The sequence below is a fragment of the Pseudomonas sp. W2I6 genome (genome assembly GCF_030815935.1).
GTDB lineage: Bacteria > Pseudomonadota > Gammaproteobacteria > Pseudomonadales > Pseudomonadaceae > Aquipseudomonas.
The window spans coordinates 6,575,157-6,805,842 of record NZ_JAUSXJ010000001.1 but is presented as its reverse complement, the minus strand read 5'-3'; the positions used below and the strand labels follow the sequence as shown (position 1 = coordinate 6,805,842).

The window sequence follows — 230,686 nt, the reverse complement described above, 5'->3', positions numbered from 1 at the left end:
TATCGGCTTTCATGGTGTATTCCTCAGGCTAGCGTGCCGCCAATCAACACTATTGTTGAATACCGCACGTAATTAGGCCGCGGATTCTACCAGACCTTTTTAAACGCGCAAGAAGCACAACGGCCCCTTTCATCAGAAAAGCACGACATACACAAGGTCCCGTGGGAGCCGGGCTTGCCCGCGATGCAGGCGATGCGGTGCCTCAGGTGCACCGTGTCGATACTATCGCGGGCAAGCCCGGCTCCCACATCCACCGCTGGTCTGCTAGGCTCCCGCCCTTCTTCGCCGCCCGTCATATGAGAACCCCCGCGTGCCCGACGCCATTTTGCGCCTCGCCCTGCCCTCGCCCCTGCGCCGCCTGTTCGATTATCGGGCCCCTGCCGGCGTATTGCGGTCGCAGTTGCAGCCCGGCATGCGCGTACGGGTACCGTTTGGCCGGCGGGAGATGATCGGCATCCTGGTGGAAGTCGCCGATCACAGCGAAGTGCCCGCCGAGAAGCTCAAGCCCGCCGTGGCCATCCTCGACAGCACGCCGCCGCTGCCGCCCGCGCTGTTCAAGCTGTGCCTGTGGACCTCGCAGTATTACCAGCACAGCCTCGGCGACACCTTGAGCTGGGCGCTGCCGGTGCTGTTGCGCCAGGGCGAACTGGCCGAGGCGCGCCAGGAGCGTTTCTGGTCGATGGTCCCGGGGGCGCGCATGGACGACCCGCGCATCGCCCGCGCCCCGCGCCAGCGTGAAGCCCTGGCAACCCTGGCCCAGCATCCCCACGGCGTCGCCCATCAGCTTTTAAGCAAGCTGATGCTGAGCAAGGACAGCCTGGACTTGCTGCTGGCCAAGGGCCTGGTGCAGGTGGAGATCCGCAAGCACGCCCCCGGCGAGCGCCACGAACACTGGCTGGCCCAGCCGGAACTGCCGCTCAACCCCGAACAACGTGCCGCCTATGAAGCGATTCGCGCCGGTTTCGACAGTTTCCACGCGTTCCTGCTGGCGGGCGTCACCGGCAGCGGCAAGACCGAAGTCTATTTGCAACTGATCCGCGAAACCCTAGAAGCCGGCAAACAGGCACTGGTGCTGATCCCCGAGATCAACCTCGGCCCGCAAACCCTGGCGCGTTTCGAGCAGCGTTTCAACGCGCGCATCGCCCTGGTGCACTCGGCGGTCAACGACCGCGAGCGCCTGGAATCCTGGCTCGCCGCCCGGGACGGCGAGGCCGACATTATTATCGGCACCCGTTCGGCGCTGTTCACCCCGATGAAAAATCCCGGGCTGATCATCATCGACGAAGAACACGACGGCTCCTATAAACAGCAGGAAGGCCTGCGCTACCACGCCCGCGACCTGGCGCTGGTGCGCGCCCGCCAGGAAAACATCCCGATTGTGCTGGGCTCGGCCACGCCTTCCCTGGAAAGCCTGCACAACGCCTACACCGGGCGCTACGGCCTGCTGCGTCTCAATGAACGTGCCGGCGGTGCCAAGCAGCCCCGCTTCCTGCGCCTGGATGTAAAAAGTCGCCCGCTGGACAGCGGCATTTCCGGGCCGATGCAGCAAGCCATCGGGCAAACCCTCGCGGCGGGCCAGCAAGTGCTGGTGTTCCTCAACCGCCGGGGTTTTGCGCCGACGCTGCTGTGCCACGACTGCGGCTGGATGTCCGAGTGCAATCGCTGCGATGCGCGAATGACCGTGCACCAGCGCTCCGGCGAGTTGCGCTGCCATCACTGCGGCCATGTGGAACGGGTGCCGCGGCACTGCCCGCAGTGCGGCAAAGTCGACTTGCGACCGGTGGGCGCGGGCACCGAGCGCGCCGAAGAACGACTGGGCATCCTGTTCCCGGATTACCCGGTGCTGCGGGTCGACCGCGACAGCACCTCGCGCAAGGACGCGATGAATCAGTTGTTCGCCACGATCCAGAAGGGCCAGCCGTGCATTCTGGTGGGCACGCAGATGCTTGCCAAAGGGCATCACTTCCCACGGGTGACCCTGGTGTCGATCCTGGATGCCGACGGCGGGCTGTTCTCCGGGGATTTTCGCGCCAGCGAGCGCATGGCGCAGTTGATCGTGCAGGTCGCAGGCCGGGCCGGGCGGGCCGAAGAGCCGGGCAAGGTGATCATCCAGACGCACCTGGCCGACCACCCGCTGCTGATTCAACTGACAGAACAAGGCTACTTTGCCTTCGCCGAACAGGCCTTGAGCGAGCGACGCTCGGCAGGTCTGCCACCGTTTGCGCATCTGGCGCTGCTGCGGGCCGAAGCGCACAAGCCGGGGCAGGCCGAAGGTTTCCTGGATGAAGCGTGCAGCGAGGCTGAACGTTTGCTGGGGGAACTGGGTCTGACCGGCATCGAGCTATTGGGCCCGGTGCCAGCACCGATGGAACGCCGCGCCGGGCGTTACCGCGCCCAGCTACTCTTGCAAGCCAGCGCCCGCGCGCCGCTGCATCGCTTATTAAGCTGCTGGTTACTTGCGCTGGAGCAAATGCCCAGTGGTCGCCAGGTGAGATGGTCGCTGGACGTAGACCCGGTAGATTTGTACTAACCCCTGTGGCGAGGGAGCTTGCTCCCGCTGGGCTGCGTAGCAGCCCCAAAAAAGCCGGGAGCGCTACGCACTCCAGCGGGAGCAAGCTCCCTCGCCAGAGCAAGCTCCCTCGCCACAGGTTAATCGTCCGTCAAGGTCCCGCGAAGGTTGGCAAGCCCGCCCTCGCCACGGATAATGCCCAGTTTTTCCACCTGCGCATCGCGCGCCACCGCTTGCGGTCGAAAGAGAACACCATGAAAGACACCATTCGCCAGCTGATCCAACAAGCCCTCACCCAACTCGTCAACGAAGGTGTGTTGCCTGAAGGCCTGACGCCGGCGATCCAGGTGGAAAATACCCGCGACAAGACCCACGGTGATTTCGCCAGCAACATCGCGATGATGCTGGCCAAGCCGGCCGGCCTGAAGCCGCGCGACCTGGCGGAAAAAATCATCGCCGCGCTGCCGGCCGACCCGCAGGTGACCAAGGCTGAAATCGCCGGCCCAGGCTTCATCAACTTCTTCCAGAACACCCAGGCCCTGGCTTCGCGCCTGGACGCGGCCCTGGTCGACGCGAAAATCGGCGTGCGCAAGGCCGGCCCGGCACAGCGCGTGGCCATCGACCTGTCGGCACCGAACCTGGCCAAGGAAATGCACGTGGGCCACCTGCGCTCCACCATCATCGGTGACGGCGTGGCGCGGGTCCTGGAGTTCCTCGGCGATGACGTGATCCGCCAGAACCACGTGGGCGACTGGGGTACCCAGTTCGGCATGTTGATGGCCTATCTGCAGGAAAACCCGATCACCAGCAACGAGCTGTCGGACCTGGAGAATTTCTACCGCGCCGCCAAGAAGCGTTTCGACGAATCCGAAGAATTCGCCGACCGCGCCCGTGGCCTGGTGGTCAAGCTGCAAGCCGGCGATGCCGAATGCCTGGAACTGTGGGGCCGCTTCCGCGAGATCTCGCTGTCCCACTGCCAGGAAATCTACGAGCTGCTCAACGTCAAATTGACCATGGCCGACGTGATGGGCGAAAGCGCCTACAACGACGACCTGATCAACGTGGTCAACGACCTCAAGGCCAAGGGCCTGCTGGTTGAAAGCAACGGCGCGCAGTGCGTGTTCCTCGAAGAATTCAAGACCGCCGACGGCGACCCGCTGCCGGTGATCATCGTCAAGGCCGATGGCGGCTACCTCTACGCCACCACCGACCTGGCCGCCGTGCGCTACCGCAGCGGCGTGCTGAAAGCCGACCGTGCCCTGTATTTCGTTGACCAGCGCCAGGCCCTGCACTTCCAGCAAGTGTTCGAAGTGGCGCGCCGCGCCGGTTTCGTGACCCACCCGATGCAGATGGAACACATGGGCTTCGGCACCATGAACGGCGCCGATGGCCGCCCGTTCAAGACCCGTGACGGCGGCACCGTGAAGCTGATCGACCTGCTGAACGAAGCCCAGGACCGCGCCTACAACCTGGTGAAGGAAAAGAACCCGGAGCTGGCCGAAGCCGACCTGCGCAACATCGCCCGCGTCGTGGGGATTGGCGCGGTGAAATACGCCGACCTGTCCAAGCACCGCACCAGCGACTACAGCTTCAATTTCGAATTGATGCTCAACTTCGAAGGCAACACTGCGCCGTACCTGCTGTATGCCTACACGCGGGTGGCCGGTGTGTTCCGCAAGCTGGGCAAGGACTTCAGCGAAGTCGAAGGCCAGATCAACCTTGAGGCGCCACACGAGCAGGAACTGGCCGCCAAACTGGCGCAATTCGGCGAAGTGCTGAACAGCGTCGGCGAAAAAGGCACACCGCACATCCTCTGCACCTATTTGTACGAAGTCGCCGGTTTGTTCTCCAGCTTCTACGAGAACTGCCCGATCCTGACCGCAGACGACGAAGCCCAAAAGCAGAGCCGCCTGCGCCTCGCCGCACTGGCAGGACGGACCCTCAAGCAAGGCCTGGAACTGTTGGGCCTGGAAACTCTGGAGCGTATGTAAGTTGGCTGCCAAGAAAAAACCTGCACCCAAGCGCGGCGCCAGCCGCTACCAGGCACCGGCGAAGAAGCCTATTCCGGGCTGGTTGTGGATGGCCATCGGCCTGACGGTCGGCGCGTTTGTGGTGTTCCTGATGAAGCTCGACCCGGGCAAGGGCGATGACGTCAAACGGGTCAAGCAAGAACAGCAGAAGGCCACGAAAATGGCCGAGGCGAACAAGACACCGCCTAGCCCGACTGCGCCGGTGAAGCCGAAGTACGACTTCTACACGCTGCTGCCGGAATCGGAAGTGATCGTGCCGCCGGACGCCGTGCCGGAGAAAACCCTGCCGACGCCGCAGCCGGTGCCGACTACGCCGGTTACCCCGGCGGAAGCAGCGAAGATCGACACGGCCCGGGCCCAGGCTGCGTTGGCCGGGATTACCCCGCCGCCACCGCCGCCGGTCGCCACCACCAAGGCCGCGCCCGTGACCAAGTTCTTCCTGCAGGCGGGCTCGTTCCCGAAACAGGCGGATGCGGACCGTGTGCGCGCGCAGATTATTTTGCTGGGGCAGGCGGTGACGGTGGAGTCCGGGACGGTTAAGGATGCGACCTGGTATCGCGTGCTGGTGGGGCCGTTCAGCAACCGTGAACAGCTGACCGTGGCGCAGAAGCAACTGGCCGGCGCCGGGTTTAGCAACCTGTTGTTACAACAACGCCAGAGCCGCTGATTCCGGAAACAGCATCGGGTTAATGTGGGAGCGGGCTTGCTCGCGAATGCGGTAGATCAGTCAATATTTTAGGTGACTGACACACCGCATTCGCGAGCAAGCCCGCTCCCACATTTGATTTTCATCGGCCTCAGGACCGAGCCCGACACATAAACACCACTCGTCCGCCCTCCCGTCCTACAGTTGAAATCCCCCCCGCCACCCCCATATGAGTTCCATCAGGGCATTTTCGCCCCGCAGCGTGGAGACTCTCCCCTTGACCACCATCGTTTCAGTTCGCCGCCACGGCAAAGTCGTCATGGGCGGCGACGGCCAGGTTTCACTTGGCAATACCGTGATGAAAGGCAACGCGAAAAAAGTCCGTCGCCTGTACCACGGCCAGGTCCTCGCCGGTTTTGCCGGCGCCACCGCTGACGCCTTTACCCTGTTCGAGCGCTTTGAAGGCCAACTTGAGAAGCACCAGGGCCATCTGGTCCGTGCCGCCGTCGAGCTCGCCAAAGAATGGCGCACCGACCGCTCCCTCAGCCGCCTGGAAGCCATGCTGGCCGTCGCCAACAAAGACGCCTCCCTGATCATCACCGGCAACGGCGACGTGGTTGAACCCGAAGAAGGCCTGATCGCCATGGGCTCCGGCGGCGGCTACGCACAAGCGGCGGCCAGCGCCCTGCTGAAGAAAACCGACCTGTCGGCCCGGGAAATCGTCGAGACTGCCCTGGGTATCGCTGGCGACATCTGTGTCTTCACCAACCACAACCTGACCATTGAGGAGCAGGACCTCGCCGAGTAAGCCGCAGGCTTATTCCCGCTTGAGGACCGCCAATTACTATGTCCATGACTCCCCGCGAAATCGTCCATGAACTCAATCGCCATATCATCGGCCAGGACGATGCCAAGCGCGCCGTTGCCATCGCCCTGCGTAACCGCTGGCGCCGGATGCAACTGCCCGAAGAATTGCGCGTTGAAGTAACCCCCAAGAACATCCTGATGATCGGCCCGACCGGTGTCGGTAAAACCGAGATCGCCCGGCGCCTGGCCAAGCTGGCCAATGCTCCGTTCATCAAGGTCGAAGCCACCAAGTTCACCGAAGTGGGCTATGTGGGCCGTGACGTCGAGTCGATCATTCGTGACCTGGCCGACGCTGCCCTGAAGCTGCTGCGCGAACAGGAAATGACCAAGGTCAGCCATCGCGCCGAAGACGCCGCTGAAGAACGCATCCTCGACGCCTTGCTGCCACCGGCACGCATGGGCTTCAACGAAGACGCCGCACCGAGCTCGGATTCCAACACCCGCCAGCTGTTCCGCAAGCGCCTGCGTGAAGGCCAGCTGGACGACAAGGAAATCGAGATCGAAGTCGCCGAAGTGTCCGGCGTCGACATCTCCGCACCGCCTGGCATGGAAGAAATGACCAGCCAGTTGCAGAACCTGTTCGCCAACATGGGCAAGGGCAAGAAGAAAAGCCGCAAGCTCAAGGTGAAGGAAGCGCTGAAACTGGTGCGTGACGAAGAGGCCGGGCGCCTGGTCAATGAGGAAGAACTCAAGGCCAAGGCCCTGGAAGCAGTTGAGCAGCACGGCATCGTGTTTATCGACGAGATCGACAAGGTGGCCAAGCGCGGTAATTCCGGCGGGGTCGATGTGTCCCGCGAAGGCGTGCAGCGCGACCTGCTGCCGCTGATCGAAGGCTGCACCGTCAACACCAAGCTGGGCATGGTCAAAACCGACCACATCCTGTTTATCGCTTCCGGTGCGTTCCACCTGAGCAAGCCAAGCGACCTGGTACCGGAGCTGCAAGGTCGCCTGCCGATTCGCGTTGAACTGAAAGCGCTGACGCCGGGCGATTTCGAACGCATCCTCAGCGAGCCGCACGCGTCGCTGACCGAGCAATACCGCGAGCTGCTGAAAACCGAAGGCCTGGGGATTGAGTTCCTGCCGGACGGTATCAAGCGTCTGGCGGAGATTGCCTGGCAGGTCAACGAGAAGACCGAGAACATCGGTGCCCGTCGCTTGCACACCCTGCTTGAGCGCCTGCTGGAGGAAGTGTCCTTCAGTGCCGGCGACATGGCGGGCGCGCAGAATGGCGTGGCAATCAAGATCGACGCCGACTACGTCAACAGCCACCTGGGCGAATTGGCGCAGAACGAAGATCTGTCTCGTTATATCCTGTAAGCCTTACGCAGGAACCGCTCTGCTTTAATGTGGGAGCGGGCTTGCTCGCGAATGCGGTGGGTCAGTTTATGCAACGGTGACTGACCCACCGCATTCGCGAGCAAGCCCGCTCCCACAGTTTAAAGCCGGTTCCTTCAGGATCATCTCTGAGCGGTTCCCCAAATGACCAAACTGCCTACCGCCATCAACCTGCACAAAGCCTCCAGGACCCTGGGCCTCACCTACGGTCCCGACGAGGTGTATCAACTGCCCGCCGAATTCCTTCGCGTGCACTCCCCCTCCGCCGAGGTCCAGGGCCACGGCAAACCGATCCTGCAATTCGGCAAGCTCAATGTCGGCTTGACCAAGATCGAACCCGCCGGCCAATACGCACTGAAATTGACCTTCGACGATGGCCATGACAGCGGATTGTTCACCTGGGACTACCTCTATCAACTTGCCGTGCGTCAGGACGCGCTGTGGGCTGACTATCTTGCCGAGCTGAAAGCCGCCGGAAAAACCCGCGACCCGAGCCAGTCGGTCGTGCGGCTGATGCTCTAGCCCAGGCCTCTTGCTCATTAGTGGGCATTTTCTAATTCCATCTGCTTGAATGCCCCTCTGTCGTGGCCAACGATTGGCCCGCTTGCGAAAAAAATTAAACTCGGGTAACCAATGGAACTGGCAAGTTCCCTGCATTTGACGATGCGGTATTAACGGTCACCCGAGCAGTAGTACCAGGCTGTGCTGTGTGGCAAGTAGTGGTACACAGCGGTACCCGGTACTCGTCTGTCGGACAATGGAGCGTCGTAGATGAGTAACAAGAACAACGATGACTTGAAACGCCAGGCCTCGGAAAACACCCTGGGGCTGAACCCGATCATCGCGTTACGGAAAAAGGATTTACTGGCATCCGCTCGGATGGTGCTGACCCAGGCCATCAAACAACCGTTGCACAGCGTCAAGCATGTCGCCCATTTCGGCGTCGAATTGAAGAACGTGGTGTTCGGCAAATCACAGCTGACACCCGAGGCCGACGACCGTCGTTTCAACGACCCGGCGTGGACCCAGAACCCGCTCTACAAACGTTACCTTCAAACCTACCTGGCGTGGCGCAAGGAGCTGCACGACTGGATCGGTGACAGCAACCTGTCGGAACACGACATCAGCCGCGGCCACTTCGTCATCAACCTGATGACCGAAGCCATGGCGCCCACCAACAGCGCAGCCAACCCGGCGGCGGTCAAACGCTTCTTTGAAACCGGCGGCAAGAGCCTGCTGGATGGCCTGTCCCACCTGGCCAAGGACATGGTGCACAACGGCGGCATGCCGAGCCAGGTCAACATGGGCGCCTTTGAAGTGGGCAAGAGCCTGGGCACCACCGAAGGCGCCGTGGTGTTTCGCAACGATGTGCTGGAGCTGATCCAGTACCGGCCGATCACCGAGCAGGTGCACGAACGCCCGCTGCTGGTGGTGCCGCCGCAGATCAACAAGTTCTATGTATTCGACCTGAGCCCGGACAAGAGCCTGGCGCGCTTCTGCCTGCGCAATAACCAGCAGACGTTTATCGTCAGTTGGCGCAACCCGACCAAGGCCCAGCGCGAGTGGGGCCTGTCGACCTACATCGAGGCGCTGAAAGAAGCGGTCGATGTGGTGAGCGCGATCACCGGCAGCAAAGACATCAACATGCTCGGCGCCTGCTCCGGCGGCATCACCTGCACCGCCCTGCTGGGCCACTACGCGGCGCTGGGCGAGAAGAAGGTCAACGCCCTGACCCTGCTGGTGAGCGTGCTGGACACCACCCTGGACACCCAGGTGGCGTTGTTCGTCGACGAACAGACCCTGGAAGCAGCCAAGCGCCATTCCTACCAGGCCGGTGTGCTGGAAGGCCGCGACATGGCCAAGGTGTTTGCCTGGATGCGCCCCAATGACCTGATCTGGAACTACTGGGTCAACAACTACCTGCTGGGCAACGAGCCACCGGTGTTCGACATCCTGTTCTGGAACAACGACACCACCCGCTTGCCGGCCGCGTTCCATGGCGACCTGATCGAACTGTTCAAGAACAATCCCTTGGTGCGCGCCAATGCCCTGGAAGTGTGCGGCACGCCGATCGACCTGAAGCAGGTCACTGCCGATATTTATTCTTTGGCCGGCACCAACGACCACATCACACCGTGGCAGTCCTGCTACAAGTCGGCACAGCTGTTTGGCGGCAAGGTGGAGTTTGTGCTGTCCAGCAGCGGGCATATCCAGAGCATTCTGAACCCGCCGGGCAATCCCAAATCGCGTTACCAGACCAGCGATACGATGCCGGGCAAGGCCCTGGACTGGCAGGAGAACGCCACCAAGCACACCGATTCGTGGTGGTTGCATTGGCAGGCGTGGCAGGCGGAGCGGTCGGGCAAGTTGAAGAAGGCGCCTGCGAACCTGGGCAACAAGACTTATGCAGCGGCGGAAGCGGCGCCGGGCACATACGTTCACGAAAGGTAGGCGGGAATGGGTTCAAATGTGGGAGCTGGCTTGCCTGCGATGGCATCAACTCGGTGTGCCTGATACACCGTAGCGTCTGCATCGCAGGCAAGCCAGCTCCCACATTGACCGTGTTCCCGCAGGGAAATAGCGCCATTTTGCAGGGTAAGCCCATGCCGCAACCGTTCATCTTCCGTACCATCGACCTGGATGGCCAAGCCATCCGCACGGCGGTACGCCCGGGCAAGCCTCACTTGACGCCGCTGCTGATTTTCAACGGCATCGGCGCCAACCTTGAGCTGGTGTTTCCGTTCGTCCAGGCCCTGGACCCGGACCTGGAAGTGATTGCCTTTGATGTGCCAGGCGTCGGCGGCTCGTCGACCCCCAGCCGGCCTTATCGCTTTCCCGGCCTGGCCAAACTCACCGCGCGCATGCTCGATTACCTGGACTATGGCCAGGTCAACGCGGTGGGCGTTTCCTGGGGCGGCGCGCTGGCGCAGCAGTTCGCCTATGACTATCCGGAACGCTGCAAGAAGCTGATTCTGGCCGCCACCGCCGCCGGTGCCTTCATGGTGCCGGGCAAGCCGAAGGTCTTGTGGCTGATGGCCAGCCCCCGGCGTTATATCCAACCGTCCCACGTGGTGCGCATTGCACCGATGATCTACGGCGGCTCCTTCCGTCGGGATTCGAAACTGGCCGCCGAACACGCGAGCAAAGTGCGTTCGGCGGGCAAGCTGGGTTACTACTGGCAACTGTTCGCCGGGCTTGGCTGGACCAGCATCCACTGGCTGCACAAGATCAAGCAGCCGACCCTGGTGCTGGCCGGCGACGACGACCCGCTGATCCCGCTGATCAACATGCGTATGCTGGCCTGGCGTATTCCCAACGCCCAACTGCACATCATCGACGACGGCCATCTGTTCCTGATTACCCGGGCCGAGGCCGTGGCGCCGATCATCATGAAGTTTCTCCAGGAGGAACGCCTGAGGGCGGTGATTCACCCGCAACCCGCACTTTAGCCGGCGGCGGTCAGGACGACCGCGCCGCGCAACTTGGCCAGAACCGACTATGGTTCTGAATTGGCGTGCTTGTTGATGGCTTGACGAAGGAGTGTTGGCGCATGCGAGAAAGACCCGAATCGAACCCGGTGCCCACACCCGCCGCGTTCATCAATATTGAAAGTGCGATCACCGGCCTGCGCGGCCGGGACTTGCTCTCGACCCTGCGCAGCGTCGCCGCACACGGCTTGCGCAACCCGGTGCACACCGCCCGCCACGCCCTGAAGTTGGGCGGGCAATTGGGCCGCGTGCTGCTCGGGGAAACGGTGCACGAGCCGAACCCGAAGGACAGCCGCTTCGCCGACCCGACCTGGCAGCTCAACCCGTTTTATCGGCGCAGCCTGCAAGCCTACCTGAGCTGGCAAAAACAGACCCGCCACTGGATCGACGACAGCAACCTCAGCGCCGACGACCGGGCGCGGGCGCACTTTGCCTTTGCCCTGCTCAACGATGCGGTGTCGCCATCCAACACCCTGCTCAACCCCCTGGCGATCAAGGAGCTGCTCAACTCCGGCGGCAACAGCGTGGTGCGTGGCGTCAGCAACCTGTTCGACGACCTGCTGCACAACAACGGCTTGCCGCGCCAGGTCACCAAGCAGGCCTTTGAAGTCGGCAAGACGGTGGCCACCACACCCGGTTCGGTGGTGTTTCGCAATGAACTGCTGGAGCTGATCCAGTACAAGCCCATGAGCGAAAAACAGTACGCCAAGCCGCTGCTGGTGGTGCCGCCGCAAATCAACAAGTACTACATTTTCGACCTGAGCCCGAACAACAGCTTCGTCCAGTTCGCCCTGAAAAATGGCCTGCAAGTGTTTATGGTCAGCTGGCGCAACCCGGATGTACGCCACCGGGAATGGGGCTTGTCCACCTACGTTGCGGCTTTGGAAGAAGCGCTGAACGTAACCCGCGCAATCACCGGCGCCCGTGAGGTCAACCTGATGGGCGCCTGCGCCGGTGGCCTGACCATCGCCGCGCTGCAAGGCCATCTGCAGGCCAAGCGCCAGCTGCGCCGAATCTCCAGCGCCAGCTACCTGGTGAGCCTGCTGGACAGCCAGATCGACAGCCCCGCCACCCTGTTCGCCGACGAACAGACGCTGGAAGCCGCCAAGCGCCGCTCTTACCAGCAAGGCGTACTCGACGGCCGGGACATGGCCAAGGTATTCGCCTGGATGCGTCCCAACGACCTGATCTGGAACTACTGGATCAACAACTACCTGCTGGGCAAGGAACCGCCGGCCTTCGACATCCTGTACTGGAACAACGACAACACCCGCCTGCCCGCCGCGCTGCATGGCGACTTGCTGGACTTCTTCAAGCACAACCCGCTGAGCCATCCCGGCGGCCTGGAGGTGTGCGGCACGCCCGTCGACTTGCAGAAGGTCACGGTGGACAGTTTCAGCGTGGGCGGCATCAACGACCACATCACGCCGTGGGATGCGGTGTACCGCTCCACCCAGCTGCTGGGCGGCGACAAGCGCTTCATTCTGTCCAACAGCGGGCATGTCCAGAGCATCCTCAACCCGCCAGGCAACCCCAAGGCCAACTACGTCGAGAACCTCAAGCTGAGCAGCGACCCGCGCGCCTGGTACTACGACGCCAATCATGTCGAGGGCAGCTGGTGGCCCAACTGGCTGGCGTGGATCCAGCAGCGCTCCGGTGTACAGCGCGAAACACTGACCGCCCTGGGCAACCAGAATTACCCACCGATGGAAGCGGCGCCGGGCACCTATGTGCGAGTCCGCTGAGCCCCACGACGACTTTAAGAAGACTGGATGAAGACCCGCGACCGTATCCTTGAATGTGCCTTGCAGTTGTTCAACCACAAGGGCGAGCCGAACGTGTCGACCATGGAGGTGGCCAATGAAATGGGGATCAGCCCCGGCAATCTCTATTACCACTTCCATGGCAAGGAACCGTTGGTGCTCGGGCTGTTCGAGCGCTTTCAAAACGAATTGGCGCCGTTGCTCGATCCGCCGGAAGACGCCCAACTGGCGGCCGAGGATTACTGGCTGTTCCTGCACCTGATCGTGGAGCGCATGGCGCACTATCGGTTTCTGTTCCAGGACCTGTCGAACCTGGCGGGCCGCTTGCCGAAACTGGCCAAGGGCATCCGCAACCTGCTGACGGCGCTCAAGCGCACGCTGGCCTCGTTGCTGGCCCGCCTCAAGACGGATGGGCAACTGGTCAGTGAAACCCAGGCGCTGGGGCAGTTGGTGGAACAGATCACCATGACCTTGCTGTTTTCCCTGGACTACCAGCGGATTCTCGACCGAGAAGGTGAGGTGCGGGTGGTGGTGTACCAGATCATGATGCTGGTGGCCCCGCATCTGCTGATGCCGGCGAGGCTGGCGACAGAGAGGTTGGCGCTGCGCTACCTGGACGACGCGGACTAAAATGTGGGAGCGGGTTTGCTCGCGAAAGCGGAGTGTCAGTCAGCACATGTGTGACTGATCCACCGCTTTCGCGAGCAAGCCCGCTCCCACATTGGATTTGTGTTGTTCTGTAGATTCCATAAAAAACGCCCGACCTTCGCAGGCCGGGCGTTTTTATGTGTCCCGTAAAAATCAGGACTGACTGGTAGGCGTCGGGCTTGCCGGCGTTGCAGTCGGGGTAGCAGCAGGCGTCGGTGGCGTGACCGAGTTGGTCGCCGGCGCTGCAGTTGCAGGCTTGGCCGCTACCGCTGGCTTCGGCGCTGCTGGCTTTTTGGCTACGGCCGGCTTCTTCGCCGCAGCCGGTTTTGCAGCTGGCTTGGCCGCTGCAGGTTTTGCAGCCGCAGGCTTGGCGGCGGGTTTGGCAGCAACCGGCTTGGCTGCAGGTTTCGCAGCGGCTGGCTTGGCAGCAGGTTTGGCGGCAGCGGTTTTCGCCGCTGGCTTGGCTGCTGCTTTTGCTGCCGGCTTGGCTGCAGGTTTTGCAGCTGCTTTAGCGGCCACTGGTTTAGCGGCAGGCTTGGCGGCCGGTTTAGCCGCTGCGGTTTTCGCCGCAGGCTTGGCAGCCGGTTTTGCAGCAGCTTTGGCCGGCGCCTTGGCGGCTGGCTTGGCTGCCGGTTTGGCGGCGGCCTTGACCAGCGGTTTAGCGGCGGTTTTAGCAGCAGGCTTGGCCGCTGCAGTTTTCGCCGCAGGCTTGGCAGCCGGTTTAGCCGCTGCAGTTTTAGCCGCAACTGGCGCAGCTTTAAGGCCGGTGAGTTTTTCGATTTGCCTGGTCAAGGTATCGACCTTGCTGTGCAGCGCTTTCACTTCAGTACGGCTAGGTACGCCCAGTCGCGAAATGGCACTGTTCAGGCGCTTGTCAAAAGCCCCTTCCAGTTCGCCCCACTTGTCGCTGATACGTGATTTGGCAGAACCGGCGGAAGCCTTTGCCGCATCGACTTGTTTACCCACTGTGCTCTTGGTCAACTTCTCGGCCTTCTCGCCGTCTTTAACCAAAGTCTCGAAGTATTTACCGCCGTCACTGCTCACCTTCGAGTACACGCCTAAACCGGCCAGCCAGATCTTGCGGGAGTATTTTTCAACTTCCCCGATCCACGAGCTGCCTTCTTTATCAGTAGTCTTTTTACCAGCCATCCCGTTGTCTCCTTAGTGTTTACGCGCGACACGTTCGAGCAATGCCGTCAGCTCATCGAGCTTAGCAGAGAGTGTCTCCACGTCATGTTTAGACGGAATGCCGATCCGATTCAAGGCACTTCCAACACGACTATCAAAAGCGCTTTCAACTTTATCCAGTTGCACTTCGACTCGACCTTTGACGCCGAAGACTTCGCTCTTGACTTGATCAATCTGACTGTTGGCTGCATCAAGTTGTTCAATCACAACTTTTTTGCCTTTAGTTTCAACATGTTGACCAGTCTTAACCAGCTCTTTGAAGTACTCGGCGCCCTCGCTTCCGACCTTGGCGTAAGCCCCCAAACCGGCCAGCCAGATCTTGCGGGCATAGGATTTAACGTCAGTCAGGGCGTTAGTTCCGGTAGCAATTTTTTTCTTCAAAATAACTTTGGCCATGGTGCACCTCACGCATAAAGGGGGGAGGAACTGCCCACAGAAGTTGGGGGCTTGGGCACAAAGTAGGCAGAAAAATTAGAATCGGCACCCTAAGAAGGTCGCAAATCAGGCCAGGGCTTTATCCAGTGCCTTCTCGATTTCGGACTTGATGGTGCCACTCATGGCCGACATCAACAGACCCAGCTCGACTTCAATCCGCAGGGAATCTTCCGCCACTTTCACGGTGCCTTTAACGCCCGAACGTTTGAGGTTCAGTGTGTCGCCGGCCCACGAAGACTCCAGGCCATATTGCTCCTTGAGTTTGCTCGCCAACTTGTCGGCTTTTTCTCGGGCAGCGTCTTTGCCCAGTGTGTGGGCACGTTCAACCTGTATACGGGCCATTTGAATGACTCCTCGTTATAGAGACTTGTCGACCCGCCATGCGGCAAAAGGTCTCGGTGACCACCTATCTTACCTTCAGCCTTGCCAAGACAAAGCATGCCTTGGGGATTAGAATGCCCCCATTCTCTTTTGGTGACAGCGATATGACTGATCAGCGCAAAGGCAGCGATGCCGAACCCACCACTCACTTCGGCTTCAAGAACGTCCCGGAAAGCCAGAAAGCGGAAAAAGTCGCCGAGGTGTTTCACTCGGTAGCCGCCAAGTACGACTTGATGAACGACGTGCTCTCCGGCGGCATGCACCGCCTGTGGAAGCGCTTCACCATTGAGTTGTCGGGTGTACGCACCGGCAACCGTGTGCTGGATATCGCAGGCGGCACGGGCGACCTGGCCGCCAAGTTCTCCAAGCTGGTGGGCCCCACCGGGCAGGTGGTACTGGCCGACATCAACGGCTCGATGCTCAAGGTCGGTCGTGATCGCCTGCTGGACAAAGGTGTGGCGGGCAATATCGAGTTCGTCCAGGCCGACGCTGAAAAGCTGCCGTTCCCGGACAACCACTTCGACTGCGTGACCATCGCCTTCGGCCTGCGTAACGTGACCCACAAGGAAGACGCACTGCGCTCGATGCTGCGCGTACTCAAGCCCGGCGGTCGCCTGCTGGTGCTGGAGTTCTCCAAGCCGACCAACGCACTGATGTCCAAGGTCTACGACACCTACTCGTTCGCCTTCATGCCGTTGATGGGCAAGCTGATCACCAATGACGCCGAAAGCTACCGCTACCTGGCCGAATCGATCCGCATGCACCCGAACCAGGAAACCCTGAAGTCGATGATGGTAGAGGCCGGTTTCGACCGCGTGACCTACCACAACATGACCTCGGGCATCGTCGCCCTGCACCGCGGCATCAAGCCCTGATGCTGTTCGCAGGCCTTCTCGCCAGCGTCGAACACGGCCTCAACCGTGTACTGCGCCTGGACAGCACCGCCCTGGCACGGCTGGCGCACCTGAACGGCAGGATCATCGCCGTCGACTGCACCAGCCCCGCCTTGCAGCTGTTTATCCTGCCCAGCGATGAAGGCCTGTTGCTGGCGTCCCACTGGGCCGCCGACGCCGACTGCACCCTGCGTGCTTCCGGCTCAAGCCTGCTGCGCCTGGCCCTGAGCCGGGACAAGACGGCGATCCTCCACGGCCCGGACGTGGAACTTGAAGGCGACAGCGCGGTGCTGATGGACCTGGCCGCCGTGCTGCAAGACCTGGAACTGGACTGGGAATACGAGCTGTCACGTTGGCTCGGCCCGGTGGCCACCCAACTGATCAGCGGTCATCTGCGCAGCCGTACGCGCTGGTACCAGCAGGGTTTCGCCAGCCTGAACCAGAACCTCGCCGAATACCTGAGCGAAGAATCGCGCACCCTGGTCGGACAACGGGAAGCGGAAGCGCGCTTTCGCGAACTCGACCAGGCCAAACTCGACCTGGAACGACTTGAGGCGCGCTTCGAGCGCCTGAGCCGCTCCCTTGATTCAAGCGATAACGCATGAAGCTGCTCGCCGTCCGCCGTTTGTTTCGTATCCAGCGCGTCGTAATCCGCTACCGCCTCGATGACCTGCTGTTCGCCCTGCCGCTGCCGTGGTTCCTGCTGGCGGTGCGCTATGTGCTGCCGTGGCGCTGGTTCCCGCGCAAGACCCTCGAGCTGAGCCGTGGCGCGCGCCTGCGCCTGGCGTTGCAGGACCTGGGGCCGATCTTCATCAAGTTCGGGCAGATCCTCTCCACCCGCCGCGACCTGTTGCCCGAAGATATCGCCGACGAGCTGATGCTGTTGCAGGACCGCGTGCCGCCGTTCGACTCGCAACTGGCAGTCACGCTGATTGAAGAACAGCTGGGCAAGAAGATCAGCGAAGTCTTCAGCCGCTTCGACATCGCGCCGCTGGCCTCGGCCTCGGTGGCCCAGGTGCATGCCGCGCAACTGAAAAGCGGCGAAGAAGTGGTGGTGAAGGTGATCCGCCCGGGCCTCAAGCCGATCATCGGCCAGGACCTGGCGTGGCTGTTCATCCTTGCCCGCGCCGCCGAGCGCTTTTCTGCCGATGCACGCCTGCTGCACCCGGTGGACGTGGTGCTGGACTACGAAAAAACCATCTACGACGAACTCGACCTGCTGCGCGAAGCGGCCAACGCCAGCCAGCTCAAGCGCAACTTCGAAGGCTCGCAGCTGCTGTACGTGCCGCAAGTCTATTGGGACTGGTGCCGCCCGAAAGTGCTGGTGATGGAGCGCATCTACGGCGTGCAGGTCACCGACCTCGCGACCCTGGCCGACCAACGCACCGACATGAAGATGCTTGCCGAGCGCGGCGTGGAGATTTTTTTCACCCAAGTGTTCCGCGACAGCTTCTTCCACGCCGACATGCACCCCGGCAACATTTTCGTCAGCACCGTGAACCCGTGGAGCCCGCAGTACATTGCGATCGACTGCGGCATCGTCGGCAGCCTGACCCCGGAAGACCAGGATTACCTGGCGCGCAACCTGTTCGCTTTCTTCAAGCGTGACTACCGCCGCGTGGCGCAGTTGCACATCGATTCGGGCTGGGTGCCGGCCGAAACCAAGCTCAACGAATTCGAAGCGGCGATCCGCACTGTGTGCGAGCCGATCTTTGAAAAACCGTTAAAGGATATTTCCTTCGGTCAGGTGCTGATGCGTCTGTTCCAGACGGCGCGGCGCTTCAATATGGAAGTGCAGCCGCAGTTGGTACTGTTGCAAAAGACCCTGCTGAACATCGAAGGCCTGGGCCGTCAGCTGTACCCGGACCTCGACCTGTGGAACACCGCCCAGCCGTTCCTCGAGCGCTGGATGCGGGACCGTATCAGCCCGAAAACCCTGCTGGGCAACCTGCAAAGCCAGGTCGAGCAACTGCCGCACCTGGCTAACATGACCCGTGACCTGCTGGAGCGCATGTCCCAGCCCCACGCCCAGGACCCGGCACCGCCGTGGCACAAGCGCAAGGACGACTGGTTCCTGCGCCTGCTGGGCGCCGCGCACCTGGTGGGCGGTACGATACTGGCCGCCGGCGGGCCGTTGAATGAACTGGGCCACTGGCCGGCCGGCATCATGGTCGCGGTGGGCGTGTATCTGATCGTGCGTCGATAGCCAATCCGGTTATACACTGTCGCAAATTGCCGGAGCCGAAAATGAAAGACTGGCTGGACGAGATCAAGTGGGACAGTGACGGCCTGGTGCCGGCCATTGCCCAGGACTACAAGACCGGGCGCGTGCTGATGATGGCCTGGATGAACCGCGAGGCCCTGAGCCTGACCGCCGCCGAGAACCGCGCCATCTACTGGTCACGTTCCCGTGGCAAACTGTGGCGCAAGGGCGAAGAGTCCGGGCACGTGCAAACCCTGCATGAGATGCGCATCGACTGCGATGCCGATGTGGTGATCCTCAAGGTCGAACAGATCGGCGATATCGCCTGTCACACCGGCCGTCACAGCTGCTTCTACCGCGTGTTCCAGAACGGCGAGTGGAAGACCGTCGAGCCCGTGCTCAAAGACCCGCACGCTATCTATTCGGCAGGACACTGAACATGAGCGATACCCTCAACCGTGTGGCCCAGGTGCTGGAAGACCGCAAAGGCGCGGACGCCGACAGCTCCTACGTCGCCAGCCTGTACCACAAGGGTCTGAACAAGATCCTGGAAAAACTCGGCGAAGAATCCGTCGAGACGATTATTGCGGCCAAGGACGCGCAAATCAGCGGCGACTGCAGCGACGTGATCTACGAAACTGCCGACTTGTGGTTCCACAGTCTGGTCATGCTCGCCCAACTGGGGCAGCATCCACAGGCAGTGCTTGATGAACTGGACCGTCGCTTCGGCTTGTCCGGGCATGCCGAAAAGGCCTCGCGCCCGTCCGTCTGACCAACTTTTACAGAGGAATTGCAGCATGGGCATTTTTGACTGGAAACACTGGATCGTCATTCTTGTGGTCGTTGTGCTGGTGTTCGGCACCAAGAAACTGAAAAACCTCGGCACCGACGTCGGTGAATCGATCAAGGGCTTTCGCAAGGCCATGAACGACGACGAAAAGCCTGCCGACCCGGCCGTCAATCCGGTGCCACCGGCGCAGCCTGTACATCCGCAGGCCACTCAGCCGATCACTGAACGTCGCACCTTCGACGTGCAGGCCGAGCACGTCAAAGAGCAGAACCAAAAAGACTCGTGAGTACTGAATAATGTTTGGTATCAGCTTCTCTGAACTGCTGCTCGTCGGCCTCGTGGCCCTGCTGGTACTGGGGCCGGAACGCCTGCCCGGTGCCGCGCGCACGGCCGGCCTGTGGATCGGGCGCCTGAAACGCAGTTTCAACGCCATCAAACAGGAAGTTGAACGGGAAATCGGCGCCGACGAGATTCGCCGGCAACTGCACAACGAACACATTCTGTCGTTGGAGCAGGAGGCACGGAAGATTCTCTCGCCGGTGCAGGAAACGCCCAAGCCGGTCGAGCCTGTGGCCGAGCATTCGATTGCTCCGCCCGCCGCACCCGCGCCTGCACCGGTCGCTGAACCCGTGCACGCCGTCGAGCCTGCGCCCACTGCGCCCGTGACCCCGACCGAACCCGCGCCGACACCTGCCGTGTCGCCCGCGCCCCACGACCCTACATTGCCGCCGCGAGCCCCATGAGCGCTGATAAACCGGAAACCGACCAGCACATGCCACTGGTCTCGCACCTCACCGAGTTGCGCACCCGCCTGCTGCGCTGTGTCGCGGCGATCTTCATCATCTTTGCCGGGCTGTTTGCCTTCACCCAGCAGATCTACACCTTCGTCTCCACGCCGCTGCGCGACTACTTGCCGGCTGGCGCGACGATGATCGCCACCGACGTGTCGTCACCGTTCCTCACGCCGTTGAAGCTGACGATGATGGTTTCGCTGTTCCTGGCGATCCCGGTGATCCTGCATCAGATCTGGGGCTTTATCGCGCCGGGCCTGTACAAGCATGAAAAACGCATCGCCGTGCCGCTGCTGGTGTCGAGCATCCTGCTGTTCTACACCGGGATGGCCTTCGCCTACTTCCTGGTGTTCCCGCTGATCTTCAAGTTCTTCGCCGCCGCCACCCCGGCCGGCGTAGAGATGATGACCGACATCACCAGCTACCTCGACTTCGTGATGACGCTGTTCTTCGCCTTTGGCGTGGCCTTTGAAATCCCGGTGGCCGTGGTGCTGCTGGTGTGGATCGGCGTGGTCGACGTCAAATACCTGAAGAAAATCCGCCCGTACGTGATCATCGGCTGCTTCGTGGTCGGCATGATCCTGACCCCGCCGGACATCTTCTCCCAGACCCTGCTGGCCGTACCGATGTGGATGCTGTTCGAGATTGGCATCCTGTTTGGCAGCCTGGTGAGCAAGCGTGGCGATCACCCGGATGACCAACCCGCCGACGACGACCAGCCGCCAGCGACCCAGCCGTGAACCTGCTGCTGCTTGAGGAGGCCGACTTTATCGCGGCCGACCGGGTGGTGCTGCGTGATCGGCGCCTGGTGCATATGCAGGAAGTCCACCGTGCCGCCGTAGGCGACAGCCTGCGGGTCGGACGCATCGGCGGTTTGATGGGCAACGCGCAGTTGCTGCGCCTGGAAGCCCGGGAAGCCGAGCTGGAAGTGACCTTCGACCAGCCGCCGCCGGCCAAACTGCCCCTGACCCTGCTGCTGGCCCTGCCCCGTCCGAAAATGCTCCGCCGGGTGCTGCAAACCGTGGCGTCCATGGGCGTGCCGCGAGTGGTGCTGGTGAACAGCTATCGCGTGGAAAAAAGCTTCTGGCAGACGCCGTTCCTGGAGCCGGAAGCGATTCGCGAGCAATTGATCCTCGGCCTGGAACAGGCCCGGGACACAGTGCTGCCCGAGATCGTGATCGAAAAGCGCTTCAAGCCATTCGTCGAAGACCGCCTGCCCGCCATGGCGCAAGGCACCCTCGGCCTGATTGGTCACCCTGGCGACTATCCGCCCTGCCCTCGTGGGCTGGATGAGCCGGTCACCCTGGCCATCGGGCCGGAAGGCGGCTGGATTCCCTACGAGGTGGACCTGCTGGCCAAGGCCGGGTTGCAGCCGGTGCAACTCGGCGCGCGCATCCTGAGAGTCGAAACCGCCGTCACCGCATTGCTCGCCCGCCTTTTCTAACACCGCCCTCTCCTGTAGGAGCGAGCTTGCTCGCGAAAAACTCAAGGACACCGCGCTCACTCAGAATGCCCGCGTTATCGTTGACGACCTTCGCGAGCAAGCTCGCTCCTACAGAAACATCCGAATCTGCCGATACGCTCCGAATAAGTCCAAGCCTTGTTCCAGGGGAGTTCGCAGCATGTATCGTTGGTTAGCCGAGAAACTGGGGAATGTCAGCGTCAACCGCAAGCTGAGCATAGGCTTCGGCCTGGTATTGGTCCTGACCCTATTGATCACCTTCACCGGCTGGACCGGCCTCAGCGGCGTGATCAGCCGTGGCGACAAGCTGGGCTACATCTCCAGCCTCAACGGGCTGACCAAGGACCTGCGCCTGGCGCGACTGGACTTCGAAATGCGCCGTGGCGAACAAGGCACCAGCGCGGTCAACGACCTGATCACCCAGCTGGACAGTGGCCTGAAAACCGCCGCAGACCTGATCGAGCAACCCGACGACAAGCTCATGGTAGAGCAGCAACAGGATGCCTTGGGGCAATACAAAAAAGCCTTCGGCGCCATGGTGCAGGCCGGCCTCAAGCGTGAAGGCGCCCGCAGCAAACTGGGCGATACCGCCGACAACGCCGTCGCAAAAATCAACGAAGTGGAAAAATCCCTGCTGCAAGGCGACAGCGTCACCCTGTTCAACAGCGTGGTCGACCTGAGCAAACTGATCCAGCAAGCGCGCTTCCAGGTGCGCGGCTACACCTACAGCGGCAAGGTCGAGGCCGAACAGCCGGCGCTGGATGCCATCGACAACGCCCTGAAGAAAATCACCGACCTCAACGATCAGTTGCCCGAGCAATACCGGGCCAACCTGCAAGAGGCCAGCGTTTCGCTGCAGGCCTACCGCGCCGCCGTGAGCCAGTACCGCGACTCCCAGGTGGCCAGTGCCGCCGCGATGAAAATCATGGGCGAGCAGGGCGATATCCTGCTCGACCGCAGTAACAAACTCACCACTTCGCAAACCGTGGTGCGTGATACCGATGCCGCCCACGCCAAGAACCTGCTGTTACTGGCCACCGCCCTCGCGCTGGCGTTTGGTGTACTCGCCGCCTGGGCCATTACCCGGCAGATCGTGATTCCATTGAGCCAGACCCTCAAAGTCGCCGAACGCGTGGCGTCCGGCGACCTGAGCCACAACCTGATCTCCCTGCGCCAGGATGAACTGGGGCAGCTGCAACGGTCGATGCAAAGCATGACCGTGGGCCTGCGGGAGCTGATTGGCGGTATCAGCGACGGCGTCACCCAGATCGCCAGTGCCGCCGAGCAGCTATCGGCCGTTACCGAGCAGACCAGCGCCGGGGTCAACAGCCAGAAGGTCGAGACCGACCAGGTCGCCACCGCCATGAACGAAATGGCCGCTACCGTGCAGGAAGTCGCACGTAACGCCGAGGAAGCTTCCGAGGCCGCCGTCGCCGCCGACCAGCAGGCCCGTGAAGGTGACAAGGTGGTCGGTGAGGCCATCGCCCAGATCGAGCGCCTGGCCAGCGAGGTGGGCAACTCCACCGAAGCCATGGGCCATCTCAAGCGTGAGAGCGACAAGATCGGCAGTGTGCTGGACGTCATCAAGTCGGTGGCCCAGCAAACCAACCTGCTGGCCCTTAACGCAGCGATTGAAGCGGCGCGCGCCGGTGAGGCCGGACGCGGTTTTGCGGTGGTTGCCGATGAAGTGCGCAGCCTGGCCCAGCGGACGCAGAAGTCCACCGAGGAGATCGAAGAGTTGATCGTCGGCCTGCAAAGCGGCACCCAGCAGGTGGCAACCATCATGGACAACAGTCGCGGCCTGACCGACAGCAGCGTCGAGCTGACCCGTCGGGCCGGCAATGCCCTGGAGAACATCACCCGTACCGTCTCGGCGATCCAGGCGATGAACCAGCAGATCGCCACCGCCGCCGAGCAGCAAAGCGCCGTGGCCGAAGAGATCAACCGCAGCGTGCTCAACGTGCGGGACGTTTCCGAACAAACCTCGGCGGCCAGCGAAGAAACCGCGGCTTCCAGTGCCGAGCTGGCGCGCCTGGGGGTTTACCTGCAAAGCCTGGTAGGTCGCTTCAAGGTCTGACCCGCTTGCGGCGGCCATCAGGGCCGTCGCTCCGACAATATGTGAAATTTCCTACGCGTTTTTCAGGTCGTGGATCACACACCTGGCGCCGAATAAAAGTAGCGTTTCAACTCCCCTGACCATTGTTGGCCGGACGCTTGAGACGCTCCTTTTGATTCGTTGGAGGTTCACCATGTTTCGTCCACTGACCCGCCTGCTCGGAAACATCAGCATCAGCCTCAAACTTGCCCTGGGCTTTGGCCTGGTGCTCAGCCTCAGCCTGATCATCGCCTCTACCGGTTGGCAAGCCTTGAGCGCATCCCTCGAGCGCTCCCAAAAACTCACGCTGCTCTCGCAATTGGCAGTCGTCGGCGAAGAGTTGCGCGCTGATCGCATCGTCTATCGCACCCTGAACGACCCGGCCAGCCTGTCCAAAATAGAGCTGCACATGGACAAGATCGACCAGTTCCTGGTGGATCTTTCCCCGCGATTTACCGACCCGGTCAACCAACAACAGCTGCAGGAAAGCCGACGCTTCGTCACCAGTTTCAAGACCGCCTTAAGCGGCCTGGAGGGGCTGATCAAGCAACGTGAAAACGCCCGTGAACAGCTCAAGCGCAGCTCAGTCCAGAGCAGTGACAGCCTCTCTGAACTGTCGAGCAACCTGCCCAATCAAGACGATGAAAAGGCTCTCGATGCCGTGGAACAATTGCGCCAGGCCCTGGAACAAGCCGAAGACCGCGCCCAGAGCCCCGCCTGGGCCGCTGCGTCATTGGACGCCTACGCCAAGGGCGTGGGTGATGCGCTACTGGCCCTGGATGGCGCCCAGGCGGCGGTAGGCGCGCTGCCGGTTGACGCCAGCGCCCTGAAAAAAGTTCTGCTCGATTTTCGGACTCACCTGACACGCCTCAAGGACGCCCAACTCAGCGCCGAAACCACCCAGAACCAGCTTGAACAGTGGCTGGATCAGTTGCTCACGGAAAGCGACCTGCTGAGCCAGGACCAGACCGCCAAGCGTGACAACGAAGCCAGCCTCGCCCGCACCCTGCTGCTCAACGTTACTGCAGCGGCGCTGTTGCTCGGCGTCGTGGCCGCCTGGTTGATCGCCGTCCAGATCGTCGCACCACTGCGCCAGGCCCTGTCCGTGGCCAACCGGATTGCCGAAGGTGACCTGAGCCACGACATCCAGGCCTCGCGCCAGGATGAACTGGGGCAGTTGCAGCGCAGCATCGGGCAAATGACCCTCAACCTGCGGGGCTTGATCAGCGGCATCGGCGACAGCGCCCAGCAGATCGCCAGCGCCGCCGAGCAACTCTCGGCGGTCACCGAGCAAACCCGCGACGGGGTCGACGGCCAGAAGCAGGAAACCGAACAGGTGGCCACCGCCATGAACGAGATGCTCGCCACCTCCCAGGAAGTTGCGCGCCATGCCGAGCAAGCGTCGCTGGCTGCTGCCGAGGCCGACCGGCAGGCGGGCCAGGGCGATCAGGTGGTGGCTGAGGCCATTACCCACATCGAGCACCTGGCTCAGGAAATGGCTCGTTCAAGCCAGGCCATGCAAGGCCTGCAACAGGAAAGCCGGAAGATCGGCAGCGTGCTGGAGGTGATCAAGTCGGTATCGGAACAGACCAACTTGCTGGCCCTCAACGCCGCGATCGAGGCGGCCCGCGCAGGCGAAGCCGGCAGGGGCTTTGCCGTAGTCGCCGATGAAGTGCGCAGCCTGGCGCAGCGTACCCAGCAGTCGGCCGAGGAAATCGAGGAGTTGATCAGCGGCCTGCACCGGGGCACGCAGCAGGTGGCCGACATCATGGACAACAGTCGCAGCCTCACCGACAACAGCGTGCAACTGACCCGTCGCGCAGGAGAGGCGCTGGCTGGCATCACCCGTACCGTGTCGGTGATCCAGGAGATGAACCCGCAGATTGCCGCTGCCGCAGAGGAACAGACGGCAGTGGCAGAGGAGATCAACCGCAGCGTGCTGAAGGTCAAGGACGTGTCGGAACAGACCTGGGCCGCGAGTCAGGACACTGCGGCGGCCAGTGTCGAACTGGCGCGCCTGGGGGCGGATTTGCAGGTGTGGGTGGGCAAGTTCAAGGTCTGAAAAAACCCACGACCAACGCTATCCTGTGGCGAGGGAGCTTGCTCCCGCTGGAGTGCGCAGCGCTCCCGTTCTTTTAGGGCCGCTACGCGGCCCAGCGGGAGCAAGCTCCCTCGCCACAAGAAGGATTCTCAACGCATTTATAGAACCTGGCGCAGGAAGGCTTGGGCGCGAGGGTCCTTCGGCGCATCGAAGAATTGCGCCGGGGCGGCGTCCTCCAACAGTTTGCCGTGATCGAAGAACAGCACGCGATCGGCCACTTCCCGGGCAAAGCCCATTTCATGGGTGACGCAGACCATGGTCATGCCTTCCAGGGCCAGGGTCTTCATCACGTCCAGCACTTCGCCGACCATTTCCGGGTCCAGGGCCGAGGTGGGCTCGTCAAACAGCATCACCTTGGGCTCCATCGCCAGCGCGCGGGCAATCGCGACGCGCTGCTGCTGGCCACCGGAAAGCCGCGACGGGAACTCGTAGGCTTTCTGGGCAATGCCGACTTTCTCCAGGAGCGCCAGGGCCTTGGCCTCGCGCTCTTTCTTGCCGCGCTTGCGCACGACTTTTTGCGCCAGGCAGAGGTTTTCCAGCACGGTCATGTGGGGGAACAGGTTGAAGTGCTGGAACACCATGCCGACTTCACGGCGGTAGGCGTTCACGTCGGTTTTCGGGTCTGCCAGTTGCAGGCCGTCGATGCTTACCGAGCCGGAATCGAATTCCTCCAGGCCGTTAAGGCAGCGCAGGAACGTCGACTTGCCGGAACCGGACGGGCCGATCACCACCAGCACTTCACCCCTGGCCACCTGCGTGGTCACGTTATCCACCGCGCGCACGACGTGGCCACGGGTGTCGAAGACTTTTACCAGATCGCGGACTTCAATCACTTTGCGCGAGCCTCCGCTCAAGCCGGCTGGCGATTTTCGACAGCGGCAGGTTGATCAGCAGGTACAGGCCTGCGACGCAGAACAGGATTTCGAACGGCGAGAACGAGGTGGTGATGACCTCGCGGCCGCTTTTGAGCAGCTCGGTAATCGCGATCACCGACACCAGGGACGTGTCCTTGACCAGGCTGATAAATTGCCCGGCCAGGGGCGGCAGCACGCGCTTGAAGGCTTGCGGCAACACCATGTGGCGCATCGACTGACCGGCACTGAGCCCCAGGGAGCGGGCGGCCTCACTCTGCCCACGGGCAATCGACTGCACGCCGGCACGGATGATTTCCGCCACATACGCGCCGGTAAACAGCGAAAGCGCGGCGATCCCGGCGAATTCCCGGGACAGGTTGAGCACCGTGCCGATAAAGAAATAGAAAATGAAGATCTGCACCAATAGTGGCGTACCGCGCACCAGTTCGACGTAGATCGTCGACAGATCGCGTAAAGTCGGGTTGTTCGACAGGCGACACAATCCGGTCGCCAGGCCGATCAACAGTCCCAGCACCCCGGACACCACCGATAGCCACAACGTAGTCCACAAGCCCCACAGCAACGGGCCCGCAGCCCAATGCCGGGTGACGCCGACCACATCGCCCTCGGCCACGTCATCGCCATTGGCCACTTGCAGGCTGTTCTCGGCCACGGTCAGGTGCTGTTCGTTGCCCTCGTCATTACGCAGGGTGACTTCAGCCACATCGCCCTTGCGCACCAGCTCGCTGACGGTGGAAATGTCCGACGCACGCTGGGATTCTTCGGCCTGGTAGACGAAGTACTGCGGCACGCGGTTCCAGCGCCATTCGTAGGACATCAGCGAGGTGGCGTAATACAACGCGCCGGCCAGGCCGACCAGCACCAGCACCGTCAGCAGGTGCCAGGGCCATTGGGCTTTTTTCTGTTTCATTACGGGTTCCGGGATATGTCGAGATCGTTCCCACGCTCTGCGTGGGAATGCCTCACTGGACGCTCAGCGTCCGCTTTGTGACGCAGAGCGTCACGGGCTGCATTCCCACGCGGAGCGTGGGAACGATCAATGCAGGTCAGCTTTTATTCCATGTCCTTGAGCCACTCAGAACTCTTGAACCACTTGTCATGGATGCGATCGTAGGTGCCGTCGTTGCGGATCTGGTGCAGGAAGTTGTTGATGAAGTTGATGCTGTCGTAGTCGCCCTTCTTCAGGCCGAACGCCAGGGGTTCAAAGGTGAACGGCTGATCAAGGAACACCAGTTTGCCGGCGCCGACCTTGTTCACGGCCACCACGTTGTACGGGGCGTCATAGACGAAGGCGTCAGCCTTGCCGTTGACCACGTCCAGAACAGCTTCCTGCTCGTTGTCATAGCCGTGGTACTTGGCTTTGGAGATCAGCTTCTTGGCCACCATTTCGCCGGTGGTACCGAGCTTGGAGGTCAGGCGGTATTTCTCGTCATTCAGGTCTTTGTAGGACTTGATGGTGCCCTCCAGCTCCTTGCGGATCAGCAGGGTCTGGCCGACCACGATGAACGGTTCGCTGAAGTTCAGACGCAGGTTGCGTTCCTGGGTCAGGGTCATGCCGCTGCCGATCATGTCGAACTTGTCGGTCAACAGGGCCGGGATGATGCCGTCGTAACCGGTGGAAATCGGCTCGAACTTCACGCCCATCGACTTGGCCATGGCCTTGAGGATGTCGACTTCAAAGCCGATGATTTCACCGCGTTTGTTGGTCATCTGGAACGGCATGTAGGTCGGGTCCATGCCGACTTTCAGCGTACCGCGCTTGACCGCATCATCGATGGCGCCGGCATGTGCCGCGTTGACCGCCACCAGTGCGGTGACGCCCAGCAGCAGCATCGAAAGATACTTTTTCATCATCAAGTCCCCTGAACTCATTTTCTTGTGAGGTCGGCGCGCAAAAGGGCTGCACCATTTCGGGGTGCGATCCTAACTCACTCACCGCCGGGTACAAAGGTTTCGCCGGGATTTGTTGCCAAGGTATGACAGAAAAGCCCCATAACCGTGCAGAGAAAGGCATGGCTAGACACCTCGATCCACGGCCCAGCCAATTGCTTGATGTGTAAGCAGTTATGACTACCAGTCCACTTCCGCCATCCAGCCCGAGTCCTTGAACCACTTGTCATGCAGCCGATCGTAGGTGCCGTCCTGGGCCACCTGGTTGAGGAAATGATTGATCCAGTTGAGGCTGTCGTAATCGCCCTTTTTCAAGCCGAACGCCAGGGGCTCGTAGGTGAAGGGTTGCTCCAGCGCCAACAGCGCACTGTTCTGGGGCTTGGTAATGGCGATCAGGTTATACGGCGCATCATGGATAAACGCATCGGCCTTGCCCTCCACCACCTGGCGCACGCCTTCTTCAGGTGTTGGAAAACTGCGCAGCCGTGCAGTGCCGAGAAACCTTTTCGCCGCCGCCTCGCCTGTGGTGCCTTCGGCGGCCACGATCCGGTAACCGGCCTCGTTCAAGTCCTCGATGCTCTGGACCTTGTCGGCCAACCGAGGGTTCAGCAGCACGGTCTGGCCGACGATGATGAACGAGTCGCTGAAATTGAGGGTCAGGTTGCGCTCCTGCGTGACAGTCATGCCGCTGCCGATCAGGTCGAACCGGCTGGCCAGCAGGCCGGGAATCAGGTCGATATACGGTACCGAAACCAGCTCCAGCTTGACCCCCAGCGCCTTGCTCATCTCCCGGAGCAGGTCAATTTCAAACCCGACGATCCGGCCTTTCTTGTCGGTCATCTCAAAGGGCACGTAGGCCGGATTGGTGCCGACTTTCAACACACCCCGCCGAACGGCCTCATCTATGGCTCCGGCATGCGCCAGGTAACCGTGGGAAAATGTGACGATGCCGAGCAGCAGCATCGACAAATACCTTTTGATCATGAAAAAAGCCCCTGTTCCATTAAACACTCCCACACCCGGCCACGCGCAAGTTCGCGTAAGCCGCAGGCTTCGAGTCAGATTTGGGGGGCGATGCTAACCCACTCGCAGGCACGGCAATATGCCTCGGAGAAGGGTCTTTTGTTTCGAAATAACAAGGAGTTAGCGCGATGCAGCAGAAGGGAAAAACAACGTAGGACGGTTATCGCAAACGCCCCCGAGGTGGCACCTCGGGGGCGTCGGAATCAGGCCGGTTGAGCCTGGGACGACAGCGGCTTCAATGGCAGCAATGGCGCATGCGGATCGGCCTTGACCGACTCGCGCCAGGCGCTCAGCCACTCGGCGTGGCCTTCGCTCCAGACCTGCTCGTGCAAGCGTGCCAGGGCGACCGGGTCGCTGAGCAAGGCCAGGCGTTCACCGTTGTTGAGGCCGGCCGGGCCGACTTTCAACGCGTGGCGAACCCGGTCAACACGCAGCCACTCAATCGGCTCCGCCTGCCCGTGACGGGAAGTTGCCAAGGCGCACGCCAGGGCGTTCTGCTGCGGATCGACCACCGCCCGCACAAAACCGTCATTGAGCGCATGCCAACGGTTTTCGTGGGTGTACTTGTCGGTCGACAACAGCGCCTGGGGCGGATTGTATTCCTCGGGGATCAGGAACAGGCTCTCGTCGCGAGACTTGAGGCCCAGTTTGACCCGGCTGGAAATCACCGACACCGGAATCGACAGCATCAGCGAACCGACGATCGGCACCAGCCACCACAGGAAGCTTGGGTTCAACCACACCACCAGCAGCGCCCAGAAGAAGCCGAGCAGGGTCTGCGGACCGTGGCGCTTGACTGCCTCGCTCCATGGCGTGGAGTCGTCGTCACGCTGTGGCGAGTTCCAGGTCGCCGCCCAGCCGAGGAACGCGGCCAGTACGAAACGGGTGTGGAAAATCATCCGCACCGGCGCCAGCAACATGGAGAACAGCATCTCCAGCAGCATCGACAGGGTCACCTTGAACTTGCCGCCGAACTCTTTCGCGCCCTTGGCCCAGATCAGGATGATGCTCAGCAATTTAGGCAGGAACAGCAGCACGATGGTGGTGGAGAACAGCGCCACCGCCTTGTCCGGATGCCATTGTGGCCACAACGGATACAACTGGCGCGGCGCCATGAAGTACTGCGGCTCCATCAGTGTGTTGACCGCCAGCAAGGCCGTGGACAGCACCAGGAAGAAGAACCACAACGGCGCCGACAGGTACGACATCACGCCGGTGAGGAACACCGCACGGTGCACCGGGTGCATGCCTTTTACCAAAAACAGGCGGAAGTTCATCAGGTTGCCGTGGCACCAGCGACGGTCACGCTTGAGTTCGTCCAGCAGGTTCGGCGGCAGCTCTTCGTAGCTGCCCGGCAAGTCGTAGGCAATCCACACGCCCCAGCCGGCACGGCGCATCAGCGCAGCTTCAACGAAGTCGTGGGAAAGAATCGCACCGGCAAACGCACCTTTACCCGGCAACGGCGCCATGGCGCAGTGCTCGATAAACGGCTTCATGCGGATGATCGCGTTGTGACCCCAGTAGTGGGATTCACCCAGCTGCCAGAAGTGCAGGCCGGCGGTGAACAGCGGGCCGTACACCCGGGTGGCGAACTGCTGCATGCGCGCATACAGGGTGTCCATGCCCGACGCACGCGGCGCGGTCTGGATAATCCCGGCATCCGGCGTGGCTTCCATCAGGCGCACCAGGCTGGTCAGGCATTCGCCGCTCATCACGCTGTCGGCGTCGAGCACCACCATGTACTTGTAGTCACCGCCCCAGCGACGGCAGAAGTCGTCGAGGTTGCCGCTCTTGCGTTTGACGCGACGGCGACGGCGGCGATAGAAGATCTTGCCGAAGCCACCGGCTTCGCGGCACACGTCGAGCCAGGCTTGCTGCTCGGCGATGCAGATGTCGGCCTCGTTACTGTCGCTGAGGACGAAGAAGTCGAAACGGTCCAGGTCACCGGTGGCAGCCACCGATTCGAACGTCGCGCGCAGGCCGGCAAATACCCGGGGCACGTCTTCGTTGCAGATCGGCATGACCAGGGCGGTGCGGGCGTCTTTCGGAATCGGCTCGTCACCGGCACTTTTACCGGAGATACGGTATTTATCGTGACCGGTCAGCAGTTCCAGGAAGCCCATCAGCGCGGTCCAGAAACCGGCCGAGACCCAGCAGAACAGAATCCCGAACAGCACAAGGATGCTGGTTTGCAGGGCGTAAGGCAGTACCTGGGTCGCGGTTTGCAGCAGGGTCTGGTTGCGGATCTCGTCAAAGTCGACGAAGGACCAGCCCTGGTACGGCATGATGCCTTTCATGTACCAGCCGGCAACGATCGTCTGGCCGAGCATCAGCACCAGCAGGATATAGCGACGGATCGAACCGACGGTGCGCCAGCGGGCGGCCGGCAGTACGCGCTCATCCTTCGGCGGGGCCGGTGGATTCGTGCGGCCGGTCAGGCGGCGCCAGCCACGCACCAGGATATTGGTGCGCCACGGCTCAGGCACGACCTTGGTCCGACGGATCGGCGGCGTGGCCTTGAGGCAAACCCGGCCGCTGGCGTCGAGCACCAGCATTTCGGCGTCTTGCAACTCTTCGGCAGTGTTGAGGGTCAGCCGGGCGCCTACCGATGCCTGGGCAGCGTCGGCAGGCGCGTCGAACGTGGACGATGACAGGCGCTTGTGCAATTCACTGAAGGACTCGCAGCCCGCCAGTTCGGCGCGCTGCTCATCGGTCATCGGTAGATGCGCCAGGTACTCGGCAAGAGTCTCTGGCTGGACTTGAGAATTACTCATCGGCAGGCAACTGATAGCTCCAGGTTTCGGTCAGGACTTGCTCTGTCTTGGCCTGATCCTGGGTAGGGAGTGGTGTGGCTGGGGCAGCCGCTTCCGGCTGCTTGGCGTCCTTGTCCTTGGCGTCTTTCTTGGCTGCTTTCTCGTGCTGCTTGGCCAGGACCTTGTCGGCTTTCAACACTTGGGTCGAAACCTTCTCCGGTTCCGGCTGCACGATGTCCTGAACCAGAGCAGCACGCATTTCAGTCGGCTTGCCTGCGTCCTTGATCTTCATGCGCAGGGTCAGGCGCCAGCCTTGGGTGTGCGGGTTGTAGCGCACGCTGTTTTCAACGATTTCGGCGTTGTCGCCCACGCTGACCTGGCTGCGAACCGGTGCGTCAGCTGGCAATTTCTTCAGGGACGGGCCCTCGAAGTCCACCAGGTAAGCCACGCTGCCGTCTGGCTGACGGATCAGGTTGGATTGCTTGACGTCGCCGGTGGAACGCAGGGTCTGCTTGACCCAGGCGCTTTCTGGCGAATGGAACTCGGCGTCTTGCAATGTCCAGTGCAGGCGGTAGGCAACGTCCAGCGGCTTGCCTGGCTCCGGCAGTGTTTCCGGGCTCCAGAACGCAACGATGTTGTCGTTGGTTTCATCGGCGGTCGGAATCTCTACCAGGTCGACGGAGCCCTTGCCCCAATCGCCTTCAGGCTCGATCCAGGCGCTTGGGCGCTTGTCGTAGTTGTCGTCGAGGTCTTCGTAGTGGCTGAAGTTGCGGCCGCGTTGCAGCAGGCCGAAACCACGCGGGTTTTCCACGGTGAAGTTGCTGACCGACAGGTGTTTGGGGTTGTTCAGTGGGCGCCAGATCCACTCGCCGTTGCCGGCATGGATCGACAGGCCGCTGGAATCGTGCAGCTCGCGACGGTAGTTGAGGACCTTGGACGGCTGGTTGGCGCCGAACAGGAACATGCTGGTCAGCGGGGCGATGCCCAGCTTGGTGACCTTGTCACGCAGGTACATCTGGGATTTGACGTCGACGATGGTGTCGGTACCCGGGCGCAGGATCAGGCGATAAGCGCCGGTGGCCCGCGGCGAATCCAGCAGGGCGTAGATCACCAGTTGTTTCTCACCCGGTTTTGGACGCTCGATCCAGAACTCGGTGAAACGCGGGAATTCTTCGCCGGACGGCAACGCAGTGTCGATCGCCATGCCGCGGGCAGACAGGCCGTAGACCTGGTCCTTGCCCACGACGCGGAAATAGCTGGCGCCGAGCATGGTCATGATTTCGTCTTGCTTGTCACCCTTGTTGATCGGGTACAGCACACGGAAACCGGCATAACCCAGCTGTTCGGTGGATTTGGGATCAAACTTGACGTCGCCGAAATCGAAGCGGGACGGGTCGTACTTGATTTCCTGAACGCTGTCGGCGGTGACTTCGTTGATTTTCACCGGTGTATCGAAATGCATACCCTGGTGGTAGAAGGACAGCTTGAACGGGGTGTTCTGATCGGCCCACTCGGCTTTTTCGTTGCGGAAACGAATTTTCTGGTAATCAGCGAATTTCATTTCGCGGAATTCGTTCGGCAAATTGCTGCGCGGAGCTTCGTATTTCTGCCCGGCCAGCTCTTTTGCCTTGGCCGACACATCATCCAGACTGAATGCCCACAGTTGACCCGCGCCGAACAGGCAAAACAGGGCAGAGCCCGTCACCAGTACGTTTCGTAACCGTTTGGCAGACAATTTTGGTGCATTACAGGGACTAACAATCACGAGCAACCCTCGCCGAAAACAGATCAAAAAACCAACGGCCAGCTATCTATATGCCAGGTTGGCGAGCATTGTTCCGACTCCCATGGGGCTAAATGATTCCCCAATGGCTATCGGACAAGTCTCTACCTAAGTCAAAAATGGACCAATTAACGCTGATCCCCGTAGCGCGCGATTATCTAGTAGCCCGCGTGACAACGCATCAGGGTCAGCGAAGTATTTGTAGCGAAAACCCGGTTTTTTGGGCATCACAAGTCGTTTTCAGTACATTCACGTCTGTAACAGGAAGGTGACCGGCCCATCATTGACCAAATGCACCTGCATATCAGCGCCAAAACGCCCTGCCGCTACCGTGCCATGCAATTGTTGCGCTTGTAACAGCAGATAGTCGAAAAGCGCCTCGCCCAACGCCGGCGGTGCCGCCGTGGAGAAGCTCGGCCTCAGCCCACTCTTGGTGTCTGCCGCCAGGGTGAACTGCGACACCAGCAGCAAACCGCCGCCAATGTCTTTCAAGGACAGGTTCATCTTGCCCTCGTCGTCGCTGAACACCCGATAGTTAAGCAGCTTATGCAGCAGCTTGTCGGCGCTGGCTTGCGTATCCGAAGGCTCGACAGCCACCAGCACCAGCAAACCCTGGTCTATCGCCCCGACCACCTGCCCTTCTACCTCGACCCGGGCGCCGCGCACCCGTTGCAAAAGGCCCTTCATGCTTCTTCAGGCGGCAAATCAAGCAGGCGCCGTGCCATTTCACTCGCCGCACGCACCAGCGCATCGGTAATTCCGGGTTCGGAAGCCGCATGGCCGGCCTCGCGGATGATCTGCAGCTCACTGTTGGGCCAGGCCTGATGCAGCTCCCAGGCATTGTCCAGCGGGCAGATCATATCGTAGCGGCCATGCACGATTACGCCAGGCAGGTGGGCGATCTTGTGCATGTCGCGGATCAGTTGGTCAGGTTCAAGGAACGAGTTATTGGTGAAGTAATGGCATTCGATACGGGCAATCGACAGGGCGCGCTGGGGTTCGGAGAAACGCTCGATCAATTGCGGGTTCGGGCACAGGCCCAACATGCGCCCTTCCCACGTGGACCAGGCCTTGGCGGCGTGCATCTGGGCGATCTGGTCGTTGCCGGTCAGGCGCTTGTGGTAGGCGCTGAGCAGGTCGTGCCGCTCCTCCGCCGGGATGGGCGCCAGGTAGTCCTGCCAGTAATCGGGGAACAGCCGGCTGGCGCCAGCCTGGTAGAACCACTGAATGTCCTGGGGGCGGGCCAGGAAAATGCCCCGCACGATCAGGCCGTGCACACGCTCCGGGTGGGTTTGCGCGTAGGCCAGGGCCAGGGTCGAGCCCCAGGAACCGCCGAACAGCACCCATTTTTCGATGCCCAGGTGTTCGCGAATCCGCTCAAGGTCGGCCACCAGGTCCCAGGTGGTGTTGTTTTCCAGGCTGGCCCGTGGGGTGGAGCGCCCGCAGCCACGCTGATCAAAAGTAACAATTCGGTACAGATTGGGATCGAAATAGCAGCGGCTATTGGCATCACACCCGGCGCCGGGGCCGCCATGGATGAACACAACGGGCAAGCCTTCCGGGGAACCGCTTTCGTCGACGTACAGGACGTGGGTTTCATCGACGGCCAGATCGTGCCGGGCGTAGGGTTTGATCTGCGGGTACAAAGTCTGCATTGCGCGCTCCGTAAGGGGTCGAGTTCATCCCTGGGGGGACGTCTATTATTTTGCCGTCTGGCATCATAAACCCGAATTGTGCAATGAGCATGTCCTCGTGGACCTAGACCTGTGTCAGCAGAACACCACGCAGGTAGTCCAGCAGATAAACGTACAGCCGGTCGACCTCCAACACCTGGCCCCGGGCCCGCAGGCAGCCGTGAACCAGGCCTTTGCCGGGATACAGCGTGGCCGCCACCCCGGCGCCTTGCAGGCGTTCGGCGTAGAGCATGCCGTCGTCCCGCAACGGGTCGAACTGGGCGACAGCGATCAAAGCCTGCGGCAACCCGCTGAAATCCACGGCCAGCAATGGCATGGCGTAGGGCGACGGCTTGCCCGGCCCACGCAGGTAAAGGGCGAGATAGCACTCGGTGTCGGCGGTACTGAGCAGCGGCGCGTCGACGCAATCGCGGCGGGACGGCAGGTCGGCGGGGCCGCCCAGGCCGGGGTAGATCAGGACTTGCGCCAGGGGCTGCGGCTGATGGTCATCCCGCAGGCCCAGGCACAGGGCCGCCGCCAGGTTACCGCCGGCGCTGTCACCAGCCACCACCAGACGCTGAAGGTTGATCGGCTGGGGCGCTTCGCCCACCTGGATCGCCTGCCAGACCGCACGGCAATCCTCAAAGGCGGCCGGAAACGGGTGTTCGGGTGCCAGGCGGTAATCGATGGCGATGACCAGCACTTGCAGTGAGTCGGCCAGCTCAGCACACATGAAGTCATGGGAATCCAGCCCGCCGACCACCCAGCCGCCACCGTGCATATAAAAGATGCATGGCCAGCCGCTATCAGGGGTTGGCGTCGCCGGTTGATAAATGCGTACGCCCACGCCACCCAGGGAAACGTCTGACACCTGTAACCCTTCGGGCCGCGCCGGGGTGAACGCCTGGCACATGCGGTCATAGCCTCGGCGCAATCCGGCCAGCGATGTGTCGTCGCTGGTGAAGGATTCGGTTTTTTCGACGAAGGCGCACATCTGCGCGGAAATCGGGTAATGGGACATCGAAGGATCGTCCTGAAGATAAGGATTTAACAGCCGCCACGAATCCAATGTGGGAGCGGGCTTGCTCGCGAATGCGGTGTATCAGTCAATACTTGTGTGGCTGACCCACCGCATTCGCGAGCAAGCCCGCTCCCACATTTTGATCTTCATTTGCTCAGGGCTTGAGGCTGGCCTGCACCGCCGCCACGCCGTCTTTTCCATCCAGGGTCGTTACACCCGCCAGCCAGCGCTGCAAATCCTCGGGGTTGTCGCGCAACCATTGTTTGGCCACCTCCTGCGGCGTCTTGCGGTCCATGATCGGCACCATCAACTGGCTTTCCTGGGCCGCGGTGTAGGTCAGGTTTTCCAGCAGGCGGGTCACGTTGGGGCAACGTTCGGCGTAATCCGGCGCCGTCACCGTGGAGACCGTGGCCATGCCTTCGTTGGCGCCAAACACATCTTCACTGCCGGTCAGGTACGCCATTTTCATGTTGATGTTCATCGGGTGCGGGGTCCAGCCGACAAACACCACGAACTCCTTGCGATTCACTGCCCGCTGCACCGCCGCCAGCATGCCTGCCTCGCCGGACGCCACGAGCTTGAAGCCGCCGAGGCCAAAGCGGTTGCTGTCGATCATTTTCTGGATATCGGTATTGGCACCGCTGCCCGGCTCGATGCCATAGATCTTGCCGCCCAGCTTGTCCTTGAAGCGGGCAATGTCGGCAAAGGTTTTCAAGCCGGCGTCGGCAACGTACTGCGGCACCGCCAGCGTCGCTTGAGCGTCGGACAGGCTCGGCTTGTCGAACACCTTGACCTGCTTGGCCGCGAGGAATGGCGCGATGTTGTTGTCCATCGCCGGTTTCCAGTAGCCGAGGAAGATATCCAGGCGCTTGTCGCGGATGCCGGCAAAGATGATTTGCTGCACGGCGCTGGTTTGCTTGCTGTCATAGCCCAGGCCATTGAGCAGCACATCGGCCATGCCGCTGGTGGCGATCACGTCGGTCCAGCTGACCACGCCCATGCGCACGACCTTGCACGAGGCCGGGTCGGCAGCCATCGCGTTGGCGCTCAAGAGTGCGGCGCCGGTGAGAATCAACAGACAACGGTTGAACAGTCTTTTCATCGATGCGGTCTCACTCGGCAGTTTTTATTGTGGGAGTGGCGTCTGACGCGCCGTGCCCAACACCTTACCCAGCGAGACCTTGATCAAAGCGAACTGTGGCGACAGGGATTTGCACACAGACGACTTGGGAGGTGTGTTGCTGTTGAGGGCCTCTTCGCGAGCAAGCCCGCTCCCACATTCGACCGTGTTCCTCCTGAAGAAACACGGTCGAATGTGGGAGCGGGCTTGCTCGCGAAGGCTATCTCAGCAGCGACGCCACTCAGGAGTAATGCCGCTTGCCCCACGCCAGAAACCCTTCCAGTAGTTCCTTCAACACCACCCGCGTCGGCTCGGCCAGGTCGGCGCGATAACGGAAGGGCTCAAACTCTTCCATGTAGGTGCACTGCCCCAACTCCAGCTGCACGGCGTGGATGTTCTCGGCCGGGTTGCCGTAGTGACGGGTGATGTGCCCGCCCTTGAAGCGCCCGTTGAGCACATGGCTGTACTGCGGGTGGCCGGCACAGATGGCTTCCAGTTCGCTGGCCAGCTGCGGATCGCAGGCCGCGCCGTTGAAGGTGCCGAGATTGAAGTCCGGCAGCTTGCCTTCGAACAGGTGCGGGATCACCGAGCGGATCGAGTGCGCATCAAACAGCAGCGCATAACCGAACTCGGCCTTGAGCCGGGCCAGTTCGTTTTGCAGAGTGCGGTGATACGGCGTCCACACCTGCTCCAGGTACGTGGCGCGCTCGGCCTTGGACGGTTCCAGGCCTTCGCGGAACAGCGGCACACCGTCAAACAGTGTCGCCGGGTACAGGCCGGTGGTTGCGCCAACGTACAGCGGCTTGTCGTCTGAAGGCCGGTTCAGGTCGATGACAAAGCGCGAATACTCCGCCGCCAGAGTGCTGGCGCCCAGCGCTTCGGCGAAGTCATACAGCGTGGGAATGTGCCAGTCGGTGTCCGGCAGGCTTTGCGCCTCGGGGATCAGCCCGGCTTGCACCGCCGGCGTCAGGCGCAGGCCCGCGTGGGGCATGCTGATCAGCAGCGGCACACGGCCTTGTTTGAAGTTCAGAACCTTATCCACAGCGGTACTCCTTAAACGGTGACTTCGACGCCGTGGCGCACGACGCGTTTATCCAGCTCGCCACCCAGCCAGTAGGCCAGGTCGGCGGGACGATCAATCTGCCAGGCGACAAAATCCGCGACCTTGCCCACTTCCAGCGAGCCATGGCTGTTGCCCAGGCCCAGGGCGGTGGCCGCGTGTTGCGTGGCGCCGGCCAGGGCTTCTTCCGGGGTCATGCGGAACAGGGTGCAGGCCATGTTCAGCATCAGGCGCACCGACAACGCCGGCGAGGTGCCCGGGTTGAGGTCGCTGGCGATCGCGATCTTCACGCCGTGCTTGCGCAGGGCATCCATCGGCGGCAACTGGGTTTCCCGCAGGAAGTAGAACGCGCCCGGCAGCAGCACCGCGACGGTGCCGGAAGCGGCCATGGCGATGGCGTCTTCCTCAGTCATGAATTCCAGGTGGTCCGCCGACAGCGCCTGGTACCGCGCCGCCAGGCTGGAGCCATGCAGGGACGACAACTGTTCGGCGTGCAGTTTTACCGGCAAGCCAAGTTTCCGGGCGGCGATGAACACGCGCTCCACCTGCTCCGGTGAGAACGCCAGGTACTCACAGAAGGCGTCGACCGCGTCCACCAGGCCTTCCGCTGCCAGCGCCGGGAGCATTTCGGTGCAGATGTGATCGATGTAGGCATCGGCCCGGTCCACGTACTCCGCCGGCAACGCATGCGCCGCCAGGCAGGTGCTGCGCACACTGACCGGCAACTCGGCGCCGAGGCGACGGATCACCCGCAAAATCTTGCGCTCGCTGGCCAGGTCCAGGCCGTAGCCGGACTTGATCTCGACGGTGGTTACACCGTCGCGCAGCAAACTGCGCAGGCGCTTGTGGCCGCTGGCAAACAGTTCATCTTCGCTCGCCGCACGCGTGGCGCGCACGGTGCTGGCAATACCGCCACCGGCCGCTGCGATCTCGGCGTAGCTCACGCCTTGCAGCCGCTGCTCGAACTCGCCGCTGCGATTGCCGCCGAACACCGTGTGGGTGTGGCAGTCGATCAGCCCGGGCGTGACCCACGCCCCTTGCAGGTCATGGGTGGTTGCGTAGTTCGCATCCGGCAGATCGGCGCGCGGGCCGATCCACTCGATGAGCGTGCCCGAGGTAACAATGGCGGCGTCCTCGATGATCGAGTAGTTGCCCTGGGCCATGGTTGCAACGTGGCAGTGTTGCCAAAGCGTTTTCATCAACGCCTCCATTAGGTTATCGATGAGACAAAGCCGGGTCGTAGTGAACCTTGGCCGTTTGCCCGGCGGCGGGCTTGACCCACAGCAGATAGGCGACGATCAGCAAGACGATCCACACGGCGCCGACCATAAGAGCGGCCTGGGTGTCCGGGAAGTAACCCAGCACGCCGAAGATGAACAGCATGAACACGATGGCGGCCGCTGGCGCGTAGGGCCAGAACGGCACCGGGAATTTCAGCTCGGCAATCTGTTCCCTGGTCATCGAGCGACGCATGGCCACCTGGGTGACCAGGATCATCAGCCATACCCACACCGTGGCGAAGGTCGCAATCGAGGCGATGACCAGGAACACGTTTTCCGGGATCAGGTAATTGAGCACCACACCGCCGAGCAACGCGGCGCCCATCACCACTACGGTCATCCACGGCACGCCCTGGCTCGACAGTTGGGCAAAACCCTTGGGCGCCTGCCCTTGCTGGGCCAGGCCATACATCATGCGACCGGCGCCGAAGATGTCGCTGTTGATGGCCGAGACGGCGGCCGAGATCACCACGATGTTAAGGATGGTCGCCGCCGAGCCTATCCCCAGGTTGCTGAAGATCTGCACGAACGGGCTGCCCTGGCTGCCGATCTGCGGCCACGGGTAGATCGCCATCAGCACAAACAATGTCAGCACGTAGAACAGCAGGATACGCAACGGCACGGCGTTGATTGCCTTGGGGATCACCCGCTGCGGGTCCTTGGCTTCGCCGGCGGTGATGCCGATGATTTCGATGCCGCCAAACGCAAACATCACCACCGCGAAGGACGCGATCAAGCCACCCACGCCGTTCGGCATGAAGCCGCCGTGGGCCCACAGGTTGCTGAGGCCGGTAGCGGGTGCTTCGCCCGCCGAGTGAATGCCGAACAGCATGATGCCGAAGCCGCCGAGGATCATTGCGACGATGGCACCGACCTTGAGCAGCGACAGCCAGAACTCCATTTCGCCAAAGACTTTGACGTTGCACAGGTTCAGGCCGCCGATCAGCAACACGATGCCCAGCACCCAGACCCAGCGCGCGACTTCGGGAAACCAGAAGCCCATGTAGATGCCGAAGGCGGTGACGTCGGCGAGGCAGACGATGATCATTTCAAAGGCGTAGGTCCAGCCGAGGATAAAGCCGGCCATCGGGCCCAGGTAGGTACTGGCGTACTGGCCGAAGGAGCCGGACACCGGGTTATGCACGGCCATTTCGCCGAGGGCGCGCATGACCATGAACACCGCGGCGCCACCGATCAGGTAGGCCAGGAGCACGGCCGGGCCGGCCATCTGGATGGCGGAGGCAGAGCCGTAGAACAGCCCGGTACCGATCGCGGAACCGAGGGCCATGAAGCGAATATGTCGGGCGGAGAGCCCGCGGTTTAAACCTTTTTCCGAGTGCATTTCTCGTCCTTAATTATTTTTATCCTGAGAAAATTCGAAGCGGTGTGGACAAGCTTTTTGTGGCGAGGGAGCTTGCTCCCGCTCGGGTGCGCAGCGCCCGCAAGTTTTTGGGGCCGCTACGCAGCCCAGCGGGAGCAAGCTCCCTCGCCACAAAGAGGGGTTCGGTGTCCTTAGAGGCTCGGCAACAACTTCGCCGGCACCAGCGCGTTCAGGCAACGCGTTGCCAGCAGCTCACTGGCGGCATTGATGTCCGGCGCAAAGAAGCGGTCCTTCTCATAAAACGCGACTTTGCTGCGCAGGATCCCGCGCGCCTTTTCCAGCGCCGGCGAGGTTTTCAAGCCATTGCGCAGGTCCAGGCCCTGGCAAGCCGCCAACCATTCCACCGCCAGCACACCGCGGGTGTTCTCGGCCATTTCCCACAGGCGCTTGCCCGCCGCCGGGGCCATCGACACGTGGTCTTCCTGGTTGGCTGACGTCGGCAGGCTGTCGACGCTATGGGGATGCGCCAGTGCCTTGTTCTCGCTGGCCAATGCCGCCGCCGTCACCTGGGCGATCATGAAGCCGGAGTTCACACCGCCATTGCCCACCAGGAATGGCGGCAGTTGCGACATGTGCTTGTCCATCATCAACGAGATGCGACGCTCGCTCAGGGAGCCGATTTCCGCGATGGCCAGCGCCATGTTGTCCGCCGCCATGGCCACCGGTTCGGCGTGGAAGTTGCCACCGGAAATCACGTCACCTTCAGCCGCGAACACCAGTGGGTTATCCGACACGGCGTTGGCTTCCACCACCAGCACTTCGGCCGCCTGGCGGAACTGGGTCAGGCAGGCGCCCATGACTTGCGGCTGGCAACGCAGGGAGTACGGGTCTTGGACCTTGTCGCAGTTCTCGTGGGATTGCGACACTTCGCTGCTTTCACCCAGCAGGGCGCGATACGCGGCCGCAGAGTCGATCTGGCCGCGTTGGCCCCGGGCAGCGTGAATGCGTGCGTCGAACGGCGAGCGCGAACCCAGCACGGCTTCCACCGTCAGGGCGCCACAGGCCAGGGCACCGGCGAACAGATCTTCGCCCTCGAACAGCCCACGCAATGCATAAGCGGTGGAAACCTGGGTGCCGTTGAGCAGCGCCAGGCCTTCCTTGGCCGCCAGGGTCAGCGGCGTCAGGCCGGCAACTTTCAGCGCTTCGGTAGCTTCCAGCCATTCGCCTTTGTAGCGGGCCTTGCCTTCGCCCAGCAGCACCAGCGACATGTGGGCCAATGGCGCCAGGTCACCGGAGGCGCCCACCGAACCTTTCAGCGGAATATGCGGGTAGACCTCGGCATTGATCAGGGCGATCAGCGCGTCGATGACCTGCCGGCGAATCCCGGAAAAACCCCGGCTCAGGCTGTTGACCTTGAGCACCATGACCAGCCGTACCAGCGCATCGCTGATGGGCTCACCGACGCCGGCGGCGTGGGACAGCACCAGGGAACGCTGGAGGTTTTCCAGGTCTTCGCTGGCAATGCGGGTCGAGGCCAGCAGGCCGAAACCGGTGTTGATGCCGTAGGCGGTGCGGTTCTCGGCGAGAATCTGCTCCACACAGGCGACACTGGCTTCGATCTGGGCCGAGGCGCTGTCATCCAGACTGAGGGTTACCGGCTGCTGGTAGATGGCCCGCAGTTGGGCAAGGCTCAGTTGGCCTGGAATCAGGTTTAGCGCAGTCACATTCATGCTCCTTTTGAGAGTGTTGTTAACTACCAGTCGCTCCGGATGCTTCCGTTAGCCGCCGCTGTGCTCTTTTAGAGGATCAGTCGGCTTGGCACGCTGGCTATTGTTGGGAAAAGGTCAGTGCAAATTCGGTAGCGTGCGTTGCAGTAAATCGGCGTCCTTGAGCAACGCGGCGGTGGCTGCGATGTCTGGCGCCAGCCAGCGGTCCTGGTCGTAGGCCGGGACGTGTTCGCGCAGCAAACGCCAGGCGGCATCGGTGCCGGCGCCGAAGCGTTGCTCCTGGAGGAACTCGAACGCCTGGGCCGCCAGCAAGTACTCGATGGCGAGGATCTGGGTGACGTTTTCCAGCACCGAATACAGCTTCAGCGCGGCGTTGGTGCCCATGCTCAGGTGGTCTTCCTGCAGGCCCGAGGTGACGAAGTTGTCGAGCACCGCCGGTTGCGCCAACTGGCGGTTTTGCCCGCACAGCGAGGCGGCGACGTACTGCACGATCATCATCCCGGAGTTGACCCCGGGGTTGCTTACCAGGAACGCCGGCAAACCACTGACGTGCGGGTTGATCAGACGGTCCAGGCGACGCTCGGCGATGGAGCCGATTTCGGCCATGGCGATGGCCAGCATGTCTGCCGCCAGGGCCACGGACTGCCCGTGGGGATTGGCCTGGGACACCACGCGGTAGCTGTCTGGCGTGCCGAGCACCAGCGGGTTATCGGTGGCACCGTTGAGTTCGGTTTCGATCTGCCGGGTGGCGTGTTCCAGTTGGTCGCGGGCGGCGCCGTGCACCTGGGGAATCGAACGGATGCTCAGGGCGTCCTGGGTACGAATGCCTTTGCTGCTGGCGATCACTTCGCTGCCGTCCAGCAACGCGCGCAGGTTGATGCCCACTTGCTGCATGCCCGGGTGCGGCTTGAGCGCGATGATTTCTTCGTCGAAGGCGTCGATCTGGCCACGCTGGCCTTCGAAGCTCATGGCACCGATCACATCGGCCCATTGCAGCAGGCGGTGCGCATCGGCCAGGGCCAGGCTGCTGAGGCCGGTCATGCACGGCGTGCCGTTGACCAGGCACAGCCCGTCCTTGGCACCGAGCACTACGGGCTGCAAACCTTCTTCAGCCAGCGCCTGGTGTGCGGGAACGATACGGCCCCGATAGCTGACGTCGCCGACGCCGAGCAAGGCGACGCCAATGTGCGCCATGTGGGTCAGGTAACCCACGGACCCCTGGGACGGCACTTGCGGCGTGATGCCATGGTTGAGCAGCCCCAGCAGCGAATGCACCACCTGCGGATGCAAGCCGGATTTGCCGTGGCTGTAGTTAATGATTGCCGCACAAATGATCGCGCGGGTTTGCTCCACACTCAGTGGCGCACCGACGCCGCAGGCATGGCTGAGCAGGGTATTGCGCGACAGCCGGCTCAGTTGTTCGTCCTTGAGCGACACGTTGCACAAGGCGCCCAGGCCGGTGTTGATGCCGTAGGCGCGCTCGCCGCTGGTGACGATGCGCTGGACGATGGCCTGTGCATTGTCGATGCGAGCCCAGGCCTGGCCCGAGAGTTCGAGGATCGCACCGTGGCGAGCCACGGCGACCACGTCCTGCCAACGCATCGGGGCGTCGGCGATGATGATTTTTTCAGCCTGGGACATCGTTGACCTCTTCATGAAATTCGCAATTGTTGTGCAGCTTCACTGGCCTCATCGCAAGCGAGCCAGCTTCCACAGGGGAAACGCATTCCAAATGTGGGAGCTGGCTTGCCTGCGATAGCGTCAGCCAACTCACCACAAATACCGGATCAAACCACCGCCACCCGCCGCTGGACAAACCGGTTCACGTACTCATCCGCCGGTGAATGCAAAATCTCGCGGGGCGTGCCGACCTGGATCAGCTTGCCGTCCTTGAGGATCGCAATGCGGTTGCCGATGCGCACCGCCTCATCGAGGTCGTGGGTAATGAACACGATCGTCTTGTGCAGGGTCTTTTGCAGCTCCAATAACTGGTCTTGCATCTCGGCACGGATCAGCGGGTCGAGCGCACTGAACGCCTCGTCCATCAGGATGATGTCGGTGTCGGCCGCCAGCGCCCGGGCCAGGCCTACACGCTGACGCATGCCGCCGGAAAGTTGATGCGGGTATTTGTTTTCATAGCCCTTGAGGCCCACGGTTTCGATCCAGTGCAGCGCACGCTCGGCGCACACTTGCCTGGTTTCGCCACGCACTTTCAGGCCGTACGCAACGTTGTCCAGCACACTCTTGTGAGGCAGCAGGCCAAAGCTCTGGAACACCATGCTGATCTTGTGCCGGCGGAATTGGCGCAAGGCTTCCATGTCCAGTTGCAGGATGTCTTCACCGTCCACCAGGATCGCACCGCTGGTAGGGTCGATCAGCCGGTTGAAGTGACGCACCAGGGTCGACTTGCCGGAACCCGACAGCCCCATGATCACGAAGATTTCACCGGTGTCGACGCTCAGGGACAGGTCGTTCACACCCACCACGCAACCAGTCTCGGCCAGCACCTCGTCCTTGCTCTTGCCCTGGCCAATCAACGCCAGTGCATCCTTGGAGCGGTTGCCGAAAATCTTGAATACGTTTTTGACTTCAATTTTGCTGACAGTAGTCATTTGCTCGCCTCATGCCGTGGACGACCATAGGCTTGCGTAATGCGGTCGATGACCACGGCAAGAATCACGATCGCCAGACCGGCTTCAAGGCCGCGTCCAACGTTGAGGGTCTGGATGCCCACCAGTACATCTTCACCCAGGCCACGGGCGCCGATCATCGAGGCGATCACCACCATCGACAGGGCCATCATGGTGGTCTGGTTGATCCCGGCCATGATGCTCGGCAGGGCCAGCGGCAGTTGCACGCCGAACAGTTGCTGCCAGCGGTTGGCACCGAAGGCGTTGATCGCTTCCATGACTTCACCGTCCACCTGGCGAATGCCCAGGTCGGTGAGACGAATCAGCGGCGGTGCGGCGTAGATCACCGTGGCGAAAATCGCCGGGACCTTGCCCAGGCCGAACAGCATCAACACCGGGATCAGGTACACGAAGCTGGGCATGGTCTGCATGATGTCCAGCAGCGGCATCAGCACCGAACGCAGGCGGTTGCTGCGGGCCGACAGAATCCCCAGGGGAATGCCGATCAGCACCGAGATCACTGTGGCCACCATCATCAGCGCCAGGGTTTGCATCAGCTTGTCCCACAGCCCGACCGCGCCCACCAGAAACAGCAGGCCGACGATCACGACGGTGGTGAACCACTTGCGAGTGGCATGCCAGGCAATACCGCCGACAATCAGCAACATCAACCACCAGGGCGCTGCGCGCAGCAAACCTTCCAGGTTAACGATGGCCCACAGCAACGTATCGGAGATGTGCCGGAACACATCGCCGTAGTTGGTCACCAGCGCATCGACCCAACTGTTGACCCAGTCGGCGATGGAAAACGTAAAACTCTCAGGAAACATAGTGTGCTCTCGATCCAGTGGATTGTGGCCGGGCGCCCGGTTGCCTGTGGCGGCAACCGGAAACGCTCAACCTACAAGGCCGCGTCGATTTTCTTGGCTGCGTTGTCGCTCACCATGCGTGCCTGAGTTCAGGATGTCCCTTGAGGAAAGTTTTCGCCAGTTTTGCTGTTTCAATTCGCTGTTTGTCATGCGTACCGGGTTCTGGTTAAGCAGGTTGAGCAGCGGCGCCCTGCACATCGGGCAGCACGAGGCGCTCAGGAATCGGGCTGTGCCATTTTTTCGCAGCCCAGTAGTACAACGCCGCCGGCACCACCAGCCCGATGATCCACGAGATATCGGTGTCGCCCAGGCTCGCGACCAGTGGGCCGGTGTAGAAATGCGTCGAGATGAACGGCATCTGAATCAGCACGCCGAACACGTAGATGCTGATGCCCATCAGGTTCCAGCGACCGTAGCGACCATTGGGGTTGGACAGGGCCGGGATGTCATAGCGCTCTTTGGTGATGCAGTAGAAGTCCACCAGGTTGATCGCACTCCAGGGCGTGAAAAACGCCAGCAGGAACAGGATGAACGCGGAGAAATCCTTGAGGAACGAGTCCTTGCCCAGCAACGCCAGCGCGGCGGCAATCGACACCATCACGAAGATGTACAACAGCCGCGTGCCACTGCCGATATGCCGGCTGCCACGGAAACCACTGATGATTGTCGCGATCGACATGAAGCTGCCGTAGGCGTTGAGGGTGGTGACGGTGACCTTGCCGAAGGCGATGCTGAAATACAGCAGCGCCGCGACGATCCCGGTGCCGCCCAGGCCGACGATAAACGACACTTCGTGGTGAGCGAATTGCGAGCCTGCCAGGGCTGCCGCAAACACACCGAACACCATCGAAGCCTGCGCGCCGATCACCGAACCGAGGCCCACGGCCCAGAAGGTTTTCGAGGCCTGCGTGCTGCGCGGCAAGTAGCGCGAGTAGTCCGCCACATACGGGCCGAACGCAATCTGCCAGGACGCCGAGAGGGAAATCGCCAGCAGGAAACTGCTGAGGGAAAAATGCTTGTTGCCCAGCAACGCACCGATGTCGTTACCGGCCAGCAGCCTGTAGAACAGGTACACGAAGGCAACCACCCCCAGCACGCTGGCGATGCGACCGATGCCGTGGATCACCCGGTAGCCGAAGATCGTAAACACCATGATCAGCCCCGCGAACAATACGATGCCGACCCAGTCTTCAACGTGAAGCAACTGCGCCACCGCCTGCCCCGCCAGCAATGAGCCGCTGGCGGAAAAACCGATGTACATCAGGCACACCAGCACCAGTGGAATCACCGCGCCATACACGCCGAACTGCACGCGGCTGGAGATCATCTGCGGCAAGCCCAGTTGCGGGCCTTGCGCCGCATGCAGGGCCATGACGCCACCGCCCAGCAGTTGACCGATCAACAGACCGATCAACGACCAGAACACATCACCGCCCAGCACCACGGCCAGGGCCCCGGTGACGATCGCAGTGATTTGCAGGTTGGCACCCAACCACAGGGTGAACTGACTCAATAGACGGCCGTGTCTTTCCGCTTCCGGGATGTAGTCGATCGAACGCCTTTCGATCAACGGGGTGGTGCTTGCACGAGCGTCTTTTACTGCCATTTATGTTCAACCTCTGATGGATTGTTTTTGGGTGAAACGCAGATCACATGTGGGAGCGGGCTTGCTCGCGAAAGCGATGGGTCAGCTAACGACTTCAGTGACTGATACACCGCATTCGCGAGCAAGCCCGCTCCCACATTAGTTATTTGATCATCGGGAGATTGAGGCCCTGCTCTTTGGCGCAGTCGATGGCGATCTGGTAGCCCGCATCCGCATGACGCATCACGCCGGTCGCCGGGTCGTTGTGCAGCACGCGCGCGATACGCTCGGCGGCTTCGTCGGTACCGTCACAGACAATCACCATGCCCGAGTGCTGGGAGAAGCCCATGCCGACGCCGCCGCCGTGGTGCAACGAAACCCAGGTCGCGCCGCTGGCGGTGTTGAGCAAGGCGTTGAGCAGTGGCCAGTCGGACACGGCGTCGGAACCGTCCTGCATCGATTCGGTTTCACGGTTGGGGCTGGCCACCGAGCCGGAGTCCAGGTGGTCGCGGCCGATCACGATGGGTGCCGACAGCTCGCCGCTGCGCACCATTTCGTTGAATGCCAGGCCGAGCTTCGCGCGCTGGCCGAGGCCAACCCAGCAGATACGTGCCGGCAGGCCCTGGAAGCTGATGCGCTCGCGGGCCATGTCCAGCCAGTTGTGCAGGTGCGCGTCGTCCGGGATCAGCTCTTTGACTTTGGCGTCGGTCTTGTAGATGTCTTGCGGGTCGCCCGACAGCGCAGCCCAACGGAACGGGCCGATGCCACGGCAGAACAGCGGACGGATGTAGGCCGGGACGAAACCCGGGAAGTCGAAGGCGTTTTCCACGCCCACTTCTTGCGCCATCTGACGGATGTTGTTGCCGTAGTCGAACGTCGGGATGCCTTGTTTCTGGAACTCGAGCATGGCCTTGACGTGCACGGCCATCGACTGCTTGGCGGCCTTGATCACTTCGGCCGGTTCGGTCTTGGCGCGGGCGCGGTATTCGTCCCAGGTCCAGCCGGCGGGCAGGTAGCCGTTGAGCGGGTCGTGGGCGCTGGTCTGGTCGGTGACCATGTCCGGGCGCACGCCACGCTTGACCAGTTCCGGAAGGATTTCAGCGGCGTTGCCCAGCAACGCGATGGAGATCGCCTGGCCGGCCTTGGTGTATTTGTCGATGCGCGCCAGGGCGTCGTCGAGGTCGGTGGCTTGTTCGTCGACGTAGCGGCTGCTCAGGCGGAAGTCGATGCTGACCTGCTGGCATTCGATGTTCAGCGAGCAGGCACCGGCCAGGGTCGCAGCCAGTGGCTGGGCGCCGCCCATGCCGCCGAGGCCGGCAGTCAGGACCCAACGGCCCTTGAGGTCATCGTTGTAGTGCTGGCGACCGGCTTCGACGAAGGTTTCGTAGGTGCCCTGCACGATGCCCTGGCTGCCGATGTAGATCCAGCTGCCGGCGGTCATCTGGCCGTACATGGCCAGGCCCTTGGCATCCAGTTCGTTGAAATGCTCCCAGCTCGCCCAGTGCGGTACCAGGTTGGAGTTGGCGATCAGCACGCGCGGGGCGTTGCTGTGAGTCTTGAACACGCCGACGGGTTTGCCGGATTGCACCAGCAGGGTTTCGTCGTCGTTGAGGTTGGTCAGGCTTTCGACGATCTTGTCGTAGCATTCCCAGTTACGTGCCGCACGGCCGATACCGCCGTACACCACCAGTTCTTTCGGATTTTCGGCAACCTGCGGGTCGAGGTTGTTCATCAACATGCGCAGCGGCGCTTCAGTCAGCCAGCTTTTGGCGGTCAGCGTGTTGCCGCGTGCGGCACGGATTTCAACGTCACGGTATTGGGTAGGCTTGGTCACAAAAAAATCCTCAACGATCAATGCGCGAACATTGATGGGTGCGAAGAGGATGTTCATGGACTCTTACGCACACATCTTTACTTGTACATACAAGCATATGCAATCAAGCGGCCAACTTTGCGCGCAAGGTTTGAAGATTTTTTCGGGACGAGGGTGGAAGCCTTGGAAAACAAGGCTTCGCAGCATGATGAATTTTCTTACGGGGGATTTTTACAGTGCGGGAGACTTGTCATCGAGGCAGGGCTTTGCGCCATGCTGGGGCGTTCGGTAACAAGTTGGTGCGGGAAGAGGGAAACAAAATGTGGGGGAAGAAACCCCCACCTGTTCAAGCGGCGGCAGTCAATTCGATAACGCAGCAACGGCCAGTCACACTGACATCCAGCAGGCCGGTGTTACCGTCCAGTTGCAGGCAGTCGTGACGGTTCAGCCGCTCACCGAGCACCTTCACTTCATCGGCCACGCTGAACACCAGCACGGTGTGCGCGGCACTGAAGAAACGCTGCGTGCCGTCCATCCATTGCAACCGCGCTTGATAGCGCTGCGGCGAATAGATGAGGTTGAAATCGCGGATCGGCCCGCCGATCAAGCGGCAGGACACCTGGCTGTCACCCTTGAACGGGAATGGCTGCAGCGGTAACAACCCGAGTTGTTCCTCGCCATCCACCGTCAGCACCATGCCCGAGCCTTGCAGCACGGTGATAATGCGCTGGTACCCGGCAAAGGTGGAGAACCCGCCCGACTCGGCGATATCGGCAATCGACAGGCGCCAGCCGAAACCGTCCAGGCCCTCCCCCGCGTCACGGGTGATTTCTTCAGTGCTGCCGCCACCGTTTTTCCACGGCATGCGAATGTAATCGCTAGCGCGCCAGACTTTCATCGAACTCATTTACTGAAACGTCCTTCCAGGCTATGACGGGAACCGGGGTGGATCAAACGTGCGGCCGTGACCGGCTGGCGGCCAGACCAGGTGCGGCGGCGAATCAGCAGGCACGGCTCGCTGGTTTCGATTTGCAGCAGCTTGCATTCGTCGGCGTCGGCCAGGATCGCCTCGACCACGTGCTCGCCTTCGGTCAGCGGCGCCACCTGGTTGAGGTAGGCATAGGGCGTTTGCTGGGTGAAATCCTGCTGCAGGTATTCCGGTGCTACCAGGGCGTTGACGAAACGGTCTTCGATTTGCACCGGAATGTCGTTTTCGTAGTGCACGATCAAGGAGTGGAACACCCGCCCGCCTTCGCGCATTTCCAGCGCGACGGCGCGCTCGGAGCCGGCGGCTTCTTCCCCGAGGGTAATGACCTTGCACGTATGGCGATGACCGCGGGAGGCGATCTCATCGGCAATGTTGTGCACTTCAAACAGCGCCGACTGGCTCTTGGGCTCGGCGACAAAGGTGCCCACACCTTGCATGCGTACCAGCAGGCCTTCGGCAGTCAACTCGCGCAGGGCGCGGTTGATGGTCATGCGGCTGAAGCCCAACTGGTTGACCAGTTCGCTTTCCGAAGGCACGCGATAATGCGGCGGCCAGTTGCCGTTGAGAATCTGCTGGCTGATCATCTGTTTGACGCGGGCATACAAGGGCGCCGGACTTTCGTCCATGTGGGCAGCCAGTGGAGACTTGGCGGGCGGAGTCGACACAGGAAATCCTTGTAGGTGAAAAAGAAGCATAGCTTGCCGGAGTTTACCGAGCAGGCAAACGTCTGTATATGTATATACAAATAAACACACGACTGGGGTGCCTGAATCATGTCCGCTTTCTTTGCCGAACGCGCGCTGCTGCCTAATGGATGGGCCAACGATGTACGTCTTGAAGTCAGCGCCGATGGCCTGCTGACCAAGGTTGAGCCCAACGCCAGTGCAGACGGTGCCGAACGGCTCAGGGGCCCCGTGCTGGCGGGCATGCCGAACCTGCATTCCCACGCTTTCCAGCGCGCGATGGCCGGGCTGGCGGAAGTGGCCGGCAACCCGAATGACAGTTTCTGGACCTGGCGCGACCTGATGTATCGGATGGTCGGCAAGATCCGCCCCGACCAGTTGCAGGTCATCGCGCGCCAGTTGTATATCGAAATGCTCAAGGCCGGCTACACCTCGGTGGCCGAATTTCACTACGTGCACCACGACGTCAGCGGCCAGCCCTATGCCGACCCTGCGGAGCTGTCGCGGCAAATCAGCCAGGCGGCCGCCAGCAGCGGTATCGGCCTGACGTTGTTGCCGGTGCTCTACAGCCACTCCGGTTTCGGCGGCCAGGCACCCAATGAAGGCCAGCGCCGCTTTATCAACAGCACCGAAAATTACCTGAGCCTGCAATCACGCCTGCAACCGATTCTGGCCGCGCAACCGGCACAACGGCTGGGCCTGTGTTTCCACTCGCTGCGCGCCGTCACACCGCAACAGATCAGCGAAGTGCTGGCCGCCAGCGACAAGGCGTGCCCGGTGCATATCCACATCGCCGAGCAGCAGAAGGAAGTCGACGACTGCCTGGCCTGGAGCGGCCAGCGCCCGCTGCAATGGTTGTATGACCATGTTGAAGTGGATCAGCGCTGGTGCCTGGTGCACGCCACCCACGCCAATCCGGAAGAAGTGACGTTGATGGCCAGGAGCCGGGCGATTGCCGGGTTGTGCCTGACCACTGAAGCCAACCTGGGCGACGGGATTTTCCCGGCGGTGGACTTCCTGGCCCAGGGCGGGCGCATGGGGATTGGTTCCGACAGCCATGTATCACTGAGCGTGGTGGAAGAATTGCGCTGGCTGGAATATGGGCAGCGGCTGCGGGACCAGCGGCGCAACCGGCTGTATCGCAGCGATCAGCCGATGGTTGGGCGTACGCTGTTCGATGCCGCGCTGGACGGCGGTGCCGAAGCGTTGGGGCAGCCGATTGGGCGTCTGGAAGTTGGCAAGCGTGCGGACTGGCTGGTGCTGGACGGCAACGATCCGTACCTGGCGACAGCGAACGAAGACGGGATCCTCAATCGCTGGTTGTTTGCCGGTGGTGATCGCCAGGTGCGCGACGTGCTGGTCAACGGGAAGTGGGTGGTGCGCGACGGGCATCACGCCGCCGAAGAAGACAGCAGCCGGGCGTTTACCCAGGTCTTGCGGGATTTGCTGGGCTGACAGACGACACATAACAAATGTGGGAGCGGGCTTGCTCGCGAAAGCAGTGAATCAGTCAATACATCTGGTGACTGTCACACCGCCTTCGCGAGCAAGCCCGCTCCCACATTGGATTGGCGCTGTTTCGTATTACTGCGAGGTCTTCGCCATCTGCTTGTCCGACGTACGCCAGATCAAACGCGTGGTGTCATACCCCTGCTGCCGCGCCCTGCTCAGCAGGTCTTCGCGGGTGTCGGCGCTGACCGTCGGCGTGCGCGACAGCAACCACATGTAGCGCCGGCTCGGGCTGCCGACAATGGCGGTCTTGTAGTCATCGCTGACGTACAGCACCCAGTAATCGCCCTTGGCCACGCCCGGCAACAGCGAGGTGAACCAGTTGTTGAATTCGACCCACAGTTTGTCGGTATTGCCGGCGACCTGCGGCGTTGCGGTGCCCTTGGCTTCCTGCCACTTCCACTCAGGGGTCAGGCAGCGGTTGAACACCGACATGTTGCCATCGGGCAACAGCGTGTAGCGGGCTTCGGACTGCGCACAATTGCGCTGGAAGTACATCGGCAAACGGGCCAACTCATACCAGGTGCCCTGGTAACGCTTGAGGTTGACGCTGCCAACAGTCTTGGGTTGCAGATCATCGCCAGAATGGCTGGCGCAGCCCGCCAAAAACAGGCTGGCGCAGAGGTATAGAACGAAACGCATCATGTTGTTTTTCTCCCGCAGGCTTTCGCCCCGGTTTACTTCAGGCCTTGCCCGGAAAAAATCAGTACTTTGTCACCGGCATATTGCACGCTGATAAAGCTGTTTTTATCGCCCCAGGTGCAACTGGACATACCCAGCGCGCCAGAACAATCAGTCGGCTTGCCCAACAACGACTCCACCTCGGCCTTTGGCATGCCGGCCGACAGTTTTGCGTAATTTTCTTGAGTGACCTTGCTGCAAGCGGCCAGAAGCACGCAAAACGACAACAGGGCGAGACGGCGTAACGACATGGAAAAACTCCTGGAGAGACGAAGCAGCTTGGGGGTCTGCCAGAAGCTTAGAAGGGAAAAGAGGTGTCTGGTTCCCGACGAGCGAAAACAAAAAAGCCCCGAAAACGCTGAAACGTTTCGGGGCTTTTGCTTACCGCAAGGACTTACGCCTTGTGGTAGCCGGTCACACGCTCAACTTCTTCCTTCGAACCCAGGAACACCGCCACGCGCTGGTGCAGGCCTTCAGGCTGGATGTCGAGGATGCGCTGGTGGCCGTCGGTGGACGCACCGCCCGCCTGCTCAACCAGGAACGACATCGGGTTGGCTTCGTACATCAGGCGCAGCTTGCCTGGCTTGGACGGCTCGCGGCTGTCGCGTGGGTACATGAACAGGCCACCACGGGTCAGGATGCGGTGCACGTCGGCAACCATCGCAGCCACCCAGCGCATGTTGAAGTTCTTCTTCAGCGGGCCTTCTTCGCCGGCCATCAACTCGCCCACGTAGCGGGTAACCGGCTCTTCCCAGTGACGCTGGTTGGACATGTTGATTGCAAATTCCTGGGTGGACGCAGGAATGGTGATGTCTTCATGGGTGAGCACGAAGCTGCCCATTTCGCGGTCCAGGGTGAAGCCCTTGACGCCGTCGCCCAGGGTCAGCACCAGCATGGTCTGTGGGCCGTAGATCGCGTAACCGGCAGCTACCTGCTCGGTGCCCGGCTGCAGGAAGGCCTTTTCGTTCAGGGCTTCGTTCTGGCTCAGGTATTCGTTCGGGCAACGCAGTACCGAGAAGATGGTGCCGACTGGCGCGTTGATGTCGATGTTCGACGAACCGTCCAGCGGGTCGAATACCAGCAGGTACGCGCCTTTCGGGTATTTGCCCGGGATCTGGTAGGCATTGTCCATTTCTTCGGACGCCATGCCGGCCAGGTGACCGCCCCACTCGTTGGCTTCGAGCAGAATTTCGTTGGAGATCACGTCAAGCTTCTTCTGCACTTCGCCTTGTACGTTTTCAGTGCCCATGCTGCCCAGGACACCACCCAGCGCGCCTTTGGACACGGCGTGGCTGATTTCCTTGCAAGCACGCGCCACCACTTCGATAAGGAAGCGCAGATCGGCAGGCGTGTTGTTGCTGCGGGTCTGCTCGATCAAATAGCGACTCAGGGTAACGCGGGACATGGAAGGCTCCGGAAATGGGGGGCTAAAAACCCGCGCAGTTTAACGCGAGTCGGGGCGTATTTCCTCCTATCAGAGGATTTAAACCCAATAGAGTTCATGGACTTTATTTAACGTGCCACCGGTGGCTTGCGCAGCAAACTGTAGGCCATGGCGCCCAGGGCCGCCACACCGAGCAGCAGCACGGCCCAAAGACCGAGCTTTTTCCAGTTCGGCCCGGCAACAACCGGGGCCGCGACCGCAGCCGATGTGACCACCGCCTCGCCCGCCACCTTGGCCTGCCCAAGCCCCGCGAGACGTTCGGCGCTGTAGTCCGGAATCAGGGTCGACAGCGGCAAGTTCGCGCCTTTCACCGACGGATTGCCGAGTACAAGGGTGAACGGTGGCTCGCCCCGCGCCAGGAACACCAACTGCGTGGCCCGCACCGCAAAGCTCAAGGTCGGCGCCTCCACGCCCAGGCCACCCCCACGCTCGTCCACGTCGAGCTTGAGCTGCGCAACAGCCTGGCCCGGCAACTGCAGTTCGTTCTGTAAAACGTCCTGGCCATTTTGCGTCAACCGGTAGAGCAAACCGCTGCTCATGGGTTGCCAGGCCTGATTAGTTTCCCGGCGGCCCGACAAGGTGACCGGCGCCAGGCTGTTGGGTTGGCTCAAGTCGATTCGCAAGCGTTCGACGTTCAGTGCGTTGGGCAACTGCCAGCTGTATTCCCCGGCCTTGAGCCGGCTGCCCGACAACGGCTGCGACCACACCAGCGGCAACGGCAGGCTGTGGGCGCTGACACTCTCCAACTGCGCCGACGTCAGCGCCGGTGCCGCCTGGCCTTTCCACAGCAGACGCAGATACCGCGCCGACTGCCCCGGCAAACTCACTTCATGCTGCTCGACGCGCTCATCGGCAAACGACAACCGTGCCACCTGCCCTTCGCCCCAGGCGCGCCAGTGCTGCAAGTCGTCGCTGGCTTCGATGCTGAAACGCTGGAAGCCGTCGCGCTCGCTCGTCCAGTCGAGGATCAGTTGCTGCAACGGGGCCTTGATCGCACTCGCATCGAGCAGCCAGCCGCGCAGCACTTCTTCGCCGGCCTCCAGTTGGCTCGGCGGCTGCACTTGCACCAGCGTGCCGGTGGACGTGGATTGCACACGCACGCTGGGCACGGCTTCGGAGGAGTCAGCCGCAGCGTACAACGGGAACCACTTCACGTTGGACAGGCTGCGGCTTTCGGTGCTTTGCGCCGACTGCCGCGCCAGTGCGTAAGCCTGGGGCTCGCCAGCGGCGTTGAACACCCGCACATCACCCAGGTCGGCCTGGCGGGCGCTCAATTGCACCGCCAGCGGCAGTTCCAGACGGTACCACGGGCCTTCGCCACTGACCGTCAGCGGCACACGCGTGGTGAAATCGGCGGGCGTCTCCTGGGCCCAGACCGATAACGTCGTGCACAACCCCAACAGCGCCACACTCAGCTTGCCCATCAAGAGGCCACTCCTTCAGTTTCAACCACCGGCTCGGGGCGCTTGGGGGGCAGCGGGGCGAAATAGCCCACCACCAGCAACAGCCCGCCCACACCGATAAACGATACGATCCGCGCCAGCCCGCCGCGGTTGCTCAATTCGACGAAGAACAATTTGGCCACCACGACGGCAATCAATGCCGCACCGATCAGCCACACCTCACGCCGGTGACGCAGATGGCCGCCGATCATCAGGCTCAGGGCAATCAGGGTCCACACGATCGACAGCCCGGCCTGCACCAGCATCGACTCCAGCAACGCATCCAGATGGAACGGCACGCCACCCCAGTGATGAGCCGTGCGCATCACCAGCGCAGTGAAGAAGGCGAACAACGAGACACCGGCGACCGCCTGGGCGACCAGTTCGGCGCGCGGGCCGCGTTGCGGTGCGGCACTGCGGGACCACAGGTACACACCCAGCAGCGCGAATAGCAATCCAATATCCAGCGGGTTAAGCAGCGGCACATACGGCAGCGGCTCGGCGGTGCCGTCGCTGAAGATATTCGCCAGCCAGAACCAGCCGAGCATCAACACCGCCAGCGGCAACGCGGCATACAACCGGTACTCGCGCGGGTACGCCGACACCGGCCACGGCCAACTGCGCGGCGCGGCGGCCAGCACCAGGTACAGGCTCGGCAGGATCGCCCAGCCCAGCCAGCGCCAGGCGTTGTATTCCTCGGACAGCAACAACAGGCCGTAGCGCAACTCCAGCGCCAGCACACCGATCAACAGCCAGCAGCCGAGCACATGCGCGGCGCCCAGGGCTTTTTCCGGGATGACCAACGCCAGGCGTCGCAGCGACACGAAGTGCACCGCAAACACCGCCGCCCAGGCCAGCCAGGCGAAGTTCGCCGCCGGGTGATAACGCGAGCCCCACGCGCCCAGCAACACCACGCCCACCGCCGGCATCAACAGCGTGCACAGCAAGCCCAGCGACGCCCATTGCAGCCTCAGGGCCAATACCGCCCAGATCGCCACACTCACCGCCGCTACCGCCAACAGCCAGGTGCCTTGCAGCATCGACGGTGCAAAACGCAGCACTTCACTGACCAATGCCAACGTCCACCAACCCGCGCCCCATACCAACAGCACGTCGGACAGCCGTTGCAAGCTCAACGCTTCGAACACCGGCGCGTGAGGTCGACGCTGCAAGCGCCAGGCCCCGACCAGCGCTGCCAGCCCAAGCACCATTGGCGTCCAGAAACCGCTATGGCCCAAAGGACGCAAACCCTCGCTGGCCAGCGGCCCGAGCAGGTCCGGCACCGCGATCAGGAACGAAGCGCCGCCGATCACCTGCAGCAACAACCCGAAGACAAAACTGACGCGCTGTTGCAGGTACAGGCTCAGCCAGATGATCAACAAACCACTGGCCGCCCACACGCCGCTGGCGGTCTCCCACGGCAGCACAAACAGCACCGCCAGGTTGATCAGCACCAACCCGGCGAGCAACACCACCGACAGGCCACGCAACAACCGCACATCGCTGCGCACCATGGTGTCCCGCGCGGCCAGCAGCATGCCGCCGATCAATGCCAGGCCAATCAGCGATGCGGTGAGCAAGCCGCTCCAGCCCGCACTGAACACCGCGCCTGAATCAGCCCCCGCTTGCAGGCGCAGCAGGAACAGCGCGCCACCCAGCAGTTGCACGGCAAACGCGGTGAAGAGGAACGTACGCGAGCCGATGCGCAGGCCCACCAGCAAGGTCGCAAGACCGGCAAGCGCCCAACTGATGGCCGTGCCTTGGGTCCACAGCAGCAACGGTGCGAGCAGGTACAAGAAGCCCAGGCCGACGCAGGCCAATACCGGCAAACCTCGACGCTCCCACTGCGCCGCGTGCTCCAACGGCGCCTTGCGCAACTGGTCAAAACTGAACAGCAAGGCCGCCCCCAGCAACAAAGCACCCAAGGGTGCACCGTCCAGCAGGCTGGTCTCGCCAATCCGCAATTCGCTGAGGAACGCCAGCGCCGAACCGACTTGCAACAGCAAGCCAAACGCCCGTGCCAAGGGCCGCTGCTGACGCAGGCCGAGCCAGAAAATCCCGGCGCCTTCCACGGCCCAGGCCGCCGCGGTCCAGCGTGCGTCGAGGCCCAACGGAATCGCCAGGCTGGCGAAGATCACACCCAGCGCCAGGCAGGTTTCCGCCAGCAGCAAGGCGCGCCCGCCACTCAGCAAACGAGCCAGGCCCATATAGATAATGCCCAGGGCCAGCGCGCTGAACGCAGCGGCAAACTCCAAGTGCTGCACCAGCGCAAACTGCAAACCGAAGCCCACCAGCGGCGGACCGAACAGCATGCTGCCGTCCACATAATCGCCCTTGGCCGCCGACCAGCGCAGCAACGCGCCACGGCTGTCATCGTCCGGCGCGTCGCGCATCTCCAGCAACTTGCGCCGGGCGAACAACAGGCCGATGCCCAGGTACATCAGGAAAAATAGAATCAGGAACGGCTCGGTGCTCCACAGCAGCTCCGGTGTATAGGAGCGCATGCCCCAGGCGAAGCCGATGCCGAAGGTGCCGACAAAACCGATCAAATTGAGCAGGCGCCAGGCCTTGAACCAGGCGATGGCGAGAATGCCTGCGTTGAGCAGGGCGAAATAGCTGAACAGCGCCACATGGTTGCCGGCGCCGGTGGACGTGAGGATCGGTGCCGCAAAACCGCCGAGTGCAGCGGCGCAGGCCAGGCCGAGGGCGTCCTGGGTAATCGCCAGGATCGCCGAGAAAACGGTGACCGCCACCAGCAAGCCGAGTGCCGCGCCGGGGTCGAGCAGCGGGTGCAGGCGCATCGCGGCGAACACCGTGAGGTACAACACCGCAATGCCGGTGCCCTGCAGCATCAAGCCATAATTACTGTTGCGCAGCCGCAGCCACCAACCCAGACCCAGCAGTGCCAATGCGCAACCGGCGACACCTGCGTAACGCAACTCGATTGGCACCACCATGCCTTCAGTGGCATAGCGCAGCAGGAAGGCCAGGCCGAGGAACAACAACACCACGCCGACCCGCAGCACGGTGTTGCCACCGAACAGCCAGTTGCGGGCACCGCTGATTGCGCGCTCGATAAAGTTGGGGCCGCGAGGCACCGCAGGCGCGGCAGGCTGTTCAGGGATTTTCGCGCTCGGTTCGGCCCGCCACACATCAGCCGGCAATGGCTGGCTGGGTTCGGCCACCACACTTGCGTAGGCAGGTTCCAGTTCGGCGGGTAATTCCCAGACGAGTTCAGGCGGCGCCGCTACCGGCAGCGGCTCTTCGACAAACACAGGTCCGGGGGTTTCAACGGCGGCAGGCCTTTCCAGCAAGGCCAGGCGTTGCTCGACCACTTTCAGGGCGTTGCGGGCAGACTCCAGCTGACGGCCTTGTTCCTCCGTACGCGAGGCGAGCATCGACAGGCGAATCGCCTGGCCAATGCCCAAACCGAGCAGCGCACCAATGCCCGCATCACTGAACGACTCGTCGAGTGTCCAGCCGAGCACCAGGCCAATCAGCATGAAAATCCATTGCATGGTCGATATCCCTAAGCAGCCCGAAGCGGGCAAAGGCGATGCTCAGTATATCGACACGGACCCCATGTGGGAGCGGGCTTGCTCGCGAAGGCGGTGGATCAGTCACAAATTTGTCGACTGACGCTGCGCTTTCGCGAGCAAGCCCGCTCCCACATTTTGTATTGCGGTGTCTAATCCAACGCTTTCCAGATTTCCGTCGCGTATTCGCGGATGGTCCGGTCCGACGAGAACCAGCCCATGCGCGCGGTATTGAGCACCGCCGAACGCCACCATTCCTTGGAGTCGTGCCAATGGGCCTCGACCCGCGCCTGGGCATCCCAGTAGGAATCGAAGTCGGCACAGACCAGGAAGCGGTCGTAGTCGATCAGCGAATCCACCAACCCGGCATAACGGCCCGGATCATCCGGTGAGAACACCCCGCCACGAATCGCTTGCAGCACATCATTCAAGCGATGGGACGCGGCGATCTCTGGCCCGGCGTTGAACTCGCCCGCGTGTTTGCGCGCTTCCACCTGCTGGGCGCTGAGGCCGAAGATGAACATGTGGTCGGCACCCACGCGCTCGTGCATCTCGACGTTGGCGCCGTCCATGGTGCCGATGGTCAGCGCGCCGTTGAGGCCGAATTTCATGTTGCTGGTGCCCGAGGCTTCAAAGCCGGCGGTGGAAATCTGCTCCGACAAGTCGGCCGCCGGAATGATGCTTTCCGCCAGGCTGACGTTGTAGTTGGGCAGGAATACCACCTTGAGCAACCCGCGCACGGTGGGGTCGTTGTTGACGGTACGGGCGATGTCGTTGGTCAGCTTGATGATCAGCTTGGCCTGGTGATAGCTGGCCGCGGCCTTGCCGGCGAAGATCTTCACCCGCGGCACCCAGTCGGTGCCCGGCTCGGCCCGGATCGCCTGGTACAGCGCGACGGTGTGCATCAGGTTCAGCAGCTGGCGCTTGTACTCGTGGATCCGCTTGACCTGCACATCGAACATCGCCGCCGGGTTGACCGAAATCCCCAGGCGCTCGTGAATGATGTCGGCCAGTGCCCGCTTACTGTGCAGGCGCTGTTCGGCGAAGGCCTTGCGAAAGGCTTGCTTCTCGGCAAACGGTTCCAGGTCTGCCAGGCGCTGTTCGGGGTTATCCAGCACGTCCGGGCCCAGTGCCTCCACCAGCATCGCCGTGAGCTTGGGGTTGGCCTGGTACAGCCAGCGGCGGAAGGTAATGCCGTTGGTTTTGTTGTTGATGCGGTCCGGGTAGAGCTTGTGCAGTTCGGAGAACACCGTGCTGCGCATCAGTTGCGTGTGCAGGCCGGATACGCCGTTGACACTGTGGGAGCCGAGGAACGCCAGGTTGCCCATGCGTACGCGGCGACCGTTGTCTTCTTCGATCAGCGAGACGGCACGCAGCACGTCGAAGTCATGGATGCCCTTGGCCCGCAGCGAGTCGATATGCTGGGCGTTGATCAGGTAGATGATCTGCATGTGCCGCGGCAGCATGCGCTCCATCAGGCCGACCGGCCAGGTTTCCAACGCCTCGGGGAGCAAGGTGTGGTTGGTGTACGAAAGGGTTTCGACGGTGACGTCCCAGGCGGCATCCCACGGGATGTCGTGCAGGTCCACCAACTGACGCATCAACTCGGCCACCGCGATCGACGGGTGAGTGTCGTTGAGTTGAATGGCCGCGTGCTCGCCCAGGCTCAATACCGAGCCGTGCATGTTCTTGTGGCGACGCAGCAGATCCTGCAACGAGGCGGAGACGAAGAAGTACTCCTGGCGCAGGCGCAGCTCCTGCCCTGCTTCGGTGCTATCGGCCGGGTAAAGCACTCGGGAGATGCTTTCGGCGCGGGCCACTTCGGCGACGGCGCCCAAGTGGTCACCGGCGTTGAAACGTTCCAGGTGCAGGTCTTCCACCGCACGGGCACGCCACAGGCGCAAGGTGTTGACGCTTGCGCCGCGCCAGCCGACGACCGGGGTGTCATAAGCCACCGCGCGTACGGTTTCATTCGGCGACCAGACCTGGATCGACTTGCCGGACGCATCCAGCACGGTTTCCACACCACCGCCAAAGCCGATCGGGTAGATCACTTCGGCGCGCTCGAACTCCCAGGGGTTGCCGAAATCCAGCCAGCGTTCGGTTTGCTCCTGCTGCCAGCCATCGACAATCGCCTGGCGAAACAGCCCGTGCTCATACCGAATGCCATAGCCATGGCCGGCAATACCCAGGGTCGACATGCTTTCCATGAAGCAGGCCGCCAGGCGGCCAAGGCCACCGTTGCCCAGGGCCGCGTCGGGCTCCAGCAGGCGAATGCGCTCCATGTCCACACCCAACTCGCTCATGGCCTCACGGGCCACGTCCAGCAAGCCAAGGTTGCTCAGGCTGTCGTAGAGCAGACGGCCGATCAGGAATTCCAGCGAGAGGTAATAGACCCGCTTCTGTCCCTTGCGGTAGATGTGCCGCGTGTGGTCCATCCAGTGGTCGACCATGTGGTCGCGGGCGCGGCCAGTGCGATGGCTTCAAACCAATCGTGGTCGAAGGCGTGATCGGGGTCCTTGCCCACCGCATAGGTAAGTTTGGTCAAGACGGCATCGCGAAATGCGGCTACCTCTGCTTCTCGTACAAGCGGTTCCTGAGACATCGATGCGACCTCGGGCGAGATAGAAGGAGTTGCTAGAGCCTAGACGGTCTGACAGACGGTAGACGCTCTGGTTCGGCAGTTTTTTAACTCATTCACCTTTGCGGGAATTTGATGCAGGGGCCGTGCCCGTTTGTGGCCCGGCACAGCCTTCGAGCTGAAAGCTGGAAGATATTGTTCAAAAAACCACCAGTTCCGGTATGATCCCGCGCCGGATAACACCCCTCTTGGAAACCTGATGAAGCCTCAACTGATCGCCGCCGCGGAACTCGACCGTCTCGAGACCTGGCAGAAATACTCAAGCCATATGTGTGGCGGCTGTGTGTCGAGCTGCTGCACCCTGCCGGTTGAGGTGAAGATCAAGGACCTGATCCGCATCGGCATCGTCGATGAGTTCGAGCGTGGCGACCCGCCGAAGAACATCGCCAAGCGCTTGCAGAAGGAAGGCATCGTCGAGCGCTTCAACGCCAAATCCGAGATCTTCACCCTGCAGCGCATGAGCAACAACGATTGCCTGTACCTGGATCGTAAGAGCCGCTTCTGCACTATTTATGACAAGCGCCCGGATACTTGCCGCAATCACCCGAAAATCGGGCCGCGCCCGGGGTATTGCGCGTACAAGCCGAAGGAAGTGGTGCGCGAGACCAGGTTCAAGACCCTCGACAAGTTCTGATCCAGATTCTTATTACCTGAACTACCGCTTTCGCGAGCAAGCCCGCTCCCACACTTGACCTTACTCATCCTGAGAAAACGCGGTCGAATGTGGGAGCGGGCTTGCTCGCGAAGGGGCCCGCACAGTCACTACAGATATTGCAGGCATAAAAAAACGCCCCCGGCCTTTCGACCGGGGGCGTTTTTCATTCAGCCTGAGTTAACTCAGTTCTTGGCTTTCTTGGCAGCGCGGGTACGCTCGCCTTCGTCCAGGATCTTCTTACGCAGGCGGATCGACTTAGGCGTAACTTCGCACAGCTCGTCGTCCTGGATGAATTCCAGAGCCTGTTCCAGGGTGAAGCGAACAGGTGGAACCAGAGCGATGGTTTCGTCTTTACCCGAAGCACGCATGTTGTCGAGCTTCTTGCCTTTGGTTGGGTTGACGCCCATGTCGTTGTCACGGCTGTTCAGGCCAACGATCTGACCGTTGTAGATCTCTTGACCGTGTTCAACGAACAGCTTGCCACGCGCCTGGAGGGTTTCCAGGGAGTAGGTCAGCGCCTTGCCGGTTTCTACCGATACCAGAACACCGTTCTGACGACCGGACATGTCGCCGGACTTCATGGTGTCGTAGCGATCGAAGATCGAGGTCAGGATGCCAGCACCGTTGGTCAGGGTCAGGAACTGGTTACGGAAACCGATCAGACCACGAGCAGGGATGTTGTATTCCAGACGCACACGGCCTTTGCCATCCGGCACCATGTTGGTCAGGTCGCCCTTACGCAGGCCCATCTCTTCCATGACCTTGCCCTGGGATTCTTCAGGGGTGTCGATGGTGACGTTTTCAAACGGTTCCTGCTTCACGCCGTCAACCTGACGGATGATCACTTCAGGACGACCAACGCCCATTTCGAAGCCTTCGCGACGCATGGTTTCGATCAGTACCGAGAGGTGCAGCTCACCACGGCCGGAAACCTTGAACTTGTCAGCCGAGTCGCCTTCTTCAACGCGCAGAGCAACGTTGTACAGCAGCTCTTTGTCCAGACGTTCCTTGATGTTACGGGAAGTCACGAACTTGCCTTCTTTACCGCAGAAAGGCGAGTCGTTTACCTGGAAGGTCATGGAAACGGTTGGCTCGTCAACGGTCAGAGGCTTCATCGCCTCGACGTTGTCCGGCTGGCACAGGGTGTCGGAGATGAACAGCGAGTCCATACCGCTCACACACACGATGTCACCGGCAAACGCTTCTTCAACGTCGATGCGGTGCAGGCCGTGGTGACCCATCAGCTTCAGGATACGACCGTTGCGCTTCTTGCCGTCGGCGCCGATGGCGACCACCGGAGTGTTCGGCTTGACGCTACCACGAGCGATACGGCCAACACCGATAACACCCAGGAAGCTGTTGTAGTCCAGTGCCGAGATTTGCATCTGGAACGGGCCTTCACGGTCAACTTTCGGAGCCGGTACGTTGTCGACGATCGACTGGTACAGCGGGGTCATGTCTTCAGCCATGTCGGTGTGTTCCAGACCGGCAATGCCGTTCAGGGCCGAGGCGTAGACGACTTTGAAGTCCAGCTGTTCTTCGGTGGCACCCAGGTTGTCGAACAGGTCGAAGATCTGGTCCAGAACCCAGTCCGGACGCGCGCCTGGACGGTCAACCTTGTTGATGCACACGATCGGACGCAGGCCGGCTTCGAAAGCCTTCTTGGTCACGAAACGGGTTTGCGGCATAGGGCCGTCTTGAGCGTCAACCAGCAGCAGAACGGAGTCAACCATCGACATTACGCGTTCAACTTCGCCGCCGAAGTCGGCGTGGCCCGGGGTATCCACGATGTTGATGTGGTAGCCGTTCCAGTTGATGGCGGTGTTTTTCGCCAGAATGGTAATACCGCGCTCTTTCTCCTGGTCGTTGGAGTCCATCACGCGCTCGTCGTTGAGCTCGTTGCGCTCCAGGGTGCCGGATTGACGCAAGAGTTTGTCTACCAGGGTGGTCTTACCATGGTCAACGTGAGCAATGATGGCGATGTTGCGTAGATTTTCGATCACTTGTGTATCTCGATCAGAGGATTCGGTGTGCTGACAGGTCGTGGCAGCGATTAACAGTAGAGTCAGGCCTTGCCGTTACAGCTTGACGGCAGAGTCGGGGGGCCGGTGACGCAGGCCACAGGCAAACAGCCCCGGGCTCTTAGCTCGGTCGATAAACGCGCACATTGGCATGCCCCTCACTGAGCAAATGGTGGGCATGCAGGCGACTCATCACGCCTTTGTCGCAATACAACAGGTACTGACGGCTGTCATCCAGTTCCTTGAAACGCGCATTCAATGCATAGAACGGCAGCGTTTGTACGTCGATGCCAGCAATTTCCAGCGGCTCGTCTTCAGCGGCATCCGGGTGACGGATGTCGATGATGATCTGACCGGCCAGAGCCTCGCTGACTTCTTCGATCTGCAAATCCTGGCCCAATTCGTCGATAACCCGATCGATCGGCACCAGCTTGGCGTTCTCAAGCGCACGCTCGAGCACCGCCATATCGAACTGTTGTTCTTCGTACTCCACGCGGTTGCGCTTGGCGTGGGTCTTGGGGTTCACCGAGATGACCCCGCAATATTCCGGCATGTGCTTGGCGAAATCCGCCGTGCCGATCTGGGTCGCCAGGTCGATGATGTCTTGCTTGTGACTGGCGATCAGCGGGCGCAGTACCAGCTTCTCGGTCACAGAGTCGATCAACGACAGGTTCGGCAGGGTCTGGCTGGACACCTGGGAAATCGCTTCACCGGTGACCAGTGCATCGATTTCCAGCCGATCCGCGATTCGGGACGCAGCGCGTAACATCATACGCTTCAATACTACGCCCATATGACTGTTATCGACTTTCCCGAGAATTTCTCCCAGGACTTCCTCGAACGGTACGCTGACAAACAGCACCCGTTGCGAGCTGCCGTACTTCTTCCAGATGTAATGCGCGACTTCCATCACGCCCAATTCGTGTGCACGCCCGCCCAGGTTGAAGAAGCAGAAGTGGCTCATCAGCCCGCGGCGCATGATCTGGTAGGCCGCGACAGTGGAATCGAAACCGCCGGACATCAATACCAGGGTCTGTTCCAGGGCACCCAGCGGGTAGCCGCCGATGCTGTCGTGCTGGCTGTGGATCACAAACAACCGTTGGTCGCGAATTTCCATCCGCACTTCAATTTGCGGCTCTTTCAGGGAAATTCCGGCAGCGCCGCACTCGCGACGCAGCTTGCTGCCCACGTATTTCTCGACATCCATGGAGCTGAACGGGTGCTTGCCGGCGCGTTTGCAACGCACTGAAAACACCTTGCCTGCCAGCACATCGCCGTAGTGCTGCTTGCACTTTTCGGTGATGTCGTCGAAGTCGCCCAGCGGGTACTCGTCGACCTGAAGGAAATGCGCGATGCCCGGCACGCAGCTCAGGCGCTCGGTCATGTCCTTCAGGGCCTTGGGGTCTGTGAGGCGGGTTTCCAGCTCGAGATTGTCCCACACACCATTCACCACCACAGCCGGGTCCAGATCGCGGAGCACGGCACGGATGTTCTTGGCCAATTGACGGATGAAACGCATCCGTACCGGTCGGCTCTTGATGGTGATCTCGGGGAAGACTTTAACGATTAATTTCATGAAAACAGCGCGCGCAGGCCCAGCCGAAAAAGGGGGGCGCGGATTATAGCGGAAATCGCTCAAGGTTTAACCAGTTAATATGCAACTGACCTTTCGCGCACCAAAACGGGTCATAAACCAAAATAAGCGCTACATTGCGGTGCGCAATTTCTTCCGTTTCAGCGGATTGCACCTTTATAGGGGCGTTTTTGTGGCAAAAAACCCATGTCGGGGCACTGGCATGCAATTTGCTCTCTTGTGAGGCAGGTTGCCTTGGTCGAGTATTCGCGCCGGCATCACCCACATTCTAAGGGCTACTCCACTACCCCAGCCCGAAGCCACCCGGAGGACACTATGTCGAAGTCGGTTCAACTCATCAAAGATCATGACGTCAAATGGATTGATCTGCGCTTCACGGACACCAAAGGCACTCAGCACCACGTGACCATGCCGGCTCGCGACGCGCTGGATGACGCCTTCTTCGAAGAAGGCAAAATGTTCGACGGCTCCTCCATTGCCGGCTGGAAAGGCATCGAAGCGTCCGACATGATCCTGATGCCGGACGACAGCACTGCCGTACTCGACCCGTTCACCGAAGACCCAACCTTGATCATCGTCTGCGACGTGATCGAGCCTTCGACCATGCAGGGCTACGACCGTGACCCACGTGCGATCGCCAAGCGTGCCGAGGAATACCTGAAGTCGACCGGTATTGGCGACACCGTATTCGTAGGTCCGGAACCAGAATTCTTCATCTTTGATTCGGTCAAGTTCAACTCCGACATCTCTGGTTCCATGTTCAAAATCTTCTCCGAACAAGGTTCGTGGATGTCCGACCAGGACGTGGAAGGCGGCAACAAAGGCCACCGTCCAGGTATCAAAGGCGGCTACTTCCCGGTTCCTCCGTTCGACCACGACCACGAAATCCGTACCTCCATGTGCAACGCCATGGAAGAGATGGGCCTGGTCATCGAAGTTCACCACCACGAAGTGGCGACTGCCGGCCAGAACGAAATCGGCGTGAAGTTCAACACCCTGGTTGCCAAGGCTGACGAAGTTCAGACCCTGAAGTACTGCGTACACAACGTGGCTGATGCCTACGGCCGTACCGCTACCTTCATGCCTAAGCCTCTGTACGGCGATAACGGTTCGGGTATGCACGTTCACCTGTCCATCGCCAAAGAAGGCAAGAACACCTTCGCTGGCGAAGGTTATGCCGGCCTGTCCGACACTGCCCTGTACTTCATCGGCGGTATCATCAAGCACGGTAAGGCCCTGAACGGCTTCACCAACCCATCGACCAACTCCTACAAGCGTCTGGTCCCAGGTTTCGAAGCTCCGGTAATGCTCGCCTACTCGGCTCGCAACCGTTCCGCTTCGATCCGTATTCCTTACGTGTCCAGCCCTCGCGCTCGCCGTATCGAAGCCCGTTTCCCGGATCCGGCAGCCAACCCGTACCTGGCCTTCGCTGCCCTGGTAATGGCCGGCCTGGACGGTATCCAGAACAAGATCCACCCTGGCGACGCCGCCGACAAAAACTTGTACGACCTGCCGCCTGAAGAGGCCAAAGAGATCCCACAAGTATGCGGCAGCCTGAAAGAAGCCCTGGAAGAGCTGGACAAGGGCCGTGCGTTCCTGACCAAAGGCGGCGTGTTCAGCGACGACTTTATCGATGCCTACATCGCCCTGAAAAGCGAAGAAGAAATCAAGGTCCGCACCTTCGTACACCCACTGGAATACGAGCTGTACTACAGCTGCTGATCCGGTAGCGCTGCGTAACGTGGCGTGATGAAAAAGGCCTCCTTCGGGAGGTCTTTTTTTTGCCCGCAAAACCCTGTGGGAGCGGGCTTGCCCGCGAAAAATTCAAAGGCTCCGCATTTCTTCAATATTTACGCGTTATCGTTAACGACCTTCGCGAGCAAGCTCGCCCCTACAGAAGAGGGATCTGCCTTGAAACTCAAAATTGGGTTCATCTTGCTGGCCATCAGCGCCAATGTATTCGCAGCACCACCCACCCTCGCCCCGCTGCTCGACAGCATTGCCGAACGCCTGGCGATTGCCGACCAGGTGGCCCTGAGCAAATGGGACAGCCACAAGCCCGTCGAGGACCGCCCACGGGAGCAGGACGTGATCGCCAGCGTCGTCGCCCAGGCGCCGAGCTACAAACTGGCACCGGCACAGGCCGAGCAGTTTTTCTCGGCCCAGATCGAGGCGAACAAACTGGTGCAGTACGCCCACCTTTCCGACTGGCAGCTGCAAGGCAAGGCGCCGAATGACCCACGCCCGGATCTGGTCGGCCAGATCCGCCCTAAACTGGACCTGCTGCAAAAACGCCTGCTGCAACAGCTGGCGGACTTCACCCCGGAGCGCACCAACCCGCAATGCCCGCAATGGCTGGCCCAGGCCAATCACGCACCGGCCAAAGACTCGCTGCACCAGCTGGCAATGATCCGCGCCACTGCCGAGCTGTGCCTCTATAAAATCTAAAATTGCGAACGCCATCAAAAATGTGGGAGCGGGCTTGCTCGCGAAGGCGGTGTGTCAGTTGATATATGCATGACTGACACGCCGCCTTCGCGAGCAAGCCCGCTCCCACAATTTAGATCCGACCCATTCAGCCAATCAGTCGCTGCCACCAGCTTCCTGAACAGACTTTTCAAAACCGCACTATATTGGTGCGATACGCTGCACCCTTCCCACTTACGCAACCCATTTTGGTTCGAAACTTCCCGTCCAAGCTGGCAGAACGCCACAGTTTCGCGCCTTAAGCCCCCATTTCAGGGCTTTAACGCTTCTTTTCGGAGCTTTGGTTTGGTTTTTGCATTTTCCTTGTATCAGCGTGTGCCTCAAGCCCGCGCCTTGCTCCAAAAGAGGTCCTAATGACCATCAGCGACGCACTGCACCGCCTGTTACTCGACAACCTGACCACCGCGACCATTCTGCTCAATGACGAACTGCGCCTTGAGTACATGAACCCGGCGGCGGAGATGCTGCTGGCCATCAGCGGGCAGCGCAGCCATGGGCAATTCATCAGTGAGCTGTTCACTGAGTCGGCCGAGGCCTTGAGCTCGTTGCGCCAGGCCGTGGAGCAGGCGCACCCGTTCACCAAGCGCGAAGCGATGCTCACCGCCCTCACCGGCCAGACCCTCACCGTCGACTACGCGGTTACACCGATCCTCAGCCACGGCGCCACCTTGCTGCTGCTGGAGGTGCATCCCCGCGATCGCCTGCTGCGCATCACCAAGGAAGAGGCGCAGCTGTCCAAGCAGGAAACCAGCAAGATGCTGGTGCGCGGCCTGGCCCATGAGATCAAGAACCCTCTGGGCGGGATTCGCGGTGCCGCACAGCTGCTGGCCCGCGAGCTGCCGGACGAGAACCTCAAGGATTACACCAACGTCATCATCGAGGAAGCCGACCGCCTGCGTAACCTGGTAGACCGCATGCTCGGCTCCAACAAGCTGCCGTCGCTGGCAATGACCAACGTGCACGAAGTGCTGGAGCGGGTTTGCCAGTTGGTGGAGGCCGAAAGCCAGGGCTGCATCACCTTGGTGCGCGACTACGACCCAAGCATTCCCGATGTATTGATCGACCGCGAGCAGATGATCCAGGCGGTGCTCAATATCGTGCGTAACGCCATGCAGGCCATCAGCAGCCAGAACGAACTGCGCCTGGGCCGCATCAGCCTGCGCACCCGTGCCCTGCGCCAGTTCACCATTGGCCACGTGCGCCATCGCCTGGTAACCAAAGTCGAGATCATCGACAACGGCCCCGGCATCCCTGCAGAACTGCAGGAAACCATCTTTTTCCCAATGGTCAGCGGCCGCCCGGACGGTACCGGGCTCGGCTTGGCCATTACCCAGAACATCATCAGCCAGCACCAGGGTTTGATCGAATGTGAGAGCCATCCCGGTCACACCACCTTCTCGATCTTTCTGCCACTGGAACAAGGAGCCCCATCGACATGAGCCGTAGTGAAACTGTCTGGATCGTCGATGACGACCGTTCTATCCGCTGGGTCCTGGAGAAAGCCTTGCAACAGGAAGGCATGACCACCCAGAGCTTCGACAGCGCCGACGGGGTGATGAGCCGCCTGGCTCGCCAGCAGCCCGATGTGATCATCTCCGACATCCGCATGCCCGGCGCCAGCGGCCTGGACTTGCTGGCGCGGATTCGCGAGCAGCACCCGCGCCTGCCGGTGATCATCATGACCGCGCACTCGGACCTGGACAGCGCTGTCGCGTCCTATCAGGGCGGCGCCTTTGAATACCTGCCAAAACCGTTCGACGTGGACGAAGCGGTGGCGCTGGTAAAACGCGCCAACCAGCACGCCCAGGAACAGCAGAACCAGGAAGCCCCGCCGGCCCTGACCCGTACCCCGGAAATCATCGGCGAAGCGCCAGCGATGCAGGAAGTGTTTCGCGCCATCGGGCGTTTGAGCCACTCCAACATCACCGTGCTGATCAACGGCGAGTCGGGTACCGGTAAAGAGCTGGTGGCCCACGCCCTGCACCGTCACAGCCCACGGGCGGCGTCGCCGTTCATTGCGCTGAACATGGCGGCGATCCCGAAAGACTTGATGGAGTCAGAACTGTTCGGCCATGAAAAAGGCGCGTTCACCGGTGCGGCCAACCTGCGCCGTGGCCGTTTTGAACAGGCCGACGGCGGCACGCTGTTCCTCGATGAAATCGGCGACATGCCGGCCGACACCCAGACGCGCTTGCTGCGGGTCCTGGCCGACGGCGAGTTTTATCGGGTAGGCGGGCACACGCCGGTCAAGGTCGACGTACGTATCATCGCGGCGACGCACCAGAACCTGGAAACCCTGGTGCACGCCGGGAAATTCCGTGAAGACTTGTTCCACCGCCTGAACGTGATCCGCATCCACATCCCACGGATGTCGGACCGTCGCGAGGACATCCCGACCCTGGCCCGTCACTTCCTCAGCCGCGCCGCCCAGGAGCTGGCCGTCGAGCCGAAGCTGCTGAAAAGCGAGACCGAGGAATACCTGAAGAACCTGCCATGGCCGGGCAACGTGCGTCAGTTGGAGAACACCTGCCGCTGGATCACGGTGATGGCTTCGGGGCGCGAAGTGCACATCAGCGACCTGCCGCCTGAGCTGCTGAGCCTGCCGCAGGATTCGGCACCGGTGACCAACTGGGAGCAGGCACTGCGCCAATGGGCCGACCAGGCCCTGGCACGTGGCCAGTCGAACCTGCTGGACAGCGCTGTGCCGGCTTTCGAGCGGATCATGATCGAAACCGCCCTCAAGCATACCGCTGGACGTCGTCGCGACGCCGCCGTGCTGCTGGGCTGGGGCCGCAATACGCTGACACGCAAGATCAAGGAGCTGGGGATGAAGGTTGACGGTGGGGATGATGATGAGGGCGATGAAGGCTGATTGATCCCTCAAGTACACCGAAGATCCAGTGTGGGAGCGGGCTCGCTCGCGAAGGCGATGGTTCAGTCAACATACGTATCGACTGACGCGCCGCCTTCGCGAGCAAGCCCGCTCCCACATTTGGATCTCCACAAGGTTTCAGCACTGTGCACCGCTTCAATGCACCACGAACCGGCATCGCGCACTTATCCAACGCCTGAAACACATGCCTTGTTAAGAAAATATTAAAACCCAAAAAAGCCAAAGCCCCGTATTCCGGGGCTTTGCGCTTTCTGAAGAAATTTTTTGGCGCCACTTCGCAATTCTGGCACGCGCCCTGCAATAACCCTGTCACTACCCAGTTTCGGGGACCTTGGTACAGGCAGGCCGAGAATCCCCTCTTTAACACCCGGGGTGCTTGATGCGGATCGCGTCGCGCCCCACACCCGTTTCGGGAACCTCGGTACAGGCAGGCCGGGGATTCCCTCTTTAACACCGAAGCCTTTGGCTTCACCCCGTTTTGGGAGCCCTGGTACAGGCAGGCCGGGAACTCCCTTCTTTACACCCGGGGCTTATGAGGCAACGCGCCCATAGCCCCAGCCCGTTTTGGGAACCTTGGTACAGGCAGGCCGGGGATTCCCTCTTTTATTGCTCCTGGAGATGGATCTCCACCCGCCAGCGTCCATCGGCCTTCTCTCCCGACCACTCCCCGCGCAACGGCCGAGCCGCCACCAGGTTCAGCAGCAAGCCGCCATCGGTCTTGCGTACGCGCCAGTTCACATCCTTGTCATTGACCTTCAATTGGCCGCCCTGGGCCTTGCCAAGCGCATCGAACAGCAGCGCCACGGTGCCGTCGATATGCTCGCCGTGCAGCTTGGGTTCGCTGTTGAACCACACCACCAGGCCATCGGCGGCGGGCTCTACCTGCTGCAGCTCAACCGGGTCTGGCGTGGTCAGCCGGCCGATCATCAGGCCTACCATCAAGCCGACAATCGCCAACGAGCCTAAAACCCGTGGCAATAGCTTCGGCCTGGGGTCTTCTTCAGGGGTAGAATGCAGCGCATCTTTGCCTTCGGAGCCGTGCATGTTTCACGTCATCCTTTTTCAACCAGAAATTCCGCCGAATACCGGCAACGTTATCAGGCTGTGCGCCAACAGTGGCTGCCACCTGCATTTGATCGAGCCCTTGGGTTTCGACATGGACGACAAGCGCCTGCGCCGCGCCGGGCTGGACTACCACGAGTACGCCACCCTGCAACGCCACGCCGACCTTGCCAGCTGCCTGGAAAGCCTGAACCACCCACGGTTGTTCGCGTTTACCACCAAGGGTTCGCGGCCGTTTCATGATGCCAGCTTTGCCGAAGGCGACGCCTTCCTGTTCGGCCCGGAAAGCCGCGGCCTGCCGGCAGACGTGCTGGACGCCCTGCCAGACGGCCACCGCCTGCGCCTGCCGATGCGCGAAGGCTGCCGCAGCCTGAACCTGTCCAACACCGTGGCCGTCGCGGTTTACGAAGGTTGGCGGCAACTGGGGTTCAAGTAACACTGCATAACGAATGTGGGAGCGGGCTTGCTCGCGAAAGCGGAGTGCCAGTCAACGAAGATATCGACTGAAGTACCGCATTCGCGAGCAAGCCCGCTCCCACATTGGATCGGCGTCGTTGCTCAGAACAGCTTACTGAACCGTTGGCGAGCCTTCCTGTTGCATGCGCTGCAGCTCTTGCGCATACAGGGCATCGAAGTTCACTGGAGCCAGCATCAGCGCCGGGAACGAGCCACGGGTGACCAGGCTGTCCAGGGTCTCACGGGCATACGGGAACAGGATGTTCGGGCAGAACGCGCCCAGGGTGTGGCTCATGGACGCTTCGTCCAGGCCCTGGATCAGGAAGATACCGGCCTGTTGCACTTCAGCAATGAAGGCCACTTCTTCGCCGTTCTTGACGGTGACCGACAGGGTCAGCACGACCTCGTGGAAGTCACCTTCCAGGGCCTTCTGACGGGTGTTCAGGTCCAGCGCAACGCTCGGGGTCCATTCCTGACGGAAGATGGCCGGGCTTTTCGGCGCTTCGAACGACAAGTCACGTACGTAAATACGCTGCAGGGAAAATTGTGGGCCTTGAGCTTCTTCTGCTGCCGCTTCGGTGTTCTGTTGGTCAGTCATCGCAGATCCTTCGTGATCTTGGGGTCTTTTAGGGGTTAGGAGTCAGACGTGAAGCAGCGCATCCAGTTTACCGGCGCGCTCGAGTGCGAACAGGTCATCGCAACCACCGACATGCTTGTCACCGATCCAGATCTGCGGCACGGACGTGCGTCCCGCTTTCTTGGTCATCTCGGCGCGCACCTGGGGCTTGCCATCAACCTTGATCTCTTCGAAGACAACGCCCTTTTTCACAAGCAGGGCCTTGGCCCGCATGCAATAAGGGCAATAATCGCTGGAATAAACGACAACCTGGCTCATATCACTTCACCAGCGGCAGGTTATCGCCACGCCAGCTGGAAATACCACCCGACAGTTTGGCGGCGTTGAAGCCGGTTTTCAGCATCTCGCGGGCGTGGGTGCCGGAGTGCTGGCCCTGGGCGTCGACCAGGATAATGGTCTTGGCCTTGTGCTTTTCCAGCTCGGCCAGGCGCGAAATCAGTTTGTCCTGGGGAATGTTCAGCGCGCCGACAATGTGACCGGCGGCGAAATCCTTGGCGGGACGAATGTCCACCACTACGGCCTCATCCTTGTTGACCAGGGCGGTCAGCTCGGACGTGCTGAGGCTGCGGCCACCGCGGCTCAATTCGTGAGCGATCAGCAGCGCCAGCAGTACGACGAACGCACCAGCGAGCAAATAGTGGGTAGTGGCAAATGCAATCAGGTGATCAACCATCAAGGAGGTTCCAGGGCGTTAAAATGGCGGTAAGTATACACAGCCGTCATGGTCGGCCAACCCCCGTAAAGCGGTGACGTGGTCGGAACTTCGCTTTAAACTGCCACTCCCTTTTCTATTCCCTTCATTCATTACCGCCGCGAGAGGATCTATGACTACTACGCCTAAACCTTTGGTCCTGATAATTCTCGATGGCTTCGGACACAGTGAAAGCCACCACGACAACGCCGTGTACTCGGCCAGCAAGCCAGTACTGGACCGTCTGAGCGCTACCGTTCCGAACGGCCTGATCTCGGGCTCGGGCATGGATGTTGGCCTGCCGGAAGGCCAAATGGGCAACTCGGAAGTCGGCCATATGAATCTCGGTGCCGGACGAGTGGTCTATCAAGACTTCACCCGCGTGACCAAAGCGATCCGCGACGGTGAGTTTTTCGAGAACCCAAACATCTGCGCGGCAGTGGACAAAGCGGTCAAGGCCGGCAAGGCCGTGCACTTCATGGGCCTGCTGTCGGACGGCGGCGTCCACAGCCACCAGGACCACCTGATCGCCATGGCCGAACTGGCCTTCAAGCGCGGCGCCGAGAAGATCTACCTGCACGCGTTCCTCGACGGCCGCGACACCCCGCCGAAAAGTGCCCAGTCCTCCATCGAACTGCTGGATGAAACCTTCAAGACCCTCGGCAAAGGCCGCATCGCCAGCCTGGTTGGCCGCTACTTCGCCATGGACCGCGACAACCGCTGGGACCGCGTGGCACAGGCCTACAACCTGATCGTCGACGGCCAGGCCGAATTCAACGCCGCCACCGCCCAGGAAGGCCTGGAAGCCGCCTACGCCCGTGGCGAGAGTGACGAGTTCGTCAAGGCCACCACCATCGGCGAACCGGTCAAGGTCGAAGATGGCGACGCCGTGGTGTTCATGAACTTCCGCGCCGACCGTGCCCGCGAGCTGAGCCACGTATTCGTCGATGCCGGCTTCAAGGACTTCGAGCGCGCCCGCCAGCCGAAAGTCGAATTCGTGATGCTGACCCAATACGCCGCCAACATCCCGGCCCCGTCGGCATTCGCCCCGGGCAGCCTGGAAAACGTACTGGGGGATTACCTGGCGAAAAACGGCAAGACCCAACTGCGCATTGCCGAAACCGAGAAATACGCCCACGTCACCTTCTTCTTCTCCGGCGGTCGTGAAGAACCGTTCCCGGGTGAAGAACGCATCCTGATCCCGTCGCCGAAAGTCGCCACCTACGACCTGCAGCCGGAGATGAGTGCCCCGGAAGTCACGGACAAGATCGTCGACGCCATCGAGCACCAGCGCTACGACGTGATCGTGGTCAACTACGCCAACGGTGACATGGTGGGCCACAGCGGCAACCTGGAAGCGGCGGTAAAAGCCGTGGAATGCCTGGACCTGTGCGTCGGCCGCATCGTCGACGCGCTGGAAAAGGTGGGCGGCGAAGCGCTGATCACCGCTGACCACGGCAACTGCGAGCAAATGTCCGACGAATCCACCGGCCAGGCCCACACCGCCCACACCACCGAGCCGGTGCCATTCATCTACGTCGGCAAACGTGACTTTAAAGTACGTGATGGCGGCGTGCTGGCCGACGTGGCACCGACCATGTTGATGCTGATGGGGCTGGAGAAGCCGAAAGAGATGACTGGCACTTCGATTCTGGTCTGACACAGTTCAGGGGTTGCTCAAAACAGGCAGCCCGTCAATAATGGACTTGAGCGCGAAACCAGTTGCCTCCAGCGGCGATAACTGGCGTAGGAACCCCGCAGATGGCTGGATATCCGCGTAGGGTGAGACCTCCACACCCCTGCTTGAGGGTGTGTATATGAATATCAAGCAAGCACTACTTAGGGCAGTTCGAAAGAGCTGCCCTTTTCTTTGGGCGTCACAAAAGCTCGTAACGCTTGTAGAGCAACTCACCATGACGATGCTTGTTCAAGGCCTTGGCGTCTGTCTGCATGAAGTTCCACAGCACATTGCCAGCCTGAATATTGACCACCACCAGCATCTGCCTCCTGGATTCATAAGCCCCAATGAATGCTAAACGGGCGGAGCAATCGCTATAAGCAACACGCCATATTTCCAGAGGCCCCGTCAATGTGTCCAAGGCGAACCTGACATAACGCTCTCTGGCGTCCTGCCGCTTTTCAACAATATGCTGCAGACAACTGCGCCTGATCGCTATTTGCCCCAAAGGCGAGTCAACTTCCACTTCCGAACAGCTCGAATGGGCAATGCCAAAATGCATTGCGACTATATCGATGGCCGCTGCGACATCGTTGCCGGCGGCCACTTCCTCAAGTGGACGCGCTCGCAAAGCCCGATCCAGACTACGAAGGTCGGGAAGCCCATAATCAAGCCACGTTTGCTGGCCTTTTGACTCGTGAATACAAGGCATTACTGACTATGCCGACCGTCGGATTAACAGGGCCGAAGAGTCTATTCCGAGCGCAAATGCACCGTCAGGGCGGAGCATTTCAAGGCATTTCGCGAAGCACACAAAACAACTGCAGAAGCACGACACGACGCTCTCTACCGCTCGTCGCCTTCAAAGGGCTATGGGACTTGCCCACAATTGCTTGCAGAATGCGGCCACTGGGCACCTAACTTGCCTGCCAAGCCGAATTGGGCGTTTTTTTTGCAGCGCTTGGCGGGCATACTAGGCCGTCCCTTTCCCTGGTGTCGCCCGCCTCTATGCTTCGCGCCTTGATTACCCTTGCTCTTGTCTGCCTGCTCCAACCGGCGTTTGCCGATGAGCGCGCACAAACCCAACAACAGTTGGACGCTACGCGTCAGGACATTACCGAGCTGAAGAAGCTGCTCGGCAAGCTCCAGGAAGAGAAGTCCGGCGTGCAGAAAGACCTGCGCGGCACGGAAACCGAGATGGGCAAGCTGGAGAAGCAGGTCCAGGAGCTGCAAAAAGAACTAAAGAAGAGCGAGTCGGAACTGGAGCGACTCGACGCTGAGAAAAAAAAACTCCAGAGCGCCCGCGTTGAACAGCAACGCCTGATCGCGATCCAGGCCCGCGCCGCTTACCAGAACGGCCGCCAGGAATACCTCAAGCTGCTGCTCAACCAGCAGAACCCGGAAAAATTCGCCCGCACCCTTACCTATTACGACTACCTGAGCAAGGCCCGCCTGGAGCAACTGAAAAGCTTCAACGAGACCCTGCGCCAGTTGGCCAACGTCGAGCAGGAAATCGCCAACCAGCAGTCGCAGTTGCTCGACCAGAAAACCGCCCTCGACAGCCAGCGCGACGAGCTGGACAAGGTCCGCAAGGAGCGCCAGCAGGCGCTGGCCAAGCTGAATGACGACGTGAAAGCCCGTGACGCCAAGCTCCAGGCCCGCGAGCAAGACCAGGCCGACCTCGGCAAAGTCCTGAAAACCATCGAGGAAACCCTGGCGCGCCAGGCCCGTGAGGCAGAGCAGGCGCGGCAAAAAGCGCTGCTGGCCCAGCAGGAAGCCGAAAAAAAGCGCGAGCGTGAAGCCGCCGAGGCAGTCGCCAGCGCCACTACCGACGCCCCGGCCCCGCGTAAACCGGCGCGTGCAGCGCCTGGCCCGCTGGTTTCCAGCGCCGGCGAATCCTTCGGCGGACCTTTTGCTTCAGCTCGGGGCAAACTTCCATGGCCAGTTGATGGTCGATTACTGGCACGCTTTGGTGAAACCCGTGGCGATGACACCCGCGCCAAGTGGGACGGTGTGATGATCAGTGCCGGTGCCGGCACCCAGGTCCACGCTATCCACGGCGGCCGCGTGGTATTCGCCGATTGGCTGCGTGGCGCAGGCTTGCTGGTGATTCTTGACCACGGTAATGGCTATTTGAGCCTTTACGGCCACAATCAAACTTTGCTTAAAGCGGCAGGTGATGTTGTAAAAGCCGGTGAATCCATCTCCACTGTCGGTAACAGTGGTGGCCAGGACACCCCGGCGCTGTACTTCGCTATTCGTCAGCAGGGCCGCCCGAGCGACCCGGCACAATGGTGCCGTACCCAAGGATAAGGGTCGCATCTACATTAGGAGTTCGTTCGACATGCTGCATTTGTCCCGCCTCACATCGCTGGCCCTGACGATCGCTCTGGTGATCGGCGCGCCTTTGGCATTCGCCGACCAGACCGCCCAGTCGGCCACGGCCGCGACCACCAAGGCCCCGCTGCCGCTGGACGAGTTGCGCACCTTTGCCGAGGTCATGGACCGGATCAAGGCCGCTTATGTCGAACCTGTGGACGACAAGACCCTGCTGGAAAATGCCATCAAGGGCATGCTCAGCAACCTTGACCCGCACTCCGCCTACCTGGGCCCGGAAGATTTCGCCGAGCTGCAGGAGAGCACCAGCGGTGAATTCGGTGGCCTGGGCATTGAAGTCGGCGCCGACGACGGCAACATCAAGGTCGTTTCGCCGATCGATGACACCCCTGCGTCCAAGGCCGGCATCCAGGCCGGTGACTTTATCGTCAAGATCAACGGCCAGCCGACCCGCGGCCAGACCATGACCGAAGCCGTCGACAAGATGCGCGGCAAGATCGGCCAGAAAATCACCCTGACCCTGGTGCGCGACGGCGGCACGCCGTTCGACGTGACCCTGACCCGCGCTACCATCACGGTCAAGAGCGTGAAGAGCCAGCTGCTGGAGTCGGGCTACGGCTACATCCGTATCACCCAGTTCCAGGTCAAGACCGGCGACGAAGTGGCCAAGGCCCTCGCCAAGCTGCGCAAAGACAACGGCAAGAAACTCAGCGGCATCGTGCTCGACCTGCGTAACAACCCGGGCGGCGTGTTGCAGGCCGCTGTGGAGGTGGTCGACCACTTCATCACCAAGGGCCTGATCGTCTACACCAAGGGCCGTATCGCCAACTCCGAGCTGCGCTTCTCGGCCACCGGCAACGACCTCAGCGAAGGCGTGCCGATGGTTGTGCTGATCAACGGCGGCAGCGCCTCGGCTTCGGAAATCGTCGCCGGCGCCCTGCAAGACCAGAAACGCGGCGTGCTGATGGGCACCACCAGCTTCGGCAAAGGCTCGGTGCAAACCGTGCTGCCGCTGAACAACGAGCGTGCCTTGAAGATCACCACGGCGCTGTACTACACGCCGAACGGTCGCTCGATCCAGGCCCAGGGCATCGTGCCGGACATCGAAGTGCGCAAGGCCAAGATCACCAACGAAGCCGACAGCGAGTTCTACAAGGAAGCGGACCTGCAAGGCCACCTGGGCAATGGCAACGGCGGCGCCGACCAGCCGACCGGCAGCGGCTCGAAAGCCAAGCCGATGCCGCAGGACGACGATTATCAGTTGGCCCAGGCGCTGAGCCTGCTCAAGGGCCTGAGCATTACGCGCAGCCGTTGATATGCGCCGTGGACTGATCATCGCTTTGCTGTGCTGTCTGGCGGGAGTCGCCCAAGGCAACCCCGCCAGTGCAGCCCCCGCTGAACACAAAGCCTACCTGACCCTGATCATCGACGACCTTGGGCAAAACCTGCCCCGGGATCGTCGTGTGCTCGCCCTGCCCGGCCCGGTGACCACGGCGATCATGCCCGACACACCCCACGCCGCCGAATTCGCCCGCGAAGCCCACAAGGCCGGCAAGATCGTCATCCTGCACATGCCCATGGACCCGGCCACCGGCCCGTTCGCCTGGCACCCCGACCTGCCTATCGAAGAGCTGGGCAAACGCCTGGACGCGGCCTTCAAGGCAGTGCCCTACACCGCCGGCATCAACAACCACATGGGCAGCCGCATGACCGCCCAGCCGGAGGCCATGGCCTGGTTGATGGGTGAGCTGCAACGACGCCACAAGTTCTTCGTCGACAGCCGCACCAGCGCTAAAACCGTCGCCGCCGCCGAGGCGCAAAAGATTGGCCTGGCCAGCGTCTCGCGGGATGTGTTCCTCGACGACGAACGCACCGAAGCGGCCATCACCACCCAGCTGCAGACCGCGATCAAGCTGGCCCACAAACAGGGTTCGGCGGTGATGATCGGCCACCCTTATCCACAGACCCTGGCGGTACTCGAACGTGAGCTGCCCAAGCTCAAGGCCCAGGGCGTCGAGTGGATCGACATCAAGTTGATGATCAGCCTGCGCAGCAACCAGGCCATGGCCGGCCACGGAAAAAACGGCACTTACCGCTAGTGCTATATAGCTACCGCGCCTGACCGAGCGGACTCTCCGATAGTGGATCTTCGTATCCACTGGAGAGTCTGTAGATGAACTCACTGCAATACAAAGACCTGCTGATCAACTTCACCACCGAGTTCGTTCCTGTATGGAACGACAAAGGCACTCGCGCCGAGAAACCCGTGACCTTCTGGCGCCCGAGCACATCCTCCGACGCGCTGGGCAACTTCGTCCCGCTGGGTGATGTGGCGGTGGCGGGTTACCACAACATCAATCAACTGAACATCGTCGCTGTTGTCAGCGAAGTTGACCGGGAGAATGGCACCGCCTTGCGGCCCCCCGTCGACTTCGAGAGAGTCTGGGAACACTCGGGACCAAGGGCACGCGCCAATTTCTCAATCTGGCGGCCCACCGCTCCAGAAGGTTATGTGGCGATGGGGCTGGTCTGTGGCCTCGGTAACGACAAACCACCACGCAATACCATCCGCTGTGTCAGAGAAGACCTGGTGACTCAGGCCTATGTCGACCAATTGATCTGGAGCGACCAAGGCAGCGGCGCCCACCGGGACTTCAGCGCCTGGAGTGTCTCCCCGTCGCAAGCAGCTCCTGGCCAAGCCTACCTGGCACCGGGCACCTTTACCGGCGCCGAGGGCTATGCCAAGCCAACCAGGCAAAGCCCGGTGCACGCCCTGCGGCTGGACCTTGCGCTTCATTCCGAAGATTTGCCGCCACTTTCACCCGAAATGGCACCAGGACGCACGATGCCGGAGCAGGTAACAGAGGGCATTCATGTGTGCGAACTGCCCTGGTTTACCGTGAACGACCCGACCCTGACGCCCCTGGAAAAACTGCAAACGTGCCCGGTATATCGGTTGAAAAGAATCGACCAGTACAGCTTGGTAGCCAGCGGTCAAAACACCACGCCAGCAAGCCAAACCTTCAGTTGGGTATTCGCAAAAGGAGAGATCAGTGATTTCTCCATGGGCCTGCGCTCCTTGACCGGCGTCGATATAAAGGCTGCCTGGGCACCCCGGCATCCGTTGAGTATCAGTGCCAACCTCAATCGCGACTTCACGCATACGGGCTTGACCGCACAAGGCTGGGAACGGGAGGGCGTGGCGGATGTGATGGCTTACATCCCGGCGAATAAATCCATCGCTGCCTACCTGGTCAAAAGCCGATACGAGCTATTGCGGGCTGACGGCAGCCAGCTCGGGCCAACCCTGACCTATGCCAGCGGAGATAACGTCTACTTCAGCGAGCTGCTGCAACCTGAAGCGGCGGTTACTGCTGTTGAGGAGCCAGAGGAAGTACCAGCAGCGGTGCCCGAGCCCACAGAAAACGACCTAGAGATAACGCCCCATGATTTCATCGACGACACCCTCCTGCCGTAACTGATCGAGGGCCGCCTGGAGTTTCGCCACTACGTCATCCGGCACGTTTTTGTTCAGCGCCAGGTACAGCTCCGCGCTGTTGAAACGCAACACAGTCTTGAGCCCGGTCACCCCGACCTGGCGTGCCAGATAACGGCCCGCCGGGTCCCCGGTGGCCCACAGGTCGATCTGACCATCCACCAGCTTTTTCGCGTTGTCCTGATCCCGCAACACGATTACCGGCTTGAGCCCCTGCTTCTCCAGGCTCTCGGCGATGGCGTCGCCCTTGTAGGCGCCGATCTTGTAGCGCCGCGCCTGCTCAAGGTCGCTCAGCTGGATCTTGCTGTCAGCCTTGGCCAGCAGCACCCAATCGTCCGGGCCGATGGGGCCGACCCATTTGAACAGCGCCTCACGGTCCGGCAAGCGCGCCATCACGAACACGCCGTAACCGGGTTTTTCCAGGGCGAGTTTGTAGATCCGGTCCCAAGGGAACCGCAGGGTCAGGTTGTAGGAAATACCGGCACGCTGGAACGTCTCGCGGACGATGTCCACGGCAATGCCTTCGATGTTCTCTTCCTTGGCGAAGTTCTTGCCGTTTTTCGCCATGTTGTACGGCGGGAAGTTTTCCGTCAGCAACACCAGGGAAGCGCCGTCGGACGGTTCATCAGCGTAAGCCGAACCCGTCAGCAGAACGGTGGTACTGGCGAGGGCGAGCAGCAGGTCTTTGAACATGAAAGTTACCGGAATCCATGGCAAGCCCAGAGAGTGCCGCGAGCCTGCCATGGTGTCCAGTGACGTTTAGCGTACGACGATACCGCGCGCCGCCATGTAGGCCTTGGCCTCAGGCACGGTGTATTCGCCAAAGTGGAAAATACTCGCCGCCAGCACTGCGCTGGCGTGGCCTTCGATCACGCCGTCGGCCAGGTGCTGCAGGTTGCCGACGCCGCCGGAAGCAATCACCGGGATGCCCAGCGCGTCGCTGATGGCGCGGGTCACGCCCAGGTCGAAGCCGTTTTTCATGCCGTCCTGGTCCATGCTGGTCAGCAGGATTTCACCGGCGCCCAGGGCTTCCATCTTCATCGCCCACTGCACGGCATCCAGCCCGGTCGGCTTGCGCCCGCCGTGGGTGAAGATCTCCCAGCGCGGGGTTTCGCCCGGGCCGGAGACTTTCTTGGCGTCGATGGCAACCACGATGCATTGCGAACCGAAGTGCTGTGCGGCTTCGCCGACAAATTCCGGGTTGAACACCGCCGCGGTGTTGATCGAAACCTTGTCCGCGCCGGCATTCAGCAGGTTGCGAATGTCCTGCACGGTGCGCACGCCACCGCCCACGGTCAGCGGGATAAACACCTGGCTGGCCATGCGCTCCACGGTATGCAGCGTGGTGTCGCGACCATCGACGCTGGCGGTGATGTCGAGAAAGGTAATCTCGTCGGCGCCCTGTTCGTCGTAGCGACGGGCGATCTCCACCGGGTCGCCGGCGTCACGGATGTTCTCGAACTTGACGCCCTTGACCACGCGACCGTTGTCGACGTCCAGGCAAGGGATGATGCGTTTGGCCAGCGCCATGGTCAGTCCTCAGCCGTTGTAGGCGTCGCAGTAAGCCTGGGCTTCAGCGACGTCCAGGGTGCCTTCATAGATCGCCCGGCCGGTGATGGCGCCGATGATCCCCGGCGCATTCGCGTCCAGCAGCGACTTGATGTCGCCCAGGTTGTGGATACCGCCGGAAGCGATCACCGGGATCCTGGTGGCGGCGGCCAGCGCAGCGGTGAACGGTACGTTGCAGCCCTGCATCATGCCGTCTTTGGCGATGTCGGTATAAACGATGGCGGAGACGCCGTCGGCTTCAAACTGCTTGGCGAGGTCGATCACCTGGACGGTACTGATCTCGGCCCAGCCGTCGGTGGCGACGAAACCGTCCTTGGCGTCCAGGCCCACGATCACTTTGCCGGGGAACGCACGGCAGGCTTCGGCGACGAAGGCCGGGTCTTTCACGGCCTTGGTGCCGATGATCACGTAGCTCACGCCCGCTTTCACGTAGTGCTCGATGGTTTCCAGGGAGCGGATACCGCCGCCGATCTGGATCGGCAGGTTCGGGTAGCGCTTGGCGATCGCCGTCACCACTTCGCCGTTGACCGGCTGGCCTTCGAACGCACCGTTCAAGTCCACCAGATGCAGACGACGGCAACCGCCTTCCACCCACTTGGCAGCCATGCTCACCGGGTCATCGGAGAACACCGTGGAATCTTCCATGCGGCCCTGGCGCAGACGTACGCAGGCGCCGTCCTTGAGATCGATAGCGGGAATAATCAGCATCTGGCAAACCTTATTCGATATTCAGCGTTGCTCGGGAAATCAGGGTTTCTCGAGCGTCCACAAGTCGCTTTCGATGCTTTCGAACCTTTCTTTAAGGTGCGTCTGCACATCGAAAATCGCCCTGTTGTAATAGTGCGGAGCAATTTCAGTGGTGAACAGTTCGAGGATTTCTGCGACCTCGAACGAGCCGAGCTTGAGCTCGAAGCGGTCTTCCATGAAACGCTTGATCTTGTCGGTGGCCTCACTCTCCTGCTGGGGAGTGAGGTTCAAGATCGGCGGCTTGACCTTCTTGGCCATTACCAGCGCCCGTCCCACGCGGCGAAGTTCTGCAGCAATTGCAGGCCATGGGTATGGCTCTTCTCCGGGTGGAATTGCACGGCAAAGCGCGAACCGTCGGCCAGGGCCGCGGCGAAGTCGACGCCATAGTGCCCGCCACCCACCACCTGGCGCGGGTTACCGGCGGCGATGTAATAGCTGTGTACGAAATAGAAACGCGCCAGGTCCGGCACTTCGTGCCACAGCGGGTGATCCACGGTCTGGCGCACTTCGTTCCAGCCCATGTGTGGCACCTTCAGGTGCTCGCCGTCTTCGTGCAGGTCCTTGCCGAAAAACTTCACCTGGCCCGGAAACAGACCGATGCAGTCGACGCCGTCGTTCTCTTCACTGCTGTCGAGCAAGGCTTGCATGCCCACGCAGATGCCGAGGAACGGCCGGTCCTGGCTGACTTCACGCACCAGGCTGTCGAAGCCCAGGCGACGAATCTCGGCCATGCAGTCGCGAATCGCGCCAACCCCCGGGAACACTACCCGGTCGGCTTCGCGAATCACGTCGGCATCGCTGGTGATCAGCACCTTGCCGGCACCTACGTGCTCGAGGGCCTTGGCCACCGAGTGCAGGTTACCCATGCCGTAGTCGATAACCGCGACCGTCTGCATTACAGGACGCCCTTGGTCGACGGCATTTGCCCGGCCATGCGGTCATCCAGCTCCACGGCCATGCGCAGGGCACGGCCGAAAGCCTTGAACACGGTCTCGATCTGGTGGTGGGTGTTGGTGCCACGCAGGTTGTCGATGTGCAGGCTGACCAGGGCGTGGTTGACGAAACCCTGGAAGAATTCCTGGAACAGGTCGACGTCGAAGCCGCCCACGGTGGCGCGGGTGTACGGCACGTGCATCTGCAGGCCCGGGCGGCCGGAGAAGTCGATGACCACACGCGACAGCGCTTCATCCAGCGGGACATAGGCGTGGCCGTAGCGACGGATGCCTTTCTTGTCGCCGATGGCTTTGGCAAATGCCTGGCCCAACGTGATACCGACGTCTTCCACCGTGTGGTGGTCGTCGATATGCAGGTCGCCCTTGCTGACGATATCCAGGTCGATCAGCCCGTGACGGGCGATCTGGTCCAGCATGTGCTCAAGAAAAGGTACACCGATATCAAATCGGGCCTTTCCGGTGCCATCCAGGTTGATCGAGGCTTTGATCTGGGTTTCCAGAGTGTCGCGCTCGACGGACGCCTTACGTTCGGCCATCACCAGCTCCGCAAAATCATTGGGCGAAAAAGGCAGCCATTATAGGGGCGCGGGCGCTAAACAGAAACATCGGAGGGGATAAGACTGATGGAGTGTCGGGGATAGACATGTCAGTACAAGTGTGGGGGCAGCTTTGCGTGGGAGCGGGCTTGCTCGCGAAAGCGGTGTGTCAGCCAACATGGGCTGACTGGTCCATCGCATTCGCGAGCAAGCCCGCTCCCACACAAGCCCGCTCCCACAAGGGTTACGCGGTGTTAGTGGAACAGTACTGCGGTTTTCTGCAGGGTGACCCACACGCCCCACGCCAACGGAATGCCCACCGCCAGCCAGGCGGCAACCGCCAATGGCACGCTGCCGGAGGAGGCTTTCCACTCCAGCACGGTGCTGGAATCGGCGCCCTTGTCATGGCCCAGCGCCTGCTCGGCAGCCAGTTCGGCGTCGGTCATGAAGTACTTGTCTGCCACCGGCCGGACCAGCAGGTTGCAGATGAAGCCCAGCACCAGCAGGCCGGCGAGGATGTACAAGGTGATGTCGTAGGCGGCAGCGCGTTCAACGCCGATGCTCAACTGATACTCACGCAGGTAGTTCACCAGCACCGGGCCCAGTACGCCCGCCGCTGCCCAAGCGGTCAGCAGGCGACCGTGGATCGCACCCACCATTTGCGTACCGAACAGGTCCGCCAGGTAAGCCGGGACCGTCGCAAAACCACCGCCGTACATCGACAGGATGATGCAGAACGCCGCCACGAACAGCGCGACGTTACCCAGGTGACCCAGGTTCGGGATCAGCGCGTACAGGGCAAAGCCCAATGCGAAGAACACGAAGTAGGTGTTTTTACGGCCCAGGTAGTCGGAGAACGATGCCCAGAAGAACCGGCCACCGATGTTGAACAGGCTCAACAGACCGGTAAAGCCGGCTGCGATGGCCGCGATGGAAGCCAGTTGGCCGGCATCCAGTTGGCCAAATGCCAGGCCGTTACCCAGCAACTTGCCGCCGAACACTTCCTGCAGCAGCGGCGAAGCCATGCCGAGGATGCCGATGCCGGCAGACACGTTCAGGCACAACACCAGCCACACCAGGCGGAATTGCGGGGTTTTCCAGGCCACGTTCACGTGCACGTGACGGTGGGTGATCATCGCGTTGCTGGCTTTTTTCGCCGGGGCAGTCCAGCCCTCAGGCTTCCAGCCGGTAGGCGGAACGCGGTAGGACAAGGCGCCGCCGATCATGAACACGAAGTAGATCACGGCCATGACCACGAAGCTCTGCCACACGCCAACGCTGGTCGGCGAGGCAAAGTGGCCCATCAAGGCGGCTGCCAGCGGGGCACCCACCATCGCGCCGCCGCCGAAGCCCATGATCGCCATGCCGGTGGCCATGCCGCGCTTGTCCGGGAACCACTTGATCAGGGTCGAGACCGGCGAGATATAGCCCAGGCCCAGGCCGATACCGCCAATGACCCCGGAGCCGATCCACATCAGCCAGATCTGGTGGGTATAGATCCCCAGCGCGGAGATCAGCAGGCCGCCACACCAGCACAAGGCCGAAACGACACCAGCCTTGCGTGGCCCGGCGTGTTCCAGCCAGCCGCCCCAGATCGCCGCGGAGCAGCCGAGGAAGATGAAGAACAGGGTGTAGATCCAGCCCAGCATGGAGATGGGCCAGTCGCATTGCGACGAGAAGACCTGGCTGATGAAGCTCATGTCCGGCGCGCAGGCGACCGGTGCGGTGATCCCCAGCGCCTTGGACAACGGCAGCCAGAACACCGAAAAACCGTAGGCCATGCCGATACACAGGTGGATCGCCAGGGCGGCCGGTGGTACCAGCCAACGGTTGAACCCGGGCTTGGCGATAATGCGTTCCTTGGACAGGAACGCAGGCTGTGCAGCAGTATTACCCGCCGCAGTGCTAGTGCTCATTGGTGTTTCCCCCAGTTATTAGTATGTGTCCGTCGGGCGCTCTCTCCCTCGGCCTTACACGCAAGGCGTGGCCGTTTTGTTGAGTAAAGCTCCTTTTAAACGCGACGTTTAGTCGCAGACGGCAGACGAACATGCGCAGATTAGCATCTGTGGATGACAGAAAAACCAAACTGATATCACCTTTCTGGAGTTATCTGATTTGTTTGACGCCATGTAACGATCCCTAAACAGCCATAGGGCTACGAGCGTTATACTCTTCGGCTAAATTTTAAAATCGACATACAAGGACTCGCCCATGAAAGCGTTCGGCAAAATCCTGGGTCTGGTACTTCTCGGGCTGTTGCTGATCATTGTGGCTCTAGGCTTTGCCCTGACCCATCTCTTCGATCCCAACGACTACAAAGACGAGATTCGCCAGATTGCCCGCGACAAGGCCCACATCGAGCTGACGCTCAATGGCGACATCGGCTGGAGCCTGTTCCCCTGGCTCGGTCTTGAATTGCACGAGGCCAGCGTTGCGACCCTGACCAATCCGAGCCAACCGTTTGCCGATCTGCAGATGCTCGGCCTGTCGGTGCGCGTGCTGCCGCTGCTGCGCCGTGAAGTGCAGATGAGCGATGTACGTGTCGAAGGCCTGAACCTGCGCCTGAACAAAGACGTGCATGGCCACGGCAACTGGGAAGACATCGGCAAGAATGTGCCGGACCCGGCTACCGCCGCCACCACGCCTGCCGTGGCTGAAGCGGCCACACCGCCCAAGCCTGAAAAGCCGCCGCAGCCGATCCGCCTGGACATCGACAGCCTGACCATCAACAACGCCCGCGTCGAATACAACGACGAGCAGACCGGCAAGCAGTTCAGCGCCGAAAGCATCCAGCTGAGCGCCGGCGCCGTGCACGAAGGTGCAAGCATCCCGGTCAAACTCACCGCGTTCTTCGGCACCAACCAGCCGCTGATGCGCGTCAAGACCGAGGTCAACGGCAACCTGCGCATTCAGCGCGCCCTCAAGCGCTACCAGTTCGAAGACATGAAGGTCACTGGTGAAGCCACCGGCGAGCCGCTGCAAGGCAAGACCGTGACCTTTTCGACCCAGGGCCAATTGCTGGTGGACCAGTCTGCGAATATCGCCGAATGGACCGGCATGAAGTTGTCGCTGAACCAACTGCGCGCCCTGGGCGAGCTGAAGGTCAACGACCTGGACAAGACTCCACAGCTCAGCGGCGCCCTGTCGATTGCCCAGTTTGACCTGGCCAAGTTCCTCGACAGCGTCGGCAACCCGCTGCCACCGATGGCCGCCGGCAGCCTGAGCAAGGTCGAACTGGTCAGCCGCCTCAAGGGCACGCCGACCAGCCTGGCGCTTGAAGACCTCAACCTGAAACTCGACGACAGCACCTTCACCGGTCGCGTGGCCGTGGATGATTTCGCCAGGCAATCCCTGCGGGTGCAGCTCAAGGCCGATACGTTCAACGCCGACAACTACCTGCCGGCCAAGTCCGAAGCCGCCAAGGGCGCCGCGGCCGCACGCCAGGCTGAAGTGCAGAACAGCGAAGCCGGCGCCATGGCGGCCGGTGGCACCACACCGCTGCCGGACGCCCCGACCAAAGCCGCGTGGAGTACCGACAAGCTGCTGCCCCTGACCCGCCTGCGCACCCTGGACGTAAACGCCGACCTGTCCTTTGGCCAACTGACCCTGAGCAAGCTGCCGATCCAGAATGCCGCCCTGAAAGCCTCCGGCCTCGATGGCCAGCTCAAGCTCGAAACCTTGAGCGGCGGCCTCTACAACGGCACCTTCCAGGCCAACGGCAACCTTGACGTGCGCCAGGACATCCCGCTGCTGGCGCTGCAAACCCGCATCAAGCAGGTACCGGTCGAACGCATCCTGCAAGCCCAGGGGCAGAACCCGCCGGTGAAGGGCCAGCTCACCCTCGACAGCAACCTCAACGGCCGCGGCAATAGCCAGAAAGCCCTGATCGACAGCCTCAACGGTACCGCCAGCTTCGCGATCAACAACGGCGTGCTGCTCAACGCCAACATCGAGCAACAGCTGTGCACCGGCATCGCCCTGCTCAACCGCAAGACCCTCAGCGGCGACCAGCGCGGCAAGGACACCCCGTTCCAGGAACTCAAGGGCAACCTGACCTTGCGCAATGGTGTGGCCAGCAACCCCGACCTGAAAGTGCGCATCCCGGGCCTGACCGTCAACGGCGACGGTGACGTCGACCTGCGCGTGCTGGGCATGGACTACCGCGTCGGCATTATCGTCGAAGGCGACCAGCGCGACGTGCCGGACCCGGCTTGCCAGGTGGGCTCCAACTTCCAGAACATCGAAGTCCCGCTGCGCTGCCGTGGCCCGCTGGAACTGGGCGCCAAGGCCTGCCGCCTGGACAAGGACGGCTTGAGCCAGGTCGCCATCAAGGCGGCGGGCAACAAGCTCGGCGAGAAGCTTGAACAGAAGCTCGACAAGGTCAATCCACAGCTGAAAGACGCGCTTAAAGGCCTGTTCAAACGATGAGAAACGAGCAGTTTTCAACGGCGGTGCTCGACTGGTACGACCGCCACGGTCGCCATGACCTGCCCTGGCAACAGGGCATCACGCCTTACCGGGTGTGGGTCTCGGAGATCATGTTGCAGCAGACCCAGGTCAGCACCGTGCTGAACTACTTCGACCGGTTCATGGCGTCCTTGCCAACGGTCGAAGCCCTGGCTGCCGCGCCGGAAGACGAAGTGCTGCACCTGTGGACCGGGCTGGGTTACTACACCCGGGCGCGCAACCTGCAAAAGACCGCGAAGATCGTCGTTGCCGAATATGGCGGCGAGTTTCCCCGTGACGTCGAAAAACTCACCGAACTGCCCGGCATTGGCCTGTCCACCGCGGGTGCGATTGCCAGCCTGAGCATGGGCCTGCGAGCGCCGATCCTCGATGGCAACGTCAAGCGCGTGCTGGCGCGCTTTACCGCGCAAGAGGGTTACCCGGGCGAGCCGAAGGTCGCCAAACAGCTGTGGGCCACCGCAGAGCGCTTTACGCCCCATGACCGCGTCAACGCCTACACCCAGGCCATGATGGACATGGGCGCCACCCTCTGCACCCGCAGCAAGCCCAGCTGCCTGCTGTGCCCGCTGGAAAAGGGCTGCGAAGCGCACCTGCTCGGCCTGGAAACCCGCTACCCGATCCCCAAGCCACGCAAGACCGTGCCCCAGAAGCGCACGCTGATGCCGATGCTGGCCAATGGCGAGGGCGCGATCCTGCTTTACCGTCGCCCCTCCACGGGCCTGTGGGGCGGTTTGTGGAGCCTGCCGGAGCTGGATGACCTGGCCGACCTGGAACACCTGGCCAACCAGCACTCGCTGGCGCTGGGCAAACACCAGGTGCTGCCGAGCCTGATCCACACCTTCAGCCACTTCCAACTGGCTATCGAACCCTGGCTGGTCCAGGTCCAGGAGTCTGCCCATCACGTGGCCGAGGCTGACTGGCTCTGGTATAACCTCGCCACCCCGCCGCGCCTGGGCCTTGCCGCCCCGGTGAAAAAACTGCTGAAGCGCGCGGCTGAAGTATTGAACGCAGGAGTTCCGTCATGACCCGCACCATCATCTGCCGCAAGTACCACGAAGAACTGCCCGCCCTGGAGCGCGCCCCGTTCCCTGGCGCCAAGGGCCAGGACATTTTCGACAACGTCTCCGCCAAGGCCTGGGCTGACTGGCAAAAGCACCAGACCCTGCTGATCAACGAAAAACGCCTGAACATGATGAACGCCGAAGACCGCAAATACCTGCAGGGCGAGATGGACAAGTACTTTTCCGGCGAGGATTACGCCAAGGCCGACGGCTACGTGCCACCTGCTGAATAATTGATCAAATGTGGGGGTTGGCCCGTAAGCGACGGTAATAATTAAATATTTTTTGAAAACTTGCTTGACGACCCCCTGAAAAACCCGTTTAATGCGCCCCGTTGCCCAGATAGCTCAGTCGGTAGAGCAGGGGATTGAAAATCCCCGTGTCGGCGGTTCGATTCCGTCTCTGGGCACCACTAATTAGTTTCAGGTGGTGCAAATGTCATCTGAAACACACAAAAAACCCGCCTGGTGCGGGTTTTTTGTTGCCTGCCGTTTTTGACTCCTTCAGCCCCCGCCCCGCATCAACGTCAACACCGCAACCCGCTCCTGCTCGGAGATGTGAAAACCACTCTCCTCCACGCGCGCAATCCAATCCTGCGCCGAGAGCGACTCGCCAAAACGCACCAGGCGTCCATAGCGCCTGAATACAGCCTCCAGCACGCTGATCATCGAGGGGTAGCTGCAGCCTCCGTCAAAACAGATGCTGAGGCCGCCAAGCCAGGAACGGCCGATCACGTGGGCACTACCGACGCTCTCGGCACCGGCATACTCAAAATCCATTTTTACTGCTTCCATGTCGCACCCAAACTCATCACCACGAAAGTACCCAAGCCTAGCAGGCGCCTGTTTTGCGGCAGGCTGCAAAGCGCTCCAATTAGACCAACCGGTCATCCAGGCGGCGACCATACAGTAAGACGATCCAAAGTGCCGGTTATCAACACCTCATTCCGACCCCATTGATCCATCCTTAATTCCCCAGTGATCGCCACTCTCGTCGGCGTCACCACCGACAAGGATGTCAAGGCGACTGAGTCACTTCACCAGGAACACCAGCAGCGGGTTGTCATTCAACCGCCCATTGAACACCGGCGCCATGTGTTCCAGCGGCGTGCCGCTGAGCAGTGCGGTTTGCTTGCGCTCCACAATCACCCAGGCGGGGCGCGGCAGCGTATCCACCAGCAAGGGTTGGTTGCGCCCGATGAACAGCGGCTGCTCGTCGTGATCCAGGTTCATGATGTAGCGAATCGCCCAGGTGTCCTTGGCCAGATCGACGAACACCAGGGTCCCGGGATTATCGGCACGCAGCTTTTCCACCGCGCTTACGAAGTTCCTGGTGTCGAATTGCAGATCCTTGGCCGGCTCCACAACCTTCACCAGCACCAGCCATTGGGTGGCCAGCGCAATCAGGCTGAGCACCACCAGGCGCTGGGCGAGATTGCCCTGCAAACGGCGCCAGGCAATCACGGCTGCGAGTTGCAGCACGATCAGCACACCCACCAGCGCCGGCACTGAAACGTCCGGCCAGTAGCCGTGCTTGTGCCACAGATGCCGACAGACAAACACCACGACAATGCCCAGCACCGGCAGGACCGCCACCAGCCACTCATAGCCACGCCGCACGCCCAGCAACCAGCCCTGGGCCTGGAGCAAGCCATAGGCGGCCACCGCGGCAAACATCGGGACCATGGGCACGATGTAGTAGGCGCGCTTGAAGTGCGGCACCGACAAGCCCAGCAAAATCATCAGGCCGCAGGCGGCCAAGCGCAGCATCAACTGCACATCGGCATCGTCGTGGCGGGCCGACCATTTGTGGCGCAGGGCAATCATCGTCGCCAGGGCCAGCGGCACCACCGGGAAATAGCGGTACAGGCTCAGCTTGAAGTAGAAGTAGAACGCCTCACCGGTTTCATCAAGGCGCCCGGTGAATTGCATCCGCAGCACATCATCGACGAAAGCATCGCCACCGCTGATCCGTGCCAGTTTCAACAGCGCCCACCAACAGCCGGCCAGCAGGATCAAACCGACCACTCCGTGGGCAATCACCTTTTTCAGCAGCGCAATCTGCTCTTGCCGCGTACGAGCGGTGCCCAGCGCCCAGTAGACACAGGCCACCCCGCACACCTCGATCAACCCCAGCGGCCCGCGAATGGCAAACGCCACCACGAACAACGGAAAGATCGCATATTGGCGCAGCCGCGAGCCCAGGCGCTCACCGCTATGCAGCAGGTAGAAACACCCCAGGCACAACAACGAGATCATCTGGTCCAGGCACACCGAGCGCGACTTCTCCAGCAACTGGGCAGTCAATGCGGTGAGCAGCACCGTCAGCAATGCCCACGCCCGACCGGACGGCACCAGCAAGCGGTAGATCAGCGCCATGACCCCGGCAGACGCCAGGGCGGTGGGCATCACGTTAGCCAGGTCGTTGGGCGCGCCGAATAAACGGGCAAAGAGATAGCTGAGGTAGGTCGCGGTGCCCGGATAGTCCGGGTAAGGCTCACCGTAGGTGGTAGGAAACAGGCTCGCACCGTGGCGAAACATCTCTTGCATGAACACGGCCCAGCGGCCGTCGAAGCCCTGTGGCTGCTGGTCCCAGATGCCCAGGGTGAACAGCAGCAAGGCGATAAGGAAAATACCCAGCGATTCCATTCGAAAGCGATTGTGTTGATCCATTATTCAGCCTGTCAGGTGGGGTAAACCGGCTCATGTTGCCGAACGCCACCCTGAATAAGCCCTGAACGGAATCAAACATTCATCCGCCTAACGACGAGCGGGCCAGACCAGCAGCGGCAGCAGGCGGATATAGAGTAGCTCCCCTACCAATTCCACCAGGGTTTGCGTGATCACCGCTGCAGCAGCGAGCCCGCGGATCTCTTCGGGCAACGCCAGCGCCAGCGGCAGCACCACCAGGGAATTACGCGTGGAGGCGCTGAAGGTGACCGCCCGCGCCGTGGGCGCCGATAGCTTGAACAGGCGCGAAGCCAGCGCCCCCATCAGCGGGGCCAGCAACAGGAAGCCGATATACACCGGGATCACCGGCGCCAGCAGGCCGATATCGCGGACCACGGCGGTGATCTGCGAACCGATCACCACCATCAGCACCAGCGCCATGGCCGGCACGGGCAGCCAGGCCCAGGCATCGTTCCAGGCACTGACGACCGGTGAGCGCCGGGACAGGGATGTGGTCAGCACCGCCAGAATCATGGGCGCAACGATCAGCAGCAGGAAGGCCTCGACAAACGGCCCCACTGCAACCACCACCTGCGACTGCGCCCCCAGCATCAACCCCAGGTAGACCGGCAACAGCAGCAGTTGCAGCAACAACAGAATCGGGGTCGCTGCCAGCATCAACCGCGAGTCACCCTTGCCGATATGGGTAAACACCACCACGTAGTCGATGCACGGCGTCAACAGCACCAGCAACGCACCCACCAGGATCGCCGGGTGTTCCACCAGGCCCCGAGTCAGCGCCCACACCAGCAGCGGAATCAGGATGAAGTTGGCCAGCAGCAACGCGGCCATGAAGTGTTTGTTGCCCAGCCCCTGGCGCAGGTCCAGAAACGGGATTTGCAGGAACATCGCGTACATCAGCACGGCGATGGCGGGCGTAACCAGGGCAGCCACACCTTGAGCCATGGAGGGCGCCAGCAGGCCGACAACGGCAGCCAGCACCACGCTGGCGAAGTAGATCGGGATCTGGTTTTGTTCGAGGGTGTCGCGGGTCATGGGCCGGCTCTGGTGGGCGAAAGGGTCTAAGCCTAGGCATCTGTGCCGCTCAGGTCGAGCCTCAGAAAAATCCCCGGGGTCTTCGTAGCAGAAATTTGTTAGTTTCGACTTCTCATAAAACTGCGCACGGGCCTTTGACACCCCATCGAAAGCGCAATGATCGAGCCTGTTCATGAACCTGCCAGCCCGACCTCAAGCCGAAGCATTCCGCGAGCCCACAGCCGATGGGCATTCCATCGGCGGCTTCACATGGCGCCATCCGCGCACAGACGTTGAACGCCCGGTCGTCATCATCAACGCCGCCACCTCCGTACGCTGCCGTCACTACTCACGGTTTGCCGATTACCTGTTTGCCAATGGCTTCGACGTCATCACCTACGACTACCGCGGCATCGGCGAATCCCGTAGCGGCTCGCTGAAAGGGTTCAAGGCCTCGTGGTCGGATTGGGGCGTGCTGGACTTCGAAGCGATCCTGCAGCGGGCCCAGCGGGAGTTTGCCGGCCAACCGATTGATGTGGTCGGGCACAGTTTTGGCGGATGTGCGGCGGGACTCGGGGCTTCCGGCGCAGTGATTCGACGCCTGGTGACGGTAGGCGCGCAGTTTGCCTACTGGCGCGACTACGAGGCGAGCGGGCGCTGGCGGATGTTTGCCAAATGGCATGTGGTGATGCCGCTGGTGACAGCGGTTTTTGGCTACTTCCCGGGCAAGCGCATAGGCTGGCTGGAGGATACCCCGGCGGGCGTGGTACGCGACTGGAGTACGCCGACGCCGAGTTATGAAAAACGTCCGAGTGGGCGAGCCTTGCCCGAGTTGCCGTTTTCGCGGGTAAAGGCACAGATATTGGCCATCAGCATTACCGACGACCCGTTTGGCACGGTGGCGGCAATCGAGCGCCTGCTGGGTTACTTCGACGGCAGCGAGCGCACGCACCTGCGGATCGCCCCTGAAGATATCGGCGAAAAAGAGGTCGGACACTTCGCATTCTTTCGCAGCCAGTATCAGGATCGGTTGTGGCCGATTGCATTGGCTTGGCTGCAACGGGGAGAGTTGGCCAACGGCACGCCGGGGCGCCAAGTGACGGATCGCACCTAGAAAGCCTTGGGATTTCTCCAGACCTGCGCTTCAATACCCCATCCCCAGATCCTGACACCAAGGACGTGAGCCCATGGCTTCGCCGAACAAGCAGCAAAAACGCGCCCACCGGGCAAAAGCCAAGGCCAAGCAGAATCGCACCCAACGCGCCGTCGCCACCAAGCCGGATGCCTTTGCCGGCGATGACAGCCGCATTGATCTTGAATCGGTGGATTTGACCGAGCTGTTCCTGGAGATGCGCACCGCTGGCGAAACCAGCCAGCAGGCGCTGTGTGCCGTGTTCCTGGCGCACCCGCTGCTGGCAGTGGTACTGGAGCAGGAAGGCGAAGAAGAAGCGACGGACTTTATCCTCGCGGCGCTGATCGAGTATCGCCAGTGGGCCACGGATACCGAGGATGAAGCGGCAGCGCTGGCGTGGATTGAGTCGCCGGAATTCCAGGCCGATTACGTCGCGGCGTCACAGGCGCTTGTTAGCTCCGAAGACTGATACAAAACGAAATGTGGGAGCGGGCTTGCTCGCGAAGGCAGTGTGTCAGTCAGCTCAAATGTCGACTGATCCACCGCATTCGCGAGCAAGCCCGCTCCCACATTTGATCAACGGTATTGCGACGAAAGCACTCCGTCAGTTAAGCACCGCAGCCCCAACCTTCCGGCCCTTGCGCCGACGCGACACCATCAGCCCCGCCGCAACTACCAGCAAGCTCAGGATCCCGGTGGCAATGATCTCCACCTGATGCGCTTCCTGGAACAACATGATCGTCAGCACGCCCACGATGAACACGATCACCGCATACGTCAGGCCCGGGAACAGCCACATCTTGAAGGCAATCTTCTCGCCCGCTTCCGTGCGTTTCTGGCGCATGCGCAGTTGCGACACGGCGATCACCAGGTACACCAGCAGCGCGATGGCGCCGGAGCTGGCCAGCAGGAATTCAAACACCGCCGCCGGCGCCACGTAGTTGGCGAATACCGCCAGGAACGCCGCGCCGGTAGACAGCAACACCGCCCAGTAAGGCGTGCCGCTCTTGTTGGTGATCTTGGACACCGCCGGTGCATCACCGCGACGGCCCAGGGAGAACATCATGCGCGAAGCGGTGTACAGCGCCGAGTTCAGGCAACTGGTCACGGCCACCAGCACCACCAGGTCAACGATCAGCTTGGCATTCGGGATGCCCATGCGTTCCAGCACGGTCTGGTAGGAACCGACCGCTGCCAGCGCAGGATCATTCCACGGCACCAGGGCCACGACGATGAAGATCGACACCAGGTAGAACAAGCCGATCCGCCAGATCACTGAGTTGGTGGCCTTGGAAATCTGCTGGCCCGGGTTCTTCGATTCAGCGGCCGCGATGGTCACGATCTCGGTGCCCATGAACGAGAACATGGTGGTCAGGATCGCCGCCAATACCGCGCCCATGCCGTTGGGCAGGAAGCCCTGGGTGTCGAACAGGTGCGAAACGCCGCTGACCTGACTGCCCGGCAGGAAGCCGAAGATCGCCAGGATGCCGAGGATCACAAACCCGATGATCGCCACCACTTTGATCAGCGCAAACCAGAACTCGAACTCGCCGTAGTTCTTCACACTGAACAGGTTGGTCGCGGTCAGCAGCAAGGTAATGATCAGGGTGAAGGCCCAGATCGCCACGCCGGGGAACCACGCGTGCAGGATGGTCGCGGCAGCGTTGGCTTCCAGCGGAATCACCAGCACCCAGAACCACCAGTACAACCAGCCGATGGTGAAACCGGCCCAGTGCCCGATCGCACGGTCGGCATAAGTAGAGAACGAACCCGTGTCCGGCGATGCCACGGCCATCTCGGCCAGCATGCGCATCACCAACACCACCAGCGTACCGGCGGCGGCATAAGCCAGCAGCACGGCCGGGCCTGCCGCAGCAATCGCGTGGCCGGAGCCCACAAACAACCCGGCACCGATAACGCCGGCAATCGACAGCATGGTGACGTGACGCGGTTTGAGCCCCTGTTCGAGGTCATTGGAGCTTTGCGTACTACTCATTGACACACCTTTGCGAGGAATTGCGAATACGGTCCACCCGGTCTGGCGTCTTTCTCGTGAAAAGAAACCAACGGGGCGTTCTTTATTTTTTACGCAAGATTTGCGCCAAAATGTTACAGAGCCGCGATTGACGCGGGCTGTAGGGAAACTCAATAGCTCTCGTAAGTCACTGACACTAATGGCATTCCGCTATAGCGTTACTGTGCGACTCACTTGAAAGACGAATCAGCGCACCAAAAACACACACAATTTGTGCGTGACGCCCCATTAAAGGGCTGATATGGACCGTTCGCCGGTTTAACCCTTCCAACACCCGGCCAAAGCTGGCACCATCGCGCCCTTTTTTACGCGAAACCTGTAGGAATACTGGTTCAAACGGCTGTTCGGTTGTCGATGGCGCGACACACTGCTGTGCCGATGCGACACCCTGCCGCAGACCGTCTGTTTACCGCCTGCAGGGCTGTTGGCTGTCATCCGGACGCTATGCTAGCTTGGCGCCTCGCCAGGAAGGCGGGCCAACAGCAGGAGCGCAATGAACACAATGAGGACCGCACATGGCTGAGGCCACGCCCGCGCTTGAAATCCGCAACTTGCATAAACGCTATGGTGAGCTGGAGGTGCTTAAAGGTATCTCGCTGACCGCCCGCGACGGCGATGTGATCTCGATCCTGGGTTCCTCCGGTTCCGGCAAGTCCACGTTCCTGCGCTGCATCAACCTGCTGGAAAACCCGCACCAGGGGCAAATCCTGGTAGCTGGTGAAGAGCTCAAGCTCAAGGCTGCGAAAAACGGCGAACTGGTGGCCGCCGACGGCAAACAGATCAACCGCCTGCGCAGCGAAATCGGTTTTGTGTTTCAAAACTTTAACCTGTGGCCGCACATGAGCGTCCTCGACAACATCATCGAGGCCCCGCGCCGCGTGCTCGGCCAGAGCAAGGCCGAAGCCACTGAAATCGCCGAAGCCTTGCTGGCCAAGGTTGGCATCAGTGACAAGCGTCATGCCTACCCCGCGCAACTGTCCGGCGGCCAGCAACAACGCGCCGCGATCGCACGCACCCTGGCCATGCAGCCCAAAGTCATCCTGTTCGACGAGCCCACATCGGCCCTTGACCCGGAAATGGTTCAGGAAGTACTTAATGTGATCCGCGCCCTGGCCGAAGAAGGCCGCACCATGCTGCTGGTCACCCATGAAATGGGCTTTGCCCGCCAGGTGTCCAGTGAAGTGGTGTTCCTGCACCAGGGCCTGGTCGAAGAGCAAGGATCGCCACAGCAGGTATTTGAAAACCCGCTTTCGGCGCGCTGCAAACAATTCATGTCCAGCAACCGCTAACGGAGCAACATGCATGCAGAACTATAAAAAATTCCTCTTGGCCGCCGCTGTTTCGATGGCGTTCAGCGCCACGGCGATGGCTGAAACCTTGAAAATGGGGATCGAAGCGGCCTACCCGCCGTTCAACAATAAAGATGCCAGCGGCAACGTCGTCGGCTTCGACAAGGACATCGGCGACGCCCTGTGCGCCAAGATGAAAGTCGAGAAGTGCGAAGTGTATGTCTCCGACTGGGACGGCATCATCCCGGCCCTGAATGCCAAGAAGTTCGACTTCCTGGTCTCCTCGCTGTCCATCACCGATGAACGCAAGCAGGCCGTCGACTTCACCGACCCGTACTACTCCAACAAGCTGCAGTTCATCGCGCCCAAAGCCAACAAAGACTTCAAGACCGACGCGGACTACCTGAAGGGCAAGATCATCGGTGCACAGCGCGCAACGCTGGCCGGTACCTACCTGGAAGACAAGCTGCCGGACACCACCGCCAAGCTCTACGACACCCAGGAAAACGCCTACCTCGACCTGACTTCCGGCCGCCTGGACGGGATGCTCGCCGACAAGTACGTGCAGTACGAGTGGCTGAAAAGCAAAGACGGCTCCGCCTACGAATTCAAGGGCGACCCGGTGGTCGAGAGCGACAAGATCGGTATCGCCGTACGCAAAGGCGACCCGCTGCGCGAGCGCTTGAACAAAGCCCTGGCTGAAATCAAGGCCGACGGCACCTACAAGAAGATCAACGACAAGTACTTCCCTTTCAGTATCGAGTGATCCTGAATGGCCTGCCCGGCGTGCTCGCTTGAGTGCGCCGGTCCTGAGCTTTGCCTTGCGAAACGACTAAACCATGAATTTCGACCTCTACGGATTCGGCCCGGCGCTCGCCGCCGGCGCGCTGATGACCGTCAAGCTGGCGCTCACCGCCCTGTGCCTCGGGCTGGTGCTCGGGCTGGCCGGCGCCCTGGCCAAGACTTCCCCGTACAAGCCGCTGCAATGGCTTGGCGGCAGCTACTCCACCCTGGTTCGCGGTATCCCGGAACTGCTGTGGGTCCTGCTGATCTACTTCGGCACGGTCAACCTGATGCGCTCCCTCGGGGAGTTTTTCGGCAACCCCGACCTTTCCCTCAGCGCTTTCGCCGCCGGGGTGATCGCCCTGGGCCTGTGCTTTGGCGCCTACGCCACGGAAGTCTTCCGCGGCGCGATCCTGGCCATTCCCAAGGGCCACCGTGAAGCCGGTGTCGCACTGGGCTTGTCGAAGGTCCGGATCTTCACCCGCTTGATCATGCCGCAGATGTGGCGCATCGCGCTGCCGGGCCTGGGCAACCTGTTCATGATTCTGATGAAGGACACCGCGCTGGTCTCGGTGATCGGCCTGGAAGAAATCATGCGCCACGCGCAGATCGGCGTGACCGTCACCAAGCAGCCCTTCACCTTCTTTATGGTCGCGGCCTTCATGTACCTGGGCCTCACTGTCCTGGCGATGACCGGCATGCACTTCCTGGAAAAACGTGCCGCGCGCGGCTTTGCGAGGAGCACGCAATGAGTGGCGACTACAGCTGGCTGTCGCATTTCGACCTGGGCCTGAACTGGGCCGTGATCATCAAATGGCTGCCGAAACTGGCCCAGGGCGCAACCCTGACCCTGGAGCTGGTGGCCATCGCCGTGATCGCCGGCCTGCTGCTGGCAATCCCGCTGGGCATCGCCCGCTCGTCACGCCTGTGGTACGTGCGCACCCTGCCCTACTGCTACATTTTCTTCTTCCGCGGCACGCCGCTGCTGGTGCAGCTGTTCCTGGTGTACTACGGCCTGGCACAGTTCGACGCCGTGCGTGAAAGCTTCATGTGGCCGTACCTGCGGGACCCGTTCTGGTGCGCCACCGCCACCATGACGCTGCACACCGCCGCCTATATCGCCGAGATCCTGCGTGGCGCGATCCAGGCCATCCCGCCGGGTGAAATCGAAGCCGCGCGGGCGCTGGGCATGTCCAGGCCCAAGGCGCTGTTCTACATCATCCTGCCGCGTGCCGCGCGCATCGGCCTGCCGGCCTACAGCAACGAAGTGATCCTGATGCTCAAGGCCAGCGCCCTGGCCAGTACCGTGACCCTGCTGGAACTGACCGGCATGGCCCGCACGATCATTGCCCGCACCTACCTGCCGGTGGAGATCTTCTTCGCAGCGGGCTTGTTCTACCTGCTGATGTCCTACGTCCTGGTGCGCTTCTTCAAGCTGCTGGAGCGCTGGTTGCGGGTCGATGCCTGCCAGGGCCGCTGACGCCTTGTTGACGGGTGAGCACCTGCTCGCCCGCTTCCAGGCGCTGGATGCGTTCCTCACCGAACATCAAGGGCTGTGGCGACCACGGCCCTTTACCCATCTGCAATTGCCGTGGGAAACCCAGCATCCCGAACTGGCCCATTGGCTGCGCCAGCGCTCGCTGGCCGAAGCGGAAACCAGCCATAACCAGCCTCACCACTTGCCGGCGCCTGCGCCTTTCCCTGAGCTGGCCATGCAGTCGCTGAATCTCAGCGCTGTGGATAACTTACCGTCCCGCCCGCTACCCGCCGCCCGTCATCGCCTGAACGTCGATATACCCGGCCGCAAATGGCAGCAGATCGAAGCCTTCGGCGCCGCGCTGCAATTTCGCCAACCCCCCGAACACTGGCTCGACTGGTGTGCCGGCAAGGGCCACCTTGGCCGCCGCCTGTTGCAACCCGGGCAGCAACTGACCTGCCTGGAATACGACCCGGCCCTCATCGCCTCAGGGCAAGCCCTCAGCGAACACCATCAATTGCCCGTCACCCATCGCCTGCAAGATGTGATGGCCGACGTACAGATCAGCCGCGACCAAACCCCGGTGGCACTGCACGCCTGCGGCGACCTGCATGTGCGCCTGCTCCGGCTGGCCAGCGCCGCCGGCTGCCAGCAGTTGGCCGTGGCGCCCTGCTGCTACAACCGCATCCGCGCCGAGCAGTACCAGCCGCTGTCGATTGCCGCCCAGGCGTCGTCACTGCATTTATCGGTGGAAGACCTCGGCCTGCCGCTGAGCGAAACCGTTACCGCAGGCGCGCGGGTGCGTCAGCAGCGCGATACGTCGATGGCCAGGCGCCTGGGTTTTGATGTTCTGCAGCGGCAACTGCGCGGGAGCGATGCTTACCTGCCCACTCCGTCCCTGCCCGCGAGTTGGCTGGCCAAGCCGTTCGCCGACTACTGCCGCGAACTGGCGGCCCTCAAGGGATTATCCACAGGGGAACAGGATTGGTCGGCACTGGAGGCCCAAGGCTGGCAGCGCTTGGCACAGGTGCGAAACCTGGAATTAGTGCGTGGTCTGTTTCGGCGCCCGCTGGAAATGTGGCTGGTGCTGGACCGGGCATTGTTTCTCGAAGAAAACGGTTACAGGGTTCAAGTCGGCAGCTTCTGCGAAACACCGCTCACCCCGCGCAACCTGATGCTGCTCGCCGAGCGCAATTAAAGGGCATTTTGTCGCAGTGTGCCCTGTGGATAACTCTGTTGATGGAATTCTGGCAGAGGCCCTGCCGGCAAGCTTCGCGGGGCAAAATGCTGACTGGTCATTTTTTGTTCACAAAATAAAACGCACGCAAAACAGGCAGTTGCAGCGTGATGAGAACCGCTCCGCAAAATTGCGGTTTGATGACAGGTCGAACCAACCGATTGTGCATAAGCATCTGAGGTTAGCGGCATAACCCGGGCTTTTCAGTGGGCAACCAGCAGGCGGCAAAGCGCGTTTATATCGTCACAGGCCATGCTTGCGGCTTGGTTATCCAGCGGATCGCTGCCAAAAGCCAGGGCCTCGCTGATCGCCGGATCCCGATGCACCACCTCCAACAGGCTGTCACCCAGGCGCTTCCTGAACACCTCGACCATGTCCAGGCTAAAGCCCGAGGTCTCGTCGAGTTGGTTGATCACGAAGTGGCAACGCAGCGCCGGCCGATCATCAAGGTGTGGCGCCAGCAACTGCTCCATCTGCTCCAGGGTGCCAAGGGAAGCCGCATCCGCCTGGGCGATGACCAGCACCACATCGGCCACGTTCAGTGCCTGATGCAGGTAGACATTATTGCCCGCCGGGGTGTCGATGATCACCGTGTCCTGCTCACTCAAGCCCAGGGCCGACAAATGTTGCGCCAACCAATGCGGCTCCTGTTTCAGCCAGCGCTGGAGGTCTTCCTGCTGACGGATATCGGTTTCGCCAAACGTGATCACCTGGCAACCGGCAAAGCCTGAATGAAGGATCTGGCTCCAGCGCTCGTTGTGCAGGCTGGTGCGCCCGATGCCGGGCAAGGTATGGCTCAGGCCGAAGTGGTGATAGAGCGCGTTTTGCGGGTCCAGGTCCAGCGCCACCACTGGTTGTCCCAGGCGCTGCAAACCGCTGCTCAGCGCGGTGGCCAGGGTGCTGCGGCCGACGCCGCCATTGACCGAAACCAGCGCTACCACCTTCGCCCGGATGTTCGCGGCTTCGCGGGACTGCTCGTTGGCACAAGGGGAATGTCGGGAGAACGATGCGCCACTGCCCATATTGAGGCTGGCACTGTCGTCGACCGGCATGTCTTCGAAGAACTGCAGCATCGAATCCATCCCTTGAACATCACTGGCAGTCGTCTTATCGAACAACGAAAAAAGATCATCGGTACGGCTCATCGCCAACACTCCCTCACGACGCATCTTAAAGACGTGAAAGGTCAGCTGTACTGATGCTTACCGCAGGTCTTTTTGTGGGCGCCTTTGTGTACGCATTCTGTGACAAAGGAATGAAAGTGTCATTATTTTGGTGTTTCTGAAGAAATCTTTAAGACGAGCGGTAAATGGTCAATTTACTGACTAATCTTTATCGGGTCGTAAGGTGTTTGCAAATCCCGCTCCGGGATCTCCCAGATCAGCAGCTTGGGCGGCGTCTGCTTGAACGCCGGGCTGTCGAAATAAGCCTTGGCGGCGCCTGAAAATTCGCCGCCGTCCTTGCTGAAGTTACCCACCGGAGCGTTCAGGGCTTTTTGCAGGAAACCCACGAAATTCGAATTGCGCGAAAACGAGGTACCGATCAGCGCCACGTTCGGCAGGCCGGCGTCACCAAACAAATCGTCAGGGTTACTCGACGCCGCCGGGCCGTTCTCATGCGCGGTGCTGGCCGCAACCTGCTCGCCCACCGGCTGTAACTTCGGCGGCAACCAGTCGAGACCGGCCAGGCGTACCAGGTCACCCGGACGCGGTGCGAGCGGTGCCTGGGTAATGTCGAAGGCTTGCTCCGGCGTGGCCTGGATACCGCGCTGCTGGATGCGCAGGGCCACGGCGCGGGCGCCGGCATTCGAGCCGATTTCGCTCCAGTGCGTGTCGGTACGCAGGTAGGCATCCGGGCCGAGGGGTTTCAGGGTGTCGGTCAAATCCAGCACTTCAACGCCCGCCGCTTGCAACAGCGTGCTCCATTGCTGAATCCGGCCATCCAGCACGGCCGGACGATACAAGCCGCAACGCTGGGCAGCGGCGATGCGGGTTTTATCCGGCACCACCATCACTTGCAGATCAATACCGCGCTGGCCTAGCTGCTTTTTCAGGTCGATCACCGCGTCGGCCTTGGTGCGCGCATTGCCTTCGGCGTGGCGGTTGAGCTTCAGCTCATCGCTGATAAACAGCCAGCCCGGGCAGCCCTGGCGCACCCGCGGCCCGGTGTCGCCGAACGCCAGCCAACTGGCGCCGCGCTCCAGGTTTGCCGCTTCGATGGCCATCGGTGCCTTGGACAGCTCCTTGGCAAACCGATGGGTCACTTCACCGTGCAGCAGCATGTCGCTGTCGACCTTGGGCGGCAGGAAACTCACCGGGCCCTTGACCATCAGCCAGACGCAAGACAACAGCCCCGCCGCCAGGAAAGGCACCAACACCCAGCCCGCCAGGGGGCTGGTGCGGACGGCCAATTCACTCGGTGGGGTCGGCGCGGTAGGGGCGGGCATCGTCAGGCTTCCTTAGAACTGAAAGTACAGAAACGGCACGGCATCGCGGCTGGCAATCAGCGCGAACGACAACACAAACCCGGCCACCGGCCACAGGGATGCGGCCACCACAAACCAGGGCTGCGTACCAAAACGCTGCTCGCAGCGGGTCTGCCAGATCGGCGCGATGATGCACACCAAACCGAGCAACGCGGCCATGCCATGAGCCGGGCGCATGGCCACGGCCAACGCATCACCCAAGGCCATGCCATGCATGCCGAATTGGCCGGCGTACATGGTCAGTGCCGAATGGAAGTCCGGTGCGCGGAACAGCGTCCAGGCCAGGCACACAAACAGCAGCGTCAAGATGTGCGACAGCACCGGCGGAATGCTCGGCAGGCTCGAGCGCGACCACGCCCGGTCAATGCACAACGCGATACCGTGGGCCGAACCCCACAACAGGTAGTTCCAACTGTCGCCGCCATGCCACAACCCGGCAATCGCCATGGTCAGGAACAGGTTGCGGTAGGTGCGCCATACGCCATCGCGGTTACCGCCGAGGGCGATGTACAGGTAGTCCCGCAGCCAGCTGGACAGCGACAAATGCCAGCGCCGCCAGAAGTCCTGGATGCTGCTGGCGAGGTACGGCCGGTTGAAGTTTTCCGGGAAGTGGAAGCCCAGCATCAAGCCCAGGCCGATGGCCATGGCACTGTAGCCGGCGAAGTCGAAAAACAGTTGCAACGAGTACGCCAGGCAGCCGATCCAGGCATCCACCAGGCTCGGGTTTTCCAGGTGGAAGGCGATGTCCACCAACGGCGACAAGGTGTCGGCCACCAGCACTTTCATGCCCATGCCGATCATGAAACGCCGGGCGCCAAGGCTGAAATTCGGCCAGTTGAAATAACGCTGGTTCAGCTCGCGCCGCACCCAGTCATAACGAATGATCGGGCCCGCAATCGAGTGGCCGAACATCGAGATATAGGTCGCGTAATTGATGAAGCTGCGCTCCACCGGCACCGTGTGCCGGTGCACATCCACCAGGTACGAAATCGCCTGCAGCACGATGAACGACAACCCGGCCGGCAACGCCACGCGCTGCCAATCCAGCGGCATCGCGCCGTACCAGGTGATCACCTCACTCACGGTGCCCGCGACGATGTTGGCGTACTTGTACCAACACAGCACTGCGGTGTTGAACACGATCAACGCGATCAACAGCCGCACCCGGCCCTTGCCGTCTTCACGGGAACGGTCCACCAGCAAACCGCCGACCCACGCCACCACGGTCAACACCATGTGCAGGAACAGGAACAGCGGGCTCAACCAGCCGTAGAACAGCCAGCTGCCGATCAACAGGATGACGTTGCGCCAGCCCGGACGGGCCAGCGCATAAATCAACAGGAAGGCCGGCAGGAACAGCGTGAGGAATTCCAGTGAGGCAAAGACCATGGTGGTGTCGGGCCCGATCAGTTAGCGAGCGTGTCGGAGGTAAACAGCAACCTCGAACCGGCGGCCGATGGCAGTGCGAACACGCTGTAGCGTTCGCCGGCCTTGAGGGTGAAGGTCAGCGGCTGGCCCACCGGCGCGTTGGCGCACTTGAGCTGCACCGACAGTTCCACCGGGTTGATCATGCGGCGCGAAATCGAGCCTTCGGCGACCTTCTTGAACAGCTCGGCTTTTTGCGCCACGGCTTCCAGGCTCGCGTCGGCGCAGGCGGCGTCGGCGTTGATAAAGGCCAGCGAGGCCTTCAGTGCGTTGAAGTCATCCGGCTGTTCGTGGATCACCAACTGGCGCGTGCCGCCCTTGGCGTCCGGCACGGCCACTACGGTGGCGAACTCGCCCGGCGCGACGGTCACGGCCAGCTCGGAATCCTTGCCGCCCTGGCTCAACACACCCTTGATCGGGGTCTTGCCGCCCGACACCGGCAGGTAGTCAGACACCAGTTTATCGCCACCCAACACCAGGCTGGCCTTGGAGCCCTGGGGCAGCAATTTCAGTTCACCGTCGGTGCCGTTGGCCAGGCGCAGGAACGCCGAATCCTTCTCCGGGCCGGTGGGGTAAAGCGGGATGTCGGCGCTGTAGGCGCTGACGCTGGCGAGCAAGGTCGCCAGGCCCAGGGTGATCCGTTTCATTATTGCGCTCCTTTGCCCACGGCGGCCGGTGGCAACTTCGCCAGGGAGTCGCCGATCGCCTTGGCCCACTTCTGGTAGCCGTCGATGGTGAAGTGCTGGCCGTCGGTGGTGATCCACTGGCCCGGCTTGGAGAAGGTCAGCGAGTCAACGTAGGTGCACGGCGCCACGTTGGTGGCGAGGAACTGCGACATCACCTTGGTGCGCGCATCATCCTTCTTGTACTGCGAACCGACCTTGCCCCACGCCGGCCCGACCCACACGCACTTGGTGCCGGTTTCGGTGATGGCCTTGGTCAGGGAAGTCACGCTTTTCCAGGCCCAGACTTTCGGGAACTGCGGCTCCGGGTACGAGGCCATGGTGTCGGCGATGATGATCACCACCAGGTCCGGCTTGTCCTTGGCGATCAGGTCTTTGATCGGGGTGGTGCTCATGGCGTTCTTGCCGAAAATCTCGGCCTTGCCAACCGGCAGGCGCTCGGCACCGCACTCGACTTTCTTCGGCACGATCCAGTCGGCTGCACCGGCGCCGCACGCGCCGATGGAGTGAACCTTGGCGCCCTGGGCGGTGAGGTTGTCCTGCAGCGGGTTGAGCAGTGAATCAGGAAAGCTCATGTGACTTTCGCCCAATACCAGCAGGGTCAGGCCGGCAATAGCAGAAGCGGAAACAGGCATGGATGACTCCTATCAATCAATTCGAATAAGGGGAACGGTACGGACTGACCGGCAAGGGCATAGGCCCGCTCAGGTCTTCAAACAAGTAGCGCAGGTAGGCGTTACCGACGTACTGGCGATAGTCCTGGGCGTTGTCGAGACCGACTTCGCCACCCAGGTAAAAGCGCGAGCTGAGGCGGTATTCGGCGGCGGCGTTGAAGCTGTAGCCGATGCCGGTCTTGCTGTCCTTGGCGTATTTCGGATCGCCCCGGTCACTCTGGAGCTGGTCATGCCCCGGGAAATAATCGACCGCATCTTGCTCGATATGCTGGATACCCACCGAACTTTTTATCTGGTAGCTGAACCGATCAAAACTCTGCGCCCAGCGCACCGGCACACCCAGGGAGAAGAAGCGCTGCGGGCTGAAGTAACCGCCCTGGCCGTAGGTGTAGTAACCCTGGTTTTCCTTGAAGCCCATGACCGAACCGCTGATGCCGAGGGTCAGGGTGTCGGTCGGGGTATTGCGCAGGTACCAGTAGATGCCGCTGCCCAGTTCCAGCCGGGTGTTGTCTTCGACGTTGTTGCCCAACAGCTCGTGCAACGAGGCGTAGCCATACACACCGAGCTTCTGGTTGTCGTAGCTCAGGTCGCCACGCCCGCCGTTGGCGGTCACGCCGCCCCATTTCTCGCCGGTACGCTTGTCTTCGGAACCGGCAAAGGAGGTCACACTGTCGGTGACCGGACGCCGCGAAACGTTGACCCCGTAACGGAAGTTGGAGCCCTGGGAGAACGGCCGCGAGACGCTGGCGCCACCGACGATGGTGTCGTACAGAAAGCCCAGCGGGCTTACACCGATGTCGGCCCTGAGGCCTTCATCCGGGTTCTCCACGGCAACGGCCAAACCAACGCCCGTGTCGCTCTGGGAGCCCGCCGGGTTGGCCGTGCCACCGCCAAAGCGTGTGGCAGAGTCGCTCTTCACGCTGCCGGAACTCACATGCACCGGCGTCACGCGCAGCGCAACGTTCAGATCCCCCACCGGCATCCGCGCTTCAAACGGCGCCTCGACGTCAGTGATTTTGCTCAAGCCGCTTTCGCCATTGTTGCTGCGAACGCTCAAGCCCTGCACCAGGTAACCGGTGCGATCCCGCAGGATCGTATCCAGCGCACGACGTGCCGGGCTGAGGTTGGCGGTGTCGAGTGCAGCAATGCTCGACGGTGGCTCGAACGGCTCGTTCCAGTTGTTCGACGCCGGACGCGCGGAGGCTGCCAGGGCATTGTCCGGCACGACATTGGTCGGTGCATCAATCGGCGGCGGCACGGCGCCGGCAACGGTCAGGTCGGTGACCTGGCGACGCTGGCCCGGCAAGCCGACGAAGGGGTTGTAAGGCACGCCCTGGGAGCCGGCCTGAGCCAATTGCGTCTGGCTCTTCTGGCTGTTCTCAATCGCCAACGCCTTGCGCAGCAGCGCAGCGGCTTCGTTGTTTTTGCCAAGCCCCTGATAGATGCGCGCAGCCGAGGTGAGGATCTCGGGGTTGCCCGGTTCCAGGGACAGCGCCTTTTCACTGGCGCTTTCCGCCAGGCCACGATCACGGCCTTGCAGCGCGATATCCGCCAGGCCCAGTTGCAGGCGAGCGTTGTTCGGGTTCTGCTGAATCAGCGGCGCATAAAGCTCCATGGCCTTTTTGCTATTGCCGCTGGCCGCGTACATCCGCGCCAGGGCACCTACCGCCATAGCGTCGTTGGGACGCTGGGCAAGCGCCGGCGACAGCATGTCGTAGGCCGCGACCAGGTCGTTTTTCTCACGCAGGGCATCAGCCTGTTTGACCCGGTACAGGTAGATCAAATCGTCGTAACGCTGGCGACCGGTTTCACTCAGCGGCTTGCCCTGCACTTCACGCAGGATGTCGCCCGCCTCGGTGTAGTGGTTGGCCTTGAGCAGCACATTGGCGTACAGCAGTTTCTGGTCGACGGTCGGGTTCGGATTGTTATCCAGAACCTTCTGCATGATATCCAGGCCCTGCTGCGTCGCGCCGACTTCCACATAAGCGGCCGCCAGCACCGCCAGGCGCTCAGGCTTCTGCCGGGTCATGGCTTCACTGCGGCCCAGCAGCGCGAGGGCTTCCGGGCGCTGGCCACGGCGGGCGGTCTCGATGGCGATGTCGGTCTGCTTGTGCAGCGCGATATCGATACCCAGCTCGTTCATGTCAGCGGTACGTTGCCCCGCAGGGATACGCGCCAGGGTCTCTTCAGCCTTTTTCCACTCACCCAGCTCCGCCGACAGCAGCGTGCTGGTGTACAGCGCGTCCGGCTGGTTCGGCTGCTTGGCCAGTAAGCCGTCGATCAAGGCACGGGCGTTGCGAATCTGGCCGTCGCGCAGGTAAATGCGCGCCAGGGCGAAGCGTGTCCACGGGTTTTCCGGGTCGGCATCAAGGGCTTGTTTGTAGGCGGCTTGCGCGGCTTTCAAATCGCCCCGCTGCTCGGCCAGCTTGCCCACCTGGGTAGCGCGCAACGCGGTGATTTTCACACTCGGCGCGAACTTCGCGCGCTCGGCGGGCGACACCGAGTCGATCAGCTTCAAGGCTTCTTCCGGCTGCCCGGATTGGGACAGCACGTTGATCAAGCCGCTCAGCGCGTCCGGGTCGCCAGGATGACGGGCGAGCACTTTGCGGTAGCCGGCTTCGGCGGTGTCGAACTGATTGTCCTGGGCCTGGAAACCCGCCAGTGCCACGGCAGCGCCGGGCTGGCCAGGGTTCAAGCGTTCGGCCTGGGCCACCAGGTCGCGGGCCTGGCTGCCGCGCCCGCCACGCTGGGCGTCACGGGCCTGGTTGAGCAGGTTCCAGTAGCGCACATCATTGAGCGCCGACTGCCATGCCGCGCCCCCCGGCAAACGGGTGGCTTGTACGAGGTAGCTTTCAGCCTCGCTGAAGCGCTGCTGCTGTTGACGCAGCACGCCCATGCCGCCGAGGGCATCGACGTCATTGGATTTTTCATTGAGGCGCGCCGCCAATAGCGGCTCGGCGGTTTTCAGGTCGCCGTCATCCAGCGCCTTGAACGCCTTGGTCATCTGCGGATCACGCTGCCAACCGGCGCCGGTCTTGCCTTGGGCAATGCCCTTGTTCATCAGCGCACGGATTTCGCTGTCGTCCGGATGCGCCGCCAGAAACTGCTGGAACAACGGCACCTGGTCGCTCTTCGGCGGGCCGAGCCAGATCAGCGCAAAGCGCCAGGTTTCATCGGCGTTGCCGCCCACGTCGTTGTTCGGTGCCAGCTTGGCCAGGGCGCGGATGCCGTCGGCGCGGGTGGCCGGGTTACGCGCCAGATGCTTGGCCAGGAACAGCGCCACAATCGGGTCGTTCGGCCGCTCGCGGGACAAACGCTGCAAGCCGGCGATGGCCTCGTTCGTGCCCTTGGGCGTGAAGCCCAGGGTGTTGTAATACTCGCGGGCAAGCAGGCCCTGGGGCTGGCGCCCCTGGAAGATCTGGCGATACAGCGCCACCGCTTGTTCGCGCTCTTCTTCAGGCTCGCCGAGTTCACGGGCCTGTTCCAGCAACTTGGCGTTGGCCGGGATGTTGACGGTGATGTCCTGCTCCAGCAGCAAGGCCTGGCGCGGTACCGGGCTCAGCGCCTGCAGGCGGGCCAGGTACTTTTGCGCTTCGGCCGGACGCTGTTGTTGCACCTGGATCAAGCCAATGCCGTACAGCGCATCCGGCTGTTCGGGGCTCAGGCGCAGCAGTTTCTGCCAGGTCTCGAGGGCGCGTTCCGGGTTCTTTTTCGACTGCCAGTAATAGCCCTGCTCGATCAGCAGGCTTTGCGGGTCAGTGGTTTCGGCAAAGCTGGCGCTGGAAGCCAGGGCCGCCAGAATCGCAATGGCTAGCGTGTGACGGCGCATGCAGACTCCCAGGATAATTTCACCGTGCCGTCTTGTTCGAAACGGTACTTTTGATCAGCGAAGCCCTGGCCGAACAGGCTGAGCATGTAGTCGTAGTAAATCGGCTGGGCGCTGTCCGGGGCCGAAGGCGCGAGCGCCTTGGCGAGGGCGTCGTCGACTTTCTGCTTTTGCAATTGCGCCAGGGCGGTTTCGCCCCGGGCCTGGAAGAAGGCCATGGTGGAGGCCGAGAAACCCGTCGGCGTGTAGCCGTTGTTTTTCTCGACTTCACCGGTCAGCACGTGGACTTTCTCCGGCGGCAAACCGCTGACCGACGCAGCAGTGGCACGGGAAATCCCGCCCAAGGCCTTGAGCATCGGCGCGGCCAGCGGGTCGCTCTTGGCGGTCATGCCGGCCCAGAGGTAAGTGCGGATCGCGTCGTAGCTGCCCAGGTCATCGGAAAACGGGTCGACGATAAACAGCCCGGTGTTCGCGCTGGTGGCGCGATAACCGACCCAGTTGGCCGCCAGGCCATGGGGATTGCTCGGCAGGTCGGCGAGCATCTTCGCGTTGCTCTCGGCCACTTCGTTCCAGCCGGCGTTCGGGCGCTCTTTTGCAAAACGGCGCAGTTGCGGCAGTACTTGATAGCTGGGGTTGAAGCGCCACAGGCCACCCGCGTGTGCATAGCCTACCGGCCCCGGCAACAGCATCTTGCCCAGGCCCGGTACGCGCACGATCAGGTTGCGTTCAACGTTGGCCAACACCAGTTGCGCGTCGCTGCGGTACTGCGGTGCGTTCCACACACGCGCGGCTTCGAGCAACGCATAGGCCATCCACAAATCGGCGTCGCTGGCGGAGTTGCTGTCGATCGCGCCCCACTTGCCATCGTCACGCTTGCCCCACAGCCAGGCCGGCAGGTTCTGGCCGATGTCGGCGCCCGCCATGTTGGACTTGGTCCAGGTCCAGAGCTTGTCGAAGGTCGCCCGGTCGTTGCCCACCAGGGCAAAGAACATCGCGTACGACTGCCCTTCCGAGCTGCTTTCCGTCGGCTTCATGGACGAGTTCAACACCCGGCCATCGTCCTGGATAAAGCGCTTGGCATAGTTCTGCCACAGCGGCCAATCGCAGGTCTGTGCCTGGGCGGCACCGGCAAGCAATGTGCTGCCAATCACCGCCAGGATCGCGCTACGCAAAGGGTTCATGCCAACCGCCGTTTTGCACGGGCACGCAGTGCCAGGTAGATCAGGCAGGTCAGCACCAGCAGCCCCAGGAAGGTAATCGCCAGCATCCAGCCCAGGTTCTGGGACAGCTGCCATTGCATGAATTTGAAGTAGTTCAGGTCGCCGACGTAGTACTGCTGGTCCGCGACCAACGAGCTGATCTGCGTGCCCTGCACCACCGCCAGGCTGCCCTGGATCGAGTCTTTGTAGTCGTCACCGCCAATCAGCGCCGAGGTCGCTTCAAGCAGGCCCTGAGGCTGGTTGCTGGCGATCAGCACCACGCTGCGCCCGGCCTTGAGCGGCGATTGGAAGCCGGCGAACCAGGTGCTGTTGCTCAGGCCGCTGAAGGTGATGCCGGCATTGGCCGTATGCTGGTTGGCCGCGGCGTCCGGGCTGATCCAGCTGCGCACATAACGTGGCAGGTCAGACAACAGGAAGTGGTGCTGCAGGCCGTCACTGGTGGCCGGCAGGTATTGCTGCCATTGCTGCAGCAGCGGCTGGTTGCCGCCGGTGGCGAGCACCAGCAGGTCTTTGTCGGCAACGCTTTGCACGTCTTTGGCCTGCACCACTTTGACGGCGGTGGCCGGGTAGCCGGTGGACTCGCCGAAGCGGCCCATCACAGTCAGGTAGGCGCTCAACTCATCGGTGCCGACGTTGTCCGGCATCACCACCGCCGACTCCGAAAGGTCAGCCAGGCGGGTGAACGGAAAGCCGGAATCGTTGAACACGCCGAGGTTCGGCATGGCGATAAAGTGCTGGTAGCTGCTCAGGTCCAGGCTCGAGTCCGGGTCAATCGCACCGCGCATGTTGTCGACGATGATGTCCCGGCATTCGCCTTCCTTGATGTAGTCGTACATGAAGCGCAGTTGCAGTTTGGACTTGGGCGAAGCCGAGCTGATCGGCAACAGGGTCGTCACTTCACGGGGCAGGGTTTCGTCTTTCTTCAGCTGGTCCAGCAGGCTCTGCCCGCCGCCCAGGTTGCTCACCGACGGCAACGCGACAGACTTCATGAACTGGTCGTTCAGGCCGATCAGCAAGGAGGAGTTGGTGGACACCTGCTGCGGCGTGTAGCGGTATTTGACGTTGAGCGGCACGCCCTCCTCACGCCAGTTGAACAGGTCGGGCGGCAGGCGCAGGTCGACGCTGATCGGGCCCGGGTTGTAGCCGGAGACGTTGAGTTTTTTCAGTTCTACCAGCTCGCCAAGGCGTACCGGACGGTTGCTGGGCAGCCAGTTCGGCGCGTCGTAAGGGCTGCGCGGGGCCAGGGTGTCGAGCCTGGTGATGACCACGCTGTTGCCGGTCAACACCGGGTTGCCCAGCACCACAGCGGTGGCGGCACGCTTGAGTTCGGCGCCATCACGGCCGGAGACGATCAGCAGCTTGCCATTCGGATCGTTGGGGTTGGTGATCAGGGTCAGGGTCGGCCCTTTAGGCTCAGGGACCGCCACACCGTGTACATCCACAGCCTGGGTACTTTGCACCAGCACGATGGCGTTGCCCTTGGCCGGAATCTCGCCAAGGGTGGTCGGGAACGTCGCACCCCGGTAGCTGGCCAAGCCGCCTACCCACGACGACAGCGCGCCGGCAGCTTCCAGCGCGGCGTTGTCCGGCGCGCTGGCAAACACGAACGGCAGGCTGACCTGGCGCGCATCACGCTTGTCGAAGAACGGCAGCGGCAGCACCGACAGGTCGTCTTTCAAGACGATCGGCTGCACCTGCACTTTCAGCTCACTGCTGTTGCTGATCTTGGCCCACAGGCTGCTGTGCAGCGGGTCTTCACAGGACATGGTGTAGTGGCCGATGAACTGCAGGCTCAAGCGGTTGAATTCGGTGATCAGGTGCGCCGGAATCTGCACCAGTTTTTCCTGCTGGATACCTGCGCCTTCCTTGGGCAGCGGCAGGCTGGCAGCGACTTCGTCGTTGACCAGCACGTTGATCTGCGACAGGTCCGCCAGCAGCGCCGGCGAGTAGCTGTACTTGAGCAACAGTTGCGCGCCCTTCACCACTTCATCGGCACGGATGTCGAAGTTGACGCTGTCGGACGCTTCCACGCCTTGCAGGTTCATGGTGTCGCGACGGCCCAGTTGCTTGAGGGTCAGGCTGTAGCCGTCGTCAGTGCTCTGCACCGCAACAGCGGGTGCAGCGGCCTGTGCCTGCGGGCCCAGGCCCAGCAGCGAAGCGATCATCAGCGCGAGCACGCCGCGCGACTGCGGGCGGGCAAATAGTGTGGAAGTCATGGCTTGTCCATCAGCGTATCGAGCGGTTGTGAGGGAGTGCGGCGCAGGGCCAGACGCAATTCATGCAGCGTGGCGCGACCCAGGGTAAACAGGCCGCCGATGCCGATGGCACCGACTTCACGCAGGGCTGACAACGGTGTATCGGGCTGGCCGGCACCCCAACTCGCGGCCCAGGTGTCGGCGCGGGAAAACGTCAGGCGTACCAGTTCGCTTTGTTGGCGCAGGGACAGTGCATCGAATTGCGCGCCAATCTGCGCGCCCTTGCTGAACACCACCCGCGCCTGGAACAGGCTGTCTTGACCGTTGCGCGACAGCACCAACTGCAACTGTTCGCCCCGGGCAATCTGGTGCCCGTCGGCGAGGATCAGGCCGAAGCCGTTCTGCGAGAAATCCTGGGTCGTGCCTTTGAGCACACGCCCGTCGGCGCAGATCACACTGACCGGCAATTTCGCGCTGACCCGCGGCTCGGAGCGCACTTGCCGCGCTTCGGAAGCCACTGCCACTGCCGCGCTGGTGATGATCAGGTTGTAGAGGGTCCAGGTCAGGTTGATCGCCACGGTGACCGCGGTGGACTCGTCGCCCCAGATCAATTGATACAGACCGAAGCACAGCCCGACCAGGTTCACCGCCAGCAGTACCAGGTACGGCCGGGCGAGTTTCCAGTCGAAGAATTGCTTGTCGATGATCCCGCCCTTGTCGGTGACGTTGAAGCCGCCCGCCTTGGGGTTGACCAGCGCCACCAATACCGGCGGCAGGATGTACCAGGCCAGTACGGTCTCGTAGACCTCGTTCCAGAACGAGTGGCGGAAGCGCCCCTGGATCCGCGAGTTGGTCAGGCTCGAATGCACGAGGTGGGGCAACACATAGGCGACAATCATCAGCGCCGAGGCGTGGAAAATCTGCGCGCCGAAAATCAGGTAGGCCAGTGGCGCGGTGAGGAACACCAACCGCGGCAAGCCATAGAAGAAGTGCAGCATGGCGTTGGCGTAGCAGATGCGCTGGCCCCACTTCAGGCCTTTGCCCAGCAGCGGATTGTCGGTGCGGAAAATCTGCGCCATGCCCCGCGCCCAACGGATGCGCTGGTTGATGTGGCGTGACAGGCTTTCGGTGGCCAGGCCCGCGGCTTGCGGGATCGCCAGGTAAGCGGTGTTGTAGCCCAGGCGGTTGAGCTTGAGCGCGGTGTGGGCGTCTTCGGTGACGGTCTCGACGGCCACGCCGCCGATTTCCAGCAAGGGCTTGCGGCGGATCACCGCACACGAGCCGCAGAAGAACGTCGCGTTCCACAGGTCGTTGCCGTCCTGCACCAGGCCGTAGAACAACTCGCCCTCATTGGGCACGGCGCGGAAGGTGTCGAGGTTCTTTTCAAACGGGTCGGGTGAAAAGAAGAAGTGCGGCGTTTGCAGCATCGCCAGCTTGGGGTCCTTGAGGAACCAGCCGAGGCTGACTTGCAGGAAGGAACGGGTCGGCACGTGGTCGGCGTCGAACAGCGCGATGTACTCGCCGTCGGTGACCTTCAACGCTTCATTGAGGTTGCCGGCCTTGGCGTGGAAATTGTTGTCGCGGCGGATGTAGTTCACGCCGATCTTGCGGCAGAAATCGCGGAAGTCGTCGCGACGGCCATCGTCGAGCACGTGGACGCGCAACTTGTCCTTGGGCCAGTCCATCGCCTGGGCGGCGAAGATGGTCAGTTTGACGATGCTCAACGCCTCGTTGTAGGTCGGGATGAACACGTCGACCGTGGGCCACTCCGACGGTTCGGTCTTGAGCCACACCGGCTCGCGGCGCAGCGGCCAGGCGGTTTGCACGTAGCCGAAGATCAGCACCACCAGCGCGTACAGCTCGGCGAGCACCAGGCCGTAGCCGAACAGCATGTCGAGCCAGGTTTCAAAACCCAGGGTGGAAGTCAGCCGCCAGTACATGTAGCGCAGCGACGCCACCAGCGACAACACCACCAGCGCGAGGATCGCCATGCGCCCGGGAATCTTGCGCAGCAGCAGCACCGCAAGGAAGCAAACGGCGGCAAACAGGCATTGGCTGTAGAGGTCCAGCGGGGCGCTGACAATGCTCACCAACAGCAAGGTGCCGACCACACAACTGATCACCACCAGCACTTTGCGCAGCGTATCGGGCCAGCGATTGAAGCGCGAAATCGCGGCGTCCAGCCGCTGCTCGGCGCGCCCCGGAGTGTGGGGCGTAGAGGACGTAGTGTCGGTCATGGAAGGTCCGAATCGATGCGTTCGAGCAGCGTGCGGCACAGGGCGTGAATGTCCTGGCAGCCGAGACTGTTGACGGTAGGGTCGAGGGGATCGCGGCCGCAGGCCTGGGCTTCACTGAACACCGGGTCACGGTGGACCGTGCCCAGCAGTGCATCGCCGAGGCGGGCCTTGAACACTTCGGCCATGTCCAGGCTGAAGCGGTGGGCGCCGTCGAGTTGGTTGATCACGTAGTAACGCTGTGGTGGTTTTTCGCACTCAAGGTACGGCGCCAGCACGCTGTCCATCTGGGCCAGGGTGCTGAATGAGGAAACATCCGCCTGCACCGCCACCAACACCACGTCTGCCAGGGCCATGGCCTGGTGCAGGTACACCGTGTTGCCGGCGGGCACGTCGATCACCACCGTGTCCTGGCCATTCAACTGCAAGCCGGCCAGGTGCCGGGGCAGCCATTGGGCGTCTTCGCCGAGCCAGCGATTGAGGTTTTTTTGCTGGTCGTTGTTGGTCTCACCGAAGGCCACCAGACGGCAACCGGCAAAGCCGCGCTCAGCCAGGCCTTCCCAGGACTCATTGCTCAAGCTCGTCGCGCCGATGCCGGGCAAATTCAGGCCCAGGCACAAGTGATGACGCAGGGCGTTTTGCGGGTCCAGGTCCAGCGCCACGGCCGGGTGGCCTTGACGCTGCAAGCCGCTGGCAATGGCCGCGGTCAGCGTGCTGCGACCGACACCGCCCTTGAGCGAGACCACCACGATCACCTTGGGTGACGATTGATCCGAGTACACCTCACCGGTCGGCCCTTCGACCACTTCGGGAGGTTGCAGGTGATCGGCTTCGCCCTGGGTCAGCTCTTCGAGCAAACGCAGCAATGGCGCCGATGGCGGCTCATCCAGCGCGACGGTGCAAGCGGTTTGGGCCGGGATGGGCACGGCGTCGAAACGCTCGACCACCACGTCATCCTCAAGATAATCATGGACGGCGTACATCTCCCGGTAGCCATTTGGATTGGCGCCCAGCTTATTGAATAGTTTTGAAATATCGTCTGCGCGACTCACCCACGGCCCTCCCCGGTTATTACGCTTTAAAGGCGTTAAAAAGGTCAGCCCGTTGGGCTGACCTTGGTTTTTCTAGTTATGTGTTGGCTGGCGGCATTCTGTGATATCAGATTGATGGTGTCAGTATTTTGATGCTTTTTGATGAATTCTTTCCGACGAGCGGCTTAGTGCCGTATTTTTGACTTATTTGGCGAATTTTTATCAATTTCTTTCAGATCAGAAGCTTGCGGAGGCTTCTAACAGTTTTTCTGGCCGCCTGGTCAGGAAAAATTGCTTAGCTGACGAATCAAATTACAACTTAGTCATTAACCGCCAACGTTCCGTAAACCGGGTTAAACGATTCCGCTATTTATATGACGTTTAATATTTCGAAACAGAATACGGTAAGACTCACCTTATTCAAGGGAAAAACGATGACCGTTATGTCGAAAACATCTAAGAGAAAGACCCTGAGGCACTAATACCTCTAATGGATAAGTTTCTGTATCAAGTTGTATGCAATCCCCTTCTCAACACATGCCGAGGCAAAACGCCGGGGTGCATGACACAGGCCGGATACTTCCCGGGCGCTCAATAGGCTCCAACGCAACACACACCCTATTGAACCTCAGAGGACACCACCATGAACCGCAACACCCTCATCGCCAGCAGCCTGTTTGCCTTGCTCAACGTTGCCGCCTTTTCGGCCCAGGCCAGCCCCAAGCTGGATGTACAGCAAGTACTGTCGACCGTGGACGATGGAGGCGCGGCGTGTGGCGTGGTGAATGCGCGGATGACCTACCTGGATTCCCATGGGCAGAAGCGGGTGTTTGAGTACAAGAAATTTGCCGATTCGTGTAACGAAGGCAGCTAAAAGCTGAACGACAAAACCTGTGGCGAGGGAGCTTGCTCCCGCTGGAGTGCGCAGCGCTCCCACTGTTTTGGGCCTGCTGCGCAGCCCAGCGGGAGCAAGCTCCCTCGCCACAAAATTTCATCTGAAGTTAAAAGGCATTAACCGCGAATACGGTGCTCGGTGAACTCATAATCCTCCTGGCAATCGTCGGTCGGGTCCGCCGCCACACCAGGTGCCGTTCTCGGTTTGAATCGGCTGGGTTTGCTGCGCATCGCGGAAAAACGTGATGGTGAAGCGGCCGTCGGGCTTGAGGTTGTTGTTCCAGGACAGGAACTGGCACTTGCCGCTTTCTGCACGCAGGCCTTTCCAGTGATCCAGCGCATGGGATTGGCGGGACTGAGGTGGCTGAAACGAGGCCGCGCAGAGAAAACCCGGTCGGTTGCAAAAATAGTCAGAATTCAGGGGTTTACAGATGCTTGCCAATCGCTATAATCGTCGCCCTAACACGCCGGTATAGCTCAGTTGGTAGAGCAACTGACTTGTAATCAGTAGGTCCCGGGTTCGACTCCTGGTGCCGGCACCATACAAAACGAAGCCCTCGCAGAAATGTGAGGGCTTTGTTGTTTCTAGGGTGTCCCACACCGGCCCTCGCTACCTTCCTGCCTATCTCCTCGCCTTTCTTGTCGCTGACACGCCCATCATGTTTACTGTCAATTGCGCGACAAGTGCCTGCCTGCGCGCCAAAACGGGTTTCAAGTGTATTGCCTTCAAACAGGTTCAAACGCTTATGACGAATGCCACGCCCTCCATCAAACTCAGCACGCTTCGGCAAATAGCACCCTATCTGGGCATGCGAGGGGTGTCGCCGCTGGAGTTCTTTCGACGTTTTGGTATTTCCCCTCATGTTTTTCATCAGGCTGATGGGTGGGTGCCGCGCGCAACCTGCTTTCATATCGCCAATGAAATGGCAGCTATCGCACAGGACCCTTTCGCCGGTGCGTCGGTGGGACACTTGATCGAAGTACGCTCACTTGGCGCCTGGGGCGACTTGATATTGGGCTCGACCAACCTCGCCCAGGCGTGTGCCGTGGCGTCGATTCATACGGAGTTACTGCATCAAGCAAGCGAAGTCAAAATCGTCACCGACGGCCGTACAACGAAACTCATCCACCAATTCACCGGACAGCACGGGGCTGACCCGAAGCAAGTGATTTTCGGCACCCTGGCGCTGCTTAGAAAAGTACCGCTCATGTCCGGTGAGCCTGGCGGCATTCGCGTGCATCTGAAAAACCCCAGGGAAAGAGGAGATGAGGCGCTTGAAGAATACCTGGGGCCGAATCTCGAAATGAACGCGACTTACAACATGATCGAGTTCGACCGTGAGTTGCTCGACACGCCCTTGCTGGCGGTTCGTGATGACGCCTGGAAAGTCACCCAAGCCTTGAAGTCGACCGTTGAAACCGCTGATGTGCTCGCCAAACAGATAGCGGACCAGGAACTGTCCAAACTTGCCACTATTTCAAAAAAGATTGGGCTGTCTCCCCGCACGTTGCAGCGGCGCCTTGAACATTGCGGCATCGACTTCGATGCGCTGCGGGACGAAACACGTCGCAGTGAAGCCTTTCAATTACTGGCCAGCGGTAAATACAGCGCGACCGAGATTGCGTATATGGTCGGCTACAGCGATCCCGCGCACTTTACCCCGCGCCTTCAAGCGTTGGACCGGAAGCCCCCCGTCGCACTATCGCTCCCTCTTGAAACAGGGTCGCTAACCTCCTCCCTTCCTTCCCGTACAACTATTCGGCCCATTTCAGCGGCCATCTTCGCGTGCGCGCTCACTTTGCTTTTGGCACCAAATGGCAAGTTTGCGTCGAGGTGTTCTTATACAGTCAAAAAAATAACGCCAACTTATAAGTCCATGAGGTTTAAATGTCTCACTCATCCACCGCGTGCGCCCTGGCCGTCGCACTGGCAACGTTTGGAAGTGCGTACGCCCAGTCATCCCCGGAGGCGGCAATACCGGTGGGTGTGGATAACTTTACCCGTGCCGAGTCCGACCTCTACTTGGGGAAAATGGTAGCCAGTGGCAGTTTGGGCCGGTTTGTCCATACCCGCGAAGCGGTGCCCATCGACGCCCAAAGTGTGGTGCGGATGAATCGGGACACGCTCTATTCGTCAGCGGTGTTCGACCTGGATGCCGGCCCCGTCACCATTACCTTGCCTGAGGCCGATGGCCGGTTCATGTCGATGGCGGTGATCAATGAGGATCACTACGTCCCCATGGTCACGTACGGCGCCGGCCGCCGGACGCTGACCAAAGAGGCCGTCGGCACACGCTATGTATTTGTGGCTGTGCGCACGTTCTTCAATCCCGCAGATGGCGAAGACCTCGAAAAGGTCCATGCACTGCAGGATGCAATCACCGTCAGCCAGGCCAGGGTCGGGGAGTTCGTAGTGCCCAAGTGGGACCCGACCAGCCAGGCAAAGGTGCGCGAGGCGCTGGAGGTGCTGGGTTCGACGATTCCTGACTACAACCAGTCCTTTGGTCCCAAGGGCACGGTCAACCCAATCCACCACTTGATCGGCACTGCAACAGGCTGGGGCGGGAACCCGGCCAAGGATGCTATTTACCTCGGCGGCGTGGTGTCGCATAACGATGGGAAAACGATTTACCGACTGAAAGTGGGGGATGTCCCTGTCAATAGTTTCTGGTCTGTCAGTGTTTATAACGCCGACGGTTACTTCCAGCAGAATCCCTATGACGCCTATTCGTTGAACAACCTCACCGCCAAGAAGAGTGAGGACGGTTCAATCGTGATCCAGTTCGGCGGTTGCGACGCAAAGATCATTAATTGCCTGCCCACTCCAACCGGCTGGAACTACACCATCAGGCTTTATCAGCCCAGCGAACAAATACTGAATGGCAACTGGAGCTTTCCAAAGCCACAGCCCGTCGCACTCTGATTTGCTGACTCCCGACTTTTATAACTTCGCAAAACTTGCCAATACGTTTGGTTTACGCCAAAGGAAACAAGCGATGACAACCCTCTATGGTTCGACTTTTCTCCAGTACCCGGTGACGCTGATGACAGGTGCAACGCTCGCCTTTGCGATGGTGCTACCTGTACAAGCCAACGATACAAGTGAGCCCTCCGTGACCGTCGGTGGCGGCCTCGCCGTGGGCCCGCTGTACGAAGGCTCTTCTCACTACGCCGCCTTCCCGTCACTGAAACTCAAAGCGGTTTTGCCTACCGAAAACTGGGGCAAATTTACCGCATCCTTCCCGGACGGGCTGCGCTGGGACCTACCGGGTTTGTCGCCTTTCGGGATCGCCCTGTTGCTGGGTTATGACCAGGGGCGCAAGGAAAGAATCCACACCCTGGGCGGGCGTGATGACTACCTCAAGGGGATGGGTAACCTGGACAGCACTGCGCTTGTCGGGGCGGAAGCGTATTGGATGCTGCCGGCCGGTCGCCTGTTCGTGCGTGGCCTGCAAGCCAGCCAGAGCCGCGATTACGGCGGCGAGAGCCTGGGGCGTACCGCGTTCCTGGAAGCCGGTTTCGCCACCGCCTACGCACTGTCTTCAACATTGACCCTCGACTCGACCCTATACGGCACCTGGAGCAATGAGAAAGACATGATGGCGCGCTTCGGCGTCACCGCCCAACAAGCGGCGCGCACCGGCTTCGACGAATACCACCCCGGCGGCGGCATGCGCGACGTGACCTTGAAGCTGGGCCTTACCTGGCAATGGCAACCACAGTTGGCGCTGGAAGGCGGCATCAAGACCTACGCCCTGGTCTCCGACGCCCGCAACAGCCCGCTGACGGGTGAAAACGTGGGCGCAGGCGCCTATCTGAATGCCCTTTACCGGTTTTGATCAGGGAACACTCGATGAAAACACTACATAAGCAGCTGGGATTGGCCGGCCTGCTCTGGTCGGGACTGGTACTTGCCGAAGATGCCGCCACCAAGGTCACCGACCCTCACTTCAAGCTGGCCCCAGGCTATCTGAACTCGGCAGACTTGCCACTGCGCCTGGCGTTGCTGGGCGCTCCGCCAAAGCCCGACTCTGCGGCACTTGCACGGGATGAAGAAGCACGGCGAGCAGCGCTGTCGCTACGCGGTACAGCTCGGGAGAAACTCGCCGCAGCGGATGCGGAGCTGTCATTCCCGGGCCCGGCCAACGCATTCGCCTGTGCGATGGGCACGCCGATCAGCGAGAAAAATACACCGCATCTCTACACCTTGATGCAACGCACCCTGACCGATGCCGGCGGTTCCACCTATGCCGGGAAAAATGCCTACAACCGCACCCGCCCCTTCGTGGCCCATAACGAAGGGACCTGTCGCAAAGACATGGAACCGTTGCTGCGTACCGATGGTTCCTGGCCGTCCGGCCACTCGGCGGCGGGCTGGGCCTGGGGCCTGGTACTGGCGGAAATCAACCCCGCACGGGCTACCGAACTGATGACCCGCGGGTTGTCCTTCGGCCAAAGCCGGGTCATCTGCGATGCGCACTGGCAGAGCGACGTGGATGCAGGCCGCATCATGGGGGCCGCCACGGTGGCGAGCCTGCATGGCAACCCGGCATTCCTGACGGATCTCGCGGCGGCGAAGGAAGAGGTCAAGGCCGCGCAAAAAGCCGGCCTGAAACCTACAGAAGACTGCGCAGCCGAGAGCGTGGCGCTCTCGCTGACCCAGCACTGATCGGGGAAACACCATCATGCACAGTGAGAAACTCCGCTCGGCTTTGCGGCGCAAGCACGCACACCTGGCGCTACTGGCTGGCGCCTTTGTTACCGCCGCGCCCGCCATGGCGGCAGACAACGATAGCTGGACGTTCAACGGCGGACCTTACGTATGGGGCGCCGGCATTCGCGGACACGTGGGTCACAGCAGCACCGGAACACAGTTTATAAAATCCGACTTCTCCGACATCGCCAAGACGGTCGACATGTCGGTGATGCTGATGGGGGAAGCGCGTCGCGGCCCCTACAGCGTACTCGCCGACCTGATGTACATCGACACCGACACCCGCAACCGCCTGCCTGGGGGCGCCAAACTTGAGGTAGAAAGCAAGACCGCCTCCGGGTTCCTGGGTGGCGGCTACACCGTACTGGGTGATGAAAAACGTCGGCTGGATGTCGCCGGTGGCGTGCGCGTCTGGTACAGCGGCACCACCCTCACCTTCCATGGTGGACCTCTTGGGGGCTCATCGGGCTCAGACAATGCGACCTGGGCAGACGCCATGGCGGGACTGCGTGGGCACTATGCCGTGAACGACCGGTTCTGGTTGTCATCCTGGGGAATGGCGGGCGCCGGGCAGTCTCGGGAGGGTTGGGACCTGGCCGCGCTGGCAGGTTGGGAGTTCTGGCCGGGATTTTCAGCAGTGGCTGGGTACCGGGCCATGGGGGTGAATTATCGTCATGACGGGTTTGTGTATGACATTGTCCAGAAGGGGCCACTGCTGGGTATCAGTGGGCGATTCTGAGGTGTTGGGCTAAGTCGCAATATTGTTTTGATTTCACCCGAAAGGATGTCGCGGAGAGCCGGAACATGGTTCAAGAATTCAATCACCACCGTGAATGGATAGCAGCGCTTGATAAGTACGAGAAACTTCTGACTGAAAACCCCGACCTCCGCTGGGAAGGGCTACCGGCCGATCAGCACACCCGCATGGCACTTGGGTTATACAAGCTCAAGTGTTTCGCCGAACGGATGCTTGAAGGCAGCACGGCAATCTGGACCAGACTGGACGCCATGGACGAACTTCGGCTACATCTGATCAGCGAGCACCACTGGACCCTGCAGGACGTGCGGCAGATACAGGACGAAGAGGATTTTGTGTTCCTTCTTCATGATGAGTTGCAACAGATGAAGCTGACCGAGCAAGAGGCTGGACCTGTCCGGCAGTGGACGGATCATCTTGGGTCAAGGGGTGAGTACCAGCAGCACTACAGGGATTTTGCTTCATAGAGGGAGTAGCAGGGAGCAGGGACTGTGAACTGCAACCCAAAGAGTCAATCGGCATACTTCTTCTAGCACACTCAAAAAAGAAAACGCGAATTAGAGCAACTAGATTAATTATTTATCTGCTCAAACTTAATTAATGACAAGCACTGACTTTAAAAATCATCTAACCCTTGAGCGCGCCCTTATTTTTGAGCACACCCAAGGATAAAAAATAGTATAGATCGGAGTTCAGCTTTTTTCACGTTCTCGAGGTGGTGGCGATGCGCGAGAGCTACCGTGAGACGCCTTCAAGGACTCTTGCTTCCAATCAGGCCATTGCTCGACAACCCTACGAGACTCGCTAAGGTGATTGAGAAATTCTTGCTTATTGCTGTTCATATTAGTTTTCCTCTATGTACCTTGATAGCAAAGCGGCGGCTATGGTCTCGCGTTCCATGTACGAACAAGGCAACATCTGGGTACGCAATTTGGCATCATTTTCTTTCCAATCAATGGTTTCGCCGTGATCGGTTTTGCGAGCGACTGGGTACCCGCTACCGAGATTGGTGGAGAATAGGTTAAAAAAGCTCCTAGGTCCAACACCAATAAATGGTTCAAATACTACGTTACAGCTATTTTTATCCAAGGATATCGAATCCGAATGAAACTCCAACGCCTTACTCTTGGGGTACGGTTCGACATATACAACTCTTTTAATACCAGCAGCAACTATGTGCTTAGCACAATTATGGCACGGAAAGGTTGTACAATATAGATCGCTTCCTGCTGTACTAACACCAGATCTAGCACTAGAGAGTAAAGCCTCCATTTCCGCATGGACCACCCTACCGTATTCAGTGATATCTTTAATCTTGCTACTTCTGATAAACGGCGCCAACTTCTCCCTATATTCCTCAGGTACGGACTCTATAATCCCTTCTATAATCAGTTTTTTCTGAATTGCATTTGAGTCTTCTCCCTTCATATAGTCCCGACCGTCGGCAATATCAGTTATTTCCTGCGTTTTATCATCCTTATCTGGCCAATAGAGTCCGCCGTGAGCCCTAGGTACATCATTCGCACCAGTGGAAATAATGCACCGATTCTTCGTGAGAACCGCCCCAACCTGCCGGGAGAGATCTGCGGACCGTAATGAAGCTGAGAACGCCATAAACATCGCGTACTCATCAAATGTTGGAGTTATATAAGGCTTACCAAAAAGCAAATCTAATATTCTCCATATTTGCTTTTTTAACGAATCCGAGTTCCCATTATAATCTATGAAAAAGTCAGAAAGGTGATATGTATCTCTTGTATGTTGACCATACTCTTCTCTTTCATCCGCATCACGCTCGATTAGCCTAGAAGCTTGTTCCTCCGACATTGACTTATCTTTTGTCAAAAACTCGTGCCGCCTTGTATGATCGGCATGCACACCAATTAGAAAAAACCCATCAGAATATATCTTTCTTAATTTTTGAACCTCGGCAGGACTTTTTAATGAATTCACTATAAAGGCACTTCGCCTAAGAGGCTCTTGAGTTTTTCTTATTTTATTTATTTGAGCTGCCGCACCTAATGCCAATATAGAATTATCTTGACTCTCCTTACGCAGCCTATTCCCCTCCTCCATATAAGAACTAATCCTATCAAACTCATGTATTGTGCCTGATGGGTTACCTATATTTGCAATTATGTCAGTGGAAATCTTAATGTTCCGCGCATCATACTTGAAAACCTTTAAGCGATCGGATATCAGCTTCGATACTTCTGGCAAATCCGTACCGATAGTGCCAACCAAGCCAATAATTAATTCAGAATCAGCATATGTATCGTCTATAAAGTAGGTACTTTCCGAAGTATCCTCTATAGAAAGTTGTGCAACTATATGCTCAGCACTATCAATTACATTTCGAGAGTACTCTGTACCTTGAAGCTCTGTATTTAGTAGCGGCTCAACCGAAAGTCTGAGTTTTTCTGCTGAATGAGGTTTCCCCTGAAATAAAATACCTCCAGTAGAGGGATACCAGTTTAATATCCCCTTACTTCTAGTCTTGAACTGATACTGATTTTTATTTATTTCCACCCATTCTCCTGCTGAGGATATCGGTGCCAATTTTTTCTTAAGTTCCTCAAAGCTCCCATCGAACCGCATAGCCACGCCCCACACATTAAATTCTTATTAAATAATAAAACCTATCACCCCACGTCATGACGATAGAGACTAGTCTCTAATGCGTCAGCTTGCCAAGCTGTTGAAACAATTTAATCACCCGCCTCTTCAGCGCGGTAATAAGCTGTCTTTCATCAGTTAAATGCAACTTCACCATCACGCTGCAAACGCGTGCCCTCGCTGCTCTTATATTATTTTTTGGGGATTCCATATTTTATGTTCAGGAATAATTTTTTATAACCAAACGTGTCTTCTCAATTGCATCACTCCCACTACCACGCTACCCTCCCCCCGTCGCTGCAAATTCAGCGACCGGGCCTGATAACCCGGCAAGATGCAGGCGCAACAGCGCCCCACAACCACGATGTGCAGGCGTTTTTTTACGCCCGCCATTTCGTGCAATGGCGGCTGTGCGTGGGAGACCTTCGGGTCTGCCGGGTTCCTGTATCTCCGGTTTATCAGCCTGCGCACAGCTGCCACCCATTCGCCTGATAACGAACGTGGTAGCTCTCACTTGATATGGGAGTTTTACCGATGAGCGCTCCAAATCCGTCTGGCCTCACTACCCTCGGCGTTACCCCTTTTTCATTTCATTCCGACCAGCCTCTGTTCCGCGTTAACAGCGGGGTTTCCCTGAGCGAAGCGCTGTCTCACGTTTCCGATTTGCTGCATGTGGCCAAGCTGTTGGCGGAGGATGCGGCGATGATTCGGGATACGGACCGATACGCCTGGGCTTCGCACTATTTGCAGGAGATGAGCAAGGCAGTGATTGATGATGTGGTGAAGGTGTTGGAGTCGCCGGGCAATAATCTGTAGGTGTGTCAGGTTGTGAGTGTGTTGGCTGGGCCATCGCCATCGCGGGCAAGCCCGGCTCCCACATTTGTTCTTTGTTGTTTGTTTTAGAGTGTCTGGCTAGAAGCCGCCACACAAAAAACGCCCCGAACCATCACGGTCCAGGGCGTTTTTTATTCAGCCGTAGCGCTTAGTGCCCAGCACTCTGCCCACCGTCCACATGCAGAATTTCCCCGGTCACAAACCCAGCCGATTCCAGGTACACAATCGCCTGCGCAATATCCCGCGCTTCACCCATATGCCCCACCGGATGCAGGCTGCCCAACGCCGCATGCGTCTCTTCCCCATGCATCGGCGTCTTGATAATCCCTGGGCTCACCGCGTTCACGCGAATCCCGCGCTTGGCGTATTCAATCGCCAGCGATTTGGTCGCCGAGTTCAGCCCGCCTTTGGTCAGCGAGGCCAGCACCGACGGCACGCCATCAATCGCGTGGTCCACCAGGCTGGTGGTGATGTTGACGATGTGCCCGGCGCCCTGTTTCAGCATCTCGGTAATCGCCAGTTGGGTGATGTAGAAGAACCCGTTCAGGTTCACCGCCAACACGTTTACGTAGTCTTCGTGGGTGTAGCTGGTGAACGGTTTGGCAACGAAGATCCCGGCGTTGTTGATCAGGCTGTCGATGCGGCCAAAACGCGCTACGCCTTCGCGGATGACGCGCTCGGCGGTGGCCGGGTCGGCGATGTCGCCGGCCACGGTGAGGATGTCCGGATCCGTCGACGGTTTTTGATCGACCGGGAGGTGGCAACCACGCGGTAATCCAGCTCGCGGTAAGCCTTCACTGCAGCAGCGCCCAGGCCTTGGGATGCGCCGGTGATCACAACGACTTTTTTCGAATTGCTCATGATGAAACCTCTATATGGAAAATGGGATGGTTCAAGCAGCCGCGGCGGACATTTCCCGCAGCATCTGTTCGTAGTAACTGACTGATTGCGACCCGGAGACCAGCTGGCGGCCATTGAGGACCATGGCCGGTACGGAGTTGATGCCGTGCTCGCGGTAGAACGCTTCCAGCGCGCGCACTTCATTGGCGTAGGCGGTAGAGCCCAGCACCCGTCGTGCGCCTTCAATATCCAGCCCGGCTTCGGCGGCCAGACCCGCCAGGGTTTCGTGATCGCTGACGTTCTGGCCATCGCTGAAATACCCGCGCAACAGCGCCTTTTTCAGCTCGAGCTGGCGCCCTTGCTGCAACGCCCAGAACAGCAACCGATGGGCGTCGAAGGTGTTGTAGAAGTGGCTGCGTTTTTCCAGGTCGAAGGTGAAGCCGATGGCCGCACCCCGCTCCATCAACATCCTTTTGCCGCTGGCAACTTCTTCAGCGCTGCGCCCGTATTTGCGCATCATGTGGGCAACGGCGTTTTCGCCTTCGGCCGGCATGTCGGGGTTGAGTTCGAAGGGTTTGAAGGTCAGTTCAACCTTCACTTCGCCCGCCAGGTTGTCGATGGCTTGCTCCAGGGCGGTGACGCCGAGGGCGCACCACGGGCACACCACGTCGGAGATGAAGTCGATGGTGACGGGCGTGCTCATGACGGATTTTCCGCGAGCTGTTTGCGGTACTGGGTGGTGGTGATGCCGGCGTAGCCCCAGTTATCGGTGTCGACTTCTTCGATGACGATGTGGGTCAGGTCGGGGCGTTTGTTGAGGACGCGTTCGAGGGTTTCGGTGATTTCGGCAATGACCTGGGCTTTCTGCTCCGAGGTAACGCCGTCGCGGGTGATACGTACGCTGACAAATGGCATGACAAGGCTCCAGTGACTTGCCCATCGACATGGTGGGCAGGCAGTGAGGCCAATTTAAGAGGTTGCCTGAGGTGGATAAAGGTGGGGCGGAGTACTTCATTAGTGATGCTATGTAATCAATCGAGACGTCCGGCGCTGCGTTTTTTTTACTGCTCCCTGGAATAACCGCCCTCCCCGCGCGTCTTGCCTACAGGCTAAAGGCAGGCTGCAAACGCCTTGAGTGCTGGCCGATAACCCCTCACTTACGGACGTGCCCCACATGCTTAAATCCACAGTCAAAACCCTGTTGCTGCCTACACTGATGGCCGCCGCGATGCTCACAGGCCAGGCCTATGCCGCCACCCCGGCGCTATCGGACACCACCGTGGTGCTGGTGCACGGCGCCTTTGCCGATGGCTCCAGCTGGAACAAGGTGATTCCGTTGTTGCAGGCCAAAGGCTTGAAGGTGGTGGCGGTGCAAAACCCGCTGACGTCCCTGGCCGATGATGTGGCCGCCGCCCAGCGGGTGATTGATGCCCAGAGTGGGCGGGTGGTTCTGGTGGGCCATTCGTGGGCCGGCAGTGTGATCACACAGGGCGGCACCAGCGACAAGGTCAAGGCACTGGTTTATGTGGCCGCGTTCGCGCCGTCCGAGGGCCAGAGTTCTGCCGAGTCCGAGAAAGGCTACCCAACCCCGCCGGGTATCGAGACCATCAATGCCGACGCTTCCGGCTACCTGTATTTGCCCGCCGCGTCCGTGGCGAAAAACTTCGCCCAGGACTTGCCTGCCGACCAGGCCAACCTGATTGCCGTGACCCAGGGGCCGATTCTGGGCAAGGCGTTCGACGATAAAATCACGGTCGCCGCCTGGAAAACCAAACCCAACTATTACATCGTCGCCGCCAAGGACCGCATGATCGACCCGGGCCTGGAGCAGGCCTACGCGAAGAAAATCAATGCCACCACCACCGTGGTGCAAACCAGCCATGTGCCGATGCTGTCGCAGCCGCAAAAGGTCGCAGATGTGATCATCGCAGCCGCCAGCAAGCGCTGATCGCAGGCATAAAAAAACCCCGAACCAGTCGGGGTTTTTTATCGCCTTGAATCAGGCGCGACGCCGAATCAATTAGAAAACGTTGATTGGGTAGTCGGCGAACAGGCGGATCTCGTTACCACCCACGTTGTAGTTGCTGGCGTTGTTGGAAACGCGCAACCACGACGCACGGGCACGCAGGCTCAGGTCTTTGGCCGGGCCGCTCTGTACTACGTATTTGAACTGGTTGAAGATTTCACGCTCGGTGCCACTGCCGCGGTTGGAACCGTCGTCAATGTTGGTGCCGCGCACGTAGGCGATGTTGTAGGTCAGGCCAGGCACGCCGAAGGCGCTGAAGTCCAGGCCGTAGCCTGCTTGCCAGGAGCGCTCGTCCTTGCCGTTGAAGTCAGACCAGTAGGAGTTGGCCAGCAGGATGGTGTTGCCACCGTCGCCGATGCCGCCTGCGTTGCGGTAGCCGCCGTACAGGTAACCGGTGTCACCGGTGCTGCGCTGGTGAGCCACGGTGAAGCTGTGCGGGCCAACGGCCCACGTGGCGCCCAGGCTCCAGATTTTGTTGTCGCGAGCGTCGGCGTCACCTTGGTTTTCCAGGGCGAAGCTACGGTCGAGCTTGGTCTTGTAGCCGTTGAAGTCGAAGGTCAACGATTGCTTCTCTGGCAGGGCCAGCACGTAGTTGACGTTGACGTATTGCTTCTTCAGCACGTCCTGCATGTTGGAAGCGTAGAGCGCTGCCGACAGGCTTTCGGTGAATTTGTAGCTACCGCCGATGTAGTCGATGCTTTTCAGCGCGCCACTGTCGGAACCCTCGGCGCTCTTGCGAGCTTCCTTGGTGAAGTGACCAGCGTCCAGCTGCAGGCCGGCGATTTCCTTGGAGACGATCGAGGTACCGGTATAGGTTTCGGACAACAGGCGGGAGTTGTCGTATTCCAGGACCGGCACGGCTGGCATCTGATCACCGTACTTGATCACGGTGTTGGAGATGCGTGCCTTGACGGCAGCGCCGCCCTTGGCCAGGTCGTTGGCCGCTTCGCCGCTGTCGCCTTGCTTGAAGAAGTCGATACCGCCAGCGCCGCTGCGACCTTTACCACCATCCAGGCGAATGGCGTATTGGCCGATCACGTCCACACCCACACCAACGGTGCCTTGGGTGAAACCGGATTCGAACTTGCCGATGAAGCCCTGGCCCCATTCGGCTTTGTCTTGCTTGCCGTTTTTGTAGTCGCGGCTGATGTAAGCGTTGCGTGCCGCGATGTTCAGGTGGCTGTCTTCAACAAAACCCTTCGATTGGGATTGGTCGTCAGCCATTGCTTGCGTAGCGCTCAAAATCCCCAGAGCGATCAGCCCCATCCGTTGCTTCAACATTTTCTTATATTCCTTATTACTGGTTGAGTACGCGCTGTGACACCAGGCTCCGTGTTGCTTTTCTGGTGTCGACTTTCCCAGATAAAAAAAGGCCCGCGGACGACGTGAAATGCCGCGGGCCTTTTTTTATTGGGGAAGTCATGGCGGTTAGCCACAGGCGTTGGGGCGAATCCTATCCGCGCCCTTTACTGTGTGTCAATTTCGTGAATCTTCTGTATTTAGGCTAAAAAAGTCTAAGAAACATTAAATAGCCATCATTGCGCAAGGCTCTATCAAGCGCTTCCTGGATCTGCACACCCCTGCAGGCCACACATTGGTGCACTCGATTGGGTGGGTTGAATCGAAATTGCGACTCTTTGTCTCAGCCACTCAACGAAGGCTTCTGGCTTGCCCAACCAGGGGCTGATATCGAGCAATTGCAGTTGCCCATTCTGCTCCAGGGCCAGCGTGGGGAAGCCCTGGCCACCGACTTTTGCCAGCCATTGGCGGCTGTCATTGATGTGCGCTTGAGTTGCTGCGCCAAGGATTTCACTGAAAGCGGCGGTGAAGGCTTGGGGATCCAAACCGATGAATTCGGCCAGGGTCAGCAGCACGTCCCTTATCGGCAATTCGGCGACCTTCGACGTAGTGCGCCGTTTGCAGACGCGCCAATAATTCCAGCCCGCGACCGGCAATTTTTTCTGCCGCCAGCACGGCGCTGGTCGGCGGGGCTGAATCGAACACCGCAGTATGGTCCCGCAACAAACCTTCGAAATACGCCTCGCCAAACGGTTGCCCGGTGTACTCGGCGATGCGCCGGTCGTGGGGCATTACGTAGTCACGCAACTGCGGCGATACGGATTGGCGATTCGCGCCGGTCATCATGCCGCCGCCGTGCAACTGGATCGGTAACACGCTCCGGGCGGCGCTCAGGAGCGGCTCGGCGCCGTAACACCAGCCGCACAGCGGGTCGTAAATGTAGTGAAGTGTGGCTGCCGACATGACGGGCTCCGATGGATATTGATGCCCGGCAGATTAGTCTTACGCACAATTGGGAAAAACCCCGGATCGGCTTTCAGACTGTTTCGAGAATCGGTCGAATACCCTTGAAAAACATACGCCGTAACATTTTTCAGAAAGGTCCGCCTAGGAATAGATAACCTGCGCAAATAGTAAGCATTACCATTAACGCGCTTTTATTCTGCCAACCTTTTTGGATACACACCCCGATGCCTGCCCTTCGCCTGACGCCCATGACCCTTGGGCTCTCTGTCCTGCTGTCTGCCGGATTTACCTGCGCTGCCACTGTCCTGCCGGAAACCTCCGTGAGCGCCGAAGCTGACGAGGACGACCCGCGCGTCAAGGAAACCAGCACCGCCACCCGCACCGCCACACCCGTGCGTTATGTGCCCCAGGCCATCGACTCGGTAAAAACCGACAACCTGCGTTCCTACGGCACCAATGACCTGGGCCAGGCCTTGAGCGGTATACCCAACGTCAGCAGCGGCGCCGACACACGGTTCGACAGCCTGCGCATCCGCGGCTTCGACGCCAGCAACGACTTCTACCTGGACGGTGTTCGCGACGACAGCCAATACGTGCGCGACCTGCACAACATCGAACGCATCGAAGTACTCAAGGGCCCGGCAGCCGTGTTGTACGGCCGCGGCGGCCAGGGCGGCATCGTCAACCGTGTGAGCAAGCTGCCCCAGGCCGGTCGCGCCTCCAGCATCGAGGCCCAGGGCGGCAGCAATGATTTGCGCAGCCTGTACGCCGACCTCAGCACCGACCCCACCGACACCATCAGCCTGCGCCTGAACATGGGCAACCAGGACAACAACAGTTTCCGCGACGGCGTCAGCGGCAATCGCCAACTGTTTGCGCCGTCCATGAGCTGGCAACTGAGCCCCGACCTGAACTGGCTGGTGCAGTACGAATACAGCCGCTACAACCGCACGCCGGACCGGGGCATTCCCGGGGTCAATGGGCGGCCGGCGGATGTCAGCCGCGGCACCACTTATGGTGACAAGCGCGATTACATCGACGACACGTCCCAATCCCTGCGTTCGCGGCTTGCCTATGAGCTGAACGACAGTTGGCAACTGCGCCATACGTTGGGCGTGTTCACCCTAGACAGCGACTTCGATAACACCTACGCCGTCAGCTACGACCCAAAAACCGGCAAGGTCGGGCGCCAGCGCTGGCAGCAGGACTTGACCACCCGCAACATCCTCAACAACGTCGAACTGGAAGGCGGCTTCACCACCTTCGGCCTGGAGCATCGCTTGCTCACCGGAGTGGAATTGGGCAACCAGCGCCGTGACCCGAAACTCTATCGAGCGCCGCTCGCCGCCGTGCCGAGCGTGGATGTGTACAACCCCAACCCGGACCTGCGCCACTACGGTCGCCTGCCGGCATTCAGCAGCAGTCACACCGAAGCGCAAAGCCAGGGCGTGTATGTGCAGGACCAACTGCGCCTGAACGATCAATGGCAACTGCTCGCCGGTTTGCGCTATGACCGTTTTGATGTGGAGTCCACCAACAAACTGACCAACGCCTCGGAACAGGTCGTGAGCCACAGCACCAGCCCGCGCGTGGGCCTGGTCTGGACGCCGCTGGAACACCATTCGTTCTATGCCTCGTGGAGCAAGACGTTCTCGCCGACCGGCGGCGGCCTGATCGGCATCACGCCCAATGCCACGGGCAACGCCAACGACCTGAGCCCTGAGCTGACCAAACAGAAGGAAATCGGGGTCAAGAGCGACTGGCTCGACGACCGCCTGAGCACTACCCTGGCGGTGTATGAACTGGAGCTCTACAACCGCCGCACCCGCGACCCGCTGGACCCGACCATCACCCTGCTCAGCGGCGAGCAGCGTTCCCGTGGCGTGGAGTTGACCGCTACCGGCAAGATCATCGGCAACTGGTACGTGCGCGGTGGCGTCGGCCTGCAGGACGCCACGGTGGTGAAAGACAACAATGGCTTTGAAGGCAAGCGCATCAGCGACGTGGCCAAGCGCAACGCGAGCCTGTTCGTCACCTGGAAACCGGAGATGGGCTGGTACGCGGAAACCGGGCTGACGCTGGTGGGTGAGCGCTATGCGGATAACGCCAACACGGTGGCGTTGCCGGGTTATGGGCGTTGGGACGCACTGGCCGGGTTCCGGCAGAAGGAATGGGATGTGCGGGCGGCGCTGAACAATATCAGCGACAAGACATACTACGCGTCAGCGACGAGTGCGGCGCAGATTCAGTTCGGCGACCCGCGCAGTCTGGTGGTGACCGGAACCTACAGTTTCTAACAGGCTTGCGTGGCGAGGGAGCTTGCTCCCGCTGGGGTGCGAAGCGCCCCCAAAATAGGCGACTGTGTTTTTTCAGATAGAACTCGATGATCTGTTTTGGGGCTGCTGCGCAGCCCAGCGGGAGCAAGCTCCCTCACCACAAGGTCCAGTGCAACATTGAAAACAACCGTCAGCCTTGCATCAATTCACACAACGCCTGCACCTCGTCCTCGCTGAACAGCCCCGCCGGGTACCGTTCGCTCATCACCCGGCGCGGGTCGGGCGTCCTGATCTGCCTCGAACCGTTTGCCTTCAACCAGAGCGCCAGCGCGTGGATCGCGTCACCGTTCACCCGCAAAGGGTGGAACGTGCGCGTGTACATCAGGTTGATATCGGCATTCATTTCAGCGCTCTCTCCGACGGCATGAGCGGCTAACTTACTCAAGGTTTATGACAGAACCGCTTAGTCATACACCGTGCTGTGTGTCGCAACAGCGATACAAGAGCTATGCCAATGTGCCCGGTTTGTCGGCACTTGCACACAAAAAAGCCCGCGAACCTGACGGGCCGCGGGCTTGCCGTGAGCGCGCAAAACATGGCGCACTCGATTGCCGTTAAACCCGGCACCAGGCTGTTACAAGTGCACTCAGTTTTTGTGCGGGGCCGGCTGTTGCTGGGTCAGGCAGTGGATGTTGCCGCCCCCTAGTAACAGTTCGCGGCCAGGCACCATCACCACTTCATGCTGCGGGAACAGGCTCTGCAGAATCTCCTTGGCGCGGCTGTCCAGCGGGTCGTCGAAGCTCGGCGCGATGATGCCACCGTTGACGATCAGGAAGTTGACGTAGGAACCGGCCAACCGCACGGTGGGATTGCGCTCCTGGGTGCCGTCTACCGGGTCCACGCCTGCGCATTCTTCCTCGGTGGCGTACAGCGGCCCCGGGATCGGCATTTTATGCACTGTGAACGAGCGGCCCTGGGCGTCGGTGCTGCTTTGCAGTACGTCCATGGCGGCATGGCAGCGCGCATAGTTCGGGTCTTGCGGGTCGTCGGTCCAGGCCAGCAACACTTCGCCCGGGCGTACGTAGCAGCAGAAGTTATCCACATGCCCGTCGGTTTCGTCGTTGAACAGGCCATCCGGCAACCAGATGATCTTATCCACCGCCAGGTTGGCGCTGAGCACCGCTTCGATTTCCTCACGCTGCAGGTGCGGGTTGCGATTGCGGTTAAGCAGGCATTCTTCGGTGGTGATCAGGGTGCCTTCGCCGTCGACGTGGATCGAACCGCCTTCCAGCACAAACCCTTCGGTGCGATAACGCGGGCTGCGCTCGATCTCGAGGATCTTGCCGCCCACCTGGGAGTCGCGGTTCCACGGCGAGTACAAGCCACCATCAAAACCGCCCCAGGCGTTGAAGTCCCAGTTCACACCGCGCACTTCACCGCTGTTGTTGATCACGAAGGTCGGCCCGGTATCGCGGACCCAGGCGTCGTCGCTGGACATTTCCACCAGGCGAATATTCGGCACGTCCAGGCGCGCCCGGGCGTTTTCGTACTGGCCGGCCGAGACCGCCACGGTCACCGGTTCAAAACGTGCGATGGCCTTGGCCACCGCCACATGGGCGGCCTGCGCCGGCTTGCCGCCCAGGCGCCAGTTGTCCGGGCGCTCGGGCCAGATCATCCAGGTCTGGGTCTGTGGCGCCCATTCGGCAGGCATGTAGAAGCCGTCGGCGCGGGGGGTGCTGTGCAAAGTGGTCATGGCGATTCAGGACTCCAGGGAACCGTCGAGGGTTTTAAGCGCACCATACAGGTTCGGACGGCGGTCGCGGAACGAACCCCAGGCGCTGCGAATGTGTTCAAGTTCATCGAGATCGAAGCGGTGCACCAGGATGCCTTCTTCGGTTTCGTTGAGTTCTTCTACTTTCTCGCCGAACTGATTGGCAATGAAGGACGAGCCGTAGAAAGTGATGTCGTAGCCGTCTTGCTCCTCGTTACCGATGCGGTTGCTGGCGATCACCGGCATCAGGTTGGCGCCGGCATGGCCTTGCTGTACCCGCTGCCAGTGGTCACGGGACGAAATTGTCTTGTCGTGGGGCTCGCTGCCGATGGCGGTCGGGTAGAACAGGATTTGCGCGCCTTGCAGCGCCATGCTGCGGGCGGCTTCCGGGAACCACTGGTCCCAGCAGATGCCCACGCCGATCTTCGCATAGCGGGTGTTCCACACCTTGAAGCCGGTGTCGCCGGGGTTGAAGTAATACTTTTCATGGTAGCCCGGGCCGTCCGGGATGTGGCTTTTCCGATAAATCCCGAGGTTGGAGCCGTCAGCGTCGATGATCGCAATGCTGTTGAAACGCGCGCGGCCGGCCAGTTCATAGAAACTGATGGGCAACACCACCTGCAGTTCCCGGGCGACCTTCTGGAAGTGCTTGATCGCGACGTTATCTTCAACCGTGGTCGCCAGTTGCAAGTAGTCCGGGTTCGGCTTCTGGCAGAAGTACGGGGCCTCGAACAGTTCCTGGATCAGGATGATCTGCGCGCCCTTGGCGGCGGCCTCACGCACCAGCCTTTCAGCGGTTTCGAGATTGGCATCAAGGTCCCAGGAACAAGCCATCTGGGTCGCGGCAACGGTAACGATACGGCTCATGAATCATCTCCTCGGCGGCGGGCAAGTGGACGCCTTTATAGCGGATAAAAATCGGCTTTTGAAGCTAATAAATATCCGCTCATCGAAAAATGATCAAATTTTACCGATAACAATCGAGTTTATTGTTACAAGCCTTCCTCCAGAACCTTCGCCAGCATGTCGACGAAGAAATCCACACTGTGCCGTGAGGTGACCATCGGCGGCTTGATCTTGAGGATGTTCAGGTAGTCGCCGGTGGGCTGCATGAAGATCCCCAGCTCCCGCAGCCGGTCACACAGCAGCGCAGTCTCTTCGGTGGCCGGTTCCAGGGTCTGTCGATCGCGGACCAATTCCAGCCCCAGGTAAAACCCGGAACCATGCACTGCGCCCACCAATGGATACTGCTCGACCAGCGCCTCCAACCGCGCCTTGAAGTGTCCGCCCACCTCCTGGGCGTTTTCCCACAGCTTTTCTTCCTCCATCACATCCAGCACCGCCATGCCGATCCGGCAACTCACCGGGCTGCCTCCCGATGAGGAGAAGAAGTAACCCTCGGCCTCCAGCGCCTCGGCGATTTCCCGGCGGGTGATCACCGCGCCCAACGGCTGGCCATTGCCCATGCCCTTGGCCATGGTGATGATGTCCGGCACCACGCCCTGCTCTTCAAAGCCCCAGAAGAAATGCCCCATGCGGCCGTAGCCCACCTGCACTTCGTCGGCGATGCACACGCCGCCCTGCTCACGAACCAGCGCGTACACCTGCTGCAAATAACCGGGCGGCAAGGAAATCCCGCCGGCATTGCCGTACACCGGCTCGCAAATGAAACCCGCCAGTTGGCGATTCTGCGCGGCGATTTTCGCCAGGTTGTGTTCCACGCTGCGTACGTAGTCGGGGGCGCTGTCCTGCCCGCGAAACTCGCCGCGATAGGTATTCGGCGCGGTCACCGGGTGCACCCAGTCCGGGCGGCTGCTCAAGGCCTGGGGGTTGTCGGCAATCGAAGTCGACACCGCATCCGCCGCCACCGACCAGCCGTGGTACGCCTCCAGCACGCTGAGCATGTCGCGCCCACCGCTGTAGGCCCAGGCCAGGCGAATCGCCAGGTCGTTGGCCTCGGTGCCGCTGTTGACCAGAAACACCCGGTCCATGGAGTCCGGCGCCAGCGCCAGCAAACGCTCGGAGAATTCGGCAATCGCCGCATAGTGGAAGCGCGAGTTGGTGTTGAGCAGCGACCATTGCCGCGCCGCCACCTCGGCCATGCGCGGGTGACCGTGGCCGAGGACGGCGACGTTGTTGAGCATGTCGAGGTAGGAACGGCCCTGCATGTCGATCAAATGGTTGCGCCAGCCGCGCTCGATGCGCGGCGGGTCGACGTAATAGTGCTTCTGCGAGCGGGCGAAGCTGGCGTCCCGGCGCGCCAGCAGGGCTTCGGGGTCCAGCTCCGGCTCGGCGTCGCAGGCCAGCCCCAGCAAGGTAGCCGGGGATGGGCACAACGTTTGCCATGCCGGCGCCCGGGAAGGCGTGCAGAACAGCGGCGGCTCAAGCTCGGCGCGGCACAGTTGTACTGTCAGCGGCGCGACCACGTCGCCGATTACCTGGCCTTTTACCACTGCGGCGCCGTGCTTCAACAAGGCGTTCACGCCCCACAACCGAACACTCAACTGGGCGCTATGCAGGCTCAGCAGGCCGTCGGCGCCATGGCGCAAGGTGCCGGCGAACGGTGCTTCCACCGTGGCGCCCAAGGGCATGTGCAGTTCTACGTGAAGCGCGAAGGTGTCCGGCTCCACGGCACTGTCTGGTTGGGTGCGGGACAGACGGTATTGACCATAACGACTGGCTGCCAGGCCATGGACCACGGCCGCTTGTTCCAGCAATCGGCGATCAATGCCCTCCTGCTCCCAGTTACCGGCCTCGAAATGCGGGCTGAGCACGCCCAGATCGATCAACGCGAATTCACGCCCAACGAGCCCCGGCAACAAAGGCGCGAAGCCTTCACCGACAATCGGCGGCAATTCGGCGCCGACACAGTTCAGGATCGCCGCCTCCATCAATTCAAAGGGCACCGAGGTGGCTACGTGGAAAATTTCCCACTCATGCTCGGCATTCTTCAACAGGTACGCGTTATCCGGGTCCAGGCGTTGCTGCTGTTCACTGCTCAGCACCAACACCGCGGCCCGCGCGACGATCAGCGGCCATAGCACCTGCAACTCTTCGCGCTGCAACGGCGTGATCCGGTGGCACGCCTGGATCGCCGGCAGGATCGCGAACGGATCACCCTCGGCATGATGCAGCAGCGCCGCGCAGGTCACCGACAGGTCGGCAATGCGCCAGGTGCGCACCAGGTCGCCAAAATCGATCACGCCTTCAATCTGCCAATGCCGCTGGGCATCACGCTGCCAGACCACGTTGTCATCGGTGATGTCCATGTGCACGGCTTGCCAGGGCAGGCGGTCGGCCAACGGCAGCAGACGCTGCCCGACCTGCTCCACCACGCGCTCGAGCCCGGCCCGGTGCGGGAGGTTTTCGAGAGTCGCCAGCAAATGAGTGATCAGCTCAAGGGCATGGCGTGGGTCCCATTGCAGGGTACGTTCCAGGCCCGGATGCTCGAAGTCGGCCAGCGCCTGGCTCATCCGCCCGCAGAGTTCGCCGAAGCCTGCGATCACCTCGCGCCCCAGATGGGGCAGATGGGTCAGCGGCTGGCCGTCGATGTAGTCCAGCAACCGCAGGTGCACGGTTTGCCCGGCGACGGTCTCGGTCAGCAGTTTTTCGCCAGCAAGCGACGAGATCACCTTGGGCACCCGTACATCCGAATGTTCCTGCAGATGCTTGAGGGCTGCGTGCTGGGCCTGCAACTCGACGGCGGCGTAGTCGCCCCGGCAGATTTTCAGCACAAAGCGGCCACGCTCGCTGTCGAGACGGTAGTTGAGGTCTTGCTGGCTGCCGAGGGACTGCAACGCCCCACCCAGGCCGTAATGCTGCTCAAGTAGCTGCGTCGCAGGCACAGGCCCGACTTGCGGGCATGGCAGGCTGGCGCGATGAATCAACGTGGCGAGCAACATGTGAAGACCCCTGGCTTTTTTATCAGGCGCTTATATCGCCATTGTTGACGGGGGTTACGCAACCCCCAGTCCCGCGCAGTGCCGTCAATCTGACTGTGGCCCCTTGCACCACCTGGCTCCACAACTCAAGCTATGCTCCATTCGCTTAATGTCTGTCTAAGGAAAAGGGCCTCCGACATGCGCATTCTCATCACCGGCGGCGCCGGATTCATCGGCTCCGCTCTGATCCGGCACCTGATTCAACACACCGGGCACGAAGTGCTCAACCTGGACAAATTGACCTACGCCGGCAATCTTGAGTCGCTGGCCAGCATCGCGAGCAACAGCCGCTACGAGTTCGTCCAGGCCGATATCATCGACCAGGCCACCGTCAGCGCCGTACTGGCGCGCTTTGAGCCCCACGCGATCATGCACCTGGCGGCCGAGTCTCATGTGGACCGTTCCATCGACGGCCCGTCGGATTTTATCCAGACCAATATCGTCGGCACCTACAGCCTGCTGGAGGCCGCACGCGGTTATTGGCAGAAGCTGGAAGAACCGGCCAAGAGTGCCTTCCGCTTCCACCACATCTCCACCGATGAAGTGTATGGCGACCTGCACGGCGTCGATGACCTGTTCACCGAAACCACGCCCTACGCCCCAAGCTCGCCGTATTCGGCCAGCAAGGCCGCATCCGATCACCTGGTACGCGCCTGGCAGCGCACTTACGGCCTGCCGGTGCTGTTGACCAATTGCTCGAACAACTACGGGCCGTTCCACTTTCCCGAGAAGCTGATTCCGCTGGTGATCCTCAACGCCCTCGCAGGGAAACCATTGCCGGTGTACGGCGACGGCCTGCAAGTGCGCGACTGGCTGTTCGTCGAAGACCACGCCCGCGCGCTGTTCAAAGTGGTGACTGAAGGTGTGGTAGGCGAAACCTACAACATCGGCGGCCATAACGAGCAGAAGAATATCGACGTGGTGCGCAGCATCTGCGGCCTGCTGGAAGAACTGGCACCACAACGCCCGGCGGGCGTGGAGAAATTCACTGACCTGATCACTTTCGTCAAGGATCGCCCGGGCCACGACCAGCGCTATGCGATCGACGCCAGCAAGATCGAACGCGAGCTGGGCTGGGTTCCGCAGGAAACCTTTGAAACCGGCCTGCGCAAAACCGTGCAGTGGTACCTCGATAACCTGGAATGGTGCCGCAGGGTCCAGGACGGCAGTTATCAAGGCGAACGACTGGGCAACACCGACTTTAAGGATCTGATCGCATGATGAAGGGAATCGTACTGGCCGGTGGCTCCGGCACGCGTTTGCACCCCATTACCCTGGGCGTTTCCAAGCAACTGTTGCCGGTGTATGACAAGCCGATGATCTACTACCCGATCTCGGTGCTGATGCTGGCCGGGATCAAGGAAATCCTGGTGATCTCCACCCCGGTAGACCTGCCGCAATACCGCAACCTGTTGGGCGATGGCAGCCAGTTTGGCGTGCGGTTCACTTATGCGGAGCAGCCGTCCCCGGACGGCCTGGCCCAGGCGTTTTTGATTGGCGAAGAGTTTATCGGCGATGACCCGGTATGCCTGATCCTGGGCGACAACATCTTCCACGGCCAGCACTTCGGCGAACAACTGCGCACGGCTGCCGAACGCCCATCTGGCGCCACGGTATTCGGTTACTGGGTCAAGGACCCGGAGCGTTTCGGCGTGATCGACTTCGACAGCCAGGGCCGCGCGCTGTCCATCGAGGAAAAACCAGCCAAGCCAAAGTCGAGCTACGCGGTGACCGGCTTGTATTTCTACGACAACGACGTGATCAGGATCGCCAAGGCAGTCAAGCCATCGCCACGGGGCGAGCTGGAGATCACCGACGTCAACAACGCCTACCTCAAGCGTGGCGACCTGCACGTGGAGCGCTTCGGCCGTGGTTTCGCCTGGCTCGACACCGGCACCCACGACAGCCTGCTGGAGGCCTCGACGTATGTGCAGACCATCGAGCACCGCCAGGGTTTGAAAGTGGCGTGCCTGGAAGAAATCGCCTACGAGAACGGCTGGATCGACCGTGACCACTTGCTGGAGCGGGCCAAGTACTTCGGCAAGACCGGCTACGGCCAATACCTGTATTCACTGGCCGGGGAGCAAAAATGAAGGTCACCGACACGGCGTTGCCGGGCGTATTGATCATCGAACCGAAAGTGTTCGGTGACGAGCGCGGCTTTTTCTACGAAAGCTTCAACGCCCGCGCCTTCGAAGAGGCCACCGGGCTCAAGCGTGATTTCGTGCAGGACAACCACTCGCGCTCGCAAAAAGGCGTGCTGCGCGGCCTGCATTACCAGCTCGAACATACCCAGGGCAAACTGGTGCGCGTCATCGCCGGCGAAGTGCTGGATGTGGCCGTCGACATCCGCCGCAGCTCGCCCAACTTCGGGCAGTGGGTGGGCGTGCGGCTTAGCGCCGATAACCATCGCCAGTTGTGGGTACCGGAAGGTTTCGCCCACGGCTTTGTGGTGCTGAGCGACTACGCCGAGTTCCTCTACAAGACCACCGATTACTACCAGCCGAGCGCCGAGCGTTGCATCCTCTGGAACGACCCGACGCTGGCCATCGACTGGGAACTGACGGAGACGCCGCAACTGTCCGCCAAGGACCAGGCCGGGAAAAGCCTGCAAGAGGCCGAGCTGTTCCCATGAAAATCCTTATCAGCGGCCAACATGGCCAAGTCTCCCGGGAGTTGCAACAACGTCTCCAGGGCCTGGGCGAGTTGATCGTGCTGGGCCGCGATCAACTGGACCTGGCGCATCCCGAGCAGATCCGCGACCAGGTACGCGCCCATCGCCCGGGCCTGATCATCAACGCAGCCGCCCATACGGCCGTCGATCAAGCCGAGAGCGAGCCGGACGTGGCCTTCGCCATCAACGCCACCGCGCCCGGGATTTTTGCCGAGGAAGCCAAGGCACTGGGCATTCCGCTGATTCACTATTCCACCGACTACGTGTTCGACGGCAGCAAGGCCGCGCCCTACAACGAGGACGACGCAACCAACCCGCTGGGCGTCTATGGCGCAAGCAAGCTGGCGGGCGAACAGGCGATCGCGGCCGTCGGCGGTGAACACCTGATCCTGCGCACCAGCTGGGTCTACTCGACCCACGGCAAGAACTTCCTGCTGACCATGCAACGCCTGCTGCAGGAAAAACCGCAGATGCGCATCGTCGCCGACCAGATCGGCGCGCCAACCTGGGCCGGGACCATCGCCAACAGCACCCGTGCGCTGATCGAGCGCTGGCAGGCGGGCCAGGCCGGGGACTGGGGTGTCTACCACCTGACGGCCCAGGGCGAGACCTCGTGGTTCGGCTTTGCCCAGGCCATCGGCGAGCAACTACGGGCCAACGGTCGTGCCTGCGCCGAGCTGGAAGCGATTCCCTCCAGCGCCTATCCAACGCCGGCCAGGCGCCCGCTGAACTCGCGCCTCGATTGCAGCCGCCTGCAACAGCAATGGCATGTCTCGCAACCGCAGTGGCATGACGCATTGCGCGAGTGTCTTGCCGAGCAGCACTAGGCATAATGCGCCTGTACCCACAGGCGCATGACTCCCATGACTCCACCCCTTCCGCGAAGACCCCGCTGGCGCAGCCTGGCATTGCTGGCGCTATGCCTGGCACCGCTGTTGTGGCCGCTGGAGCACTTGGCCGAGCGTTATTACCGCAACGAACTGGCCGGTCAGAACCGCCAGACGCTGGACCTGTACGTCGCCAACCTGCTGGGCACCCTGCATCGCTACGAAGTGTTGCCGCAAATCCTCGGTGACCTGCCGGCCCTGCGCACCGCCATCGACGCGCCTCACGTCAGCACCAACCTGGTCAACGCCAACCACCTGCTCAAGGACGTCGCCACGCAGGCCGGGGTGGAAGTGATGTACCTGATGGACACCACCGGCAAGACCCTCGCCGCGTCCAACTGGGACAAGCAGGACAGCTTCGTCGGGCGTAATTTTTCCTTTCGCCCCTACTTCAGCGAAGCCATGGCCGGGCGCCTCGGGCGCTTCTTCGGCCTGGGCACCACCTCGGCCAAACGCGGTTACTTCTTCGCCGCCGCTGTGCGAGATGGTGACAAGATCATCGGCGTGCTGGTGGTGAAGGTCGACCTGGACCACACCGAAAGCCTGTGGGGCAACACCCCCGAACAACTGCTGGTCACCGACCACAACGGCGTGGTGATCCTGACCTCGCGCCCGCAATGGCGCTTTCGCGCCACCCGGCCGCTGACGGATGAAGAACGCCGCGCCATCATCGCCATCCAGCCCTACCCGACCCGCGACCCGCAGCCGCTGAGCCTCAGCCCGACGGCGTGGGTGCGCCAATCCACCGACATCGCCGAAACCGGCTGGAAGGTCGAGATTCTCGCGCCGCGCACCTTGATCAGCCGCCCGGTGCGCACCGTGGTCGCGGTGGGTGGCGCCGCCTTGCTGGTGCTGATGCTGTTGCTCGGCCTGATGATGCAGCGCCGTCGTCACTACCTGGAACGCATCGCCTTCGAAGCCAAGGCCCGTCGCGAGCTGGAGATGCGCGTGATCGAGCGGACCAGCGACCTGGAAGGCCTCAACCGACGGCTGAAGCAGGAAGTGCTGGAACGCGAACATGCCCAGCAGGAACTGGTGCGGGCTCAGGATGACCTGGTGCAGGCAGGCAAGTTGTCGGCGCTGGGCACCATGTCGGCGAGTATCAGCCATGAACTCAACCAGCCGTTGGCGGCGATTCGCAGCTACGCGGAAAACGCCGGGATTTTGCTCGACCATGAGCGCACCGACGACGCCCGTGGCAACCTCAAACTGATCAGCGAACTGACCGGGCGCATGGCCTCGATCATCGCTCACTTGCGCGCCTTCGCCCGGCGCGACCGGCATGCGCCGGAAAGCGTGGCCCTGCAACCGGCCCTGGACGATGCCCTGGCGCTGCTGGCCAAGCGGCGGCGGGCAATGGAAGTGGAACTGATCCGCGACCTGCCCGAGGCCACCTTGTGGGTGGCGGCCGGCGAAACCCGCCTGCGCCAGGTGCTGGGCAACCTGTTGGCCAACGCTCTGGACGCCCTGACCGAAAAAGGCCCGCCGCGCAAACTCTGGCTGAGTGCCCAAACCACCGAACAGGGCGTCAACCTGTACATTCGCGACAACGGCCCGGGTTTCTGCATGGAAGCCCTGGGCCGCGCCAGCGAGCCCTTCTACACCACCAAGACCCGCACCCAGGGCCTGGGGTTGGGCCTGGCGATCTGCGACACCCTGATGCGCGCCTTTGGCGGTGAACTGTTGTTCGCCAACCACAAGGAAGGCGGCGCACTGTTAACCTTGAAACTGCGCGCCGGAGCACCGGGTGTCAGTCTGCAACCGTCCGAGGACCGCAGTGTATGAGTATCGATAACCAGATTCAGGTGGTGTTGATCGACGATGATCCACACCTGCGTCAGGCCCTCTGCCAGACCCTGGACCTGGCCGGGCTGAAAGTCCTGACCCTCGGCGAAGCCCAGGGCCTGACCGCGCGCCTGTCCCGGGATTGGCCGGGGGTTGTGGTGAGCGACATCCGCATGCCCGGCATGGACGGCCTGGAACTGTTGAAGGAACTCCACGCCCAGGACCCGGAGCTGCCGGTACTGCTGATCACCGGCCACGGCGACGTGCCACTGGCGGTGCAGGCGATGCGCACCGGCGCCTATGACTTCCTGGAAAAACCCTTCGCCAGCGACGCCCTGCTCGACAGCGTGCGCCGCGCCCTGGCCCTGCGCCGCCTGGTGCTGGACAACCGCAGCCTGCGCCTGGCCCTGAGCGACCGTCAGCAATTGAGTACACGCCTGGTGGGCCACTCCCCGCAAATGCTGCGCCTGCGCGAGCAGATTGGCGCGCTGGCGGCGACCAAGGCTGATGTGCTGATCCTCGGTGAAACCGGTGCCGGCAAGGAAGTGGTAGCGCGTGCGCTGCACGATCTGTCGAACCGCCGCAGCGGCCCGTTTGTGGCGATCAACGCCGGCGCCCTGGCCGAGTCGGTGGTGGAAAGCGAGTTGTTCGGGCATGAGCCAGGGGCCTTTACCGGCGCCCAGAAGCGGCGCATCGGCAAATTCGAATTCGCCAACGGCGGCACGCTGTTTCTCGACGAAATCGAAAGCATGAGCCTGGATGTGCAGGTCAAGCTGCTGCGGCTGTTGCAGGAGCGTGTGGTGGAGCGTCTGGGGGGCAACCAGCTGATCCCGCTGGATATCCGCATCATCGCCGCCACCAAGGAAGACCTGCGCCAGTCCGCCGACCAGGGGCGCTTCCGGGCGGACTTGTATTACCGCCTCAACGTTGCGCCGCTGCGCATTCCACCGCTGCGCGAACGGGGTGAGGATGCGCTGATGCTGTTCCAGCACTTTGCCGACGAAGCCAGCACGCGCCACGGGCTACCGATGAAAGAGCTGCAACCGGGCCAGCGCGCGCTGTTGTTGCGTCACAGCTGGCCGGGCAATGTGCGCGAGCTGCAAAACGCCGCCGAGCGTTTCGCCCTGGGCCTTGAACTGGCGCTGGACAGCACCCCGGACAGCCCTTCGCCGGGCATCCTCACCAGTACGCCCGGCGGCTTGAGCGAACAGGTCGAACAGTTTGAAAAAAGCCTGATCGCCGCCGAACTGGCGCGCACCCACAATTCCATGCGCAGCCTCGCCGAGGCATTGGGCGTACCGCGTAAAACCCTGCACGACAAACTGCGCAAGCACGGGCTGAACTTCGCCGACAGCGGCAACAGTCACGCTGACGACGAATGACCCTTTTCCCCCTGCCACGAGGCCACCATGAGTCGCGATAGCCGTTACCTGGAATCGATCCTTCACCACGACATTCCCCTGACCCGGGAAATGGGCCTCAAGGTTATCGACTGGCAGGACCGGCAGCTGCAACTGCGCTTGCCGCTGGACGCCAACATCAACCACAAGAGCACCATGTTTGGCGGCAGCCTGTATTGCGGCGCCGTGCTGGCAGGTTGGGGCTGGCTGCATTTGCAGTTGCGTGAGGAAGGGATTGAAGACGGGCACATCGTGATTCAGGAAGGGCAGATCAGTTATCCGCTGCCGGTGACCACCGATGCGACGGCGATTTGCCAGGCACCTGATGACAAGGTGTGGAAGCGATTCGTCGCCACCTACAAGCGTTATGGCCGGGCGCGCTTGGCGCTGGAGACATGGATCGTCAACGAGGGCAGTGAAGAGCGGGCCGTGGCCTTTACCGGGCAGTACGTCCTGCACACATAACAAATGTGGGAGCGGGCTTGCTCGCGAAAGCGGTGGATCAGCCAATACATCTGGTGACTGACACACTGCCTTCGCGAGCAAGCCCGCTCCCACATTTTTGATCGGCGCTGTGTTTAAGAACGGGCCAGAGTCAGCAACCGCTCACGCCATTCAGCCTTGGCCGGCAGTGCCAAAAAGAACGGATTCAACAGCGATTCCCGCGCCGGGTAACTGAACGGCTGCCCATTCAATTCCAGCACTTCACCGCCCGCTCCTTCCAGCACACCCTGTGCCGCAGCGGTGTCCCACTGCGAGGTGGGCGCCAGGCGCGGATAGCAATCGGCGCTGCCCTCAGCCAACAGGCAAAACTTCAAAGAACTGCCGATATTAGCCAGCTTCAGCTCGCCCAATCCGGCACTCAAGCCAGCGAGCAAGCGATCCTGTTCAGGGCTCGTATGGCGACGACTGGCAACCACGGTAAATGCTTCACCGCTCGCCGGTGTCTGGCGCACCTGGATTTGCTTGGGCGCAGCACCTACATCGGAACGCCAGGCACCCAGCCCGGCACCCCCGAAGTAGCACCGACCGCTGGTAGGCATCGACACCACACCGAACACCACGCGGCCTTTTTCGATCAGCGCGATGTTGACGGTGAACTCCTCGCTGCCGGAGATGAATTCCTTGGTGCCATCCAGCGGGTCCACCAGCCACCAGCGCTGCCAACCGGCGCGCACGCTCTGGTCAATGTCGGCGTCTTCCTCCGAGAGCACCGGAATGCTCGGGTCCAACGCAGTCAGCCCGGCGAGGATCAAGTGATGGGCAGCCAAGTCGGCGGCAGTGACCGGTGAATCATCGGTCTTGGTGGTGACGGCAACATCGGCGCGCCAATACGGCAGGATGACCTCGCCAGCCTGGCGGGCCAGTTCGATCGCGGGGGCAATAAACGGGTGACCCAGGAACAGTTCGCTCATGGCTGGAACGCTCCACGTTGAGTCAACAGGTCGCGTACCAGGTACAGCGCGGCCAACGCGCGGCCCTCGCTGAACTGCTCGTTCTGCGCCAACTGCGAGAGCTCCCGCAGGTTGACCCGGTCGACGCGCATCGGCTCGGGCTCGTCGCCTTCCAGGCGCTCTTCATACAGTTCGGTGGCCAGCACCACCTGAATTTTCTGGCTCATGTAGCCGGGGGACAGCGACAGCTCGGTGATGTGCTCCAACTGGCGGGCGCCGAAACCGGCTTCTTCCTTGAGCTCACGGTCGGCTGCCGCCAACACGTCTTCGCCCGGTTCGATCAGGCCCTTGGGCAGTGACAGTTCATACTCGTCGGTGCCGCCGCAATATTCTTCGATCAGCAACGCATGGTCCGAGTCGATCATCGCCACGATCATCACCGCGCCATATCCGGCACCCCTGCCCACCAGGCGCTCGTAGGTCCGCTCCACGCCATTGGAAAAGCGCAATTGCACTTCCTCCACGCGGAACAAACGGCTACTGGCGACTATTTCGCGGGCGAGGACGGTGGGTTTCTGGCGCATGAGCGGCTCCTTGGCGTGATCGGGTTACTATACCGTGGCTTTTCCGATTGTCTGTGTCGGATATCTTTTCTTACATGAGTGTTCTTTATGCCTCCATTGCCCTGGCACGCCATCGACACCGTCCTGCTGGACATGGACGGCACCTTGCTCGACCTGCACTTCGACAACCATTTCTGGATGGAGCACCTGCCCCAGCGCTATGCCGAGTTGCATGGTGTGAGCCGGGCCATGGCCGAGATGGAGCTGCAGCCGCTGTTCGAGCGTAACGCCGGACAGTTGCAATGGTATTGCCTGGATTTCTGGAGCGCCGAACTCAAGATCCCGGTGCGCGAGCTCAAGCTGGAAACCGCGCACCTGATTGCCTTGCGCCCGGATGCCGACACCTTCCTGGCGGCGATCAAACAGGCGGGCAAGCGGGTGATCCTGATCACCAATGCCCATCGGGATTCGCTGTCGTTGAAGCTGGAACGCATCGAGTTGGCGCCTTATTTCGAGCGACTGATCAGCTCCCATGACTATGGTTTTGCCAAGGAAAACCCGCAGTTCTGGGACGCCCTGCACGCCGACATCGCCTTCGACCCGGCCCGCAGCCTGTTTATCGACGATACCTTGCCGATCCTGCGCAGCGCCCGGGATTTTGGCGTGGGGCACTTGCTGGCGGTGAAGGAACCGGACAGCCGGAAGGGGCCCAAGGACACGGCGGAGTTTGCAGCGGTTGGGGATTACCGGGACTTGATCGTAGGTTTGTAACAACGCTGAAGGTCCAATGTGGGAGCGGGCTTGCTCGCGAATACGGTGTGTCAGCCAATGAATATATTGACTGATCCACCGCTTTCGCGAGCAAGCCCGCTCCCACATTGGGTCCGCGGATTACTCAGGAATACGCAGCGTCTGCCCTGGGTAGATTTTGTCCGGATGGGACAGCAGCGGCTTGTTGGCTTCGAAGATTTTGTTGTACTGGTTGGCGTTGCCATACACCGCCAGCGAAATAGCGCTCAGGGTGTCGCCCTTTTTCACCACGACAAAGCGGGCCGCCGCGACAGCAGGACCGGAAACGGTGATCTGGTCATCAACACTCGCAACGCCGGCGATGTTGCCCAGCGCCAGCAATATCTTCTCTTTCTCTTCCTGGCTGGCGACTTCACCTGTCACGGTCACCTTGTCACCGTCGACGGTGGTTTGCACATTGGGGTTACCCAATCCAACCTTGGCCACGTGCTCTTTTAACTGCTCGCTCGCGTTGGCATTACCCGGTGTCAACAGGTCAATCAACTTCTCGCCTGCTTCCTTAACAAAGCTTAAAAGACTCATGGTGCGCTCTCCTTGGGATTTAATTTCCAGATGCCAAAGACTAGACCAGTCCTACAGAATTGGGTTCCAGCCTGACCAAAGACCCAAACACGCTAGAATCCCACCGCATTGGAATAAGCCCGGAGCGAAGATGGACATCAAACAGCTGAAATTCCTCATCGCCCTCGACGAAACCCGTCACTTCGGCCAGGCGGCGGCGCGCTGCCATATCACCCAGCCGACCCTGTCGATGCGCCTGCGCAGCCTGGAGGAAGAGCTGCAGTTGCCGCTGGTCAATCGCGGGCAGCGCTTCGAAGGCTTTACCGCCCCCGGCGAACGCGTGCTGGCCTGGGCACGCACGGTGCTGGCGGCCTATGACGGCTTGCAGGCCGAGGCCGCTGCGTGTCGCGGCAACCTGGTAGGCACGTTGCGCCTGGGGGTGGTGCCGTTGTCGAGCTTCGATCCGCTGGCGTTGATGCAGAAGCTGCACAAGGAACACCCCAGCCTGCGCTTTGAGTTGTCCGCGTTAAGCTCCGAGCAAATCCTTGAACAACTTGCCAGCAACCGCCTGGACCTCGGTGTGTCGTACCTCGAGCGCCTGGACGCCGAGCGTTTCGACTCCCTGGCCCTGGGCGAAACCCGCATGGGCCTGCTGTACGACCAGCGGTTCTTCAGCTTCGGCGACAAGCCCCTGAGTTGGGAGGCGCTGATCGAACTGCCCTTGGGCATGCTCACCAGCGGCATGCACTTTCGCCAGTCCATCGACCATAACTTCCACAGCCGCGGCCTCAACCCGCAGCCGCTGTTGCAGACCGATGCCGTCCATCAATTGTTACAAGCGGTGCACGGCGGCCTGTGTTGCGCGGTGATGCCACTGGACGGCGGCCTCGACGCCCTCACCGAGCACCTGCGCCTGCAACCCATTGAAGACGCTCACACTTTGGCTCGCCTGGGGTTGATCATGCGCCGCAGTGCACCCCGTTCGGCCTTGGCGGAAGCGTGTTTTGCGCTGTACCAGAAATCGCTGATCGAGACTTGATCGACGGCATCTATCGGTAGATCAGTACTGACGATTAGACGCGACCCTTTGTCGCGCCTAGTCTTACAGCTGAATACTCCCGGTGGTAATGCCCAATGAACGCCCAGCGCCCAGTCTGCGCGGCGCCCGCCCTCGAGACGCCCGCGCCCGCCGCCAGCCAGAGCTACCAGTTTTGTAATCTCGAACACACCGAATCGGCCAGCACCGCGCTTGCCGAGGAAGTCGCGTTGGCGATTGCCTATAACGACATCAGCCAGGCGGTGATGCTGGTGACGCCGACCGACCTTGAAGACTTTATTGTCGGATTCAGCATCGGTAGCGGCATTATCGAAGACGTTAGCGACATTTATGACCTGAAAATCAGCGGTTCGGGCTCGACCCAATACGCTCAGGTGCAGATTTCCAGCCGCGCGTTCTGGAATATGAAGCAGCAGCGCCGGCAACTCGCCGGCACCAGTGGCTGTGGGCTGTGCGGCGTAGAAGCCGTGGAGCAGGCGCTGCCCAACCTCAAGGTGTTGCCCGGCGCGCCGTTGCCGCCTGCCGAATGGCTGGATGGCCTGCGCCAGCGCATCAGCGCGTTCCAACCGCTGGGCCAGTACAGCGGCGCGGTGCATGCGGCGGTGTTCATGAACAACCAGGGCGAATTGCTGCTGGGCCGTGAAGACATCGGCCGGCATAACGCCCTCGACAAGCTGATCGGTGCGCTGATCCGCCAAAAGATTCCGACCGACGGCGGCCTGGCGATTGTTACCAGTCGCTGCAGCCTCGAACTGATCCAGAAAGTCCTGCGTGCAGGCATCCAGACCCTGGTCAGCCTGTCGTCGCCCACCGGCCTGGCCCTGCAATGGGCTCGCCGGCACAACCTCAATCTCATCCACCTGCCGCAGAAAAGTGCGCCGCGGGTCTATAGCCCTGCGATGGAGAATCAAGCGTGAGTAATCATCATCAAGCCGACGACAAACCCACCCCGCGCTACAAGCCTTATAAAGGCCCGGCGGGTGGTTGGGGCGCACTGATCAGCGTGGCGCAGGCCTGGCTGACCAGCGACAACGCGCTGAAAAACATCCGCATGATGCTCAAGACCAACCAGAACGGCGGCTTCGACTGCCCGGGCTGCGCCTGGGGCGACTCGCCGGAAAGCGGCATGGTCAAGTTCTGCGAGAACGGCGCCAAGGCGGTCAACTGGGAAGCCACCAAGCGCCGGGTCGACGCGGCATTCTTCGCCAAGCACAGCGTCAGCGCGCTGCTGGAGCAGAGCGACTACTGGCTTGAGTATCAGGGCCGCCTGACCGAGCCGATGAGCTACGACGCCGAAACCGACCGTTACAAACCTATCAGCTGGGAATCGGCTTTCGACTTGATCGGCAAGCACCTCAATGCGCTGCCAAACCCGGACATGGCCGAGTTCTATACCTCGGGCCGGGCCAGCAACGAAGCGGCTTACCTGTATCAACTGTTTGTGCGCGCCTACGGCACCAACAACTTCCCGGACTGCTCGAACATGTGCCACGAAGCCAGCGGCGTCGCCCTGGCGCAAAGCGTGGGCGTGGGCAAAGGCACCGTGACCTTCGATGACTTCGAGCATGCGGATGCGATTTTCGTCTGGGGCCAGAACCCCGGCACCAACCACCCACGCATGCTGGAGCCACTGCGCGAAGCGGTAAAACGCGGCGCCCAGGTGGTGTGCATCAACCCGCTGAAAGAGCGTGGCCTGGAACGCTTCCAGCACCCGCAACACCCGCTGGAAATGCTCACCAACGGCGACAAGCCAACCAACACCGCCTACTTCCGCCCGGCGCTGGGAGGCGACATGGCCATCCTGCGGGGCATGGCCAAGTTCCTGCTGCTGTGGGAACGCCAGGCCCAGGCCGAAGGCAAGGAGGCCGTGTTCGACCACGACTTCCTCAACGAACACACCGCCAACGTGCTGGATTACCTGGGCAAGATCGACGACACCTCATGGGATGAAATCGTCGAGCAGTCCGGCCTGACCCTGGTGGAGATCGAGCAAGCGGCGCGCATGTACGCCAAAGGCAAGAACGTGATCATGTGCTGGGCGATGGGCATCACCCAGCATCGCCACTCGGTGCCGACCATCCAGGAAATCGCCAACCTGATGCTGCTGCGCGGCAACATCGGCCGCCCGGGCGCAGGCCTGTGCCCGGTGCGTGGCCACAGTAACGTGCAGGGCGACCGCACCATGGGCATCAACGAACGGCCACCGGTGGCGTTCCTCGATTCCCTGGAGCGTCGTTTCCAGTTCCAGGTACCGCGCGATAACGGCCACAACGTGGTGGAAGCGATTCACGCCATGCTCGAAGGCCGCTCCAAGGTCTTTATCGGCCTGGGCGGCAACTTCGCCCAAGCCACGCCGGACAGCCCACGCACCTTTGAAGCACTGCGCAATTGCGACCTGACCGTACAGATCAGCACCAAGCTCAACCGCAGCCACCTGATGCATGGCAAGGACGCGCTGATCCTGCCATGCCTGGGCCGCACCGACATCGACATCCAGGCCGAAGGCCCGCAAGCCGTGACCGTTGAAGACTCGTTCAGCATGGTCCACGCCTCCAACGGCCAGCTGCAGCCGCTGTCGAAACAGATGAAATCCGAGCCTGCGATTCTGGCGGGCATTGCCGCCGCCACCCTGGGCAGCAAGCCGGTGGACTGGAACTGGCTGGTGGCCGATTACGACCGTATTCGCGACCTGATCGCCGACACCATTCCGGGCTTCAAGGACTTCAACGAGCGCCTGAAAAACCCGGGCGGTTTCTACCTGGGCAACTCGGCTGGCGCTCGTCGCTGGAACACCCCGTCGGGCCGCGCCAACTTCCGCCCGAACATCCTGCCCAAGGACCTGGTGCACGAACGCACCCGCAACACCGGGCAATTGCCGGACCTGATCATGCAGTCGATGCGCTCCCACGATCAGTACAACACCACCATCTATGGCCTGGACGACCGCTATCGCGGGGTCAAGGGCCAGCGGGATGTGTTGTTCGTCAACGAAGCCGACATCATCCGCCTGGGCTTCAAGCCGGGGCAGAAGGCTGACATCGTGTCGATCTGGGACGACGGCCGTGAGCGTCGGGTGAAGGGCTTTACCTTGCTGGCATTTGATATTCCGGCGGGGCAGGCTGCGGCTTATTATCCGGAAGTGAATCCGCTGGTGCCGCTGGAAAGCACGGGGGATGGCAGCCATACGCCAACGTCGAAGTTTGTAGCGATCCGCCTGGAAGCAGCGAGTGCGACCGGCTTGATCATGGCGAAGTCGGCCTAAGCGACACCTCGCCACAGACAGCACCCGAGTTTCTTACGGGCACAAAAAAGGCCGCTTTTGCATAAAAGCGGCCGTTCCGAAGTAACTAAAGACTCGCAAAACTCACTTAAGTTCCTCATACAAAACAGTAACTTAGAGAATTGTATACAACCCATACCACTGGTCGGGTTTCGATTGTCACCGTCTCGATACAACCTCAGGATCGCGCCGTCATCCTCTTGAGGTTCCTCTATGAAGTTCTCCTCGATTCTCTTGTTGTCCCTTGGCCTGGTCAGTGGCGCAGCCATGGCCGGTGGCACCACCGAAGCCGGTGTGGGCGGCGCATTGGGCGGGGTTCTAGGTTCTGTCGTAGGTCAGCAGTTGGGCGGTAACACTGGTTCAGCCATCGGTGCGGCTCTTGGCGGCGCAGGCGGCAGTGCGGTGGGCGCAGACAAGCGCAGCCGCGGTGAAGCAGCCATTGGCGGCGCATTGGGCGCGGCCGGCGGCAACGTGGTGGGTCGCAGTGTCGGCGGCAGCACCGGCAGCCTGATCGGCGCAGCAGCCGGCGGTGGCGCCGGTGGTGCACTGGGCAACTACATGGGCAACAAGAGCGATGACGATGATCGTCGTTACCGTGGGCGCGATAACCGCCGTTATGACCGCGATGACCATCGCGGGCGCGGCCATGCTTATGGGCATCGCAAAAACAAGCATCACTATCGCCACCACCGGTAACACGCGAATCGAAAGAACAACGCGGGTTTAATGTGGGAGCGGGCTTGCTCGCGAAGGCGTTGTATCAGCCAATACATCCGGCGACTGATCCACCGCCTTCGCGAGCAAGCCCGCTCCCACATTTGACTTTCATTGCTTCGCAGATCGTATTCAGATCACCAATCGCTGTAACGCCTCGCGCAACATCCCCGGGATCGTCACCGGCTGGTTCGACGCCCGATCCACAAACACATGCACAAACCTCCCCGCAGCACAGGCATCTTCTTCTCCCGCCTTGAACACCGCCAACTCATACTGCACCGAACTGTTGCCCAACTTGCCCACCCGCAGGCCGATCTCGATGCGGTCCGGAAAGGCAATCGAGGCGAAGTAGTCGCACGCCGAACTCACCACAAACCCAACCACTTCGCCGTCATGAATATCCAACCCGCCCTGCTCGATCAGGTAGGTATTCACCGCGGTGTCGAAGAAGCTGTAGTAGGTGACGTTATTCACATGGCCATATACATCGTTGTCGTGCCAGCGCGTGATGATCGGCTGGAAGTGGCGGTAATCGGCGCGTTGTGGCATGGCGTTGGTCATCGGTAAAACCCGGGCAGGAGGAGGCTCTCTTGATACTGGGTTCAAGCACTACCCGCAAGCCTAGGTTGGGCTTTGCTCAATCGTTTGCTGGACGCACGCCATACGCTTGAGCGCTTGATCCGTCTCGGCCGATTGCTGCAGGCACTGGCGATAGGCGGTGATATAGGCCTCGACTGCAGCGCTGGCCTGCTGCGGCGTGACCCGCGCCAGATACTCCACGAACGAACGCCGGCCGATCTGGAAGTGTTGGTAATCCAGCGGAAAATCCCAATAACCACCCCAGGTCAAAAAGCCGTGTTCGGCGAACAGGTCAATCACCTCTTCTGCCCGGCCAGGGCGCGCCGGCTTGCCGGGGCGGGCATCCAGGCGGTTAACGGCATTTGCGGTACTTGCCCTGGGCTCAACAGTGGCCTGGCCGGTGAATTCACCTCGCGGGTTACGCCCGAACAAAACGAATGGGTTTTGCAGAGGGTTAAGGTCAATTGCGGCGCCATAGGCGTGCAGCGACCACCCCGAAGCGCCACTGACCTGGCGCCCATTAAAACCACTGGTATTGTTGCGGGCCATCGAGACCTTGTCGTTGCCTCGATAGGTTTCCAGCCTGACCGCCTGACGCACCGGGAACCGACGTTGCAGCAACTGCCTGAAGATCTCCTCCACATGGGGTGCGATGGCATCCAGCACCACGAGCTGCCCGTTGTTATGCAGCACTCCGCCAAAGTCCACATAGCTGAACGTCACCCGCGCCAGGCGTGCGCAGGGCAATGGATTGGCGGCGGTGATGGTGTTGCGAAGCTGCATCTGCCGACAGTCATTCACGCTCAACGGGATGACCGAGGCCAGCGTGCCTTGTGCGACCAGCAACCCGGCGAACAGCAAGACGCCGGGGACAACACCACGAGAAAAACCAAAAGCCATGGGCAATTCCTTTGCAGAAGAAGTGAAGCGTCAAACCTTCTCACCTGCGGGCACGGTCCGGCTGTCGGCGGCGTCTGCCACTGGAAGGGAAAGCGCGACCCTCCAGACCGGAAATCAGAGTGCCTCCAACCCTGCCTCCGCCCATTCACGAACCTCTGCATAGGGATACTCCTCCAGTACCGCGAAACCTGGAATCCCTCGTGCCTTCAGCTTGGTAAACAACGGCACGCTGAGACCGCATAAAAACCGTGTCAGCCGCTCCGCGCTTGGCAAGTCGCCGCTGTATTCATGGTGGCTGTGGATAAATTCACCGCACAGCGCGAGAAAGTTTTTATCCACAAGCGGCGGCAAGCTCGGCGGCGCCGGCAAGTGGGCGACGTTACCGTGGCACACCGAGCAGTGCCCGCACTGCCGGGGCGCGTTTTCATCGCCGAAATAGTGCGCCAGGCGGTAACCCAGGCACTCCTGTGTCGCGAACAGATCCAGCATGGCGTGAATTCGCGCCACCTCCGTCACCTCATGCTGCTTGAAGCCTGTGTATAACTCCGTGCTCAGCGCCTGTGGATCGAAGTCGGTATTCAGCAGGGCGTAAACCTCGGTCATCTGCCGGCTTTCCATCTCGATCAGGCCTTGTTCCTGAAAGTAATCCAGGGCCTTCACCACCCGACTGCGCTCGGCCTGGTGCTGTTGATACAGCGCGTCGAAGTCCACCGTCGCCCAGGTTTTCGCCCGTTTGCAGACCTGGATAATCGCTGCGACAAACTGCTGCCGCTCGCCGGTAAAACGCGCCAGCAATGCCTCTGGTTCAATCAAATACTTGAAGCGGTATTCGGCATAAAACGCGTAGCGCGGCGCGATCACAGCCTTGATTTCAAGCTGCACGAGCAAGGTCTTCAGCGGTAGTTCACGGATGTTGCTGTGGTCCGACAGTGAGCGGAGCATAAACTCCCACTGTCCATCGGCACGGACCGCCTGTATTTCCTCCAGGACTCGGCGAATACCTTCCTGTTCCGGCGTATCGCCGTACACAAAGTTTTCCAGGATATTCAGGCTGTCGCGGTTGGCCAGAACCAGACACTCAGACGGCTGCCCGTCACGCCCGGCGCGGCCGATTTCCTGGCTGTAGTTCTCGATGGATTTGGGCAGGTCGAAGTGCACCACGTTGCGGATATCGCTTTTGTCGATGCCCATGCCGAAGGCAATGGTGGCGACGATGCAGTTGGACTGCCCGCCCATGAATCGCTTCTGAATGGCTTCCCGCTTATCGTGAGCCAGGCCCGCGTGATAAGCCTCGGCCTGGATTCCATTGCGATTCAAATGCTCGGCAATCTGCTCCGCGGTTTTTTGCAGCGTGACGTAGACGATGCTTGGCTGATTGGCTCGCTCCTGCATCCACGTCACCAACCGGCGTCGCTTGTCCTGGCCACTGACGGGCTCAACCAGCAGGTTGAGGTTGGAGCGGTAGAACCCGGTGGTGATCACATCGTCAGGTGCAATGGCGAACTTGGCCTGCATGTCAGCGATCACCTTGGGCGTCGCCGTGGCGGTCAGCAGCAGCGCCTGGGGGATGCGGAACTGGCGTTGGTAATCCGGCAGCTTCAGGTAGTCCGGGCGAAAGTTATGGCCCCATTCGGAAATACAGTGAGCCTCATCCACCACCAGCAGCGAGATCGGCACGCTTTGCAGGAAGTTGCGAAAGCGCTCGTTCTTCAAGCGCTCCACGGAAACCATCAGGATCTTCAGCTCGCCCGAACGCGCCCGGGCCATGACGTCATTGGCATCATCGCGGCTCTGGGCCGAGTCGATGCTGCCCGCCGAGATACCGTGGCGCTGCAGGAAACCCAACTGGTCCTGCATCAGCGCCAGCAACGGCGACACCACCAGCGTCAGGTGCGGCAGCAACACAGCGGAAAGTTGATAACACAGGGACTTGCCGGAACCGGTGGGGAAAATTGCCGCCGCCGAACGGCCGGCCAGCACGGCACTGACCACCGCCTCCTGGCCCAAACGAAACTGTGGATAACCGAAGACCTGTTGGAGGGTGTTGTGCATAAGCTGTCACTCCATTGACCGCTGAACGAGCCCAAAACATAGACCAGCGCATTCAGCGAATCGAGAAAGGTCGCAAGGAAAAAAGAGTCTGGATGATACACAGCCTGGGAAGTGGAGTAGGCACCCGTAAGAATCGTTCCAACCTTACGCGGGACGCATCTCGAAACTCATTGCGCTACAATCAACCTTCGCACCGAGAGGACGCTGTCATGGCCGAACTGACGTTTGAGCAAAAGCAGGATCACTACGACAAGATCCGTCGTTCCAACTACCTGGCCAGCCTGCGCCTGGAAGGGTTCGACACCCAGCCCGCCGACGTCGACAAACCCCTGCCGACCCGCGAAGCCGTCCTCGCCAAGTACCGCAACACCCCACGCTGATGCTCGACAAATATGGCGTGGGCCAGGACCCGTACTGCTACCCCGGTAGCAGCGTCCTGCGTAACCGCCTCGATTTGTTCGACGAAGAACGCCTGCACCAGGCCGAGCGGGAACTGTCTGAAATCGCTGTCGGCAGCCTTCCGCTGTATCCCCCGCCCTACGACCTGGAACGCCTGCAACACATCCACCGCACCCTGTTCGCGGACATTTACGAATGGGCCGGGGAACTGCGTACGGTCAACATCCAGAAGGGCGACACGCTGTTCTGCACACCGGAGCGTATCCCGCCTGAGGCGAGCAAGATCATCCAGCACATGGCGCAGGCGAACTGGTTTGTCGGGGTGACGCAGGCGGAGTTGGTGACGCAAATTGCCGAGGCCTATGGCGACCTCAACGTGATCCACCCGTTTCGCGAAGGGAACGGCCGGGCGCAGCGGATTCTGTTCGAGCAGATCATCGTGAATGCCGGGTTTTCGGTGAACTGGTGGCTGGTGAAGAACGCAGCGTGGATACCGGCGAACATCGATGCGGTGGCGTGTGATTATCGGGGGTTGGAGGCGATTTTCGAGCGGTGTATCAGCACCCCGCGCTAACCCCGATCGTTCCCTACGCTCCGCGTGGGAATGCCGCCAGGGACGCTCCGCGTCCCGTCATCCGCGCACGACCCAAGCCATGAACACTGGTGACGCGGAGCGTCACGGGATGCATTCCCACGCGGAGCGTGGGAACGATCAGTATCCGTTAAAGCTGGTAACGATCTGTTTATTGCTCTCGCCCCACACTCCCGCCAAGGTTCGCCCCGTCGTTGCAAATTCAGCGACCGGGTTTGGTCACTCGAAAACAGCACACATAAGTGCCATCACTTGTCTGGCGGACGTCTATCGTCCTCTCAGCGCAATGTTATGGCGGCTGTGTGTGGGACGTCCTCGGACGTGCCGGATTGCTGTTTCCGGTTGGCCAACCTGCGCACAGTCCGCCACCCATCGTTTGGCCACGGTGACGACGGTTACTTAACAGCAAACCGAGTACCTTCCAATGCAAACACCTGAAGCGAAAAACCGCTACCTTCCACTTGGCACCAACTTCACCGATACCCACCCCCTGCTCATCGACACCGAAGCCGCCGCCGAAGATATCCAGTCCGCAGCCCACCAACGCATCCGCGCCGCAGCCGATCTCCTGGAAACCTTCTCCTGCCTGACCTTCGAACAGGCCGACCTCAAAGATATTTCGCATATCACCAACGCCCTGTATCTGCTCGTCCAGGACGGTTGCGATCTACTGGAAGTCGCCCAAACCGGCATGATGCGACTCACCACCACCGACGCCGTAAAGCGAACACCACCTGAGCAGCCACACAGCTAAAAATGTGGGAGCTGGCTTGCCTGCGATAGCGGAGTGTCAGACAACACCTTTACCACTGAAACACCGCCATCGCGGGCAAGCCCGGCTCCCACATTTGACCAGTTTCGTTTGAAGGATCGCGGTGCCATCGATAAAGTCGGTCGCCTCCACCCACTCTCGCGTAACCACCATGAACCTGGCCCCCAACTTCCCCGAAGACATCGCGATGCAGCAGCTCCTGCAACTGCTGCATGAAGAAATTGGCCTGCCCGAACATAAGACGCTGCGCCTTGAAACCGCCATCAACCTCGAACTGGGCTGCGACGGCACCGAAGCCAATCAATTGATGGAAGCTCTGGAGCAAGACTTCGCTGTCGACTTGAACGACTACGACGCTTATCGTTATTTCCAACCTCCTGTCTTCGATGTCTTCCTGAAGCACAGAGCCAAAGGCCGCGGCGACAAAATCCCGCTGACCATCGGCATGCTTTACCTGGCTATCAAGGCCCAACGCTGGGACACGCAAACCCTGGAAAACCTGTAGGAGCGAGCTTGCTCGCGAAAAACCTGAGAGCGCCGCGTTCCCCCTGAAAGCCCGCATTATCGTTAACGACCTTCGCGAGCAAGCTCGCACCTACAACCAAGGACCTTACATGGACGTACTAATGGGCCTGCTGGCCGCCCTGCTCTGGGGCGGCACGGACTTCCTCGTGGGCCTCAACGCCCGAGCTGTCGGCGTCAAACGCGCGGTGTACTTCGGCCAGGCGCTGGGCTTCCTGATCATGACCCTGCTGCTGGTCATATTCCCGGCCTTCCTCGTCAAATCCCTCGCGGCGCCTTTGAGTGTGTGGCTCCTGGGAGCCGCAGCAGCCCTGCTGACCGTCTCCGGCGCCCTTGCGCTGTCCAAGGCCTTCTCGCTGGGCAAAGCGGCGATTGTCGCGCCGCTGGTGACGTCCTACGGTGTCGTGACTACTTTGCTGTCATGGGCCAGCGGCGAACACATCAGCCTGATCCAACTCGGCTGCATCGCTCTCTGCGTAATTGGCGTGATCCTGTCCAGCATTCATAAGGACAATGGCGTCCCTCACAACAGTTCCAGCCGCTCAATCGCCTACGCGATGCTCGCAGCGTTGCTCTACGGCACAAGCTTTTGGGTGCAGGGCCGCTACACCCTGCCGACGCTTGGCCCGGTCACGATGCTTTGGCTTGGGTATTTGGTTGGCCTGTGCGTCCTGGTGTTGATGGTGCTTAAGATCAAAGACGGCCTGAAAATCCCACCGCTGAAAAACTGCGCAACGCTGACCAGCGCGAGCCTGATGAACCTGGGTGGGTTCTCGGCGTTCTCGTGGGGTGCAATGGCGGGGTCGGTTTCCGTGGTGACGGTGATCAGCACCCTGTCCGGTGGGATCGCCGCGATTCTGGGGTTTGTGTTTTTCAAGGAGCGGCTGTCAGCGGTGCAAGTGACCGGTGTGGTGCTGGTGTTAGTGGGAGCCGTGGTTCTGCACCTCGTCGACTGATCCTTCGCCCACAAAAAAGCCGCCCACTAGGGGCGGCTTTTTCACAACGGCCGAATCTTACAACTTCGGACCCGCAGCCTTGATCGCATCGCTCACTTCAAACTTCTTGAAGTTCTCGATGAACAGACCCGCCAGCGCTTTCGCCGCTTCATCGTAGGCAGCCTTGTCAGCCCAAGTGTTACGTGGGTTCAACAGGCCAGTCTCGACGCCCGGTACAGCCAATGGCACGTCCAGGTTGATGGTGTCCAGGTGCTCGGTCTCGGCACCAATCAACGCACCGCTCTGGATCGCTGCAATCACGCCACGGGTGGTCGGGATGTTGAAGCGCTTGCCAACGCCGTAGCCGCCGCCGGTCCAGCCGGTGTTGACCAGGTAGACCTTGGAGCCGAAGCCACGCACGCGCTTGATCAGCAGTTCTGCGTATTCACCAGCCGGGCGTGGGAAGAATGGCGCGCCGAAGCAGGTGGAGAAGGTCGACTTGATGCCGCCGCCCGAACCCATTTCGGTCGAGCCCACCAGAGCGGTGTAGCCGGACAGGAAGTGGTACGCCGCTTGTTCTTCGCTGAGGATCGACACGGGCGGCAGTACGCCGGTCAGGTCGCAGGTCAGGAAGATCACAGCGTTTGGCTCGCCACCGAGGTTTTTCTCGGAGCGCTTGGCCACGTGCTCCAGCGGGTAGGCGGCGCGGCTGTTCTGGGTCAGGCTGACGTTGGTGTAGTCGGCGTGCTTGGCATCGTCGATCACCACGTTTTCGAGCACGGTGCCGTGCTTGATGGCTTTCCAGATCACCGGCTCGTTCTTCTCGGACAGGTCGATGCACTTGGCATAGCAACCGCCTTCGATGTTGAACACCACACCTTCGCCCCAGCCGTGTTCGTCGTCGCCGATCAGGTAGCGGCTTTCGTCGGCGGACAGGGTGGTTTTACCGGTGCCCGACAGACCGAAGAACAGGGTCACGTCGCCGGCTTCGCCGATGTTGGCTGCGCAGTGCATCGGCAGCACGTCGGAGGCCGGCAGCAGGAAGTTCTGCACCGAGAACATGGCTTTTTTCATTTCACCGGCGTAACGCATGCCGGCGATCAGGACTTTTTTCTGGGCGAAGTTGAGGATCACGCAACCGTCGGAGTTGGTGCCGTCACGCTCTGGCACGCACTCGAAGTTGGCCACGTTGAGCACTTGCCACTCGTCACGACCGGCCGGGTTGTACTGGGCCGGGTTGATGAACAGGCAACGACCGAACAGGTTCTGCCAGGCAGTCTGGGTGGTCATTTTCACGGCCAGGTAGTGGTCTTCTGCAGCCCCTACGTGAACGTGGGAAACGAAATGCTCTTGCGCGTTGTTGAATGCCTCGACGCGAGCCCACAGGGCATCGAACTTGTCGGCCGGGAACTTGCGGTTGATCGGGCCCCAGGCAATGGCAGCCTGGGTGGAAGGCTCTTCAACGATGAAGCGGTCGACTGGCGAACGGCCGGTACGGTGACCGGTTTCTACGACCAGCGCACCGGTATCGGCAAGCACGCCTTCACCGCGCTGCAGGGCTTCTTTGACCAGATCGTCAACACTCAGATCGGTGTATACGGCGTTATTGGCTTGCGTCATGAGGTTCCCCGTCGGCCAGTGGCCGAGTGCTCCAAACGTTTTGTAGTAGAAAGTTGCGCACTACTACCGCGAAAAAAGTGGGCCGGATTATGCCAGAAAAGCCCAAAAAGAGTAGGGCCCTCCGGTCAGAACGGCGGAAATCCGGCGTTTGTCAGGTGATTTACCTGTGCTTAAACGTTTTAGTGGCGGGTGCCTGAAGGGGTGTCTACGCCCGCGCCGGCGAATAATTGAGCAATATCGGCAGCGTCGAACAGGTAGCGCTGGTTGCAGAACTGGCAGTCGATCTCGATGTTGCCACCGTGTTCCACCACCAGGTCCTGCGCATCTTCCAGGCCCAGGCTGACCAGGGCAGTTGCCGAGCGCTCGCGGGAGCAGCTGCAGTGGAAGCGCAGGGACTGCACGTCGAACAGGCGCACGGCCTCTTCGTGGTAGAGGCGGTGCAGGATGGTTTCGTTATCCAGGCCCAGCAACTCTTCGGCTTTCAGGGTGCCGGCCAGGGCGGTGATGTGGGCCCAGCTGTCGGCGCGGTCTTCTTCGTCCTTGATGCGGTCAGCCGGCAGTTGTTGCAGCAGCAGGCCACGGGCGCGCTTGCCGTCGGCGTTGAGCCAGAAGCGGGTGCCCACTTGCTGGGACATCACGAAATAATTGGTGAAGCAGTCGGACAGGGTTTCGCCGTCGAGGTCGACGATGCCCTGGTAACGCTGGCCTACCGTCGGATCGACGGTCAGGGCCAGCACGCCGTCTGGCATCAGGTCAGCCAGGGTCGCATCGGCGGCGATGCGGTCCGCGTCGTAGCGGGCCAGCCCACGGATTTCGCGCTCGCTGGAGCATTCGATCATCAGCAGCGGGATCGGGCCTTCGGAGCGGGCCTGCAGAATCAGCAAGCCATCGAACTTCAGGGTGCCCACCAGCAGCGAGGCAGCCGCCATCAGCTCGCCGAGCAATTGCGCGACCGGCTCCGGATAGGGGTGCTTGGCGAGGACTTCGGCATAGCTGCGCTCCAGGGCGACCAGTTCGCCGCGGGCGTCGCTGTCGTCGAAGATGAAGCGTTGGGTGAAGTCGGTATCCGGTAGATCAGTCATAGGTCTGGGTATCTGAATTGATGACAAAAAGATGACAAGGTTTATAGAATTACACGCTTTAGCACCGTTTTGGTGCGGCCTTCTGCGGGAAAACGAAGCGCTTTAAAGCTAAGAGGAAACAGTTTATGAACAATCCGGGTTTGTTCCAAGCCAGGTGGGACCTCGGTCGATTGGCCCTGTGTAATTTACTCGCTGTGGGGCTGCTGTGTTTTTGGCTCTGGCCGGCGGGCCAGGCGCTCTGCACGGTTTTCGACGAGTGGCTGTTTCATCTGCTCAATGACCCGCTGGCAAGCAGCTCCGCGTGGCTGCATGTGTGGGCGGTGGCCAGTTTGCGGCCGTTTGACGCGGTGGTCGGGGTGATTCTGCTGACGCTGTTGATCCGTGGCGACTGGGTGTTCAAGGCGATTGAAGTGCGCCAGGCGTTTTTCGGCTTCCTGGGCATTCTGCTGCTGTTGCTGTTTATCCGCATGCTGTTTTCCAAGCTGGCGGCGCAGATGGGCTGGCAACACCATAGCCCGTCGATGGTGATCAGCGGCGCGATTCAGATGAGCGACTATTTCCCGGGCCTGGAGAAGACATGGGAGTTGAAGGACCGCTCCAGCCAGAGCTTCCCGGGGGATCATGCATCGGTATTGCTGATCTGGGGCATGTTCATGACCGTGTTTGCCAAGCGGATCGGGCAGGTGCTGGTGATCTGGGGCTTGGCGCTGCTGTTCATGATGCCGCGGCTGGTAGCCGGTGCGCATTGGGGGCAGGACGATTATATCGGTGGGGTGTTGCTGGCGCTGTTGGCGTTGGGCTGGGGTTACTACACGCCCTTTGCAGCGAAGGTTTCGCGGGGGCTGGTGCGAGTGACGGGCCCGGTGTTTGAGTTGTTTCGGCGAGTACCGCTGGTTAATCGCTTGAGCGTGATTCGCAGCGTTTGAATTGGAATAGCAGGAGCCGACCTGGCTCCTGCGGTCTGCCGATTAATCATCATTGCCACTGCCGCGAAACTTGAACAGGTCGCGCCGCTGTTTCTTGCTTGGCTTGCCGTCGGTGGTCATGCCCAGGGACCCCGCCTTGCGCATGGCCGCCGCGTTTTCGCGCTTGGCGATGCTGGCTTCGGTCTCGGTATACAACGCCTGCGCCTCGGGAGCGCCCCTTCGCACAATTGAAAGCGCCTGGACCACGACGGTTCGTTCATCAAACCCGGCACGGATCTGAAACTCATCGCCGATGCGTGGCTCCTTGCCGGGCTTGCAACGCTCGCCGCGCCAATGCACCTTGCCACTCTCGATCGCCGCCTTGGCCAAGGCACGGGTCTTGAAGAAACGCGCCGCCCACAACCACTTGTCCAAACGGACTTTTTCTTCCTCTTCCTGCTTCTGAGCCACTTGAATTCCTCGCTCTGAAAAATGTCGCAACTTTACCGTTGAAACCCTTCAACGCATAAACCCTTGAGCTCACCTAAGATACGCCAGGTAGCATCCTGTTTTCGCGAGGTTAACGTGTGACCGACTTTCCCATTTCACTGACCTCGCCCAAACAAGCCTGTGCGGGCTGCCAGCAAAGTGAGCCGCTGGGCTTTGAGTTTGCCTTTGCGTATCAGCCTATCGTGGACCTGCGTGACCAGTCGGTCTTTGCCCATGAAGCCTTGGTGCGCGGCGTCAACGGTGAGGGCGCGTTGACGGTGCTGGATCAGGTCAACGACAGCAATCGCTACCGTTTCGACCAGCAATGCCGCACCCGCGCGATCGCCACCGCTTCGACACTCAACATGCAGACGCACCTTTCAATCAACTTCATGCCCAATGCGGTCTATCGACCAGAACTGTGCATCCGCAGCACCCTGGAGGCGGCCCGGGCGCATAATTTTCCGTTGGATCGGCTGATTTTCGAGACCCTGGAAAGCGAGCATGTAGATAACTATCGCCATTTGACGAATATTCTGCGTGAATACCGCGAATTCGGCTTCAAGACCGCCATCGACGATTTCGGGGCGGGCTATTCGGGGCTGAATCTGCTGGCCGATTTCCAACCTGACCTGATCAAACTCGACATGGCGCTGATCCGCGATGTCGACCGTGATCGTGTCCGTCAGGTGATCGTCCGGGGGATTGTCACAATCTGTGAGCAGTTGGGCGTTACTGTCATCGCCGAGGGCATCGAAAGCGCCGGCGAGCGGGACTTTCTCGCCGACTGTGGAATATTTCTGATGCAGGGCTACTGGTTCGCCAAGCCTGCATTCAAAGCCCTGGCCGAGGTATCACCCGCCGCTTGGGCGAATTAATTGCCGGTTATTCATATTGAAGACATTTGACCATTTGACCGTTGTGGGTCTGCGTGAGTGGGTGGCACTTCCCGACTTGGGAGTGGCAGGCCTGCGCGCCAAGATCGACACCGGCGCCAGTACCTCAAGCCTGCATGCCACCGAGATCGAGCCATTTGAGCGCGACGGTGCAAAGTGGGTGCGCTTCACCGCGCACCTGGGCAGCGTGGTGCAACTGCGTCACCGGCGCTGCGAAGCACCGCTGGTGGCGATGAAAACCATTAAAAGCTCCAACGGCCAGGCCCAGGTGCGGTATGTGATCAGCACCACCCTGGCCCTGGGCGATCGGGTATGGCGGGTGGAATTCACCCTCGCCTGCCGCAAGGCCATGCGTTACCGCCTGTTGCTGGGCTCCAAGGCCCTGATTGACGGCCAACTGGTGGTCAGTCCCGGCGTCAAATACGTTCAAGACAAGCCGGTGTTCCCGGTCTCTACTACCTCTGCCACAGGTGCTGCATGAAGATCGCTGTGCTGTCGCGTAACCCGCGTCTGTATTCCACCCGTCGCCTGGTCGAGGCCGGCACCGAACGTGGCCATGAGATGGTGGTGATCGATACGTTGCGCGCCTATATGAACATTGCCAGTCATAAGCCGCAGATCCACTACCGGGGCAAACCGCTGGAAGGCTTCGATGCGGTGATCCCGCGTATCGGTGCTTCCGTGACGTTCTATGGCTGCGCGGTACTGCGCCAGTTTGAAATGATGGGGGTGTCTCCCCTCAATGAATCGGTGGCTATCGCCCGTTCGCGGGACAAGCTGCGCTCGCTGCAGTTGCTGTCGCGCCGTGGCATTGGCTTGCCGGTCACCGGCTTTGCGCACTCCCCGGATGACATTCCCGACCTGATCGAGATGGTCAACGGCGCGCCGCTGGTGATCAAGGTGCTGGAAGGGACCCAGGGCATCGGCGTGGTGCTGTGTGAAACCGCGACTGCGGCCGAGTCGGTGATCGAGGCGTTCATGGGCCTCAAACAGAACATCATGGTGCAGGAGTACATCAAGGAAGCCGGCGGTGCGGATATCCGCTGCTTCGTGGTGGGCGACAAGGTGATTGCCGCGATGAAGCGCCAGGCCAAGCCGGGTGAGTTTCGGTCCAACCTGCACCGTGGCGGCAGTGCCAGCCTGATCAAGATCACCCCGGAAGAACGCATGACCGCACTGCGGGCAGCCAAGGTCATGGGGTTGAGCGTGGCGGGTGTGGATATATTGCGCTCCAACCACGGGCCGCTGGTGATGGAGGTGAACTCGTCACCGGGCCTGGAAGGAATTGAGACCACCACCGGCAAGGATGTGGCGGGGATCATCATTCAGCATCTGGAGAAGAGTGGTGGGCCGAATATGACGCGCACCAAAGGCAAGGGCTGAATACACCCGACCTATAAAGCACCGCAAAACCAGTGTGGGAGCGGGCTTGCTCGCGAAGGCGGTGGATCAGTCGACATTTCTATGGACTGACCCACCGCCTTCGCGAGCAAGCCCGCTCCCACATTTAGACCGCATCCCTGGGCAACATCAGCCCCAACGGCAAGCGCACTCGCGCTTCCAGGCCGCCATCCGGCCGGTTGCGCAATTCGACATTGCCGCCATGCATCGAAGCAATCCGCCGCACGATCGCCAGCCCCAGGCCCGTGCCTTTGCCACCCCGGGCACGGTCGCCGCGGGTGAACGGGTTGAAGATACCTTCCAGTTCCGCCGGATCGATACCGGCCCCACGGTCCATGACACTCAGCACCACGTAAGGCGCGCTGGTATCCCCGGAAACGTAGGCTGCTACTTCCACATCGGAACCAGCGTGATGCAGCGCGTTACCAATCAGGTTATTCAGCAGGCGCTTCATCGAAACCCGACGCAACGCGAACGGCTGGATCGGCTCCAGGCGCATGCGCACCTGCTCGCCATTCTGGTTGTAAGGCGCAACCACCTCGCGAACCAGGTCCGTCAGGTCGACCTCTTCCACCACCTCGTCCCTGCCATCGCGGATAAACGCCAGGAACTGGTCGAGAATCGCGTCCATGTCCTCGATGTCTCGAACCATGTCGTCGGTAAGGTCGGTGTGGTTACCCATCAGTTCCAGGGAAAGCCGCAGACGCGTCAGCGGCGTGCGCAGGTCATGGGACACCCCCGCCAGCATCAGCTCGCGCTCGCGCCCCGCCTGTTCGACATCCTCGGCCATCTGGTTGAACGCGCTGTACACCTCGGTCATTTCACTCGGCGTATCGCTGATGGGCAGGCGCACACTGCGGCCCTGGCCCAGCTGGCGTGCGGCAAACACCAGGCGCTTGAGCGGCTGGTTGAGCTGGCGCACGAAAATCCAGGCAGACGCGGTGGAAAGCAAGCCAATCGCCAGGAACCAGCCCAGCACGTTCCAGATCTTCTGCCCCCGCAGTGGATGCGGATACAGCGGCACTTTCAGCCAGTCCTCCCCCAGGCTCGGCGCTCGCACCCACAGCGCCGGCGACACATGCATGCGCAGCCGCACCTCGGTGTCTTCACCCAGTTCGGCCTGCATCTGGCGCTGGTAGATTTCGCTGTAGGGCCAATGTTGCTCGCCCTCGGGCACGCCCGCGCCCGCGACCCGGACCAGGGTAGCGGCCTTGGCGATCTTCTCGCGGTTCTCGGGGTCTGCGGCCCAATAGGCACGCAAGGTCAGCGCGACACCGTGGCTGTACTGCCGGTCCACCAGCACGTCTTCGTTCATCAACAGATAAACCAGTGTCAGGGCCTTGGAAAACAGTACGACGATGAGCACCAGCCAAAGGGTGCGTGAGAAGAAACTCTGCGGGAACCACAACGGGGTTTTCATAAAAGACAGCTGGACACCTTGCAGGAGCGAGCCAAGCTCGCAGAATTGCAAACGCCGGGCAACCGGCTGACTCTTATCGAGTCATCACCGGCACGCCCGCCTCTGCAAATCATCGGTCACTTGGTTGCAGTGCCATCCGGCACAAACACGTAACCCACACCCCACACCGTCTGGATATAACGCGGCTTGGATGGATCGGGCTCGATCATCCGGCGCAGACGGGAGATCTGTACGTCGATGGAGCGCTCGAGGGCGTCCCACTCACGGCCACGGGCCAGGTTCATCAGCTTGTCGCGGGTCAGCGGCTGGCGAGCGTTCATCACCAGTGCCTTGAGCACGGCGAATTCGCCGGTGGTCAGCATGTGCACTTCATCGCCACGCTTGAGCTCACGGGTGGCCAGCGACAACTCGTAGTCGCCGAAGGTCACGCTTTCGTCTTCGCTGCCTGGAGCGCCCGGTACCGGGGCGGCCTGGCGACGCAGTACGGCCTTGACCCGTGCCATCAGCTCGTCCGGGTTGAACGGCTTGGCCAGGTAATCGTCGGCGCCCAGTTCCAGGCCCTTGATGCGGCTCAGCTCATCGCCCTTGGCGGTCAGCATGATGATCGGGATCTGATTGTTGGCACCGCGCAGGCGTTTGCAGGCGGTCAGGCCGTCTTCGCCGGGCAGCATCAGGTCCAGCACCACCAGGTTGAAGACTTCACGTCCCAACAGGCGGTCCATCTGTTCGGTGTTTGGCACCGCGCGGGCACGGTAGCCCTTGGAGTTGAAGAAACGCTCCAGCAGGCTGCTCAGCCCCGGATCGTCATCAACGATGAGAATTTTTTCGCCTTCAGCAGTTTGTGCAGTGCTGCTCATTAGATGCTCCTCTTATCTCGGCGCGCATTATGGCGTAGCTGCCGTTATACGCACCGTGTGCATTGTTAGCAGATTTTTCCTCTACCGCCAGCGAACCCGCGCCCTACAACCTTGGCGGCAATCCCCCCAAGGGCAGAACGCTGGTTATAATGCGGCGCCTTTGTGCAGGGCAACGTCAGTTCGTTACCGTTTACTGCCAGGGGATTTTTTTCACCCGCTTGTAGTGATTTTTTCGATTTCGAGGGTCAATAGGCTGCCTCTTGACCCAGGCAGCGGCGCCAGACGGGCCGCTCAACCAGCCTCGCGAGCCTTGTTTTCCGGGCCTGCGAGCCTGCTTTCAGAATTTCAGGTGGTTTTATGGACAGCATCAACAGCCGCATCGCCGAGGAACTCGGCGTACGCCCACAACAGGTCGAAGCGGCCGTCGCTCTACTGGATGAAGGCTCCACAGTGCCCTTCATCGCCCGTTACCGTAAAGAAGTCACCGGCAGCCTCGATGATATCCAGTTGCGGCATCTGGAAGAGCGCCTGCGCTACCTGCGAGAACTCGACGAACGGCGTATCAGCATCCTCGCCAGCATTGAGGAGCAAGGCAAGCTGACCCCGCAGCTGGAACGCGACATCAAGCTCGCCGACACCAAGACCCGCCTCGAAGACTTGTACCTGCCGTACAAGCAGAAGCGCCGCACCAAGGGCCAGATCGCCCTGGAAGCGGGCCTCGGCGAGCTGGCCGACGGTCTGTTCAATGACCCGTCCCTGGCCCCGGAAACCGAAGCGGCACGCTTTGTCGATGCCGAAAAAGGCGTGGCCGACGTCAAGGCCGCCCTCGAAGGCGCCAAGTACATCCTCATGGAGCGCTTCGCCGAAGACGCCAACCTGCTGGAAAAACTGCGCAACTACCTGAAACAGGAAGCCACCCTCAGTGCCCGCGTGATCGCCGGCAAGGAAGAGGAAGGCGCCAAGTTCCGCGATTACTTCGAACACGACGAGCCGCTGAAAAGCATGCCGTCCCACCGTGCACTGGCGATTTTCCGCGGCCGCAACGAAGGCATCCTGAGCTCCGCGCTGAAAGTCGGCGACGAGCTGCCAGGCACCATGCACCCGTGCGAAGGCATGATCGGTCAACAGTTCGGCATCCAGAATCAGAATCGTCCTGCGGACAAGTGGCTCAGTGAAGTCGTGCGCTGGACCTGGAAGGTCAAGCTCTACACCCACCTGGAAACCGACCTGCTGGGCGAGTTGCGCGACGGCGCCGAAACCGAAGCCATCAGCGTATTCGCCCACAACCTGCACGACCTGCTGCTGGCCGCACCCGCCGGCCCACGCGCAACCCTGGGCCTCGACCCGGGCCTGCGCACCGGCTGCAAGGTTGCCGTGGTCGACGCCACCGGCAAGCTGCTGGATCACGCCACGGTTTACCCCCACGTGCCGCACAACAAGTGGGACCAGACCATCGCCATCCTGGCCGCCCTGTGCGCCAAGCACTCGGTGGACCTGATCGCCATCGGCAACGGCACCGCCAGCCGTGAAACCGACAAGCTGGCCGCCGAGCTGATCAAAAAATACCCAGGCATGCAGATGACCAAGGTGATGGTCTCCGAGGCCGGCGCTTCGGTGTACTCCGCGTCTGAACTGGCTTCCAAGGAATTCCCGGACCTCGACGTGTCGATCCGTGGCGCCGTGTCCATTGCTCGCCGCCTGCAGGACCCACTGGCCGAGCTGGTGAAGATCGACCCGAAATCCATCGGCGTCGGCCAGTACCAGCACGACGTGTCGCAGCTGAAACTGGCTCGCGGCCTGGACGCCGTGGTTGAAGACTGCGTGAACGCCGTGGGCGTGGACGTAAACACCGCTTCGGTTGCGCTGCTGGCCCGCATCTCCGGCCTCAACGCCACCCTGGCGCAGAACATCGTGACCCACCGCGACGAAAACGGTGCGTTCAAGACCCGTGCAGCGCTGAAAAAAGTCGCACGCCTTGGCGAAAAAACATTCGAGCAAGCCGCCGGCTTCCTGCGCGTCATGAACGGTGACAACCCGCTGGATTCCTCGGCTGTCCACCCGGAAGCCTACCCGCTGGTACAACGCATCGCCGCTGAAACCGACCGCGACATCCGCTCGCTGATCGGCGACGCCGCGTTCCTCAAGCGCCTCGACCCGAAGAAGTACACCGACGAAACCTTCGGCGTGCCGACCATCACCGACATCCTGCAAGAGCTGGAAAAACCTGGCCGCGACCCGCGTCCCGAGTTCAAGACCGCCGAATTCCAGGAAGGCGTCGAAGACCTCAAGGACCTGCAACTGGGGATGATCCTCGAAGGCGTGGTGACCAACGTGACCAACTTCGGCGCGTTTGTGGATATCGGCGTGCATCAGGACGGTTTGGTGCACATCTCTGCGCTTTCGGAGAAGTTCATCAAGGACCCGCGTGAAGCGGTGAAAGCCGGTGATGTGGTCAAGGTCAAGGTCATGGAAGTCGACATCCCGCGCAAACGCGTCGGCCTGTCGATGCGCATGAGCGACACCCCGGGCGAGAAAATCGACGGTGCCCGCGGCGCACGCCCGGGCTCGGCGCCACGCCAGTCCCAAGGCGCCGCCCCCCGCAAGGAAACCGCTGCGCCAGCCCCGGCCAACAACGCCATGGCTTCGCTGTTCGCCAACGCCAAACAACTGAAGAAACGTTAATGGAACTGCCAGCCGGCTTGACCCACAGCGCGTTCAGCGAACTCATTGGCTGCCGCCTGCAGCGCCTGGAAACCGGTGTTGCCGAGGTGGCCTTGACCCTGGAACCGCAGTTGCGCAACCGCGCTGGCAAGCTCCATGGCGGGGCGATCTTCAGCCTGGTGGACATTGCCATGGGGCTGGCGTGTTCCAGCTCCCATGGTTTCGACCAGCAGAGCGCGACCATCGAATGCAAGATCAACTACATCCGCGCTGTTTCCGACGGCGATGTGCTGTGCACCGCCCGGGTGATTCACCCGGGTCGGCGCACGCTGGTGGTCGAGGCGGACGTGTACCAGGACGAAAAACTGGTCGCAAAAGCACAAGGCACCTTCGCTGTCCTATAGCTCCCTGTCATCGATTTGAGTTAATTTCGGCGCTTCGAAAGTTGCGCCGAACTTTTCCTCGTGCGCGATGGCCAGATTCAGGGACGAGGGCGGCTCTTTCAGAGTGGGTCAATCCGGCTCAAAAACCAGGCGATAACGCCAGTTTCCACTTCACCCTTGTAGACCGTCCTGACCACCCCCATATTGGGGCGACTGACGCGTGAAGGAATCCAACTTGAGCGAACTTCTCAACCGCCGCCTGGCCCTGCTCGGCAAGCACGAACACCTCTCTTTGCTCGAGCAATGCCTGCACGGCATCGAGCGCGAATGCCTGCGCGTCACCGGTGAAGGCCGACTGGCACAAACGCCGCATCCCGAGGCCCTGGGCGCTGCACTGACCCACGAACAGATCACCACCGACTATTCCGAGTCGCTGCTTGAGTTCATCACGCCGGCGTTACCCAACCCGGCCGATACCCTGAGCAGCCTCGACAAGATCCACCGTTTTGCCTACAGCAAGCTCGGCAGCGAGTACCTGTGGAGTCCATCGATGCCGTGCCCGTTGCCGGCCGAGGAAGATATTCCGATTGCCTACTACGGCACCTCCAATATCGGACAGCTCAAGTACGTGTATCGCAAGGGCCTGGCCCTGCGGTACGGCAAGACCATGCAGTGCATCGCCGGGATCCACTACAACTTTTCCCTGCCGGAAGACCTCTGGCCGTTGCTCAAGGAAGCCGAAGGCTTCGTGGGCACCGACCGGGATTACCAGTCCACGGCCTATATCGCGCTGATCCGCAACTTCCGCCGCTACAGCTGGCTGCTGATGTACCTGTTCGGCGCCTCGCCGGCCCTGGACGCGGGTTTCCTGCGCGGTCGTTCGCACCAGCTCGAAGTGCTGGACGCCGACACCCTGTACCTGCCGTACGCCACCAGCCTGCGCATGAGCGACCTGGGTTACCAGAGCAACGCCCAGGCCGGCCTGACGCCGTGCTACAACGACCTGGCGAGCTACACCGACAGCCTGCGCGAAGCTGTGGCAACACCCTACGCACCGTACGTCGAAGTCGGTACCCATAAGGACGGTGAGTGGGTTCAGCTCAACACCAACATCCTGCAGATCGAAAACGAGTACTACTCCAACATCCGGCCCAAGCGCGTGACCTACACCGGCGAACGGCCGATCCAGGCGCTGATGGCCCGTGGCATCCAGTACATCGAAGTGCGTTGCCTGGACATCAACCCGTTCCTGCCGATGGGCATCGACTTGCAAGAGTCGCGCTTCCTCGATGCGTTCCTGCTGTATTGCGCGCTGAATGACAGCCCGCTGTTCGCCGACAATGAGTGCGGCAACGCCACCTCCAACTTCCTCAGCGTGGTCAAGGAAGGCCGCCGTCCGGGCCTGCAATTGCAGCGCCGTGGCGAATCGGTGGACATGAAGGAATGGGCGGCAGAGCTGCTGGAGCAGATTGCTCCGCTGGCGGCGATGCTGGACCAGAGCCAGGGCATCAATGAACACAGCCAGGCGCTGGACGCGCAGCTGGCGAAGGTCAAGGATTCGTCCCTGACCCCGTCGGCCCAGGTACTGGCGGCGATGAGCGAGCGTAAAGAGAGCTTTGCGCAGTTCTCGCTGCATCAGAGCCAGGTGCATGCGGAGTACTTCCGCAGCGAGCCGTTGAAGGCTGAGGAACAGGCACGCTTTGAAGAGCTGGCGCGCAGTTCGCTGGCGCAGCAGGCGGAGCTTGAGCAGAACGAAGTGGGTGATTTTGACGTGTTTGTCGGGTCGTACCAGGCGAGCATCCTCGCCATCAGCAACTAAAAGCCTGACACAGACCCCTGTGGGAGCGGGCTTGCTCGCGAAAGCGTTGTATCAGTCGATGTATTCGGTGACTGATTCACCGCTTTCGCGAGCAAGCCCGCTCCCACATTTGACCTATGCGCCTTCTAGCCTGGCGCGCGAGTTTCTCCTCATAAGCTAATTCGAAAATGTTATTTATTTTCGGATTCTTAGATCATTTAGTCTTCTCACACGCCGACCTCCGGCCGCCTGATGAGGACTTCCCCCTTGAAACTGCACTTCCCCCTTCGCCTCTTGGCGGCGTTGTCCCTGGCCGGTGCCAGCCTGTTTGCCCAGGCCGCCGACGTGACCATCGCTTACCAGACCACCGTTGACCCGGCGAAAGTCGCCCAGGCCGACGGCGCTTACGAAAAAGCCACCAACGCCAAGATCGACTGGCGCAAATTCGACAACGGTGCCGACATCATCGCCGCCATCGCTTCCGGTGACGTGCAGATCGGCTACCTGGGCTCCAGCCCGCTGACCGCTGCCGTGACCCGCAAGGTCCCGGTAGAAACTTTCCTGATCGCCACCCAGATCGGCGGTGCCGAGGCCCTGGTGGCCCGCAACGGTTCCGGGATCAACAGCCCGCAGGACCTGATCGGCAAGAAAGTCGCCGTGCCATTCGTTTCCACCGGCCACTACAGCCTGCTGGCCGCGTTGAAGCACTGGAACATCGACCCGTCCAAAGTGACCATCCTCAACCTCGCCCCGCCGGCCATCATCGCCGCCTGGAAACGTGGTGATATCGACGCCACCTACGTGTGGGACCCAGCGCTTGGCGTAGCCAAGGAAAACGGCAAGGTGCTGATCACCTCCGGCGAACTGGCCAAGTTCGGCGCGCCGACCTTCGATGCCTGGATCGTGCGTAAGGATTTCGCCGAGAAGCACCCGGAAATCGTCACGGCTTTTGCCAAGGTCACCCTGGATGCCTACGCCGCTTACCGCAAAGACCCACAAGCCTGGCTGGCTGACAAAGGCAACGTCGACAAACTGGTGAAGCTCTCCGGGGCCAAGGCCAGCGACATTCCGCTGCTGCTGCAAGGCAACGTCTACCCGCTGGCGGCTGACCAGGTCACCCTGCTCGGCGCACCGACCACCAAGGCTGTCACCGATACCGCCGCGTTCCTCAAGGAACAAGGCAAGGTCGACGCCGTACTGCCGGACTACGCCCCGTACGTCAGCCCGAAGTTCATCACTAACTGATACCAGGAGTTAACCGCGATGGCCTTGCTACAACTGGAGCGCATCAGCGCACAGTACCCAGGCAGCCCGGAGCCAGTACTGGCAGATATTTCCCTGAGCCTTGGGCCCCAGCAATTGCTGGTGGCCCTCGGCCCTTCCGGCAGTGGCAAGACTTCGCTGTTGAACCTGATTGCCGGCTTTGTCGAACCCAGCGCCGGGCGCATCACCCTTGACGGTGTGCCGGTAAAAGGACCGAGCGCCGAACGCGGCGTGGTGTTCCAGGACGACGCCCTGCTGCCCTGGCAGGACGTGCTGGCCAACGTCGGCTTCGGCCTGGAGTTGGCAGGCGTGCCCAAGGACCAACGGGAAATCCGCGCCCGGGAAATGCTCGCCCTGGTGGACCTCGCCGGTTTCGACAGCCGTCGTATCTGGCAACTCTCCGGTGGCCAGAAGCAACGTGTCGGCCTGGCCCGTGCATTGGCTGCCGACCCCCGCGTACTGCTGATGGACGAACCCTTCGGCGCCCTGGATGCCTTCACCCGCGAACAGATGCAGGAGCTGTTGCTGCAAGTCTGGCGGCGCACGGCCAAACCGGTATTCCTGATTACCCATGACATCGAAGAAGCGGTGTTCCTCGCCACGGATTTGATTCTGCTGGCGCCCAACCCCGGCCAGATCGTCGAGCGCCTGAGCCTGGACTTCGGCCAGCGCTACGCCGCCGGTGAGTCGGCACGCGCGATCAAGTCCGACCCGCGCTTTATCGAAACCCGCGAACACGTGCTGGGCAAGGTGTTCTCCCAACGGCAGGTGTCCGCATGAGCAGTTACGAATTACCGGCCACGGCCACCAAGCCGGCGAGCAAACCCGTCGTGCCCGTACGCCGCAGCCTGAGCACCCGCTGGATCAGCGTGCTGACCCTGGTGACCCTGGTTGCCATCTGGTGGGCCGTGACCGCCAGCGGGCTGATCGAGCCGCTGTTCCTGCCACCGCCTTCGGCCGTGCTGCAAAAAGGCTGGCTGCTGGCGACCACCGGCTACATGGATTCCACCCTGTGGCAGCACCTGGGCGCGAGCCTCAAGCGCATCGGCCTGGGCCTCGGCTTTGCCGTGCTGACCGCCGTGCCGGTGGGGATTGCCATCGGTTCCAACCGCATCGCCCGGGGCATTCTCGACCCGCTGATCGAGTTCTACCGGCCGATTCCACCACTGGCCTACCTGCCGCTGATCGTGATCTGGTGCGGCATCGGCGAGCTGTCCAAAGTACTGCTGATCTACCTGGCGATTTTTGCGCCGATTGCCATCGCGACCGCCACCGGCGTACGTACCGTCGACCCGGCCAAACTGCGCGCTGCGCAGTCGTTGGGCGCTACCCGGGCACAACTGATTCGCCATGTGATCCTGCCGAGCGCCCTGCCCGACATCCTCACCGGCGTGCGGATTGGCCTGGGCGTGGGTTGGTCGACCCTGGTAGCCGCAGAATTGATCGCGGCCACCAGCGGCCTGGGCTTCATGGTGCAGTCCGCCGCGCAATTCCTGGTCACCGACGTGGTGGTGCTGGGGATTCTGGTGATCGCGCTGATCGCCTTCGCCATGGAAATGGGCTTGCGTGCCCTGCAGCGCAAATTGGTGCCGTGGCATGGCCAGGCACACTGAAAAATTTTCGACGAGAATCCCATGAGCAGCCTGACCGTAACACCTCTCAGCACCGCCCTTGGCGCCCAGATCAGTGGCGTCGACATCACCCAACCGTTGAACATTGAAGACCGCGACGCCATCGAACAGGCGCTGCTCAAGCATTCGGTGCTGTTCTTCCGCAACCAGCCGATCAACCCGCAGCAACAGGCGCGGTTCGCGGCGAATTTCGGCGACCTGCACATTCACCCGATCTACCCCAACGTGCCGGAGCAGCCTGAAGTGCTGATCCTCGACACCGCCGTGACCGACGTGCGCGACAACGCCATCTGGCACACCGACGTGACCTTCCTCCCGACCCCGGCCCTCGGCGCGGTGCTCAGCGCCAAGCTGCTGCCGGAGTTTGGTGGCGATACGTTGTGGGCCAGCGGGATTGCCGCGTATGAGGCGTTGTCCGAGCCGTTCAAGAAGCTGTTGGACGGTTTGACGGCAACCCATGACTTCACCCGCTCCTTCCCGCTGGAGCGTTATGGCAACACGCCGGAAGATTTGGCGCGCTGGGAAGAAGCCCGGCGCAAGAACCCGCCGCTGTCTCATCCGGTGATTCGTACCCATCCGGTGAGCGGGCGTAAGTCGCTGTTCGTCAGCGAGGGGTTCACCAGCAAGATCAACGAACTGGAGCCGGCGGAAAGCGAGGCGGTGTTGAAGCTGCTGTTTGCCCATGCAACACGGCCGGAATTCACCATTCGCTGGCGTTGGCAGGAAAATGACGTGGCGTTCTGGGATAACCGCATGACCCAGCATTACGCGGTGGATGATTACCGGCCGCAGCGGCGGGTGATGCATCGGGCGACGATTCTTGGAGATGTGCCGTTCTAGCAGGCACACCACAAATCAAATGTGGGAGCGGGCTTGCTCGCGAAAGCGGTGAATCAGTCGACATATCCAGTGACTGACACTCCGCTTTCGCGAGCAAGCCCGCTCCCACATTGGGTAGAGGTTGATGCCGGAATCGGGCTCTACCGCTTATTCAGCCGTAGACGGCTTCTCCCACAAGTTAATCCCGCCTTCCTGGGCAAATCGATCAATCTCCGCCAGTTCCTGCGCACTGAAGCTCAGGTTCTGCAACGCACCGACGTTTTCAATGATCTGCTCCGGCCGGCTCGCGCCGATCAGGGCGCTGGTGACCCGTGGATCACGCAACGTCCACGCCAACGCCATCTGCGCCAGGCTCTGGCCACGGCGCTTGGCAATTTCATTCAGCGCGCGGGCGTGGGCGATGTTGGCCTCGGACAAGTGCTTGGCCTGCAACGAACCACCCCCCGGACGATTGACCCGCGCATCCGCCGGTACGCCGTTGAGGTACTTGTCGGTCAGCAGGCCCTGGGCCAATGGCGTGAACGCGATCACCCCGGCACCGAGTTCTTCGGTGACGTCCAGCAGGTCTTTTTCCACCCAGCGGTTGAGCAGGTTGTAGGCCGGCTGGTGGATCAGCAGCGGGACTTTCCACTCCTGGAGCAGCGCCGCAATTTCCCGGGTTTTCACGCCGGAGTAGGACGAGATCCCGATGTACAACGCCTTGCCCTGTTGCACGGCGGTGGCCAGTGCGCTGGCGGTTTCTTCCAGCGGGGTGTCGGCATCAAAACGGTGGGAGTAGAAGATGTCCACGTAGTCGACGCCCAGGCGTTGCAGGCTCTGGTCGAGGCTCGCCAAGACGTACTTGCGCGAACCGCCGCCCTGGCCATAAGGGCCCGGCCACATGTCCCAGCCCGCCTTGCTGGAGATGATCAGTTCGTCGCGGTAATGCTTGAAGTCTTCCCGCAGCAAACGACCGAAGTTGATCTCGGCGCTGCCGTATGGAGGGCCGTAGTTGTTGGCCAGGTCGAAGTGGTTGATACCCAGGTCGAACGCCGTGCGCAGGAGGGCGCGCTGGGTATCGATCGGGGTGCTGTCGCCAAAGTTGTGCCACAGCCCCAGGGACAGTGCCGGCAGCACCAGTCCGCTGCGACCTACGCGGCGGTAAGGAATAGATTCATAGCGGTTTTCGGCAGCAATGTAAGTCATCGAATCCTCTCTTGGACTTGGGGCAAATAAGGCCCGGGAATAAGCATATTCCCGGGCCTTTTAAGCAGCTGAATCGCTTAAGTCTGCCTATCCCTTTTACAGCAAAGTCCTACCAGAGTGGAACGACGTAGCTTACATAGAAGCGGTTTTCATCTTGCACCGTGGCACCGGTGATATCCGGGCTGGCGTGGGCATTTCGCCAGGTCACGCCCAGGCCTTTGAGGGTGCCGGTGGGCACCTGGTAAGCCACGGTGACGTTACGTTCCCATTCACTGGTAGTGCCTTGGGTGGTGCGGATGTCATCACCGTGTGCGTAGGACGTGGCGAAGGTCAGGCCGTTAAGGCCGAGTTTGCCGAAGTCATATTTGTACTGCGCCAGCCAGGTGCGCTCGCCGGCATGCTGGAATTTGTTCAGTTGCATGTTGGTGAGTGCCGGGGTGTCGGCGCCCGAGCCCGGGCCCTGGTTGCTGGCACCGCTGTTCAGGCCGGAATCCAGGTACGGGAAGTCGCTGTCGCCGCTGTTTTTCTGGATGCCCAGGCCGACGGTATGGCCGTCCAGGCTGTAGCTTTCCAACAGGCTGACGGTGGACTGGTTGATGCGGCCCTTGGAGGTGCCATCGCCGTAGAGACCCGCAGCGGAATAGTCTTTGTCGCCCGCGGCGTTTTCACCCACACCCAGGCTGCGGTACAGGCGCACGTCGGTGTCGATCGCGCCGACAGGCAAGGCGTCATGACGCTTGGCACCGAGGAAGAACTGCTGGTAGTAATCCTCAAGGTTGGAGTACCACAGGCTGACGGTGGTGTCCGGCAAACCTTTGTAGTCCGCGCCGCCGTAGAGGAAGCGATCGCTCTCTTTGGTGCCGCCGGCGGTGATCATGCCCTGGTCGCCGGTTTCGTTGCGGATCTTGGTCTTGAGGATGTCACCGGCGGTAAAGGTGAAGTCGGTCAAGTCCTTGGAAACCAACTGCACGCCGGTGTTGGTCTGCTGGTACAGGCGGCCGTCGGTGTTGGCCAGCACCGGGTTGTTGCCGTACAGCGTACCGACGCGCAATTCATCCTGGGCGAAGCGCATCTTGAAGGTCGGGCTGAGCACGCCGAACTGGTCGGCCGACTTGCCGTTATCCAGCGGGAACATGCTGCCGGGGTAGCGGCCCTGGTGATCCTTGTCATTGAGGTCGCCGCCGGAGTCCAGTTTCAAACCGTAGAACGCCTGCAGGTCCAGGCCAAAGCCCACCGGCCCATCGGTGTAGCCGGACTTGAAGTTGAACTCAAAACCCTGGCCCCAATCGCGGATGCTGTGGGCCTTGTTATTGCTGTTCACCACATCCCGCCCCTGCTGGTTGAGGTAGCGGTTGAGCAGGGTCACGTCGGCGTGGCTGTCATCGATAAAATCGGCGTGGGCGGACAGCATAAAGCTCGCCATGGCGGCACCCACCATGGGGCTTAATAACGTCTTCATTGGTACCGGTCTCCGTCACTGTTCTGAAATGAAAGCGTCAAACGCTTCACACAATTAGGCGATGGCCATGTGACAGTTCGGAGTCAAAACACCCTTTACCCGGATGAAATTAAATTTAAGAAACCCAGTAAAGACGCGGGTTAGCGGGCAGTGGCGAAGATTTCGGCGAGCCAATCGACGAACACTCGCACCCTCGGCGACATGTGTCGGTTTTGCGGGTAGAGCACCGAAACCGGCATGGGCGGCGGTGGTGTATCAATGAGGATTTCCTGCATCACGCCCTGGTTGATCAGCTCGGCGATGCGGTAGTGCGGGCACTGGATAATGCCCAGTCCGGCGACTGCGCTGGCGGCATAAATCTCTGCGCCGAACACCGACAGAGCCCCCTCGATCGTCACTTCCTGCACCTGGCCGTCGACCATGAATTCGAAGGGGAACAGCTTCGCGGTGGTGCGTGAAACATAGTTCACCGCACGGTGCTCGCCCAGGTCGGCGAGGCGCTTCGGCTCGCCGTATTTGCGCAGGTAGGCCGGGCTCGCGCAGGTCACCTGGCGCAGCGTCGCAACCCGGCGACCGATCAACGCCGAATCCCCCAGGGTGCCCGCCCGCAGCACACAATCCACGCCTTCGGCGATCAGGTCGACGAAGCGGTCCGCCTCGCTGATGGACAGCTCGATTTTCGGGTAGCGCGCCATGAATTGCGGCAGCGCCGGGATCACGAAGTACTTGGCCAGGGTGCCGTGCAAATCCACCCGCAGGCGGCCCTTGGGGGCCACCGAGCGGAAGGCCAGTTCCGCCTCTTCCAGCTCCGCCAGCAGTTGGACACAGCGCAGGTAATAGGCCTCGCCATCGAGGGTCGGGCGGACGCGGCGGGTGCTGCGTTCCAGCAGGCGCGTGCCGAGCCAGGCCTCGAACTGGTTGAGGGTGTGGGTCAGGGTGGCGCGCGGCAGGTTCAGGTCATCGGCCGCCAGCGTGAAGCTGCTGCGTTCGTAAATCCTCACGAACACTTTCATCGCTTTGACCTGGTCCACGGCGCGTCTCCATTGTTGGCGATTCTTGAACAGTCAAGGCAACTCTGGCGCATTTATCGGCCTGGGTAAACATGTGAATCTGCTTCCACACCCAACCACTCCCCCAAGGAAACCCGATCATGACTACCCAAGTTGCTATCGTTACCGGCGCCTCTCGCGGCATCGGCGCCGTGGTTGCCAGACAACTGGCCGCCGACGGTTATGCCGTCGCCATCAACTACGCCAACAGCGCCACCGAAGCGTCAAGGCTGGTAGTGGAGTTGCGCCAGGCCGGCCACCAAGCCATAGCGATCCAGGGCGACGTGGCCAGCGCCGCCGACGTCAAGCGCCTGTTCGACGAGACCGAAGCCCAGCTGGGCAAGGTTGATGTGCTGGTCAACAACGCCGGGATCCTCAAGGTGCTGCCGCTGGCCCAACACAGCGATGAGCTCTACAACCAGAACTTCGACATCCATACCCGCGGCACCTTCAACGCCCTGCGTGAAGCCGCCACCCGCCTGAACGACGGCGGGCGCATCGTCAATTTCTCCAGCAGCACCGTCGGCCTCAACTTCCCCGGTTATGCGGTGTACATCGCCAGCAAGGCGGCGGTGGAATCCCTGACCCAGGTGTTCGCCAAGGAAATGCGCGGCCGGCGCATCACCGTCAACGCCGTTGCCCCGGGCCCGGTGGCGACCGAACTGTTCCTGCATGGCAAAAGCGAAGAGCAGATCCAGGGCCTGGCCAAGATGGCACCCCTGGAACGCCTGGGCCAACCGGAAGATATCGCCCGCGTGGTGGCGTTCCTGGTGAGCCCGGCTGGTGGTTGGGTGAACGGGCAAATCCTGCGGGCCAATGGTGGTTTGGTCTGAAGACCGGCAAACGCTCGTTCAACGGCAAACTACTATTGTGGCGAGGGAGCTTGCTCCCGCTGGAGTGCGCAGCGCTCCCATCTTTTTTGGGGCCGCTGCGCAGCCCAGCGGGAGCAAGCTCCCTCGCCACAGGTTTGGTGTTCATGGAAAATCAGCGGGTATCAGGAGACTTCAGATATGCACACCGCCCTCGTCATCACCGCCGGCCTGATCCTCCTCGCGCTGATGCTGTTCATCGGCCAAAAGCTGGGCGTCAGCCGGCACATTCTGGCCTACAGCTTTGTCGGGATCTGGCTGGTGGTGTCGGTGGTTAACGGCGCGGTAGGTGTGGTCACTGCCGGCCAGCCCCTGGTCTCGGAGCTGGTGATCGGCAGTGGGGTATTCGGTGCGCCGTTGGTGGCACTGGCCCTGTTTATCAGGACCTGAGCGTTAACGAACCAGGTGCAGGAACTGCATGTGCCGTTCGTACTGGTCGAGGATGTCGTTGATGATCTGCTCCTTGGTGTAGCCCACCAGATCGTAGTCCTGGCTGCCCTCGCTCAAGTGCACTTCCGCCCGGTAGTAGCGGCGGTTGTTGAGCTGCTTGGAACCCATGCCGCCCCGTGCGAATGACGGGGTGAAATAGCCGCGCATCTGCACCTGATACACAAACGGGTGCTGCTCGCCGTGGCCGATCTCCAGGCTGACGCTGTCGTTGGCCGGGTCAGGCTGGGTGACCACGTTGAGGCCTTTTTCGACAAACACCGCCGTCACTTCTTCGATGGCCGGGCGCACTGTGGTCTCGAGGAAACGGTACACCTCATCCCGTGACGGGAAATGCACCGCCTGGCTCAGGCGCTGGCGCCAACCGCCGGTGCCCTTGCGTGAGCCCGATACCGGCGCGAGGGAATGCATCTGCGCAATCTGCTTCTGCGACTCAAGGTAGAACGCCTTGTGCAGCCCCCACATCATCAGCAGCAGGATCATCGAGAACGGTAGCGAGGTCAGGACCACGGCCGACTTGAGCGAGTCGATGCTGCCGGCAAACAGCAGCGCGCTGGTCACCAACGCGGTCATCGCGCCCCAGAACACCCGCAGCCACTTCGGCCCGTCTTCATCGGCGTTGCCGCCTTTGGCCGACAAGGTCGAGAGCACCACCGTGCCGGAGTCGGCCGAGGTGACGAAGAACACGAAGCTGATAAACACCGTGACGGCGATCACCGTCTTGCTCCACGGGTAGGTTTCCAGCAGCAGGTAGAGGCTCATCGACGGGTCATCAATGGCCGACTGTCCCAGCGCCGTAAGGCCGTGGTTGAGCACCTGGTCGATGGCGCTGTTGCCGAAGATCGACATCCACGCCAGGGTGAAACCCAGCGGGATCAACAGCACGCCGAACACAAATTCACGGATGGTGCGGCCGCGGGAAATACGCGCGATAAACAGGCCCACGAACGGCGACCATGCGATCCACCAGGCCCAATAGAACACGGTCCAGCCGCCCAGCCAGTCGCTGGGTTTGTCGTAGGCGTAGAGGTCGAAACTCTTGGTCGGCAAGGCGCCGAGGTAGTCGCCGATGTTCTGGATCAGGGTGTTGAGCAAGTGCTGGGTAGGGCCGGCGAACAACACGAACAGCAGCAGCGCACAGGCCAGCAGCATGTTGATGTCGGACATCACCCGCACGCCCTTGTCGACGCCGGAGACCGCCACCAGGATCGCCGCGCCCATCATCAAGGTGATGAGGCCGACCTGGATCCACTGGGTGTGGGCCACGCCGAACAGGTAATCGAGCCCTGAGTTGAGGTGCAACACGCCAAAGCCCATGTCGGCGCCGAGGCCGAACACCGTGGCGATGATGCCGAAGCCGTCCACCGCATAACCGATGGGGCCGTTGATGCGCTTGCCGATCAGCGGATACAGCGCCGAGCGCAACGCCAGCGGCAGGTTATGCCGGTAGGCGAAGTACGCCAGGGCCATGCCGACGAAGGCGAACACGCCCCAGCCATGCAGGCCCCAGTGCAGAAACAGGATCTGCATGGCCTGGCGCGCCGCGTCACCGTTCAGGGCCTCGCCCTGGGGCGGTTGCACCAGGTGAGTCAGGGGTTCGGACACGCAGAAGAAAAACAGCGTGATGCTGATCCCGGCGGCGAACAGCATGCCGGCCCAGGACAGGTAACTGAATTCGGGCTCGTCGTGGTCGGCACCGAGTTTGATCTTGCCGTAGCCCGATAACGCGGTGACCACCACGAAGACCAGATACAGGGTCATCGCCAGCATGTAGTACCAGCCGACCGTGTTGGCCGCCCAGTTTTGTGCGGCCAGCAGCCAGGCGCCGGCTTGTTCGGGAATCGCGATGACGGTCAGGCCGAACAGCAGGATGAAGCTCGCGGCGAAGTAAAACACCGGCGGGTTCATGCGGACCAGACCGCTGGAAGGTGTGGACGATGCACTCATGTAGGGCGCACCTCAAGGGTATGGGATGTGGCTGTAAAAAACGGACTCAGCAAAGGTAAGCCTCCTGTTGTGAGCGGGCAGCGAACCACCGATTTAACTTGAACGAACAGTCAAGTTAAACATGGATAGGGGTTTGAGGACTAATCGCAGGGCCGAGTGGTAGGTGTTTCCTACACTAGCTCAAGGAAAGGTATGACGTATGAGGATGACGAAACGTTCAGCGATTGCTGAGGGAAATACGGCTCGAATTTGAGTAGTGCGGCTCAAATTTGGAATGCAGACAAAATGTGGGAGCGGGCTTGCTCGCGAATGCGGCGTGTCAGCCAACACTTCTGGCGACTGATACACCGCATTCGCGAGCAAGCCCGCTCCCACATTGGATCTGTGTGGTCGTTAGAGAGGGCGCTGCTCTATTTCTGCGTCCCATCATCATGCTGCAGATTCGCCTGGGTCAGGTTCGCCCCCGCCGGCACACTGCGCGTCAGCCACACATTGCCGCCAATGGTCGAGCCCTTGCCGATGGTAATCCGCCCCAGGATCGTCGCCCCGGCGTAGATCACCACGTCATCCTCGACAATCGGATGCCGCGGATGGCCTTTCTGCAATTGCCCATCCTCATCCGCCGGGAAACGCTTGGCGCCCAATGTCACGGCCTGGTAGATCCGTACCCGCTCGCCGATGATCGCCGTCTCGCCAATCACCACACCCGTCCCGTGGTCGATAAAGAAGCTCGGGCCGATCTGCGCGCCCGGGTGAATATCAATCCCGGTCGCCGAATGCGCGATTTCCGCGCTGATGCGCGCCAGCAACGGCAAGCCTGCCCGATACAAGTGGTGCGCCAGGCGATGGTGAATCACCGCCAAAATCCCCGGGTAGCACAACAGCACTTCATCCACGCTGCGCGCCGCCGGGTCGCCGTGGTAGGCGGCGAGCACGTCGGTGTCCAACAGGCTGCGCAAGCCTGGCAACGCCAGGGCGAAATCCTGGATCAGGTGGATGGCATGGGCGTCGACTTCACTGTCATCCTGGCCACCTTGCCGCGCGGCATACCGCAGCTCCAGGCGCGCCTGGGCGAGCAATGCATTCAGCGCCACATCCAGCGTGTGGCCGACGTAGAAGTCTTCACTTTCTTCACGCAGGTCCACCGGCCCCAGACGCATGGGGAACAGCGCACCACACAACGCCTCGAGAATCTGCGCCACGGCTTCCCGTGAAGGCAGCTCGCGCCCGCCCTGCTCGCCGCTGACCCGGCCGTTGCGGGTGCGCCACTGGTCCCGGGCGCTGCGCAGCTGGCTGACGATGGTCTGTAATTGCCAATGACTGGAACGCTCACTCACGGTCTTCACTCCTGACGAAATGCCCATCACTTTACGGCAAGGAACCTGAGCGTCCTTAAGAACCAATAGTGCAATGCTAATAACCCGTCGACATAAGCGATTGGCGGTTGCCGACGCAAAAGTGCCTGCCTATAGTCCCAGCATCTCTGACCACCCGTGCGTAGCCATGATCAAACAACAGCTCGACCGCTTTAACCGTCTGGAACTGCTGGGCGGCGCCACCGCCCTGGAAAAACTCGAGCGGCTGTCGGCCTGGCTGGGGCGTGACGTCTACGTCAAACGCGACGACACCACGCCGCTGGCGATGGGCGGCAACAAGCTGCGCAAACTCGAATACCTTGCCGCCGATGCGCTGGCCCAGGGTGCCGATACCCTGGTGACCGCCGGCGCGATCCAGTCCAACCATGTACGCCAGACCGCTGCGCTGGCCGCCAAGCTGGGCCTGGGCTGCGTTGCCCTGCTGGAAAACCCGACGGGCACCGAAGACCCCAACTACCTGGCCAACGGCAACCGCCTGTTGCTGGAGCTGTTCGACGCCAAGGTCGAGTTGGTGGAGAACCTGGACAACGTCGACGACCAGCTCAACGCCCTCGCCGACCGCCTGCGCAGCAACGGCAAGAAGCCGTACCTGGTGCCCATCGGCGGCTCCAACGCCCTCGGCGCCCTGGGTTACGTGCGCGCCGGGCTGGAGCTGGCCGGGCAGATTGAAGACAGCGGCATCCCGTTCTCCACCGTGGTCCTGGCCTCCGGCAGCGCCGGCACCCACAGCGGCCTGGCCCTGGCGCTGGCCGAAGTGCTGCCCGACCTGCAAGTGATTGGCATCACGGTGTCCCGTACCGACGAAGCCCAGCGCCCCAAGGTGCAGGGCCTGGCCGAACGTACCGCCGAACTGCTCGGCGTGCCGCTGCCGGACGCGTTCAAGGTGATCCTGTGGGACGAGTACTTCGCCCCCCGTTATGGCGAGCCGAGTGCCGGCACGCTGGCGGCGATCAAGCTGGTAGCCAGCCAGGAAGGCCTGCTGCTGGACCCGGTCTACACGGGCAAGGCCATGGCCGGGTTGCTGGATGGCATTGGACGCCAGCGCTTTGAAGAGGGGCCGATCATCTTCCTGCACACGGGTGGCGCACCGGCGTTGTTTGCTTATGATTCGAGCTTTTGATATTCCATAAAGAAATATCAATCTGATTTTATATTATTTTCAAGTCTTAAAAACCGGCTTTATAGTCGCGCCGTAGGCGAGCTTGATGGCGATACGCATGACTGGGCAGATCCAAAACACCGAGTTGATGCAATCGCGGGCAAGCCCGGCTCCCACACACCGCGCTTTTAAGGCAGGATACGACTACCGCGTCACCTGCATCGCTCAACATAAAAAACACAGGGGCTCTTCATGACTATTTCCGTATTCCGTCGCACGTTACTGGTTGGCACATTGGGGCTGGCGCTTGGCGCCGGGTGGCTCGGTCAGGCAGTTGCCGGCGAGCAGTTGGACAACATCAAGAAAGCCGGCGAAATCAAGATTGGCCTGGAAGGCACCTACCCGCCGTTCAGCTTCGTCGACGAAAGCGGCAAGCTCAGCGGTTTCGAGGTCGAGTTGTCTGAAGCGCTGGCCAAGAAGCTGGGCGTCAAGGTCAAGCTGCAAGCCACGCCGTGGGATGGCATCCTCGCCGCCCTGGAATCCAAGCGCCTGGACGCGGTCGTCAACCAGGTGACCATCTCCGATGCGCGCAAGGAAAAGTATGACTTCTCCAAGCCTTACACCGTCTCCGGGATCCAGGCGCTGACCCTGGCGAAGAACGTCGACACCATCAAGACCGCCGACGACCTGGCCGGCAAGAAAATCGGTGTGGGCCTGGGCACCAACTACGAACAATGGCTCAAGGAAAACCAACCGAAAGCCATCGTCAAAACCTACAACGATGACCCAACCAAGTTCCAGGACCTGCGCATCGGCCGTGTCGACGCCATCCTGATCGACCGCCTCGCCGCGCTGGAATACGCCAAGAAAGCCAAGGACACCGCCGCCGCAGGTGCTGCGTTCTCCCGTCAGGAAGCCGGTATTGCCCTGCGCAAAGGCGAGCCTGAACTGCTGGCCGCGGTGAACAAGGCTCTGGACGAACTGCGCGCCGACGGTACCTTGAAGAAGCTGTCCGAGAAGTACTTCAACGCTGACGTTACCCAATAATGGAAGCAGGTTTCCAACTCGCGCTGGACTCCGCGCCCTTTCTGCTCAAGGGCGCGTACTTCACGGTCATCCTTAGCCTCGGCGGGATGTTTTTCGGCTTGCTGCTGGGCTTCGGCCTGGCCTTGATGCGCCTGTCGCGCTTCAAGCTGTTGAGCTGGACCGCCCGCGTCTACGTGTCGTTCTTTCGCGGCACGCCCTTGCTGGTACAGCTGTTCCTGATCTACTACGGCTTGCCGCAAGTGGGCATCGAGCTGGATCCGATCCCGGCGGCCATGATCGGCTTCTCGCTGAACATGGCTGCTTATGCCTGTGAAATCCTGCGTGCCGCCATCGGTTCCATCGAGCGCGGCCAGTGGGAAGCTGCGGCCAGTATCGGCATGACCCGTGCGCAGACCCTGCGCCGGGCCATCCTGCCGCAGGCCATGCGCACGGCCTTGCCGCCGCTGGGCAACAGCTTTATTTCCCTGGTCAAGGACACCGCCCTGGCCGCCACCATCCAGGTGCCGGAGCTGTTCCGCCAGGCGCAATTGGTCTCGGCCCGTACCTTCGAAATTTTCACCATGTATCTGTCCGCCGCCTTGATCTACTGGATTCTTGCCAGCGTCCTGGCGCACGTGCAAAACCGCCTGGAAGCACGAGTCAACCGGCATGACCTGGAGTCTTGAAGCATGATCGTGGTTGAAAAACTGACCAAACAATTCAAGGGTCAGGTGGTGCTTAACGGGATCGACCTTGAGGTCAAGGAAGGCGAAGTCGTCGCCATCATCGGCCCCAGCGGTTCCGGCAAGACCACCTTGCTGCGCTGCCTGAATTTCCTCGAAGAACCCACCAGTGGCCGAATCAAGGTCGGTGACATCGAGATCGACAGCAGCCGCCCGCTCAACCAACAGCAAAGCCTGGTGCGGCGCCTGCGCCAGCACGTGGGTTTTGTGTTCCAGAACTTCAACCTGTTCCCGCACCGCACGGCCCTGGAGAACGTCATCGAAGGCCCGATCGTGGTCAAGAAGATGCCCCGGGCCGCCGCAGATGCCCTGGGCCGCAAGCTATTGGCCAGGGTTGGCCTGGCAGGCAAGGAAGACGCCTACCCACGCCGCCTCTCCGGTGGGCAGCAGCAACGGGTGGCCATTGCCCGGGCCCTGGCGATGGAGCCCGAGGTGATCCTGTTCGATGAGCCGACTTCGGCCCTGGACCCGGAGCTGGTAGGCGAAGTACTGGCGACCATTCGCAGCCTCGCGGAAGAAAACCGCACCATGGTCATCGTGACCCACGAAATGAGTTTCGCCCGGGATGTGGCCAACCGGGTGATCTTCTTCGACAAGGGCGTCATTATTGAACAAGGCGAAGCCAAGGCGCTGTTTGCCAACCCGAAAGAAGAACGTACCCGGCAGTTTCTCAGCAAGTTCATCAACAACTAACTTGCGCCGATTCATTGTAAGAAGCTTCGCTTTATAGAGTTGCCGAAAGGCAACTCGCCTCTTTAGTGTTTTTGGGGAAACACCCTTTATTCATTGGGTAAAAGTCACCCTGAAGCACGCACTTGCAGCGCCCTCCCAGTAAGACCCTTCTGAATATTCCATAACCCCCTGTTTGCCCCGCCCAGCCTCTTGACGCCAACTAACCAAGCCTCTTATCTAACACCCAGAGGATTGGATCCATTCTGGTTTTTTATTAAATCGTTTCTTTCGGACTACGTCGCCTGCCCGCGCCTGATGTCCGGAACGATTGCTGCTGGCTGCACCAAGGAGATTATTTATGAAGCGTATTTCCACCCAGGCGCTGCTCACTGCCCCGACCTTGCCCCAGGCCCATCGAGAAGGCATCAATGCCCTCGCTGCGACAAACCTGCAGGTCGACATCGCGCCTTACTGCGGCATGGACGAGGGCGACCTGATCGAGTTGTTCTGGAACAACTGCTTTGCCGCCTCCCGGCGCATCACCGCCGGCAAGATCGGCATGCCCACCAGCCTGCGAGTGCCGGAGAGCTTTGTGCAAAATGGCCCGGCACGGATTCATTACCGGGTCATGCAGGTTGGCCACGGCCCGGCGCGTTCGGCCATCACCCGGGTGCAGGTCAAGACCGACTACCCCGGCGGCATGCCCTCGGCACTGAGCCTTGATGAAAACCAGAACCTGGCCGCCGTCAGCCTGCCCGAGACCATCCGTCGCCATGGCGTCAACAGCAGCCAGATCCGCCGTGGCGTGCCCCTGACCATCGAGCCGTACCTGAACATGGCGACCGATGACGAGATCACCCTGCGCTGGGGTGACGTGCGCCTGGACCTGCCGAGCATCCAGGCCGACGATGTGGGCAAGGCGGTGCAGGTGTGGGTGCCGTCGGCCATCATTGTCGAGGCTGGTGATGACCATCGCCTCGAAGTGACCTACTGCATTCTCGACCGGGTCGGCAACAATTCAAGCTGGGCGCCAGCCCGCATCCTGCGCATCGCCGCGCTCGCTCCTCAGGCCCCGACCAGCCCCGCCAGGGCCCCGCTGGCCTACCAACCCCGTCGCCCCGGCTCGCCCTGTGAACCGGGGTGACAGACCTTCTATGCATATTCCTAAAAGTTAGTTTATTAAAAAATTTAACACGCTTAGGGTATATGCACCGGACCACCGGACATTCCTGATTTTTTTATCTTTTCAACGGATGTGAGGTAGGTATGGTCAAAATTACCCCGGTGCGTAACGCCAGGGCATTGCGTGCAGCCAAGGAGCGGCGCTGATGTCTAACTTGGCACAAACACCCCCCCAGAGTGATCTGGACGTTGCCCCGCTGTTGTTGCCCGCCAAAGTGCTGCGCAACGACGCCGAGGCCCTGAGCGCCGCCCACGAGCTGGCACAGGCCGCGCGCCTGCAAGCGGCCAGGCGCGATCAGCAACGCAAACTGCCCTGGGCTGAAATCGAACACTTCACCCGCAGCGGCCTGGGCAGTATTTCCATTCCCCGTGAGTACGGCGGCCCGCAGGTGTCCTTCGTGACCCTGGCCGAGGTGTTCGCGATCATCAGCGCGGCCGACCCGGCGCTGGGGCAAATCCCGCAGAACCATTTCGGCATCCTGCACGTGCTGCAAGGTGCGGCCAGCGAGCGCCAGAAAAAGCAGCTGTTCCAGAGCGTGCTGGACGGCTGGCGCATCGGCAACGGCGGCCCGGAACGCGGTACCAAAAACACCCTGGACCTCAAGTCACGCATCACCGCCGAAGGTGACGGCTACGTCGTCAGTGGCCAGAAGTTCTACTCCACTGGCGCGCTGTTCGCCCATTGGGTGGCGGTCAAGGCCTTGAACGATGACGGCAAAGTCGTCATGGCGTTCGTGCGCCGTGGCACCGAAGGCCTGCGCATCGTCGATGACTGGTCCGGCTTTGGCCAACGCACCACCGCCAGCGGCACAGTGCTGCTGGATCAAGTGGCGGTGGACGCCGAACTGGTGGTGGAAACCTGGCGACTCGGCGAAACACCGGGCATCCAGGGAGCAGTCTCGCAATTGATCCAGGCGGCCATCGATGCCGGCATCGCCCGTGGCGCGATCGACGACACCATCAGCTTTGTACGCGAACGCTCGCGGCCATGGATCGATGCCAAGGTCGAACGGGCCAGCGATGACCTGTATGTGATCGCCGATATCGGCAAGCTGAAGATCGAACTGCACGCCGCTGAAGCCCTGCTGCGCAAGGCCGGCCAGGTACTGGACCAAGTCAGCGCCGCGCCGATCACCGCGCAGTCCGCCGCACGCGCCTCGATTGCCGTAGCCGAAGCCAAGGTGCTGACCACCGAGATTTCCCTGCTCGCCAGCGAAAAGCTGTTCGAGCTGGCCGGCAGCCGCGCGACCCTCGCCGAATTCAACCTCGACCGCCACTGGCGCAACGCCCGGGTGCACACCCTGCACGACCCGGTGCGCTGGAAGTACCACGCGGTGGGCGCCTATCACCTGAACGGCACTTTGCCTGCCCGGCATTCCTGGATTTAACGACCAGACCTCTGGAGAAACCTATGACCCTTTCTCATCACGTCGCGGTTATTACCAGCGATGAACAAGCCCTCATTGTCGCCAGCGACCTGGCCGAAGACTTCCGCCGCGACAGCGCCTTGCGTGACCGTGAACGCCGCCTGCCCTTGCCTGAGCTGGACGTGTTTTCCCGCTCCGGCCTGTGGGGCATCAGCGTACCCAAGGAGTTCGGTGGTGCCGGCGTTTCCAACGTTACCCTGGCCAAGGTCACGGCACTGATTGCCCAGGCGGATGCGTCCCTGGGGCAGATCCCGCAGAACCATTTTTATGCCCTCGAAGTGCTGCGGGTGAACGGCAGCCCGGCGCAGCAAAAACGCCTGTACGCCGAAGTGCTCGCCGGCCAGCGCTTCGGCAATGCCCTGGCAGAACTGGGCACCAAGACCGCCCACGACCGCATCACCAAGATCACCCGCGACGGTGACGGTTTCCGTATCACCGGCCGCAAGTTCTACTCGACCGGCGCGATCTACGCCCAACGTATTCCCACGTCCGTGGTGGACGAAAACGGTGTGCAGCAACTGGCCTTTGTCACCCGTGACAGCGAGGGCCTGAGCGTGATCGACGACTGGAGCGGCTTCGGCCAGCGCACCACCGGCAGCGGTTCGGTGGTGTTCGATAACGTGTGGGTCGCGGCCCAGGACGTGATCCCGTTCCAGAGTGCCTTCGAACGCCCGACCACTGTCGGCCCGCTGGCGCAGATCCTTCACGCCGCCATCGACACCGGCATTGCCCGTGCTGCCTATGAGGATGCCCTGCACTTCGTGCGCACCAAGACCCGGCCGTGGATCGATGCCACCAGCGACAAGGCCAACGAAGATCCGCTGACCCTGAAAAGCTTCGGCCACTTGAGCATCCGCCTGCACGCCACCGAAGCCCTGCTGGAACGCTCAGGCGAATTCCTCGACCGCGCCCAGGCCGACAGCAATGCCGACACCGTCGCGGCCGCATCCATCGCGGTCGCCGAAGTGCGCGCCCTCAGCACCGAGATTTCCCTGGCGGCCGGCAGCACCCTGTTCGAACTCGCCGGCAGCCAGGCGACCCTCGCCGAACACGGCCTGGACCGCCACTGGCGCAACGCCCGGGTGCACACCCTGCACGACCCGGTGCGCTGGAAGTACTTTGCTGTGGGCAATTACTACCTCAACGATGAAAACCCGCCACTGCGGGGGACTATCTGATGGCGAAGAAAAAGATCCTGCTCAATGCCTTCAACATGAACTGCATCGGGCACATCAACCACGGCCTGTGGACCCATCCACGGGACAACTCGACCCAGTACAAAACCATCGAGTACTGGACCGAACTGGCGCAATTGCTGGAACGCGGACTGTTCGACGGGCTGTTCATCGCCGACATCGTCGGCGTGTATGACGTCTACCAGAACTCGGTGGACGTGCCGCTCAAGGAGGCGATCCAGCTGCCGGTCAACGACCCGTTGCTGCTGGTCTCGGCCATGGCGGCGGTGACCAAAAACCTTGGCTTCGGCCTGACCGCCAACCTCACCTACGAACCGCCGTATCTGTTCGCCCGGCGCATGTCGACCCTCGACCACCTGAGCCGTGGCCGGGTGGGCTGGAACATCGTCACCGGCTACCTCGACAGCGCCGCCAAGGCCATGGGCCTGACCGAGCAGGTCGAGCACGACCGGCGCTACGACCAGGCCGACGAATACCTGCAGGTGCTCTACAAACTCTGGGAAGGCAGCTGGGAAAACGACGCGGTGATCAACGATCCGCAGGCGCGGGTGTATGCCCAGCCGGAGAAGGTGCACAAGGTCGAGCACAAGGGCGAGTTCTATCAGGTGGAGGGTTATCACCTGTGCGAGCCGTCGCCGCAACGCACGCCGGTGCTGTTCCAGGCGGGCAGCTCCGACCGTGGGCTGCTGTTTGCCGGGCGCCACGCCGAGTGCGTGTTCATCAGCGGGCAGAACAAGGCCTCGACCAAGATCCAGGTGGACAAGGTGCGCGCCAGCGCCGTGGAAGCCGGGCGCAACCCGGACGATATCAAGGTGTTCATGGGCCTGAACGTGATTGTCGGCGCCACCGAAGAAGCTGCGTGGGCCAAGCACGCCGAGTACCTGAGCTACGCCAGTGCGGAAGCCGGCGTGGCGCATTTCTCGGCCTCTACGGCGATTGATTTTTCACAGTACGAAATCGACGAACCGATCCAGTACGTGAAGAGCAACGCCATCCAGTCCGCGACCAAGAACCTGCAGAACAATGACTGGACCCGGCGCAAGTTGCTTGAGCAGCACGCCCTGGGCGGGCGCTACATCACCCTGGTGGGTTCGCCGGCACAGGTGGCGGATGAACTTGAATCATGGATCAGCGAAACCGGCCTGGATGGCTTCAACCTGACGCGCATCGTCACCCCGGAAAGCTACGTCGACTTTATCGAACTGGTGGTGCCGGAGCTGCAGCGCCGGGGCTCGTACAAAACCGCGTATGACACCGGGACGTTGCGGGAGAAAGTCTTCCACCACTCGGCGCACTTACCTGAACAACACACCGGCTCCACCTACCGCCACTGAACCAAAATGTGGGAGCGGGCTTGCTCGCGAAAGCGCTGTATCAGTCGCCGGATGCATTCACTGACACACCGCTTTCGCGAGCAAGCCCGCTCCCACAGTTGACCGAGTTGTTTGCACTCACACCTTATGACTGGAAATCCACTATGAAAAAAACATTGCTCAGCCACCCAGTCAAAGCACTGGCGCTCGCCCTCGGATTGTTCAGCTCGGCGGTATTCGCCGCTGACGCTCCCTTGAAAGTCGGCACCACCGCCGCCTTCGCCATTTCCCTGGAAGCCGCCGTCGAAGAGGCCGGCAAACAGGGTTTGAAAGTCGAACTGGTGGAATTCACCGACTGGATCGCACCCAACGTCAGCCTGGCAGCCGGCGATATCGACGTGAACTACTTCCAGCACATCCCGTTTTTGGAAAACGCCAAGGCCGCCGCCGGCTTTGACCTGGTGCCGTACGCGCCGGGCATCATCAACAACGTCGGCCTGTATTCGAAGAAGTACAAGAGCATCAACGACCTGCCCCAGGGCGCCAGCGTGGCGATTGCCAACGACCCGATCAACAGTGGTCGCGGCCTGCAACTGCTGGCCAAGGCCGGCTTGATCACGCTCAAGCCGGGCGTGGGCTACAAGGCCACTGAAGAAGACATCGTCACCAACCCGAAGAAGATCAAGATCCTGCAAGTCGAAGCCGTGCAACTGGTGCGCGCTTATGACGACGCCGACCTGGTGCAGGGCTACCCGGCGTATATCCGCCTGTCCAAGACCTTCGATGCCGAGTCGGCGCTGCTGTTCGACGGCCTCGACCACCCGGAATACGTGATCCAGTTCGTGGTCCAGCCCAAGAGCAAAACCGACCCGCGGGTGATCAAGTTCGTCGACATCTACCAGCACTCGCCGGTGGTGCGCGCCGCGTTGGATAAATCCCTTGGCAAGCTCTACCAAGTCGGCTGGGAAGATAAAAAATGACCGCCGCCCACTCTCAACTGCGCGACCTGGGCTTGCCGCCCAGGGACGCCGAGCAGACAGAACTGCACCCGGACCTGAACCGCGCGCACGTGCGCTTTATCAACCTGGGCAAGACCTATGACGGCCAATCCGTGCCCGCCCTGCAAGGCATCGACCTGGCGATCCAGCGCGGCGAAGTCTTCGGCATCATCGGCCGCAGCGGCGCCGGCAAGTCGTCGCTGATCCGCACCATCAACCGCCTGGAACAACCGAGCAGCGGCCGGGTATTGATTGACCAGGTGGACATCGGCGACTTCGACGAAGACCGCCTGGTCGCCCTGCGCCGACGCATCGGCATGATCTTCCAGCACTTCAACCTGATGTCGGCCAAGACCGTGTGGCAGAACGTCGAACTGCCGTTGAAAGTCGCAGGCGTGCCCAAGGAGCAGCGCGAGAAGAAGGTGCGTGAACTGCTGGAATTGGTCGGTTTGCAGGATAAGCACAAGGCTTACCCGGCCCAGCTGTCCGGCGGGCAGAAACAGCGGGTGGGCATCGCCCGCTCACTGGTGCATGACCCACAGATTCTGTTGTGCGACGAAGCCACTTCGGCGCTCGACCCTGAGACCACGCAATCCATCCTCGGCCTGCTGCGGGAGATCAACAAACGCCTGGGCCTGACCATCGTGCTGATCACCCACGAAATGGCCGTGATTCGCGAAATCTGCGACCGCGTGGTGGTGCTGGAACACGGCCATGTGGTCGAGCAAGGTCCGGTGTGGGAAGTGTTCGGCAACCCGCAGCATGAGGTCAGTAAAACCCTGCTGGCGCCGCTGCAACATGGCCTGCCTGAAGAGTTGCAAAGCCGCCTGCAGGCCAATCCGACCTCAAAGGACGCCGCCGTGGTGCTGCGCTTGCAACTGACTGGCAGTGCCGAAGACGAACCCGATCTTGCTGCGTTATTCAGCGCCCTCGGCGGGCGCGTGCGCTTGCTGCAAGGCGGTGTGGAACGCATCCAGGGCCACGCCTTGGGGCAATTGCTGCTGGCGGTGAGCGGCTCGTCCCTGACCGCCGAAGAACTGCGCAGCCGCGCCGGGCGCTGGGCACAACAGGTGGAGGTGCTAGGCTATGTGGTTTGATCGTTTATTGCAGGGCGCCATCGACACACTGTTGATGGTCGGAGTGTCGTCGTTGATTGCATTGCTGGTGGGGATTCCGCTGGCGGTGTTCCTGGTGACCAGCGACAAGGGCGGCATCTATCAGGCGCCTGCCTTGAATCGGGTGCTGGGGGCGTTCGTTAACCTGTTCCGCTCGATCCCGTTTTTGATTTTGATGGTGGCGCTGATTCCGTTCACCCGGTTGATCGTCGGCACCACCTATGGCGTGTGGGCGGCGGTGGTGCCGTTGACCATCGCGGCCACGCCGTTCTTTGCGCGGATCGCCGAAGTCAGCTTGCGCGAAGTCGACCACGGCTTGATCGAGGCGGCGCAGGCCATGGGTTGCCGGCGCTGGCATATCGTCTGGCATGTGCTGCTGCCGGAGGCGCTGCCGGGGATTGTCGGCGGGTTCACGATTACCCTGGTGACGATGATCAACTCCTCGGCCATGGCCGGGGCAATTGGCGCCGGTGGGCTGGGGGATATTGCCTATCGCTATGGCTATCAGCGTTTTGACACGCAGATCATGCTCACCGTGATTGTGCTGCTGGTGATCCTGGTAGCCGTGATTCAGTTGGGCGGCGATCGGTTGGCCAGGGTTCTGAACAAGAGGTGAGGTATAGTCGGGCCATCTCAGCGCCCGGTATAACCTGCCATGAAACTTGCCCCCGACGACCTCGACCAGATCACCTCCACCACCCTTGGCCACTACAACAAAGTGGCCGAGGATTTTCGTGAAGGCACCCGCGATCACGATGTGAGCCAGAACATTGATGCGTTGCTGCGGCATATCCAGGGCGACGCACCGTTTACCGTGCTGGACTTCGGCTGCGGGCCGGGGCGGGATTTGCAGACGTTTACCCGCATGGGCCACATCGCGGTGGGGCTCGATGGTTCGGAGCGCTTTGCACAGATGGCCCGGGAAGACAGCGGCTGTGAAGTGCTGCAACAGGACTTCCTGAAGCTGGATTTGCCGGCCGGCCGTTTCGACGGGATCTTCGCCAATGCGGTGCTGTTTCATATTCCCAAGCAGGAACTGCCGCGCATTCTTGGGCAGTTGCATGGGGCGTTGAAGGTCGGTGGAGTGTTGTTCAGCTCAAACCCTCGGGGTGAAAACCAGGAGGGCTGGAATGGGCCGCGGTATGGCTCGTATCACGACTTGCAGGCGTGGCAGGAATTGCTGACGGCTGCGGGGTTTATGGAGCTGGAGCATTACTACCGGCCAGCGGGATTGCCTCGGGAACAACAGCCGTGGCTGGCGAGTGTGTGGCGCAAGCTGTAGGTCTTTGTTGTTTGGGCTTACGCCTTCGCGAGCAAGCCCGCTCCCACATTTTGGAATGCATTCCCCTGTGGGAGCGGGCTTGCTCGCGAAGGACTCACAGCCGCCACTCATCCACCTGATACACCACAGCCTGGGCGCCAGGCACAAAAGCCGTAATACGCCCCTCAGCAAAATTCGCCACCAACCGCGTCCCATCGGCAAACGTAGTCTGCTGCACCTGTTTATCTTCCGTCAGCCAGCGAAAATCGGTCATGGCCTGAGTCGCCAACCGTTCATGCAGCGGCCGGAAGAATGCGTCCTGGCGCTGAATCACCGACAAGCGCTGCTTCACCGTCGCCGCACTCAGGTGATACAGCGGCGGCACGTTGTAGAGCAGTTGCGTCAGCTCGTTTTCGGCCCGCACGTTGCTCAGTTTCAGGCTGTCGAACAGCCAATGGTGGGTGGTGATCACCGAGCCATGGAACACCGCCTGATACAGCGGCAGGCGCATCGTCGGGTCAAAGTAGACCGTGCGAAACGGCTCTTTCAACGGCACCGACTTGAAGAACACCGCCGGCTGTTCCGGCGGGTACCAAGCCCCGACGTAATACGGCGACTGCCTGTCCTTGGTCATCTCACGATCACCCCAGCCCAGCACCGGCGTTTGCATGCCGTGGGCAAACAGGATGCCTCGGGCGGTGATCGCGTTGCCGTCCTCGGAACCTGCCGGCAACTTCAGCGCCGTATTGATCCAACGGGCCGCATCGATATTGCCTTCGGCATTTTGTGCCTGGGTCATGCTCGCACCCGTGCGATAGCTGTCGAACAACATACTGGTGGCATAGGCGTCGAGGAACCAGGCGTTGAACCCGGACTTGGCCTGCACCGCCTTGATCCGCGCCTCCAGCAACGGCCGCACGCAGCGCGGGTCGGTGTAGTGGCCGGACTTCTGGAAGCCTGTCTTGAGCTGGCCGCCCTTCAACACGATCGCGCACTCGCCATAGGCCTTGCTGCCCAGGTGCGCGGTGGTCCAGTCGGGATTTTCGGTGGCAGACAGTGCCGTTTCATAAGAGTCGTAGGGCGCCATCAGGTAACCGGCGTCGACCCCGGTCTTCACCGCCTCAGGATGCCAGAGCCCGCCTTCCCAGCCTTCGCCCTGGGTCACCAGCAGGCGCTTGAGACCGGCGCCTTTCAGCGCGTTGGTGACGGACAAGGTGTTGCCCCAAGTCTCAGGCGTGGCGCTCAAGGCACCCGCAAAAGCCACGGCCAACTCACGACGCAGCGCACCATAACCGTCAGCGAGTTGGGTCATATTCGGCTCGGTGGAGGGCTGCCAGCCCTGCCGGGCCTTTGTGTTGATCGCCGCGTTCAGGCCGCGCAGCAGGACAGCCTGCTCATACGGTTGCTTGACCTGCCGAACCTGCGCAGCCTCTTTGTCCAGCAAGCCATTCAATTCAGCCGCCAAGCCTTTGCCGCTGCGTAGCAGCTTGAGCAGTTGCGGCCAGTCGCGCACATCCCCCGGAGCCAGCAGATCATTGCCCCACAGGTAGATATGGCTGGCGCCCAGCAGCTTTTCCGCTTCCGGGGTTTGCCGCAACTTGTCCGCCAACGGTTCAAACAGCCCCTGCTCCACCAGCCACTGGTGATAACGCTTGGCGCCGGCCAGCGGGTCGCTTTCGCCCAGGTGCAACAGAACGGTCATCGGTGCCGCGGGGTCCAGCGTGGTGAATTCATGGAAGGCGGACAACGCCAGTCCTTTGCCGTCGGCCTGCCAGTGCAGACGGTTGTTGTAAGGATTGGTCATCAGCCAGTTGAGGGTAAACGCGCCGTGATCCACGCCCCACAGCGGCAAGCTGAGGTCCTGGGTGGTGTTGACGTCGCCCTGTTCCAGCAGGAAGTCCTGCCACACACCATTGCCCGCCGGCACGTAATGCCCTTCGGCCAGGGGCCAGATCAGGCCCTTGCCCATGGCGCTGGCGGGTTGGCGCAGGATCGCCAACTCACCGGCATCACGGGCGGCAATCGTCAGGGCAAGATCCCGTTGCTCGAGGGTGGCGCTCAGGCGATAGGCGCCATCGTCCCATTGCCAACTGGCCTGACGGGTGCTTTGGGAGAGCTGGTTGACCCTGTGCGCAGGGCCTCCGCTTGAAGCCTGCACGGCGGTCTTGTCGCTGGGGGAAACGTGGATCGCAAGGGTCGCCGGGTCGATCTCAACCCGCCACAGGGCGTTCTCCAGCACCGTGCCGGCAAGGGCCACGGGCGACAGTAACAAGCTACAAACCAGCAGGAAACAACGCATGGGGCAGGCCTTGGCAAAAGGATCAGGCCCGGAGGGTAAAACAATTGATCGGGTGCGAAGGGCAAAAAAATGTTTCAGGGAACATTCCCACGTCCGTGTAGGAATGTCACCGCTGTGGCTGTCAGGCTTGTTCTTTCTTCGGCTCGCGAATCTTGTACCAGGCCACGTACAGCGCCGGCAGGAACAGCAGCGTCAGCAAGGTGGCGATGATGATCCCGCCGATCATCGCGTAGGCCATCGGGCCCCAGAACACTTCACGGGCGATAGGGATCATGCCCAGGCTGGCCGCTGCTGCGGTCAGCAGGATCGGCCGGCGCCGGTGTTCGGTGGCTTCCACCACCGCGTCCCACGGCGTGTAGCCGTCGCGCTCGTAGGCGTCGATCTGCGTCACCAGGATCACCGAGTTACGGATGATGATGCCGATCAGCGCAAGGATCCCGAGAATCGCCACAAAGCCCATGGGCGTGCCCGTGGGAATCAGCGCCAACACCACGCCAATCAGCCCCAGCGGCGCCACGCTGGCCACCAGGAACATCTTCTGCACGCTGTGCAGCTGGATCATCAGGAAGGTCGCCATCAGGAACAGCATCAACGGCACTACCCTGGCAATCGGGCCCTGGGCCTTGCCGCTTTCTTCCACGGTGCCGCCGGTGGCGACCTTGTAGCCCACCGGCAACCCAGCACTGAACTTGTCGATGTCCGGCTTGAGCTGTTTCACCAGGTCGGTCGGCTGCATGTCGTCGCGCACCGCCGCCTTGATGGTGATGGTCGGCTTGCGGTCGCGACGCCATACCAACGGCTGTTCCAGCTCATAACGCACGGTGGCGAACGCCAGCAGCGGAATAGAGGTGCCGTTGGGCGTGACGATCTGCAGGTTCTGCAAGGTTTCCGGCGTACCGCGTTCGGCATCTTCGGCGCGACCGACCACGTTGATCAGGTAGATATCGTCATGCACCTGGGTCACCGACGCACCGCTGACCACGCTGTTCATCAACTGCGCCACGTCTTCCGACGACAGCCCCAGTTGCCGCGCCTTGTCCTGGGCGATGTCCACCCGCAGGACTTTGCCCGGCTCGTTCCAGTCGTAGATGATTTCGCCCATATGGGTGTTTTTATCGAGCATGGTCGCCAGCTCGATCGCGTGTTTGCGCACTTGGTCGATGTCCTTGCCAGACACCCGGTACTGGATCGGACGCCCCACCGGCGGGCCCATTTCCAGTGGCTGCACGAAGCTGCCCACGCCGACAAAATCTTCCCGCAGGCGTTTTTGCAGGCGCGCAATCAAGGCGCCGCGCTCTTCCAGGCCCTTGCTGACGATCACCAGTTGCGCGTAGTACGGGTTCTCCAGTTGCTGGTCCAGCGGCAGGTAGAAACGGATCGCGCCCTGGCCGATATAGGTGCTCCAGCGGGCGATGTCCGGGTCGTCCTTGATGATCGCCTCAAGACGGTCGACGGCCTTGCGGGTCTCGTTGATCGAGGCGTTTTGCGGCAGGTTGAGGTCGACGAGGATTTCCGGACGGTCCGAGGACGGGAAAAACTGGTTCTGCACAAACTGCATGGAAAACACCGACGCCACAAACAACAGCACCGTGATGCCGATGGCCCACCAGCGATTGCGCATGGCCCACAGCATGCCGCCATTGAACGCCCGGCCCACTCGGCCGGGCTCGGCATTGTGGGGTTTTACCTTGCTGCTGAGGATGTGCACGCCCAGCACCGGCGCGAACAATACCGCGACCACCCACGACACCAGCATCGCCACGGCAATCACCGCGAACAGCGTGAAGGTGTACTCACCCGCCGAACTGGCGTTGAGGCCAATCGGCACAAACCCGGCGACGGTCACCAGCGTGCCGGTCAACATCGGGAATGCGGTGGAGGTGTAGGCGAACGTCGCCGCCTGCTCCTTGGTCTCGCCTTTTTCCAGGCGCGTGATCATCATCTCCACGGTGATCATCGCGTCGTCCACCAACAGGCCGAGGGCGATGATCAACGCGCCCAGCGACACCCGCTGCATGGTGATGCCGCTGTATTCCATGAACACGAACACCAGCGCCAGCACCAGCGGGATCGAGCACGCCACCACCAACCCGGCACGCACGCCGAGGCTGATAAAGCTCACCACCAGCACGATGATCACCGCCTCGAACAACGCGCTGGTAAAGCCGCCGACGGCCTCCTCCACCACTTCGGCCTGGTCGGAAACCTTGTGCACGCCCACACCCACTGGCAGGTCGGCGGTCAGGTCGTCCATGCGTTTGTGCAGGGCCTTGCCGAAGTCCTGGATGTTGCCGCCCTTCTGCATGGCGATGGCCAAGCCGATGGCGGGCTTGCCGTTGAAGCGGAACATCGGCGTCGACGGGTCGACATAGCCACGGGTGATTTCCGCCACGTCGGCCAGCCGATAGAAACGGTCATTGAGCCGCAGGTTGACGTTGGCCAGGTCCTTCTCCGAGGCGAACTGCCCGGAGGTGCGCACCGAAATCCGCTCCGGCCCGGCCTCGATCACCCCAGCGGGGGTCACGGCGTTCTGCGATTGCAGGCTCTGCACCACCTGGCGCTGATCGATCCCCAGCGCTGCGAGTTTGCGAGTGGAGAAATTCAGGTAAATCACTTCGTCCTGCTGGCCGATCATCTCGACCTTGCCCAGCCCCGGTACCGAACGAATTTCGGCGCGCACTTGCTCCACGTAATCGCGCAGCTGGCGCATCGACAGGCCGTCGGCGGTAAACGCGTACACCGAGCCGAACACATCCCCGAACTCGTCGTTGAACGCCGGCCCCTGCAAGCCTTGGGGGAAGCTGCCGCGAATATCGTCGATCTTCTTGCGGACCTGGTACCAGATCTGCGGGATGTCCTTGGCGCTGGTGGTGTCCCGCAGGAACACGAACACCGTGGACTCGCCGGGCCGGGTGTAGCTCTTCACGTAGTCGAGGGAGTCCAGCTCTTCGAGTTTTTTCTCGATGCGGTCGGTGACCTGCTTCAGGGTCTCTTCCTGAGTCGCACCCGGCCAGCGGGTCTGGATCACCATGGTCTTGATGGTGAACGACGGGTCTTCCTCGCGACCGAGGTTCATGTACGAGAACACGCCCATCAGCAGCGCGACGAACATCAGGTACCAGACGAAGGACTGATGCTTGAGGGCCCAGTCGGATAAGTTGAAGCTCCCTTTCATCGCGGGCTGTCCTCGTCGATTTTGACTTTTTGCCCGGGCTTCAGGCTGTTCACGCCGGCACTCACCACCCGCTCGCCGGGTTTGACGCCGGCGTTGAGCAAGGCGCTGTCGGCGTCACGGCTGACGATGCTGACGTCACGGGGCTGTACGGTCTGGCTTTGGGTGTCGATGACCCAGATGCGGGTCTTGCCGTCGGCTTCCTGCAAGGCGCTGAGGGGCAGTTCGATACGCGGCACGATGGCTGAACTCAGGGTCACGCTGATGGCGGTGCCAAGGCGGAACGCGGGCGGTGTTTCCGCCAGGGTCAGGCGGGCGCGACGGGTGCGCGTGGCGCTTTGGGCCTGGGGTTCGATCTCGCGCACGGTGGCGGTGGTGCTGACCGTGGGGTCCATCTGCCCGGCGACCAGGAACACCACATCCGGCGGCAGGCGTTCGGCGAGGCCGGCGGGCAAGTCGATGACAGCTTCCTTGATGTCCGGTCGTGCCAGGGTCACCACTTGCTGCCCGGCGCTGACCACCTGGCCGGCCTCGGCATTCCAGGCGGTGACGATGCCTGCATGGTCGGTGCGCAGTTCGGCGTAGTTGAGCTGGTCCTTGGCCTGGTTGACCGAGGCCCTGGCCTGATCCAGGGAAGCCTGGGTGGTTTTCAAGTCGGTCTGGGCGATGTCCAGTTGGGCCTGGGCGCCGACGCCACGGTTGAACAATTCCTGCTGGCGGCGGGCATTGGCCTGGGCGTTGATCCACTGTGCCTGGACCCGGGCCAGGTCGCCCTGGGCGGCGCGCAACTGGTTCTGTTGATCGGTGGGGTCGAGCACGGCGAGCAACGCGCCCTGCTGCACTTCAGCGCCCACGTCGACCGCGCGCCGGGCGATACGGCCAGGCACACGGAAACCGAGATTGCTTTCGTAGCGGGCCTGGATCGTTCCGGCGAAGCGGCCGAGGTTTTCCTGGTCTTCGGCTTTCACTTCAATCGACAGCACCGGGCGCACCGGTTCCGGCGCCGGTTCTTCCTTGGAACATGCCATCAACAGCAGGCTGGCGGCGAGAACACACGTCAACTGCTTCATGGCTGCACTCCCTGGGCCTGGGCCTGATCCGGCGGCTGGGCGATTTCCACGATCATGCCGGGATGCAGCAGTTGCCCGCCGGCCACCACGACTTTTTCGCCGCCCTTGAGGCCGTCGCTGATGATCACCTTGCCGGTCAGGTAACGCGCGACCGTGACCTTGTGCAGTTGCGCCTTGCCGTCGTCGTCCACCAGCCAGACAGCAGGCGCACTGATGTCTTTGGTCAAGGCAGCCCACGGCAATTCGATGCTGGCCTTAGCCGGCCCGTTGGCCGTGGCGCTGACCACCGAGCCCAGTTGCATGCCCTTGGGCAGTGCGTCGAGGGCGATTTTGACTTGCACCGTGCCGGTATTGGCGGCAACGGCCGGGGTGACTTCGCGCACCTTGCCCACGGCGGTGATCTGCGGATTTTCCAGCAGGCTGACGGTAATCGGTTTGTCCGGCGGCGGCTCCACCAGCAGCGATTCATAGACGTTGAACACCGCGTCGCGCTCGCCATCCCGGGCCAGGCTGAAAATCGGCACGGTGGCCTGCACCACCTGGCCCACCTCGGCCTGGCGGGCGGTGATGATGCCCGGCGCGTCGGCGACCAGCGAGGTGTAGCCCAACTGCTCGCGCGCATTGGCCAACTGCGCCTGGGCCGCGGTCAGCGCGCTCTGGCTGCTGCGCAACGCGGCCTGGGCGGAGTCGTATTCGCTGCGGCTGGTGTAGCCCTTGGGCAAGAGTTTTTCCTGGCGCACAAACGCGGCGGCGGTCTGCTTGACCCGCGCCTGCTCGGCGACCACCTGGGCCTGGGCGGAGTCGACGTTGGTCTGCAAATCTTTCGGATCGAGTTTGGCCAGCACCTGCTTGGCGCTGACGCGGTCGCCGACATCCACCATGCGCTGGATGATCTTGCCGCCGACGCGGAACGACAGATCGGTCTGCACCCGGGCCTGGATATCGCCGGTCAAGGTCACGGCGGCGGCAAAGTCGGTGGACTTCACCGTCTGCACAAACACCCGGGAATGTTCCTTGGGTTCGGCTTTTTCCTGGCCGCAACCGCTCAGCAGCGCCAGCAGGCCAAGGCCGAGGATAAATGTGAGTTTGGGACCGCCCATGCAGGCTCCTTGCTTGATTGACGCGTCGGTGATTATGCGACTGTTAGCGTAGTTCAGGGTTCCGCGTCGTAGGCATTGACTTACAGGAAATCAGGACGCCCGCGACACATCTCCGCCAGCCGACGCAGGTAACATGCGGATCCACATAATCGCGAACATCCTCTCATGCTCAAAACCCTCGCGGTGGCCAATTACCGCTCGATCAACAAATTGGTGGTGCCGCTGGATCGGTTGAACCTGATCACCGGCCCAAATGGCAGCGGTAAATCCAACCTGTATCGCGCCCTGCGGCTGCTGGCGGAGACGGCCCAGGGGGGCGTGATCAACGCACTGGCCCGCGAAGGCGGGCTGGATTCGACCTTCTGGGCCGGGCCGGAGAGCATCAGTCGGCGCATGCTCAGTGGTGAAGTGGCGGTGGAGCCCATCGTGCGCCAGGGCGCCAAGCGCCTGCGCCTGGGGTTTGCCGCAGAGGATTTCAGCTATGCGATTTCCCTGGGGTTGCCCGAGAAAACCTTGTCCTATTTTTCCCTGGACCCGGAGATCAAGAAAGAATGCATCTGGGCCGGGCATGTATTTCGCCCGGCGAGCCTGCTGGTGCAGCGCTCCGGCCCGATGGTACGTGCCCGCGATGGCCGCGCCTGGGATGTACTGGCCCAGCACACGCCGAACTACCACAGCCTGTTCGATCAGGTCGGCAGCCTGCGGGGTTCGCCGGAGGTGTTGCTGCTGCGCGAAAGCATTCGCGGCTGGCGCTTTTATGACCACTTTCGCAGCGACGTCGACGCCCCGGTGCGCCAGCCGCAACTGGGCACGCGTACGCCGGTGCTGCATCACGACGGTCGGGATTTGGCAGCGGCGTTGCAGACCATTCGCGAGATTGGCGACCCGGACGCCTTGCAGCGGGCGATCAGCGATGCGTTTCCGGGCGCGCGGTTGAATATCGAGCCGTTGCAGGGCGGCCGTTTTGCCATTGAGTTTTATCAGGAAGGGTTGCTGCGGCCCTTGTCGGCAGCGGAGCTGTCGGACGGGACCTTGCGCTACTTGCTGCTGGTGGCGGCGCTGCTGACGCCGAGGCCACCGACGATGATGGTATTGAACGAACCGGAAACCAGCTTGCACCCGGATCTTTTGCCGGCGTTGGCGCGGCTGATCATCCAGGTGTCGCAGCAGTGTCAGGTGTGGGTGGTGTCCCATGCCAGCCGCTTGATTGCGGCGTTGCAGCAGGATGAAGGGTGTAATTCGATCGTGCTGGAGAAAGTGATGGGGCAGACGCAGGTGGTGGGGCAGCGGGTGCTGGATGAGCCGGCGTGGCATTGGCCCAGCTGATGATCGTTCCCACGCTCTGCGTGGGAACGCATCACGGGACGCTCCGCGTCCCAGCAGCAGACGCGGAGCGTCCAAGGCGGCATTCCCACGCGGAGCGTGGGAACGATCATTGACGGGTCAACCCTGCCACTTCCCGCCTTCAACAATCACGCTTTCCGGCTTGGTGTCATCGCTCAGTTCCTTGCGAACATACTGGTCATACAGCTTGAGCAGATACTTCTCTTCGCCCAACTTCGCCAGCTCGGCATTCACCCAATCCCGCAATTCGATGTTGCCCTTCTTCACCGCCGGCGCAATCGGCGCTTCATCCCCCAGTTTCTGCTCCAGCACGCGATAGCCCGGGTTCTGCTTGGCCCAGCTGAACAACACCAGGTTGTCCTGGGCATAGGCATCACCACGGCCCGCCGACAACGCTTGCAGCGACTCGGAATTTTTCTCGAACTTCAGCAGTTTCCAGTCCGGGTGGTTCTTGGTCAGCCAGATATCCGCGGTAGTGCCGGTGGTGACGATGGTGGTGCGGGTCGCCAGGTCGTCCAGGCTCTTCACCGAGCTGTCCTGCGGCACCAGGGCCTGCACCGCGACTTTCAGGTTCGGGTTGGTGAAGTCCACCGCTTCCTTGCGCTCCGGCGTCACCGTCATGTTGGCGAGGATCAGGTCGACCTTGTCGCTTTGCAGGAACGGAATGCGGCTCGCCGGCTCTACGGCGACGAATTCAACCTTGTTCTCGTCGCCCAGCAGGTCCTTGGCGAAACGGCGGCCGATGTCGGTATCGAAGCCGACATAGCGGCCGGACTCATCCACGAAACCAAACGGCGGCTTGTCGGTGAATACGCCGACGATCAGCTTGTCCCGCGCCTTGATCTTGTCGATGTAGCTCACCGCAGCGGGTGCCGGGGTGGCAGCGGCAGCCGTCTTGGCGGGCTCTTCGGATTTATTGCAGCCGGCCAGCAAAGCGAGGCCGAACAGGGGGAATAACAACTTGGCAGTTTTCATGACAGCTCCAGTTCCTTGGTTCTTTTGGGCAGTGTTGAAACGAAGGAGAACTTCTCCAGGAACTGCTGCGCGCGTGCGGTTTGCGGGTTCGTAAAGAATGCCTCGGGGGTGTTTTGTTCGAGGATGCGGCCGGCCTCCATGAACACCACGCGGTCGGCGACGGCGCGGGCGAAGGCCATTTCATGGGTGACGATCAGCAGCGTCATGCCGTCCCGGGCCAGGCCCTGGATCACTTCCAGTACTTCCTTGACCATCTCCGGGTCGAGGGCGGCGGTGACTTCGTCAAACAGCATGACCTGCGGGTTCATGCACAACGAGCGGACGATGGCGATGCGTTGCTGCTGGCCGCCCGACAGCTGGCGCGGGTAGGCGTCGCGTTTGTCGGAGAGGCCCACCCGTTCCAGCAGTTTTTCTGCCTGGGCCCGGGCTTCGCGGGGCTCGCGTTTTTGCACTTTCAGCGGGCCGAGCAGGAGGTTGTCGAGCACGCTCATGTGCGGGAACAGGTGATAACTCTGGAACACCATGCCCACGTCCTGGCGCACCTGGCGCCAGTCGGTGGCCTTGTCCAGCAGCTCCTTGCCGGCAAAACGCAGGCTGCCGCTGTGGGCCACTTCCAGGCCATTGAGGCACCGCAGCAAGGTGCTTTTGCCGCAACCGCTGGGGCCGAGGATCACCACCACTTCGCCGCTTTGCACACTCAGGTCGATGCCGTCGAGCACCTGCTGGTCGCCGAAAAACTTGTTGAAACCCTGGAACTCGATCAATGCGCTCATGCTTGGGCCCAGCGCCGTTCCAGCACCTTGGAGGCGGCCGACAACGGGTAGCAGATAAAGAAGAAAAACAGGAACAGCGCGCCGTAGATCAATACCGACTCGTAGGTGCGCTCGATGATTTGCTGGCCGACCTTGATCACGTCCACCACACCGATCAGCACCGCCAGGGAGCTGGTCTTGATGATGCGGGTGTAGACGTTGATGGTCGGCGGCGTCATGCGTTTCAGGGCCTGGGGCAACAGCACGTAGCCGTACAGTTGCGGGTCCGACAGGCCAATCGACAGGCCGGCTTCACGCTGGCCTCGGGGCAACGAATGCAACGCACCGCGCACCACTTCGCCGACTTCACTGGCACCCCACAGCGACAACACCAGCACGGCGCACCAGAAGCTCGGAATGCTCAGGCCAAAGAAAATCGGCAGGCCGAAGAACAGCAAGTACAACCACACCAACACCGGAATGGCGCGGAACAGCTCCAGGTAAATCCGCAGCACCAGGTTGATCGCTTTCGAATTCAACGTGCGCAGCACGCCATACACCACGCCGCCGACGGTGCTGAAGGCGATGCTCAAGAACGAGATCGACAGGGTTTGCGCCGCGCCCTTGCCCAGTTGCGGCAAGGACACCCAGAGTAATTCAAGACCCGAACTGGCCATGCTGGAGCCTCCTTTCAAGGCGGCTGAGCAGCAGCGACAGCGGCAGGAATAACAGCACGCAGATCAACGTGAGCACCGCGAGCATTTCGTAGGTTTTGTAGTAGAGGGCGATATAGCTTTTGGTGGTGTAGAGAATTTCCGGCACCGCCACCGCCGACACGATCGTGGTTTCCTTGAGCAGGAAAATAAAGTTCGCAAACAGCGCCGGCAGGCTGAGGATCCCGGCCTGGGGCAGGATCACATGGCGCAGCAGTTGCCAGTGGGACAGCCCGATGGACTTGCCCGATTCGATCTGTGCCAGCGGCACCGCCTCGACACCGGCGCGCAACACTTCCGTGAGGTAGGCGCCGCCGAGAAAGGTCATGGTGATGATTGCCGCCCAGAACCCGGAGATATTCAGCCCCAGGGCCGGCAACGCGAAATAGACGAAAAACAGTTGGATCAGCAGCGGTGTGTTGCGCGCCAACTCCACGTACAGCGCCACCAGGCGCCACACGTAGGGCGTGCGAAACACCAGCAGCGCGGCGTTGATCAAGGCCACCAGCATGGAGGTGCCAATGGCGATCAGGCCGACTTGCAGGGTAACGCCCACGGCCTTGAGAAACGCCGGCAGCGTGCTGAGGATAAATGCGTAATCGAAGGTCATCTGAAATCCCTGACGCCGCAGGGGTAAAGCGGCGTTGGTGCGGTCCGGTCCAGCGTGGGTAACGCCGGGTAGCGCCGACTTTAAAGGTATAAAAAGCAAAATTTAAATACCGAAATAGCATATTGATATCACCCAAATAGATAACCTGCGGATTCGCGGTGCAGATGGATGACAGCTACTGTTCCCAGGGAAGTAGGACGGGTCTTTTTATCGGAGCTGCACTTCAGGGATAGGCAGCGCGTGGCCAGACTGACGGCCAATCAACAGCGAGGGAGTGAACGATGAACGAGGCAAAACCGATTGATCCGCAGGAACTGGTGAAGTGGCTGGTGGCACTGCGCAGGGCCATTAACAGTCGAAATATCTGAGCCGACACAGTCCAAAATGTGGGAGCGGGCTTGCTCGCGAATGCGGTGTATCAGTCAGCAGATGTGTTGGCTGACCCACCGCATTCGCGAGCAAGCCCGCTCCCACATTTTGATTGCATTCCAGCCATAAAAAACGCCGACGCTGTAGAAGCCGTCGGCGTTTAAACCTTGAAGGAGGTTTTTGGGTTCGATCAGAACGCCGGCACGACCGCGCCGTTGTATTTCTTCTCGATGAAAGCTTTCACTTCAGGGCTGGTCAGGGCTTTGGCCAGCTTCTGGATCGCGTCGCTGTCCTTGTTGTCCGGGCGGGCAACCAGGAAGTTCACGTACGGCGACTTGGCGTCTTCGATGATCAACGCGTCCTTGGCCGGGTTCAGGCCGGCTTCCAGGGCGTAATTGGTGTTGATCAGGTCCAGGTCAACCTGGTCCAGGACGCGTGGCAGCAGCGCCGATTCCAGCTCTTTGAATTTCAGGTGTTTCGGGTTGTTGGCGATGTCTTTCGGCGTGGCCAGGGCGTTGGTCGGGTCTTTCAGGGTGATCACGCCAGCCTTTTGCAGCAGCAGCAGGGCACGGCCGGAGTTGCTGCCTTCGTTCGGGATCGCCACGGTGGCGCCATCTTTGAGCTCAGAGATGTTTTTGATCTTTTTCGAGTAGCCGCCGAAGGGTTCAACGTGCACACCCACTACGGTGACCAGGTTGGTGCCTTTACCCTTGTTGAAGTTTTCCAGGTACGGCAGGGTCTGGAAGTAGTTGGCGTCCAGACGCTTCTCGGCCACCTGTACGTTCGGTTGTACGTAGTCGGTGAAGACTTTGATTTCCAGGTCCACGCCTTCTTTGGCCAGGGTCGGCTTGACCAGCTCAAGGATCTCGGCGTGCGGGATCGGGGTAGCGGCTACCACCAGTTTCTCGTTGGCCTGGGCGAAGCTTGCAGTCAGGGCAGCCGCCAGTGCGGTAAACAACAGAACCTTTTTCATGCAGTGTCCTTATCGAAAATCCGGGTCGTCTGGGACGGCCGCTTTTTTAGTGGATGCCAGCGAAGTGCTATCGCGGCGTGGAGCGGACAATACCGAGGTTTTTTATTCCAGAACAATACTTTTTATTCACTTTGATATTCCATTTTGTTCATGCAGGAGCCCGGCTTACCGGCGATGGCGGTCTTGAGCCTTGCGATGCTCCTGAGGACGCCATCGCCGGCAAGCAGGGCCACTACAAAACAGCGTGTTCTTTCAGATAGCTTTTCAGGGCTTCAACCTCGGCGGCGCTGGCGTGGCCAAGAATTCGCCGCACCTGCTCCACAGGCGAACCCGCCACGGGCAGGTTCAAATGCTCAGGCAGAATCTCGTCGCCACTGCTGACCAGCAAGGCAAAGTGAATCACGTTCTCCAACTCCCGGGTGTTGCCCGGCCAGCTGTGATGCTCCAGCACGCGCTGGGCTTCGTCGCTGATCAGCGGCACCGGCAGGTCGAGGCGCTGGCTGTAGATGCCGAGGAAATATTCGGCCAGTGACAGGATGTCGCCCACCCGCTCGCGCAGTGCGGGCAGCTCCAGTTGGCCTTCGCTGAGGTAATGGAACAGGCGCTCATGAAACTTGCCGGCCGCCACGGCCTGGGCGAGGTCGATGCTGGTGGCCGCCACCAGCCGCACATCCACCGGGCTTGGCTGATGGGCGCCGACGCGAGTGACTTCGTGGTTTTCCAGCGCCGCCAGCAGCTTGACCTGGATTGGCAGCGGCAAGTCGCCGATTTCATCCAGGTACAACGTGCCGCCGTTGGCTGAGCCAAACCAGCCGGCGCGGCTGCTGGCTGCGCCGCTGTGGCTGCCTGCGGCGTAGCCGAACAGTTCGGCGTCGGCGTATGTCGGGCTGATGGCGCCGCAATTCACCGAGACAAACAGGCCGGTGCGGTCGCTGCCACGGTGGATATGCCGGGCGAGCAACTCCTTGCCGCTGCCGGTTTCGCCGCGGATCAACACGGGCAAGGCGCGGGGGGCGAGGTTTTCGAGGTCTTCGCGCAGCTTCCGCGAACGCGGGTCGACAAACACCAGCGCCTTGGCACGAATGCTCAGGGGGCTTTTTTCGGCGTCGGGGAAGGTCAGCAGGGGCTGACCGAAGGTTTCATGCAGGCTCATGGCAGGCTCCCGCCCCATCCACGAAGGGGAAGGGGCGTTTAAAAAATTTTATGCACGGCGCCGGGAGTGATGTTCCAGGCGATTTTGCAGGCGATAGAGATAGGCGAAACCCTGTTCCCAGCGTTGATGGCCGGACTTCACGTTGATGTGCCCGGCGCCCGCGAGAATTCCTGCTTCGGCGCCCCAGTTACGTGCCAGTTCCAGGGCGCGGGTGGCGCTGACGGCGCTGTCGTTGTCGGAGCTGACGACCTGGCTTGGGAAGGGCAACAGGTGGCTGGGGATTGGCGCAAAGTTACGCAGGGCGGGTGCGCAGGCAGGGCGTTCGACATCGGCCGGGGCCACCAGCAGGGCGCCGCGTACCTGACGCAGGAATTGCACCGGTGCGGTGGCCGCCCAATGGGCGACGGTGATGCAGCCCAGGCTGTGGGCGATCAGAATCACCGGGGTGCTGTCGGCGGCGATGGCTTCGGCCAGGGCTGCCACCCAGTCTTCGCGGCGTGGGGTGAGCCAGTCGGCCTGCTCCACGCGCGCGCTGTTGGGCAGGCTGTTCTGCCAATGACTTTGCCAATGATCTTCTGGCGATCCTTGCCAGCCCGGCACGATCAGATAACGAATCGACTCGCTGTGCATGGGTGTGCCCTCCTGCAGCGTTTAACGTTGTGGGTCAGTATAGGCACGGGGTATATATTCGTTAAGGAATAAGAAGCTATTTATTAATAACCAAAAATCGAGTGTTAAAAGCCAAATCAAAAACCAGAGCGAAAGCAGAGCTGCTTTTCTGTGGGAGCTGGCTTGCCTGCGATGCAGACAACTCGGTACATCAGGCACACCGAGGAGATGCCATCGCAGGCAAGCCAGCTCCCACATTTGAACCGTGCCCGCTTCAGCTTTTGATTTTGCTCTTCAACACTCAAGCCGGCCGGTAGGCCGCTGTGCTCTTGATCTGCTTTTGATCTTGATCTTAGGCGCCCCGTTAAACCACGCTGGCCGAACGCAGGCTTTGGAGCGTGGGTAACCCGGCAGGACGCCGGGTTAGCCGTCCTGGGCCAAGGATGGCCCATGACGGCGGCCCACGGTCCAAAGCCGGAGTGAGGGCACACCGAGCCTAGGCGAGGTGCCGAGTGGTGGGGCAAGAGCGTTTTGCTTACTTTTGCGCTGTTCAAAAGTGAGCCGCTGTAAGAGCGGAACCATAAGTAGCCGTTACCTAAATAACGGATATGTACTCCCCCCAAAGCAAAAAAAAGGCCGCACCCTGCCAAGGAGACGGCCAAAAAAATTGTCGAGGCATTTGAAACTAACGTGCAGTAATCACCGAAAGCTTGGTAATCCCCGCCCGCTCGATCGACGCCATGGCTCGCGCCACTTCGCCGTAGTTCACTCCATCATCAGCCTGCAGTTGCACCCGCACATCCGGGTCCTTGGCCTTGGCCGACTGCAAGTTGAATTCCAGCAAATCCGGCTGGATTTCATCCTTGTTGATAAACAGTTTCCCGGCCGCATCAATGCTCACCACCAGCGGGTCCTTCTGCTCCACCGGGGCCACGGCCTCGGTCTTGGGCAAGTTGATCGGAATCGCATTGGTCAACAACGGCGCCGTGACGATAAACACCACCAGCAGCACCAGCATCACGTCCACCAGCGGCGTAACGTTGATCTCGCTCAGCACCTCATCACTGTCTTGCGTGGAGAAGGCCATCTCAGGACGCCTCCTTCACTTTTTGCGCGCCACCCTGGGCACCGGCCTTGCTCAGCGTCGGGTGCAGCAGCACGCGGAACGAGTTCTTCTGCGCCAGGCTGTAGAAGTCGTGGGCGAAGTCGTCCAGGTCAGCAGCCGTGAGCTTCAGGCGACGCAGGAAGTAGTTGTAGACCAGCACCGCCGGCACCGCGACGGCAATACCCACACCCGTGGCAACCAGTGCCGCACCGATCGGCCCGGCCACGGTTTCGAGGCTGGCGGAACCGGCGGCGCTGATGCCTTTCAGGGCTTCCATGATCCCCCACACAGTGCCGAACAGGCCGATAAACGGCGAGGTGCTGCCGATACTCGCAACCACGGCCAGGCCGGTTTCCAGGGAGCGACGCTCACGCACGATCTGTTGGCGCAAAGCGCGTTCAAGACGGTCCTGATGGTTGATCGCCTGGCTCAAGTCAGCAGCGTGGGGCGCCTCACCCACCTGGATCGCGGCGTAACCAGCCTGGGCCACACGAGCGGCGGCGCCGGGTTTGGTTTCAGCGAGTTCAGCGGCCGAGTCCAGGCTGGATGCCGCCCAAAACTGTTTGTGGAACTTGCGATCCTGGGACTTGAGGCGGCCGAACTGGACGCCCTTGAGCAGGGCCAGGCCCCAGGTAGCGACCGAAAAGACCACCAGCAGCCAGATCACCGCGCTTTCGATGGATTCAGTTGGAGATGCTAATGCCATGATGTTTTCCCTCTGTGCAGGTCGCGATGTGTCCAACACACCGCATCCAATAATTAATGAATCTTGAAATCGATCGGTACGCTGACCCAGCCGTCCTGGGCCACATCACCCTGCTTGGCCGGTACAAAACTCCAGCGCTTCACGGCAGCCAGTGCGGCTTCGTCGAGTTGCTGGCGACCACTGCTTTTCTGAATCTGGATCTCACCCGGCTTGCCGGTGGCCAATACATGCACCCGCAACAGCACCGTGCCTTCCCAACCCCGGCGCTGGGCCAGTGACGGGTATTCCGGCGCCGGGTTCTTCAGGTACGCGGCGTTGGCCGAGGCCGGTGTGACCGGCGCGGGCGCAGGCGGTGCCGGCGGTGCTGGAGCCGGTGGCGCGGGTACAGGCGGCGCGGGCGGCTGCTCGGCTACCGGTTTCGGTGCGGGCTTGGGCACAGGCTTTGGCACCGGCTTGGGTTTCGGAATCTTTTTCGGCGCCGGCTTGGCGGCCAATTCATCAACCACCGGCGGCGGTGGCTCGACAACCGGTGGCGGCGGCGGTGGCGGTACAGGCGGCGGCGGCTCCACAACCGGCGGAGCCGGCTGGGAAAATTCGATCGTCATCGGCGGGATTTCCGGCGGCACAATCGGCAGCACCGGGGTTGGCTTCTGGCTGACCCAATAGATCACCGCGCCATGCAAGGCCAGCGCGAGAATCCCCAACAGGATCGCTTCACGCCGACTCAACACACCCTTCGGGGTTTTCTGCGTACGCAACTGCCCCAACGGCGCGCGATGCGGCCGGCCAAGGTCGACCAACTCACCACCCGGTGCGTGGCGCCACTGCGCCTCTTGTGCACTGGCGGCGGTCTGGACATTGCCCATTGATTAACTCCCCTGCGGTCTTAAGCAAAAAAACCGACGGGCCTGCCTTGGCGGCCGTCGAGGGCTGAATCATCGGGGGCAGACGCTTATCTCTTAAAGTAATCTTTAAAGTTATAGATAGATCTAAATTGAATAACCGAAACATCCGGATACGCCGAAGCCACGTCCTGCGCGGCCTGGCGCCGAGGGGGAAAATCTCAATGCTTTTGAGGCATACAAAATATTCACTGAAGGCATGGCTCAGCGTGGATTACCGGCACACAAATCCTGCAATTGGCGTAGCAACGCCTGCCCGGCCGCACCAAGGCCGTTACGGCCATACAGCGCCAGCCGCACGCCCTGCACCGCAGGCAAACCGCTGTTCGCGCCCAACACCACGTGCCCGGGCTGCACCACCCGCACCGGCAACAGGCTGATCCCCAGCCCCGCCGCCACCGCCGAACACACGCTGGCCAAGCTGGCGCTGGAATAACCGATGCGCCAGCGCCAGCCGCCTACCTCCAGGTGATGCAGCATTTCATTGCGGTACAGGCCGCCGGCGGGAAACGCCACCAGCGGCAGCGGATCACGTCCCAGGGACGGCGAACTGCGGCTGTCGACCCAACACAACGGCTCCGGCCAGGACACCAGGCAGTCATCGCTGTCACCCATTTGCTTGACCAGCAGCACGTCGAATTCACCGCCGCGATAATCCCGCAACAACTCCGGCCCCAAGCCGCTGGTGACCTCCAGGCGCACCCGGGGATAAGCCTGCACAAACGCCGACAGCAGCGGCATCAGGCGCTCGGCCGCAAAATCCTCGGGCACCGCCAGGCGCAACACGCCATCGCTCTGCTGATTGATCAGCACGTCGGCCGCCTCTTCGTGCAGCGCCAGGATGCGCCGCGCATACGCCAGCAAGCGTTCACCTTCCACCGTGGCTACCACGCGGCGCTGGTCGCGGTCGAGCACCTGGCTGCCCAACGCATCTTCCAGGCGGCGGATCTGTTGGCTGACCGTGGACTGGGTCAAGTGCAGCCGCTCGGCCGCGCGGGTGAAATTGCCGCAATCGACGACGGCAACAAAGCTGCGCAACAACACAGGATCGAACATGGGCTCACCATTCCATTTGCCACTGATTGGCATGGTTATATTTAATTTCAGAATACCCCTGCGGCTGCCCATACTTCACGCCTCATTGCGCACGAGGGGTTTTCCATGACTGACGATCAACAGCATCTGCATCACGCCGTGCAACTGGCCAAGGCCAACGTAGCCGCCGGTGGCCGCCCGTTTGGTGCCGTGCTGGTGCGCGACGGCGAGGTGCTGGTGGAGGCGGTCAACGAAATCCACTTGAGCCAGGACCCCACCGCCCACGCCGAGATGCTCGCCATCCGCGCCGCCAGCCAACAACTCGGCCCGCGCCTCGACGGTTGTGTGATCTACGCCAGCGGCCAGCCCTGCCCGATGTGCCTGAGTGCGATGCACCTGTGCGGCATATCCCGCGTGGTGTTCGCTGCCAGCAACGACGTGGCGGCGCCCTTTGGTTTGTCCACAGCAGCGATCTACCAGCAACTGGCGCTGCCGCTGGCGGAGCAAAAATTGCCCGTGCAGCACCTGCCGCAGGCAGCGATGCAAGCCCTCTACCGCGAGTGGCAGGCCCTGCATGACGCTGAATAATTCGTTCGCCGGCAAGCTCGCCGGTTGGGGTTTGTTGGTAGTACTGGGCCTGAACCTGCGACCGATCCTCAGTTCCATCAGCCCGTTGCTGGGGGAAATCCGTCTGGCCACCGGCCTGAGTTTCCAGAGCAGCGCCCTGCTCACCAGCCTGCCGGTGATTTGCATGGGCCTGGTGGCGTTGGTAGGTGTGCGCCTGGAGGCAAGGCTGGGGGAGCGTCGCGGAATCGCCCTGGGCTTGATGATGATTCTGCTGGCGTGCCTCGCGCGCTGGCTGTTTGGCCAGGCGCCGGCGCTGCTGGCCACGGCATTGTTCGGCGGTGCGGGTGTGGCGCTGATCCAGGCGCTGGTGCCGGCGATGATCAAGCGCCAGTTTCACCAGCGCGTGCCGTTGGCGATGGGGGTTTACTCGGCTTCGCTGATGGGCGGCGGTGGCTTGGCCGCCCTGCTCAGCCCGTTGGTGGCGGGGCATTTCCAGCAGTGGCAGGCGGGGCTCGGGATCTGGCTGCTACCGGCCCTGGGCGCACTATTGTTGTGGGCGTGGCTGCCATTGGGTGCGGCGAAAAACCCGCAGGTGACGGCGCCGTTCCAGGGCCTGCGCAACCGTCGGGCGTGGTTGCTGGCGCTGTATTTCGGCCTGGTGAATTGCGGCTACATGAGCATGGTCGCGTGGCTGCCGGCCTACTATCAGCAGTTGGGTTGGGGCGTACTGCCCAGTGGTTCGCTGCTGGCGTTCATGACGATCTTCCAGGTAATCGCCGCGCTGCTGATGCCGGCCCTGGCGCAACGTGGCATTGATCGTCGACCGTTACTGAGCATCAGCCTGCTGGCCCAGACCGTGGGCTATATCGGCCTGCTGACGGCGCCGCTGGAATTCCCCCACGTGTGGGTGGCGTTGATCGGTTTCGGCCTGGGAGCATGTTTCGCCCTGAGCCTGTTGTTGACCCTGGATCACCGCCGCGACCCTCGGGAGGCCGGCCAACTGGCGGCGTTCGTCCAGGGCGTGGGCTTTTTGATCAACGCCGTATCACCGTGGCTGACCGGCTGGCTGCGGGAATTGACTGGCAGTTTCGTAAGCGCCTGGATGGTGTTGACGCTGACGGTGGTGGCGATGCTGATACTCACCCGGGTGTTCAGCCCGGGCACCTACCGCACAGGCTCTATGGATATGCAATTTGAATCTAGATAAAACAATGAACATTCTTTTGCGGAATAAGCGAGGCGATTAGAATCGCGGTTTCCTTCAGGACGCCGGAAAACTCCATGGACCTTCGCCAACTGCGCTACTTCATTGCTCTGAATGAGTACCGCAGTTTTGTGCGCGCCGCCGACGCCATGGGCATTACCCAGCCGGCGTTCAGCCGCAGCATCCAAAGCCTGGAACAGGAGTTTGGCTGTGTGCTGGTGGACCGCGCCCACAAAGACCTGCGCCCCACTCCCGAGGGCCAGGTGGTGTTGCAACATGCCTTGTCGCTCGTTCAGGGCGCGGCGCGGCTGAGCCACGAAGTCACCCGCATGACCAAGCTCGACGCCGGCGAATTGCGCTTTGGCTGCGATGCCGTGGCGGCGGTGAACCTGGTGCCTGGAGCGATCGCACGGTTTGTCGGCGCTCATCCACGAGTACGCAGCGGTTTGCATGTGGATAACTGGGAAAAACTCGGACGCAGTTTGAGTCGCGAAGAGATCGAATTCTTCATCGCCGATGTGCGCCACTTCGAGGCCGATCCGAATTTCCAGACCCAGGCCCTGACACCCCGGCGCAATGTATTTTTCTGCCGCGCCGGGCACCCGTTACTGGCCAAGGACAGCCTCTCGACCAACGACTTGTTTGACTACCCGCTGGCCACACCGCTGATCGCTCCCGGGGTACGCAAGCTACTGGCCAACCTGAGCGGGCGTGTCGACTTTTCTCCCGCTATCGAACTGGAGCAGTTTGCGGCGCTGGCAGCCATCGTGCACCAGTCCAACGCGATTGGCCTGGGTGCCGAGGATGCGTTTGCCGAAGACTTTGCCCGTGGCGCACTGACGGTGTTGCACTGGCGCAACGTGCCTCACAGCCTCGACAGTTTGAACAACCGCTGCGGGATCATCAGCCGTACCGGGTTTCGCTTGTCGCCGGCGGCGAAGGCGATGATCGAAACCCTGATCACCGTGGATACCCCCTCTGCTGAAGCAAGCTTGCTCGCCCGCAATTAAAAAACCAGGCTTGCGCGCGACAGCCCATTCTCTTGATTTCAATGAAACTGTTATCGGCAATCAGCGGGTTTTTTCGCCTGCCGGGAACCGACACCATTGGCTCCAGAACAGAAAAACCTGGAGCCCTGCCATGTACTTGAAATACCCAATCAGTTGGACTGCCCTTGCCTTGGCAGCGGCCCTCACCGGCACCGCCGCCCAGGCTTCCATGCCGGCGAACCTGCCCGCCGATCAGAGCGTTGGCGCCATCGAGCAGGTGCACGCCTTCCACGATGCCATGCCCACCGGCGTGAGCGTTACCGAGACCGGACGCATCTTTGTCAACTTTCCTCGCTGGGGCGACGAGGTGCCGTTTACCGTCGCAGAATTGCGCGACGGCAAAGTCGTACCCTACCCTGACCAGGCGATAAATCAGGCCAACCCCAAAGACCCGGCCAAAGGGTTTATCAGCGTACAAAGCGTGGTGGCCGACGGGCGCGGACGCCTCTGGATACTGGACACCGCGGCGCCTGGCTTCTCGCCTCCACAGCCAGGTGGTGCCAAGCTCGTCGCAGTTGAGCTCGCCACCAACAAGGTGGTCAAGACCCTCGTATTCCCGAAAAACGTCATGCTGCCCGGCACCTACGTCAACGACATGCGCTTTGATTTTCGCGTGGGTGACCAAGGCGTGATCTATATCACCGACTCTTCACTTACCGGCCCGGGCGCGATCATCGTCATGGACATCGCCAGTGGCACGGCCATACGCCGGCTCAGTGGTGCACCCTCGACCTCGGTCGACCCGAACTTCGTACCCACGGTCGAAGGCCAGGTCCTGAAAGTGCGGGATGCCAAAGGCGGCACCCAGCCTTTTGCCGTGGCTTCGGACGGCATCGCCCTGTCGGCTGATGGGCAGACCTTGTATTTCTGCCCGCTGTCGAGTCGGCACCTGTACGCCATCCCCACGGCACTGCTGCGTGACGAGACAGTCAGCGAAGCACGGCTCGAAATGGCGGTCAAAGACCTCGGGGAAAAAGGCGCCTCGGACGGGCTTGAAGCCGACGCCTCGGGGGCCGTGTATGCCGGCGACTACGAAAACAACAGCGTGCGCAAACGGCTGGCGAACGGGCAATGGCAGACCATCGTCCATGATCCGCGTGTGCTTTGGCCCGACACACTGTCAATCGGTCCTGATGGCTACCTGTACTTCATCGCCAATCAGCTGCACCGCCAAAGCATCTTTCACGCAGGCAAAGACTTGCGCCAGAAACCCTACAGCCTGCTGCGCGTGAAGATCGATGCCGCGCCGGCGCCCACACACTAGCGGCGCCGAAGCATGAATATTGATGCGTTGAACCTGTTCATGCGATCAACAGAGCTGGGCAATATCACCGCAGCCGGCAGGGAGCTGGGACTCGCGCCCTCGGTGGCCAGCCACAAACTGGCGAAGCTTGAAGAATACCTGGGCATGCGCCTGCTGCATCGCACCACTCGCCAGGTCAGCCTGACCGAAGACGGTGCGCTGTTTCTGCCCCATGCAATCCGGGTGCTGGCAGCCGTGGACGAGGCCTGTCTGGTCGCGGTGAAAGGCAAGGACGTGGCCAAACGGGTGTTAAGAGTATCCGCCCCCGGGTCCTTCGCGCGGATGTGCCTGATGCCGGCCATTACCCGGTTCCTGCACGCCAACCCGAAGCTGAAGATCGACCTGATACTGTCCGATCAAATGCAGGACCTGACCGAGATCGGGATTGACGTGGCAATCCGCATCGCCGCCCTGAAGGACTCATCCCTGGTGGCGCGCAAGCTCGGCTGCGACCGACGCATCCTGTGTGCGGCACCCGCCTACCTCCAGGCGCATGGCGAACCGACTTCACCTGCGGAGCTGGCCAATCATTCCTGCATCCTGCTGGGCGACGAGGACCATTGGCGTTTCGTGGGTGCCCAGTCACACAAAGTCACGGCAATCAGTGGTTCGCTCAGAGTCAATTGCGGCGAAAGCGCACGGCTTGCCGCGGAGGGTGGGCTCGGCATCGTCTCTGTTTCACAGTGGAACGCCAGGCCCTCACTGGAAAGCGGCGCATTGGTGGAAATCATGCCGTCCTGTGTCCTGGAGCAAACCCGGGATATCTGGGCGATCTACCCCAGCGCGCGGTTGATCTCATCCAAGGCTCGGGCTTTCGTCGAGTTCATGATCGCCGAGTTCCAGGGCGATTTTTAGCATAGGGAAAAAATCATGACGGTGACTCACCAAACTGAAGGCAAAACAAATCTCGCGAGCGGCCCACGCGTCGTTCGACTAGGGGTGACAGACTTGTCTTACCATCGGGTTACCGCTGCGGTGGTAGCGCTGGTGTTGCAACGCATGGGCCTGACCGGGCAAAGACGGCCGTTCGATTCCGAGGCCTTTTACGAATTCTGAATTCGCGGCGTGCTGGCTACAAGGGCCTGCCCACTGAGGCTAGTTTGGCGATGCAGATGTTCTGCAATCTCCCCAAACCGAGGACTCCAACATGCTCTACCTGGTTTTCAGCGGCACCATCAAAGAAGGCAAACAGGCCGAGTTCTATCGTGATGTAGCGGCCGTTTCACAAAAGCTCACCCACCAGCACGACAAGGCCGTGGTCTATCAATGGCATAAGGAGGAAGAGAACCCCAACCGGTTCTTTCTCAACGAACAGTGGGAAAGCGTCGCGGACCTGCACGCGCATTTCGAAACGCTCTACAAAGCCTTCGGCCCGGCGAAACCCACCGAGCGCCTGCCGGCGAAAATCCTCGCGTACCTGGATGAAGCACAGGTGAACTTCTACCAGGCCATTCAGTAAATCGCACCCGGTCACCCCAGGGTGACCGGGACGCTTGCTCAGCTCGCTGTCCTTTCCACCGGGTTGAGTTCGCTCAGCCGTCCCTCCTGGCGCGCAAACCGATTGGCCCGGGCAAATGTGCCGAAATCGTTGAAGCGCACGCCCATCTCAGCCATCACCTTGTGCGCCGCCTTTACCGTCATCTGGCGGATGTAGAACGGCTCCTTGACCACAAAATGATGAATCCCGTGGGTGCTGCCGAAGTTGAAGCAGAACGCTTGCAACGGCCACAGCCACCACGGGTTGAGCACCTGGGTTTGCTGGATCACGTTGCCCGGCTCGATGTCGCCGTAGTAGTGCATGTTGGAGCTGACAAAGTGCAGGCAGAAGGTACGCAGCACGTTGGGGCCGATGATCACTACGGCGGCTATGTCGATGATGTGCATCACCGCCAGCGTGTTGGCCGACCAGTCGATCGGCGCGCCCAGCAGGCTGGCGATGCCATTGGCGGCATGAAAGCCGAGGAACACATACCACGCGCCCCAATGCAGCAGCGCCAGCGGTGCGTAGACCAGCGCCGTGCGCTTGAGAATGCCCAGCTTGTGCTTCCAGGACGGTGCCCGCAGCACCCGGATCAGTGCCGACATGATGTTGTCGCCGACCATCAGCAAACGTGCCAGGCCCCACGGTTCACCGTTGGTGATCGCGCGCTCTTCGATGTCGGTTTCGCTGCCGGAAACCTTGTGGTGATTGAGGTGGATATGGCGTCGTACCCAAGGGTTGATGGTGCTGGGCCGCGCCAGCCACACCAGGCCCATCATCAGGTTGTGGGGCAGGCGCTGCTTGCGAAAGTACATGCTGTGGATCAGGTCGTGTTCCAGTTCGTGGGTCAATGACGCGAGGAATGCGTTGAGCAGCAGGCACACCCACCACGCCATGTGCCCGGTGATATACAGCGCCGCCGAACCCAGCATGCCCACCAGGGCAAAGGCCAGGATGCCCGCGCCCAACGCATCCTGATGCAGCAGCCAGGGGTGGCGCTGGCGCAATAACAGCCCCTCGGCCAGCACCACTTCACGAATATGCGCTGAACGCTGTTGTGCGTTCATCTGCCGGGGGCTTGCAGAAGTACCGTCCATGCTTCCATCCTCTGTCTTATTGATGCGTACATCCTGCCCTATGCGATCTGGCGGGACGCTAGCCCCACACGCCAACCTGTTGACCGCAAGCGCCAATCAACATGACCGAACCGACCTCTCTCGCCAGCTGGACCCGCGCCCTGCGCAAGCAGCTCGACGCCCTGGGCCTCGACAGCGCCGCGCTGTGCGCCCAGGCCGGGCTCGACCCGCAGTTGATGGAAGATCCGAACGCGCGCTACCCGCTATCGGCCACCACGCGCCTGTGGGAACTGGCGGTACAGGCCAGCGGCGACCCGGCGATTGGCTTGCGGGTGTCGCGGTTTGTCAGCCCCACCACCTTTCACGCGCTGGGTTATGCGCTGGTGGCCAGCGGCAGCCTGCGGGAAGTGTTCGAGCGGATCGTGCGCTATCACCAGGTGGTCAGCGACGCCCTGAGCCTGGAGCTTAGCCGGGAGGGCGAACGTTACCGCTTTCGCCTGCAACAGCCCGCCGGTACACCCGCTCCCGCGTTTGAGGCGATTGATGCGTTCGCCGCGATTTACGTGCGCACCTGCCGCAATCGCCTGGGCCGGGAGTACGCGCCGCTGGCGGTGTACCTGCGGCGGCCCGAGCCGGCTGATCCCAAGCCGTGGCACACGGTATTTCGCGCGCCGGTGTTTTTTGCCGCCGAGGAAGACCGTCTGGAATTTGCGGCCCGGGACTTTGACAGCCACCTGGACGATGCCAACCCCGAGTTGGCCGAGCACAATGAAACCGTGCTCAAGCGCACCCTGGCGCAACTGCGGCCGCTGACCTGGGAACGCAAGGTGCGTTCGGCCATTGAGGCGCAGTTGCCTGACGGTGAGCCGAGTGCCGAGCGCATCGCTCAGGCGTTGCATTTGAGCTTGCGCAGCTTGCAGCGGCATCTGGCGGATGAGGGCTGCCGGTTTGATGCGCTGCTGAACGAATGCCGGGAGAACCTCGCGCTGCTGCATCTGCGGGATCCCGAGTGTTCGCTGGCGGAGATCAGTCATTTGCTGGGGTTTGCCGATACCAGCAGCTTCAACCGGGCGTTCAAGCGCTGGACCGGGATGACGCCGGGGCAGTTTCGGGATGGGTTGAGGTAGCTGGAGTTGCGGTGGCTGTGAGGGCCTCTTCGCGAGCAAGCCCGCTCCCACATTTGACCGAGTACATCCTTTGGAATGCGGTCAAATGTGGGAGCGGGCTTGCTCGCGAAAGCGGTCAATCAAACACCCCAAAAGCCAGTGGCAGTCAGCGCCCCCGATCCCGCCGCAACACCTTCTTCACCCGCGCCACCAAGGCCCGGGCCTCAAACGGCTTGAGCAAATAATCATCCTCATGCAATTCCAGCCCACGCAGCCGATCTTCAATCCCGTCCGGCGTGGTCAAAAACAACATCGGCGTCTCACCCTTCAACCGGATCGCCTGCTGCAGCTTCCAGGCATTCAGCCCCGGCAGCATCACATCCAGGATCACCAGGTCGTATTCGGTGCTTTCCACAAAGCGCAGGGCCGCCATGCCATTGGCCGCCACCTCCACCGTGTAGCTGGCCTCTTCAAGACTGCGGCCCATCGCCTCGGCCGCCTCTGACTCGTGTTCCACTAGCAGGACGCGCATAACACACCTCGAATAATCGTGAACGCAGGCTACCACCCTCAGGCATGCGCCGCCTCGCGCAAACGTTGCGGGTCGAGGATTTCGATCTCGCCATAGCCCAGGCGCACGATGCCCTGGCCTTGGAGGTCCTTGAGCAACGCATTGGTGGTCTGGCGCGACAGGCTCAGCATCGCGGCCAAGTCTTCCTGGGGCAGTTGCAGCACCTGCCGGGCCTGCTCGATGTCGCCGTAGCCCTCGGCGATCATCAGCAGGCGGTGCGCCACCCGCACCGACGCCGGCATCAGGCTCAATTGCTCGATATTGATAAAGGTCAGGCGCAGTTTCTGGCTCATCAACAGGGCCATGTCGCGCCAGTAACGCGGAGTCTGTTCAAGAATGTGCAGCAACGCCGGCTGCGGTACCTGCAACAGCGTACAAGGCCCGACCGCGCAAGCGTCGTGGGTGCGGGGCAACCCGTCGAACAATGAGATTTCGCCGAACCAGTATGGCAACTCCGCCAGGCTCAACACTGCCTCCTTGCCCTGCTCGTTCACCGCGCTGATACGCAGGGAGCCCTCCAGCACCGCGTACAACCCACACGGCGGATCGCCGCGCTTGAACAGGTATTGCCCCGCCGTCAGCTGCCGCAACCGGGCGCTGGCCAGCAAGCTATTCTGTAGATCAGCAGGCAGATGGCTGTACCAGTGACCGGTGGCCAGCCGTGGGTGCCATTTTTCTACATCCATGCGAACTCCGAAGATTGTCGGCCAGTTGACAGTGTGTCGTGGGCCTACAGGGCATGATCAAACATCCTACAGGAGGAACAACAATGAAAAGCCTCGTCGACCATCTCAGTCAATACGCCGCCTACCACCGCGACCCGCGCAATATCGCCAGCCACTTTATCGGCATCCCGCTGATCGTGGTGGCCGTGGCCGTGCTGCTGTCACGCCCCGAATGGACGGTGGCCGGGCTGTGGCTGTCGCCCGCGGTGGTAGTGGCGCTGCTTTCGGCATGGTTCTACCTGCACCTGGAACTGGCGCTCGGCGTGCTGATGACGGTGCTGATGGGCCTGTCGGTGTGGGCCGGGCATGTGCTGGCGGCACAAAGCACGCTGGTGTGGCTGAGCAGCGGCATCGGCATGTTCGTGGTGGGCTGGGCGATCCAGTTTGTGGGGCATTACTACGAGGGGCGCAAGCCGGCGTTTGTCGATGACGTGTCCGGGTTGATCGTGGGGCCGTTGTTTGTGGTGGCGGAGTTGGCGTTCCTGGTGGGGCTGCGGCATGACCTGAAGCGGCAGATTGAAGAGCGCTCGGGGCCCGTGGCCGTGCGGCACAAGAACGCCACGGCCTGAGCAACACTGGAGATCCAAATGTGGGAGCGGGCTTGCGGCGCTTG

202 protein-coding genes, 2 tRNA genes and 9 pseudogenes (1 of these 213 running past the window's edge) are annotated in these 230,686 nt (G+C 61.2%); 107 read left to right on the top strand and 106 right to left on the bottom strand.

What is annotated here, in order from left to right:
- Positions 1-13: the 5' end (the start) of a 50S ribosomal protein L31 gene (gene rpmE / locus QF039_RS31445; protein WP_003209330.1), read on the bottom strand. It extends 218 nt beyond the left edge of the window; only the first 13 of its 231 coding nucleotides appear in the window; the start codon lies at positions 11-13; its stop codon lies beyond the left edge, outside the window.
- 297 nt (positions 14-310) lie between these two features.
- On the opposite strand from rpmE, the gene QF039_RS31440 reads away from it, so the two are divergent.
- From QF039_RS31440 to QF039_RS31395, 10 genes are all read left to right on the top strand, one after another.
- Positions 311-2,530: a primosomal protein N' gene (locus tag QF039_RS31440; protein WP_307522419.1), complete on the top strand. Its 2,220-nt coding sequence runs from the start codon at positions 311-313 to the stop codon at positions 2,528-2,530.
- A gap of 233 nt (positions 2,531-2,763) precedes the next feature.
- Positions 2,764-4,500: an arginine--tRNA ligase gene (argS, locus tag QF039_RS31435; RefSeq protein WP_307522417.1), complete on the top strand. Its 1,737-nt coding sequence runs from the start codon at positions 2,764-2,766 to the stop codon at positions 4,498-4,500.
- 1 nt (position 4,501) lies between these two features.
- The gene (locus QF039_RS31430; protein ID WP_003209324.1) at positions 4,502-5,206 is read left to right on the top strand and encodes an SPOR domain-containing protein; all 705 of its coding nucleotides are present in this window, start codon (positions 4,502-4,504) and stop codon (positions 5,204-5,206) included.
- Positions 5,207-5,462: 256 nt separating this feature from the next.
- Complete coding sequence (hslV, locus tag QF039_RS31425; RefSeq protein ID WP_003209323.1) at positions 5,463-5,993, top strand: ATP-dependent protease subunit HslV; 531 nt, start codon at positions 5,463-5,465, stop codon at positions 5,991-5,993.
- Between the two features lie 38 nt (positions 5,994-6,031).
- Positions 6,032-7,369: an ATP-dependent protease ATPase subunit HslU gene (gene hslU / locus QF039_RS31420; protein ID WP_003209321.1), complete on the top strand. Its 1,338-nt coding sequence runs from the start codon at positions 6,032-6,034 to the stop codon at positions 7,367-7,369.
- Positions 7,370-7,531: 162 nt separating this feature from the next.
- A complete protein-coding gene (locus QF039_RS31415) occupies positions 7,532-7,909 on the top strand; it encodes a gamma-butyrobetaine hydroxylase-like domain-containing protein (protein WP_003209319.1) in 378 nt (125 codons plus the stop codon).
- A 249-nt stretch (positions 7,910-8,158) separates the two neighbouring features.
- On the top strand, positions 8,159-9,838 hold the full coding sequence (gene phaC / locus QF039_RS31410; RefSeq protein ID WP_003209318.1) for a class II poly(R)-hydroxyalkanoic acid synthase: 1,680 nt from the start codon (positions 8,159-8,161) through the stop codon (positions 9,836-9,838).
- 152 nt (positions 9,839-9,990) lie between these two features.
- Positions 9,991-10,836, top strand: coding sequence for a poly(3-hydroxyalkanoate) depolymerase (gene phaZ / locus QF039_RS31405; protein WP_003209316.1), 846 nt, complete (start codon positions 9,991-9,993; stop codon positions 10,834-10,836).
- A 101-nt stretch (positions 10,837-10,937) separates the two neighbouring features.
- A complete protein-coding gene (phaC, locus tag QF039_RS31400) occupies positions 10,938-12,620 on the top strand; it encodes a class II poly(R)-hydroxyalkanoic acid synthase (protein ID WP_307522408.1) in 1,683 nt (560 codons plus the stop codon).
- A 27-nt stretch (positions 12,621-12,647) separates the two neighbouring features.
- Positions 12,648-13,268: a TetR/AcrR family transcriptional regulator gene (locus QF039_RS31395; protein WP_003209312.1), complete on the top strand. Its 621-nt coding sequence runs from the start codon at positions 12,648-12,650 to the stop codon at positions 13,266-13,268.
- Between the two features lie 171 nt (positions 13,269-13,439).
- On the opposite strand, the gene QF039_RS31390 is transcribed toward QF039_RS31395, so the two are convergent.
- The 3 genes from QF039_RS31390 to QF039_RS31380 all read right to left on the bottom strand — a co-directional run bounded on the left by QF039_RS31390 (position 13,440) and on the right by QF039_RS31380 (position 15,251).
- Complete coding sequence (locus QF039_RS31390; protein WP_307522405.1) at positions 13,440-14,435, bottom strand: phasin family protein; 996 nt, start codon at positions 14,433-14,435, stop codon at positions 13,440-13,442.
- Positions 14,436-14,447: 12 nt separating this feature from the next.
- Positions 14,448-14,870, bottom strand: coding sequence for a phasin family protein (locus QF039_RS31385; protein WP_134325603.1), 423 nt, complete (start codon positions 14,868-14,870; stop codon positions 14,448-14,450).
- Positions 14,871-14,975: 105 nt separating this feature from the next.
- Complete coding sequence (locus tag QF039_RS31380) at positions 14,976-15,251, bottom strand: polyhydroxyalkanoic acid system family protein (protein ID WP_008439272.1); 276 nt, start codon at positions 15,249-15,251, stop codon at positions 14,976-14,978.
- Between the two features lie 143 nt (positions 15,252-15,394).
- On the opposite strand from QF039_RS31380, the gene ubiE reads away from it, so the two are divergent.
- The 12 genes and pseudogenes from ubiE to QF039_RS31325 all read left to right on the top strand — a co-directional run bounded on the left by ubiE (position 15,395) and on the right by QF039_RS31325 (position 25,586).
- Positions 15,395-16,165 (top strand): bifunctional demethylmenaquinone methyltransferase/2-methoxy-6-polyprenyl-1,4-benzoquinol methylase UbiE, encoded by a 771-nt coding sequence (ubiE, locus tag QF039_RS31375; protein ID WP_003209306.1) that lies wholly within the window; start codon positions 15,395-15,397, stop codon positions 16,163-16,165.
- On the top strand, positions 16,165-16,788 hold the full coding sequence (locus QF039_RS31370) for an SCP2 domain-containing protein (protein ID WP_003209304.1): 624 nt from the start codon (positions 16,165-16,167) through the stop codon (positions 16,786-16,788). The genes ubiE and QF039_RS31370 overlap by 1 nt, the downstream gene beginning before the upstream one ends.
- Complete coding sequence (gene ubiB, locus QF039_RS31365) at positions 16,785-18,389, top strand: ubiquinone biosynthesis regulatory protein kinase UbiB (RefSeq protein ID WP_087692911.1); 1,605 nt, start codon at positions 16,785-16,787, stop codon at positions 18,387-18,389. The genes QF039_RS31370 and ubiB overlap by 4 nt, the downstream gene beginning before the upstream one ends.
- A gap of 41 nt (positions 18,390-18,430) precedes the next feature.
- Entirely contained in the window at positions 18,431-18,823 is a 393-nt protein-coding gene (hisI, locus tag QF039_RS31360) for a phosphoribosyl-AMP cyclohydrolase (RefSeq protein ID WP_003209300.1), read from the top strand.
- A 2-nt stretch (positions 18,824-18,825) separates the two neighbouring features.
- The gene (locus QF039_RS31355) at positions 18,826-19,158 is read left to right on the top strand and encodes a phosphoribosyl-ATP diphosphatase (RefSeq protein WP_008439273.1); all 333 of its coding nucleotides are present in this window, start codon (positions 18,826-18,828) and stop codon (positions 19,156-19,158) included.
- Positions 19,159-19,183: 25 nt separating this feature from the next.
- Positions 19,184-19,462 carry a twin-arginine translocase TatA/TatE family subunit gene (locus QF039_RS31350; RefSeq protein WP_003209298.1) on the top strand — a complete coding sequence of 93 codons (279 nt, stop codon included), beginning with the start codon at positions 19,184-19,186 and terminating at the stop codon, positions 19,460-19,462.
- Between the two features lie 10 nt (positions 19,463-19,472).
- Positions 19,473-19,919 (top strand): Sec-independent protein translocase protein TatB, encoded by a 447-nt coding sequence (gene tatB, locus QF039_RS31345; RefSeq protein WP_003209296.1) that lies wholly within the window; start codon positions 19,473-19,475, stop codon positions 19,917-19,919.
- Complete coding sequence (tatC, locus tag QF039_RS31340) at positions 19,916-20,707, top strand: twin-arginine translocase subunit TatC (RefSeq protein ID WP_026078063.1); 792 nt, start codon at positions 19,916-19,918, stop codon at positions 20,705-20,707. Before tatB ends, tatC begins: the two co-directional genes overlap by 4 nt.
- Positions 20,704-21,411: a 16S rRNA (uracil(1498)-N(3))-methyltransferase gene (locus tag QF039_RS31335; protein WP_003209293.1), complete on the top strand. Its 708-nt coding sequence runs from the start codon at positions 20,704-20,706 to the stop codon at positions 21,409-21,411. The genes tatC and QF039_RS31335 overlap by 4 nt, the downstream gene beginning before the upstream one ends.
- Before the next feature lie 178 nt (positions 21,412-21,589).
- Positions 21,590-22,648: pseudogene (locus QF039_RS33865) on the top strand (methyl-accepting chemotaxis protein); the annotation flags it as partial.
- Positions 22,634-23,506 (top strand): methyl-accepting chemotaxis protein, encoded by an 873-nt coding sequence (locus tag QF039_RS33860; protein WP_371103578.1) that lies wholly within the window; start codon positions 22,634-22,636, stop codon positions 23,504-23,506. The pseudogene QF039_RS33865 and the gene QF039_RS33860, both read left to right, overlap by 15 nt.
- Positions 23,507-23,678: 172 nt before the next feature.
- Positions 23,679-25,586: a methyl-accepting chemotaxis protein gene (locus tag QF039_RS31325; protein WP_177049085.1), complete on the top strand. Its 1,908-nt coding sequence runs from the start codon at positions 23,679-23,681 to the stop codon at positions 25,584-25,586.
- 137 nt (positions 25,587-25,723) lie between these two features.
- On the opposite strand, the gene QF039_RS31320 is transcribed toward QF039_RS31325, so the two are convergent.
- The 22 genes and pseudogenes from QF039_RS31320 to hutC all read right to left on the bottom strand — a co-directional run bounded on the left by QF039_RS31320 (position 25,724) and on the right by hutC (position 51,731).
- Positions 25,724-26,458, bottom strand: a complete 735-nt coding sequence (locus tag QF039_RS31320; protein WP_307522391.1) for an amino acid ABC transporter ATP-binding protein — start codon at positions 26,456-26,458, stop codon at positions 25,724-25,726.
- Positions 26,451-27,410, bottom strand: coding sequence for an amino acid ABC transporter permease (locus QF039_RS31315; RefSeq protein ID WP_307522389.1), 960 nt, complete (start codon positions 27,408-27,410; stop codon positions 26,451-26,453). The genes QF039_RS31320 and QF039_RS31315 overlap by 8 nt, the downstream gene beginning before the upstream one ends.
- Before the next feature lie 143 nt (positions 27,411-27,553).
- Positions 27,554-28,351 (bottom strand): transporter substrate-binding domain-containing protein, encoded by a 798-nt coding sequence (locus tag QF039_RS31310; RefSeq protein WP_003209284.1) that lies wholly within the window; start codon positions 28,349-28,351, stop codon positions 27,554-27,556.
- A 219-nt stretch (positions 28,352-28,570) separates the two neighbouring features.
- Positions 28,571-29,374, bottom strand: a complete 804-nt coding sequence (locus QF039_RS31305; RefSeq protein ID WP_043226395.1) for a transporter substrate-binding domain-containing protein — start codon at positions 29,372-29,374, stop codon at positions 28,571-28,573.
- A gap of 237 nt (positions 29,375-29,611) precedes the next feature.
- Positions 29,612-32,187 (bottom strand): annotated as a pseudogene (gene mdoH, locus QF039_RS31300) (glucans biosynthesis glucosyltransferase MdoH); the annotation flags it as partial.
- Positions 32,180-33,931: a glucan biosynthesis protein G gene (locus tag QF039_RS31295; protein WP_008439280.1), complete on the bottom strand. Its 1,752-nt coding sequence runs from the start codon at positions 33,929-33,931 to the stop codon at positions 32,180-32,182. The pseudogene mdoH and the gene QF039_RS31295, both read right to left, overlap by 8 nt.
- Before the next feature lie 267 nt (positions 33,932-34,198).
- The gene (gene dtd, locus QF039_RS31290; RefSeq protein ID WP_087692908.1) at positions 34,199-34,636 is read right to left on the bottom strand and encodes a D-aminoacyl-tRNA deacylase; all 438 of its coding nucleotides are present in this window, start codon (positions 34,634-34,636) and stop codon (positions 34,199-34,201) included.
- Positions 34,633-35,604: a prolyl aminopeptidase gene (pip, locus tag QF039_RS31285; protein WP_008439282.1), complete on the bottom strand. Its 972-nt coding sequence runs from the start codon at positions 35,602-35,604 to the stop codon at positions 34,633-34,635. The genes dtd and pip overlap by 4 nt, the downstream gene beginning before the upstream one ends.
- A gap of 103 nt (positions 35,605-35,707) precedes the next feature.
- On the bottom strand, positions 35,708-36,643 hold the full coding sequence (locus QF039_RS31280) for an alpha/beta hydrolase (RefSeq protein ID WP_177020725.1): 936 nt from the start codon (positions 36,641-36,643) through the stop codon (positions 35,708-35,710).
- 154 nt (positions 36,644-36,797) lie between these two features.
- The gene (locus QF039_RS31275) at positions 36,798-37,745 is read right to left on the bottom strand and encodes a choline ABC transporter substrate-binding protein (RefSeq protein WP_010169147.1); all 948 of its coding nucleotides are present in this window, start codon (positions 37,743-37,745) and stop codon (positions 36,798-36,800) included.
- A 259-nt stretch (positions 37,746-38,004) separates the two neighbouring features.
- Positions 38,005-38,805, bottom strand: a complete 801-nt coding sequence (hutG, locus tag QF039_RS31270; RefSeq protein ID WP_087692905.1) for an N-formylglutamate deformylase — start codon at positions 38,803-38,805, stop codon at positions 38,005-38,007.
- A gap of 11 nt (positions 38,806-38,816) precedes the next feature.
- Positions 38,817-40,022, bottom strand: coding sequence for an imidazolonepropionase (hutI, locus tag QF039_RS31265; RefSeq protein ID WP_177022532.1), 1,206 nt, complete (start codon positions 40,020-40,022; stop codon positions 38,817-38,819).
- A 16-nt stretch (positions 40,023-40,038) separates the two neighbouring features.
- The gene (locus QF039_RS31260) at positions 40,039-41,445 is read right to left on the bottom strand and encodes an amino acid permease (protein WP_214499642.1); all 1,407 of its coding nucleotides are present in this window, start codon (positions 41,443-41,445) and stop codon (positions 40,039-40,041) included.
- Positions 41,446-41,615: 170 nt separating this feature from the next.
- The gene (gene hutH / locus QF039_RS31255; RefSeq protein WP_307522380.1) at positions 41,616-43,154 is read right to left on the bottom strand and encodes a histidine ammonia-lyase; all 1,539 of its coding nucleotides are present in this window, start codon (positions 43,152-43,154) and stop codon (positions 41,616-41,618) included.
- A gap of 114 nt (positions 43,155-43,268) precedes the next feature.
- Positions 43,269-44,792, bottom strand: a complete 1,524-nt coding sequence (gene hutH / locus QF039_RS31250; protein WP_102367932.1) for a histidine ammonia-lyase — start codon at positions 44,790-44,792, stop codon at positions 43,269-43,271.
- Positions 44,793-44,938: 146 nt separating this feature from the next.
- Positions 44,939-45,763 carry a glycine betaine/L-proline ABC transporter ATP-binding protein gene (locus QF039_RS31245; RefSeq protein WP_003209262.1) on the bottom strand — a complete coding sequence of 275 codons (825 nt, stop codon included), beginning with the start codon at positions 45,761-45,763 and terminating at the stop codon, positions 44,939-44,941.
- A complete protein-coding gene (locus QF039_RS31240; RefSeq protein ID WP_003209260.1) occupies positions 45,760-46,611 on the bottom strand; it encodes a proline/glycine betaine ABC transporter permease in 852 nt (283 codons plus the stop codon). Before QF039_RS31240 ends, QF039_RS31245 begins: the two co-directional genes overlap by 4 nt.
- Positions 46,612-46,682: 71 nt before the next feature.
- Positions 46,683-46,830, bottom strand: a pseudogene (locus tag QF039_RS31235) (histidine ABC transporter substrate-binding protein); the annotation flags it as partial.
- On the bottom strand, positions 46,817-48,256 hold the full coding sequence (locus QF039_RS31230; protein ID WP_087692903.1) for a cytosine permease: 1,440 nt from the start codon (positions 48,254-48,256) through the stop codon (positions 46,817-46,819). The pseudogene QF039_RS31235 and the gene QF039_RS31230, both read right to left, overlap by 14 nt.
- A 142-nt stretch (positions 48,257-48,398) precedes the next feature.
- Complete coding sequence (gene hutU, locus QF039_RS31225; protein ID WP_102370210.1) at positions 48,399-50,069, bottom strand: urocanate hydratase; 1,671 nt, start codon at positions 50,067-50,069, stop codon at positions 48,399-48,401.
- Positions 50,070-50,394: 325 nt separating this feature from the next.
- Positions 50,395-50,955 carry a HutD family protein gene (locus QF039_RS31220; protein ID WP_177067137.1) on the bottom strand — a complete coding sequence of 187 codons (561 nt, stop codon included), beginning with the start codon at positions 50,953-50,955 and terminating at the stop codon, positions 50,395-50,397.
- Positions 50,952-51,731, bottom strand: a complete 780-nt coding sequence (gene hutC, locus QF039_RS31215) for a histidine utilization repressor (RefSeq protein WP_173406113.1) — start codon at positions 51,729-51,731, stop codon at positions 50,952-50,954. The genes QF039_RS31220 and hutC overlap by 4 nt, the downstream gene beginning before the upstream one ends.
- Positions 51,732-51,809: 78 nt before the next feature.
- Between hutC and QF039_RS31210 the strand changes: the two genes are divergently transcribed.
- Entirely contained in the window at positions 51,810-53,174 is a 1,365-nt protein-coding gene (locus tag QF039_RS31210) for a formimidoylglutamate deiminase (RefSeq protein WP_087693348.1), read from the top strand.
- A gap of 129 nt (positions 53,175-53,303) precedes the next feature.
- Here the strand turns inward: QF039_RS31210 and QF039_RS31205 are convergent, their stop codons facing one another.
- The 6 genes and pseudogenes from QF039_RS31205 to QF039_RS31180 form a co-directional block, all read right to left on the bottom strand.
- Entirely contained in the window at positions 53,304-53,873 is a 570-nt protein-coding gene (locus QF039_RS31205) for a lipocalin family protein (protein ID WP_307522373.1), read from the bottom strand.
- A 32-nt stretch (positions 53,874-53,905) separates the two neighbouring features.
- Complete coding sequence (locus tag QF039_RS31200) at positions 53,906-54,160, bottom strand: hypothetical protein (RefSeq protein WP_003217986.1); 255 nt, start codon at positions 54,158-54,160, stop codon at positions 53,906-53,908.
- Positions 54,161-54,303: 143 nt separating this feature from the next.
- Complete coding sequence (locus QF039_RS31195) at positions 54,304-55,314, bottom strand: class 1 fructose-bisphosphatase (protein ID WP_003217989.1); 1,011 nt, start codon at positions 55,312-55,314, stop codon at positions 54,304-54,306.
- A gap of 107 nt (positions 55,315-55,421) precedes the next feature.
- Entirely contained in the window at positions 55,422-56,777 is a 1,356-nt protein-coding gene (locus tag QF039_RS31190) for a DUF3999 domain-containing protein (protein WP_307522370.1), read from the bottom strand.
- Positions 56,777-60,313 carry a DUF2339 domain-containing protein gene (locus QF039_RS31185; RefSeq protein WP_307522369.1) on the bottom strand — a complete coding sequence of 1,179 codons (3,537 nt, stop codon included), beginning with the start codon at positions 60,311-60,313 and terminating at the stop codon, positions 56,777-56,779. The genes QF039_RS31190 and QF039_RS31185 overlap by 1 nt, the downstream gene beginning before the upstream one ends.
- Before the next feature lie 170 nt (positions 60,314-60,483).
- Positions 60,484-62,936 (bottom strand): annotated as a pseudogene (locus QF039_RS31180) (glycogen/starch/alpha-glucan phosphorylase).
- Positions 62,937-63,171: 235 nt separating this feature from the next.
- Between QF039_RS31180 and QF039_RS31175 the strand changes: the two are divergent.
- The gene (locus tag QF039_RS31175; RefSeq protein ID WP_003217996.1) at positions 63,172-63,606 is read left to right on the top strand and encodes a YkgJ family cysteine cluster protein; all 435 of its coding nucleotides are present in this window, start codon (positions 63,172-63,174) and stop codon (positions 63,604-63,606) included.
- A gap of 203 nt (positions 63,607-63,809) precedes the next feature.
- On the opposite strand, the gene typA is transcribed toward QF039_RS31175, so the two are convergent.
- Both typA and thiI read right to left on the bottom strand, forming a co-directional pair.
- The gene (gene typA, locus QF039_RS31170) at positions 63,810-65,630 is read right to left on the bottom strand and encodes a translational GTPase TypA (protein ID WP_003217997.1); all 1,821 of its coding nucleotides are present in this window, start codon (positions 65,628-65,630) and stop codon (positions 63,810-63,812) included.
- A gap of 139 nt (positions 65,631-65,769) precedes the next feature.
- Positions 65,770-67,224 (bottom strand): tRNA uracil 4-sulfurtransferase ThiI, encoded by a 1,455-nt coding sequence (gene thiI, locus QF039_RS31165; protein WP_023659343.1) that lies wholly within the window; start codon positions 67,222-67,224, stop codon positions 65,770-65,772.
- A gap of 333 nt (positions 67,225-67,557) precedes the next feature.
- On the opposite strand from thiI, the gene glnA reads away from it, so the two are divergent.
- From glnA to ntrC, 4 genes are all read left to right on the top strand, one after another.
- Complete coding sequence (gene glnA, locus QF039_RS31160) at positions 67,558-68,964, top strand: glutamate--ammonia ligase (RefSeq protein WP_307522365.1); 1,407 nt, start codon at positions 67,558-67,560, stop codon at positions 68,962-68,964.
- A 189-nt stretch (positions 68,965-69,153) separates the two neighbouring features.
- Complete coding sequence (locus QF039_RS31155; RefSeq protein WP_178912157.1) at positions 69,154-69,690, top strand: chorismate mutase; 537 nt, start codon at positions 69,154-69,156, stop codon at positions 69,688-69,690.
- 392 nt (positions 69,691-70,082) lie between these two features.
- Positions 70,083-71,168, top strand: coding sequence for a nitrogen regulation protein NR(II) (gene glnL, locus QF039_RS31150; RefSeq protein ID WP_003218001.1), 1,086 nt, complete (start codon positions 70,083-70,085; stop codon positions 71,166-71,168).
- Complete coding sequence (gene ntrC, locus QF039_RS31145) at positions 71,165-72,601, top strand: nitrogen regulation protein NR(I) (RefSeq protein WP_003218003.1); 1,437 nt, start codon at positions 71,165-71,167, stop codon at positions 72,599-72,601. Before glnL ends, ntrC begins: the two co-directional genes overlap by 4 nt.
- Positions 72,602-73,225: 624 nt before the next feature.
- Here ntrC and QF039_RS31140 read toward each other — a convergent pair.
- Positions 73,226-73,666, bottom strand: coding sequence for a hypothetical protein (locus QF039_RS31140; RefSeq protein WP_003218005.1), 441 nt, complete (start codon positions 73,664-73,666; stop codon positions 73,226-73,228).
- Here QF039_RS31140 and QF039_RS31135 point away from each other — a divergent pair.
- Positions 73,665-74,120 carry a tRNA (cytidine(34)-2'-O)-methyltransferase gene (locus QF039_RS31135; protein WP_003218007.1) on the top strand — a complete coding sequence of 152 codons (456 nt, stop codon included), beginning with the start codon at positions 73,665-73,667 and terminating at the stop codon, positions 74,118-74,120. The genes QF039_RS31140 and QF039_RS31135 overlap by 2 nt on opposite strands.
- Positions 74,121-74,252: 132 nt before the next feature.
- Here QF039_RS31135 and secB read toward each other — a convergent pair whose 3' ends face one another.
- Genes secB through QF039_RS31120 form a run of 3 tightly spaced genes read right to left on the bottom strand, consistent with a single transcriptional unit; the run spans position 74,253 to position 75,450 of the window.
- Positions 74,253-74,738 (bottom strand): protein-export chaperone SecB, encoded by a 486-nt coding sequence (gene secB / locus QF039_RS31130; protein WP_003218009.1) that lies wholly within the window; start codon positions 74,736-74,738, stop codon positions 74,253-74,255.
- Between the two features lie 42 nt (positions 74,739-74,780).
- Positions 74,781-75,035, bottom strand: coding sequence for a glutaredoxin 3 (gene grxC / locus QF039_RS31125; protein WP_003218011.1), 255 nt, complete (start codon positions 75,033-75,035; stop codon positions 74,781-74,783).
- A gap of 1 nt (position 75,036) precedes the next feature.
- Positions 75,037-75,450: a rhodanese-like domain-containing protein gene (locus QF039_RS31120; protein WP_003218014.1), complete on the bottom strand. Its 414-nt coding sequence runs from the start codon at positions 75,448-75,450 to the stop codon at positions 75,037-75,039.
- A 151-nt stretch (positions 75,451-75,601) separates the two neighbouring features.
- Here QF039_RS31120 and gpmI point away from each other — a divergent pair, with 151 nt between their 5' ends.
- The gene (gene gpmI, locus QF039_RS31115) at positions 75,602-77,128 is read left to right on the top strand and encodes a 2,3-bisphosphoglycerate-independent phosphoglycerate mutase (RefSeq protein ID WP_307522358.1); all 1,527 of its coding nucleotides are present in this window, start codon (positions 75,602-75,604) and stop codon (positions 77,126-77,128) included.
- A gap of 217 nt (positions 77,129-77,345) precedes the next feature.
- Here the strand turns inward: gpmI and QF039_RS31110 are convergent, their stop codons facing one another.
- Positions 77,346-77,777, bottom strand: coding sequence for a PBECR2 nuclease fold domain-containing protein (locus QF039_RS31110; protein ID WP_307522356.1), 432 nt, complete (start codon positions 77,775-77,777; stop codon positions 77,346-77,348).
- A gap of 377 nt (positions 77,778-78,154) precedes the next feature.
- Here QF039_RS31110 and QF039_RS31105 point away from each other — a divergent pair, with 377 nt between their 5' ends.
- The 4 genes from QF039_RS31105 (at position 78,155) to QF039_RS31090 (ending at position 82,961) form a co-directional block, all read left to right on the top strand.
- The gene (locus QF039_RS31105) at positions 78,155-79,459 is read left to right on the top strand and encodes a murein hydrolase activator EnvC (RefSeq protein ID WP_003218021.1); all 1,305 of its coding nucleotides are present in this window, start codon (positions 78,155-78,157) and stop codon (positions 79,457-79,459) included.
- A 31-nt stretch (positions 79,460-79,490) separates the two neighbouring features.
- On the top strand, positions 79,491-80,798 hold the full coding sequence (locus QF039_RS31100) for a S41 family peptidase (RefSeq protein WP_003218023.1): 1,308 nt from the start codon (positions 79,491-79,493) through the stop codon (positions 80,796-80,798).
- Position 80,799: 1 nt separating this feature from the next.
- Complete coding sequence (locus QF039_RS31095) at positions 80,800-81,582, top strand: divergent polysaccharide deacetylase family protein (RefSeq protein ID WP_008435686.1); 783 nt, start codon at positions 80,800-80,802, stop codon at positions 81,580-81,582.
- Positions 81,583-81,656: 74 nt separating this feature from the next.
- Entirely contained in the window at positions 81,657-82,961 is a 1,305-nt protein-coding gene (locus tag QF039_RS31090; protein ID WP_307522353.1) for a Vps62-related protein, read from the top strand.
- Here the strand turns inward: QF039_RS31090 and QF039_RS31085 are convergent.
- The 7 genes from QF039_RS31085 to QF039_RS31055 all read right to left on the bottom strand — a co-directional run bounded on the left by QF039_RS31085 (position 82,914) and on the right by QF039_RS31055 (position 88,700).
- Entirely contained in the window at positions 82,914-83,672 is a 759-nt protein-coding gene (locus QF039_RS31085; protein WP_003218028.1) for an ABC transporter substrate-binding protein, read from the bottom strand. The two genes, QF039_RS31090 and QF039_RS31085, sit on opposite strands and share 48 nt — an antisense overlap.
- Positions 83,673-83,738: 66 nt before the next feature.
- Positions 83,739-84,509 (bottom strand): imidazole glycerol phosphate synthase subunit HisF, encoded by a 771-nt coding sequence (hisF, locus tag QF039_RS31080; RefSeq protein WP_003218030.1) that lies wholly within the window; start codon positions 84,507-84,509, stop codon positions 83,739-83,741.
- A gap of 9 nt (positions 84,510-84,518) precedes the next feature.
- On the bottom strand, positions 84,519-85,256 hold the full coding sequence (hisA, locus tag QF039_RS31075) for a 1-(5-phosphoribosyl)-5-[(5-phosphoribosylamino)methylideneamino]imidazole-4-carboxamide isomerase (RefSeq protein WP_307522350.1): 738 nt from the start codon (positions 85,254-85,256) through the stop codon (positions 84,519-84,521).
- 39 nt (positions 85,257-85,295) lie between these two features.
- Positions 85,296-85,553 (bottom strand): DUF2164 domain-containing protein, encoded by a 258-nt coding sequence (locus tag QF039_RS31070; protein ID WP_307522348.1) that lies wholly within the window; start codon positions 85,551-85,553, stop codon positions 85,296-85,298.
- Complete coding sequence (hisH, locus tag QF039_RS31065; RefSeq protein WP_003218034.1) at positions 85,553-86,191, bottom strand: imidazole glycerol phosphate synthase subunit HisH; 639 nt, start codon at positions 86,189-86,191, stop codon at positions 85,553-85,555. The genes QF039_RS31070 and hisH overlap by 1 nt, the downstream gene beginning before the upstream one ends.
- Positions 86,191-86,784 carry an imidazoleglycerol-phosphate dehydratase HisB gene (gene hisB / locus QF039_RS31060; protein ID WP_003218037.1) on the bottom strand — a complete coding sequence of 198 codons (594 nt, stop codon included), beginning with the start codon at positions 86,782-86,784 and terminating at the stop codon, positions 86,191-86,193. Before hisB ends, hisH begins: the two co-directional genes overlap by 1 nt.
- A 254-nt stretch (positions 86,785-87,038) precedes the next feature.
- Positions 87,039-88,700, bottom strand: a complete 1,662-nt coding sequence (locus QF039_RS31055) for an OFA family MFS transporter (RefSeq protein WP_003218039.1) — start codon at positions 88,698-88,700, stop codon at positions 87,039-87,041.
- A 295-nt stretch (positions 88,701-88,995) separates the two neighbouring features.
- Between QF039_RS31055 and QF039_RS31050 the strand changes: the two genes are divergently transcribed.
- The 4 genes from QF039_RS31050 to QF039_RS31035 all read left to right on the top strand — a co-directional run bounded on the left by QF039_RS31050 (position 88,996) and on the right by QF039_RS31035 (position 92,724).
- A complete protein-coding gene (locus QF039_RS31050; RefSeq protein ID WP_307522345.1) occupies positions 88,996-91,212 on the top strand; it encodes an AsmA family protein in 2,217 nt (738 codons plus the stop codon).
- Positions 91,209-92,276 (top strand): A/G-specific adenine glycosylase, encoded by a 1,068-nt coding sequence (gene mutY, locus QF039_RS31045; protein ID WP_307522343.1) that lies wholly within the window; start codon positions 91,209-91,211, stop codon positions 92,274-92,276. Before QF039_RS31050 ends, mutY begins: the two co-directional genes overlap by 4 nt.
- Entirely contained in the window at positions 92,273-92,545 is a 273-nt protein-coding gene (locus QF039_RS31040) for an oxidative damage protection protein (protein WP_087693327.1), read from the top strand. Before mutY ends, QF039_RS31040 begins: the two co-directional genes overlap by 4 nt.
- Positions 92,546-92,648: 103 nt before the next feature.
- A tRNA-Phe gene (locus tag QF039_RS31035) sits at positions 92,649-92,724 on the top strand.
- A gap of 91 nt (positions 92,725-92,815) precedes the next feature.
- Here QF039_RS31035 and QF039_RS31030 read toward each other — a convergent pair.
- The 3 genes from QF039_RS31030 to QF039_RS31020 all read right to left on the bottom strand — a co-directional run bounded on the left by QF039_RS31030 (position 92,816) and on the right by QF039_RS31020 (position 96,037).
- Positions 92,816-93,106, bottom strand: a complete 291-nt coding sequence (locus QF039_RS31030; protein ID WP_256346888.1) for a hypothetical protein — start codon at positions 93,104-93,106, stop codon at positions 92,816-92,818.
- Positions 93,107-93,343: 237 nt separating this feature from the next.
- Positions 93,344-94,984, bottom strand: a complete 1,641-nt coding sequence (locus QF039_RS31025; RefSeq protein WP_307522339.1) for a glycosyltransferase family 39 protein — start codon at positions 94,982-94,984, stop codon at positions 93,344-93,346.
- Between the two features lie 87 nt (positions 94,985-95,071).
- Entirely contained in the window at positions 95,072-96,037 is a 966-nt protein-coding gene (locus QF039_RS31020) for an arsenic resistance protein (RefSeq protein ID WP_307522337.1), read from the bottom strand.
- 172 nt (positions 96,038-96,209) lie between these two features.
- Here QF039_RS31020 and QF039_RS31015 point away from each other — a divergent pair, with 172 nt between their 5' ends.
- Together QF039_RS31015 and QF039_RS31010 are read left to right on the top strand one after the other, a co-directional pair.
- On the top strand, positions 96,210-97,130 hold the full coding sequence (locus tag QF039_RS31015; protein WP_307522335.1) for an alpha/beta fold hydrolase: 921 nt from the start codon (positions 96,210-96,212) through the stop codon (positions 97,128-97,130).
- Positions 97,131-97,203: 73 nt separating this feature from the next.
- Positions 97,204-97,617: a hypothetical protein gene (locus QF039_RS31010; RefSeq protein WP_063033519.1), complete on the top strand. Its 414-nt coding sequence runs from the start codon at positions 97,204-97,206 to the stop codon at positions 97,615-97,617.
- A gap of 135 nt (positions 97,618-97,752) precedes the next feature.
- Here the strand turns inward: QF039_RS31010 and gabP are convergent, their stop codons facing one another.
- Positions 97,753-99,144, bottom strand: a complete 1,392-nt coding sequence (gene gabP, locus QF039_RS31005) for a GABA permease (protein ID WP_003218057.1) — start codon at positions 99,142-99,144, stop codon at positions 97,753-97,755.
- A gap of 554 nt (positions 99,145-99,698) precedes the next feature.
- On the opposite strand from gabP, the gene QF039_RS31000 reads away from it, so the two are divergent.
- The 5 genes from QF039_RS31000 (at position 99,699) to QF039_RS30980 (ending at position 103,930) form a co-directional block, all read left to right on the top strand.
- Positions 99,699-100,472: an ABC transporter ATP-binding protein gene (locus QF039_RS31000; RefSeq protein WP_003218059.1), complete on the top strand. Its 774-nt coding sequence runs from the start codon at positions 99,699-99,701 to the stop codon at positions 100,470-100,472.
- 13 nt (positions 100,473-100,485) lie between these two features.
- The gene (locus QF039_RS30995; RefSeq protein ID WP_003218061.1) at positions 100,486-101,238 is read left to right on the top strand and encodes an ABC transporter substrate-binding protein; all 753 of its coding nucleotides are present in this window, start codon (positions 100,486-100,488) and stop codon (positions 101,236-101,238) included.
- 73 nt (positions 101,239-101,311) lie between these two features.
- Complete coding sequence (locus QF039_RS30990) at positions 101,312-102,007, top strand: ABC transporter permease (protein WP_003218063.1); 696 nt, start codon at positions 101,312-101,314, stop codon at positions 102,005-102,007.
- A gap of 38 nt (positions 102,008-102,045) precedes the next feature.
- A complete protein-coding gene (locus tag QF039_RS30985) occupies positions 102,046-102,735 on the top strand; it encodes an ABC transporter permease (protein WP_032899447.1) in 690 nt (229 codons plus the stop codon).
- A complete protein-coding gene (locus QF039_RS30980; protein ID WP_307522327.1) occupies positions 102,716-103,930 on the top strand; it encodes a methyltransferase in 1,215 nt (404 codons plus the stop codon). Before QF039_RS30985 ends, QF039_RS30980 begins: the two co-directional genes overlap by 20 nt.
- A gap of 242 nt (positions 103,931-104,172) precedes the next feature.
- Here QF039_RS30980 and bcsQ (QF039_RS30975) read toward each other — a convergent pair whose 3' ends face one another.
- From bcsQ (QF039_RS30975) to bcsQ (QF039_RS30930), 10 genes are all read right to left on the bottom strand, one after another.
- Positions 104,173-105,114, bottom strand: coding sequence for a cellulose biosynthesis protein BcsQ (gene bcsQ, locus QF039_RS30975; RefSeq protein WP_177009277.1), 942 nt, complete (start codon positions 105,112-105,114; stop codon positions 104,173-104,175).
- Between the two features lie 173 nt (positions 105,115-105,287).
- Entirely contained in the window at positions 105,288-106,415 is a 1,128-nt protein-coding gene (locus tag QF039_RS30970) for a cell division protein FtsQ (RefSeq protein WP_307522324.1), read from the bottom strand.
- Between the two features lie 12 nt (positions 106,416-106,427).
- Positions 106,428-107,843: an MBOAT family protein gene (locus QF039_RS30965; protein ID WP_003218070.1), complete on the bottom strand. Its 1,416-nt coding sequence runs from the start codon at positions 107,841-107,843 to the stop codon at positions 106,428-106,430.
- 17 nt (positions 107,844-107,860) lie between these two features.
- Complete coding sequence (locus QF039_RS30960; RefSeq protein WP_177117447.1) at positions 107,861-108,526, bottom strand: alginate O-acetyltransferase AlgF; 666 nt, start codon at positions 108,524-108,526, stop codon at positions 107,861-107,863.
- Complete coding sequence (locus QF039_RS30955; RefSeq protein WP_003218072.1) at positions 108,526-109,197, bottom strand: SGNH/GDSL hydrolase family protein; 672 nt, start codon at positions 109,195-109,197, stop codon at positions 108,526-108,528. The genes QF039_RS30960 and QF039_RS30955 overlap by 1 nt, the downstream gene beginning before the upstream one ends.
- A 16-nt stretch (positions 109,198-109,213) precedes the next feature.
- Entirely contained in the window at positions 109,214-113,065 is a 3,852-nt protein-coding gene (locus QF039_RS30950; RefSeq protein WP_307522318.1) for a cellulose biosynthesis protein BcsC, read from the bottom strand.
- Positions 113,047-114,243: a cellulose synthase complex periplasmic endoglucanase BcsZ gene (gene bcsZ, locus QF039_RS30945; protein ID WP_177009278.1), complete on the bottom strand. Its 1,197-nt coding sequence runs from the start codon at positions 114,241-114,243 to the stop codon at positions 113,047-113,049. The genes QF039_RS30950 and bcsZ overlap by 19 nt, the downstream gene beginning before the upstream one ends.
- Positions 114,240-116,498: a cellulose biosynthesis cyclic di-GMP-binding regulatory protein BcsB gene (bcsB, locus tag QF039_RS30940; protein ID WP_307522315.1), complete on the bottom strand. Its 2,259-nt coding sequence runs from the start codon at positions 116,496-116,498 to the stop codon at positions 114,240-114,242. Before bcsB ends, bcsZ begins: the two co-directional genes overlap by 4 nt.
- Positions 116,495-118,714 (bottom strand): UDP-forming cellulose synthase catalytic subunit, encoded by a 2,220-nt coding sequence (gene bcsA, locus QF039_RS30935; protein WP_003218076.1) that lies wholly within the window; start codon positions 118,712-118,714, stop codon positions 116,495-116,497. The genes bcsB and bcsA overlap by 4 nt, the downstream gene beginning before the upstream one ends.
- Positions 118,711-119,694: a cellulose biosynthesis protein BcsQ gene (bcsQ, locus tag QF039_RS30930; RefSeq protein ID WP_177009280.1), complete on the bottom strand. Its 984-nt coding sequence runs from the start codon at positions 119,692-119,694 to the stop codon at positions 118,711-118,713. The genes bcsA and bcsQ (QF039_RS30930) overlap by 4 nt, the downstream gene beginning before the upstream one ends.
- A gap of 691 nt (positions 119,695-120,385) precedes the next feature.
- Here bcsQ (QF039_RS30930) and QF039_RS30925 point away from each other — a divergent pair.
- Positions 120,386-120,616, top strand: coding sequence for a DUF2790 domain-containing protein (locus tag QF039_RS30925; protein ID WP_003218078.1), 231 nt, complete (start codon positions 120,386-120,388; stop codon positions 120,614-120,616).
- A gap of 137 nt (positions 120,617-120,753) precedes the next feature.
- Here the strand turns inward: QF039_RS30925 and QF039_RS30920 are convergent.
- Positions 120,754-121,057: pseudogene (locus QF039_RS30920) on the bottom strand (hypothetical protein).
- A gap of 45 nt (positions 121,058-121,102) precedes the next feature.
- Between QF039_RS30920 and QF039_RS30915 the strand changes: the two are divergent.
- The 7 genes and pseudogenes from QF039_RS30915 to QF039_RS30885 all read left to right on the top strand — a co-directional run bounded on the left by QF039_RS30915 (position 121,103) and on the right by QF039_RS30885 (position 126,574).
- Positions 121,103-121,178 (top strand) — tRNA-Thr (locus QF039_RS30915).
- A 204-nt stretch (positions 121,179-121,382) separates the two neighbouring features.
- Positions 121,383-122,367: pseudogene (locus QF039_RS30910) on the top strand (helix-turn-helix domain-containing protein).
- 157 nt (positions 122,368-122,524) lie between these two features.
- Complete coding sequence (locus QF039_RS30905; RefSeq protein WP_307522311.1) at positions 122,525-123,559, top strand: DUF1254 domain-containing protein; 1,035 nt, start codon at positions 122,525-122,527, stop codon at positions 123,557-123,559.
- A 73-nt stretch (positions 123,560-123,632) separates the two neighbouring features.
- Positions 123,633-124,475, top strand: a complete 843-nt coding sequence (locus QF039_RS30900; protein ID WP_307522309.1) for a MipA/OmpV family protein — start codon at positions 123,633-123,635, stop codon at positions 124,473-124,475.
- Between the two features lie 14 nt (positions 124,476-124,489).
- Positions 124,490-125,305: a phosphatase PAP2 family protein gene (locus QF039_RS30895; RefSeq protein WP_134325564.1), complete on the top strand. Its 816-nt coding sequence runs from the start codon at positions 124,490-124,492 to the stop codon at positions 125,303-125,305.
- A gap of 16 nt (positions 125,306-125,321) precedes the next feature.
- Positions 125,322-126,089 carry a hypothetical protein gene (locus QF039_RS30890; protein WP_373462070.1) on the top strand — a complete coding sequence of 256 codons (768 nt, stop codon included), beginning with the start codon at positions 125,322-125,324 and terminating at the stop codon, positions 126,087-126,089.
- Positions 126,090-126,154: 65 nt separating this feature from the next.
- Positions 126,155-126,574, top strand: a complete 420-nt coding sequence (locus QF039_RS30885) for a hypothetical protein (protein ID WP_307522306.1) — start codon at positions 126,155-126,157, stop codon at positions 126,572-126,574.
- Positions 126,575-126,950: 376 nt separating this feature from the next.
- On the opposite strand, the gene QF039_RS30880 is transcribed toward QF039_RS30885, so the two are convergent.
- Positions 126,951-128,705 (bottom strand): anti-phage dCTP deaminase, encoded by a 1,755-nt coding sequence (locus QF039_RS30880; protein ID WP_218571481.1) that lies wholly within the window; start codon positions 128,703-128,705, stop codon positions 126,951-126,953.
- A 552-nt stretch (positions 128,706-129,257) separates the two neighbouring features.
- On the opposite strand from QF039_RS30880, the gene QF039_RS30875 reads away from it, so the two are divergent.
- On the top strand, positions 129,258-129,539 hold the full coding sequence (locus QF039_RS30875; RefSeq protein ID WP_134325561.1) for a DUF3077 domain-containing protein: 282 nt from the start codon (positions 129,258-129,260) through the stop codon (positions 129,537-129,539).
- A gap of 166 nt (positions 129,540-129,705) precedes the next feature.
- On the opposite strand, the pseudogene QF039_RS30870 reads toward QF039_RS30875, so the two are convergent.
- The 3 genes and pseudogenes from QF039_RS30870 to QF039_RS30860 form a co-directional block, all read right to left on the bottom strand.
- A pseudogene (locus tag QF039_RS30870) lies at positions 129,706-130,418 on the bottom strand (SDR family NAD(P)-dependent oxidoreductase).
- 31 nt (positions 130,419-130,449) lie between these two features.
- Entirely contained in the window at positions 130,450-131,100 is a 651-nt protein-coding gene (locus tag QF039_RS30865; RefSeq protein ID WP_307522303.1) for a DsbA family oxidoreductase, read from the bottom strand.
- On the bottom strand, positions 131,097-131,312 hold the full coding sequence (locus tag QF039_RS30860; protein WP_003218111.1) for a 4-oxalocrotonate tautomerase family protein: 216 nt from the start codon (positions 131,310-131,312) through the stop codon (positions 131,097-131,099). The genes QF039_RS30865 and QF039_RS30860 overlap by 4 nt, the downstream gene beginning before the upstream one ends.
- Positions 131,313-131,571: 259 nt before the next feature.
- Between QF039_RS30860 and QF039_RS30855 the strand changes: the two genes are divergently transcribed.
- Positions 131,572-132,345 (top strand): alpha/beta hydrolase, encoded by a 774-nt coding sequence (locus tag QF039_RS30855; protein ID WP_307522299.1) that lies wholly within the window; start codon positions 131,572-131,574, stop codon positions 132,343-132,345.
- A 72-nt stretch (positions 132,346-132,417) separates the two neighbouring features.
- Here the strand turns inward: QF039_RS30855 and QF039_RS30850 are convergent, their stop codons facing one another.
- The gene (locus QF039_RS30850) at positions 132,418-133,704 is read right to left on the bottom strand and encodes an OprD family porin (RefSeq protein ID WP_003218115.1); all 1,287 of its coding nucleotides are present in this window, start codon (positions 133,702-133,704) and stop codon (positions 132,418-132,420) included.
- A gap of 272 nt (positions 133,705-133,976) precedes the next feature.
- Positions 133,977-134,685: pseudogene (locus QF039_RS30845) on the bottom strand (DsbA family protein).
- A 227-nt stretch (positions 134,686-134,912) separates the two neighbouring features.
- Between QF039_RS30845 and QF039_RS30840 the strand changes: the two are divergent.
- Positions 134,913-136,985 carry a TonB-dependent siderophore receptor gene (locus QF039_RS30840; RefSeq protein WP_177040756.1) on the top strand — a complete coding sequence of 691 codons (2,073 nt, stop codon included), beginning with the start codon at positions 134,913-134,915 and terminating at the stop codon, positions 136,983-136,985.
- A gap of 169 nt (positions 136,986-137,154) precedes the next feature.
- Here the strand turns inward: QF039_RS30840 and QF039_RS30835 are convergent, their stop codons facing one another.
- The 4 genes from QF039_RS30835 to QF039_RS30820 all read right to left on the bottom strand — a co-directional run bounded on the left by QF039_RS30835 (position 137,155) and on the right by QF039_RS30820 (position 142,637).
- Positions 137,155-137,367, bottom strand: a complete 213-nt coding sequence (locus QF039_RS30835; RefSeq protein ID WP_003213240.1) for a hypothetical protein — start codon at positions 137,365-137,367, stop codon at positions 137,155-137,157.
- Positions 137,368-137,610: 243 nt separating this feature from the next.
- Complete coding sequence (aguA, locus tag QF039_RS30830; protein ID WP_102604451.1) at positions 137,611-138,717, bottom strand: agmatine deiminase; 1,107 nt, start codon at positions 138,715-138,717, stop codon at positions 137,611-137,613.
- A gap of 6 nt (positions 138,718-138,723) precedes the next feature.
- A complete protein-coding gene (aguB, locus tag QF039_RS30825) occupies positions 138,724-139,602 on the bottom strand; it encodes an N-carbamoylputrescine amidase (RefSeq protein ID WP_177069279.1) in 879 nt (292 codons plus the stop codon).
- A gap of 125 nt (positions 139,603-139,727) precedes the next feature.
- On the bottom strand, positions 139,728-142,637 hold the full coding sequence (locus QF039_RS30820; protein ID WP_307522295.1) for an aminotransferase: 2,910 nt from the start codon (positions 142,635-142,637) through the stop codon (positions 139,728-139,730).
- A 177-nt stretch (positions 142,638-142,814) separates the two neighbouring features.
- Here QF039_RS30820 and rfbB point away from each other — a divergent pair, with 177 nt between their 5' ends.
- From rfbB to QF039_RS30785, 7 genes are read left to right on the top strand one after another with little or no spacing between them, the layout of a single operon-like run.
- The gene (gene rfbB / locus QF039_RS30815) at positions 142,815-143,897 is read left to right on the top strand and encodes a dTDP-glucose 4,6-dehydratase (RefSeq protein ID WP_008435746.1); all 1,083 of its coding nucleotides are present in this window, start codon (positions 142,815-142,817) and stop codon (positions 143,895-143,897) included.
- Positions 143,894-144,769 carry a glucose-1-phosphate thymidylyltransferase RfbA gene (rfbA, locus tag QF039_RS30810; RefSeq protein WP_087692716.1) on the top strand — a complete coding sequence of 292 codons (876 nt, stop codon included), beginning with the start codon at positions 143,894-143,896 and terminating at the stop codon, positions 144,767-144,769. The genes rfbB and rfbA overlap by 4 nt, the downstream gene beginning before the upstream one ends.
- Complete coding sequence (rfbC, locus tag QF039_RS30805) at positions 144,766-145,311, top strand: dTDP-4-dehydrorhamnose 3,5-epimerase (RefSeq protein ID WP_307522291.1); 546 nt, start codon at positions 144,766-144,768, stop codon at positions 145,309-145,311. The genes rfbA and rfbC overlap by 4 nt, the downstream gene beginning before the upstream one ends.
- Positions 145,308-146,177 carry a dTDP-4-dehydrorhamnose reductase gene (rfbD, locus tag QF039_RS30800; protein ID WP_177123060.1) on the top strand — a complete coding sequence of 290 codons (870 nt, stop codon included), beginning with the start codon at positions 145,308-145,310 and terminating at the stop codon, positions 146,175-146,177. Before rfbC ends, rfbD begins: the two co-directional genes overlap by 4 nt.
- 36 nt (positions 146,178-146,213) lie before the next feature.
- On the top strand, positions 146,214-148,022 hold the full coding sequence (locus QF039_RS30795) for an ATP-binding protein (protein ID WP_307522288.1): 1,809 nt from the start codon (positions 146,214-146,216) through the stop codon (positions 148,020-148,022).
- Complete coding sequence (locus tag QF039_RS30790) at positions 148,019-149,404, top strand: sigma-54 dependent transcriptional regulator (protein WP_003213224.1); 1,386 nt, start codon at positions 148,019-148,021, stop codon at positions 149,402-149,404. Before QF039_RS30795 ends, QF039_RS30790 begins: the two co-directional genes overlap by 4 nt.
- Before the next feature lie 27 nt (positions 149,405-149,431).
- Positions 149,432-149,887, top strand: coding sequence for a YiiD C-terminal domain-containing protein (locus tag QF039_RS30785; RefSeq protein ID WP_003213222.1), 456 nt, complete (start codon positions 149,432-149,434; stop codon positions 149,885-149,887).
- 113 nt (positions 149,888-150,000) lie between these two features.
- Here QF039_RS30785 and cysQ read toward each other — a convergent pair whose 3' ends face one another.
- Together cysQ and nudE are read right to left on the bottom strand one after the other, a co-directional pair.
- Complete coding sequence (cysQ, locus tag QF039_RS30780) at positions 150,001-150,837, bottom strand: 3'(2'),5'-bisphosphate nucleotidase CysQ (protein WP_003213220.1); 837 nt, start codon at positions 150,835-150,837, stop codon at positions 150,001-150,003.
- Positions 150,834-151,400, bottom strand: a complete 567-nt coding sequence (gene nudE, locus QF039_RS30775; protein ID WP_003213218.1) for an ADP compounds hydrolase NudE — start codon at positions 151,398-151,400, stop codon at positions 150,834-150,836. The genes cysQ and nudE overlap by 4 nt, the downstream gene beginning before the upstream one ends.
- Positions 151,401-151,487: 87 nt before the next feature.
- Here nudE and yrfG point away from each other — a divergent pair, with 87 nt between their 5' ends.
- Positions 151,488-152,150, top strand: a complete 663-nt coding sequence (gene yrfG, locus QF039_RS30770; protein WP_003213217.1) for a GMP/IMP nucleotidase — start codon at positions 151,488-151,490, stop codon at positions 152,148-152,150.
- Between the two features lie 120 nt (positions 152,151-152,270).
- Here yrfG and lysM read toward each other — a convergent pair whose 3' ends face one another.
- Positions 152,271-152,711, bottom strand: a complete 441-nt coding sequence (lysM, locus tag QF039_RS30765; protein ID WP_003213215.1) for a peptidoglycan-binding protein LysM — start codon at positions 152,709-152,711, stop codon at positions 152,271-152,273.
- A 130-nt stretch (positions 152,712-152,841) separates the two neighbouring features.
- On the opposite strand from lysM, the gene QF039_RS30760 reads away from it, so the two are divergent.
- The 4 genes from QF039_RS30760 to QF039_RS30745 all read left to right on the top strand — a co-directional run bounded on the left by QF039_RS30760 (position 152,842) and on the right by QF039_RS30745 (position 157,723).
- Positions 152,842-153,729, top strand: a complete 888-nt coding sequence (locus tag QF039_RS30760) for a LysR family transcriptional regulator (protein WP_003213213.1) — start codon at positions 152,842-152,844, stop codon at positions 153,727-153,729.
- Positions 153,730-153,824: 95 nt separating this feature from the next.
- Positions 153,825-154,664, top strand: a complete 840-nt coding sequence (gene fdhD, locus QF039_RS30755; RefSeq protein ID WP_008435774.1) for a formate dehydrogenase accessory sulfurtransferase FdhD — start codon at positions 153,825-153,827, stop codon at positions 154,662-154,664.
- Positions 154,661-157,009, top strand: coding sequence for an FdhF/YdeP family oxidoreductase (locus QF039_RS30750; protein ID WP_102367895.1), 2,349 nt, complete (start codon positions 154,661-154,663; stop codon positions 157,007-157,009). Before fdhD ends, QF039_RS30750 begins: the two co-directional genes overlap by 4 nt.
- A gap of 231 nt (positions 157,010-157,240) precedes the next feature.
- A complete protein-coding gene (locus tag QF039_RS30745) occupies positions 157,241-157,723 on the top strand; it encodes a glycine zipper domain-containing protein (protein WP_008435777.1) in 483 nt (160 codons plus the stop codon).
- Positions 157,724-157,873: 150 nt separating this feature from the next.
- Here QF039_RS30745 and QF039_RS30740 read toward each other — a convergent pair whose 3' ends face one another.
- From QF039_RS30740 to QF039_RS30730, 3 genes are all read right to left on the bottom strand, one after another.
- Positions 157,874-158,305, bottom strand: coding sequence for a thioesterase family protein (locus QF039_RS30740; protein ID WP_003213207.1), 432 nt, complete (start codon positions 158,303-158,305; stop codon positions 157,874-157,876).
- Between the two features lie 60 nt (positions 158,306-158,365).
- Positions 158,366-159,223 carry a M15 family metallopeptidase gene (locus QF039_RS30735; RefSeq protein ID WP_307522279.1) on the bottom strand — a complete coding sequence of 286 codons (858 nt, stop codon included), beginning with the start codon at positions 159,221-159,223 and terminating at the stop codon, positions 158,366-158,368.
- Positions 159,224-159,337: 114 nt separating this feature from the next.
- Positions 159,338-161,275 carry an ATP-dependent DNA helicase RecQ gene (locus tag QF039_RS30730; RefSeq protein ID WP_307522277.1) on the bottom strand — a complete coding sequence of 646 codons (1,938 nt, stop codon included), beginning with the start codon at positions 161,273-161,275 and terminating at the stop codon, positions 159,338-159,340.
- A gap of 209 nt (positions 161,276-161,484) precedes the next feature.
- On the opposite strand from QF039_RS30730, the gene QF039_RS30725 reads away from it, so the two are divergent.
- The 4 genes from QF039_RS30725 (at position 161,485) to QF039_RS30710 (ending at position 163,543) form a co-directional block, all read left to right on the top strand.
- Positions 161,485-161,655 carry a YhfG family protein gene (locus QF039_RS30725; RefSeq protein ID WP_003213201.1) on the top strand — a complete coding sequence of 57 codons (171 nt, stop codon included), beginning with the start codon at positions 161,485-161,487 and terminating at the stop codon, positions 161,653-161,655.
- A complete protein-coding gene (locus QF039_RS30720; protein ID WP_003213199.1) occupies positions 161,655-162,248 on the top strand; it encodes a putative adenosine monophosphate-protein transferase Fic in 594 nt (197 codons plus the stop codon). The genes QF039_RS30725 and QF039_RS30720 overlap by 1 nt, the downstream gene beginning before the upstream one ends.
- A gap of 442 nt (positions 162,249-162,690) precedes the next feature.
- Positions 162,691-163,020 (top strand): hypothetical protein, encoded by a 330-nt coding sequence (locus QF039_RS30715; RefSeq protein ID WP_177053990.1) that lies wholly within the window; start codon positions 162,691-162,693, stop codon positions 163,018-163,020.
- A gap of 169 nt (positions 163,021-163,189) precedes the next feature.
- The gene (locus tag QF039_RS30710) at positions 163,190-163,543 is read left to right on the top strand and encodes a DUF1493 family protein (protein ID WP_134325549.1); all 354 of its coding nucleotides are present in this window, start codon (positions 163,190-163,192) and stop codon (positions 163,541-163,543) included.
- Here the strand turns inward: QF039_RS30710 and QF039_RS30705 are convergent.
- Positions 163,521-163,643, bottom strand: a pseudogene (locus QF039_RS30705) (outer membrane lipoprotein carrier protein LolA); the annotation flags it as partial. The gene QF039_RS30710 and the pseudogene QF039_RS30705 sit on opposite strands and share 23 nt — an antisense overlap.
- Positions 163,644-163,664: 21 nt before the next feature.
- Here QF039_RS30705 and QF039_RS30700 point away from each other — a divergent pair.
- Positions 163,665-164,516, top strand: a complete 852-nt coding sequence (locus QF039_RS30700; protein WP_087692724.1) for a DMT family transporter — start codon at positions 163,665-163,667, stop codon at positions 164,514-164,516.
- Between the two features lie 57 nt (positions 164,517-164,573).
- On the opposite strand, the gene QF039_RS30695 is transcribed toward QF039_RS30700, so the two are convergent.
- Both QF039_RS30695 and hslO read right to left on the bottom strand, forming a co-directional pair.
- Positions 164,574-166,115 (bottom strand): phosphoenolpyruvate carboxykinase, encoded by a 1,542-nt coding sequence (locus tag QF039_RS30695; RefSeq protein ID WP_177009301.1) that lies wholly within the window; start codon positions 166,113-166,115, stop codon positions 164,574-164,576.
- A 179-nt stretch (positions 166,116-166,294) separates the two neighbouring features.
- Complete coding sequence (gene hslO / locus QF039_RS30690; RefSeq protein WP_102367891.1) at positions 166,295-167,197, bottom strand: Hsp33 family molecular chaperone HslO; 903 nt, start codon at positions 167,195-167,197, stop codon at positions 166,295-166,297.
- Positions 167,198-167,322: 125 nt separating this feature from the next.
- Between hslO and QF039_RS30685 the strand changes: the two genes are divergently transcribed.
- Positions 167,323-168,123 (top strand): phosphatase PAP2 family protein, encoded by an 801-nt coding sequence (locus QF039_RS30685; protein WP_134325547.1) that lies wholly within the window; start codon positions 167,323-167,325, stop codon positions 168,121-168,123.
- Positions 168,124-168,165: 42 nt separating this feature from the next.
- Here QF039_RS30685 and QF039_RS30680 read toward each other — a convergent pair whose 3' ends face one another.
- The gene (locus QF039_RS30680) at positions 168,166-168,573 is read right to left on the bottom strand and encodes an RNA-binding S4 domain-containing protein (RefSeq protein ID WP_003213184.1); all 408 of its coding nucleotides are present in this window, start codon (positions 168,571-168,573) and stop codon (positions 168,166-168,168) included.
- Between the two features lie 116 nt (positions 168,574-168,689).
- Here QF039_RS30680 and QF039_RS30675 point away from each other — a divergent pair, with 116 nt between their 5' ends.
- The 3 genes from QF039_RS30675 to rimK are packed head-to-tail and all read left to right on the top strand — an operon-like array spanning position 168,690 to position 170,870.
- Positions 168,690-169,469 carry an EAL domain-containing protein gene (locus tag QF039_RS30675; RefSeq protein WP_003213183.1) on the top strand — a complete coding sequence of 260 codons (780 nt, stop codon included), beginning with the start codon at positions 168,690-168,692 and terminating at the stop codon, positions 169,467-169,469.
- A gap of 34 nt (positions 169,470-169,503) precedes the next feature.
- Positions 169,504-169,968, top strand: coding sequence for an ATP-dependent zinc protease (locus tag QF039_RS30670; RefSeq protein ID WP_371132397.1), 465 nt, complete (start codon positions 169,504-169,506; stop codon positions 169,966-169,968).
- Positions 169,965-170,870, top strand: coding sequence for a 30S ribosomal protein S6--L-glutamate ligase (gene rimK / locus QF039_RS30665; RefSeq protein WP_003213178.1), 906 nt, complete (start codon positions 169,965-169,967; stop codon positions 170,868-170,870). Before QF039_RS30670 ends, rimK begins: the two co-directional genes overlap by 4 nt.
- A gap of 124 nt (positions 170,871-170,994) precedes the next feature.
- Here rimK and QF039_RS30660 read toward each other — a convergent pair whose 3' ends face one another.
- A complete protein-coding gene (locus QF039_RS30660; protein WP_003213176.1) occupies positions 170,995-172,308 on the bottom strand; it encodes an ATP-binding protein in 1,314 nt (437 codons plus the stop codon).
- A 116-nt stretch (positions 172,309-172,424) separates the two neighbouring features.
- The gene (gene ompR / locus QF039_RS30655; RefSeq protein ID WP_003213175.1) at positions 172,425-173,165 is read right to left on the bottom strand and encodes a two-component system response regulator OmpR; all 741 of its coding nucleotides are present in this window, start codon (positions 173,163-173,165) and stop codon (positions 172,425-172,427) included.
- Positions 173,166-173,522: 357 nt separating this feature from the next.
- On the opposite strand from ompR, the gene QF039_RS30650 reads away from it, so the two are divergent.
- The 7 genes from QF039_RS30650 to tauD all read left to right on the top strand — a co-directional run bounded on the left by QF039_RS30650 (position 173,523) and on the right by tauD (position 181,741).
- A complete protein-coding gene (locus tag QF039_RS30650; protein WP_102367889.1) occupies positions 173,523-175,847 on the top strand; it encodes a Tex family protein in 2,325 nt (774 codons plus the stop codon).
- A complete protein-coding gene (locus QF039_RS30645; RefSeq protein ID WP_003213170.1) occupies positions 175,847-176,230 on the top strand; it encodes a PaaI family thioesterase in 384 nt (127 codons plus the stop codon). Before QF039_RS30650 ends, QF039_RS30645 begins: the two co-directional genes overlap by 1 nt.
- 214 nt (positions 176,231-176,444) lie before the next feature.
- Positions 176,445-178,028, top strand: a complete 1,584-nt coding sequence (gene gshA / locus QF039_RS30640) for a glutamate--cysteine ligase (RefSeq protein ID WP_008435798.1) — start codon at positions 176,445-176,447, stop codon at positions 178,026-178,028.
- 246 nt (positions 178,029-178,274) lie between these two features.
- Positions 178,275-179,252 (top strand): taurine ABC transporter substrate-binding protein, encoded by a 978-nt coding sequence (gene tauA, locus QF039_RS30635; RefSeq protein ID WP_003213167.1) that lies wholly within the window; start codon positions 178,275-178,277, stop codon positions 179,250-179,252.
- An 18-nt stretch (positions 179,253-179,270) separates the two neighbouring features.
- Positions 179,271-180,050 (top strand): taurine ABC transporter ATP-binding subunit, encoded by a 780-nt coding sequence (gene tauB, locus QF039_RS30630; protein WP_023659332.1) that lies wholly within the window; start codon positions 179,271-179,273, stop codon positions 180,048-180,050.
- Entirely contained in the window at positions 180,047-180,883 is an 837-nt protein-coding gene (gene tauC, locus QF039_RS30625) for a taurine ABC transporter permease TauC (protein WP_003213163.1), read from the top strand. The genes tauB and tauC overlap by 4 nt, the downstream gene beginning before the upstream one ends.
- Positions 180,884-180,904: 21 nt before the next feature.
- The gene (tauD, locus tag QF039_RS30620) at positions 180,905-181,741 is read left to right on the top strand and encodes a taurine dioxygenase (RefSeq protein ID WP_307522264.1); all 837 of its coding nucleotides are present in this window, start codon (positions 180,905-180,907) and stop codon (positions 181,739-181,741) included.
- A gap of 147 nt (positions 181,742-181,888) precedes the next feature.
- On the opposite strand, the gene mgrA is transcribed toward tauD, so the two are convergent.
- The 3 genes from mgrA to QF039_RS30605 form a co-directional block, all read right to left on the bottom strand.
- Complete coding sequence (gene mgrA, locus QF039_RS30615; RefSeq protein ID WP_003211877.1) at positions 181,889-182,926, bottom strand: L-glyceraldehyde 3-phosphate reductase; 1,038 nt, start codon at positions 182,924-182,926, stop codon at positions 181,889-181,891.
- 109 nt (positions 182,927-183,035) lie between these two features.
- On the bottom strand, positions 183,036-184,364 hold the full coding sequence (locus QF039_RS30610; RefSeq protein WP_080673292.1) for an OprD family outer membrane porin: 1,329 nt from the start codon (positions 184,362-184,364) through the stop codon (positions 183,036-183,038).
- Between the two features lie 161 nt (positions 184,365-184,525).
- Positions 184,526-185,416, bottom strand: coding sequence for a LysR family transcriptional regulator (locus QF039_RS30605; RefSeq protein WP_307522261.1), 891 nt, complete (start codon positions 185,414-185,416; stop codon positions 184,526-184,528).
- 119 nt (positions 185,417-185,535) lie between these two features.
- Between QF039_RS30605 and QF039_RS30600 the strand changes: the two genes are divergently transcribed.
- Complete coding sequence (locus QF039_RS30600; RefSeq protein WP_003211871.1) at positions 185,536-186,267, top strand: SDR family oxidoreductase; 732 nt, start codon at positions 185,536-185,538, stop codon at positions 186,265-186,267.
- 177 nt (positions 186,268-186,444) lie between these two features.
- Entirely contained in the window at positions 186,445-186,693 is a 249-nt protein-coding gene (locus tag QF039_RS30595) for a hypothetical protein (protein WP_177021888.1), read from the top strand.
- Positions 186,694-186,696: 3 nt separating this feature from the next.
- Here the strand turns inward: QF039_RS30595 and betT are convergent, their stop codons facing one another.
- Both betT and epsC read right to left on the bottom strand, forming a co-directional pair.
- Positions 186,697-188,658: a choline transporter BetT gene (betT, locus tag QF039_RS30590; protein WP_003211865.1), complete on the bottom strand. Its 1,962-nt coding sequence runs from the start codon at positions 188,656-188,658 to the stop codon at positions 186,697-186,699.
- 449 nt (positions 188,659-189,107) lie between these two features.
- A complete protein-coding gene (gene epsC / locus QF039_RS30585; RefSeq protein ID WP_003211862.1) occupies positions 189,108-190,034 on the bottom strand; it encodes a serine O-acetyltransferase EpsC in 927 nt (308 codons plus the stop codon).
- A gap of 166 nt (positions 190,035-190,200) precedes the next feature.
- Here epsC and QF039_RS30580 point away from each other — a divergent pair, with 166 nt between their 5' ends.
- From QF039_RS30580 to QF039_RS30525, 12 genes are all read left to right on the top strand, one after another.
- On the top strand, positions 190,201-191,193 hold the full coding sequence (locus QF039_RS30580; protein WP_003211860.1) for a D-cysteine desulfhydrase: 993 nt from the start codon (positions 190,201-190,203) through the stop codon (positions 191,191-191,193).
- Positions 191,194-191,424: 231 nt separating this feature from the next.
- Positions 191,425-192,219 (top strand): cystine ABC transporter substrate-binding protein, encoded by a 795-nt coding sequence (gene tcyJ, locus QF039_RS30575; RefSeq protein ID WP_003211859.1) that lies wholly within the window; start codon positions 191,425-191,427, stop codon positions 192,217-192,219.
- A complete protein-coding gene (tcyL, locus tag QF039_RS30570) occupies positions 192,219-192,884 on the top strand; it encodes a cystine ABC transporter permease (protein ID WP_003211857.1) in 666 nt (221 codons plus the stop codon). Before tcyJ ends, tcyL begins: the two co-directional genes overlap by 1 nt.
- Positions 192,885-192,887: 3 nt before the next feature.
- Positions 192,888-193,634, top strand: coding sequence for an L-cystine ABC transporter ATP-binding protein TcyN (gene tcyN, locus QF039_RS30565; protein WP_087692733.1), 747 nt, complete (start codon positions 192,888-192,890; stop codon positions 193,632-193,634).
- A 337-nt stretch (positions 193,635-193,971) separates the two neighbouring features.
- A complete protein-coding gene (locus QF039_RS30560) occupies positions 193,972-194,757 on the top strand; it encodes a hypothetical protein (protein ID WP_177021886.1) in 786 nt (261 codons plus the stop codon).
- A 184-nt stretch (positions 194,758-194,941) separates the two neighbouring features.
- A complete protein-coding gene (locus QF039_RS30555) occupies positions 194,942-196,183 on the top strand; it encodes an SfnB family sulfur acquisition oxidoreductase (protein ID WP_008435817.1) in 1,242 nt (413 codons plus the stop codon).
- Between the two features lie 23 nt (positions 196,184-196,206).
- Positions 196,207-197,400 (top strand): SfnB family sulfur acquisition oxidoreductase, encoded by a 1,194-nt coding sequence (locus QF039_RS30550; RefSeq protein WP_307522253.1) that lies wholly within the window; start codon positions 196,207-196,209, stop codon positions 197,398-197,400.
- Positions 197,400-198,752 (top strand): LLM class flavin-dependent oxidoreductase, encoded by a 1,353-nt coding sequence (locus tag QF039_RS30545; RefSeq protein ID WP_102367884.1) that lies wholly within the window; start codon positions 197,400-197,402, stop codon positions 198,750-198,752. Before QF039_RS30550 ends, QF039_RS30545 begins: the two co-directional genes overlap by 1 nt.
- 143 nt (positions 198,753-198,895) lie before the next feature.
- Positions 198,896-199,711 carry a MetQ/NlpA family ABC transporter substrate-binding protein gene (locus tag QF039_RS30540; protein ID WP_307522250.1) on the top strand — a complete coding sequence of 272 codons (816 nt, stop codon included), beginning with the start codon at positions 198,896-198,898 and terminating at the stop codon, positions 199,709-199,711.
- Positions 199,708-200,826 (top strand): methionine ABC transporter ATP-binding protein, encoded by a 1,119-nt coding sequence (locus QF039_RS30535; protein WP_003211842.1) that lies wholly within the window; start codon positions 199,708-199,710, stop codon positions 200,824-200,826. Before QF039_RS30540 ends, QF039_RS30535 begins: the two co-directional genes overlap by 4 nt.
- Complete coding sequence (locus QF039_RS30530; RefSeq protein ID WP_003211840.1) at positions 200,816-201,460, top strand: methionine ABC transporter permease; 645 nt, start codon at positions 200,816-200,818, stop codon at positions 201,458-201,460. Before QF039_RS30535 ends, QF039_RS30530 begins: the two co-directional genes overlap by 11 nt.
- 39 nt (positions 201,461-201,499) lie before the next feature.
- Positions 201,500-202,126, top strand: coding sequence for a bifunctional 2-polyprenyl-6-hydroxyphenol methylase/3-demethylubiquinol 3-O-methyltransferase UbiG (locus QF039_RS30525; RefSeq protein WP_008435824.1), 627 nt, complete (start codon positions 201,500-201,502; stop codon positions 202,124-202,126).
- A 94-nt stretch (positions 202,127-202,220) separates the two neighbouring features.
- On the opposite strand, the gene QF039_RS30520 is transcribed toward QF039_RS30525, so the two are convergent.
- The 4 genes from QF039_RS30520 to QF039_RS30505 form a co-directional block, all read right to left on the bottom strand.
- Entirely contained in the window at positions 202,221-204,404 is a 2,184-nt protein-coding gene (locus QF039_RS30520; protein WP_307522245.1) for a glycoside hydrolase, read from the bottom strand.
- A 121-nt stretch (positions 204,405-204,525) separates the two neighbouring features.
- Positions 204,526-207,579: an efflux RND transporter permease subunit gene (locus QF039_RS30515; RefSeq protein WP_003211834.1), complete on the bottom strand. Its 3,054-nt coding sequence runs from the start codon at positions 207,577-207,579 to the stop codon at positions 204,526-204,528.
- Positions 207,576-208,646, bottom strand: a complete 1,071-nt coding sequence (locus tag QF039_RS30510; RefSeq protein WP_307522242.1) for an efflux RND transporter periplasmic adaptor subunit — start codon at positions 208,644-208,646, stop codon at positions 207,576-207,578. The genes QF039_RS30515 and QF039_RS30510 overlap by 4 nt, the downstream gene beginning before the upstream one ends.
- Complete coding sequence (locus QF039_RS30505) at positions 208,643-209,746, bottom strand: efflux RND transporter periplasmic adaptor subunit (protein ID WP_003211832.1); 1,104 nt, start codon at positions 209,744-209,746, stop codon at positions 208,643-208,645. Before QF039_RS30505 ends, QF039_RS30510 begins: the two co-directional genes overlap by 4 nt.
- A gap of 165 nt (positions 209,747-209,911) precedes the next feature.
- Here QF039_RS30505 and QF039_RS30500 point away from each other — a divergent pair, with 165 nt between their 5' ends.
- The gene (locus QF039_RS30500; protein WP_102606019.1) at positions 209,912-211,072 is read left to right on the top strand and encodes an AAA family ATPase; all 1,161 of its coding nucleotides are present in this window, start codon (positions 209,912-209,914) and stop codon (positions 211,070-211,072) included.
- Between the two features lie 117 nt (positions 211,073-211,189).
- Here QF039_RS30500 and QF039_RS30495 read toward each other — a convergent pair whose 3' ends face one another.
- The 11 genes from QF039_RS30495 to QF039_RS30445 form a co-directional block, all read right to left on the bottom strand.
- Positions 211,190-212,065: a transporter substrate-binding domain-containing protein gene (locus QF039_RS30495; RefSeq protein ID WP_008435828.1), complete on the bottom strand. Its 876-nt coding sequence runs from the start codon at positions 212,063-212,065 to the stop codon at positions 211,190-211,192.
- Positions 212,062-212,838: an amino acid ABC transporter ATP-binding protein gene (locus QF039_RS30490; RefSeq protein ID WP_003211829.1), complete on the bottom strand. Its 777-nt coding sequence runs from the start codon at positions 212,836-212,838 to the stop codon at positions 212,062-212,064. The genes QF039_RS30495 and QF039_RS30490 overlap by 4 nt, the downstream gene beginning before the upstream one ends.
- The gene (locus QF039_RS30485; protein WP_008435829.1) at positions 212,835-213,494 is read right to left on the bottom strand and encodes an amino acid ABC transporter permease; all 660 of its coding nucleotides are present in this window, start codon (positions 213,492-213,494) and stop codon (positions 212,835-212,837) included. Before QF039_RS30485 ends, QF039_RS30490 begins: the two co-directional genes overlap by 4 nt.
- A complete protein-coding gene (locus QF039_RS30480) occupies positions 213,475-214,140 on the bottom strand; it encodes an amino acid ABC transporter permease (RefSeq protein ID WP_003211825.1) in 666 nt (221 codons plus the stop codon). Before QF039_RS30480 ends, QF039_RS30485 begins: the two co-directional genes overlap by 20 nt.
- A 559-nt stretch (positions 214,141-214,699) precedes the next feature.
- Complete coding sequence (locus QF039_RS30475) at positions 214,700-215,482, bottom strand: MetQ/NlpA family ABC transporter substrate-binding protein (protein WP_307522237.1); 783 nt, start codon at positions 215,480-215,482, stop codon at positions 214,700-214,702.
- Positions 215,483-215,714: 232 nt separating this feature from the next.
- Positions 215,715-216,635 (bottom strand): sigma 54-interacting transcriptional regulator, encoded by a 921-nt coding sequence (locus QF039_RS30470; RefSeq protein WP_307522235.1) that lies wholly within the window; start codon positions 216,633-216,635, stop codon positions 215,715-215,717.
- A 48-nt stretch (positions 216,636-216,683) separates the two neighbouring features.
- Entirely contained in the window at positions 216,684-217,265 is a 582-nt protein-coding gene (locus QF039_RS30465; RefSeq protein WP_003211820.1) for an alpha/beta hydrolase, read from the bottom strand.
- Between the two features lie 664 nt (positions 217,266-217,929).
- Complete coding sequence (locus QF039_RS30460; protein ID WP_003218118.1) at positions 217,930-218,331, bottom strand: biopolymer transporter ExbD; 402 nt, start codon at positions 218,329-218,331, stop codon at positions 217,930-217,932.
- Position 218,332: 1 nt separating this feature from the next.
- A complete protein-coding gene (locus QF039_RS30455) occupies positions 218,333-219,058 on the bottom strand; it encodes a MotA/TolQ/ExbB proton channel family protein (RefSeq protein WP_085984637.1) in 726 nt (241 codons plus the stop codon).
- Positions 219,059-219,108: 50 nt separating this feature from the next.
- Positions 219,109-219,921 carry an energy transducer TonB gene (locus QF039_RS30450; RefSeq protein WP_003218120.1) on the bottom strand — a complete coding sequence of 271 codons (813 nt, stop codon included), beginning with the start codon at positions 219,919-219,921 and terminating at the stop codon, positions 219,109-219,111.
- Between the two features lie 240 nt (positions 219,922-220,161).
- On the bottom strand, positions 220,162-221,013 hold the full coding sequence (locus QF039_RS30445) for a LysR family transcriptional regulator (RefSeq protein WP_102606280.1): 852 nt from the start codon (positions 221,011-221,013) through the stop codon (positions 220,162-220,164).
- A 105-nt stretch (positions 221,014-221,118) separates the two neighbouring features.
- Here QF039_RS30445 and QF039_RS30440 point away from each other — a divergent pair, with 105 nt between their 5' ends.
- The 6 genes from QF039_RS30440 to QF039_RS30415 all read left to right on the top strand — a co-directional run bounded on the left by QF039_RS30440 (position 221,119) and on the right by QF039_RS30415 (position 226,574).
- Entirely contained in the window at positions 221,119-221,580 is a 462-nt protein-coding gene (locus QF039_RS30440; protein WP_134325533.1) for a nucleoside deaminase, read from the top strand.
- A complete protein-coding gene (locus QF039_RS30435) occupies positions 221,567-222,766 on the top strand; it encodes a CynX/NimT family MFS transporter (RefSeq protein ID WP_307522231.1) in 1,200 nt (399 codons plus the stop codon). The genes QF039_RS30440 and QF039_RS30435 overlap by 14 nt, the downstream gene beginning before the upstream one ends.
- 74 nt (positions 222,767-222,840) lie before the next feature.
- Positions 222,841-223,773 (top strand): LysR family transcriptional regulator, encoded by a 933-nt coding sequence (locus tag QF039_RS30430; protein ID WP_003218124.1) that lies wholly within the window; start codon positions 222,841-222,843, stop codon positions 223,771-223,773.
- Positions 223,774-223,903: 130 nt separating this feature from the next.
- The gene (locus tag QF039_RS30425) at positions 223,904-225,076 is read left to right on the top strand and encodes an L-dopachrome tautomerase-related protein (protein WP_003218125.1); all 1,173 of its coding nucleotides are present in this window, start codon (positions 223,904-223,906) and stop codon (positions 225,074-225,076) included.
- Between the two features lie 12 nt (positions 225,077-225,088).
- The gene (locus QF039_RS30420; RefSeq protein WP_307522228.1) at positions 225,089-225,970 is read left to right on the top strand and encodes a LysR family transcriptional regulator; all 882 of its coding nucleotides are present in this window, start codon (positions 225,089-225,091) and stop codon (positions 225,968-225,970) included.
- 292 nt (positions 225,971-226,262) lie between these two features.
- A complete protein-coding gene (locus QF039_RS30415) occupies positions 226,263-226,574 on the top strand; it encodes a putative quinol monooxygenase (RefSeq protein ID WP_307522226.1) in 312 nt (103 codons plus the stop codon).
- A 38-nt stretch (positions 226,575-226,612) separates the two neighbouring features.
- Here the strand turns inward: QF039_RS30415 and QF039_RS30410 are convergent, their stop codons facing one another.
- Complete coding sequence (locus QF039_RS30410; RefSeq protein WP_307522224.1) at positions 226,613-227,692, bottom strand: fatty acid desaturase; 1,080 nt, start codon at positions 227,690-227,692, stop codon at positions 226,613-226,615.
- A 101-nt stretch (positions 227,693-227,793) separates the two neighbouring features.
- Between QF039_RS30410 and QF039_RS30405 the strand changes: the two genes are divergently transcribed.
- The gene (locus QF039_RS30405) at positions 227,794-228,798 is read left to right on the top strand and encodes an AraC family transcriptional regulator (RefSeq protein WP_003218131.1); all 1,005 of its coding nucleotides are present in this window, start codon (positions 227,794-227,796) and stop codon (positions 228,796-228,798) included.
- Positions 228,799-228,943: 145 nt separating this feature from the next.
- On the opposite strand, the gene QF039_RS30400 is transcribed toward QF039_RS30405, so the two are convergent.
- Together QF039_RS30400 and QF039_RS30395 are read right to left on the bottom strand one after the other, a co-directional pair.
- Positions 228,944-229,309: a response regulator gene (locus tag QF039_RS30400; RefSeq protein WP_003218132.1), complete on the bottom strand. Its 366-nt coding sequence runs from the start codon at positions 229,307-229,309 to the stop codon at positions 228,944-228,946.
- A gap of 38 nt (positions 229,310-229,347) precedes the next feature.
- A complete protein-coding gene (locus tag QF039_RS30395) occupies positions 229,348-230,034 on the bottom strand; it encodes a Crp/Fnr family transcriptional regulator (protein ID WP_003218134.1) in 687 nt (228 codons plus the stop codon).
- 83 nt (positions 230,035-230,117) lie between these two features.
- On the opposite strand from QF039_RS30395, the gene QF039_RS30390 reads away from it, so the two are divergent.
- On the top strand, positions 230,118-230,642 hold the full coding sequence (locus QF039_RS30390) for a DUF962 domain-containing protein (protein WP_307522220.1): 525 nt from the start codon (positions 230,118-230,120) through the stop codon (positions 230,640-230,642).
- Positions 230,643-230,686 lie beyond the last annotated feature (44 nt).

Excerpts from the sequence above, each read along its gene's own strand:
- QF039_RS30560 (WP_177021886.1), top strand. The coding sequence starts at position 193,972 with ATGAAGCGTATTTCCACCCAGGCGCTGCTCACTGCCCCGACCTTGCCC.
- phaC (WP_307522408.1), top strand. The coding sequence starts at position 10,938 with ATGCGAGAAAGACCCGAATCGAACCCGGTGCCCACACCCGCCGCGTTC.
- QF039_RS30895 (WP_134325564.1), top strand. The coding sequence starts at position 124,490 with ATGAAAACACTACATAAGCAGCTGGGATTGGCCGGCCTGCTCTGGTCG.
- QF039_RS30735 (WP_307522279.1), bottom strand. The coding sequence starts at position 159,223 with ATGGCTTTTGGTTTTTCTCGTGGTGTTGTCCCCGGCGTCTTGCTGTTC.
- QF039_RS31280 (WP_177020725.1), bottom strand. The coding sequence starts at position 36,643 with ATGTCCCATTACCCGATTTCCGCGCAGATGTGCGCCTTCGTCGAAAAA.
- QF039_RS30595 (WP_177021888.1), top strand. The coding sequence starts at position 186,445 with ATGCACACCGCCCTCGTCATCACCGCCGGCCTGATCCTCCTCGCGCTG.
- ompR (WP_003213175.1), bottom strand. The coding sequence starts at position 173,165 with ATGAGCAGCACTGCACAAACTGCTGAAGGCGAAAAAATTCTCATCGTT.
- mutY (WP_307522343.1), top strand. The coding sequence starts at position 91,209 with ATGAGAAACGAGCAGTTTTCAACGGCGGTGCTCGACTGGTACGACCGC.
- QF039_RS30450 (WP_003218120.1), bottom strand. The coding sequence starts at position 219,921 with ATGGGCAATGTCCAGACCGCCGCCAGTGCACAAGAGGCGCAGTGGCGC.
- QF039_RS30965 (WP_003218070.1), bottom strand. The coding sequence starts at position 107,843 with ATGGTCTTTGCCTCACTGGAATTCCTCACGCTGTTCCTGCCGGCCTTC.
- QF039_RS30430 (WP_003218124.1), top strand. The coding sequence starts at position 222,841 with ATGGACCTTCGCCAACTGCGCTACTTCATTGCTCTGAATGAGTACCGC.
- QF039_RS31020 (WP_307522337.1), bottom strand. The coding sequence starts at position 96,037 with ATGACCCGCGACACCCTCGAACAAAACCAGATCCCGATCTACTTCGCC.
- QF039_RS30505 (WP_003211832.1), bottom strand. The coding sequence starts at position 209,746 with ATGGGCGGTCCCAAACTCACATTTATCCTCGGCCTTGGCCTGCTGGCG.
- QF039_RS30520 (WP_307522245.1), bottom strand. The coding sequence starts at position 204,404 with ATGCGTTGTTTCCTGCTGGTTTGTAGCTTGTTACTGTCGCCCGTGGCC.
- QF039_RS30790 (WP_003213224.1), top strand. The coding sequence starts at position 148,019 with ATGAGTATCGATAACCAGATTCAGGTGGTGTTGATCGACGATGATCCA.
- fdhD (WP_008435774.1), top strand. The coding sequence starts at position 153,825 with ATGAACGCCCAGCGCCCAGTCTGCGCGGCGCCCGCCCTCGAGACGCCC.
- QF039_RS30950 (WP_307522318.1), bottom strand. The coding sequence starts at position 113,065 with ATGCGCCGTCACACGCTAGCCATTGCGATTCTGGCGGCCCTGGCTTCC.
- QF039_RS31245 (WP_003209262.1), bottom strand. The coding sequence starts at position 45,763 with ATGACTACTGTCAGCAAAATTGAAGTCAAAAACGTATTCAAGATTTTC.
- hisA (WP_307522350.1), bottom strand. The coding sequence starts at position 85,256 with ATGCTGATTATTCCCGCTATCGATCTCAAGGACGGCGCCTGCGTACGT.
- hutH (WP_102367932.1), bottom strand. The coding sequence starts at position 44,792 with ATGTCCCAGGCTGAAAAAATCATCATCGCCGACGCCCCGATGCGTTGG.
- QF039_RS30720 (WP_003213199.1), top strand. The coding sequence starts at position 161,655 with ATGCTCGACAAATATGGCGTGGGCCAGGACCCGTACTGCTACCCCGGT.
- QF039_RS30730 (WP_307522277.1), bottom strand. The coding sequence starts at position 161,275 with ATGCACAACACCCTCCAACAGGTCTTCGGTTATCCACAGTTTCGTTTG.
- bcsB (WP_307522315.1), bottom strand. The coding sequence starts at position 116,498 with ATGACTTCCACACTATTTGCCCGCCCGCAGTCGCGCGGCGTGCTCGCG.
- QF039_RS30785 (WP_003213222.1), top strand. The coding sequence starts at position 149,432 with ATGAGTCGCGATAGCCGTTACCTGGAATCGATCCTTCACCACGACATT.
- QF039_RS31000 (WP_003218059.1), top strand. The coding sequence starts at position 99,699 with ATGGCTGAGGCCACGCCCGCGCTTGAAATCCGCAACTTGCATAAACGC.
- QF039_RS30710 (WP_134325549.1), top strand. The coding sequence starts at position 163,190 with ATGAACCTGGCCCCCAACTTCCCCGAAGACATCGCGATGCAGCAGCTC.
- QF039_RS30460 (WP_003218118.1), bottom strand. The coding sequence starts at position 218,331 with ATGGCCTTCTCCACGCAAGACAGTGATGAGGTGCTGAGCGAGATCAAC.
- ubiE (WP_003209306.1), top strand. The coding sequence starts at position 15,395 with ATGACTGATCAGCGCAAAGGCAGCGATGCCGAACCCACCACTCACTTC.
- bcsZ (WP_177009278.1), bottom strand. The coding sequence starts at position 114,243 with ATGAACCCTTTGCGTAGCGCGATCCTGGCGGTGATTGGCAGCACATTG.
- QF039_RS30995 (WP_003218061.1), top strand. The coding sequence starts at position 100,486 with ATGCAGAACTATAAAAAATTCCTCTTGGCCGCCGCTGTTTCGATGGCG.
- QF039_RS30410 (WP_307522224.1), bottom strand. The coding sequence starts at position 227,692 with ATGGACGGTACTTCTGCAAGCCCCCGGCAGATGAACGCACAACAGCGT.
- QF039_RS31030 (WP_256346888.1), bottom strand. The coding sequence starts at position 93,106 with ATGGAAGCAGTAAAAATGGATTTTGAGTATGCCGGTGCCGAGAGCGTC.
- QF039_RS30580 (WP_003211860.1), top strand. The coding sequence starts at position 190,201 with ATGATCAAACAACAGCTCGACCGCTTTAACCGTCTGGAACTGCTGGGC.
- QF039_RS31310 (WP_003209284.1), bottom strand. The coding sequence starts at position 28,351 with ATGAAAAAGTATCTTTCGATGCTGCTGCTGGGCGTCACCGCACTGGTG.
- hslO (WP_102367891.1), bottom strand. The coding sequence starts at position 167,197 with ATGACTGATCTACCGGATACCGACTTCACCCAACGCTTCATCTTCGAC.
- QF039_RS30855 (WP_307522299.1), top strand. The coding sequence starts at position 131,572 with ATGCTTAAATCCACAGTCAAAACCCTGTTGCTGCCTACACTGATGGCC.
- QF039_RS30695 (WP_177009301.1), bottom strand. The coding sequence starts at position 166,115 with ATGACGCAAGCCAATAACGCCGTATACACCGATCTGAGTGTTGACGAT.
- QF039_RS30425 (WP_003218125.1), top strand. The coding sequence starts at position 223,904 with ATGTACTTGAAATACCCAATCAGTTGGACTGCCCTTGCCTTGGCAGCG.
- QF039_RS30660 (WP_003213176.1), bottom strand. The coding sequence starts at position 172,308 with ATGAAAACCCCGTTGTGGTTCCCGCAGAGTTTCTTCTCACGCACCCTT.
- QF039_RS30445 (WP_102606280.1), bottom strand. The coding sequence starts at position 221,013 with ATGTTCGATCCTGTGTTGTTGCGCAGCTTTGTTGCCGTCGTCGATTGC.
- QF039_RS31390 (WP_307522405.1), bottom strand. The coding sequence starts at position 14,435 with ATGGCTGGTAAAAAGACTACTGATAAAGAAGGCAGCTCGTGGATCGGG.
- QF039_RS31260 (WP_214499642.1), bottom strand. The coding sequence starts at position 41,445 with ATGCACTCGGAAAAAGGTTTAAACCGCGGGCTCTCCGCCCGACATATT.
- ntrC (WP_003218003.1), top strand. The coding sequence starts at position 71,165 with ATGAGCCGTAGTGAAACTGTCTGGATCGTCGATGACGACCGTTCTATC.
- QF039_RS30905 (WP_307522311.1), top strand. The coding sequence starts at position 122,525 with ATGTCTCACTCATCCACCGCGTGCGCCCTGGCCGTCGCACTGGCAACG.
- phaC (WP_003209318.1), top strand. The coding sequence starts at position 8,159 with ATGAGTAACAAGAACAACGATGACTTGAAACGCCAGGCCTCGGAAAAC.
- tcyL (WP_003211857.1), top strand. The coding sequence starts at position 192,219 with ATGGAAGCAGGTTTCCAACTCGCGCTGGACTCCGCGCCCTTTCTGCTC.
- QF039_RS30550 (WP_307522253.1), top strand. The coding sequence starts at position 196,207 with ATGACCCTTTCTCATCACGTCGCGGTTATTACCAGCGATGAACAAGCC.
- QF039_RS30840 (WP_177040756.1), top strand. The coding sequence starts at position 134,913 with ATGCCTGCCCTTCGCCTGACGCCCATGACCCTTGGGCTCTCTGTCCTG.
- QF039_RS30740 (WP_003213207.1), bottom strand. The coding sequence starts at position 158,305 with ATGACCAACGCCATGCCACAACGCGCCGATTACCGCCACTTCCAGCCG.
- QF039_RS31315 (WP_307522389.1), bottom strand. The coding sequence starts at position 27,410 with ATGAAACAGAAAAAAGCCCAATGGCCCTGGCACCTGCTGACGGTGCTG.
- QF039_RS30960 (WP_177117447.1), bottom strand. The coding sequence starts at position 108,526 with ATGAAACGGATCACCCTGGGCCTGGCGACCTTGCTCGCCAGCGTCAGC.
- QF039_RS31200 (WP_003217986.1), bottom strand. The coding sequence starts at position 54,160 with ATGTCGTTACGCCGTCTCGCCCTGTTGTCGTTTTGCGTGCTTCTGGCC.
- gabP (WP_003218057.1), bottom strand. The coding sequence starts at position 99,144 with ATGAGTAGTACGCAAAGCTCCAATGACCTCGAACAGGGGCTCAAACCG.
- QF039_RS31025 (WP_307522339.1), bottom strand. The coding sequence starts at position 94,984 with ATGGATCAACACAATCGCTTTCGAATGGAATCGCTGGGTATTTTCCTT.
- hutH (WP_307522380.1), bottom strand. The coding sequence starts at position 43,154 with ATGAATGTGACTGCGCTAAACCTGATTCCAGGCCAACTGAGCCTTGCC.
- QF039_RS30980 (WP_307522327.1), top strand. The coding sequence starts at position 102,716 with ATGCCTGCCAGGGCCGCTGACGCCTTGTTGACGGGTGAGCACCTGCTC.
- QF039_RS31085 (WP_003218028.1), bottom strand. The coding sequence starts at position 83,672 with ATGTTCAAAGACCTGCTGCTCGCCCTCGCCAGTACCACCGTTCTGCTG.
- QF039_RS31185 (WP_307522369.1), bottom strand. The coding sequence starts at position 60,313 with ATGCAATGGATTTTCATGCTGATTGGCCTGGTGCTCGGCTGGACACTC.
- QF039_RS31385 (WP_134325603.1), bottom strand. The coding sequence starts at position 14,870 with ATGGCCAAAGTTATTTTGAAGAAAAAAATTGCTACCGGAACTAACGCC.
- QF039_RS30955 (WP_003218072.1), bottom strand. The coding sequence starts at position 109,197 with ATGCCTGTTTCCGCTTCTGCTATTGCCGGCCTGACCCTGCTGGTATTG.
- QF039_RS30860 (WP_003218111.1), bottom strand. The coding sequence starts at position 131,312 with ATGCCATTTGTCAGCGTACGTATCACCCGCGACGGCGTTACCTCGGAG.
- tauC (WP_003213163.1), top strand. The coding sequence starts at position 180,047 with ATGAGCAGTTACGAATTACCGGCCACGGCCACCAAGCCGGCGAGCAAA.
- QF039_RS31205 (WP_307522373.1), bottom strand. The coding sequence starts at position 53,873 with ATGATGCGTTTCGTTCTATACCTCTGCGCCAGCCTGTTTTTGGCGGGC.
- QF039_RS31070 (WP_307522348.1), bottom strand. The coding sequence starts at position 85,553 with ATGGCCAAGAAGGTCAAGCCGCCGATCTTGAACCTCACTCCCCAGCAG.
- QF039_RS30925 (WP_003218078.1), top strand. The coding sequence starts at position 120,386 with ATGAACCGCAACACCCTCATCGCCAGCAGCCTGTTTGCCTTGCTCAAC.
- bcsA (WP_003218076.1), bottom strand. The coding sequence starts at position 118,714 with ATGACCGACACTACGTCCTCTACGCCCCACACTCCGGGGCGCGCCGAG.
- tauB (WP_023659332.1), top strand. The coding sequence starts at position 179,271 with ATGGCCTTGCTACAACTGGAGCGCATCAGCGCACAGTACCCAGGCAGC.
- QF039_RS30390 (WP_307522220.1), top strand. The coding sequence starts at position 230,118 with ATGAAAAGCCTCGTCGACCATCTCAGTCAATACGCCGCCTACCACCGC.
- QF039_RS30435 (WP_307522231.1), top strand. The coding sequence starts at position 221,567 with ATGACGCTGAATAATTCGTTCGCCGGCAAGCTCGCCGGTTGGGGTTTG.
- QF039_RS30525 (WP_008435824.1), top strand. The coding sequence starts at position 201,500 with ATGAAACTTGCCCCCGACGACCTCGACCAGATCACCTCCACCACCCTT.
- QF039_RS30485 (WP_008435829.1), bottom strand. The coding sequence starts at position 213,494 with ATGGCCAGTTCGGGTCTTGAATTACTCTGGGTGTCCTTGCCGCAACTG.
- QF039_RS31100 (WP_003218023.1), top strand. The coding sequence starts at position 79,491 with ATGCTGCATTTGTCCCGCCTCACATCGCTGGCCCTGACGATCGCTCTG.
- QF039_RS31050 (WP_307522345.1), top strand. The coding sequence starts at position 88,996 with ATGAAAGCGTTCGGCAAAATCCTGGGTCTGGTACTTCTCGGGCTGTTG.
- hslU (WP_003209321.1), top strand. The coding sequence starts at position 6,032 with ATGTCCATGACTCCCCGCGAAATCGTCCATGAACTCAATCGCCATATC.
- QF039_RS30645 (WP_003213170.1), top strand. The coding sequence starts at position 175,847 with ATGGAACTGCCAGCCGGCTTGACCCACAGCGCGTTCAGCGAACTCATT.
- bcsQ (WP_177009277.1), bottom strand. The coding sequence starts at position 105,114 with ATGAGCCGTACCGATGATCTTTTTTCGTTGTTCGATAAGACGACTGCC.
- tcyN (WP_087692733.1), top strand. The coding sequence starts at position 192,888 with ATGATCGTGGTTGAAAAACTGACCAAACAATTCAAGGGTCAGGTGGTG.
- QF039_RS33860 (WP_371103578.1), top strand. The coding sequence starts at position 22,634 with ATGCAAAGCATGACCGTGGGCCTGCGGGAGCTGATTGGCGGTATCAGC.
- glnA (WP_307522365.1), top strand. The coding sequence starts at position 67,558 with ATGTCGAAGTCGGTTCAACTCATCAAAGATCATGACGTCAAATGGATT.
- QF039_RS31120 (WP_003218014.1), bottom strand. The coding sequence starts at position 75,450 with ATGGTTGATCACCTGATTGCATTTGCCACTACCCACTATTTGCTCGCT.
- aguA (WP_102604451.1), bottom strand. The coding sequence starts at position 138,717 with ATGACCACTTTGCACAGCACCCCCCGCGCCGACGGCTTCTACATGCCT.
- thiI (WP_023659343.1), bottom strand. The coding sequence starts at position 67,224 with ATGAAATTAATCGTTAAAGTCTTCCCCGAGATCACCATCAAGAGCCGA.
- QF039_RS30490 (WP_003211829.1), bottom strand. The coding sequence starts at position 212,838 with ATGAGCGCATTGATCGAGTTCCAGGGTTTCAACAAGTTTTTCGGCGAC.
- hisF (WP_003218030.1), bottom strand. The coding sequence starts at position 84,509 with ATGGCGCTGGCCAAACGCATCATCCCTTGCCTGGACGTCGACAACGGT.
- QF039_RS30420 (WP_307522228.1), top strand. The coding sequence starts at position 225,089 with ATGAATATTGATGCGTTGAACCTGTTCATGCGATCAACAGAGCTGGGC.
- QF039_RS30610 (WP_080673292.1), bottom strand. The coding sequence starts at position 184,364 with ATGGTGGGTGCCGCCATGGCGAGCTTTATGCTGTCCGCCCACGCCGAT.
- QF039_RS30440 (WP_134325533.1), top strand. The coding sequence starts at position 221,119 with ATGACTGACGATCAACAGCATCTGCATCACGCCGTGCAACTGGCCAAG.
- rimK (WP_003213178.1), top strand. The coding sequence starts at position 169,965 with ATGAAGATCGCTGTGCTGTCGCGTAACCCGCGTCTGTATTCCACCCGT.
- tauD (WP_307522264.1), top strand. The coding sequence starts at position 180,905 with ATGAGCAGCCTGACCGTAACACCTCTCAGCACCGCCCTTGGCGCCCAG.
- QF039_RS31220 (WP_177067137.1), bottom strand. The coding sequence starts at position 50,955 with ATGAGTTCGATGAAAGTCTGGCGCGCTAGCGATTACATTCGCATGCCG.
- QF039_RS30515 (WP_003211834.1), bottom strand. The coding sequence starts at position 207,579 with ATGAAAGGGAGCTTCAACTTATCCGACTGGGCCCTCAAGCATCAGTCC.
- QF039_RS30395 (WP_003218134.1), bottom strand. The coding sequence starts at position 230,034 with ATGGATGTAGAAAAATGGCACCCACGGCTGGCCACCGGTCACTGGTAC.
- rfbC (WP_307522291.1), top strand. The coding sequence starts at position 144,766 with ATGAAGGTCACCGACACGGCGTTGCCGGGCGTATTGATCATCGAACCG.
- QF039_RS30405 (WP_003218131.1), top strand. The coding sequence starts at position 227,794 with ATGACCGAACCGACCTCTCTCGCCAGCTGGACCCGCGCCCTGCGCAAG.
- glnL (WP_003218001.1), top strand. The coding sequence starts at position 70,083 with ATGACCATCAGCGACGCACTGCACCGCCTGTTACTCGACAACCTGACC.
- QF039_RS30470 (WP_307522235.1), bottom strand. The coding sequence starts at position 216,635 with ATGAGCCTGCATGAAACCTTCGGTCAGCCCCTGCTGACCTTCCCCGAC.
- hutC (WP_173406113.1), bottom strand. The coding sequence starts at position 51,731 with ATGCTTCTTTTTCACCTACAAGGATTTCCTGTGTCGACTCCGCCCGCC.
- secB (WP_003218009.1), bottom strand. The coding sequence starts at position 74,738 with ATGACTGACCAACAGAACACCGAAGCGGCAGCAGAAGAAGCTCAAGGC.
- QF039_RS31355 (WP_008439273.1), top strand. The coding sequence starts at position 18,826 with ATGAGCGATACCCTCAACCGTGTGGCCCAGGTGCTGGAAGACCGCAAA.
- QF039_RS31105 (WP_003218021.1), top strand. The coding sequence starts at position 78,155 with ATGCTTCGCGCCTTGATTACCCTTGCTCTTGTCTGCCTGCTCCAACCG.
- aguB (WP_177069279.1), bottom strand. The coding sequence starts at position 139,602 with ATGAGCCGTATCGTTACCGTTGCCGCGACCCAGATGGCTTGTTCCTGG.
- QF039_RS30685 (WP_134325547.1), top strand. The coding sequence starts at position 167,323 with ATGAACAATCCGGGTTTGTTCCAAGCCAGGTGGGACCTCGGTCGATTG.
- dtd (WP_087692908.1), bottom strand. The coding sequence starts at position 34,636 with ATGAAGGGCCTTTTGCAACGGGTGCGCGGCGCCCGGGTCGAGGTAGAA.
- QF039_RS30880 (WP_218571481.1), bottom strand. The coding sequence starts at position 128,705 with ATGCGGTTCGATGGGAGCTTTGAGGAACTTAAGAAAAAATTGGCACCG.
- QF039_RS31395 (WP_003209312.1), top strand. The coding sequence starts at position 12,648 with ATGAAGACCCGCGACCGTATCCTTGAATGTGCCTTGCAGTTGTTCAAC.
- QF039_RS30715 (WP_177053990.1), top strand. The coding sequence starts at position 162,691 with ATGCAAACACCTGAAGCGAAAAACCGCTACCTTCCACTTGGCACCAAC.
- QF039_RS30475 (WP_307522237.1), bottom strand. The coding sequence starts at position 215,482 with ATGAAAAAGGTTCTGTTGTTTACCGCACTGGCGGCTGCCCTGACTGCA.
- yrfG (WP_003213217.1), top strand. The coding sequence starts at position 151,488 with ATGCCTCCATTGCCCTGGCACGCCATCGACACCGTCCTGCTGGACATG.
- QF039_RS30835 (WP_003213240.1), bottom strand. The coding sequence starts at position 137,367 with ATGAATGCCGATATCAACCTGATGTACACGCGCACGTTCCACCCTTTG.
- rfbB (WP_008435746.1), top strand. The coding sequence starts at position 142,815 with ATGCGCATTCTCATCACCGGCGGCGCCGGATTCATCGGCTCCGCTCTG.
- QF039_RS30400 (WP_003218132.1), bottom strand. The coding sequence starts at position 229,309 with ATGCGCGTCCTGCTAGTGGAACACGAGTCAGAGGCGGCCGAGGCGATG.
- tatB (WP_003209296.1), top strand. The coding sequence starts at position 19,473 with ATGTTTGGTATCAGCTTCTCTGAACTGCTGCTCGTCGGCCTCGTGGCC.
- QF039_RS31350 (WP_003209298.1), top strand. The coding sequence starts at position 19,184 with ATGGGCATTTTTGACTGGAAACACTGGATCGTCATTCTTGTGGTCGTT.
- bcsQ (WP_177009280.1), bottom strand. The coding sequence starts at position 119,694 with ATGTACGCCGTCCATGATTATCTTGAGGATGACGTGGTGGTCGAGCGT.
- hisH (WP_003218034.1), bottom strand. The coding sequence starts at position 86,191 with ATGCAGACGGTCGCGGTTATCGACTACGGCATGGGTAACCTGCACTCG.
- QF039_RS30650 (WP_102367889.1), top strand. The coding sequence starts at position 173,523 with ATGGACAGCATCAACAGCCGCATCGCCGAGGAACTCGGCGTACGCCCA.
- QF039_RS31190 (WP_307522370.1), bottom strand. The coding sequence starts at position 56,777 with ATGGGCAAGCTGAGTGTGGCGCTGTTGGGGTTGTGCACGACGTTATCG.
- QF039_RS30885 (WP_307522306.1), top strand. The coding sequence starts at position 126,155 with ATGGTTCAAGAATTCAATCACCACCGTGAATGGATAGCAGCGCTTGAT.
- QF039_RS30495 (WP_008435828.1), bottom strand. The coding sequence starts at position 212,065 with ATGAAAACTGCCAAGTTGTTATTCCCCCTGTTCGGCCTCGCTTTGCTG.
- gpmI (WP_307522358.1), top strand. The coding sequence starts at position 75,602 with ATGACTACTACGCCTAAACCTTTGGTCCTGATAATTCTCGATGGCTTC.
- QF039_RS31275 (WP_010169147.1), bottom strand. The coding sequence starts at position 37,745 with ATGAAAAGACTGTTCAACCGTTGTCTGTTGATTCTCACCGGCGCCGCA.
- lysM (WP_003213215.1), bottom strand. The coding sequence starts at position 152,711 with ATGAGTCTTTTAAGCTTTGTTAAGGAAGCAGGCGAGAAGTTGATTGAC.
- rfbA (WP_087692716.1), top strand. The coding sequence starts at position 143,894 with ATGATGAAGGGAATCGTACTGGCCGGTGGCTCCGGCACGCGTTTGCAC.
- QF039_RS30820 (WP_307522295.1), bottom strand. The coding sequence starts at position 142,637 with ATGTTGCTCGCCACGTTGATTCATCGCGCCAGCCTGCCATGCCCGCAA.
- QF039_RS30875 (WP_134325561.1), top strand. The coding sequence starts at position 129,258 with ATGAGCGCTCCAAATCCGTCTGGCCTCACTACCCTCGGCGTTACCCCT.
- nudE (WP_003213218.1), bottom strand. The coding sequence starts at position 151,400 with ATGCGCCAGAAACCCACCGTCCTCGCCCGCGAAATAGTCGCCAGTAGC.
- QF039_RS31040 (WP_087693327.1), top strand. The coding sequence starts at position 92,273 with ATGACCCGCACCATCATCTGCCGCAAGTACCACGAAGAACTGCCCGCC.
- QF039_RS30760 (WP_003213213.1), top strand. The coding sequence starts at position 152,842 with ATGGACATCAAACAGCTGAAATTCCTCATCGCCCTCGACGAAACCCGT.
- QF039_RS31415 (WP_003209319.1), top strand. The coding sequence starts at position 7,532 with ATGACCAAACTGCCTACCGCCATCAACCTGCACAAAGCCTCCAGGACC.
- QF039_RS30510 (WP_307522242.1), bottom strand. The coding sequence starts at position 208,646 with ATGAAGCAGTTGACGTGTGTTCTCGCCGCCAGCCTGCTGTTGATGGCA.
- hisI (WP_003209300.1), top strand. The coding sequence starts at position 18,431 with ATGAAAGACTGGCTGGACGAGATCAAGTGGGACAGTGACGGCCTGGTG.
- QF039_RS31240 (WP_003209260.1), bottom strand. The coding sequence starts at position 46,611 with ATGTTTCCTGAGAGTTTTACGTTTTCCATCGCCGACTGGGTCAACAGT.
- hutI (WP_177022532.1), bottom strand. The coding sequence starts at position 40,022 with ATGAAAACGCTTTGGCAACACTGCCACGTTGCAACCATGGCCCAGGGC.
- QF039_RS30530 (WP_003211840.1), top strand. The coding sequence starts at position 200,816 with ATGTGGTTTGATCGTTTATTGCAGGGCGCCATCGACACACTGTTGATG.
- grxC (WP_003218011.1), bottom strand. The coding sequence starts at position 75,035 with ATGAGCCAGGTTGTCGTTTATTCCAGCGATTATTGCCCTTATTGCATG.
- mgrA (WP_003211877.1), bottom strand. The coding sequence starts at position 182,926 with ATGACTTACATTGCTGCCGAAAACCGCTATGAATCTATTCCTTACCGC.
- tatC (WP_026078063.1), top strand. The coding sequence starts at position 19,916 with ATGAGCGCTGATAAACCGGAAACCGACCAGCACATGCCACTGGTCTCG.
- QF039_RS31140 (WP_003218005.1), bottom strand. The coding sequence starts at position 73,666 with ATGCACGGCTCCGAAGGCAAAGATGCGCTGCATTCTACCCCTGAAGAA.
- argS (WP_307522417.1), top strand. The coding sequence starts at position 2,764 with ATGAAAGACACCATTCGCCAGCTGATCCAACAAGCCCTCACCCAACTC.
- rfbD (WP_177123060.1), top strand. The coding sequence starts at position 145,308 with ATGAAAATCCTTATCAGCGGCCAACATGGCCAAGTCTCCCGGGAGTTG.
- tcyJ (WP_003211859.1), top strand. The coding sequence starts at position 191,425 with ATGACTATTTCCGTATTCCGTCGCACGTTACTGGTTGGCACATTGGGG.
- QF039_RS30500 (WP_102606019.1), top strand. The coding sequence starts at position 209,912 with ATGCTCAAAACCCTCGCGGTGGCCAATTACCGCTCGATCAACAAATTG.
- QF039_RS30600 (WP_003211871.1), top strand. The coding sequence starts at position 185,536 with ATGACTACCCAAGTTGCTATCGTTACCGGCGCCTCTCGCGGCATCGGC.
- QF039_RS31325 (WP_177049085.1), top strand. The coding sequence starts at position 23,679 with ATGTTTCGTCCACTGACCCGCCTGCTCGGAAACATCAGCATCAGCCTC.
- ubiB (WP_087692911.1), top strand. The coding sequence starts at position 16,785 with ATGAAGCTGCTCGCCGTCCGCCGTTTGTTTCGTATCCAGCGCGTCGTA.
- QF039_RS31230 (WP_087692903.1), bottom strand. The coding sequence starts at position 48,256 with ATGGCAGTAAAAGACGCTCGTGCAAGCACCACCCCGTTGATCGAAAGG.
- QF039_RS31380 (WP_008439272.1), bottom strand. The coding sequence starts at position 15,251 with ATGGCCCGTATACAGGTTGAACGTGCCCACACACTGGGCAAAGACGCT.
- QF039_RS30865 (WP_307522303.1), bottom strand. The coding sequence starts at position 131,100 with ATGAGCACGCCCGTCACCATCGACTTCATCTCCGACGTGGTGTGCCCG.
- hisB (WP_003218037.1), bottom strand. The coding sequence starts at position 86,784 with ATGGCCGAACGTAAGGCGTCCGTCGAGCGCGACACTCTGGAAACCCAG.
- QF039_RS31305 (WP_043226395.1), bottom strand. The coding sequence starts at position 29,374 with ATGATCAAAAGGTATTTGTCGATGCTGCTGCTCGGCATCGTCACATTT.
- QF039_RS31210 (WP_087693348.1), top strand. The coding sequence starts at position 51,810 with ATGTCCGCTTTCTTTGCCGAACGCGCGCTGCTGCCTAATGGATGGGCC.
- QF039_RS31370 (WP_003209304.1), top strand. The coding sequence starts at position 16,165 with ATGCTGTTCGCAGGCCTTCTCGCCAGCGTCGAACACGGCCTCAACCGT.
- QF039_RS30545 (WP_102367884.1), top strand. The coding sequence starts at position 197,400 with ATGGCGAAGAAAAAGATCCTGCTCAATGCCTTCAACATGAACTGCATC.
- QF039_RS30415 (WP_307522226.1), top strand. The coding sequence starts at position 226,263 with ATGCTCTACCTGGTTTTCAGCGGCACCATCAAAGAAGGCAAACAGGCC.
- QF039_RS31095 (WP_008435686.1), top strand. The coding sequence starts at position 80,800 with ATGCGCCGTGGACTGATCATCGCTTTGCTGTGCTGTCTGGCGGGAGTC.
- QF039_RS30890 (WP_373462070.1), top strand. The coding sequence starts at position 125,322 with ATGCACAGTGAGAAACTCCGCTCGGCTTTGCGGCGCAAGCACGCACAC.
- QF039_RS31175 (WP_003217996.1), top strand. The coding sequence starts at position 63,172 with ATGAAGCCTCAACTGATCGCCGCCGCGGAACTCGACCGTCTCGAGACC.
- QF039_RS31055 (WP_003218039.1), bottom strand. The coding sequence starts at position 88,700 with ATGAGCACTAGCACTGCGGCGGGTAATACTGCTGCACAGCCTGCGTTC.
- phaZ (WP_003209316.1), top strand. The coding sequence starts at position 9,991 with ATGCCGCAACCGTTCATCTTCCGTACCATCGACCTGGATGGCCAAGCC.
- QF039_RS30990 (WP_003218063.1), top strand. The coding sequence starts at position 101,312 with ATGAATTTCGACCTCTACGGATTCGGCCCGGCGCTCGCCGCCGGCGCG.
- QF039_RS31010 (WP_063033519.1), top strand. The coding sequence starts at position 97,204 with ATGGCTTCGCCGAACAAGCAGCAAAAACGCGCCCACCGGGCAAAAGCC.
- QF039_RS31090 (WP_307522353.1), top strand. The coding sequence starts at position 81,657 with ATGAACTCACTGCAATACAAAGACCTGCTGATCAACTTCACCACCGAG.
- QF039_RS30745 (WP_008435777.1), top strand. The coding sequence starts at position 157,241 with ATGAAGTTCTCCTCGATTCTCTTGTTGTCCCTTGGCCTGGTCAGTGGC.
- QF039_RS30540 (WP_307522250.1), top strand. The coding sequence starts at position 198,896 with ATGAAAAAAACATTGCTCAGCCACCCAGTCAAAGCACTGGCGCTCGCC.
- QF039_RS30700 (WP_087692724.1), top strand. The coding sequence starts at position 163,665 with ATGGGCCTGCTGGCCGCCCTGCTCTGGGGCGGCACGGACTTCCTCGTG.
- QF039_RS30535 (WP_003211842.1), top strand. The coding sequence starts at position 199,708 with ATGACCGCCGCCCACTCTCAACTGCGCGACCTGGGCTTGCCGCCCAGG.
- QF039_RS30725 (WP_003213201.1), top strand. The coding sequence starts at position 161,485 with ATGGCCGAACTGACGTTTGAGCAAAAGCAGGATCACTACGACAAGATC.
- QF039_RS30850 (WP_003218115.1), bottom strand. The coding sequence starts at position 133,704 with ATGTTGAAGCAACGGATGGGGCTGATCGCTCTGGGGATTTTGAGCGCT.
- QF039_RS30480 (WP_003211825.1), bottom strand. The coding sequence starts at position 214,140 with ATGACCTTCGATTACGCATTTATCCTCAGCACGCTGCCGGCGTTTCTC.
- QF039_RS30970 (WP_307522324.1), bottom strand. The coding sequence starts at position 106,415 with ATGCCCGCCCCTACCGCGCCGACCCCACCGAGTGAATTGGCCGTCCGC.
- QF039_RS30795 (WP_307522288.1), top strand. The coding sequence starts at position 146,214 with ATGACTCCACCCCTTCCGCGAAGACCCCGCTGGCGCAGCCTGGCATTG.
- betT (WP_003211865.1), bottom strand. The coding sequence starts at position 188,658 with ATGAACCCGCCGGTGTTTTACTTCGCCGCGAGCTTCATCCTGCTGTTC.
- pip (WP_008439282.1), bottom strand. The coding sequence starts at position 35,604 with ATGCAGACTTTGTACCCGCAGATCAAACCCTACGCCCGGCACGATCTG.
- QF039_RS30465 (WP_003211820.1), bottom strand. The coding sequence starts at position 217,265 with ATGCACAGCGAGTCGATTCGTTATCTGATCGTGCCGGGCTGGCAAGGA.
- QF039_RS30555 (WP_008435817.1), top strand. The coding sequence starts at position 194,942 with ATGTCTAACTTGGCACAAACACCCCCCCAGAGTGATCTGGACGTTGCC.
- QF039_RS30900 (WP_307522309.1), top strand. The coding sequence starts at position 123,633 with ATGACAACCCTCTATGGTTCGACTTTTCTCCAGTACCCGGTGACGCTG.
- QF039_RS31015 (WP_307522335.1), top strand. The coding sequence starts at position 96,210 with ATGAACCTGCCAGCCCGACCTCAAGCCGAAGCATTCCGCGAGCCCACA.
- cysQ (WP_003213220.1), bottom strand. The coding sequence starts at position 150,837 with ATGAGCGAACTGTTCCTGGGTCACCCGTTTATTGCCCCCGCGATCGAA.
- QF039_RS31195 (WP_003217989.1), bottom strand. The coding sequence starts at position 55,314 with ATGTCCCGCGTTACCCTGAGTCGCTATTTGATCGAGCAGACCCGCAGC.
- QF039_RS31135 (WP_003218007.1), top strand. The coding sequence starts at position 73,665 with ATGTTTCACGTCATCCTTTTTCAACCAGAAATTCCGCCGAATACCGGC.